Below are 230,686 nucleotides of genomic sequence, written 5' to 3' on the forward strand. Positions count from 1 at the left end.
CATCTCCGTATAGTTCGGCAACCGTCTTGATGACCCCGCCGCTTTTAATATGGGTCGTCACACTGCCAGCCCCGGAAACTTTTGCGGCGATGGCCGTCACTTGCCAAACCCCATTGCTGTCCTTGTTCGTATGGACCCTGAAATCCACTGGCCGCTTTGAAGAGCGGATTAACGGGATGCCTTGTTGAACGATCAGGTTCTCAAGCGGTCGATTATGAAATACATGTTTGAGGATGGATTCGAGTGTGGAGAACTTTTGTAATTTGTTTTCCTGTTCCTCATTTTTATACCGGCAATAGTAGACATTTTCATGCTTATCATACAGAATTTGATGAATGCCGAGGCCAAGGCTACCATGAATGGGTTTGATATAGACTTGGCGATAATGCGACAGAAGCGTCTCGACGACGGATAGAGATTGAAAAGGGTAGGTCTCCGGTAAAAATGGCAAAGCCCGATCATCCGCATTCAACCGTTCGTAAACATCCCATTTATTGAAGAAACCAGGATTGTACCAAGGAATCTTATATTCCTTTTGGAACTTTTGCTTCACTTCCTTTGGCCCCTCACGGTTTTCCGTCATTCGGTTGGGAAGCCGGTCATATACGACGTTGGGAAAAGGGAATTCGTTGATCTGCCAGTTTTCCTTCTCATATACATATCCTTTAATCGTTTCTTGATCCCAATTGATGACATTCTCACCGAAAACAAAGGGGATACAACCGGTTGTTTGACTGAGAGAAAGTAATTTCGAAAAAAAGCCGGAACGTTCCCCAAGCGGTTTATTGGAAATGCCTGTGAAGCCTGATGAGAAAATTCCAATGAGCGGGCCGATATGAAGGCTCTTCCCGTATATAAATAAATGAAGGGGAGTATCGATCTCGTTGAACATCAAAGAATCTGCAAGACTATTCGAGAGTACGATTGATTGCTTGATGGCTGGATTTGGCTTGACGGCTGCAGGGCAGGAATGCTGCCCAAAATAAATTAATTCGATATCCCCCAGTTCCCCAAGGTCAGACGGATAAAAAAGGACGTGGCCGGGGATGTTGGCAATCTCTGCAGGGTATGTCTTTCGCATGGGTCATTCACCTGCTTTCAGAAGATGTTCGGATAAATATTGGCAATATTTGAACGGGGCTTGATAAATTTCTTTCATGGACTCTGGTTGGAGTGTTTGGATGATTTTTCTTCCGGGCTTGGAGTTAATGTCCAAGATCCAAATTTTCCCCGCCTTATCGATGCCTAAATCGATTCCAAGTTCGAATAGCCTTTGAAAAGCGCCTTCCGTCTCCACAGGGAGAGTCCGGAGGATATGCTGGATGGTTTGTTCGACGGTTACCGGGATGGAATCAGGATTCTTTTTCATGAAGTCTTCAAGCGATAAGGCCTCTCCGCCAGTCGTCAGATTGGAAGTGATATGATCTTGTTTCCCAAGACGAATGCCCCGCCCCCGTTCCAGCCACTGGTTTTTTTCGTTTTTCTGAAGCAAAATCCGTAAGTCGAATGGTTCGTTCTTCTGGTTGCTCAATTCTAAATAAGGTTGACATAGGTAACTATAGCGAGTTAATAAGTGCTGTAGCCATTTATTCAGTTGCGATTTTGATTCGAATTGGCGGTCATATTTCGTTCCTTTTTTGGTCATGGACACGGTTGTGCCTTCCTTAGTTTTCGTCAGAAGGTAAATGCCAAGACCGCCTGATCCAAACTCGGGCTTAATGATGATTTTTTCCAGGCGTTCCATGTGCTCGATTATTTGCTCAGGTGTCGTGACCCGCTCCGTCTCTGGGAAAAAGGCTTGAAGCAGGGGATTGGTTTTCAATGTTCGGTAAACATCCCATTTGCCAGGGAGGCCAAGCCCAAGAAAATTCGAGTTTTCTTTTAACCAATTTATTTTCTCACGTATATCATTGTGCTCACGGGAAATGCCATGAAAACAACGGTCATATACAAAATCAGGAAGGTCAAGTGAAGCAGGAAGCCAAACTTCTTTTTCCCCATCAAAGCGCTCGCCCTTGATTTTCTTCGAATCAACGTCCATATTTTCCGGTACGAACTTACAAACATTCATGCCAAGGGTTTTAGCCGTCTTGGCTAGCTCGGTGAAATAATGATTTTCTTGTGTATCTTTCGTGGACATTAGCCCTATTAACACGTGCCAGCAACTCCTTTTATGGATGGTCTTCACTCATTTATCGCATACATAAACTCAATAATCGACTTTACAGATGGCCGGAATGTTTCATAGGTACCTTGGAATTTTTTTGAGGGCTTCGAATTCACTTCTATGATCCAAGGATGCTTGTTACTATCAAGGGCTAAATCGATACCCAGCTCCCCGAATAATTCCGGATGGTTGTCATCAAGCGCAACTGCCGTCTTCTTGGCTAAACGGATGAGGCTTTGATATAAACGTTTGGCTTCTTGGTGATCCACGATCTCTTTTAAAAAGTCGAAACCGTTCTTCATGACACCACCTTGTGCGAGGTTGGAAACGATATTTCCCGAATCCCCGATTCGTGCAACCATGGAGGTGACCTTCCATTGATGCTGTCCGTTTTTATGAAGCAGGATGCGGAAATCCACTAATTTCTGATCGATCTCGAATAAGGAAATCCCCTTTTGAAGGATGTAAGCTTGATTCCGGCAAAACTTTTTCAAGGCTGAGAATAATTTCTCCTTCGTTTCGATAGTATGGATATTGTTTTCTGTTCCGGCATGCTCGATTACCCATCTGCCCGATGATTCGGTCAGCTTGCAGATATTCCGCCCCTGACTGCCTGTCGAGGGCTTTAGATAGCTTACTGGATGCTTATCTAAAAATGTCATGAAGGGTTCCTGTTCATTAAACATCACCGTCTCGGGTAAATGTGGAAGCAGGATATAATCTGAGAGCAGAAGCTCATGCACATCATGCTTGGAAAGGAACCGCCCGTTGAACATGGGAATGGCAAGGGATTTCAATTCCGTCGAAAAGTTTTCGAATAGTGGTGTTCCTTCCACCTTCCGGGAGTGGATCCGATTGTAAAACACATCAGGAATGGGGAGCTCAAGGGTCTCCCACCCATTCGCCCCTGGCCAATATCCTGTAAGGATCCCGTCCGCAAGTGGCTGTGGTTTTGCCAAAAAGAAAGGAAAGCCTTTTTGATTACAATAGGCTATCATCTCCTGATAAAATGGTTCCATTTCACCGAATGTGCCGCTCTGCAAGGGCCCCTGGTTAATGAGGACGGCAAGGAAAGGCGCTATTTGCAACGTTCTCTCCTCTGCATGAAAGGAAACGGAGACCGGCCCCGAGAAGGGAGGCAGAGATAAGAATTGGTTCGTATCATGTGAGATCTTTATGGTGGATTCCGGTGAGGCGAATGTTTGGACAAGTACCGGGACAGAACGCCGTCCGGCAATGAGAGTAAGAGGTTCTCCATATTGAAGGTCCCATTCCTGAAATAGTTTTTCTTCGACAAACAACAGTGCCTTCTTTCTTGTAGCAGCTGAATTTACCGTAATAAAAACTTTTTGGTATTTCAAGGTCATAATAATTCCCCGTTTGCACTAAGTTTGATATCCTTTTATAATTAAATGATGGGCAAAAGTGGATATCACATTCTATGTTTTTCAAAGTAGAACGTGTCATATAGCCCCTATTTCAAGCAATAAAAGGAGAAAAACATCATGGATGAGTTGTGGGTAAAAATACTGTTTATGGTCGTTGTCGGTGCAGTCATAGGAGGGTTCACCAATTTATTGGCAATCCGCATGCTGTTCAGACCCTATAAGCCCATATTTATTTTTGGAAAGCAGGTGCCGTTGACACCGGGTTTAATTCCGAAGCGGCAGGATGAGTTAGCCAAGCAGTTAGGGAAATTGGTCGTCGAACATTTAATCACACCCGAGAGCATTCAAAGTAAGGTTATCAATGATGCCTCTATAAAGAATATGAAGATTTTCGTACAGTCAGAAGTGAAGAAGGCGTTGTCCACGGAAAAAAGTACGGCACAACTGTTGGACCAATTGGGGATGAAGAATTCTTCCCTGACAATGGAACAGCGTTTACAGACATTCGTCCTTGGTAAATACGAAACATGGGCAGCGGAAAACCGAGGAAAGAGTCTACAAGACATCATTCCTTTGAATATCCAGCAAAAAGCGGTGAAATCAATCCCGGACATTTCGAAATATATCGTAACGAAGGGGAAAGAATACTTCAACAGTGCCGATGGCAAGGGACGACTCGAAGAAATGCTTGATGATTTTTTCAAAGAGCGAGGAAAAATGATTAACTTGATTCAAATGTTTATCGGAAATGAAAAGTTAATCGATAAGATTCAGCCTGAGATCATTAAATTCTTTGATCAATCCCGGACAGTCGACTTATTATCGGTCATGATGGAAAAAGAGTTGAGAAACCTTGAAAAATGGGATATGGAGAAAGTGGAAGGGTTAATTGGAAAAGACACGATCCGCACGCTGATTACAGAAAAAACGGGAGAATGGATTCCGGTCGCTTCCATCATGGAAAAACCGGTTCGTGAACTGACGGCTAGTTTTGCGGATACCATCGTCAACAAAGGCGTTCCGATTTTTGTTGAAAAAGCCGCGGACTATTTAATTGTCCATTTCCAGCCACTCTTCCAACGACTGCATTTGGATGATATCGTGGAGGAACAGGTATCTTCCTTTTCCGTTTCACGATTGGAGCAAATGGTTGTCTCCATCACTAAGAAGGAATTATCGATGATCACATATCTAGGTGCCCTGCTTGGTGGGATCATCGGTCTATTCCAAGGATTTGTGACCGTTTTATTAGGATGACGTGTAATTAGTAAAGGGATTTGTTATAGTGGGAAAGGTGTAGGAATACAATGATTACCGGGAGGGGAAAATTTTATGAGTAACGTGTATGATGCAGCATATGAAATGGAAAAAGCGATTCGATCAAGCAATGAATATGCAGACTTGCAACGGTTATATGATTTAGTCAATTCAGACCCAGCTACGAAAGGGATGTTCGAAAACTTCCGTAACTTGCAGATGACATTGCAACAAAAGCAAATGATGGGGCAGGAAATTGATCCCGAAGAAGTGGCACAAGCTCAAAAAACTGTGCAACTTGTTCAACAGAACCCAACGATTTCTCAATTGATGGAAGCGGAACAACGGATGAGCATGGTCATTGCCGACCTTAACAAAATCATCATGAAGCCACTAGAAGATTTATACGGCCCAGCTGAACAGCAATAATACCAAAAAAACTCCTTTGCCTTATGGCGAAGGAGTTTTTTTGAAAAAGAAAGACAAACTGATCCTGTTCTACTCTACAAATTTTAGTCATAAATTTGAAAGAGGATATTACAGATGGGGGAGATCTACATGGTATATCGTCTATTAGCGGTTAACATTGATGGAACATTGCTTCAGTCCAATGGCCGTTTAAATAAATCGACCAAAGAGGCCATTGAGTATGTTCACGATAAGGGTGTCCATGTTGCACTTGTAACGTCAAGAAACTACCATTCTGCCAAAAAAGTGGCCAAAGCCCTAAAAATAAATCCAATGATTGTTGCCCAACACGGAGCTTTTGTCGGTGCATCCATCGAGAAACCCATCATGGTAAAAAGAATGTCAGAAGAATTGACCGTGGAACTCGTGCAAATGCTGGAGAAGACCAATTCCCAAATAATGCTCCATCATGAAAAGTACTCCCTTGGCAATCGAGTTAATCTCCCGGAAAACTTACTCGGTAAAACGGTCATGTATACGAATGACCAAAACATTTATGCCCAAAACTATGTGGATGACATAAGCGAAGAGCTTATGGATCATCCTATGTCCCCGACAAAAGTTGATATCATATTTACTGAGCAGAAAGATCAAGTGGAAATGCACAAACTGGTAAAAGACATGTTTCCGGAAGTTGAAGTGACTACAAATCCTGGGCACAGGCTGACAATCGTTCCGAGAGGTGTTTCAAAATGGAGTGGCGTTTTGTATTTAGCGGATCATTTAGGCGTGAAGCGGACCGAAATCGTATCGATTGGGGACGGACTGGATGATATAGAGATGATCGCGGGATCAGGTTTGGGTGTTGCCATGGGAAATGCGGACCCTGAAGTCAAAAAAGCTGCCAAATGGGTCACCCGCTCGAACGATGATGACGGGATTGCCTATATGTTGAAAGAGTTCTTCCGCAAGCAGCACCCGATTGGATTCTTACAGAAGATGAATATGCTCAAGTGAAAGATGCTGCTCCCTTCCATCATGGAGGGTTCTTTTTTTGTTGATCAGGTTTATCTTTCCAATAAATAATTTCGTTCATTATCCGTAAACTAAGTAAATCCCTAAGGAAAGGAAGAATGTAATGGACGTTATTAATGCAAAAGAAGTACAAGTTGGCGATGAGGTGTTTGTCATTTATAATAATCCGCACGTTCCCTCAGTTTCAAACGTAAGGGCTGCAGAAATTGTGCAGCATCCGAAAGATCCTAATGCAGTCGCTTTATTCCTGAACGATACCTTTCATACGATTGAAGATGATGATGCATTATTTTCATCAGAAGCGGCTGCGGAACAAGCCTATAGTAATTTCATTAATGATCAATTGACATGAGAAAAGTAAGAAGCCCCCGCTTAGGATAGCGGGGGCTTCTGTTTATGTCATTTTGCAGCGTGAATCACACGTAGCATCGCATGAATTTGGCCCATATGGTAAGTTTCATGGAAGAGGGCAAGGTTCACCATTTCCCCATATGTTTCGAACCCTTTGAATGGTTCTTCGAGTTTTTCGGCCAAACGCTCTTCAGGAATGGCAAGAAGACGATCAAGCTGTTCTTTAAATTGCTCAATTAATACTTCAACAGAAGGGACTTCATCCGTCCAATCAGCAGGACTGGTTCCTTGAGCAAAGAATTCAGCGTAATTGGCGGGCAAGTTACCTGCTGTAGGATGGTCAAGCAAGAACTTTTCCGTTACAAATAATGTATGGCCAAGATGCCAGTGAATATTATTATTAAATCCTTCGGGTTGAATATCTGTCAGTTCAGGGGTAATCCGGTCGATGACCCTCTCGAAGAACTTACCTCTAATTAGGGAAAAACGTTTTTGTAATGGGTTCATGTTAGTAGCTCCTTCTAGTTGTCGCAATAAAAACGTCCACCGCCAACGACAATGGTACGCTTGTCAGCTTGTAATGAGATTTCAGTCTTTCTAATGATAATCTATTTATGAATTAAATCAAGTGATGCATTAGCGTGCTTTTCTTATTTCTGATAAGAGGTGGGGCGCCGCGTTTTGTTATCGTGCATCAATATAAATGAAAATATCCCTATCAAGGCTCGGACGAAGCCTTGATAGGGATAGGTTGAATAGCTATGAATGAACGATTAAGTAAGTACAACTTGTTTTTTGTTTTCTTGTTTCTCACCTAAATCGTTAAAATCATAAGCATTTTCTATATAAATTTGATGCCAAATCATAAATACAATGATGGTCCATAACTTCCTGCTATTATCCTTTTTGCCAGCGACATGTTCCTGCATCAAGTCAAAAATCGCTTTTTTATTTAAAAGATAATCTGTGGGGCTAGTACGAATCAAATTGTTGGCCCAATCATACATTTCATCCTTTAACCAATGGCGGATAGGCACAGGGAAGCCTAATTTCTTCCGATTTAATACATGGTCAGGGACGATCCCCTCGGCTGCTTTACGAAGTATATATTTAGTCGTATTGTTTTTGATCTTTTGCTCTGAATGAATCTTTGTCGCGACATTAAACACTTCTTTATCCAAGAAAGGAACGCGTAGTTCAAGAGAGTGAGCCATCGTCATTTTGTCGGCCTTCAACAGAATGTCTCCTTGCAGCCAAGTAAGAATATCTAAATGCTGCATTTTCGTAACGGCATCATATGATCTGGATTGATTGTAAATGGGATCAGTCACGGTCGTATAGCCCAAGTTTGGTTTATATTCCGAAAGCAATGATTTCTTTTCACTTTCTTCAAATATTTTTGCATTACCGATGTACCTCTCTTGCAAAGGGGTGACACCACGTTCAATGAAGTTTTTCCCCTTCACTCCATCCGGTAAAATCCTACTCATCACTTTTAACAGGTGTTTGATCGGATTCGGGATATGGTTGAACATTTTCAATGATTGAGGTTCCCTATAGATATTATAACCACCGAAAAGCTCGTCCGCCCCTTCACCGGATAATACCACTTTTACATGTTTTCTGGCTTCACGAGCCACGAAATATAAAGGGACGGCCGCTGGGTCTGCCAGTGGGTCATCCATGTGCCAAATGATTTTAGGGAGTTCAGCAAGATATTCCTCAGGCGAAATGATATAGCTGATATTCTCTAGATTAAGGGCGTGGGCTGTTTCTTTCGCCACGTCGACTTCACTGAATCCATCCCGTTCAAAACCGACAGAGAACGTTTTTAGTTTGGGGTTGACCTCCTTGGCAAGGGAAACGATGATCGAAGAATCAATGCCTCCGGATAGGAACGATCCCACCGGTACATCACTTCGCATATGCACATTCACCGAATCTATTAAAACATCACGAATTTCCTTGGAAAGTTGTGTTTCGGATAGGTCCATCGGTTTGAAAGTCGGTGCCCAATATCGGCTGATATTCATCTTGCCACCTGGCTTTTTCGTGAAGCAATGGCCTGGCGCTAGTTTTTTAATTTGGCTTGTCATCGTATCGGGTTCAGGTACATATTGAAAGCTAAGATAGTGCTGTAAGGAGTCGGAATCTATCTTTCCTTCCATCGCTAGAAGAATACTCTTCTTTTCTGAAGCAAAATAAGTTAATTCTTCTTGTTCTGAGTAAAAGAAGGGCTTGATGCCAAACTGATCTCTGGCACCGAATATCGATTGCTCCACTTTATCCCAGATGACAAAAGCAAACATGCCTCTTAATTTGCTCACCATACGTTCCTTTTGGTCACTGAACAGGGCAATGATGACTTCTGTGTCCGATTCGGTAGTAAATTCATAACCTTTTTGGATTAGTTCTTCGCGTAATTCTATATAGTTATAGATTTCACCATTGAAGATGATCCAATACCGATCATTTTCATAAGAAAGGGGCTGGTGTCCACTTTCGATTCCTATGATACTGAGTCGTCTGAAACCAAAATTGACATACGCATCATTATAATAACCTTCATCATCCGGACCTCTATGTGTAATAAGCGTATTCATTTTATTTATTTGATCTTTCATGTCTATATTCATTTGATTGGGTTTTTGATGCATACAACCAACAAATCCACACATTTTGGGGGTCACCTACCTACTTAATAGTATTAATCTCTGATTCTCGTTTTTTTTAGGAATGATCCATGACTGACAGTAGTTCATCTACATTACATTCGAGGGAAGAGGAGATTGAAGAAAATTGAAAATACATACATTTTTATCCTGATATTAAATATTATTACAAACAATCTCATCATTATAATGGAAGAAATTACATTTTTCAACCGTTTCACCATTTTTTATACATCACGTGCTGGATAAATTTCGTTTTGGTGTATACTTTTGGCTCTTTATGTCTGGAGTATGAAGGAAACGTAACGAGGAGTAAGTCTCCCTCATGACGCGTGCTTGTGGTTTCTATAATAGAAAGGGTTAAAATAGAACGGCTTCTTATCGTGAAGATCGACATGGGCTTGGGGAAAATAATTGTGAATGGGATGGTCGGAGGGAGTCGATCCATCGATTTGCTTTGATGACCATAACATAAAAAAGCCAGGCGCCCGGATTTTCTGGAAAATCGGTGTGCCTGGCTTTAGAGTTATCAGTTAGAAGCTTGAACGAGAAGCTTCATCGCATGAATTTGTCCGATATGATTCGTTTCGTGTAAGACGACAAAGCTAATGAAGTCCTCCACTGTTTCCATCCCCTTGAATGGATTTTCCACTTTATCAGCATATTTTTCTTCTGGAATCGCAAGAAGGCGATCGAGTTGCTCCTCTAACTGTAGCTTCAGTGTATCAGTGGATGGGACATCCTCTGGCCAGTCAGCTGGCTTTGAACCATATCCGAATAGTTGTCCATAGTTGTCAGGTAGGTTACTGCCATTTGGAGAGTCCAATAAGAATTTTTCCGCTGCACTCAATACATGACCAAGGTGCCAATGGATCGTATTGTTGAATCCTGAAGGCTGGACATCCATAAACTCTGGCGATAATCCCTTGATTTCACTTAGTAAACTGCTCCGGGTGACTTTTAACTGGTTTTTTATGTAATTCAATTTATATTCCTCCACATCTTGTTAGAAAATTTCTTCTAAATAAAAGTATAACAAGGTTATGGATATTCACCAAGTTTGAGTGAAAGGGTTTTTACGTTTTTCATTTTTCTTCTTGAAATTGTCAGAAAATTATTTATAATGAGAATATGTTATAAAATCTTACATTTCTGTGTTATATATGTGGGTTGACTCGTTTGTAAATCAGTTCTTTTAGAATGATAGAAGGAGAGAAGTCATGCGTTTAACGGCAAGGGAACAGGAGAAATTAATGGTCGTGGTTGCAGCGGATTTAGCTAGAAGAAGAAAAGAGAGAGGAGTGAAATTGAATTATCCGGAGTCCATTGCCTTGATCACGTATGAAATCATGGAAGGGGCACGGGATGGACGCTCTGTTGCGGAGCTTATGCAATTTGGCCGGATGATTCTATCCAGTGAGGATGTAATGGAGGGGATCCCGGAGATGATCCACGATATTCAAGTGGAAGCGACGTTTCCGGATGGAACAAAGCTTGTGACGGTCCATAATCCAATTCAGTAAGGAGGCTGGGGCATGATACCAGGTGAATATATCTTGAAAAGAGATTCGATTGTGTGCAATGAAGGGAAGCTTGCGACAGGCATTTCTGTCATCAATCGGGGAGATCGACCGATTCAGATTGGCTCCCATTTTCATTTTTATGAAGTGAACAACGGGTTGGAATTTACTCGTGAAGAAGCCTATGGGAAACGGTTGAACATTCCTGCGGGAACGGCGGTCCGCTTTGAACCAGGCGATGAAAAGGAAGTGGAGCTGATTCCTTTTGGCGGCAAAAGGGAAGTGTACGGATTAAGCAATCGAACGAACGGACCGCTTGATGTGGAGGGTGAAGGATGAGTCATGAAATGTCACGGAGGCAATATGCCGACATGTTCGGTCCGACGACCGGGGATTTAGTCAGACTGGCAGATACAGAGCTTTTCATAGAAATAGAAAAAGATTTCACTAGATATGGAGATGAAGTGAAGTTCGGCGGGGGAAAGGTCATACGTGATGGGATGGGACAGCATCCAACAGCTGAAAGGGAAGGGGTCATGGACCTTGTCTTCACGAATGCAATCATCGTCGATTATACGGGCATCTATAAAGCGGATATCGGGGTGAAGGATGGGCAGATTGCGGCAATCGGTAAAGCAGGAAATCCCCTATTGATGGATGGGGTGACCATGACGATTGGTGCGGCGACTGAAATCATCGCCGCCGAAGGAAAGATCGTGACCGCGGGAGGCATTGACGCACATATTCATTTCATTGCACCCCAGCAAATTGAGACGGCGTTATCGAGTGGAATCACGACGATGATTGGCGGAGGAACAGGACCGGCAACCGGAACGAATGCCACGACGTGTACACCGGGAGCCTGGAATATCCATAAAATGCTTGAGGCGGCTGAACATTTCCCCATGAATTTCGGGTTTTTGGGAAAAGGCAATGCCTCGGCAAAAGAACCACTCATCGAGCAGGTCAAGGCTGGGGCCATCGGGCTGAAATTGCATGAAGATTGGGGGACCACGGCAGCTGCCATCGATACAAGCTTGTCCGTTGCGGATGAATATGATGTCCAGGTAGCCATCCATTCCGATACCCTTAATGAAGGGGGCTTTGTCGAGGATACGATTGAAGCCATCAAGGGCCGTGTGATTCATACCTATCATACCGAGGGAGCGGGTGGCGGACATGCCCCGGACATTATTAAGGTGGCTAGTTATCCGAATATTTTGCCTTCTTCGACGAACCCGACACGCCCGTATACCATCAATACGCTGGAAGAGCATTTAGACATGTTGATGGTATGCCATCATTTGGATCCCTCCGTACCGGAGGATATCGCCTTTGCCGATTCCCGGATAAGGAAGGAAACGATAGCTGCTGAAGACATTCTCCATGATTTAGGCGTCTTCAGCATGATCAGTTCGGATTCTCAGGCAATGGGCCGGGTGGGAGAAGTCATCCTGCGGACATGGCAGACGGCGGATAAAATGAAAAAACAACGGGGAAAGATGATGGAGGAGAAAGGGGATGGCGATAATTTCCGTGTGAAGCGATATGTCGCCAAGTATACGATTAATCCAGCCATCACCCATGGAATCTCCGATGTCGTCGGATCATTGGAAGAAGGGAAATTTGCAGATTTGGTCGTGTGGGACCCGGCCTTTTTTGGAGTGAAACCGGATATGATCGTAAAAGGGGGCATGATTGCACACAGCATCATGGGAGACCCCAATGCCTCCATTCCGACCCCACAACCGGTTTTGTATCGTCCGATGTTTGCGAGTTTTGGGCAAGCCGTTTCTGGTACATCCATCACCTTTCTATCTAAGGCTGCTTATGAAGCGGGAATCCATAAGGAAATCGGGTTGAAGAAAATTGTGAAAACCGTCTCGAATATCCGGAATCTTACAAAGAAAGACATGAAGTTAAACGGGGAAACACCCGTCATCGAAGTGGATCCACAAACATATGAAGTGACGGTCGACGGTGATTTAATTACGTGTGAGCCGGCAGAAGACCTGCCAATGGCGCAGCGATACTTTTTATTCTGAGGTGAATAGCATGATTGTCGAAAAGGTGATAGGAAACGTTGAGTCCATTCAAAATAAACCAAAACATACGGAACGGGTTTTTCTAGAAAGCGATGCTTTAAGAAAAAGAATTCAACGTGTGAAAACGGATCATGGCAATGAGATTGGAATAAGGCTCAAGGAAAACAAAGAGTTAATGGATGGCGATATTTTGTATATGGATGAAAAGAATATGATCGTGGTTCAGACGATTGATGACGATATCTTAACCATCGCGCCTACATCCGTCGGGCAGATGGGCAATATCGCACATCAATTGGGGAATCGCCATTTGCCGGCACAATTTGAGGGGGATGAAATGCTGGTTCAATATGATTATCTGGTTGAAGAGCTGCTTGCAGAGCAAGGCATTCCCTTTCGCCGTGAGAAAAGAAAGGTAAAGCAGGCATTCCGTCATATCGGACATTCTCATGAATGAACGGTTGTTTCCGCTCATCCAGCTTTGTGATTCGAATTTTCCGTCCGGTTCGTTTTCCCACTCCTTTGGGATGGAGACCTATATACAGGAAGAGAAGATTCATGATGCGCACTCTTTCAAAGAATTTTTAAATGTCTATATCTTGAAGTCCTTATCTTATACCGATGGCCTGGGTTGCCGTATCGCCTATGAACTCATCCTGGATCAAGATGAGGAAGGGATTTGGGATTTGGATGAAAAGCTATTTGCGAGCTGTTCTGCCAAAGAATCAAGGGAAGCCTCAAGAAGGATTGGGCAGCAGATGGCAAAGCTTTGTATGACACTGTACCCATCCGATATGTTGTCGATCTATCTAATCAAAATCAAAGAAAAGAAATGTTACGGTCATCCTGCGATCGTCTTTGCACTTGTTTGTACGGAACTTGGCATTTCCGTAGACATGGCCATCACAGCTTGCCTGTATGCGGCCGTTTCTTCCCTTATTCAAAATGCAGTCAGAGGAATCCCGTTAGGACAGACCGCTGGACAATCACTGTTGTTATGGACACATGGCATCATACAAACAGCGGTGGTAGTAATCAAGGAAATGACAGAGGATGAGCTTGGGAGGACGTTACCGGGTTTGGAAATCTCCCAAATGAGGCATGAGCAATTGCATGTAAGGCTATTTATGAGTTGAATAGAAAAGAGGTGACAGGTTTGCTCTTAGAAGGGACAAACCGATTATGATGAAGCAGGTTGTGAAAATTGGTGTAGGTGGCCCGGTTGGTGCCGGGAAAACGATGCTCGTCGAAAAGTTGACGAGGGCAATGGCAAATGATTTCAGCATGGCCGTCGTCACGAATGATATTTATACGAAGGAAGATGCTCTTTTTCTCATGAAAAACGGTGTGTTGCCTGAAAATCGAATCATCGGGGTGGAAACGGGAGGCTGTCCGCATACGGCGATTCGGGAAGATGCTTCGATGAACTTCGCGGCGATTGATGAATTGGAGGACCTTCATCCTGATCTTGATTTAATTTTCGTTGAAAGCGGCGGTGATAATTTAGCAGCCACATTTAGTCCGGAGCTCGTGGATTTTTCGATTTATATCATAGATGTGGCCCAAGGGGAGAAAATCCCGCGAAAAGGCGGACAAGGGATGATCAAATCGGATTTGTTCATCATTAATAAAACGGATTTGGCCCCTTACGTTGGAGCTAGTCTTGAAGTGATGGAACGCGATACATTGGCAACACGCGGAAATAAGCCCTTCTTTTTTACGAATTTAAAAGATGAAAAAGGATTAGAGGATGTGGTGAACTGGATTAAATCCGAGGCCTTTTTCATAGGGTTAGAGCAATGAATTGGACCGGTAGCATCCGCTTGACGTCAGTACTGAAAAAGGGGCGGACGATTGTGAAGGACAGTTATCATGAGGGAGCTTTCAAACTGTCCCGTCCTGTTTTTCTGGATGAAACTTCACCCACCTACTTTCTCATTCATGTCGGGGGTGGTTATGTCGGAGGTGATTGCTACCAACAGTTTTTCTGTTTAGAAGAAGGAGCACATTTGACGTTGACGACCCAGTCTGCGACAAAGGTATATAAAACTACGGGAGAACCGGCAAGGCAGGAGACTGAAATGGTATTAAGAAAGGGAAGCTTCCTCACCTATGTTCAGGACCCGTTGATTGCATATGAAGGTGCACGGTATATACAAGATACGACCATACATATGGATAAAGGGTCAGGGCTACTGCTCACGGATATCTTCACCCCGGGATGGTCCAAGAGTGGCAAGGATTTTACATACGATTGGATTCGTTCGAAAATGAATGTGTTTTATGATGGGAAAAGGCTGATTATGGATCATGTATTATTGCAACCATCCGATCAGATGGAATCCATTTTGTTATTGGAAGGATACAGCCATTTTGGTTCATTATTGTTCATACATGATGGGCTAAGTGAGGACATGATTACGCAATTAGAAGAATCGCTATCTGATTTCGGGCAAAAGGCAAGAATCGGTTTTTCGAGATTGCCTATACGAGGACTGATGGTAAGGGTATTGGCGAATCAAACTCAGTTAATCGAGAAAATATTCGCCGTTTCCGAGAATCTTTTACGGAGCCTTGCATTGCAGAAAGATGTTGTGTTTTACCGTAAATACTAACTTATTAATAGACGGGATTGAGTGGTATGGAAATGAGTTTATTGCTAGTTTTAGGAATCGGATTTTTATTAGGCATCAAGCATGCTCTTGAACCGGATCACGTGATCGCTGTTTCGACCATTGCCAGCCGAAGCAAGAAAATCTGGAGGTCGTCGCTCGCCGGGGTGTTTTGGGGAATTGGTCATACACTGACACTCCTGGTTTTCGGTGTCGTCCTGATCCTGTTGAAAGATGAGATACCGGAAGCTTGGGCAATGTCACTCGAGTTTCTTGTGGGAATCATGTTGGTGTATCTAGGAATGACCACGATTTTTTCCTGGAAGAATGCTCATGAACATGACCATTTTGAAAGAAATACCTACCTGAAATCGATGTTCATTGGGGTCGTCCATGGACTTGCCGGAAGTGCCGCGATGGTCCTTCTTACGATGGGCACGATAGACTTTGCCTGGCAGGGAGCTTTATATATCATTGTTTTTGGGGTGGGGACCTGTTTAGGCATGCTCTTGTTTACGACCATATTGAGCATTCCGTTTGTGACTAGCGCTTCCTCAAAAAAAACGAATCGCTCTCTCGTTCGGTTGACGGGTGTCGTCAGTACGGTTTTCGGAATTTATTATATGTATAACCTTGGTGTGAATGAACAGCTATTTACGATTTGGTTTGGTTGATTTACTCAAATATTCGAGTCGGAAACTTTCAGGCAATCAGCTTGGGGGTTTTTTCCTCTTTTAGCTTAAACAATCCTATTATTTTCCATAAGTTAACGAGTATAATGACTATATGGGAAAGTAGTTTGCATAGGGGGTGGAGGTAATGAAGTGGAGATTAATTTTATTTGCACTATGCCTAGTATCATTACCGTTTGCTTCGGGTTGTTCTGATAGGGAAGAACGTATTTCAATCCAAAAACGAATAGGAAAAGATACATATAGATTTGAAGCCTATAAAGAAAACATAAATATGAAAAAGACTGTAAAAACAAAAGAAATTTTGGAAAATGTGACGTGGAAGGAAAATCCCATGGAGAAAGATGACCGGAAAGCAGACTTCATCTTCTACTTTAATGATCGCAACTTTGGGGATGAAATCCCTGTTTACTTTGTGTGGTTGGGTTCCGGTGAACATGCGCTGGAAGTTACGAAAGATGATCAAAACAAGTATGTGCAATTAAACGAAGAAGACTCTGCTGTCATCTTGGACTTACTACAATAACCGATTCTTACTATAAGAAATGGGGGAGGAAAACATGAAAAGTAAACATCCGGTTTTACATTTTCCCAAGACGGGCGTTGAGAAAATGATGGATATCGTTTCACTTCTCTTCATCGTAATCAACCTGGTTTATTTAATCAGTGTATGGAACACATTACCCGCCGAAGTCCCGATTCACTTTAATGGAAAAGGAGAAGTGGATGGATGGGGAGGAAGAGCGTTGATTTGGCTCCTTCCTACCATCAGCCTTTTTTTATGGGTTGGCTTGACGTTGTTGGAGAGGGTCCCGCACCTTTTTAATTACCCAATCGAAATAACCGAAAAAAATGCTGCATTTCAATATAGAAATGCTCGAATGATGAGTTTGTTTTTGAAGGTGGAGATCATCCTCTTTTTCCTGTATACGAGTTGGGAATCGGTTCATGTGGCGATGGGGAAGGAAGAAGGCCTCGGAACATTAGCTCTGTCCATTTTCCTGATCTTGCTTTTAGGTTCCGTCGCTTTCTTTGTAACCCAATCGGTCCGTAATGCAAAATAAACCGGGTCTGCCTTGATGAAGACCCGGTTTAAACACCCTGTTTTTAACGGAGTTCAGTGACCTTACTTTTTGAACGTAAAAGTGGCATCGTACAGCAGCGGAAAGAGCCACCGGATTTGATGATTTCACTTATATCGACTTCAATTACTTCATATCCCCGTTCTCGAAGCTGATTGTTGACCTTTTTATTGCAAGGAAGACTGAACAATTTCTTATTTCCGATGGAAAGAACATTCGTGCCCATTGTGAATTGTTCATCTCCGTTCACTTCGATCAGATCGTAACGTGAACCTAAAAAGTCTAGTTCCTTCTTGGTAAGGGCATCAGGGAAAACGAGAGCCTCGGTCGGTGAAAGAATATTGAATATGCAGTCCAAGTGGAGATACTTTTCAACGAAAGGAACCGGTATGACCTCGTATTCGGGTAATAGGCCTTGTAGTTCCTTAATGGCCTTCTCATTGGTTCTATCGCTAATTCCTATATATACCGTTTTTCCATCAAGAATAACATCACCACCCTCAATATTCCCTTTACTTACATTGAAATAACGGATTTCATTTAATTCAAGCCACAGTTTCAATAATAGTTCTTCTCCTGAACGTATCGCATTTGCCATTTCGGCAACATAAACGGTATTACCTATGGTAAAGCCGATATCCCTTGTGAAGACCTGTTCTGGATATGTAGATTGGGGTGGTAGTTTTATGACGTCTACTCCTTCATTCCTAAGTGCCGTCACAAAATTTGCATGCTGTTTCATCGCTAGTATCCTATCTATGTTTTCCTCTTTAAATTCTTTTTGAGTTTCATTGATGACTTCGCGTATTTCCATATACCTTGGTTCACAGACGATTACCTGAGAAAGGATAGAGTATTCACTTGTACAGGAAGCATCGAGTTCCTCATTAAGATTGTTAGCCATGGATTAACTCCTCTACATATCATTTATCTATACTTTACCTCTATTTTCTATAAAAAAAACAAAATAGAAGTCGATTTATAAAATAAAATGTAAAATCCTGATCAATTGAAAAAGGATTATTTTTGATGTGGTCGAATATATAAATGGAAGCGTTTTCTATATAAGGAGGAGATTGTTATGATGGACACTCCATTGATTATGACGCAAATCATTGAGAGAGCTGAAAAGTATTTTCCGAAAAAAGAAGTGGTCTCCCGTACGGACGGCGGAGTCCATACATTTACGTATGCAGAAACTGCCCAGCGGACAAGAAGGCTCACAAGCGTCTTCGAAAAAATGGGCATCAAGACCGGTGACAAAATTGGAACACTGGCATGGAATCATCACCGACACCTGGAAGCTTACTTTGCCATCCCTTGTCATGGAGCGGTCCTCCATACAATCAATATGCGTCTATCTCCTCAGCATATTTCTTATATCGTCAATAGTGCGGAAGATCGCCTTTTACTTATAGATCCAGATGTGATTCCATTACTGGAAATGATCAAGGATGAGCTGACTACGGTTGAGGGATACATCATCATGACCGATGAAGAGGTGCTTCCTGAGACTACTTTATCACCCGTCTATCATTATGAAACATTATTGGCTGAAGGAAATCCAGCACAGCCATTCATTAAGGATTTGGATGAAAACGCTCCAGCAGGTTTGTGTTACACATCGGCCACAACAGGGAACCCAAAAGGAGTCCTTTATTCACATAGAGGGATTTTATTGCACGCGATTGCATTGGGCCTGGCTGATTCGGCGGCAATAAGCGAGCGGGATGTAGCGCTTCCGGTCGTGCCGATGTTTCATGTAAATGCGTGGGGCATGCCATTTGCAAGTGTTTGGTTCGGAACGAAGATGGTCTTGCCGGGACCGAACTTCACACCGAAAATTTTGGCGGAGCTCATTGAAACCCAGAAGGTCACAATTGCGGCCGGCGTTCCGACAATCTGGCTTGGGCTGTTGAAGGAGCTTGAGACGGGAAATCATGACACAAGTAGTATGCGCACCATTTTATGCGGTGGGTCGGCTGCCCCGAAAAGCATGATCAGGACATTCGAGCAAAAATACAATATCCCATTCCTTCATGCCTATGGAATGACTGAAACAAGCCCGCTTGTATTCGTTGCGAAACCGAAGAGCTACCAGGATGACCTGCCTGAGGAAGAACTTTATGACCTGAAGGCCAAACAGGGACTTGTCGCGCCCATGATTGAAATTAAAGTCGTAGGCCAAGATGGTGAAGTGAAGCCCGATGGAAAAGAGATGGGTGAGTTACTTATAAGAGGACCTTGGATTGCCGATGAGTATTTTAAGGATGAACGATCAGAGGAAACCTTTAAAGATGGCTGGCTCTATACCGGTGATGTCGTCACAATCGATGACGAAGGGTTTGTCAAAATTGTCGATCGGACGAAGGACTTAATCAAAAGTGGAGGCGAATGGATTTCCTCGGTTGATATAGAAAACACCTTAATGGCCCATGAAGGGGTTTTCGAAGCAGCTGTCGTTGCCATGCCGCACGAAAAATGGCAGGAACGGCCAGTCGCCTGTGTCGTTTTAAAAGACGGGTACAAAGACCAAGTGACGCAGGAAGACATCCTTGAATTTTTAAAACCACAGTTTGCGAAATGGTGGCTACCGGATGAAATCATTTTTATGGATGAAATCCCAAAAACGGGTGTAGGAAAGTTCTTGAAAAGGGCGCTTCGTGAACAGCTTAAGGATACATACCTGCAAAGTTGAACGCTAAGAGAACCATGGATAGGAAAAAAATGAAGGAATGAAAAAGAGGAGGAAAATTAGTGAATATTGAATCGACTTCATCTACAGGTACTGTTTTAGTTACATGCACGGAGAGAACGGCGACGGTCACTTTGAATCGCCCGGAGTCCATGAATGCAATAAATCCAGCCATGCTAAACGACTTTATTTATGCCCTTAAGGAAGTGGGCGAGAATGAAGATATTGACGTCGTCATTTTAAAAGGGAATGGAAAGGCATTCTCTTCAGGTGGAGATATCAAGATGATGCTTGGATCCGATGAGGAAAATGGTTTTGATAGCCTCATGGATGGAATAAGTGAATTGGTTACAACCTTATATTTCATGCCTAAATTGACTATCAGTGAGATCCACGGTGCAGTGGCAGGTCTTGGCTTAAGCATTGCCCTTGCAACGGATTACCTCATTGCGGACTCACAAAGCAAGGTGGCCATGAACTTTATTGGTATCGGACTGATCCCAGATGGCGGAGGACACTTCTTCCTTGAACGCCGTCTTGGTGAAGTGGGGGCGAAGGAATTGATTTGGGAAGGAAAAGTCCTTACCGCCCATGAGGCAAAAGAAAAAGGCCTCATTCATGAAGTGGTGGAAGGGTCCTTGGAACAGGCGGTCGAGAAAAAAGTGCAGATCTGGCTGAAAAGTCCGGTACAGGCGATGATTAAAACGAAAAAGATCCTCAGTGAAAAAAATCGTCCCTTGTTAATAAAAATGCTTGAAATTGAAAAAGCGGCCCAAATGAAAATGCGTCAAACAGAAGATCATAAAGAGGGAATCCGTGCTTTTGTCGAGAAAAGGAAACCCGTTTTTATCGGGAAATGAAATCAGAGAGACCGTCAGGATGACGGTCTCTCTATTTTTATCCCATTCTTAGATTATCCAAAATATAAAAAAGCGCTTCCATTCTTCAACCGTTTAACGATGAAAGAGTAATAGTGCCCCTGCAGGTGATGTGCAGCGGTGCGTTTGATCTTGATAATTTTTTTCATTTAGAATTTTTTGACCGATTTCTTTTGCCTGTTGATCAGTTTCAGCGGTGAATGCTTCGTCTAAAAGCTTTTCCCCTGTCGGTTCAAAAACGGTTAATTTATATACTTTACTCATGTTAAAACTCCCCTTTTCTCATCAATGACCGTTCAATCATTTTTCTGTATAGCATATAACCTGTTAATGAAAATTTTATCATTTTATGTCATTTTTGACTATTATTATATAAGGACGTGGAATCTTTCCCGAGAAGGCAAGTAAATGTACCAATTTATGTGAATATCTTGGGTAACTAAATTAATCCTATAGAATATGAAGTATTTCCTTTACTAAACAAAAATTTATAAATGATATAATAATGAAGAAGTAAGTAAATGATGAATGTGAATGAGTTGAAAGGGGATTTTTAAGAAATGACTGTAAGAATCGTAAATAATGTTACTGAATTGATTGGGGATACACCAGTCGTAAAACTTAATCGTTTAACCGCGGAAGGCGATGCGGATGTATATGTCAAACTGGAATATTTCAATCCAAGCCGAAGTGTAAAAGACCGGGCAGCCTTTAATTTGATCCGTCAGGCTGAGCTGGACGGGCTAATCCAACCTGGGGCAACGATCATCGAGCCGACTTCAGGGAATACGGGGATTGGTCTTGCCATGAATGCTGCTGCCAAAGGCTACCGCGCGATCATGGTCATGCCGGATAATATGTCAAAAGAGAGAATCAATATACTGAAAGCCTATGGAGCGGAAGTGGTCCTTACTCCAGCGGCAGACCGGATGCCAGGTGCGATTCGAAAAGCGGAGGAGCTAGCCGCAGAGATTCCTAATAGCTTTATCCCACAGCAATTTGAAAACAAGGCTAATCCAGATATTCACCGGGTTACGACTGCAGTCGAGATATTGGGCCAAATGGATCGGAATCTCGATGTGTTTATCGCAACTGCTGGTACAGGTGGAACAATTACAGGAACAGGTGAAGCTTTGAAAGAAGCGCTGCCTGAGCTAAAGGTTGTTGTCGTCGAGCCTCAAGGCTCACCTGTTCTTTCAGGAGGGAAGCCAGGTCCTCATAAGCTTGTCGGAACAAGCCCAGGTTTTGTTCCAAGCATTTTAAATACGGATGTCTTCGATGAAATCCTTCAAGCAACGGATGAAAATGCCATATCGACAATGAAGGACATGGCTGCGAAGGAAGGTATTTTAATTGGGCCTTCAGGTGGGGCCGCTGTCTGGGGTGCCCTTCAGGAAGCACGCCGCCTTGGAAAAGGAAAACGCGTACTGTGTATTGCACCGGATAATGGCGAGCGATATTTAAGCATGGATATCTTCAAATAAAAACAAAGACCGAATGCAGTGCATCTAAAAAGTGCCTGCGATTCGGTCTTTTTATTTATAAAATGGTCTATACTGTTTTCACCTAAACTAACTGGAATCATTCCTGTTATTAATATGGGAAAGTATGTTCTGGATATGATAAAATAAAAGTAAATAAATGTTAGGGGACGAGGTGGTTATGGTGAGTGCCGTTACGTTCATTCATGCGGCAGATCTTCATTTGGACAGCCCTTTTTCAGGATTGAGGGATTTGCCGGCATCCATATTAAAAGACATCAGGGAAAGTCCATTTAAGTCTTTTCAAAGAATTGTGAAGAATGCGATCTGTCGTCATGTCGACTTCATGGTGATATCAGGTGATTTGTTTGATGGGGAAAATCGGAATCTTCGGACACAGGTCCGTTTTCGGAGTGAAATGGAAAGACTTCAGCAACATGGGATTCCGGTTTTCATCGTTCATGGGAACCATGATCACCTTAGTGGCTCTTGGATTAAAGTGGACTTTCCTGAAAATGTGCATATTTTTTCAGACGAAATGGAAGTCAAGCGGTTTGAAAAGATGGACGGAACAACAGTCCATTTATATGGCTTCAGTTATCCACGGCGGCATGTAACGGAACGAATGATAGAATCGTATGTAAAATCAGAAGCTGCCGATTATCATATCGGCCTTCTTCACGGGAATTTAGAAGGAAATTCGGATCATGGAAACTATGCTCCCTTTTCATTGAATGAGCTTACTGAAAAGGACTTTGATTATTGGGCATTAGGTCATATACATAAGCGCCAGGTCGTTTCAGAATATCCACTTGTCATCTATCCGGGAAATATACAAGGGAGGAATCGGAAGGAGTTGGGTGTAAAGGGCTGTGTGTTGGTCGAAATGGACGGAGAAGAAAAAAGGCACTCCTTTATCGAAACATCCGAACTGATATGGGAAAGTGTACTCTTTAAAGTCCCGGCAACCGCTGGCTTTGATGATCTTTATAAGCAGTGCAAGGAGATGATCGGGCAAATACGTTCGGATGATAAGGGTTATCTCATAGACATCCAGCTGGATGTCGAGGATCCTTTTGTCTTCTCACGTGAATTACTAGAAGATTTAACCCGGCTTTTACAGGAAGAGGAAGAGCAGGAGCAATCATTCGTGTGGGTACATAAGATCACCCTTCAGCCATCTTCCTTACGTAAAGCGGGAAAAAGGCTGACACCTTTTACAAATGAAATAGCCAAATTGACTGCTGATTTTGCCGATATAGAAAAGGTCCTAGCGCCACTTTACAAACAGGCTGCATCAAGGAGATTTCTCGATGCCTTGAGTCAGGAAGAGGAGCAAGAGCTCATGAATGAGGCTGAAAGATGGCTGTTGCAGGTATTTGAATCATAATGGTCAATTGAAGGAGGAAACCGATTTGAAAATTAAAGACCTCCATGTTTATGGCTATGGGAAACTGGAAAACCAGAGGTTCTTAGAAATGGGGCAGCTGCAGGTCTTCTTTGGGGAGAATGAGTCAGGTAAATCCACAATCATGTCATTCATACACAGTCTTTTATTTGGTTTTCCGACAAAGGTTCAAAATGTTCGGCGATATGAGCCTAAACTTCATGCCAAGTATGGCGGGAGACTCACGCTTATTACAAAAAAAGATGGTGAAGTCATCATTGAACGGGTGAAGGGGAAGGCAACGGGAGATGTGAAAATCACATTCCAGGATGGGAGAACCGGAGGAGAAGAAGAGCTCAATGAAATTCTTCATGGCATGGATAAAAACTATTATCAGTCCATCTTTTCTTTTGACCTTCAGGGGTTACAAGGCTTGTCAGCCCTTAGTGAAGGGGACATGAGTAAATATTTACTTTCGGCAGGCCTGATAGGGAATGATCGGTTGCTGGAGGCGGAAACGAAGCTACAGAAGGAGATGGATCTCCGGTTCAAACCTTCCGGGCAGAAACCACTATTAAACGTGAAAATAAAAGAGCTTAAGGAATTGGAGAAACAAGTCAAAGCTGCCGAAGTGGAACAACAGTCTTATACTGTTTTGTGCCAAGATGAAATCGAGCTGAAAAGCCAACTGGCCAGCTGTCTGGAACAAATCCAAGAGATGGAGAGAAAACTTGTTGAATCGAGTTCTTTTTTACGAATTAAGCCATTATTCGAGGAACGCCGGGAAATTGAAGCAAGATTGAATGACATCGGGGACATGAATTTTCCTTCGGATGGTTTGAGGCGGTTAGAGCAGCTACAAGCCGTTGAAGTTCCATTAAATGCTCAACTGGCGGCCTTGAATGAGAAGGTGCTTAAAATCGAAAGGGACCTTATGCAAAATGAAAGTGGTTCGTTCCTTAGAAAGCATAAAGAAAAGGTCGAATTTGCCATCGAACAAGGGGCGATGCTGGATAAGCTAGAGCTGGAAATAAGGAAAGTAGAACATGAAATTCAAGCTGAAGTAAAAAAAATCGAAAGGATTAAGCAGGATTTATTTTGGGATGCTGCTGATCAACATATCAGTAAGCTTGATACCAGTACGTTCATGAAAGAAAAAATAAAGAGAGCGGAAAGGGAAAAGCATCATTTGCACCAAAGTGAAAATCTGCTTGATGAAAAATATAGTCGGCAAAAAGTGGGTCTGGACACGACGGAAGCACGGATGAAGGAGTTAAAGTCAAAGCTTATGCCTTCGGAAAAAAGAAACGAGTTGGAAGCCATCGTCAACGAACGACAGGATTCCAACTTTGACGAAGTGAAAAGGCAATTTCTTGATGAGCAAATTTCAGAGCTGGAGGGCCAACTAGACTCCCGGAAGAAGCGACAGGATCATCATAAGCGCTTCCACTTACTAACTGGCGGATTGATTGTCCTCATATGTGTGATTGCGATAGGAAGCTTCGTCAAAGGCCAGAGCCTAGGCGGATTTATTTTACTGAGTGCAGCCATTGTATTGGCTGTTTCTCGGTTCCTTTCCAAAGGTGACGATAGTTTGGTTGGACAGTCTGCGCAACTTGAGCAAGCGAAAAGGAAACGAGCAGCGTTGGATCGGGTCGATAAATCTCAAAGGGACATGAGTTCAGGGGCTATGAAGCAGCTCATCAACCAAGATGATGACTTTCAAAAACAGCTGGACCATGAAATGTTTAAATATAAAGAACGGGAGGATGCCTTCGAATCCACCATCCAGGAATATGCCGCATGGGAGGAGAGAAAGGTACAGCTACTAGAAACCGTGAATGCCATCATGACTTCTTGGGGCTTCCCGCATCCAGGTTCGGACGTCAATCTAGAGTCTACCTTTGACGAGTTGGTGAAGTGGAAGGCAGCAGTTGAAAGAAAGAATGAATATATCGAGACCCATCGCTTATTAAAAGCCGATTTCCATAGTATATCGGATGCGTTATTTGATTATGCCTTACAGATTGGCAAAGAGCCATCCACATGGAAGGATGCCATCCTAACGTTGAAAAAGGAAGTTCACCTCATGGCGGATCAAACAGCCAAGTTGGTGCAATGTCAGCAGGTACTCAGAGATTTAATGAGTGAAAAAGAAAGCCTGATGCTGGAAAAAGACTATCTTGAAAAGGAGAAGGCTAAGCTATTTACGAAAGCTAAGGTGGATAGTGAAGAAACATATCGTGAAAAAGCCATTTTGGCCGATGAAAGAATCATGCTGCAAAAGCAATGGGAGTTACTCAACATTCAATTGGAGCAAGCGGATATGCAACCGGAGCGAATCCAAAGATTTTCCGAACAAGGAATCAACGTGTATTCGGTTGAAAACTTGGAACAAAGATGGAAGGATCTAGTAAAGGAAAAAACAGTTTTACTGGAGAACCAAGCTGATACTCGATATAAGATCAAACAGTTGGAGGCAAATGGCGTTTATGAGGAGTTGCTGCATCGTTTCCATGAAGCAAAAGCCGCTTTTAACGAGGAAGCAAAGGAATGGGCAAAATTGGCATTGGCTAAAGGCTTATTAAATAAAACCCTGGACCGATATAAAAGGGAACGGCTTCCAAAGGTAATCGCGGAAGCGGAGCGACATTTAGTTTTTCTAACGAATGGTCGCTACCAAAGAATCATCCTGGAGCCAAAAGGTGAAGGGTTACGTGTAGAGCGGAGCGATGGGTTGAATTTCGAGGCCGAGGAAGTCAGCCGGGGAACGGCTGAGCAGATTTATGTATCCTTAAGGCTAGCACTTGCCGATCATACTTTTGCGGAAGATCCTTTTCCCCTTATCATCGATGACAGTTTTGTTAATTTTGATGGGAAGAGGACAAAACGGATGCTTGAGCTGTTGAATAAGGTATCCCAAAGGCGTCAAGTTTTATTTTTTACGTGTCATGATCATAATTTGCACCATTTCGAGGGAACTGACGTGATTCATCTGTCCAAGCAAGTTTTGACTCCAAAATGATCATATTTTATCCTCCCCGACATAAAATGAAAAAAACCTATAATAAAGAGAGTGAACGAATTTGGACATGCATGATTTTTTGAATCGATATGATGCTTCGCTACAGTTACTCATCGAGGATGAATTTCCTGACAGACGGTGTGTTGGCGGGAAGTATTCGGTTTCGAAACATACCATCACGTTATATAAAAAAGATATCGAAATCCAATTGCAACGTTTACTTGGTTCCCTCGAAAGGCTTGAGGAATATGTATGGATCATCTTTGCCCATGAGATGGGCCATGCATTGGACCCGGACCTTTCCATGTTGAGCATGGAATTGGTTGGTCCGAGTAAACGGGAAACGCTCTATCAAATAGAACTCAATGCATGGAACATTGCAGGTGAATTGATTCCATTCATCGATCAAGGCTTATTTAGTAGAGTTAGGGATGAGTCGCTGAGCTATTGTACAAAAGACGTACTTGTTGGTTGAAAACCCTCCGGAATTGGAGGGTTTTTTGTTTTCACATCGACTCATGACTTCGAATGGAGATAGTTGAAGGGTCTTCGGGATTCCTATGGACGCGTATGTCGGTTTCCAGTATATAAGCTGAAGGATCTGAGCGTAAATGAAGGCATCGTTCTTTTTTTAAATTGACATTGAGAATCATTTTCATTAAACTAGGATTAATAGACTAAAAGGGGAGTAGTATAATGAGTCCATCTCTTAAAACCCAGTCTTTATCATGTGGTAATGCTGAAAAATCAATTATAAATGGAATAAATATAGAAATGCCTCAACCTCATAAGGTGTCACCTTCAATCGAAGAAGAGCTGCAAACGTATCGGATTTCCTTTAAAGAGGAGATAAACAATCCAAGAAACGTGGAGGATATCGAAGAATTGATTGGTTATGCAATAATCCGCTCTGGAGCAGATACTCCTAGGGTTGCCGCTTCCATGTGGTTCAGGCGTTATGCATTTTTTATTACGGCACAATTGTACATGATCAGTAAGCATCGGCTTGTTTGGAATGGTTCGCTTTCTGATTTGGCCATTCTGGATGATCCTGCAGATGTGCAATGGTTTCCAAAATTCTGGCTGAAAGAAAATAGTTGGAGCGATGTTCCGGAGAAGGAAAGCCAACAAGCATTACATACTGTATTAAATAAATTTGGCGCTGATGTCATTGTCCCACTTTCCAAATCTACTAAAGTATCAAGACTTATACTTTGGGAAAATATATGGGGGTATACGGTCTGGATGTATTCAGAGTTGTTGAAGCAATGTGATATCAAAGATAGAGTGGAAGCCGATATCGAAAATCTGCTGGATGATGAAATCTGGCTGGGGATGGAAAAGCGGTCACCATTCAAACGCTTCATCGAGGAAAAGACGGTACCTGAATCCATGAATTCTTATAAGCGTGTGACATGCTGTTTATATTATCAAATCGAAGGTCAAATGAAATGCCCTTATTGTCCCAATAGTAACTGTTGAATGATTTGTCTAGGAACCAGGCTGTAAGTAAAGCCTGGTTTTCTTATGTGCACTTTAATAGAAACTAAACGCACTAACCAAATTGGTATGTTATAATGTTGATATTTAATTGAACGGAGGCAGTCGCATGAACAATGGGATCATTCATTATGGAATTGGTGAAGTAGTAGATATATATATGTACATCAAAACGAGTACAAAGGCGGTTGCGAGTAATGGCAAGCCATTTTTGACGCTGATTTTGTCTGATAAAACGGGTGAAATCGAGGCTAAACTCTGGGATGTATCAGAGGCTGATGAAAAAACGTACAGTGCCGAGGCTACGGTGAAGGTACAAGGAGAGGTTCAGAATTATCGCGGTCGGAGTCAATTGAAGATTCGTCATCTTAGACTGACTACGGATGCTGATGGCGTCACAAAAGGCGATTTGATTCAAACGGCACCTCTAAGTCAGGAAGAAATGATGGAGACCATCACCCAATTCATCTTTGAAATGAGAAATCCGAATATCCAAAGAGTGACTAGGCATCTGGTCAAGAAGTATCAGGAAGAACTCTTAACATTCCCTGCTGCCACTAAGAACCATCATGAGTACATGTCGGGCCTAGCTTACCATGTCGTGTCCATGCTGGGGCTTGCAAAGGCCATTTCAGGCTTATATCCATCCCTTGATAAGGACCTTCTATATGCCGGGGTCATTTTACATGATTTAGGTAAAGTCCATGAGTTATCGGGTCCTGTGTCAACTGTTTATACGGTTGAAGGGAACCTGCTTGGCCATATCACGATCATGGTGAATGAAGTGGGCAAAGCTGCAGAAGAACTTGGGATTGATACCGAAGAAATAATGATTTTGAAACATTTAGTTTTGAGTCATCATGGAAAAGCGGAATGGGGAAGTCCGAAACCGCCTATGGTGAGGGAAGCGGAAGTCCTTCATTATATAGATAACATGGATGCCAAAATCAATATGATGGATCGGGCCCTTGAAAAAGTGAAACCAGGGGAATTCACCGAAAGAGTCTTTGCACTGGATAATCGTTCATTCTATAAACCAACCTTTAAATAATGAATATGCTTCTTTCCTAACCGGGAAAGAAGCATATTTTTTTATCTCCTGCATATGCTCTAGTAAAACGATGGGGGATCTTGAAAGGAGAATGGACATGCCAATATGGATCTGGTTCGTGTTTATTGGAATCATTGTCAGTGCCGTTATGTCAATATGGACAGCGAGGAAAGAACGCATGATAGACGAAGCGTGGATTGAAAAGGAAGGGCAGAAATATATAGACCGTATGATAGAGGAAAGAGAGAAACGAAAAGAGGCCTAAGATAATAGTAAAAAGCGACAGGGGGTGGTCCCTGTCGCTTTTTAGTGGTGTCTATTATTTTTCTGTAGCAGTTTCGGATGTGATGGAATCTTTCAATTCTTTATCCTTGACCTTCACGTCTGCTTTTTTAATTTCGGAATCTAAAATATTTTGAACTTTAGTTTGGTCAATTTTAGCCACTTTTAGTTTATATTCAAGATCCTTTTTCATATCTTTATACGATTCTTTTTCTTTCTTATCCTGCAATTGGATGATATGGTAGCCAAATTCAGATTTTACTGGCTTGGAGATTTCGTCTTTTTTCAGCTTAGCTGCAGCTGTTTCGAATTCCGGAACCATTTCACCTGTACTGAACCAACCAAGATCTCCACCCTTTGCAGCCGTTCCTGTATCAGTGGAATATTCTTTCGCAAGTGCGGCGAAGTCTCCACCCTTGTCCAATTTAGCTTTGACTTCTTCAGCCGTTTTCTTGTCTTTCACAAGAATATGTCTGGCTTTAAGGTCTGGTTTGTAGTTTTCGTAAGCTTCTTTCACTTCCGCTTCCTTCACGTTAATGTCCGCGATGGCCGCTTTTTCTTGAAGCATGCCGATTCTAAGTGCACGCTTAAGATCTGCTTCACTATTATATCCAGATGAAGCTAAAGCCGAGTCGAAGTTTTCGCCCATTTGATCTTTAAGCTCTTTTACTTTAGCTTTAACTTCTTTATCCGTTACCGTGTATTTATCTGAAAGAACCTTTTCGTATACCATTTCCTGAAGGACTTGGTCACCGTATCTGTCTTTCATCACATTGTAAAACTCTTCTTTTGATATATCTCCAGCTTTTGATTCCACTACTGCTTCTTTGTCGCTGTTGCATGCTGTAAGTCCGATCAGTCCAGCAGCTACGGCAACCGATAATGCCCACTTCTTCATTTAGTAACAACTCCTAATTTTTAAGTTTCTTTTTTTTGTAATTATTCGATTATCCACAAAACTAACTATAACATATTTTGGCTGTTTTACAAAAAATAATATATTGATGTACCTTTAAGAATTTCAAAAAAACTGGGTGTATGCCCACCCATATCCTGAATCCCTACATATGATAAATCGAAGACAACAATGGAGGTAGTTTTATGGGTAATCGATATGGCAGTGGGTTTGCTTTATTGGTTGTTTTATTCGTCTTATTAATGATTGCTGCGGTCGCATATTGTTAGCCGAACACAACATTAATATGAAAAGTGCCCACTCCTTTTGGAATGGAGATGAATAGGATAGGGTAGCCGCTCATGAAATTTACACATGGTGAATAAACCTGATGAAATGTATTTTTTTTACGGGTTATAAGAGTGTGCATGAAAGTAATCTTAATCTGGAATGGGAAGGAGGAAGATCAATGTCTGGAGGAGTTGGTGGGGGCTTTGCCCTAATAGTCGTTCTTTTCATCCTATTAGTAATCATTGGCGCATCCTGGTTATAAGAAAAGACAAAAAAGACGAAGCCGTGTGCTTCGCCTTTTTCTTTATGTGGATAGAAGCGTTGGAATACCACATTAATGCAGGTATGTAATGATTATTATCAGTATATACGCAAGGGCTTCCCTTTACACATATAAAACTTCAATATAGGAGGATAATAACAAAATAGTGATCAACACATTAATGGTCCTGAATACTTTAGGTTGCTTTTCTTCAGAGATTTCCTTTTGAATACATAAAGAGTTTGTCATTCTATTAATATTATAAAGAATCACAATAGCAAAAATAATAAACCAGAACGAGATCAAAAAATCCCTCCTTGCATAACATCATGTATAAATACGATACCAAATATTAATGAAAAAAGATACCTAAAAATCTTGGTAGCGTCGGAAGGAGGCAATATTCATTTTTGGACTAGGATATCGTATCCTTCTCCGTGCTCCTCAATGAAGGATCGCCCGGGTGATCCTATCAGGTTCTTGACATAAATGAAATCCGACACGCACAAACCTGTATGCAAAGATAGTAAAATGGTGAAATAATGGGTGTAGTGTGGGAAAGCCACGGCGCAACCGATAAAAATAAAGGACATGATGAAAAAGGGTAGAACCAAGGTGATAAGATAGAGATTTTTCCGAATCGGATGATGCACGTATACTTTGCATGTAAGTACGAGATGCCACCTGAGGGACCATGATGTTTTTACCTTTTTACATATTAATCTCATAGGTAAGTAGTGTAATAATTTGTGAACAGGATATAATAAGAGCAATAAGCTAAAAAATCCCATCGTTTGATCGTCATACAAAATGACATGGGGTGAAAATACGCTTAATAATGTATATATTAAAACAAATGACATCATTATAGTGAAAACTGTAAATAGGAGTAGACGGCAACTCCCATACTGTTTTGAAAGGTCAATTGTTTTCCATGAATTCATGTTGAAATCAGCCTCCATAGACCCTTAAATTTACTTACATACATTACGATGAATGAATGGAAAAAGCAATAGGTTTTATGGATTTTGTTTTTAGATAAAAAAGGATGGAGTTTCCAGGCTCAGGATTGGTGGGGCATTTCGTGGAGTAACGAAAATTAACTGAAAAAATAATAATGGATTTTGTATGCATATGCTAAATAATGATTGATTGGGGACTATAGAATGAGAAGTGTAAATGAGGAAATCGAAATACTCCGTTTTCACCAGCGACTGCTACTAAAGTTAATTCATAATCCACAGGCAAAATTGGATTATCTTTTCGTGGAAAAAAATTTCACGAAGAGGGAAGCCGAAGAATTACATGCCTTATGTGATGTATTGAGCAAACGCTTTGAAATAGAAAAAGCGGAAGGGTACATGAATTTTCGACCGCTTTTTAGTCAACTGGAGAAAAATTTGAATCCCAAAACAACTATAAAAGAATGCATTGAGGCTTGCCTCTCACAAGGTATATATGTATCGTTCATGAAGGAAATGGCTAAAATGTGAGATTAAACGGCCTCAGTTTCTTTCTCTATCTTTTTTTTTGTAATTTTGCCCTCCACGTCAGTAAAGTCCCGATCGATGTTAGCAAAGGATTTTTCGAATATTTCCATGAAATCTTCCCCATAGATATTACGGATGACAGCCATCATCTCAATCATTTCGGGGAACTTACCGTAAAGTTCACGAAGGGGCATCGCTCCGGAGAAAGCGGAGTTATTACTTGGTTCATAAGTCTCCATTAAATCAAGTATGACTTTTTCTCCCTCATCGGTGATTTCGATATACGTGTTTCTTTTATCATTCTCTTTTTTTGAGAACGTCAAGAATCCACGTTCTTCCAATTTCTTAGAAAAGTTAAAGGCAGTAGAAACATGCATGACCCCAAACTTGGCCACATCGGAAATGGAAGAGCCATTAAGATGATAGGCAATCCATAGAATGTGGTGCTCATTAATGTTTAAATCATGAGGCTTAATCCATTGTTGCCAGTCTTTTTCAATTGATTTCCATAAAGCTTTACTTAATTGAGCGATTCGCTGACTGAATATCATTGCTTCTTTCATAGAATAATTTTTATTCTGCATCTTATGGGCTCACCTACTTATCAGATTCTGTATATATTATTATGACAATAAAATAAAAATTAATAAAGAGAATATTAGCAAAATTTTTAGAAAATTTAATAATCGCCAATGAATTCTCCATTTTTCCCTAAAATACGATGTATTTTTATGGTAAAAATGGAGATTCGACAATGTGCTTCCTTTTGCCTTCAGTTTTTAGAAGAGGGTATGGTTGTTTCCAATTCTCTTAAAGATTCCTCTATTTCTTGAACATTCCTCAATAACTCCGTTTTATTCGGTTCGATGTCCTGCTTCCAGTTCTCTATGACGACTTGTACATCCGAAATGAAAGTTTTCACCGTTTCTTTGCTAATTTGAGTCGCTTCCATCGTGTCCTCTTTAATATTCAGCAATTTAACCTTCAACTCTTCAATCGTTGTTTTAATTTCATCGGAATTTGTTTTAATGCGACTCCGTAGGTCTTTCCCTGAAGTTGGTGTAGAAAGTAATGTGGCTGCACCCGCTACAACTGTTCCGGTAATAAAGCCGATCAATAATGATTTTGCCTTCATTTAGAATCACCTCATTTTATAATTATTCATTTCGCTTAACATGGCCTAAATCCCTGCTAGGAAAAACATCAATTGGAAATTATGTTATATAGGGATATAAATGCTATTGATAACAAAATACCATAATTTTCTTCCTTATGGAAGAGGATCTACCATTTTATCTTTATATCACAAAAATATTTTTTTAAACTTCTTTCTTTCAATAATGATAGGGAAACCAAGCGTGAAGACTCTGGAAGTTTACATATAAAGGGAAGTTCAGCATATAGATAATAAAAAAACATGCTGTCGGCTCTGTTGATGGCATTGGTGGGTTTACAATGAAAATGATATTTTTATTAGGTCTAATATGCCTGTGCGGGATGGGGTATTTTTTAGCAAGAGCAAAACATCCAGGGAGTTATCCCCCTAAGAGGGTGCTTCAGTCCAATGCAGTCATGCTGGGGGTCCCAGGTGCCTTTCTGCTTTTGGTCTGGTTATTATGGGTGCTTGTTCATTAAGCGCCCGAGTGGTTTTAGGATGAGTTGGCGAAATCTAGTGGGTGTTGGTTCGAATCCATATAGGAGTGTAAAAAAAAGCACCGGGCATCCGGTGCTTTTTAAAGTATGTTAATCCTGCTGATTAAGCATGAACGGGTATCTTTGTTTTTTTTACAATGCCATTCACAATTGGATAAATAACGATGATTGCCACTGTGTTAAGCAGTACGGCAGGAAGTACGACAGCTCCGAATAGTGCAACGAAAGGTCCTGGCAAGGAAACGATGTAATAAGCCGAACCAAGGAAGACAGCACCAGATATGATGGTTCCTAAGGCAGTCAGGATACTCACGCTGATAACGGAAGTTGAAAACTTCCTAATCCCGATGAATAAAAGGTAAAACAAAAAGGCTGTGACCAACTTATCGATGATATTGGGGATTTGTCCTCCAGGGAATGTCGTTGTCATGGCAGAAATGGCTCCAGCAGCCAGGGCGACGATGAATACATTCTTTTTCTCGGGAAACAGTACAATCGCCAAAAACATCATCAGCAACATCATGTCAGGCTTCATTCCTAAGAAGAATCCAGGAATGATAAAATGGAGGGCTGCTCCAATCCCAATTAATAGGGACATCGACACAAGGGTTTTCGTTTTCATTTACTCATCTCTCCTATTCTCATCTCAACTAAATTTCTTCAACAATGCACTATTGCTTGTTGCAAGAAGTTTTAAATATTATATCATAGGACCTAGCCTTTTAGAAGTCAAAATTACCTACATATCAAAGGGCTTGAGTTTCTTTTGCGCTGTAAGATTCTTGGAACTTTTTCATGAACGCAGCAAGTTCCAGACAATGGGAAAGTGGAACGGCATTATAAATGGATGCCCTGCAACCTCCGATGGAGCGATGTCCGTTAAGGCCTACGAATCCAGCTTCTTTTACTTCCTTAAGGAACTGCTTTTCAGCTTCTTCTGTTGGAAGTGTGAACGTTACATTCATATGTGAACGGCTATCAGAAAGGGCGTGTCCTTTATAGAAGCCATTGCTGTTATCAATGGTATCGTAGATGGCTTTAGCCTTTTCTTCATTGATTTGTGCGAGTTTTTCTACACCGCCTTGTTCTTTTGCCCAATCCAATACAAGGGATAATAAGTATATGGCCAATGTTGGTGGTGTGTTGTATAAAGAGTTATTTTTTGAATGAATAGAATAATTAAGCATGGAAGGAATCTTGTCATTATCAGTTATTAAGTCTTTACGGATAATCACGACCGTGATTCCTGATGGTCCCAAGTTTTTTTGTGCTCCCGCATAAATGATGCCGAACTTACTAACATCAATTTTTCTGCTAAGGATATCGCTCGACATATCTGCCACGAGTGGGACGCTCCCTGTTTCAGGAAATTCCTTCCACTGCGTGCCGTAGATGGTATTGTTGCTTGTAATGTGCAAATAGGCAGCATCTTCATTCATTTCGATATCAGTAACTTTGGGAATGAACGTATATGTATCATCTTTAGAAGAGGCAACGACCGCTGTTTCCCCAACTTTCTTCGCTTCCTTTAAAGCCTTTTCCGACCAAGAACCAGTCAGGACGTAATCTGCACGCTTCCCATCTTTCAATATGTTCATGGGAATCATGGAAAATTGGAGGCTGGCTCCACCTTGTAAAAGCAAGATTTCGTAATTGTCCGGAATTTCCATGATTTCTTTCAGCGTTTGGATCGCGTGATTGTGGATTTTTTCGAATTCTGCGCTTCTATGACTTAATTCCATGACAGACATGCCAGAATCCTCGATATTCAACCATTCATTTTGAGCTCTTTGTAAAACTTCCAATGGAAGGGCAGCAGGCCCAGCGTTAAAATTACGTGCACGTTTCAATGTGTGTTCCTCCTATACAGTAATGTGTGAAAGTATGTAAGACTATATATATCCTAACAGAAAACGAATTTAAATAGGAGGAAAATTTAGAATTTTTAGTGTGGGAAATCGTTATGTAAAAACATGTAAAAAATAGGCCCCTAAAGGAATCAGGGACCTATTTGGTCTTAGTATTTTCCCGATATAAACAAAAAAGGGAAATGTTATTTAATGTGTTGGGAAATGGAATCGGCAATTCCTTTTAAAGCTTCAGGAGTATACTCGCTTGTATGGGTTTTCCAAACGGCACCGAATCCATCATGCTCACCATGGCGTGGAATCAAGTGCATATGGAAATGGAAGACGGATTGTCCGGCGGCTTCACCGTTGTTGTTTAGGATATTCAATCCTACAGGCTGGAATTCCTGTTTCATGGCACGAGCAATTTCCGGTACGACTTCAAATAGATTCTTGGCGATCTCAGGTGTTAACTCATAAATGTTTTCCTTATGTACTTTCGGAATCACCAGTGTATGTCCTTTTGTTACTTGGCTGATATCAAGAAAGGCAAGTACATGTTCATTTTCATATACTTTCGTACTTGGAATCTCTCCATTGATGATCTTGCAGAAAATGCAATCGCTCATATAAAACACTCCATTCACTATTTTGGTTAATCGTACCATAGCATGATTCCCCAGGAAAAGAAAAAACATAAAAACAGGATGCAACGAAAACGTTGCACCCTGCCTGTTTGAAAAAGGGGAAGTGGGCTTCAATTATATATTCGCATTAGCATCTAAATTCTCTGCGACAAACACCTCATCTACAATAGAGTAAAATTTTGGTCATCTGATTAGAGATTCTGCATTCAAACCAACCATCTCCTATATCTTTAAAGTTTTTTCAACTTCCAAAGTATATTCGATAATGAATGAATGGTTTTTCAGCTTTTACGTGCAAGAGAACCATCTCCTTGCTCGAAACGATTTTAATAATGAAGCTTCTGGTATCGTTCAGTTATACGTCTTTGACTGACACCTCATTTACAATTTGAATGTAAATAAATTGTAATGAAACTTCTGGGTATTTCAGTGTTATACGTCTTTAACTGACACCTCATTTACAATATGATGTGAATCACTTGCAATGACTAGCCCCTTCTTCCTTAATTATGATGGCCCAGAAGTAAGAAAAGTATAATTGGTTATTTTAGGAAATTTTAATTTAGGTGCACTCGACTATATAAAAACAGGAGAATTTGGTAAAATGGTAAAAAGAACGTTTATATAGAAAGGATCGTTTATATGTCCTTATTGGAAATTAAGCAACTAGTTGGGGGATACACAAAAATACCCGTACTGAAAGGAATAAGTTTCGATATTCAGCCTAATGAGCTTGTTGGGTTAATCGGACTCAACGGTGCTGGGAAAAGTACGACGATAAAACACATTATCGGACTCATGGAGCCTAAAGGTGGAAGTGTCTCGATTCATGGAAAAACACTCGCCCAAGATCCTGATACATATCGGAAGCAATTTACATATATTCCGGAAACACCTATTTTATATGATGAACTGACACTTGAGGAACATTTGAAGCTAACGGCCATGGCTCATGGTCTGGAAGAATCTGAGTATAAAGAGAGAATGACCGGTCTCCTGAAGGAATTCCGCATGGAGAAAAGGCTTAAATGGTTTCCGGCCCATTTTTCTAAGGGCATGAAACAGAAAGTCATGATTATGTGCGCCTTTTTAATACAACCATCATTATATATCATCGATGAGCCATTTGTAGGCCTGGATCCACTAGGCATTCAATCTTTGCTTGATTTGATGAGGAAAATGAAGGAGAGTGGGGCAGGTATATTAATGTCGACGCATATCCTGGCTACTGCGGAACGTTATTGCGATTCTTTCATTATCCTGCACAACGGAGAAATACGGGCAAAAGGTAACTTGGAGCAGCTTCGCGAACAATTCTCCATGCCTGGAGCCACGCTTGATGATTTATACATCCAGTTAACGAAGGAAGAGAACGGTCATGAATAGTCAAGGTCTCTGGAAGGAAAGGTATATTCTCTACATCCAGGAAATGCAAAAATACCTTCGTTACATTTTTAACGGCCATCTCGTTTTCGTGATGGTATTGGTATTAGGCGGTTTGGCTTATTATTACAGTGACTGGGTGAAAACACTGGATAGCGATTTTCCGGCTGAACTGATCATGGCCTTTGTGTTGGGCCTCCTTGTAACTAGAAGTCCCATCAACACATTCTTAAAAGAACCGGATACCGTGTTTTTACTGCCGCTTGAAACGAAGATGAAAAGCTATTTCAAAAATTCTCTGATGGTCAGTTGGGTCATGCAAGGATTTTTGCTATTAATCATGTTACTCGTATTCGTACCAATGTATGCAAAAGTTACGGGTGCAAGCGGTAAGCAGTTAGGGTTCATACTCGTTGTGTTACTCGTTTTGAAGTATCTGAATTTGTCCATGCGCTGGCATGTGCTCAAATACCAGGATGTATCAGTGAGCCACTGGGATTCGATCCTCCGCCTGGTACTTAATGCAGTAATACTTTACTTTGTATGTTCAAAAGCCCATATCCTATATGTACTGGTCACCTTCGTATTGCTGATTGGCCTATATCTGTATTACCGCAGTGCCACCAAAAGCCTTGTTTTGAAGTGGGAACGTTTGGTGGAACTCGAAAACAAGCGAATGACAGCTTTTTACAGAATAGCGAATATGTTCACGGATGTTCCTCACTTGAAAGGGAAGGTAGCACGTAGGAAGTGGATGGACTGGCTTTTAGCCTTCATTCCATACGGTGAAAAATCCACCTACAATTACCTGTATGCCCGCACATTGCTTAGATCGAATGATTATGTAGGTCTATGCATACGGTTGACGGTAATCGGTGCCATCATACTGATGGTGTTTACGAACATCTGGGCGCATTTAATTGTCACTTTCTTATTCCTATTCATGACAGCCCTTCAGCTTTTACCAGTTTGGAAGGTGCATGAATGGAAAGTCTGGGTATCCTTATATCCATTGCCCGCAAAAATGAGGGAATCCGCAGTCATTAAACTTATCTCCTATTTCCTTTTATTTGAGGCTGTCCTGTTTTCCCTCATCCTTTTAATAAAAGGAGAATGGGTTTCCACATTAGCCGTATTGGTTCTAGGGATCATCTTCATTCTGGGATTCAAAAAGTACGCCACCAAAAAAATCAAGAACTTTTAAACGCGAAGCTGATTTTTCTTTTGAAAAATCAGCTTCATTTTTTAGAAATTAAAGCTAAAACTTGTATGGACGGTATATACATGAAATATGGAGGTGGGAAAAATGGATGCATACGAGCAAAAGGCGCTATCTGAACTCGCCTCATGGACAAAGAAAGTCAATAAGAAGTCAGGCAAGTTTGAGCGGGTTTCCAAAAAGGTTCAACTCAAAGTGAACAGTTATATCCCGACAAAGGTTCATAAAATGATTTCCGAGAGCATTAGAAGCATGGTGGGGGCTGTGTTGTCAGGATCTAAGTATATATCCAAAGAAAAAAACGTCATGCTGTTATCTTTGCAACAAAAAGAAGAGTGGGTAAAAGAAAAGGTAACGAGCCATCGTAGAACGGCGGTCATTGAAGGGGTGGGGACGGGTGCTGCAGGCCTATTGGTTGGGATGGTCGATTTCCCCCTGCTATTAAGCATAAAAATGAAGCTATTATTTGAGATTTCCCGCCTATATGGATTTGACCCAAACGAATATGAAGAACGATTGTTCATCCTTCACGTCTTCCAAATGGCTTTTTCAAGCGAGAAAAAGAAAATGGAGACTTTAAGGGTCATACAGGACTGGAATAGGGGCAATCACCCGGAAATCAATTGGCAGGATTTTCAGCAAGAATATCGCGATTATATTGATGTGGTCAAAATGTTCCAGCTTGTTCCGGGGTTTGGCGCGGCCGTCGGTGCCTATGCCAACCACCATTTACTTGAACAGCTTGGGGAGACGGCGATCAATTGTTATCGGATTCGTCTTTTATCCAGTAAAGAATGATTAGAGTACCCGTCGGTTTCTATTTAAAACTTCGTTTCACTTTTATGAACAGACATGAATATAGTTATTTTTCATACTATATATTGAGGTGAAAAATATTGAGGTGAAAACATGCCAAGAGTAACTTACCGAAGTTCGGATGTAGATTTAATGGCAAGGATGATGAGGGCAGAGGCCGAAGGTGAAGGGCTCCAGGGAATGTTATATGTCGGGAATGTCATTGTGAATCGTGCTGTAGCAGATTGCTTAGACTTTAAAAATGTTAGAACAATCCCTGAAGTCGTCTATCAGGTTCAAGGAGGAAATTATTCTTTCGAAGCGGTTCAAAAAGGAAATGTATTTTATCAAAGATCGAGAGAGGCTGAAAGAAGATTAGCAAAAAGGAATTTGGAAAGTTGGAGAGAACACCCAGCGAAATATGCTCTTTGGTACTTCAACCCATATGCTGCGTGCCCTCCAACATGGTATGACCAGCCTTTCACCGGCCAATTTAAAAATCACTGTTTTTATGAACCAAAACCTGGAACATGTGAAAGTGTTTATATGGGATAGTTTTTGGATGTTCCGTCCATGTTACAGTTTTTTAAAGAACACGCTTGTAGGTGCTTCATTTCGTGCAAAAGGGAACCCCTGGAATTAATGGGGTTCCCTTTTGCTGTTCGGATAAGTCAATGCCTATCCTTTATTCGCAATAGTGTCTTGTTCTTTTCGTGGTTGTTTTTTCTTTTGATAAGTGACTGCCGCGGTACCTAATGTCTTGGCAGCTATAAGCATGGCCCGTTCATCAAAGTCGAATAGGGGATGATGGTGTGGATAAGTAGGGTCTTTTCGTGGTTGGGCACCAGTAAAGAAGAATGTTCCTTTGACATTCTGTAAATAATAAGAAAAGTCTTCACCTGTCATGTTTGGCTCAACTTCCTCTAGGAATTGGACTTCTTTGATTGAGCTGGTGCAATCGATAAGGAACCTGGTCTCCTCTTCATGGGTGACGACCGCTGGATAGCCTTGATGGAATTGGTAGTCATAGGTGCAATCGGCAGAAAGGCAAATCCCTTTAACGACCCTTTCTATTTCTTCACGAATGAAAGAACGGACATCTTCTTTGAAAGTTCGGACTGTCCCAACTATCTTTGCTTTGTCTGCAATGACGTTAAAGGCATTATCCGCGACGAAGGAACCGATGGTGATGACGGCTGAATCCAATGGGTTAATGCGACGACTGACGATTTGCTGTAAAGCGACCACGAGCTGGGAGGCAGTCACGATGGCATCCCGTGTATTATGAGGTTGTGCACCATGTCCTCCTTGACCTTGTATCAGGATTTCAAAACGGTCGGCTGCCGCCATTAGCGGTCCATATGCGTATTGAATGGTTCCTGTCGGGACCGTTGCCCATAAATGAGTACCGAAAATCACGTCCACCCCATTTAAACAGCCTGCTTCGATCATTGGTTTAGCCCCGCCTGGAGCATACTCCTCTGCATGCTGATGGATAAACACATATTCACCTTCCAATTCATCCCTCAGTTCATAAAGGGTCTTTGCAAGAACCAGAAGAGTCGCGGTATGGCCATCATGTCCACAAGCATGCATGATGCCGGGAACGGTGGACTTATAAGGGACTTCCTTTTCATCCTGAATGGGAAGTCCGTCAAAATCGGCTCGCAATGCAACCGTCTTACCGGGGTTACTACCATAGATCTTTGCCACTACTCCGTTTCCCCCGACGTTGGTTTGAACATCTATCCCTAGTTTCCGATAAAACTCGGCGATAAAGGCAGCTGTTTTGGTTTCATGAAAGGAGAGCTCAGGATATTGGTGAAGGTACCGTCGGATCGATACCATCTCCCCGTAGGACTCTTCAAGAAGAACATCTAATCGTTCAATCATCACAAACCTCCTAATCATTGGATTATTTGTAAATAGTATATCATAATTGGAGGGGGTAAAAGGGGAAATCGGTCATACATAAAGGAGCATTTATCATGATTAAATATCCGAAGCTTGCTTCCATACTAATATGCTTGTTCATCTTCATTATGATCATGAACGAAATAGAAAAAGGAGTCATATTACCCTTTGACAGTACTATTTCGAGAATCTTTACAGGGGTGGATACTACACATTGGTTTCCTTTTTTTAAAACGATCACATATCTCGGTTCATCCATTTTTATAGGGTGTGGCAGTCTAGTTCTCGTTCTATATGTATGGTTTGGAAAGAAGGATTACACGGCGATGGCAGTCGTCTCGATAGGAGTGGCTGGAGGCGACCTCTTAAAGAGATTGATAAAGAAATGGATCCAAAGAGATCGTCCTGAATATAGCTTGGTGGAAGCTCCGGGTTTCAGTTTTCCAAGCGGGCATTCCATGGTAGGAATGATCTTTTATTGTATGGTTGCTTATTTCACCATTAAAGCAATAAAGTCCAAATCACTGAAATGGGTAGCCGGCATTGGATTTCTTTTACTAATCCTGCTCATCGGAATGAGCAGGATCGCCCTTAGAGTCCATTTTCCTACCGATGTCTTGGCTGGCTTTGCCCTCGGGGTGGCGTATAGCGTAGGTTGTCTATCCATATATCAATGGTTTAAGAGGAAAGAGGTTAGGGGAAATGAGGGGCCTTGAAACCAGGGGCAAGGATGATTCGTCCGTTTTTTGCCAGTTTTAAAAAAGAAAAGGCCGATATCCAAAAATGGGTGGCCTTTTCATGTATGGTTGATGCCTATTCATCGGTATCCTTCACTAAAGTGTATTGGGTCAGATAGGCTTCGCCTGAGAACATTTTCTGGCTTGAATTGGTTACCGGGGAATTGGATCCATTATTATGGAAGGCTTGCTCGAAGGAGCTTGAGTTCTTCCAACTTAAAAAATTCGTTTGTTTTTCCCAAATGGTCAAGATGACGTATGTTTCGGAATGGATTGGCCTTAGGATACGAAGGGCGACAAGGCCAGGTTCCTTTTCAATGAAACCAGAAATATTTTTAAAGCGATGCTCGAATACAGGACGGCCCTCTTCGCTGACAGGGATATTGTTCATGACGACATACCCGTTTTCAGGAAGTTCGCCCGTGCCACCCACGACTTCGTATTTACGTGGCGAAGCAAAAATGGTTTTACTTGTTGTCTCATGTAAGAGAACGGTAGTTTCCGCATTTTGCATGAGCAATATTTTTTCAGCTGGATGCTTATCTTTTTTTATTTTCATGAAATTGAATGTGCCTGATGTAATGTATATATTCATATTTTCCCCTCCGATAGTTAATAGTAGTCTCTATACCCATTTTACCCAACAGGTAATGTTTTTACCATGATCCTTCAACTAGTTTTGTCACTTCGTTTGCTCAGGTTTTTTTCGAAAAAGGTCGAATTTCTGACAAATACTTAGGTTGGCTATACTTCTATATTAGAAAAAGCTATAGTTTAAGGAGATTCAATTTGAAATTCAACTACCATCTGATATTCTATGTAAGTGATACATAAAAAAAGGAACGTTGAGTGTGTGAAAGGTGGATATTAATGAGTATGGATATTAAGAATGATACATTTTTAAAAGCTGCTAGAGGAGAGAAAACGGATCATGTGCCAGTTTGGTATATGCGTCAGGCAGGTCGTTCACAGCCGGAATACCGTAAATTGAAGGAAAAGTATTCTCTTTTTGAAATTACACATCAGCCGGAATTATGCGCTTTTGTAACAAGATTGCCTGTTGAACAATATGATGTGGACGCAGCGATTTTATATAAAGATATTATGACACCGCTACCAGCATTGGGCGTGGATGTTGAAATCAAGTCAGGAATTGGTCCAGTCATTTCCAATCCGATACGATCATTGAAAGATGTTGAAAAATTAGGGGAATTGACTCCGGAAGAAGATATTCCTTATGTATTGGATACGATTAAATTATTAACGAACGAACAATTGACTGTCCCATTGATAGGGTTTTCTGGTGCACCGTTTACGATCGCTTCCTATATGATTGAGGGCGGCCCATCGAAAAACTATAATAAGACGAAAGCATTCATGTATTCCGAGCCAAAAGCATGGTTTGCGTTAATGGACAAGTTAGCGGAAATGATCATTGTCTATGTGAAGGCACAGATTAAAGCTGGCGTTAAAGCCGTGCAAATCTTCGACTCATGGGTAGGTGCTTTAAATGTCGAGGATTATAGGGTGTTCATCAAACCTATCATGAATCGTATTTTCACTTCGTTACGTGAGGAAAGTGTACCGCTAATCATGTTCGGTGTCGGGGCAAGCCACTTGGCATTGGAATGGAATGACCTTCCTATCGATGTAGTAGGACTGGATTGGAGATTACCTATTTCACAAGCAAGGGAAATGGGCATTCAGAAAACGGTTCAGGGGAACCTGGATCCTGCCATCTTATTATCATCATGGGATATCATAGAGGAACGTGCTAAACAAATCCTTGATCAAGGCATGCAACAGGATGGCTATATCTTCAATTTGGGACATGGAGTATTTCCTGATGTGAACCCGGAAACATTAAAGAAGTTGACCGCTTTTATACATGAATATTCATCAAGCATGAAAAAAGGCTGAGCGAATCATTTGAAACGCACTGGCTAAAAGATGCAAAATAGATTGATCGAAATTTTCTAAAGAGGTGTAATTTCATGACAACGAAAAAAATGGGCCTTTTAGTCATGGCTTATGGAACTCCGTACACAGAAGAAGATATTGAAAGATACTATACGCATATCCGTCACGGAAGAAGACCGAGTGATGAATTAATGGATGACCTTAAAGGAAGATATAAAGCAATTGGAGGTTTGTCCCCCCTTGCAAAGATTACAGCAGGACAAGCTGAAGCGCTTGAAAAACAATTGAACTCCATCCAGGACGACATTGAATTCAAGGCTTATTTGGGCCTTAAGCATATCGAGCCATTCGTCGAGGACGCGGTTAAACAAATGCATGATGACGGCATCACGGAGGCTGTCAGTATCGTATTGGCGCCCCATTTTTCAACTTTCAGTGTGAAGTCCTACAATGGACGGGCGCAGGATGAAGCGGCCAAATATGGCATGAGCATTCAATCCGTTGAAAGCTGGTACGATGAGCCGAAATTCATCCAGTATTGGGTCGATCAATTAAAAGGCGTAATCGGGAAAATGACGTCAGAAGAACGTGATAATTATGCGTTGATCGTTTCGGCACACAGTCTTCCGGAAAAGATTCTACAATTGGGGGACCCATATCCGAAGCAGCTTGAAGAAACGGCAAAATTGATTGCCGAGGGTGCGAGTGTCTCCAATTATGCGGTAGGTTGGCAAAGTGCTGGACAGACGCCAGAACCTTGGCTTGGCCCTGACGTTCAAGATCTTACAAGAGACCTTTATCATGAAAAAGGATTTAAGGCTTTCATTTACATTCCTGTAGGATTTGTAGCGGAGCATCTTGAAGTCCTATACGATAATGATTATGAGTGTAAAGTGGTTACTGAGGAAATCGGGGCTGGATATTACCGTCCGGATATGCCAAATGTAAAACCGGCATTTATCGATGCCTTGGCTACCATTGTTTTAAATAAGCTGGATGAGAAATAATTATTTTTAAAAAGAGGGCGATGAATGGTGGATCAGCCTATAAAAACGATTGCCATAATCGGCGGAGGGATAACCGGACTTGCTTCAGCTTATTATCTTCAAAAAAGGTTGAAGCAGGAAGGTCTTCCTCATGAAGTGCTTTTAATAGAAGCTGACCCTCGCTTGGGCGGGAAAATAAAGACCACCGTAAAGGATGGCTTTATCATCGAAAGAGGACCAGAATCATTTCCAGCCCAGAATTCACATGTAGTCCGCCTAGCGAGAGAAGTAGGTATGGAGGAACAGCTTGTAAGCATGAAGGATGGCAGTCTTTCCGTGTTAGTACGGGAAACGCTCTATCCTTTACCAAAGGGTACTTTAATAGGAATTCCGATGAAACTTGCTCCCTTTTTAAGGACCCAATCCATCAGTCTTTTCGGAAAGTTGAGAGCTGTGGCTGATTTAATCCTGCCTCGTTCTAAAGAAAAGAAGGATCAGTCGTTTGGCGGTTTCATCAGAAGGCGACTGGGTGATGAGGTATTTGAGAACCTAACAGAACCGGTGTTATCGAACATTGTTGCGGGGGATCTGGACGGAATCAGTCTAATTTCCACGTTTCCTGATTTCTACGAAACCCAGCAAAAACATCGTAGTCTCATCATGGGCTTGAAGAAAAATACAGCTTCCAAGGAATATTCCACGACAAGAAGAGACCAGCAAACGTTTAAGGCAGGGATGGAGTCGTTCATTCAGGCAATAGAAGGAAAACTTGCCCCTGAAACTTTCCTTAAGGGCGTAAGGGTAAGGGAAATTGACAAAGTGAACGATGAATATGTCATTCAATTGAATAATAATTCTGCGGTTCATGCCTCCTCAGTCATTGTGGCAACGCCCCATCAGGCTAGCTATAACATGTTTGCGAATTACCCCTACTTTGATATGCTAAGGGAAATGTCAGCCATCAGTGTGGCTACAATCTCTTTGGCATTCGATGAAGACGCATTTAATATGGAATTAAGGGGTAGCGGTTTTGTGGTGTCCCGAAACAGTGATTATACAGTTACTTGCTGTTCATACACTCATAAGAAGTGGCCACATATGACACCGGCCGGAAAAATTCTACTTCGCTGTTACATCGGACGCTCCGGTGACGAAACGGTGGTAGACTTATCAGATGAAGAAATCATAAGGATTGTATTGGATGATCTGAACAAAACGATGTCGATAACCAAGGAACCTGACTTTGCATTGATCAGTCGATGGAAAAAGACCATGCCGCAGTATACGGTCGGTCATAAAGAAAAGGTTGAACAGTTAAAGAAAAGCATCAGAACTGAACTACCCGGTGTCTTTCTTGCCGGCAGTTCTTATGATGGTTTCAGTTTGCCAGACTGCATCGGTCAATCCGAGAAAGTGGTGAAGGAGGTCTTTGACTTCATTCAACAAGTCGATGCCACTCCCATAAAAACAGTGTCTGTCCATTGATGGGTAGTCACTGTTTTATTGATAAACGGGAAGGCCAGTGAATCATATATTGGTAAATCGATTGAATTACAAGAGATGTTTTGGTAAGATATAATAGAACTTATTGACCGTTTCTTTATTTTGGTCAGATTTGGGGTGAGGAATGTCTGTTGATCGTAAAAAATTGATTTTAGAAGCTGCTACTAAATCCTTTTCTCTCTTTGGATACAAGGCAACGACGATGGATCAAGTAGCTAAAATTGCCAATGTTGGTAAAGGTACGATCTATACCTTTTATAAGAATAAAGAAGAGCTGTTCAAAGAAATTGTCCAACGGATGATAGAGGAAATGAAGTATGAAGCTGAACAATCCTTCGATCAAGAATTACCCTTCTTCGAGAATCTGCATAGAGCTGTGTATCGTATTCTGGAATTTAGGCAGGAACATCAATTATCCTTGAAACTTCTTCAGGAAGAAAGGGAAATTGGGACGCCGGCTGTTCAGGATATGGTGAATGAAATGGAAGAAGCCATAGTGTCGTATATTAAAGAAAAACTAATAGCGGCGATTGAAAAGGGTTACATTCAGGACTGTGACCCGGAGATAACCGCTTTCCTCATGTTAAAAATGTATCTTGCCCTCATTTTTGATTGGGAACGGTATCATGAACCATTAGGGAAAGAAGAAATTGCCGAGTTATTCAAAGTATATTTATTCAAAGGGTTATCAGTTACTTGATAATTCTTTTTTTTGTCTTTTGACCTTCATACCTGTGTTCATCTGTTGTAAAAGAACAGATAAAAAGACGATTCCAAAAAAGGAATCGTCTTTTTATCTGGGGATAGGTCAGTTGGTGTAACCCTATATGGATCATCCTACTGGATGGTAAAACACTTAAACTCTCATTCTCCAGTAAGGCAATGATCACATTGGTTTCCGTAACATTCGTGCTGTTCTTCAATTTTCTTTCCACAATCCACACACTGCTTTGGAGGTAAGTTTCTAAAGAACTCTACGCTACTTTGAATCATGAACATCATCTCCTGAATTTTTTTATTAATCTGATTTCTATAGATTTATTGTATTATAACAGAGTGATAATGTCAACTAATGTTTTATAACATATGTGAAAAAGATGAAATGAGGGGGAGAATAGTTTATATTTATGGGGAAGTCATGAGAGAATAAAGGAGTGCCAAAGATGAAAATCACCGTAATTGGCTGCTGGGGCGGCTACCCAGCTAAAAATGAGGCAAGTTCCGGCTATTTGCTTGAATATGAAGATTTTCGCATTCTACTCGATTGTGGAAGCGGTGTTTTATCGCAGCTACAAAATCACATGAAACCTGAAGAACTTGATGCGGTCGTGCTATCACATTATCACCCAGATCATGTAGCGGATATTGGTGTCTTACAGCATGCGGCACTAATACAGCAAATCTTGGGCAGTGAAAAAAGGACCATTCCTATATATGGCCATGATTTGGATACTACGGAATTCGAAAAGTTAACATATAAGGATATTACAAATGGAGTGGCCTATTCCACTGATGAACCTTTAACGATTGGACCGTGCACTTTTACTTTTATGAAGACGAAACATCCTGTGCCATGCTTTGCCATGAGAATCGAAGCTGAAGATCATGCCCTTGTTTATACGGGGGATAGTGCCTATATGGATGAATTGGCTGAATTTGCGAAGGACGCCAATGTTTTATTGTGTGAAAGTAATTTTTACAGCAACATGGACGGCACGAAGGCTGGTCATATGACGGCAAGGGAAGCGGGAATGCTCGCCGATAAGGCCGACGCCCAACTTTTGTTGTTGACCCACCTCCCACATTATGGAGACCTCAACCAACTCAAAAAAGAGGCTTCCGAGGTTTTTAAACGGGAAATTGCTATAGCCAAAAGCAATCTTGAATTTCAATTATAAAAATATTTGAACGAACAAATGGATGAAGAACGCCGACAAGGGGGAGCTACGTTGCTTTTTATTGATAATAAAGGTATTACAGATCCACAGATTAATTTAGCTATTGAAGAATATGCGCTCAAACACTTGAATATTGATGAAACTTTTCTTTTATTCTACATAAACCGTCCGTCCATCATTATCGGGAGGAACCAAAATACGATAGAGGAAATCAATTCGGATTATGTTGAAGAAAACGGGATTACCGTTGTCCGCCGACTTTCAGGGGGAGGGGCTGTTTATCATGATTTGGGGAATCTTAATTTCAGCTTCATCACGAAAGATGATGGGGACAGCTTTCATAATTTCAAAAAATTCACTGAGCCGGTCGTTCAGACGCTCGAAAAATTGGGAATACATGCTGAACTAAGCGGACGTAATGATATCCTCGCCGAAGGAAAGAAAATTTCCGGTAATGCGATGTTTTCAACGAAAGGCAGGATGTTCAGTCACGGTACCTTGCTGTTTAATTCGGAAATGGACCACATCGTTTCGGCCTTGAAGGTGAAGAAAGATAAAATTGAGTCAAAGGGCATTAAATCGATTAGGAGCCGGGTTGGAAATATTGCCGACTTTCTTAAAGAACCGATGTCAGTGGAAGAATTCCGTTCTTTCCTTTTGAAGAATATTTTTGAAGATAGTGAAGTCATTCCGGAGTACGTTCTAACAGAGGACGACTGGAAAAGAATCCACGAGATCTCAAAAGAAAGATATCAAAACTGGGAATGGAACTACGGGAAGTCCCCTAAATTCAATGTGCAGAATTCTCATAGATTCCCCGTTGGATCGGTGGATATCCGTCTAGAAGTGAGCAAGGGAATCATTAGGAACTGCAAAATTTATGGTGACTTTTTCGGAGTGGGGGAAGTTACGGATATCGAGCAAAAACTGATCGGAGTCCGGTATGAAAAGGAATCGATTAATCGTATTTTAGATGAAATTGATGTCCACCATTATTTTGGCAATGTAACAAAAGAAGAAATTTTAGCACTCATCTTTTAATGATTGAAAAAGCTGTCCTCGTAAATGGGGACGGCTTTTGTGTCTAATTATGACAATAATTGCTTAAAAATGGATATAATTGTTGATGTTGGTTCTTTCTTTTACTATAATAAAAGTGTATTTAGTTTGCGTTAAAAATGAATGACTGCTCATTCATGCTATGTACACAGGGGGAGGGAGAACGATGAATTTATCTGAACAGCTTCATCAAACAGCTTTAATAAAGGCTGATAAGCCAGCTTATTACTTTATGGATCAATCCACTTCATATAGAGAACTGGATGCGGCCGTATCAAAGTTTGCAGACGAACTACATAAGCTTGGTGTCTCAAAAGGTGATAATATTGCCTTGCTTCTCGGCAATTCTCCACATTTCATTATTTCGATGTATGGCGCACTACGAACAGGGGCCACTGTCATACCTGTTAATCCAATCTATTCGCCAGATGAAATCGGGTATATATTGAATAACGGTGATGTCAAGGTAGTGGTGGCTTTAGACAAGCTTTCACCATTATTGGAGAAGTTGAATCCGATACTTTCAAGTGTTGAGAATTACGTCATTTGTGAAACGCAACCAGATAATGGGGAGATGAGTAAACTTAGCATTTACCCTAAAATGAAATCGTTTACACAGATGATAGCATCAGGGGATGTCCAGTTCAAAGGACCCGATTTAGATCCGGAAGACACAGCCATTATTCTATACACGTCGGGGACTACTGGAAAACCAAAAGGCGCCATGCTATCCCATAAGAACATCTACTCGAATGCACACGATACGGGTGAGTACTTAAACATTACGGAAGATGACCGTGTGGTGACAACGTTGCCCATGTTTCATGTATTCAGCCTGACTGTCGTCGTGAATGCCCCATTATTAAGCGGGGGCACACTGTTAATCGTTCCACAATTCAGTCCGAAGGAAATTTTCAGGCTAATCAAAAAATATGAGGCGACGGTCTTTGCTGGTGTTCCTACCATGTATAATTTCCTGCTTCAATATCCTGATGGTACGGCTGAAGAACTTGAATCATTACGTTTTTGCATTTCGGGAGGCTCGGCTTTGCCTGTATCCCTTCTTGAATCCTTCGAGAAAAAATTCAATGTGAATATCTCAGAAGGGTATGGTTTATCCGAAGCTTCTCCCGTAACCTGCTTCAACCCCTTGGATCGCCCAAGGAAAGCAGGCTCGATTGGAACCAATATAGTCAATGTCGAAAATAAAGTCGTGAATGAATTAGGAGAAGAAGTAGGGGTCAATGAAGTTGGCGAGTTAATTGTCAGAGGGCCGAACGTAATGAAGGGGTATTATAAAATGCCTGAAGAATCGGCTGCCGTTTTAAAAGATGGCTGGCTTTATACCGGAGACTTAGCCCGTATGGATGAAGAAGGCTACTTTTTCATTGTGGACCGTAAAAAGGAACTCATTATTGTGGGCGGGTACAATGTTTACCCGCGCGAGGTAGAGGAGGTTCTGTATGCCCATCCCGAAGTCGTGGAAGCGGCAGCGATAGGCGTTCCAGATCCGAATCAGGGCGAAGTCGTCCAATGCTTTGTAGTGAAGAAAAATGACGCGTTGAGTGAGGAAGAATTACTTGCTTATTGTTTAGAGCATTTAGCCAAGTATAAAGTTCCGGCCAAAATCGAGTTTATAGACGAGCTCCCAAAAAATACGACAGGCAAGATCTTGCGTCGTAGCTTAAAAACCCATGTAACCCAAGTGTGAATGATACCTAATTAGATAGGAGACAATGGCCTTATGTGCTATTGTCTTCTTTTTTGTACAGCCGATTTGACTAGTAAATGCATAAATTATATGAACTGAGCCTTTATCTTGCTTATTTTTTTCAAAAGAGATATTATGGTTATTAAAAATTTCCCTAGATGAAAGGAGAAGAGGAAGAATGAGAGATGTAAAACTTTTAGATATATTCACCCACCCCATTGCTCAAAAATACCTGAACCGTTCAGGGATGGCCCATGCAATAGCCGTATCCTATCATGCATTTCATATGGCAAAGGAATACAATGTAGATCCTGATATCGCTGCAAAGGCCGGACTTCTGCATGATATGGGCCACTTCACATGGTACAGCAATGGAAAATGGGACTATGACCTGTATAAACAGAACGACATCCATCCAATCAAAGGGGCTGAGAGAGCCCATAAGTTGTTAATCCGGCTTGGAGAAAACCCGATTAAAGCCAAAACCATTTCCCTCGCGATCCTATTTCACACCGATTCGTTTTTACCTTCAAATGATATAACTCGAACGCCACTTCAGCAGGTCGTCAAATGGGCCGATGAGAAAGATGAAGAAGAAGGCGGAAAACACCATTACCGAAAAATTGATTTCCTGCGTGCAAAAGAAAGCATCATTAAATTAGACACACTCATTGATGAAGAGGAAAGGAAAAAGCTATCATCCTAAGTATCGACGGATGATAGCTTTTTCTATTACAGAATGTAAGTTTATGATGAATTCAAGTGTTCGAAGTCATGGGCATTTTCATCTTCGGTTCTTATTCGACTTCCTTCATAATGGCTTGATATACCTCATCTTTACCAAAATCATATTCCCCCATGCCGAAAACTTCAACAACACGATTATCAGTATCTAGTAAATAAGTGGCCGTACTATGAACGAATTCCCCGGTCCCCGAATCCCGAAATAGAAAATCGAATTGATCCGTGAGTTTTTTCGTATCCTCGGGTGTACCCCGTAAGAACTCCCACCCTTCCGTGTTGTTCATTTCAAACGCTTGGGCATATGATTTCATTTTATCTATGGTATCCATTTCCGGATTAAACGTAACGGTCAAAAACTCCACTTCCTTCCCAAAAATATCCTGCTTCACAAGTTCATCCCGAATTTTTTGCATTTGATAGGTGGTGTTTGGACATAAATCTGGACAATCAAGGTATATGAATTCTAATAGGCGAACTTTGGGCTTTAAATTGGAGAAGCTGTATGTACCCCCGTCATGGGTATTCATCGTAATTTCTTCGGGAAACGCCATTTTTGCCTGGCGGTACTCTGTAAAATAGTAGATGCCCGATCCAATTCCAATGACCAATAATGTAGTGAAAATAATATAAATCTTTTTCATCGTATCTTCCACCTCAAGTCTGATATTCTATCTTCACTATACAGGATGAAATTCCTATAGAAGGAATGAAATTGGGTGTAATCATGAACATTTATGGACAATTATTTATCAAAGGGATTGGAAATACGGTTCTAACCTGTCCATTTTGGATTAAACTATAAAAAAGGCACGATTGTTTTAAAGGAGGGGCTTCATGGTAAGGAAATGGGCTGGAAGAGCAATTCTTATATATATCCTTTTTGTGGCCGTTATGTTTTGGTATATATTCTATGGTGCAGATACGGCAATCCCTCAGGCATTGCGCGGTACGGCGGCCGATCCTGCAGAATTTCTAAGCGCCAGGGAGCTTCAACTTAGTGAGGAGTATTCCGGGCTGCGAAACTTCATCTTTTTTGTTGCGACTCCCTATGAATGGCTAATGTATTTTTTCATACTTTTATTTGGACTTTCAAGGGGTTTTGAAAAATCGGCTACCACGATTTCTAAACGAAAAGGAATTCAAACGACCATATATCTATTTTGGCTCTCATTGGTTTCCTATGTAGCGTTGTTTCCAATCAGCTTCATGGGCTATCAGATGAGTAGACGGTATCATATAAGCACTCAGAGTTTTTCTTCATGGATGAAAGACGATATCATCGATTTTTGGGTAAATTTCGGTACGATGTTCATCATCGTTGCCGTGCTATATTGGCTGATGAAAAAAAGTGCAAAGAAATGGTGGCTTTATGCCTGGTTACTATCCATTCCCTTTACCTTATTTCTCATGTTTGTCCAACCGGTATTAATCGACCCTTTGTATAATGATTTTTATCCACTGAAAAATAAAGAGTTGGAAACTGAAATCTTAGCACTTGCAAAGAGAGCAGATATTCCCGCAGAACATGTATACGAAGTGAATATGGCAGAAAAAACAAATGCTCTCAACGCCTATGTAACGGGAATAGGTTCGAACTCCAGGATCGTTCTTTGGGATACCACATTAAACAGGCTGGACGAAGATGAAATCTTGTTCATTATGGCACATGAAATGGCTCATTATGTGGAGAAGCATATTTATATCGGGATAGCAGGATATATCGGCATGACATTGGTGGGGCTATGGCTGACAGCAAAAATCATGAACTACGTCATAAGGCGATGGGGCCATTTACTTAAGGTACGATCCGTTGATCGAATCGCTTCATTGCCTCTTTTTCTCTTGATTATCTCTGTACTGCTGTTTGTTTCCAGCCCGCTATCGAACTATGTATCCCGTTACCAGGAAACGAGAGCGGACCGGTATGCGATTGAAATGACAGAAGACCATGAGGCTGCCATCACTTCATTCCAGGAACTTACGAGGTCAGGGCTTAGCCAGGTGAACCCTCCGCTCCTGGTAAAATGGCTTCGTTATTCACATCCCACGATGCTTGAAAGAATATCTACGATAGAAAATGAGGAAACAACGGGTGATTGAAAGCTAGCTTAACAGGCTGGCTTTTTTTCTTGCCTAACTTCAGGAAAAAGGAAAATTCTGAGTTTATTTTCAGAAAAAACTATCATTTTATAAATTTACCGTTCTCTACTATAATAAATGAAAATTCCCAGTGCGTTTTTAAGGAGACCAGCTATGTATAATATAATTTTAATCACGTTAGGATCAGTGCTTGTTGCCTTAGCCTATAATTTATTCTTGATTCCCCATTTAATTTTGAGCAGCGGACTCAGTGGAATTGCGATCATGTTAGGAATCATCACCCCAATCAATACAGGGGTATTGAATTTTATATTGAACCTTCCGCTACTCATTGTGGGCTATTTAAAGTTGGGGAGACGTTTTATCACTTATACGATATTATCAGTTGTCGTGATATCGGTGAGTTTGTATGTTATACCGATTCATGGCGTTTCGACGGAGCCGATATTATCTTCTTTGTTCGGGGGAGTCATTTCGGGCGTTGGCATCGGCATTATCTTTCGTGCTTCAGGGTCATCGGGAGGATTTGATATCATTGCCATGCTCCTGGCTAAGAAGAGGGACTTCCCGCTTGGGACATTGCTATCAGGGATGAATGCGGTTGTGGTGATTGCTTCTGGATTCAAGTTTGGATGGGATGCGGCATTATACACATTGATTTCGATTTACGCGGCAGGCAAAGTGATCGATACGATCCATTCCAATCATATTAAATTGACGTTAATGATCGTCACAAAAAAAGGTGATGAGATGAAGGATCGGCTACTTACTAATTTATACCGTGGCATTACGGTCATGGACGGGCAAGGTGCCTATTCGGGTGAGCAGAGCAAAGTGATGATGACGGTCATTACACGCTATCAGTTAACCGATGTGAAGGCGATGATCAAAGAAGTGGATCCGGATGCCTTCGTTAATATCACGGAAACGACTGAAGTCATGGGAATGTTTCATAAAGAATGATAAACGGATAAAAGCCCCCCATATAAGGGAGGCTTTTTTGACTTTATATTTCACATGGCTGCTTAATTTCCAAATTGTTTCAATAGAGTATTCATTTCATTACTCAGTTTTAGGAATAGAGGTTTGTCTTTAGTATCTAGAGCATGATCGATTTCTTTTGCCAGGATATTTTTTTTAGTAGTGAGAATGGATTCCATTATAATCATATCGATTAACATTTCCTGAACGGCAGCATCATTTTTAACTTCACTCATGGATAAAGACTTCACTGACTCTGAATATGATTTATCATTTTTCAAAGTAACCACCCCTGACCCTTTTTATTAGTATATGGATTTGAGGATGTAAAATCAACAGAAAATTTAAAATAATTAGAAAAAATATAAATGTGTCGTTAAAATGACGAGGTAACATGGCCGCTTAAAGAATTCTTAATTTTTTGTGAACTTAAATGTAACCTGTATTATTTATGCTATTATAGTGGAGAATTTAACGCGTTTTCGGATAAATCTTTCATGTGGAAGTCATCATCCTTTTTTGCAAAGTTGATATTCCATAAAAATAAATGAGGTAGAGGTGGATGTAATTTGAATGAAAGCACTCAGGGATTAATCGAGGAATATGAAATCACCCCGTATACACTTATGGTCATGCCCATTAATTATGGAAGTAAAATTTACTCCCGGATCATTGAATTGGAAGATGAGTTCATTTCTCCATTCAAGCCTTTGGATATAATCAAGAAAAGCTGTGAGTACTTTGGCTCCAGCTATGGGGGAAGGAAAGATGGTACAAAACAACTCATAAATATCACCCATAAGGCACCAATAGCAATCGATCCAACCAGTTCCATTTTCTTCTTTCCGACTACATCTCCCTTGCGCCCCCAATGCACCTGGTTAGCACATGAACATGTAGTCTCCTTTGTCCGACTCAATTCCAAGCAGACCACCGTCACATTCAGGAACAGAAAAACATTCGACATAGATGTATCAAGCAGTTCATTTGAAAATCAGCTGCACCGGACCTCCTTTTTGAAATCCAAATTGATTCAAAGGATTGAGGAAACGAAAAGGAAATCCTTTTACTTATTTACCGAAACGGATGGTCTTAAAGCTTCGGAAATGACATCGAAATATCCATTGCTAAAATAATCAGTGTGTTCAGGAAAAGGCGTTGTTTCTCTAGTGGAGGCAATGTCTTTATTTAGGTTATTTTCAAAGGGGAGGAGGACCTCCTTCGATTCATGATAAAGAATAGGGGGTGAAAAAATATTTACTAAAGGGGGAATCTTTGGTAATATTTAGCCTTAGAATAAGGATGGAGTGTTACAGCAATGTATAACAGAATGTACGGAAAAGTCGAATCGCTAGAAAGTTTAGTAAATATGGTACCTATAATTAAAGCTGCTGTGCCTTCTGATTTGTCGATTGCCATATGTGATTTAGAGAAATTCATTGCTTATTTTCCAGGTGAAAGTATAAATATGCATATCCAAAAAGGGCAGTCGTTAAATCCAGAAGAACCCCTCGCCGTGGCATTGAGTGAGGATAAACCATTAAGGGCTGATGTACCAGCTGATTTTTATGGGTTCGAGTTTACTGGAACGGCCGTGCCCCTACATGATAAAAATAATCAAGTCATCGGTGGCATAGCTATCCAGTTACGCAGGCAAAGTGAATTAAGAACGATTGCGGATCAAATTTCTGTATCGCTGAGCCAGGCCAATGAGCGGATTACGGATATTGCAAAGGGATCCTATACCTTAGCGGATGTTTCCAACCAACTTCTTACATCTTCCGAAAAAGCCGAAGAGGACGTTAAAAATACGGATGAGATCTTGTCAATGATTAAAAGGGTGGCGACCCAAACCAATTTATTGGGATTAAATGCCGCCATAGAGGCCGCACGAGCTGGTGAAAAAGGCAAAGGGTTTGAAGTGGTGGCTAAGGAAATCAGGAAGTTTTCTAAAGAAACTGTCGCATCCACGGAATTGATTCGTGAAAAACTTGTGCAAATCCAAGAAGTGACCAAACTGATGGGGACCTCGATTAATCGAATAGCTTCCGTGGGTCAAGAGCAGGCTGCTTCCATTCAGGAAATTTCAACTTTTGTAGAAGAAATCAAAAAGATGTCTGATGAGCTCAATCAATTTACCGATAAGTTATAAGAGGAAGTCAACAGCTTTTGTTGGCTTTTTATTTGTTCACCGAAAAAAGCAGGGGTGTTAAATTTTTTCAGGTTTATACACCCTTTCAAAAAAGTAATAACACAGAATCTCTTCCGTTTTATTACGAAGGCGGGGATTGAAATAGTTATGATGCTCTTCATACCCTTTATATAAAAAGCAATACATCGTGAATGATTCGTCGCCGTTTAATTTGCTTACCTTGATATTCCCCTTGCGCAAATAGCGACGAACCTCGACGAGATCCTCCTGGACTGACTTTAGAGCACGCTCAATAAGTTTTGAATAGGGCCTTTTTAATTTAAACGGACTTGATTCGATGACCTTGAGATCCCGGTTTAAGATTGTAATCACCATGGGAAGGTAGATGGCTTTTTCAATCATATTTCGGTCAGCCTCTGGAATACGGGTCATCATGACCGCCCCTTTCTAATTAACGTTCTCTTATTTTATGTATGTCGGATAATTTATAGAACGTATGTTCTATTTAATATCCTAACTTAAGTGGATTTGATATGCAAGCGCTTTTGTCAATCACGTGAAATTTTCGTTAATAAGATTATGATTTCCTGAGTTAGGGAAAGTATGATGATAGATGGGTAATTATTCTTGCAATTTAAGAAGAAAGTGTTATATCTAAATTAGAACGGTTTTATTATGTGATGCTGCTTGATAGAAAGCAAGCCAAGGGAGATAGTCATGAATTTGGATACTATATTTGAGTGGATTACTCTTGAACATATATCAGGGCTTATTCAGCAATATCGTTCATTCGGCCCGATTCCAGGAATTTTGTTGCCGATGTTAGAAGCGTTTTTGCCTTTTTTACCTTTATTTGTGTTTGTCGTGGCCAATGCTACAGCTTTTGGCCTATGGTGGGGATTTTTATTTTCTTGGATTGGGGCGGTAGGTGGTGCGTTTCTGGTCTTTTTTGTTTTTAGACGATACGGACAGATGAGGTTCTTCCGTTTTCTTCAGAAACATAAACAGGTGCAAAGATTGATGAACTGGGTGGAAAGCCATGGTTTCAGTCCATTGTTTCTCTTGCTTTGTTTCCCCTTCACGCCATCTGCGCTCGTTAATATCGTTGCAGGGCTCTCGAAGGTTAGCACGTTACAATATGCGCTGGCGGTAATCGGCGGAAAGGCAGTGATGATCTTTACGATCAGTTTCGTCGGATACGATATTGTATCATTGATTCAAAAACCATTACGTACCGTGATTGTCGGAATCATCATTTTCATCCTTTGGGTTGTCGGAAAAAGATTGGAAGTAAGGCTAAATAAAAGCATGAAAAAAGAAGAAGGGAAATAACTTAGAATATACAACTAGTAGGGGTTGGGGAATCTGAGAAAATCAAAAAAGCATTCAGTATCCGACTGGATAAAATCAGGCATGGTAGCCTTTATCATTTACATCTTGATCCGTACCTTTTTCTTTTCAAGCTATGCCGTAGAAGGGGAGTCCATGCAACCTACACTGGGTGAAGGCGATAAACTCATTGTAAATAAAGTGAAATACCAAATCAGCGATATCAATCGATTTGATGTTATAGTTTTCCATGCGCATGTCGGGGAGAATTATGTAAAACGGGTAATAGGTGTTCAAGGAGACGATATTCGTTATAAGGATGATTGGCTTTACATAAACGGTAAGAAAGTGCCTGAACCATACCTTGATCATTTAAAGGTAGGATATCCGGGCCAGGATTTTACGGGTAATTTTACATTGAAAGAATTAACGGGCAAATCCATAGTTCCTGATGGCAAGCTTTTCGTTATGGGTGATAATCGACTCGAAAGTGAAGATAGCAGGCACCTAGGTTATATTTCAATGGATAAGGTAGTAGGCAAAGTCGATGTAAGATATTGGCCAATACAAGATTTTAATGTGGATTTTATAGGTGAATGACTGTGGGAGCCCTCTATAGGAAGGGCTTTTTTTTGAACGGAATACGAACGTATGGTTGGTTTTCGTCGTTAGAAAGCGGTAAACTATAGGGAAAAGAGTCATAATTGGAAGAAGAATCGTGTCAAAAAATAGACAGTATTTCTGGTATGATAGGTCTAGAGATATTGAAATAAAAAGGGGGGAAACAGATGTCACTCCGGTTTTTAATTGGAAGGTCGGGCACAGGTAAAACATCGAAGGTATTGGATGAAATCCGCAACGGGCTAATGGAGAATCCTGAAGGGAATCCGATCATCTATCTGGTTCCTGATCAGATGACATTTTTATCAGAATATAAATTAATTAAGACGCCGGGACTCGAAGGAATGATTCGGACGCAAGTATTCAGTTTTAGCCGGCTTGCATGGCGAGTTCTCCAGGAGACAGGTGGCATGAGCCGAATCCATTTGGACAGTGTCGGCGTTAATATGTTGATACGGAAAATCATGGAGGATAAAAAAGATGAATTGAAAATGTTCCGCCGATCAGCGGACAAGCAAGGATTCGTCTCCCAGATGGAGCAGATGCTTGCCGAATTCAAGCAGTACTGCATCCAGCCGGGTGATATTCGGAGGTATTTGGACGAAAAGTCACCGGGTGGTGGTGGAGTACAAGATAAATTATCTGATCTTGAGCTCATTTATCAGTCATTTGAGGATGAAATGATCGGAAAATATTTAGATTCAGAGGATTATTTCACTTTACTGATAGAAAAAATGGCAGAGTCTTCGTATATAAAAAATGCAGATATCTATATAGATGGTTTTTACAGTCTGACGCCACAGGAATTAATGATCGTGGAAGAAATGATGAAGCTATGTAAGAGTGTGACCATCGCATTGACGCTCGACCAGCCTTATAGGCAATTTACGCCGGATGATCTGCATTTGTTCAGGCAAACGGGAAATCTCTATAACCAGCTTTATCAAGCGGGACAAAGAACGGGGGTCTTTATCGAACAGGACCACGTTCTGAACAGCACGGCGAAGTTCAATCGAAATCCTGGGCTGAAACACCTTGAAACATATTTTGCGCTTCGTCCCGCACAGAAGTACGATCAGCCATCTGGTGTAACGATTGCTCAGGCCGTTAACCGCAGAGCGGAGATTGAAGGGGTGGCTCGGAACATCCTGACGCTTGTCAGACAAGGTCAGTGCCGTTTTCGCGATATTGCGATTCTAATGCGAAATGGGGATGCCTACGAAGATATCCTCCAGACGGTCTTCCGTGACTATCAAATTCCGCTTTTCGTGGATTCCAAGCGGACGATGCTCAATCATCCATTGATTGAGCTGATCCGGTCGACACTTGAGATCATCAATGGGTTCTGGCGTTATGAACCGGTCTTTCGTGCCATTAAGACCGAACTTCTATTTCCCCTGCAACAAAGTCATGACAGAATGCGCGAACAAGTAGACAAGCTTGAGAACTACGTGCTTGCCAGGGGAATCAAAGGGGCTGGATGGACCACAAAAGATCGTTGGACCTACCGTCGATTCCGTGGATTGGAGCTTGAGGACCGTCCCCAGACGAGTAAGGAAATGCAACTGGAGCAAGAGCTCAATGATTTGAAACACCTATTTACAGAGCCCATCATTAAGCTATCAAAACGGGTGAAGAAGTCGGCGAATGGAAGAGAATTATGCGAGGCCCTTTATTTGTATTTGGAAGAATTGCATGTACCGGAAAAATTGGAAAAGATGAAGCTTGAAGCAGAAGAGGATGGCGATCTGGTGTCAGCCAGGGAACATGAACAATCGTGGAATGCGGTTGTTGATTTGCTTGATCAATTCGTGGAACTGTTAAGTGAAGAGGAAATCTCGATGAAACAGTTTGCAATCATTATAGAAGCAGGTCTGGAATCATTGGAATTTTCCTTAGTGCCACAGGCAATCGATCAAGTCCTTGTCGCTAATCTGGACCTGTCCCGATTGGATGACGTGAAGACGGCTTTCGTCATTGGCCTGAATGAAGGGGTCTTACCAGGAAAAGCCGTTTCTGATGGAGTGTTTTCCGATAGTGACCGCGACATGCTTTTGGCGAGAGGGCTTGATGTTGCTCCAAGTTCAAAAGTTCGTCTTTTGGATGAGGAATTCACGGCCTATAAAGCCTTCACTACACCTTCGGAATCCCTTTATTTATCTTATCCACTCGCTGATGAAGAGGGAAAATCTCTTCTCCCGTCCTCTTATTTAAAACGAGTGAGGGATGTATTGCCGCATGTGAACGAGGCTTTTTATATGAACGATCCATCTGATCTGCCTGCCGGGGAACAGGTGAAATATGCAGCGAACTCAGAAGTGGCCCTGTCTTATCTGGCTGCGCAATTACAGTTGAAAAAACGGAACTACCCAATCCATCCGCTTTGGTGGGATGTCTATAATTCCATCATGGAGGACGAGACGGTTGGACCGACAGCCACTAAGGTGCTATCGAGTCTTTTTTACCAAAATAAAACCATGAAACTATCAGAGGAAACGAGTAAGCAATTATATGGCGAAACCATTCTGACTAGTGTATCGAGAATGGAAATGTTCAATAGCTGCCCGTTTTCCCATTATGCCGCACATGGCTTGAAACTAAGGGAACGACAGGTTTTCCGTTTGGACGCACCGGATATCGGTGAGATGTTCCATGGGGCGTTAAAAATGATTTCGGATTATTTAAATGAGCATGATATCCCGTGGTCTTCTTTGACCAAGGAGCAATGTTTGGAGTTGGCTAGGAAAGCGGTGGAACAGCTTGCACCAAAGCTCCAGAATCAAATCCTGCTAAGTACGAACCGCCATCATTACTTGCGCAGAAAGCTGGAGCATGTGATTGGCCGGGCTTCGATTGTCTTGAGTGAACATGCCAAGGTTAGTGGGTTTGCCCCAATCGGTTTGGAACTGGGCTTCGGAAAAAATGGAGAACTGCCCCCACTTTCGTTCACTTTGAAAAATGGGACGAAAATGGAATTGATTGGTCGGATAGACCGTGTTGATAAGGCCGATGAGGATGAGGGTGGCGTCTATTTGCGTATCCTTGATTATAAATCGAGTGAAAAGGAATTGAACATGAGTGAAGTCTACTATGGGCTTGCCCTGCAAATGCTGACCTATCTCGATATTGTCGTTTCACAATCCCAATCGCTTATCGGTAAAGAGGCGATTCCAGCCGGTGTCCTTTATTTCCATGTTCATAATCCGGTCGTGAAATCAAAAGGCATGCTTAGCTTGGATAAAATCGATGAAGAAATTTATAAGAGTTTTAAAATGAACGGCCTAGTATTAGATCAAACCAACGTAATCAAGATGATGGACACGTCCCTTGATATAGATACTTCCAGTAAATCGGATGTCATACCTGCCGGATTTAAAAAAGACGGTTCTCTTTTAGCGGCCTCTAAAGTGGCCAGCCGTGAAGACTTCTCCTTGCTTAACCAGCATGTTCGAAAGGTCTATCAAGAGTCAGGTGACCGAATGGTCGACGGGGATGTTGGCATAACCCCATATAAAATGAAAGAAAAAACGCCATGTACTTTCTGTTCATTCAAATCCGTCTGCCAATTCGATCAGTCGCTCGAAGAGAATCAATTTAGGAATTTGCCACAGAAAAAGCAAAATGATGTTCTCGATTTATTAAGGGGGGAGGGTGAAAGATGAGTAAAACGATGATTCCCGCCATTCCTGAAGGCGTGACATGGACAGAAGAACAATGGAAAGCAATTTGGGCGAAAGACCAGGATATTTTGGTGGCCGCCGCTGCAGGCTCCGGGAAAACAGCGGTGCTTGTCAACCGGATTATCCAAAAGGTCATATTGGAAGATAATCCAATCGATGTGGATGAGCTATTGGTGGTGACCTTCACGAATGCATCGGCCGCCGAAATGCGCCATCGAGTTAGTGAAGCATTAGAAAAGGAAATCAATGAAAATCCCCATTCACAGCATTTGCGTAAGCAGTTAAGCCTGATTAACCGTGCGTCCATTTCCACGCTTCATTCTTTCTGTTTAGAAGTGATCAGGAAATATTACTATTTGACGGATATTGATCCTGGATTCAGGATTGCCGATTCCACGGAAGCGCAGCTTCTGCGCGATGAAGTGATGGAAGAACTTTTCGAGGAGCAATATGGCCAAGGTGACAATGAAGCATTCTTTAAATTGGTCGATGCCTTTACAAGCGATCGAAACGATGATGCACTGCAAAATATTGTCCGGTCATTGTATGATTTCTCCCGTTCGAATCCAGATCCCGACCAATGGCTAAATCATGCAGCCCAGATGTATGATCTGGCGGAAGGGGCAGGGATAGATGATCTTCCATTTATCGAGTCCCTACAATTCGATATTGGTTTGCAGTTGGATACGGCAAAGGATTTGTTGGAGCGATCTCTAGAATTGACAAAGGTTCCGGGTGGTCCTGCTCCAAGGGCAGAAAACTATTTAGCCGATCTTGATTTGGTCGCGAAACTGGCCCGCGTGAAAGATTCTTCCTGGAATGCTCTTTATGAAGAAATTCAAAACGTGAAGTTTGGAACGGCAAAGCGTTGTACGGGAGAAGATTTTAATAAGGAAATTGTGGATGAAGCCACGAAGCAACGTGATAAAGCGAAGAAAATTATTAAATCTCTGCAAGAAGAGCTTTTTTCACGTAAGCCTGAAAGCTATCTACGTGATATCCGGGAATTGAAGGGGTATGTCGATACACTCATCATGCTCGTAAAACAGTTTGAACAAAGGTTCTTTGCTGCAAAGTCCGAAAAGAACTTGGTCGATTTTGCCGATTTGGAGCATTATTGCCTTGATATTTTGACGGGTGAAACCATAGATGGGGAACGCACGCCGTCAGAGGCCGCCATTGAATATCGGAATCAATTCAAAGAGGTGCTTGTCGATGAGTATCAAGATACGAATCTAGTTCAGGAATCCATTTTAAGATTGGTGACGGCAGATGGTGAATATAGTGGAAATCTGTTCATGGTGGGCGATGTTAAACAATCGATTTACCGTTTCAGGCTTGCTGAACCGAATTTGTTCCTTGGAAAGTATGCGCGCTTTACCCATGATGGCACTGATTCGGGATTGCGAATTGATCTAAACCGTAATTTCCGGAGCCGGAGAGAAGTGCTTGATGGGACGAATTTCTTGTTTCATCAACTAATGGGGCTGACTGTCGGTGAGATTGATTATGATGAGGATGCGCAATTGAAAAAAGGTGCGCCATATCCCGAAGATAAGGAATATCCCATTGAACTTCATTTAATTGATGGAGCAGCAGATACAAGTGAAGCCGGACAGGATAACGAGGATTCAGAGGTAGGTTTTGAAGCCGAGGAATTGGAAAAAGCGCAACTGGAAGCTAGGATGATGGCGAGGCTCATAAAGCAGGCCATAAACGAGAAACAGCAAATCTATGATACGAAAACCAAGCAATACCGTTCTGCAACATACCGTGATATGGTCATTCTTCTTCGTTCTATGCCATGGGCTCCGCAAATTATGGAGGAATTCAAGAAGCAAGGGATTCCTGTCTATGCCAACTTGTCCTCTGGATACTTTGAAGCTACCGAAGTTGCTATCATGATTTCTTTATTGAAAGTAATAGATAATCCGCAGCAGGATATCCCATTGGCATCCGTTCTCCGCTCTCCGATTGTAGGAATGGATGAGGAGGAAATGTCTCAAATTCGTTTATACCACACAGGTACGTATTATGAGGCGCTAGCCGATTTCTATAGGAAGGGTGACCCGGATGAGCATCCGGACCTATATCGTAAAGCTTCTACCTTTTATAAAAAGCTGGTGAAGTGGCGGAAACTGGCTAGACAGGAAGCGTTGTCGGATTTAATTTGGCTTTTGTACCGCGAAACCCAATTTTACGATTTTGCTGGGGGAATGCCGGGCGGCAAACAGCGCCAGGCCAATTTAAGGGCCTTGTATGATCGGGCCAGACAATATGAAGCGAGTTCATTCCGTGGGCTCTTCCGTTTCTTGCGTTTCATCGAAAGAATGCAGGAGCGTGGAGATGATTTAGGCGCGGCACGGGCTTTAGGTGAACAGGAAGATGTCGTCCGCCTGATGACGATCCATTCCTCAAAGGGGTTGGAGTTTCCGATTGTATTCATTGCAGGCCTTTCGAGACAATTCAATATGATGGATTTGCGGAAGCCGTATTTATTGGATAAGGATTATGGATTTGCGGCGAAGTATGTCAATTCCGAGTTACGGATAACGTACCCATCACTCCCACAGCTCGCTTTCAAGAAAAAGAAACAGTTAGAGTTAATTGCCGAAGAAATGCGTGTTCTCTATGTAGCGTTGACGAGGGCGAAGGAAAAGCTCCATCTGATTGCCAGCATAAGTGATGCCGAAAAAACACAGCAAAAATGGATAAGTCAAGCAACGCATGGAGAATGGCTCCTGAAAGACCATGCGCGGGCAGGAGCTAAAAGTTACCTCGACTGGATTGGTCCATCCCTTGTGCGTCATCGTGATTTTCAGGGCTTTACTGGGTTTGGTTTTGAAATGGAATCCCATCCGTCAAATTGGTCAATCTCTGTCATTCCAATGGAGGAATTGACCGTTCTGGATGAGGAAGAAGCTATTTTACAGGAGCAATTGCTGGAACATGTTCGGAAATCCGAAAAGGTGGACTTGGAATCTGAGTTTGTCGCTGCTGTTAAGGACCAACTGAACTGGGAGTATGGGGAACATGAGGCGACTGTGCATCGATCCAAGCAGTCCGTTTCAGAGTTGAAGCGTCAATACGAGCTGAGGGACGAGCAGAGTTCTACGGAGTTATTGCGTAAATTCAAGAGCCCGATAACGAAACGCCCTGTCTTCATGCAAGAAAAATCTCTGACACCCGCTGAAAGGGGAACGATTACGCATCTAGTCATGCAGCATATCGATTTGACATCGGACATCACCATTCCTTCCATTGAGCGATTACTCGTTGACTTGATTCAGCGCGAGTTGTTGACTGAAGAACAGAGAGAAGCCGTGAATCCGGAAACGATTATCGATTTCTTTGAAAGCGATATTGGAAAGAGGCTGTGTAAGGCGCCGACAATTCGACGTGAAGTACCGTTCACGATGTCACTTCCAGCTAAAGAGGCTTATAGTGATTGGGAAAAGGGTGAAGAGGAAGTCTTGATCCAAGGTGTCATTGATTGTATTTTTGAAGATGAACAAGGCCTTGTTTTGCTGGATTATAAAACGGATGCGATAACTGGACGTTTTGCTAGTGGATATGAAGGTGCGAAAGACATTCTTGCCGACCGTTACCGTATGCAATTGGAACTTTACACAAGAGCGGTTGAAGGGATTTTGAATAAAAAAGTGACAAGCCGTTATTTATTTTTCTTTGATGGCTCGCACTTATTGGAAATGTAAAAGAGAAGGGGGGTCTGCAGCTGAGGGACACCCCTTTTTTTGAATGGCTGTTTTCGTAGGTAGGTATTTAAATTTCATAAATGAAGGAGGAAGGGAACCATTGATTCCCTTCCTCCTTCATTTTTTTACACCAATTACACGTAATCTTTTATAATCAGCTACCCAATTTCCGTCTTTATACAAAGTATCTTTTAAATTATTCTCAACGTTTGTAATGATATCTTTTATCCTATGTTCAGGAACATCATCAAATAAATGATTACCAAACATAGCAATCCAATTTTTCAGCCCTTTATCTCCGTCCAATTGTGTCGGCCTATCGTAGTGTTGAGCAAAGGTTACTCTAAATCCTACCTCTTCCATTAAAGTTGCGTATTCAGCAATACTAGGATAAAACCACGGGAATTTTTCTATTTTAAACGTTATCCCTTCTCTTTCGATTAGTTGAATGATTTCATCCGTTATGATTTGAACGTTTCCTTTTCCTCCGAACTCAGCTACAAATCTTCCCCCTGCTTTTAAGCTGTGGTAAATACATTGTAGGGCTTGGATTGGTGGTTTTACCCAATGAAGAGTTGCGTTAGAGAATACAGCATCAAATTCGCTATGGAAGTCTAATTCTACTGCATTTTGAACCATGAACTTTATTTTTGGGTATTTGTGTCTTGCTTGAGTAATCATATTTTCTGAGTTATCTATACCAACGATATCAATACCGAAAGTGGATAATTCATTTGCTAAATCACCCGTCCCGCAGCCTAAGTCAAGAATTTTTTCACCTTGCTTTGGTGCTAATAAATCTACTAAGTCCTGACCATACTCAGAAACAAATGAATGCTTTTTATCGTATAAATCTGCATTCCAGCTATCTTTCTTATTTTGAAGTGTTTTCAAGTTAATTCCCCCCATTGTCAATATGGATATATTTAGTAAACTAATTATACATGAAAGAATAAATGAAAGTTAATGATGAAATTTAATTGCCACAATGGACATAGGCTAACCCTTCGTTGAAGCGTGTTTCTCCACTTGCAGTAAATGCATCTTTCATTTCTTCCTCTTCATCGGAGAAGAATTCGTGTTTTGGCAAAACGGTAAAGTTAGCCCTTACGTCTTTCCAAAACGACCATTTTTAGGTATATAAACAAAAGAATTTGAGAAAAAGCGGTTCGTTCACGTATACTTGAATTGTAAAATAAAATGGTGCATGTAAAGGAGAAGAGTTGAGTATGACGAGAGAACAGACGAGCAGAGGATACTTTGGAGATTTCGGTGGTAGTTTTGTACCTAAAGAACTTCAAGAAGTAATGGATAATTTAGAAGCGGCTTTCATGAAATATAAAGATGATCCTGAATTTAAAGAGGAGTTTCAATACTATTTAAAAGAATATGTGGGAAGGGAAAATCCGTTGACCTTTGCACAAAATCTAACAAAAAAAATAGGCGGTGCAAAAATTTATTTGAAGCGGGAGGACCTGAATCATACGGGCGCTCACAAAATCAATAATGCCATTGGGCAAATACTGCTCGCTAAACGGATGGGGGCAAAGCGTATCATTGCAGAAACCGGAGCCGGACAGCATGGTGTAGCGACTGCGACGGCTTGTGCGATGTTCGGCTTGGAATGCGTCATCTATATGGGCAAGCTGGATACGGAACGGCAGGCATTGAATGTATTTCGAATGGAATTGTTAGGGGCTAAGGTCATACCGGTGGAAAAGGGCCAGGGCAGGTTAAAGGATGCGGTCGATGAGGCGCTGAGTGACTTGGTTCAAAACTATGAAAATACGTTTTACCTCCTGGGTTCTGCTGTCGGGCCTCATCCTTATCCTTCAATCGTCAAGTATTTTCAGTCCATCATCAGTGAAGAATCGAAAAAACAAATCCTTGAAAAGGAAGGGAAACTGCCAACGGCAATCATTGCGTGTACGGGTGGTGGAAGTAATGCCATTGGTGCTTTTGCTCACTATATCGATGACGCAGAGGTTCGTTTGATTGGTGTAGAACCCGCCGAAGCCCCGAGTATATCTCAGGGAGTTCCAGCAGTGCTGCATGGATTTAAAAGTTTGACGTTATTGGATGAGGAAGGGGAACCACAGCCGACTTTTTCCATTGCGGCAGGCTTGGATTACCCTAGCGTAGGTCCGGAACACAGTTTCTTGAAGGAAAGTGGCAGGGCCGAGTATCTAACCATAAAAGGGGAGGAAGCGCTCGAAGCCTTTCAAGTACTATCCAAAACGGAGGGAATCATCCCGGCGCTTGAAAGTTCGCATGCCGTTGCGTGTGCCCTGGTCTTGGCAAAAGAACTATCAAAGGATGACGTGTTGATTGTGAACTTATCAGGACGCGGCGATAAAGACGTTGAGCAAGTATTCAAGATGCTGAGTGAATGATGTATAGAGACAAAAGGGTTTCGGGATGAATTCGTCCTGAAACCCTTTTTAATTTGCTTAAAGATTAAGAGTCCAAGAGTTTTACCTACATATGAATCGTTTGAAGAAGCATCGCCGCCACCCGAATTTGTTGTTGAAACAAGGTCTAGAAGCTATTTAGTGTTGATGAATGAGATGAATCTTTTGCCCTGTCTTTTCTCTATCAAAATAATTCGGCTAAGATCTACATAGGTATTTATTCTATTTTCATTCTTGACGATAAGATTTCTGAATATTTTGTCGTATTTAGTCTTATCACATGTCTTTCAAAGTGAGGAGTCTAGACTAGTAGTCCGATTATTTGTGCGGAAAGCAGGTGGCTTTACCTATATTTGTCCTGTAGTGTAATTGAGTGTTTCGACCGATAGTTAATTAATGGCAAATTAAAATAAAATAGTTTTACAGCTTGAGAGCTTCATACATAGCAAATACAAAGCGAAAGCGAGAGAGGGGAAACGGGATGAAGACTGGAAAAAGGATTGGAATGGCTATGCTGTGTTTCGGGATGAGCTTCTCCATTTTTGCCAATGGAGCGGATGCCAAACAAAGCGAGAAGGTACAAAAGGAAGATATTCGCATTTACCTAAAAGGGTCTGAGAATGAGATAACGCAAGCCAAGAAGAAGTTTGGGCATGAGCGGAGTTTTGGAAAGGAAGGCTTTACGGCAAACGTAAGCAGCGAAGAATATGAAGCGTTGACTAAGAATGGCAATCTAGAAGTTGAAAAGGTAAACAAGTATACAACTGCGCAAACGGTTCAACCGACTAGCCAGGCCACGACTGCTGCGGTTCCTTCCGCGAGAACGCCATGGGGCATCAAGGCTATCTACAATGATTCGTCCATCACTAAAACATCGGGGGGAGACGGTATTAAAATCGCAGTGTTGGATACTGGAACAACGGTTTCGCATACGGATTTGTCAGCAAATGTGGAGCAATGCAAAGATTTCACTACCTCATCCACATACACCAATAACTCTTGTACAGACAGGGACGGACATGGAACACATGTATCCGGAACTGTCTTGGCAAACGGTGGCTCTGACGGACTTGGGGTATATGGAGTGGCTCCTGAAGCCGAACTTTGGGCATATAAAGTACTGGGTGATGATGGTTCGGGATATTCCGATGATATTGCGGCAGCTATCCGTCATGCAGCCGATCAAAGTGTGAGCACAGGGTCTAAGACCATCATTTCGATGTCCTTGGGTTCAAGCAGGAAAGATTCCTTGATTTCAAGTGCAGTGGACTATGCTTATGGCAAAGGTGTCCTGGTCATTGCGGCTGCCGGAAACAGCGGATATTCAGCGAATACAATCGGTTATCCAGGAGCTCTTCCCAATGCAGTGGCTGTAGCGGCTCTTGAAAATGTTCAGGCTAACGGGACATATAGAGTGGCTAATTATTCTTCCAGAGGGAATCCGAATACGGACGGAGATTATGTGATTCAGGAAAAAGATGTCGAAGTATCAGCTCCGGGTTCAGCCATTGAATCAACTTGGCTAAACGACGGCTATAACACGATTAGCGGAACTTCGATGGCAACACCACATGTTTCAGGGTTGGCGGCTAAAATCTGGTCCTCTAATAAGAACCTGACTAATGCGCAGGTGCGAGCTCAATTACAAACAAAAGCAAAAGCTTATGACATCAAGGGTGGATACGGTGCAGCGACTGGTGATGATTATGCATCCGGTTTTGGATTTGTCCGTGTAAAATAACGGAACCCTTATACAGATGATATCACTGAGGGATAAATGCCTTTGAACGTGTATCATTTCATAATTCATTCATCATCTATATTTTTTTAATATAACAGAAACATCACTATTAAACTTTATTAATAAAATCATCAATTCAACAAATTGAAGCCTCCTAGAAATAGGAGGCTTCCATGCATTAATTATTTCCGGCGATAGGCTGATCTACCCCATTAACATCAAGGACGTTGCTTCCGTTCAGACCATTGGCGGTAAAAACGAATGCACCTGTGTTCGATGAGCCGGAGCCGGTGACGGACTTGCTGGCGGATTTCGGTGAAATGACGGCCGCATCCCCGAATAAGAGGTTTCCTGACCCGACATTAAATATTTGTACTGGACCTACAATGGCTGGCATATGATTTCTCCTTTATACAGTTTCTGTTCCATCTGATGTATTATCGCCTGTTCCTGCCTCATCGTTTTTCCTCGGAATCTGACGGATGTGTTTAATCCTTGATTCCATGCGGATATGACCTACGTTTCCTACGCCTACGATAGAAGATGAAGATATCCCGATGATATCGACATTCCCAACGCGAATGAAGGGGTTGGGATTCGAGAATGTTGTCGCGATTGGTTCAGAAATCCTCGGGATATAGAAAGGACGTGTAAAGACTTCATAATCACTGAAATCGGGTTCCAGTTCGGAAAAGCTATCACTTTTTTTCTGGACTGCCAATGCTTTGGCGGCCCCGTCGATATAAGCAGTGTCTCCAATTTGCAGGTTGGATGAAAATGTGACGGTCTTGGCTGACAAAGACTTTACTTTCGATATTCTTGTGAACATCTGATTTTATCCTTTTGGAGTGAGTGGAACGAATGGTCCGATGATGAGTGATTCGGGGGGAGTGTCGAATGCTGATGATAGCTGGATGGTTTGTACGTCCCCAATGAGGAATAAGGCGGAACTCGCTACCCCCGTCACGTTAATATCACCGACACATAACTGATGGTTTGTTACATTAAACTCCATTTGGATTTCCTCCTGTCTCGGAATGTGAGTTTGTAATGAATTGTATCAATGCTGTTTGAATATCCGATCTTACTTTTTCCGTGATCTTTTCTTTCACATTATCTCGTTGCTGAGGTGCACGTTCAGCATGTGATAGATTGTCAAAGTACATATTGATACGCTGATGAAGCTGGCGTTCCACATCCTGTCTCATGAAGTCGTGATATGAGGGTTCCAATGTGATCTGAAGCTGGCCTTCCGTATCACGGATCATATCCTCCAATCCTGAAAGAATATCATTATAAATCTCCTGAGCGACAATTTCACGGCCTGGAAATAGAAAAGGGGCAGGTTGGATGGGTTGATTGTTGACAGCGAATTCATCAATATTATTTAAATCATTAGGATTCAAACCGATATTCAACGTTCCGTCTAATGACTCGACTTTTAACTGATCAAATTTATATTCAATTTTATCCACGTGGATTGGGGGTTTATTCTTCATTTCGGCAAGTTCATCTGTCAGGCGTTTGAGTTCGTGTTCAAGCTTCATAATTCGTTTATCCTGGGCTTCAAGAAATCGCTGCATTTGTATGGAGTACGAATATAAATCATGATTCACGATTAAACACCTCACCTTCACCTAATGATAACTTCATATATGGCAGTATATGAAATTGCCTCATGTAGGTGAATGCCTATGGATTAGGATTAGGGAGGGCTAAATGGGACGAAGCTAGTCTCAGGGACCATATCATCTTCAAGCATTGGAGCGGGTTCAGTGAATCCACCTGTATTGGCTAAGGTGGAGTAAGGCTTAATCACTCCGGCACTCCCTATTTGAAAAACAGATGAATTGGTTATGCTTTCGATTTTTATCATATTGATTTGGATCGTTTGGTGGATATTGAAGATCATGATGTCCTCCTTTCAAAAAAATGCTAGAGGTTTAATGCTACTGGCTGATCGACACCATCTGAATCGTTTGTGTTAGTGGTACTGTAAGCGTTGTAAAGTGAAATGGATTCGCCTGTATTAAAAGAGCCAGCACCTGCAAACGTTTTTGAAGCGGAATATGGGCTGATCTTAAAAACGTCGCCAATATGGACAACGCCACTGCTCCCGACATTGATCACTTGAATAACTCCTACGATGGCCGGCATGAAAATCACCCTTTTTTATTCTGGTTTATCCCTTATTTACAAGCAGCAAGTCTATTTTGAATGGATGCTTCACTGTATTCTATGATTTTCCTTTATTGATGTGATTCAATTGCCTATCCCTTAGCAGCTTAGAAACATGTGATGTTTGGTGTTGGTAAACGATATACAAATATGGTAATATAATGATAAATTCATAATTTTCAAACAAATTCAATGAGGGGTGATTGGATGAATGTGCCTTTAGTGCTATCACATTTTCTGGACAGGGCAGCTTCACTTTATGCTGACAAGAAAGCGATTATCGGGGACGATAAGGTCCTGACATATCAGGAGCTGAATGGAAGGGTCAACCAGCTTTCCCATGGATTGAGTGACCTTGGGATTAAAAAAGGGGATAAAGTGGCTTATCTTGCACCGAACTCGATTGAAATGCTTGAAGGTTTTTATGGGGCGTTCCAGCTTGGGGCTGTAATGGTGCCTTTGAACATTCGGTTGACGCCGGCGGATTATGTATTCATTTTGAATCATAGTGAATCAAGGGTCCTTTTTGTGGATCAGGATTTGTATCACCTTATCTCATCGGTTAAGGACCAGCTGAAATCAGTGGAGCATATCATCGTGCACTATAAAGCAAGCGATACAAATGAAATCGATTACAATGTCTGGCTGGAGCGGTTTGACAAAGAAGGCTTCCATCGGGAACAAGTGGATGAGAATGACGTATCGAGTCTCTTATATACAAGCGGCACAACCGGTAACCCTAAAGGGGTCATGCTCACCCACCGCAATAACTATTTACATGCCCTTAGTGCCATGCACCATTTCAGGGTCAATGACCGCGATACATATATGCATGTCCTGCCAATGTTCCATGTGAATGGGTGGGGTGCCCCTTTTTATTATACGGCCAATGGTGCGACGCAAGTTTGCTTAAGAAAAACAACACCAAATTCCATATTCAAGGCGCTTGAGAAACATAAGGTAACCATCATGCATATGGCGCCAACCGTCCTTAATTCATTGTTCCAATATTATGAAAAGAATGTACCGAAGCTGGAACAGGAAATTCGAATCGTCGTGGCTGGTTCGGCACCCCCGCCGGCCTTTGTCACAAGGGTGGAAAAAGAATTGGGGTGGGAGTTCATCCAAATCTATGGCATGACGGAATCCACTCCAATGAGTTTGCTTTCGGTACCCCGCTCTGAATTCGATGGACTTCCAGAAAGGGAAAAATACAAAATGAAGGCGAAAGCCGGTTACCCCTCCATAGGCAGTGAGGTTAAAGTGGTACATGACAATGGTGAAGAAGTAGCGCGTGACGGGGTTGATGTCGGTGAAGTCATTGTTCGCAGTCATGGAGTCATGTTGGGATATTGGAAAAATGAAGAGGCCACGATGCAGGCGTTGAAAAATGGGTGGTTGCATACAGGGGATATGGCGACCATGGATAGTGATGGGAATATAGATATCGTAGACCGCAAGAAAGACATTATCATAAGCGGTGGGGAGAATATCTCATCCATTGAAGTGGAAGGGACTTTATATGAGCACGAGGGCATCCTAGAAGCGGCAGTCATCGCGGTCCCTCATGAAAAATGGGGGGAAACGCCACATGCTTTCATCGTGCCAAAACCAGGCGTTCAATTAACGGAAGCCGATATTCTAGCTTTCACAAGAGAAAAACTAGCCCATTTCAAGGCAGTGACCAGCGTCTCATTCGTAAGGGAGTTGCCAAAAACGGCATCGGGGAAAATCCAGAAAATCCATCTTCGCAATGATTATTGGGAAGCTAAAGGGAAAACGGGAAGATTCGTCAATTAAAAGATGGTCCGCGCTGCTCTATAATGAGCAGCGTTTTTTCTAGTCGTTTGTCAGCCTTTATGATTGGGAAAGGAATAAATATACAACTAAATTTCCCAGGCTCATTTATAATGGAGTAATTAGTGAATGAGGATGTGAAATGATGAAAACTGCAATGGCCCCTTTACAGGAAAGCAAAAGGATTGCCAGCATTGATTTATTAAGAGGTTTGGCCATTTTAGGGATTTTTTTAGTGAATATGCCTTCGTTTCATACGCCCATCTTGTATAGTAGTGGTGTTGAATATTGGGATGAAGGCTGGGACCGTATCTTGTACATAGGTAGCGATATTATCGCCCAGGCGAGTTTTTACCCCTTGTTTGCATGTTTGTTTGGGTTTGGGTCCGTTATCTTGGCTACACGGAGTGAAGATAAAGGCATCTCGTTTCCTTTGCTGTTTACAAAGCGCCTTTGCTTTTTATTAGGGGTAGGGTGCATACATGCCTTTTTCATTTGGCATGGAGACATCCTTGTTAATTACGCAATGTTCGGGTTTGCGTTTTTATTATTCTATAAATGGAAAGGGAAGTATCTGATTTGGCTTGGATCGTTCTTATATATTGTTCCTTTCGGCGTGTTCGGGCTTTTTTTCCTTATTATGAGCTTTGTGGATAGTGGATTGATGGACATTCAAAATGAGGTCGAGTTAATCAAACAATCCCAAGAGATATATTCTGCGGGTTCTTTTATGGAAGTGACGGGACAAAGAATGGCAGACTGGTATATGGTTAATGGTCCAACGAATGTCATCTTCCTCTTCCTCTCCATTTTTCCTTTCTTTTTAATTGGAGCTGGTGTAGCCAAGCAGGGATGGCTTCAAAATCCTGCCCGTTATAAACGGCCAATAAGGAAGATAGTGATTATAAGCCTGTTAACAGGGGTGGCGATCAAGGTCCTACCGTATGTGACGGATTACGATTATGGGACGACATTCATCCAGGATTACTTTGGCGGACCGCTGCTGACGATGTTTTATATTACCGCAATCACACTGTTGGTTGAAAAGGCGTGGGCTTACAAGTTGCTATATCCCTTAGCTTTGGTAGGAAGGATGTCGATGAGCAATTACCTATTTCAATCGATTGTCTGTACATTCATTTTTTATTCATATGGTTGTGGGTTGTACGGGAAAGTGACTTATACGGAAGGGTTTCTCCTGATGATCGTTGTTTTTTCTATACAAGTCTTGCTAAGCTTCTTGTGGATGAAGCGATTCCGGTTCGGTCCGGTGGAATTTGTATGGCGATATGTCTCGTATGGCAAAAAGCCCGCTATGATACGGAATGATAAGTGAGGGGGAAGAATGTTCGCAAAACTGCCTTATTTGAGCGAGATACTGGCACCTTCCTTTTGTTTTTATGTAAAAGCCTATGTTATGATGAAATGGATATTGAAAGAGGGGGCAAGTAAATGGGAACTCACTTACACATAACGACTTGGGTTATCGGAATCATTCTTTTCTTTGTAACATATTCCATGCTTAAAAATGGAAGCCCGAAAGCCAAAATGATGCACATGATCACACGTGTATTCTTCCTTTTGATTTTCCTTACAGGTGGAATGCTAATTACTGACTTTGGTGCATATGCAGTGAAAATGATTGTAGGAATCATCGTGATTGCCGCGATGGAAATGGTATTGGTCCGTAGGAAAAAAGGAAAAGCTGTAAGCGCGATGTGGGCATTATTCGTCGTTGCTTTTATATTCGTCCTTTATCTAGGATTATCCCTACCACAAGGTTTTGACTTGTTTTAATCATGATTGAAAAAGGACAAATGGGTTTCATCTCATTTGTCCTTTTTTGTATGCAAACTTTACAAGGAATTAGTGGGAATTCACTTTTTCGATGATGATCCGTTTCCCTGTATTAAGGGTGAATTCAAAACGGTCATGATCCTTTTTACCATAGGAAAAATGGTGCTGGACGAGACAGATTTGGGTCTCGTTATCAAAAGTGAAGAAATTCACGCCGGATTGATTGGTGAGCTCCCTTAAAAAAGTGAGCTGATTGTAGCTATATATACAATCATAAATAGAGAAGTCCAGCGAATTCAGGGTCGTGACAAACTGGAAAAAAGAATCATCGTTCAATTCCTCCAATAAACGTTCAAACGAATATAATAGTTTTTTTCGAATCCTTATGGGTTCATTGTCCCTCAGGAAAGTGAAATCCCTGTGAAGGTGGATTTTCCCCTCCGCTTCCAATATGCCCTGCTGCCATCTTCCCCCTCTATAAACTTCAATGATGCTCTGAACGTGATCTTCAATCGATGATGCCTCATCGGTTTCATCGTCAAAAAAGATCCATTGCTGATTGATATTTTCCACAGTTCCTTCGGTAAACGCTCGTGTTTGTCTGTTCATTAACTTCGTTCGATGTTGCTGACTCATGCTTATACCTCCAATAGGGGAATCCTCACCTACTTTTTAGTCAAAATCCAATGAAAATATAACGGTATATTTTTAAATATTATGGACAAATAACCAACTTTCCATCTTTGCATAGGCTATGTTAAACAGGGATGCCTTCCTTTCCCACTCTATTTTGTCACAACAAGGGTGGGGGCAAAGGGCTTCCACGGAATGGTGCTGTAACGATGCTGGGATTTGAAGCCGGAACATAAATATGGATACCTAATTGCTTAAAAGGCAGAAGGCTATATGATTTGATCGTCCAGATGGAAAGGGTGAAGTGTGATGTGTGGAATTACAGGTTGGGTGCATTTTCAAAAGAATTTACGGACGGAAACTGAAACACTCGAACAGATGACGAAAACTTTGGCTAAGAGGGGTCCAGACGAGGAGAATGTATGGAGTGATACCCACGTCGCCTTTGGTCATAAAAGATTAACAGTTGTCGATGCAGAGGGTGGAAAACAGCCGATGACAAAGGAACATGGAAACGGAAGATATACCCTTTGTTACAACGGCGAATTGTATAACACCGAAGACATTCGAAAACAGCTATTATTAAAAGGATATTCCTTTAAGGGGCATTCTGATACAGAAGTTTTACTAACTTCTTATATAGAATGGAAAGAAAAATGCGTCGAATTGTTCAATGGGATTTTCGCCTTTGCCATTTGGGATGAAAATGAACAGAAATTATTCATTGGAAGGGACCGAATGGGAGTTAAGCCTTTCTTCTATGCTGAAAGGAAAGGCGGGTTCATTTTTGGTTCTGAGATAAAAGCCATTCTAGCCCATCCTGATGTCAAAACAGAAATTGATAGGGAAGGTTTAGCCCAAGTATTAGGGGTGGGCCCATCCAGGACGCCGGGTTCTGGTGTCTTTCATGATGTTAAAGAATTAAGGCCGGCCCATGCCCTTACTTTATCAAGAAAAGGGATGAGAATATGGAGATACTGGAATGTTCAGAGTGAGGAACATCGTGATTCACTAGATGAGACATCTGAAAAAGTACGCTTTCTAGTAAAAGATGCCGTGACCAGGCAACTCGTCTCCGATGTTCCGCTCTGTAGCTTTTTGTCAGGTGGGGTGGATTCAAGTGCGATTACGGCCATAGCAGCGAATGCCTATATGGATGAAGGCAAAGGAAGGCTTCATACGTATTCCATTGATTATGAAGATAATGAAAAATACTTCAAGGCAAATGAATTCCAGCCTAACTCTGACGGACCATGGATCAAAAAGATGTCGGATACATTCAACACCGTGCATCATTCTGCCGTCATTACTCAAGAGCAGCTGACCGACTATTTAATCGAAGCTGTCCAAGTCCGGGACCTACCGGGAATGGCGGATGTCGATTCCTCTTTGCTTTGGTTCTGCAAAGAAATAAAACAAGATTTCGTGGTGGGGTTATCAGGGGAATGTGCGGATGAAATTTTCGGCGGCTATCCATGGTTTCATCGTGCCGATGATTTAAATCGCACTGGTTTTCCTTGGATGAGGTCGACTGGTGAAAGGCAATCGCTATTGAAAGAGGGCTGGCATGAAAAATTAAAACTGGAGGAATATGCAAATGATGCGTATTTGACTACGGTTCTGGAAACTCCTAGATTAGAAGGGGAAAGTGGGGAAGAGGCTAAGCGCAGGGAGCTATTCTATGTAAATTTATTATGGTTCATGACAACATTGCTCGATCGGAAAGATCGGATGAGTATGGGTGCAAGCCTTGAAGTGCGCGTTCCGTTTGCGGATCACCGACTTGTTGAATATGCTTGGAACATCCCTTGGGAAATGAAGATGACCGGTAACCGGGAGAAGGGGATATTACGTAAAGCATTAGAAGGGATGTTGCCAGATGAAGTGTTATACCGCAAGAAAAGCCCGTATCCCAAGACACATAACCCTGTCTACACTGATCGAGTTCAGACGTGGTTGAAAGATATCCTGACTGACAAAAGTTCGGTTCTTCACGAGTTATTCGATCAACAGAAAATGACCGATATAGTTGATTCGAAAGGCGCCGCCTTTAAGGTCCCTTGGTTCGGTCAATTAATGTCAGGTCCTCAGTTACTCGCCCACTTGGCTCAAATAGATGTGTGGTTCAAACAATATGATATCCAAATCATTGATTGAAAAAAAGGGGCTCAGCGTATTGTACGCTTTGCCCCTTTTCGTTTGCTTCAGTGATCAAATGCAAGAATTCTATATTGATAGCCACCCAATTCAGAATGGTCTTCCTTCACGATTTCCTTCGTTCTTATATCAATCATTGAGTCCTCCTTTACGTCAAATGGGAGTGTATAAGACTGTGACCGGTCTGTCGGGTTGAGAAGGATGACAACAGAGCGTGCCTCATTGAACTTTCGATAAGCGACGATGTTTGTGTTATCAATCTTTTCAAGGAATTCGAAATGGCCTTCATTTGCAAGCAAGCCTTCCTCTTTCCGTAAAGCAATCAATTCTTTGATTTCGTTATAGAGTTCGCGATTCTGTTTGTCCTCCTCCCAGACCATACATTTTCGACAACCGGGATCCTGGTCGCCAGTTAAGCCAATTTCATCTCCATAATAGATGCAGGGACTGCCCTTGAACGTCAGTAGAACGGCATGAATGAGCTTTGCCCTATTCACATCTTCCCCGCAGTCTGTGAAAATCCGTGGTGTATCGTGGCTTCCAAGAAGGTTGAAGGTGACATCGAATACATTGGTCGGATAGCTGTGATAGACAGCCGTCATTTCTTCAATAAACTGCCGGGAATTGATCTTTTGCGAAGCAATGAGGCGGAACACGTTATTGGTAAATGGATAATTCATGACTGCATCGAATTGGTCGCCTCTTAGCCATGGCATGGAATCATGCCAAATTTCCCCGAGAATATATAGATCAGGTTTAATGTTTTTCACCGTATTCCGGAACTCCCGCCAAAACGGTGAATCGACCTCATTGGCAACATCAAGTCGCCAGCCATCGATATCGAACTCCTTAATCCAATAAGCGGCGGTTTCCAAAAGGTATTTTTTGACGTCAGGATTGGCTGTATTCAATTTGGGCATCGATTCAAAAAAACCGAATGTTTCATAATTGGGACGTTCTCCTCCTTTTAAAGGGAAGCCGTGGGGGTGGAACCAATCTTTGTATTCTGAGTCCTCACCTTTTTCAAGGAGGTCTTGAAAGGGAGGGAAATAATAGCCGCTATGGTTAAAGACGGCATCGAGCATCACACGGATATTCCGTTTGTGGCATTCTTCCACAAGGGTTTTCAAGTCCTCTTTCGTCCCGAATTGGGGATCGATTTCCATGTAATCGATCGTGTCATATTTATGGTTGGAATGGGCGTGGAAAATGGGAGTGAAATAGATGCCATTGATGCCGAGGTCCTCTAAGTAATCAAGATGCTGTAGGATCCCCTCGAAATCCCCTCCAAAAAAGTTGTCCACTTTCGGTTCTTCACTGCCCCAAGGCTTTGCACCTTCAGGATCATTATCGGGATTTCCATTCGCGAATCTTTCCGGGAAGATCTGGTACCAGATTGTTTCTTTTACCCATTCAGGCGCGCTAAACACTTCATTTCGATGAAGATAAGGTATGGCAAAATAACAGCCTGTATCATCAGGAGCCTCATCAAAAAAACCTTTTTCCGTATAAATGAGTTCTTCCTCACCCGATTGTAGCTTAAATCCATACCTTATTCTCCGGTAAGGTGGCTTCACATAAATATGCCAGTAATCATAATGACCATCACTGCCAGAAAGGTACATGGGCGCTTGTTCATACTGCCAATGACCTTCATCAAGTATATTGGGGTCTCCAAAGAGGAGTCCAACGTAAGAAATATCTTGTTTTTTTGTACGAAGGCGGATATGAAGAGTTTCTGCATCGATGCTATAAGCAAAATTGTCTGTAGGCCGGTGCTGGATGGACGAACGTTCCATAGAAAACCACTCCAATTCTAGTCAGGTTAATTTTGAAAGCTGAATGAACTTTAAGACTGGAGATTGAGAGGACATTACTTATGTACTGATGAAAAGTTAAAAAATTTAAATATTTCAAAAACTATCCAGTCATTTTGATTATATACCCATTTTATATAAAAAAAGCACCTGGTTCTTAAAAAATATGAAATAGAACGCTTCCATTTAAGAAATAAAATTGATAAAGGAAAATGTTGTAAAAATTGAGTCCTCTCATATAATGATAACAATAAAGATTGATATCGTTTTCATCGTGAATCCACGTTCTTTCCTTTCGATTTTCTAACGGTGGTGTAAACAATTCGAAGCTTTGGGACATGATAGAATCAAACATTTTTAAAAGGAGAATAAAAGTGAAGAAGTTGATGATCTATTTACTCATGTCCCTCATCTTTATCGCTATCGGAAGTGCTTGTGATGCCAATACAGATAAGGAAAATGAAGTGGTGAAGGAAAGGATGCCGCGAGAAAAAGAAACCACGAATGAAAAAAAGCCGGATAAACTGATTGTTTGGGAAGAGGAGAATAAAGGGGAAGCCCTAAAACCGATCCTGAAGGAATTCGAAAAAGAATATGGAATCAAAGTGGAATATAAAGAGCAAAAAGTGAACGATGGGATGTACACACAATTACGCCGAAATGGGCCTATCGGGACATCCCCGGATATCGTGACACTTACCCATGAAAAAATAGGTCAGCTAGTGGAGGAGGGACTGATACAGGAAATCAAGGTGAATGATGAAGTTACAGATGCCTTTTTAGAAGCTTCCATATTCGCCGAAATGTATCAGGGAAAACTATTTGGGCTGCCCAAGTCTGCTGTTACTTCCGTTTTGGTGTATAACGAGAAGATGATGCCGAAGGTCCCGGACACGATGAATGAATTGTATAAAAAAGCAAAAAAGGCTAGGGCAGGTAAGGAGTATGGATTTGCGGCTGAATGGAACGATTTCTATGATGCATATGGAATTATGACGGGAATGGGAGGGTATGTATTCGATCGGGATAAGAAGAAAATAAATCCTTTGGATATAGGATTGAACAATGAAGGTGCAGTGAAAGGTGCGCATTTCATTCAAAAATGGTATAAAGCGAGTGCCATCCCAGAGGGTGACAAAGAAGATATGGAAAAAATGTTTAGGGAGGGGAAGGTAGCCTCCATCATGAGTTCAAAAACTGCATGGATGGATGGGAAGAATGTCGGCGTCGCTCCGATGCCCCAATTGCCAAATGGAAAGCCAATGAAAACAATCATGGAAATACAGGGCTGGCATATTACCGCATTCACCAAATATCCCTATTGGTCTACAAAATTTGTGGAATATGTATCAAATGAAAAAAATGCAGTGCTCCGTTTTGAACGAACGGGAGAAATCTCCCCTATAAAAACAATCAAAGGGCATGAGGCAATAAAAGATAGTGAAAGGGCACAAGCCATCGCCATACAATTACAATACGCAGAACCGATACCGAATATTCCAGAAATGAATAAAGTCTGGGGACCGATGAATTCCGCGATGCAGGACATAACGGCGATTAAAGCCAAACCGAAAGCCGCTTTGGATGAAGCCGTAAAGAAGATCGAAAAAAGTTACCAGGAGGAATGAAACGGCAAATATGCCCCACTTTCAACCGCTCTCCATTTTATCTCTTTTGTGTAAAAAATTTTATAATATGGATTTGACGTCAAGAGGGCAAAACGCTAATCTTAAAGGCGTAAAGAGATAGCTAGGAGGAGAGCGGATATGAAAAAAAGGGTGTTATCACTCGCTTTAATTCCGTTGCTTCTTTTTTACGCCATTCCTGTAGGAGCAGCTGAAAAAGAACAACGAACATGGAAGGATGAAATCGCATACTCATTGATGATAGACAGATTTTTTGATGGAAATCCTAAAAACAATGGGGATGCAGATGTATTGAATCCTTCAGCTTTTAATGGAGGAGATTTCGAAGGAGTCACGAACAAGTTAAATTACCTTAAAGATATGGGGTATACCGCTATCATCCTATCACCTATTTTTGCTAATGAGGATAATGGCTACCACGGGGAATGGGTGAAGGATTTTTATAAAACGGATGAACATTATGGTACGAAACAAGAATTCAAGAAGCTCGTGGATGAGGCCCATAGCCGCGAGATGAAAGTTATTGTTGATTTTCAGGTTAATCAGGTGGGGAAGAATCATTCTTGGCTAAACGAACCTGATAAAAAAGACTGGTTTCACGAAAAAAAGGACATTTCCAAGGATAGCAATCAGCAGAACATGGAAAACGGCTGGGTGAATGGCCTGCCGGACTTAAATCAAGATAACCAGGAAACTCGGGAATATTTGTTGGATGTTGCCAAGTCGTGGATTGCAGAAACGGATATTGATGGGTATCGACTAAATCAAGTTCAACACGTTCCAAAGGACTTTTGGAAGGAGTTTGTTGAAACAGTCAAGTCTGAAAAATCAAACTTCTATACAATTGGCGATGTCCAAGGCAATGAGGATTTGATAAAAGGATATGAGGAAACGGGAATCGATGCTTTCATGGATTACCCACAAAATGCTGAACTGAGAAAAGCATTCGCTGCACCGGATCAGGATCTGGCACCTGTTTTCAATGCTATCGGAACGAGCGGTACACAGGCTTTATTCATGGATACCCAGAATATGCCCCGTTTCACCAAGGATGCTGCCGATCATAATGAAAACCCTGGGGCAAGATGGAAAATGGCCTTATCCTATATGTATACCACTCCAGGTGTACCCATCGTGATGTATGGATCGGAAATCGCCCTTAATGGTGATGAAGCACCGACCAATCATCAATTGATGAATTTTAAGACAGAGCAAGAGCTAGTGGAGTATATCACCAAGCTTTCCGATCTTCGGGAGATGTACCCTGCATTATCAAAAGGGGATATGGAGCCTTTGTACCAAAAGGGCGGTACGGCGGTTTTTAAACGTGTGTATGGCGACGAAACAATGGTGGTGGCCATGAATAATACAACCAAAACGCAAACGATTAATCTCAGTGAAAAGGATCTTGATGAGAACAAAGAGTTGAGAGGTATGCTGAATGGAGATTTGGTTCGTAGTAAGGATAATGGCTACTCGATCGTAATCGACAGGGAGTCAACGGAAGTCTACACTCTTGCATCTAAATCGACCATCAATACTCCCTATTTGATCATTATCGGGTTGGTCCTTGTCATTTTTGCCATTTTCATTGCTTTGGTCATTAAACGTTCAAAAAGGAATCAAGTAAACTAACCATGTACCTCTCGATTTTTGGCTGCAAAACAATGTCCCTTGGCTTTGTGGAATACAGAAACGGGAGGCTACAGCATGAGCAAAACCTGGTGGAAAGAGGCTGTTTGTTATCAAGTTTACCCCCGCAGTTTCATGGATAGCAATGGAGATGGAGTGGGGGACTTAAGGGGATTGATCTCCAAACTGGATTACTTGCAGGAACTTGGGATCGATGTCATTTGGATTAGCCCGTTTTATAAGTCCCCCAACGCAGATAATGGATATGATATCAGTGATTACCAATCGGTTTCAGAAGAATTCGGCACGATGGAGGACCTGGAACAATTGCTGGACGATGTACACCGACGTGGCATGAGGGTGATTCTTGACTTGGTGCTTAACCACACTAGTGATGAGCATCCCTGGTTCGTGGAGTCGCGTTCTTCAAAGGATAACCCGAAACGAGACTGGTATATTTGGAGAGACGGCAAGGATGGTAGGGAACCTAACAATTGGGAAAGTATATTCTCAGGAAGTGCCTGGAAATTCGATGAAAGGTCGAAACAATTCTACTTACATTTATTCGCAGAGAAACAACCGGACTTAAACTGGGAATGTAAAGAAGTCCGGCAGGCTCTATACAGCATGGTGACATGGTGGTTGGATAAGGGCATCGATGGTTTCCGGATTGATGCCATCACCCATATTCACAAGCGTGAGGGGTTGCCGGATATGCCCAATCCGTATTGGCATCAATATGTCCCTGCGTTTGAGATGCATACCAATCAGGAAGGGATATTGGATTACCTTCAAGAGCTTAAGGAAGAAACTTTTGCGAAGTATGATATCATGACGGTTGGTGAAGCCAATGGCGTAAGGATTGAACAAGCGGATGATTGGGTCGGGGAAGAAAACGGTAAGTTCAATATGATTTTTCAATTCGAACATCTGGGCCTATGGAATCGGGGACATGATCATCATGTCGACGTCTATGAACTGAAAAGGACCATGACAAAATGGCAAAAGGGACTTCAGAATAAAGGCTGGAATGCTTTGTTTTTTGAAAACCATGACCAGCCGAGAAGTGTGTCCACTTGGGGAAATGATCATCAATATTGGTTGGAGAGTGCGAAAATGATTGGTGCATTGTACTTTTTTATGCAAGGGACACCATTCATTTATCAAGGGCAGGAAATTGGGATGACAAACGTACAATTCGACTCTATCGATGATTATGATGACATTGGCATGAAAAACTTTTATCATATTGAAACCTCCAAGGGACGTTCACATGATGAAATCATGCAGATCATTTGGCATAACGGTCGGGACAATTCACGTACACCCATGCAATGGAATGATACGGAGCATGGAGGGTTTACAGAAGGAACACCCTGGATGAAAGCAAATTCCAATTACCGTGCAATCAATGTGGAAGAGCAAAGGAATAATCCTTCATCCATCTACCATTTTTACAAAAAGATGATTAATCTCCGTAAGAAGTACCAGGTTTTAGTTTATGGAGAATATGATTTATTATGGGAAAATCATTGTGAACTTTATATTTATACAAGAAAAATGAATAGTGAATCAGTGAAAGTCATATGCAATTTCAGTACGAATCACCATTCCATCGATATATCTGATTGGGGGAATATGGAACTGTTACTGGGAAATTATGACAATGTGGAAGACGAATGTGAGATTCATTTGCGTCCTTACGAGGTGAGGGTCTACCATCATTAGTTGAAGCTATGTAGCCGTTGGTGCTACTGTAGTTAGTCGTCTGACTTCTGTCCTCTTCTCTAAACAAATCATACGTTTCAATGAAGGAGTTGATTTAAAATCAACTCTCTTTTTTATGATAAAAGTGAAGGCTGACTCTAAAAACTGATATTTTCTGAAAAAAATAGAAAATTTAAAAAAAGTAATGGATATAAGCATTGAGTTGAGTGTATGATAGATACATATAATTGTATATTTATTTAATATATTGGAAAAGTATTTATTGACTTTACACGAAGTTGTCCAAAAAGTCTGTAATACGATGAGGGGAGACGGGAAATGCATGGCTATTACGATTAAAGATGTAGCTCAACTGGCGAATGTAGCACCTTCAACAGTTTCTCGAGTGATTGCAAATAATCCTCGAATTAGCGAGAAAACGAAAGTGCGCGTGCGTAAAGCGATGGAGAAATTGGGATATCACCCAAATTTCATTGCCCGCAGCCTAGCAAACCAATCAACGAAAATTATAGGGTTGGTCTTACCAAGTTCATCGAATGTCATATATCAAAATCCATTTTTCTCAACAATCTTGCAAGGACTTAGCGAAGGGGCTCAGGAAAAACAATATTCGCTATTGCTAAGCACGGGAAAAACGGAGAATGAGATTTATGAAGGAATCGTGAATATGGTCCAGGGGGGGATGGTAGATGGTATCGTCCTGATGTATTCAAGGATGAATGATCATATCCTTACTTATTTGCGATCAAGGGATTTTCCATTTGTCATGATTGGAAAGCCGTACGATTTTATCGAGGAAATATCATATGTGGATAATGATAACGTCTTGGCGGCTGAACAGGCCTCAGATTATCTAATCCAATTGGGGCATGAAAGAATCGGTTTCATCGGTGGGGATATAAAGTCTGTGATGACACTCGATCGCCTATCTGGATACGAACGGGCATTAAAAAGGGCTGGGATCGTTCCAAGAAGTGAATATACGATACTTGAGAACTTTGTACATAATGGGGAACTGGAAGTAGCAAATAGGTTGCTATCCATTAAGGAACCCCCGACCGCTTTAATCGTCAGTGATGACTTAATGGCACTTGGACTTGTCCATTCACTAAGGGAGATGGGCATACGCACTCCTGAAGAGATATCAATTGTCAGCTTTAATAACGTTCTTTTCACTGAAATGTCACTACCTGCCCTAACTTCTGTCGATATTAACATTTTTGATCTGGGTTATCAGGCAGCCAAATCGATCATCCAAAAGTTACAAAAGGGAGCAGAGCCGGGGGGAATCATCATACCCCATCAGTTTGTGGAAAGAAGTTCCTGCCGACCTTTAAAGCAAGAATCGTTGGTCATGAATTATTAAAGGGAAGAGCATTGTGTGTCACAATGCTCCTTTATGAATTTCCTGGTATTGAGGACGCTTTTGATTGAACGGAAACCGGTTCCAGACTGTCCAAGTTATGTTTCTACAAGCACTTTATCAGGAAATGGATACTCTCTAAATCCTTCCTTAGAACGAAAAAAGCAACGGATCTCCTAAATGGAATCCGCTGCCCTGGATCTTACTTTATTAACCGTTTACCACTGAACCGCCATTGACATGGATGACTTGTCCACTGACGTAAGAGGAATCATCACTTGCTAGATATACATAGGCAGGTGCCAATTCCTCCGGCTGTCCTGCTCGGCCCATAGGTGTATTTTGTCCGAATTTGGCCACATCTTCTTCACCGAATGAAGCAGGAATAAGCGGTGTCCAGATAGGACCTGGCGCTACACCATTCACTCGAATGCCATCTTTTGAAATGGAATTCGAAAGAGCGCGTGTAAAGGCTAAAATGGCGCCTTTAGTTGATGAGTAATCGATTAGCTTTGGGTTACCCTGGTAGGCTGTGATTGAGGTTGTATTGATGATGCTGCTCCCTTTTTTCAAGTGCTTCAAGGCGGCTTTCGTTAAGTGGAACATGGAAAAGATATTAGTTCGGAATGTTTTTTCCAACTGCTCGGCTGATATGTCGAGAAGGCTTTCTTGCACATGCTGTTCGCCGGCATTGTTGACAAGGATATCCAACCCGCCGAATTCTTCAATTGTTTGCTTGACGATATCCTGACAAAACGTTTCATCACCGATATCCCCTGCAAGTAGCAAGCATTTTTGTCCTTCTTGTTCGATTAATTCCTTAGTTTTCTTTGCATCTTCGTGTTCATCCAAGTAGGCTACAACTACATTGGCTCCTTCTTTCGCATAATAGATGGCGACCGATTTACCAATGCCGCTATCTCCGCCGGTTACAATCGCTGTTTTTCCTTTTAATTTCCCACTACCTTTATATTCCGATTTTACAGACTCAGGATTCGGATCCATCTTCGTTTCTACTCCGGGTTGATGTTGTTGATGTTGTGGTGGAAACCCTTGTTTATTTTGGTTTGTCATGATTACCCCTCCTATATTTTATTGTATTTTTTATATTCCTTATTTTTGAATTGCTTAAACATAAGAGCAAGAATAGCATCTCACAACTCCTTGGAATCGATACATCGGTTTGAATAGAAATGTGAAGGCGTTGTGTGTGAGATATCCAGATAGGGTGTATGGGGAGGAATGGAGGGGGAAATGGGCATGGGGAAACGGGCACCTTGTGCCTTCAACTAAATGAAAAAAGCCCACCTATCAGGGTGGGCTTACTAGTTTAGCGGTAATTTAGAAATTGTACATCAATCGATAATTCAGCTCCACGGATGGCAGAGATGATGCCTTGCAGGTCATCCCTGTTTTTTCCGGTAACACGAATTTGGTCGTCCTGAATTTGACTTTTGACTTTTAACCCACTGTTTTTAATGATGGTGTTGATTTTCTTTGCTTGTTCTTTATCAATACCTTGAATGAGTTTAGCGCGTTGACGGACAGTACCGCCGGAAGCCCCTTCTATTTTCCCGTAATCGAGGTTTTTGACGGGAACCCCACGCTTTATAAGTTTACTGATTAAAACATCTTTTAATTGATCAAGTTTATACTCGTCATCAGAAACCAAAACGAGGTCTTCCTTATCGATGGAAATCGTACTTAAGCTGCCCTTGAAATCATAGCGCGTTTGTATTTCTTTCATTGCCATGGTTACAGCATTTGTCACTTCCGAAAAATCTACTTTGGATACTATATCGAATGAATTTTCCTTTGCCATTACTTACCTCCAGCAGGTTTTATTTCTTTTATTATAGAGAAGATAGGTAAGGAAGACAACCATTCATTCTGTTAAGCAAGTGGACTTTGTCAAGGGGATACAGGAAAAAACGGGGGATGTCCCCCGTTATTTATGATCTGTTTTTTTGGAGTTGGAATGTTTTCCCGCTTTAAGATTTTCCTGATAGGCAATGTTTTTTTCGGCGTTTCTCGCTTGGTTATCTTCGGGTCTTTTATTGTTATCTTTAGTGTGTGACATAATAAAAACTCCCTTCATATTCATGATCAATATGTATTGTTCGCAATTATAAGAGGGAGTATGCATATTTATGATTTCGCAGGGGTATCGTTTAAGAAGAAGATACCTACAGTACCAGGACCGGTATGTGCCCCGATTACTGAACCGATTGAATGGATCATGAAATTTGTCGTACCAAATTCATGTTGAATCACTTCTTTCCATTCCAATGCGGATTCTTCGTCATCGCCGTGAACAATACCAATTGTTTGAGTAGATAGATTTATGCCACGCTCATGCATTAATTCCATCGCTCTTTTCACTAATTTCTTTTTGCCGCGAATCTTCTCAAGAGGAACGAGTTTTCCATCCTCCACATTTAGTAGCGGTTTAATGTTTAATAACCCGCCAACAAGGGCAGATGTTTTGGATATACGTCCACCACGCGCCAAGTATTCAAGGTCACCTACCGTGAATAGGTGTTCCATGTGCTTGAGGAGGAAATTTATATGTGTTAAAATTTCTTCTTTAGAAGCTCCACTCTGAGCTAACTTGGCAGCTTGTTCAACGACCATGCCAATACCTAATGATGCGCATTTCGAGTTAATGATCTCTATGTCCAAATCAGGGTATTCTTCCTTCACCTGGTTATGAATCATAACGGCTGTTTGGTACGTTCCGGATAGTTCAGAGGAAAAGGCAATATAAATGCCCTGTTTTTTTTCTTTGGCAAACTCCGTGAATATTTCCAAGAAATGTTCCGGAGAAACTTGTGAAGTTTTTGGAGCCTTACCATCAAGCATGGCTTGAAAAATCTCCTTAGAATTAATGGTAACGATGTCTTCATAATTTTGCCCATCCAAATGAACTTGTAGGGGGATCAATGTTACATTGTTTTCTTGATAGAAAGACAATGGCAAGTCACATGCACTATCCGCAAGAATCGTGATAGCCATAATACACCCGCTTTCTTTTTACATATTTTAGTAAATGTGAGTTTTACTCTATTTAGTTTAGCATGTAACGGTGAAATTTCAATCACTACGACTATAGAAAGAGAAAATAAGGGGAATTGGCCACTAAAAATAGAATATATTGGAGGTTTTTTGGTTGTATGGTAATGAAATAAAGAAAATTCTAATTGTCATAATTGGGGCATTACTGAATGCTGTTGCAATGAACTTTTTTCTGATTCCAGCAAATGTTTATGCAAGTGGATTCACAGGGGTAGCGCAGTTATTATCAAGTATTATTGGATCCTTTGCACCATTTAATGTATCGACTGGTATCTTACTCTTTCTATTGAATATTCCAGTCACTATTCTTGCATGGAGGAAGGTTGGGAAGTCCTTCACTTTTTATAGCTTCCTCAGTGTTATATTAATGAGTTTATTTATGGAAATCATCCCGCTAACACGATGGTCCCCAGACATTTTGTTGAATGCTGTGTTTGGTGGTGTGATCGCTGCGGTCGGAGTAGGGATTACATTGAAATTCGGGGCATCGACAGGTGGTATGGATATTATCGCCATGCTTTTATCACGCAAGAAGGACAAGCCTGTAGGAACTTACTTATTTCTTTTGAATGGAATCATCATCGTCACAGCCGGAGCGGTATATGGACCTGAAAAGGCCTTGTATACCCTCGTTACGCTTTATACTTCAACACGAGTGGTGGATGCTATACATACTCGCCATGAAAAGTTGACAGCCATGATCATAACGAAGCAAAGCGAGGAACTGAAGCAAGCCATCCATGCTAAATTGGTTCGCGGCATTACAAGGCTCCCTGCTAAAGGAGCTTTCACCAATGAAAGTAAGGAAATGTTAATGATCGTCATTACTCGGTATGAATTGTATGATTTGGAGAGGATTATTCAAGAAGTCGATCCCCATGCCTTCACCAACATTATTGAAACGTCGGGAATCGTTGGTACGTTCCGAAGGGAATGAACAGTAGGATTTTTACCATATTTTTCAATACTGTTACACTTCATTGACAAATGGATAAATATTGGTGTTTTACGTTTGAGGCTTATCCCAAACGGCTAATGTACTAGCGTATCGCCAATAAATCTTGTTGAAGGAGTGATGAACAATGGCTAAGAATGAAAAGATGAGTAGGGAAGAAGCTGGACGCAAAGGCGGGGAAGCCACTTCGAACAATCACGATAAGGACTTCTACCAAGAGATTGGACGCAAAGGCGGAGAAGCCACCTCAGATAATCACAACAAAGAGTTTTATCAGGAAATTGGTCAAAAGGGCGGAGAAGCCACATCCGATTCTCATGATAAAAGTTTTTATAAAGAAATCGGTAAAAAAGGCGGAACAACAGGAAATAACGGTTAAATAGAGAAAAGCCTCCAGGATCCTGGAGGCTTTTCCTTTTTACTTTAGATGGTTTTCCAACTTTTCCTGAAGTTCACGCAACTGTTCTTTTTCGGCATTATTCGTATTGGCATTAGCCGAAGAAAGAGCATTTTTGGCGATTTCTACAGTTTTTTGCTGGTCGCCACCAGGCTCAGAGTGGAGAGCTTCTTCAACAAAGTCCCGAGCGATCTGGAATAATTTGTTTCCCATTAGAAGCCACCATAGCTTTGTTCTGACATAATGCGTAATCTGTCTTTTTCAGCCTCTGCATACGTAGTGTGATAAGGGATTTTTTCAGCGTGTTTGGCAACACTTTCTTTGCCTTGCTGTACAAAACGTTTTGATTTTGTTCCCATTATTATCTCCTCCGAATCTGAGCTTTTTGACAACGATGTTTGATGTTGTCCCTAGTAGTGTGGCTCAATGAATGGAATTTATGAAGGAAATAAATGTGTTATTTCAGATTGAATTTTTCCTCAAGGAAAATGGCAATGCCGTCCTCCTCATTGGTCAAGGTGGTCGTGTTGGCTACGTTTTTCACTAATTCTATAGCATTACCCATGGCGACACCTGTTCCTGCATAGTCAAGCATTTCCAAGTCATTGTCCTCATCTCCGAATGCGATGATCCGGTCTTTTGGAATGTCCAGGTAATTGGATACACGCTGAAGCCCGACAGCCTTGCTTAATCCACTTTTTATGATTTCGATGATGTGAAAGGGCTCTGACCAACGTCGGTGATCAACCAATTCAGCATGGACATCCGATAGATGCTGCCGAATTTGCCCGACATATTCGCTATCTGTATGGATGAGCATCGAAGTAGGCGAATCGTTTAGGTAGTTCCGCAGGTCCCCGCTAGTCATTTTTGGATTCCCTACATTGAACATATTCATCAATTTTTCGTCATGATAATGGACATATAAATCATCCCTAACCTCTGCAATGATGTTATGATAGCTAAATTGGTCACAGGCCTCGACTATCTCTTTTGCAATCTTGATGTCGAGAGGTGAATGATACGTCCCCCAGCTTGTCTGCAAGGGATGGTGGACAAAGGCACCATTGAAATTGACGATAGGCGTTGTCAATCCCAACTCACGATAATAGAGTTCGCTTGAGCGGTAGGGACGGCCTGTCGCAATCATGACTTCATGTCCATCCTCTTTCAGTTTTAAAAGGGTCTGTTTAGTGCGGGGGGAAATGGATTTTTTATCAGTAAGTAATGTTCCATCAAGATCCAATACAATTAAATGCTTGTCATTCATCTATGGCACCTTCTGTTCTTTTTTGATTTTATTATAGGCGAATATTGTTAAGTTTAGTGTACTGAAATTGTAAATGTTTTTCATTCTTTATGCATTCTTGTATGATATTACTAAATGAAAGGGTTATAATAATCCCGAGATTATACGACTTACTTAAATAGGTTTTTTAATAAAATTTTGGTTGTTCCATTTAGGGGCAATCAGCATTATAACATGAATGATTCGGAGGGGTCGAATTGGTTATCATCGAAAAAGAAGTAATAGGGCACATTCCCGTTTTACATGTTAGCGAACGGTCCATTTTCAATAAGGAACTGCCGCTAGTCATTTTTATACACGGATTTCAGAGTGCAAAGGAACACAATCTCCATTATGCGTATTTAATGGCTGAAAAGGGCTTTCGCGTGATTCTTCCCGATGTTGTCTACCATGGAGAGAGGGAAACGGGGGAAAGCGAATCCGAGTTGATGCCTCGTTTTTGGGAAATGGTATTACAGAGCATCAAAGAGTTGCCCCTACTTAAAGATGATTTACTTTCCCGTAAATTAATCGATCCTAAAAGGATTGGCATAGCCGGCAGCTCAATGGGTGGGATTGTGACCAATGGGGCGTTAGCGACTTATGATTGGTTATCGGCGGGCGTGAGCTTGATGGGGAACCCTTCATATGTTTCGTTTGCCGAGCTTCAAATAGGGGAAATGAAAAAAAGGGAGATTAGCTTTCCCCTATCGGAAGAGGAAATCACACAAGCGATTGCACAACTTAAACCATTTGACCTAAGCTTGAATCCCGACAGGCTCGCTAATCGGCCACTATTGTTTTGGCATGGAGCAAAAGATCATGTGGTTCCTTATCAATATGCATATCGCTTTTATGAAGAGGTTAAATCAAGTTATAATGAAGGGGATAATAGAATTAATTTCATTCTCGACAAGAAAGCATCTCATAAGGTAAGCAGAGAAGGTGTGCTTCAAACGGCGAACTGGTTTGAGAAACATTTATTGCCAACTATACAAAAAGCTTAATGGAACGCGAAAAATCTGTTATGATTCTAATATGTAGATAGTGTAAACCGTTTTAACTATCAGCACCCGGTATGAATGACGGGGATAATTGATTATAAAAGGAGTGATTAGGATGGATCAAGATACAAAAGACATTATTATGGGAGCTTTGGAACAGGTTATTGACCCGGAGCTTGGAATAGATATCGTCAATCTGGGCTTGGTATATGATGTGGATATGGACGAGGCAGGACTAACGACTGTGAAGATGACCTTGACGGCTATGGGCTGCCCATTAGCTGGTACAATCGTCGATCAAGTGAAATTGGTGCTTGAAGATATTCCGGAAGTGAAAGAAACGGACGTGCAAATTGTGTGGAGTCCACCATGGTCCAAGGACCGCATGTCCAGATATGCAAAAATCGCATTAGGCATAAAATAAATTCCATGTAAAAGAATGAATAGAGAGCCAGTCAAAAAACGGTGAATCCGCATTTTGTGGACCAGCTTTTTATTGGCTTGGCTTTTTCTAATACATGAGGGCTAGGAGTGGTTAATTGACCAGTCAAATAAAAGATTCTTTAGATAGGCCATTAAGAGATTTGAGAATTTCCGTCATCGATCGTTGCAACTTCCGTTGTCAATATTGTATGCCGGCTGAAATTTTTCATGAGAATTTCCAGTTCCTCCCGAAGAGCGAGCTTTTATCATATGAAGAAATTATAAGGATCTCTAAAATATTCGCAAACTTAGGTGTGAAGAAGTTAAGGTTGACGGGCGGGGAACCGCTGTTACGCAGAAATCTTACCACGCTTATTTCCGAACTTGTCTTGATTGAAGGAATAGAAGATATAGGGTTGACCACCAATGGCGTGTTCCTGAAGAAGCATGCGGCCGATTTAAAGGCAGCAGGTTTACAACGAGTGAACATCAGCCTAGACAGTCTGGATGACGAGTTGTTTAAAAAGATGAATGGCAGAAATATCGGGATAAAACCGGTTCTGGAAGGCATCGCCGCTGCTAAAAAGGCAGGACTTGGCGTCAAGGTCAATATGGTGGTGAAAAAAGAAACGAATGAATCTCAAATCCTGCCAATGGCTCGTTTTTGCAAACAGGAAGGCATTCAACTGCGATATATAGAATATATGGATGTTGGCCATACAAATGGTTGGCAACTAAAAAATGTGGTAACGAAAAAGGAACTGCTCGAGATGCTACAGCAAGAATTCGAATTGGAACCTGTGGAAGAAGATTACTTTGGGGAAGTTGCTAAGCGTTTCCGTTATAAAGGAACAACAACTGAAGTAGGATTCATCACGTCGGTTTCGGAATCATTCTGTTCAAGTTGCACGCGTGCACGTCTCTCTGCAAACGGTAGCATATATACTTGCTTATTTAATGGGAAAGGCCATGACTTGAAGTCATTGGTTCGTTCAGAGATGTCGGATGAAGAATTAACAGACCACATCATATCGATTTGGAATCATCGAGATGACCGTTATTCGGACGAGAGGGTAGCGGGCACTTTGAAAAAACAAGAAAAAATAGAAATGTCCTTTATTGGTGGTTGATTTTTAAAGGACAAGTTAAAAATACGGGATGGCAGATGCCATCCCGTATTTTTTTGTATGTGCATCGTTTGGTTAATGAATAAATTATACGGGTTTTATGCATGTATATGATGGAACAAGATATTAAATGGTCCCTGGATCAATACAATTGGATGGATACGGTCGATATCCCCGCAACCTTTTCATGTTGTAGGCATATAATTGCTGGTTGTCGGGGGACGGATATGGAGGTTGTGAAATGAATAAACAAGGCAATGAATGAACTACTGGTGATTTTAGCAACAAGAAAGGGTTAAATCAAAGACGTTGTTCATAAATGGGCTGTGAATGGAAAAAAATATATCAAAGAATAGTAGCAAAAGATAGAATTTTGTATATAATTTAATAATTTTATAAAAATACATTTGATTTTATTTTTATTCAATCATATAATAATAGAATCAAAGAATGACAGGGACTAGAATATAGGAGTGGTTTTATGAATGTTTCAATTGTCGGAGCTACAGGATATGGTGGATTGGAGCTAATAAGGTTCCTGACTAATCATCCTCATTTACAAATAGAATCATTGCATACTTCATCCCAATTTGGTCGGAGTATCCATGAAGAAAATCCGCATTTAATGCATATGAAAGATAAATTGGAAGCCATTGATCCGGAAAAAATCGCAAAAAAATCTGATATTGTTTTTCTCGCTACGCCTTCAGGTGTTTCCTCACAACTGATTTCGCAATTTTCTGATCTTGACTTGAAAGTAATCGATTTGTCAGGGGACCTCAGGCTTCAAACTCCAGGAGAATATGAACGTTGGTATAAAAAAGAGGCTGCCCCTCAATCCATCCTTGAAAAAGCTATATACGGTCTAGCAGAATGGAATGCCGAGGAAATCAGGCAATCCACTATTATTGCAAACCCAGGTTGTTACCCCACCGCTACATTGCTTGGCCTTGCCCCTTTATTTACGGAAGGATGGGCTACAGGTTCAGATGTAATTATCGATGCAAAATCAGGGGTGTCCGGGGCAGGGAAGTCTCCTTCGGTCGTAACGCATTATAGTGAAATGAATGAAAATTTCAAAATATACAAGGTGAACCAGCATCAACATATACCGGAAATTGAGCAACAGCTTGGACGCTGGTCGAAAGATTTACAGCCGATATCTTTTAATACCCATCTTGTCCCGATGACGAGAGGGATCATGGCCACAATGTACGTTAAATTAAACCGGCAAACTTCAACGGCCGAATTAAGGGATTTGTATGAAACCATTTATGATAAACATCCATTTGTTCGAATACAGCCACTAGATCACTTTCCTTCTACAAAACAAGTATATGGTTCGAATTTTTGCGATATAGGTGTTGCTTATGATGAAAGAACAGGAAGGGCAACGATTGTTTCGGTCATTGATAATTTAGTGAAAGGCGCTGCTGGGCAGGCCATTCAAAACGCAAATCTTTTAATGGGGATTGAAGAAACAACAGGATTATGGAACACCCCGCTTTATCCATAAAATTTCTTGGAGGGAAATAATGAATACATTACAGCAAGTTGAAACAATCAAACAAATTGAAAAAGGAAACATCTTAATTCCACAAGGATTTAAAGCGTCAGGCGTTCATGCAGGTTTACGTTACTCCAAAAAAGATATTGGCGTCATTTTTTCGGACGTCACGGCCTCAGCTGCTGCCGTTTATACACAGAATGTCGTTCAGGCGGCCCCAATCGATGTGACGAAAGACAGTATTTCCGTCACCGGCAAAATTCATGGCATCATCGTGAATAGTGCCTGCGCGAATGCATGCACTGGAAAGCAAGGGCTAAAGGATGCGCTTGAAATGCGAAAGCTTACGGCACAAAAGTTTGACTTGGAAGATCATGCTTTTGCTGTTGCTTCAACGGGAGTCATTGGTGAGTACTTGGATATGGAAAAAATCAAAAAGGGAATAGATTTACTCGAGATAGCTGATACACCAGAAGCCGCAGAAGACTTTGGTACCGCTATTTTGACGACGGATATCGTAACGAAGAGCTGTGGGTATGAAGCGGTCATTGACGGCAAGGTCGTAAAAATGGGCGGTGCAGCGAAAGGGTCGGGGATGATTCATCCTAACATGGCTACGATGCTTGGATTCATTACGACGGATGCAGCCATTGAACCAGCCGATTTACAGCAGGCGTTATCTAGCATAACCAACGATACCTTCAATCAAATCACGGTAGATGGTGATAGTTCCACGAACGATATGGTTCTGGTTTTGGCAAATGGAGAAGCAGGCAATGAACCATTATCCAAAGCACACCCGGAATGGTCCGTCTTCTTGAATTTATTGAAACAGACATCTGAAAACCTTGCTAAGCAAATTGCAAAAGATGGAGAAGGGGCTACGAAGCTAATTGAAGTCAATGTCCATGGAATGAATGAGAAAACCGATGCACAGATGATGGCAAAAACGATTGTGGGTTCAAATTTAGTGAAAACCGCAGCGTTTGGTTCTGACGCTAACTGGGGTCGCATTATCGCGGCCATGGGAAGAAGCGGAGTGGCCTTTCAACCTACACAAACAACGATCGCCTTTGGTGATATCGTAGTCCTGAAGGGTGGCGAACCGGTACAGTTTTCCGAAGAAGAGGCGAAAGCCTATTTAGAAAATAAGAGTATAACGATTAATGTCTATTTACAAGATGGGAACGAATCAGGTACGGCATGGGGCTGCGACTTAACCTATGATTATGTGAAAATTAATGGGAGCTATCGATCATAAGGGGGATGAATGGGTGGACACTTTAGTCATCAAATGCGGCGGCAGCATTATTAATGAGTTATCCGAATCATTTTTTACGAGTATAAAAGAACTACAAAGCCGTGGGTATCAAATCGTCTTCGTTCATGGAGGCGGTCCGGATATCAATTCGATGCTTGAGAAATTTGAAATTGAACCAGTATTCGAAGATGGGTTAAGAAAAACGACATCAGACGTGCTGGAAGTGGTTGAACTGATGCTGGCAGGTAAATCTAATCGTTGCCTTGTACACAAGTTGGAAGAACACGGAATCAAAGCGGTTGGCCTCAATGGATCGGATGGTGGCATCCTGACCGGTGAATTCATTGATAAAGAAAAACTAGGGGCTGTCGGTGAAATTCAACAGGTCGATACAGAACTATTGGAATTGTTTTTCGACAAAGGCTTCTGCCCAGTGTTGACGCCTATCTCCTCTACAGAAGATGGAAATAAACTGAATGTGAATGCCGATATGGCTGCAGGTTCAGTGGCGAAAGCCCTTTCGGCGGCCATGTGTTTATTTGTAACAGATGTTAAAGGGGTAATGAAGAATCATCAAGTCATCGAAAAGCTGACCGAATCGGAGACGCAAGATTTAATTACAGATGGCAGTATATATGGAGGAATGATTCCAAAGGTAAAGACTGCATTATCCGTGTTGAATAAGGGCGTCGAAGAAGTGATGATTGTAAGTGGAAAAGAGATCTTCTACGAGGATGGACAGTTCATCGGTACGAAATTTTTACAGAAAGAAGGGGTATTCAAATGAGTTCTTTATTTCCAACGTATGCAAGATGGGACATAGAACCAGAAACAGCGAACGGTACGAAGTTAATGAGTAAGAATGGGAAAGAGTATCTGGACTTTACATCAGGAATTGGAGTGCTGAATCTTGGTCATTGTCACGAAAAAGTGAAGAATGCCGTTACTCAGCAGTTGAATAAGTATTGGCATGTATCGAATATGTTCCAGAGCTCTGCACAGGAAAGGGTTGCGGGCATGCTGGCAGAAGCATCGGGATTGGACCACGTTTTCTTTGCCAACAGCGGTGCGGAAGCAAATGAGGCAGCAATTAAACTTGCCCGTAAATCGACAGGGAGAAGTAAGATCGTCACTTGTTTACAATCATTTCATGGGCGTACTTTCGCAACAATGGCAGCAACCGGGCAAGATAAGATCAAGAAAGGTTTCGGCCCGATGTTAAACTCTTTTGAATATGTTCCATTTAATGATAACGACGCTTTAGCCGCCGCAGTAGACGGTGACACGGCAGCGGTCATGATTGAAATCGTTCAAGGGGAAGGTGGCATTCATGTTGTTCAGCAAGCTTATTTGGATGCAATTGCTGCCGCATGTAAAAAACATGGAGCCCTTTTTATCGTTGATGAAATTCAAACGGGAATTGGCCGGACAGCTAAGCCATTCGCTTTCCTTCATTTCGATATCCAGCCAGATATCCTTACTTCGGCCAAAGGGCTTGGAAACGGACTCCCTATCGGGGCAATGATCGGTAAAAGGGAATTGGCGGAATTCTTTGGTCCTGGAAGCCATGGGTCCACTTTTGGAGGAAACCCAGTGAGTGTCGCAGCTGCCGAAGCGGTTCTAATTGAAATATTCCAACCGGATTTCTTAAAAGAAGCAGAGGAAAAAGCTGAGTATCTGAAAAGTGAATTGACCAAGGCGTTAGAGGATCTTGACGATGTAATAGAAGTCCGGGGTCTTGGGATGATGATTGGCATTGAATGCAAACAGGAAGTCCAGGGCTTTATATTGGAGATGCAAGAGGCAGGTCTACTTCTATTGAGTGCCGGGCCGAACGTACTTCGCTTGCTTCCACCGCTTACGGTGAATCAATCAGAAATAGATCAGGCAATCGTGAAAATTAAAAGTGCAGTGGCAACAAAACAAATAATCTAAATTATTTGAATTTTTATAGAATGAAATGAATAATTATGCTACTATGTATATAAATATACATCATCTACCTAAGAGGTGAAAAACATGAAAAATTATTTATGCTTAGAAAATGGTTCTGTATTCGAAGGGAATCTGTTAACTAAATCGACTCAGAAAACAATTACTGGAGAGATTGTCTTTTTTACCGGAATGACCGGATATCAGGAAGTATTGACTGATCCGTCCTATAAAGATCAAATCGTCATCTTTACGTATCCCTTAATTGGGAATTACGGAATCAATCCATTCGATTTCGAAAGTAAGAAGCCTCATGTGGCTGGCGTTATTGTGTATGAAGGCACTATGAATCATTCACATTATCAAGCCGAATATTCACTTGCTGAGTATTTGGATAAATGGAATATTCCTCTATTGAGTCATGTGGATACAAGGGCTGTCGTCAAGAATATCCGTCAAGAAGGTTCCATGCAAGCGGCGATCTCCATGAATGAAAACTATACCTTCGAATCCAAGCTCGATGGTATAGCCGCACATGTCGCTGTAGTTTCCACGAAACAATATGAGGAATATGGAGAAGGCGGCAAGCATATTGTATTGATGGACTTTGGCTATAAAAAATCCATTTTAACTTCATTGATCGAGCAGGGGTGCCATGTTACAGTCGTTCCCTTCGATACGAAATTCGAACAGATCGTGAAATTGAAACCGGATGGCATTTTGCTTTCAAATGGGCCTGGGGATCCAAAACAGCTTGAATATCTGTTGGATAATATAAAGAAAATCATTTCGAATTTTCCTACCATGGGCATTTGCCTAGGTCATCAATTGACCGCACTTGCTTTTGGGGGCAATACGAAAAAGATGCTGTTTGGGCACCGAGGTGCGAACCAGCCCGTGGTCGATTTGAAAACGAAAAGGGTTTATATGAGTTCACAAAACCATAGTTATGAAGTGGATGAACCAAGTTTAGAAGGAACATCGCTTCAAGTCCGGTTCCGTAATGTAAATGATCATACCGTTGAGGGCCTTATGCATAAAGACCTTCCAATTTTCACAACTCAATACCATCCTGAAGCAAATCCAGGACCGGTTGAAAGTTCACTGTTGTTCCACGACTTTTTACAAATGATAAATGATTATAGCGGGAGAGAAAAAGCATATGCCTAAAGACAACACGATACAGACCATATTAGTAATTGGTTCAGGGCCAATCGTCATCGGGCAGGCCGCTGAATTTGACTATGCAGGAACACAAGCCTGCCTCGCCTTAAAAGAGGAAGGCTATAAAGTCATTCTTGTCAATAACAATCCGGCAACCATAATGACGGACGAAATGAACGCGGACGCCGTCTATTTCGAACCGTTGACGGTGGATGTACTGGAAAAAATCATTGCCAAAGAAAAACCAGATGGCTTGCTTGCCACTTTAGGCGGTCAAACGGGATTGAATCTTGCCTATCAGTTAGATGATGCTGGGATTCTTGAAAAATATAATGTCAAATTACTAGGAACACCGATTGACTCCATCAAAAAGGGAGAAGATCGTGAGCTGTTCCGTCAACTAATGTTTGAAATAGATGAGCCAGTGCCGGACAGTAAGATTGTCCATACTTTGGAAGAGGCGGTAGCTTTTGCTGAGGAAATTGGCTTTCCCATCATCATCAGACCAGCCTACACACTAGGCGGAACCGGTGGTGGAATCGCAGAATCCATGGAGGTTTTCAAAGAACTTGTTCGGGGTGGGCTTCAGGAAAGCCCGATTACTCAATGCTTGATTGAACGAAGCATCGCGGGCTTTAAGGAAGTCGAATACGAGGTCATGCGTGATGGAAACAATACATGCATCACCATCTGTAATATGGAAAATATTGATCCAGTCGGTATTCACACAGGTGATTCGATTGTGGTTGCACCATCACAGACATTGTCTGATGATGAGTTTCAAATGCTACGTTCTGCCTCTATTAAAATCATTTCCGCTTTAGGGATTATCGGGGGCTGCAATATTCAATTTGCACTTGATCCTAACAGTAAACAATATTATTTGATTGAAGTGAATCCGCGTGTCAGTCGTTCTTCTGCATTGGCTTCCAAAGCGACCGGGTATCCAATTGCCCGTATCGCTGCAAAACTGGCTGTCGGCTATCATTTATCGGAAATCATCAACCCAGTAACGAAGAGCACGTATTCAAGCTTTGAACCGGCGTTGGATTATGTAGCAGTTAAGTTCCCGCGTTGGCCATTCGATAAATTCAAGACGGCACACCGTAAATTGGGCACACAGATGAAAGCGACAGGAGAAGTAATGGCCCTGCATCGCAATTTCGAAGGCGGAGTACAAAAGGCTATTGATTCATTGGAATTAAAGACAAACGGGCTTCAGCTCCTGTCATTAAAGGATAAGTCAGTATCCGAGCTATGGGAAAAGCTTGCCGAGAAATCGGATGAAAGAATCTTTGTCATTTTTGAAATGCTTCGTAAAGGTGTGACGATGGAGGAAATCCATGAAGCAACCGCCATAGATTACTATTTCCTTCACTCTTTCGCTTCGCTAATCGAGAAAGAAAAGGATATCTCTTCCAAGACTGCTGAATTGGTCAACAAGGAAGAGATGCAGCTTTACAAGGAGAAGGGCTTTTCAGATCGCTACCTTGCCTCCGTATGGAATATAAGTGAATTCGACGTGAGGGCACTTCGTAAAACACTGGGTATAACAGCCGTTTACAAGACGGTAGATACTTGTGCAGCCGAATTCGACTCACATACGAACTATCATTATTCGACTTACTTTGGAGAAAATGAACAGCAAAAAACAGATAAGAAAAAAGTTCTGATGATTGGCAGCGGGCCAATCCGAATCGGTCAAGGCATCGAATTCGATTATTGTTCCGTTCATGGCGTTTATGCCCTTCAAGGTGAAAATGTGGAAACGGTCATGATCAATAATAACCCCGAAACGGTCAGTACGGATTTTGCGACAGCAGACCGTTTGTATTTCGAGCCTTTAACTTTGGAATATGTCTTGAACGTCATTGAAGCGGAAAATATTGAGGATGTCATTGTCCAGTTTGGCGGTCAGACGGCTATCAATCTGGCTAAAGGATTGGAAGACTACGGAATCAATTTGCTTGGTACTTCATTTGACATGCTTGATCAGTTAGAAGATCGCGATCGTTTTTATCAACTGTTACAAAAGCTGGACATTCCGCATGTCCCAGGAACAATGGCTGACAGTGTGGAACAGCTCGTTGAAAGTGCTGAAACAATCGGCTTCCCTGTGCTGTTGCGTCCGTCTTATGTCATCGGTGGACAAGGAATGGAAATAATCCGTTCAAAGGAAAGTTTGTTGAACCGAATCGAAAATGGTGCAGAACTTGTGTATCCCGTATTGATCGATTCTTATATTCCTGGTAAGGAAGCAGAAATCGATTTGATTGCGGATGGTAAGGAAGTTTATATCCCAATCGTAGCCGAACATGTTGAAAAAGCAGGGGTTCATTCAGGAGATAGCCTGGCTTTACTGCCTTCACAGTCCTTATCGGATGATATTAAGGGGAAAATGACCATTTATGCAGAAAAGCTTGTGAGAGAGCTTGGATATAAAGGACTCATGAATATCCAATTCGTCATTGATGGCAGTGATGTATATGTACTGGAAGTGAATCCACGTGCCAGCCGTACGATTCCAATCATCAGTAAAGTCACGAACGTCCCATTAGTGCAAATGGCGACAAAAATATTGCTTGGGAAATATTCTTTAGCAAATTTGGTTGAAAAAACAGGATTAATGGAAGATATTCCGTATTCGGTCGTCAAATATCCAGTATTCTCAACCTTCGCTTTAAGTGGACTGGATTCAAAAGTCGGTCCGGAAATGAAGTCTACAGGTGAAGGCATCGCAATCGGGGAAACCATGATAGAAGCGTTAACGAAAGTATTTCACGCTCAAAAGGCTAAACATACGACAGGTGTGTATCAAGCCGAATCAGCCCAATTAAGCGAAGGACTACTTAAGCTAATCCATGATGCCGACTTGGAAATCACCCATTCGGACTTTGACCAATGGCTAAAGGCAGGCAATGCAGCCGTCGTCTTGGCTTATGGAGCAACGGATGAAGATAAGCAGTTACGGTTATTAGCCGCCAAATACAGACTATTGGCCTTTTCGGAAGAGGAAACATTTAAAGCGTATTTACAATCACTGAAGCATGCGGATCCAAGCGTTACCTCATTGCAGGAATGGCTTGCAACTTATTCGAAAGGGGTGTCACACGTATGAATGCACTGATGGCACAGTCGCACTCGAAAATTTTGGGTGGAAAAGACTTCTTGACGATGAAGGAAACAACATCAAAGGAAATTGCAGCTTTATTGGAGTTGGCGCAAAATATAAAAGCCAAATTACAAGCGGGCGAGGAATATAAACCTTTAGCTGGTAAGACATTAGGGATGATTTTTGAAAAATCATCGACTCGTACCCGGGTCTCTTTTGAAGTGGGAATGCTACAGCTAGGTGGCCATGCATTATTTTTGAGCAGTAATGACTTGCAAATCGGACGTGGAGAACCCATTTCCGATACGGCAAAAGTCCTTTCCGAGTACATTGATGGTATCATGATTCGTACTTTCGGGCATGAAAAAATCATGGAATTGGCTGATCATGCAACCATTCCCGTTATTAATGGGTTGACTGACCTTGCACATCCTAGCCAAGTGATGGCGGACTTCCTGACCATCATAGAATTGAAAGGGAAATTGAAAGGATTAAAAATGAGCTACATTGGCGATGGGAATAATGTAGCCAACTCATTGATGGTCGGTTGCGCTAAAATGGGCATGAATTTCTCGATTGGATGTCCGGAGGGGTATAAGCCTGACGAAGAAATCGTTGCCTACGCGAAGGAAGTAGCAGCTGAAAATAATTGTGAAGTAACTGTTACGACCTCAGCGGTTGAAGCCATTAAGGACGCAGATATCGTATATTCGGATGTATGGACCTCCATGGGGCAAGAAATTGAGAATAGCATCCGTTTAGAAGCGTTTAAGGGCTATCAAATCAACGGTGAACTTGTTAAACATGCAAAGAATGATTATCTATTCATGCATTGCTTACCCGCTCATAGAGAAGAAGAGGTGACTGCAGAAGTCATCGATGGGCCGAATTCGGTCGTATTCCATCAAGCGGGGAACCGTCTACATGCCCAAAAGGCGGTTCTCGTAGATTTACTATCATAATAAATTTAAGCGTCTGCTCTATAGCAGGCGCTTTTATATTTTGTCCACCATCCTCTTTTCCCCTTTGAAATTTTCGGTCATGAAAGAAAAAAAGGTGGCAATAATAATAGGGAAAGCATGTAAAGGGGTGAAATACATGGGGCAAAATCGTCAATTTAAGCCAGGGCAAAAAGCACCTAATAATGGGGCATACGTAGAAATCGGTGAAACAGGAAGTATGGTAGTCAATCCGAAAATGGTCAAGCTCGAAGCAGGGGACACCTTTCCTGAGACTTCGAATCATAACCGGCTATGGACCTATCAAAGAAAGCCATAATGAAATGGAAAAGCAGGAAAAGGATGATCATTCCCTTTCCTGCTTTTTTTGTAGAAAAGAAAACCCTAGGCTAGGCCTACGGTTCTACCTGGAATTGTAAGTATCATATCGTATTTGCACCGAAGTACAGAAGACAATTGATTTACAAGAAAGATAAAAAAGGATATCGGTCAAATATTGCGCACGCTATGTGAAAGGAAAGGCGTGGAAATCATTGAAGCAACGGCATGTAAAGCCCATGTACATATGCTCGTGAGCATCCCACCAAAAATAAGTGTAACTTCATTTGTGGGTTATTTAAAGGGAAAAGTAGTTTGAATATATTTGACCGTCATACGAATTTGAAATACAGGTATGGAAACCGAAAGTTTTGGTGTACGGGATATTATGTAGATACAGTTGGACGAAACAAGAAGGTATAGAAGAATACATACGGAACCAGATACAAGATGATATAGTCGCAGATCCGTTCACAGGTGAAGAGATACAGAAAAAGAAAAGGAAGTGAGTGGAAGGCCTTTTAAGGTCTGGCCAGTAAAAGTAGTACAATTGGCGAACCAATCAGGGACCCTTTAGGGCCTGGTCAGTAATAAAGGCTTTCAGCCGCAGACCACCCATTATCACGGGTAGTCGTTATTATTGGAACATTATTCTTGAGTATATCCGAAAATATTCGAGATTTCTAAAAAACTCTTCCGCAAATATTTACTTAAAGGATCTTCGGGATGATTTGGCCTTTCTTCTTGATTGAAGAGAGGTTTTTTGCTTTGTACTTTTAACTTTTAGAGTAAACAGATTGTATAAACCCTCTGGTAGGGTGGGTTGTAAAAGGTTAATAGCAGAAATTATCAATGTCCCATATAACTTTTCTTTACAAGGGAATAATAAGCAGTATAATTAAAATGTAAAGGTCAAAGTTGGTCAAACATCATAAGCATTCTTTTGGAAACAATGAATGGGAGGTTTTAAGATGGATTTTAATACGATGACGGAAAGAACCCAACAGGCATTTATAAGTGGGCAGGAGCTGGCCAAGGATAGGGAAAACCCGGAACTTACCGAGCTTCATCTATTAAAAGCCCTGATGACACAGGATGAAAGCCTACTCATTAGAATTTTGTCGGAAACGAATCAATCGCTCAGTCCTTTCGATACGGAGCTGAATAAAGAAATAAATAAGTTGCCTCAAGTGAGCGGAAGCACCTCTCAAGTTTATATGTCGAATTCCCTTCAGAATGTGCTATCGGCAGCTGAAAAGGAAATGAAGAGCTGGGAGGATGAGTATCTATCAGTTGAGCATATTTTGCTTGCTTTGTTAAAAGAAGATAAACCGAACATAAGAAAGCTATTTGCGGACTATGGGATCGACTATGGGAAAGCAAAGCAAATTATCCAAACGATAAGGGGGAATCAGAGAGTGACTAGTCAAAATCCGGAAAACACATATGAAGTTTTAAAAAAATATGGAAGAGATCTTGTTGCTGAAGTGAAGGCGGGGAATGTGGATCCTGTCATTGGCCGTGATACGGAGATCCGGAATGTCATCCGTATTTTGTCACGTAAGACAAAAAATAACCCCGTATTGATTGGGGAACCTGGTGTCGGTAAAACGGCCATTGTCGAAGGTCTGGCCCAACGAATTGTCCGAAAAGATGTACCGGAAGGGCTTAAAGATAAAACGGTGTTTTCGCTTGATATGAGTGCGTTGGTTGCCGGGGCTAAGTTTCGCGGTGAATTTGAGGAACGACTGAAAGCGGTTCTGAATGAAGTGAAAAAGAGCGATGGGAACATCCTATTATTCATCGATGAATTGCATACCATTGTCGGTGCTGGTAAAACGGAAGGGGCAATGGATGCCGGAAATATGCTGAAGCCAATGTTAGCGCGTGGTGAATTGCATTGCATTGGTGCAACCACACTTGACGAATATCGTAAGTATATTGAGAAGGATCCCGCTCTTGAACGGCGTTTCCAGCAAGTGCTCGTTCCAGAGCCAGACGTAGAAGATACCATTTCCATTTTGCGTGGTCTGAAAGAAAGGTTCGAGGTCCATCATGGGGTCAGAATACATGATCGATCCATTGTGGCAGCAGCTGTTCTATCAAATCGCTATATCACGGAACGCTTTTTACCGGATAAAGCAATAGACCTTGTGGATGAGGCTTGTGCAATGATCCGGATGGAAATCGACTCGATGCCAGCGGAACTTGATGCGATTACGAGGAAAGTCATGACGTTGGAGATAGAGGAAGCTGCGCTTAAAAACGAAGAGGATGCTCAAAGCAAAGCAAGATTGGAGGTACTCCAAAAAGAACTTTCGGAATTGCAGGATCAGGCTACCAGTATGAAAGCCAAATGGCAAATGGAGAAATCGTCCCTTCAAAAAGTCCAGGATCAGAGGGAAGAACTTGAAAAGTTAAAGCATGAGCTGGAACAGGCGGAAAATGACTATGACCTGAACCGTGCAGCTGAACTTCGACATGGGAAGATTCCACAGCTTCAAAAGGATTTGGAGGCCATGGAAGAAGAGGTGGAAAATGGGAAGCAGGAATCCCGTTTGCTCCGCCAAGAAGTGACCGAGGAAGAAATTGCCTCAATCGTTGCTAGATGGACGGGTATTCCGGTAAGTAAGTTAGTGGAAAGCGAAAGGGATAAATTGCTTCGTCTTTCGGATATTCTTCATGAACGGGTAATCGGTCAAGGGGAAGCGGTGGAACTTGTATCGGATGCTGTATTACGGGCTAGAGCCGGGATCAAGGATCCAAACAGACCAATAGGTTCCTTTATTTTCCTTGGACCGACAGGGGTCGGTAAAACAGAATTGGTCAAAGCGTTGGCAGAGACGCTATTCGATAGTGATGAACATATGATACGGATTGATATGTCTGAGTACATGGAGAAACATTCCGTTTCCCGTTTGGTCGGGGCTCCTCCCGGATATGTAGGGTTTGAGGAAGGCGGTCAGTTGACGGAAGCGATTAGGCGAAATCCGTACTCGGTCGTGTTACTTGATGAAATCGAAAAGGCTCACCCGGAAGTCTTCAATATTTTATTGCAAATGCTCGACGATGGCAGGATCACGGACTCTCAAGGTAGAACGATCAACTGTAAAAACACGGTGATCATTATGACTTCCAATATCGGTTCACATTTCTTGCTTCAGTCCAATCGAGAAGATGGAGCCATTGAAGAAGGAATAAAAGAGCAGGTCTTCACAGAGTTAAGAGGACATTTCCGTCCTGAATTTCTAAACCGTGTGGATGATATCGTTCTGTTCAAGCCACTCACAAAACAAGAGATTGTCGGCATTGTTGAAAAGATGATTCAACAGTTGCAAGTAAGGTTGACTGAACAAGATATCACGCTTGGTGTGACGGATGCCGCTAAGGAATTTATTGCTGAACAAGGGTATGACCCAGTATACGGAGCAAGGCCATTGAAACGTTTTATCCAAAAGCATCTAGAAACGATGATTGCCCGTAAAATTATATCGGGGACGATTGGTGATCATGGAAGTATGACGATAGATTATGACCAAGAGGGATTGGTTTTGAGGTAAATGTAAGTAGTTAGTTTAGAAAATAGCTGAAAACGGTATATGAAAGAGGACATCCTAAAAGGATGTCCTCTTTTGCTTCTTAATGTTGATGTGAGTCTTTTGATGGCCCTTCAGGCATAACAGCAGGGATGATACAAACTAGAACAGCCGTAATAAGTCCTAAAATTGTTCCCTGTGTAGCATCGTATGAAACTCCGATCATGGAAGAAACAACATATACAAGCATATGCACTAATACGAATGTCCAAAGAATTGTCCAAGCATAACGCATCGAATTTCACCTCATTCCACTACAGTCTTTTTTATCTTACCATAATTAATATACAGTTAAAACGGCTTTTTCATAATAACTGATAAATAATTCATCGTTGCCCTTTCATGTCTTTTGAACGACGGGCGATATCAGTCACGAATCCAGCAGGCATGATTCCTGAAAATTAATGGAGAAAAGTAATTTAAGACTCAAAGATAGGCGTCCCCCCTTACCCTTTTGATATCTCGACATAAATTAACTAATAGTAATATTCCTAAAAGGAGTTAGTTTAGATGGAACAGAGAACTTTTCAAATCGAAGACCAATGGAATATCGTCTATTATCCAGAACAACCCAGTGGATTTTCCGTCATGGTAATTGGGGACCGAAGTTCTTTTGTAGATAAGGACAGTAGCTTTTGGCTTCAGCATCCGGGTAGGTTACGTATATTAGAATATTTGAAACAAACCGGTTACACCCTTTTTTCCTCGAATTTTTACGGGGCGAACTGGGGGAGCCCCAAAGCTCTTGATCTTTCGTTGAAGTTATATATCCTCTTTATGAAAAATGAAATAGTCAATCGGAAAATCCATGTTCTTGCAGAGGGGACAGGAGCCCTGCTGGCATTGAGACTAATGAAAGAGATGGGAAGCCAAATCCGTTCGGTTGTCCTCATTGACCCGATTTTATCTTTGAAGGTTCAAATGGAAAAAGAAAAGGATAATAAGTTCTTTTATAAAAAGTGGCTATCGGAAATAGCCGCAGCATATGAGGTAGATCCAGCTGATATGGAGAAAGAAATTTTGGATTCCAATGTGCAGGCATTCACGGAGCATATACCGGTGAAGGTGATTCTTGTTTTCGGCAGTTTTCGAAAAGAACAAGCCTCATTTTATCGGAGGATTCAGAGAACCAGGAAAGACCATTTGCAGTTAACCTATTTGCTAGCAGAAAAACGATATAAAATCCCTTATCAAATCCAGAAGTTTTTTCATGAAAATGAAGAGTCTTTATGAGAATGGATATATTTTCGCGGTACTTTGCATACGATACAGCATCCGAAAAAACTTGCGGTGACGGATAAGCGAGCCATTGCATAAGGGGAGGCTGTATTTATGGGGACATATATTGTTGTTGGGGCTTATCAATTTGTAGGTTTTCATGTGACACAATATTTGTTGGGGCAGGGGGAAGAGGTAATCGGAATTGATTGGGAGGATACAAAGACCAATCAATATATTATAGAAGAAAAGGAGCTAGAAATAGGGCGTAACGCCAACTTTACTTATCTGCCAATTAATAAACTTCGGTTATTGGATGTTTCCGAGCCATTCACCATTCTATTATCTTTTTATGATAGTAGAAGAGGTAAAACGGCTTTAAAGGCTCTTCATATAAATGATATTGTTTCTTTTCTTGAAAAATGCAAGAAAAACGGTCATGGCAATAGCCTGAAAATTGTGGTGCTCCTTCCAATCGATGCTGATACGGAAGGATTTCAGACTGTATTAAACGCTTGTGAAGGCTTCGATTCAGTCAAAACAGTATATTTACCGACGATATATGGTCCTTGGCAACCAGCAACCATGGGATTTGAAGCGGGTATCAGCCAACTAGAGCAATCAACTATCCAAGCTACACTCGCTTCAGAATACAGGGAGGATGCGCTTTTTATAGCCGATTTCATCGAGGGTCTTGAACAGCTCCTTTCTTCCACTGATAGAAGCCTTCACCTCAAAAGCAGCATTGACGACCACTGGAATACATGTGCCAAGCTCATTTTTAAACAAGAGGTGATCGACTCACTTCCCCCACAATCTCCAATCAAGGCAACGAAAGGAACCGTATATGAAGTGCCTAATAAAACGAGTCCAGAGGAAGGCATCTCCTTGCAAATCGAGCAGAATAAACGGTTAAACCTCCTTACAAAGTGGAGGATGCGCGATAAGAAGGACTAAACATTATCCAGGAGTGCCCAATGTGTGGAATTAATCAAGAAAGTCATAAAGTGAAGGGGGAACTCATACCTTAGTACCTGGGAATTGTTCTGTACTTTCAAGATGGCATATAGCATGAAATATTCATTCAGGCAAGTTTCGGCTTTACGAATGGACTTTGGGGAATTATGATAAGAATGAACCTGATTTTTGGTTTATGGGATACCCATTTGTAGAATCATGTTCCAAGTGTCATCAAAGGATACTAATGGAGCATTCAAAATGACCAAGTATGGTAAGGAGGCAAAAAAATGAGTTCAGATAAAACCCTTGAATTTATGGGGATTGCTATGAAGTACTTCCCGGAAGCAAAAGCAAAGTTAGAGGCAAGCGGGATTCCATTTTCAATGGACATGGCAGAGCCATTCATGGATTTATTTAAGAAAGTGATGCAAGAAGCTTATGACCTTGGCAAACAAGATGCCCAACGTTAAGTAAGAGAAGGCTGTCCGGATAATCGGGCAGCCTTCTGTTTATTCTTCTTTTTTCAGCATCTTTGAAATGATGGGGTTCACTTTCTGGATGGTAGGCTTAAATTGATCGTACAAACCCACTAATGTCTCTACGCTTGCCATCAATTGCATATAATCAATCTGGGTCTCTTCTTTCTCCGGTTCTTCTTCGGGCTCGTTGTTACGCGTGCCAAACATCATTTTGGAAAAGGGATCGTCCTGGTTCCTTCGATTGTTGCGATTAAAAATATCCATTGTGATTCCTCCCTTCTTTTACTATAATGTATGCACGCTTGCGTCCTTGGATTAGGCCCTTGTCCGACTTAAGATGCAGATTAATTAGACTTTCAAACTGATAGCTCTTGCAAGAAAGCGTATTTTTCTATAAAATTAGTACCAGGTAATAATAGATGATAATAATAACTCATTAAAATATAAGGGGTTGGCTGAAATGAATGCTGGTATATTAGGGCTTGGTCGTTACTTACCCGAGAAAATCGTCACAAATGCGGACTTAGAGAAAGTCATGGATACGTCGGACGAGTGGATTCGTACTCGGACAGGTATCGAACAAAGAAGAATAGCCAATGATGAAACAGAAACTTCCGATATGGCTTATGGCGCAGCAAAAGCTGCTTTAGATAATGCAGGCATTTCAGCTGAGGATATAGATTTAATCCTTGTCGCAACTGTTACACCCGATCGGCCTTTTCCTTCCATCGCTTGTATGATCCAGGAAATGTTGGGTGCGAAGAAAGCAGCTGCAATGGATGTTAGTGCAGCATGTGCTGGCTTCATGTATGCTATGATTACGGCGCAGCAATTTATTAAGACAGGTGCTTACAAGCATGTATTGATTGTTGGGGTTGAGAAACTATCCAAGATCACTAACTGGGATGATCGCAATACCGCTGTCCTTTTTGGGGATGGAGCTGGGGCTGCTGTCGTGGGACCTGTATCAGAAGGCAGGGGAATTCTTTCTTTTGAATTAGGTGCAGATGGATCTGGTGCTAAGCATCTATTCCAAGATGGGGAATTCATCACGATGAATGGACGAGAAGTATTTAAATTTGCTGTCCGTCAAATGGGAGAATCCAGCCTGAATGTATTGGATAAAGCAGGATTGACCAAAGAGGATGTGGATTTACTAATCCCACATCAAGCCAATATTCGAATTATGGAGGCTTCAAGAGAACGTTTGGGCCTACCCGTTGAAAAAATGACAAAGACCGTTCATAAATATGGGAATACTTCATCAGCTTCCATACCAATTGCTCTTGTGGAAGAAATGGAAGCAGGTAGAATCAAAGAAGATGACTTGCTCGTCATGGTTGGTTTTGGTGGAGGACTCACGTGGGGAGCTATTGCCCTTAGATGGGGAAAATGAAAATAAAAGAAATATTTGAGTAAAGGAAGGAGCCATTGTAATGACGAATCGTCGTGTTGTTGTAACAGGGATTGGAGCTATTTCTCCAGTTGGAAATGATGCAGAAACTGGATGGAAGAATATAATTGAGGGGAAATCAGGGATTGGGCCATTAACTCGTCTTAATGCTGATGATTTTCCTGCTAAAGTGGCTGCAGAAATAAAGGACTTTGATATCGAAACATATATTAATCGTAAAGAAGCACGCAAAATGGATCGTTTTACGCATTATGCGATTGCCGCTTCAGTCATGGCTTTAAATGACAGTAAATTAGAAATAACGGACGAAAATGCAACGCGGGTAGGGGTCTGGATCGGTTCTGGAATCGGTGGGCTTGAGACACTTGAAACCCAGCACGAAAATTTCTTGAACAGGGGCTATAAGCGGGTTAGTCCATTTTTCGTACCCATGATGATACCAGATATGGCAGCGGGCCAGGTATCCATTTTACTGGGCGCTAAAGGGATCAACTCTTGCACCGTGACGGCTTGTGCAACGGGAACGAATTCCATCGGTGATGCATTTAAGGCCATTCAGCGTGGAGATGCCGATGCCATGATTACTGGTGGTGCAGAAGCGCCGATTACAAAAATGGCAGTTGCAGGATTCTGTGCGAACACAGCTCTATCCACCAATCCAGATCCTAATACGGCGAGCCGCCCATTTGATGCTAACCGTGATGGATTTGTCATCGGGGAAGGAGCAGGTGTGATCATTCTTGAGGAGTTAGAACATGCGTTAAACCGCGGAGCGTATATTTATGCTGAAATAGCTGGATACGGAACGACCGGAGATGCTTTTCATATTACGGCTCCAGCGCCTGGTGGAGAAGGTGGGGCAAGGGCAATGAAAATTGCGATTGAAGATGCAGGGTTAACACCGGAAGACATCCAATATGTTAATGCCCATGGTACAAGCACACCTTACAATGATAAATATGAAACGATGGCGGTCAAAGAAGTATTTGGGGAGCATGCTTCTAAACTAGCATTAAGCTCTACCAAATCAATGACAGGCCATATGCTGGGTGCAGCAGGTGGTATAGAGGCCATCTTTACGATTCAAGCAATCAGGGATAGCATCTTGCCCCCTACCATCAATATAGAAACACCGGATCCTGAGTGTGACTTGGACTATGTGCCAAATCAAGCAAGGGAATGTGAAATTAAGGCAGCTATCAGTAATTCATTAGGATTTGGCGGTCATAACGCCACTATCCTATTCAAGAAATATCAATAATCAAGAGTAATGAAGAGGAAGAGCAAATCTTGGGATTTGCTCTTTTTATGTTGGGAATAAGTAATGGGAATGATGTATCACTAAGCATTTTTGGAACATACAATAAAAGAGGATGAAGTAGTGGGGGCGAAACGGATGGGAGTTATTTCAACTAATGAGTGGATGGAAAAGGATTTTGACCATCCGGTTAAGATGATGGAGAAGTTGAAAGGGGAATTCTATGAACAGGTTAAAGAAGACATGATCTACCGCCATTTACAAAACCATGGAATGTACCTGCCCAATCCAAAAACGAAAAAAACCTTTGATGAACTGAAACAAAAAAATGTATGGGTCAAAACACAAAGTTTATTTACAACTTATAAGAAATTATGGGGGGGACCCGATATCCCCATTTATATCTTTCCTCTCGTAGTCTCTGGAAGGAAGCAACCGAATGAGAGTAAATCAGGATTGGCCTTTAAAGATAAATTATTTCTTTTTTACGATATCGATATAACCGAAAAAGAGATGGAAGCAGTGCTGATTCACGAATACCATCACGTCTGCCGTTTGCACCATTTAAAAAAGGCGGAAGAAAACTATACCCTACTCGATACAATGATCATGGAAGGACTCGCCGAGAGGACAGTCGGTAAGTATTTAGGAACGAAATACCTGGCAAAATGGACACAATTATATTCAGAAGAAAAGCTCCAGCATTTTTGGGACAGCTATCTAGTAGAAAACCTGAACAAGAAACGCACGGATCCGCTACATGATGCCCTTCTTCTGGGAAAAAAAGGGTATCCGGAGATGTTGGGGTATTGCAGTGGTTTTCATTTAGTGAAACAATTCAAAAATTTCTCCGTCAAAAAATCCTTTGCTATCCAATCTGAAGAATTCATAACAGAAAAGAGTTAATTTATACGTGTTTTATTTCAAAATCTGTTTTCTGAAATAGGAATAAATTGTATGGTTCCTGCCTATACTGATTGACAAACAGAAATTTGTTTAAGTGAGGGATGGATAATGTTATATCTTCATGATGTATGGGTTAACTGGTTTGAAGGAGAGGAAAATGGTTATAATATTTGTCATTTTCATGAATGGAGGAAGGATGATGGCATTGAACTGCTAGATCAAGTTCCTCTGATGAAAGTTTCAACAACTTTGTTTCACTACATAGAAAATGACCTATCTGAATTACCGAAGGCATTACTGAACGATGTCTACCAAAAAGCATATGCAAGGAAAAATCATGAACGCATTCAGCTTGACTACTGTTTTGTCGTGACCGATGGACATGGAATACTTGCTGTGGATACAATAGGCTACCATATTCCCATCCGGAAAAGCAGAATTATTCCTCGGCAGGAACAAATTGTTTATGACATGATCGAAAATCACGAAGAGATGGATTATACTTTTACGGAAAATCCTGAAAGCGAGAAAGAATATCATATTCTGTCTCCATCGCCCTTATTTATGAATGGATTGACAAGAAAAGAAAGGCAATTGAAACAGCTCCTTTTCATGGCCATGGATCAGTTATTCACAGCAAAGAATACGGCTGAAATTCGATACTGGTATACTGAATGGGCTCCTGAGAAATATGAGAGCATTCAGGATATGGACTTTCAGATAGCGTGGCTTGAGTTATATGAGGAAATGAAAACAGGTTGGTCTGAAAAACACCTTCAGCTATGTGAAAATTTAGTGAAAGGGCAACCCTTTTTCGAAAAACTTTGGCAAGTAGAAGCCGGCGATAGTCCATCCATATTATAGGTTCACAAAAAAAGACGATCCGTTGCGGATCGTCTTTTTCCATTATCTTTTTCTTCCAAGTCCCATGCCGTTGTACATTTTTCTAATCATCTTATTGGCTTCGATATTTGCCTTCTCTGCCCCACGATCTAAAATTTCATCAAGTTCAGGGGAATCGATCAAGCTATAGTAACGCTCTTGAATGGGTAGAATCTCTCCTAGTACCACTTGAGCTAAATCACCTTTAAAGTCGCCATATCCTTTTCCTGCATACATCTCTTCAATTTCAGCGTATGTTTTTCCACTGAAGATGGAGTAGATGGACATTAAGTTCGATACGCCCGCTTTATTTTCTTTATCATAACGAACGATGCCTTCAGAATCAGTTACTGCACTCTTAATGTTTTTCTCGATTTGTTTAGGATCGTCAAGTAGAGCAATCGTAGCTTTTTTATTAGGGTCGGATTTACTCATTTTCTTAGTCGGTTCTTGAAGCGACATTATTCGCGCTCCTGCCTTTGGAAGGCTGATTTCTGGTATTTTAAAGATATCGTTGTACCTATTATTGAATCGCTCAGCTAAATCTCGCGTTAATTCCAAATGTTGTCTTTGATCTTCCCCAACAGGAACAACATCTGTATTGTACAGGAGAATATCTGCAGCCATCAGTGGCGGGTAGGTAAGAAGTGCAGAAGAAACGCCTTCCTTGCCGGCTGATTTATCTTTAAATTGGGTCATTCTCTCAAGTTCGCCAATATAAGCGATGCTTTGCAAAATCCAGCCTGCCTGGGCATGCGCGGGAACCTCTGATTGAATGAAGATCGTATTCTTTTCAGGGTCAATGCCGATTGCCAAATATAAGGCAGCGAGTGTTTTAATGTTTTTTCTTAATTTAAGTCGATCCTGCGGAACTGTAATTGCATGTTGGTCAACGATACAAAAGAAACAGTCATATTCATCCTGTAAGTTAACAAATTGCTTCATTGCTCCGATATAATTTCCTAATGTAACAGAACCAGATGGCTGAATGCCAGAGAAAATCCTTTTCAACTGCTAGTCACTCCTCTAAATACGTTTAATTAACTAATTGGATATTCGCTCTTCATTATTGTAAGGATAAATAGGGAAGTAATCCACTTCCTGTACAGCAAGTGTAAGAGAGCTCATTTATGTCTTGCAAGGCAGTACTCGCCAGGGAATGTCTACCTAGAGATACGAATTTTCCACTATACCTGTATTTTAGCATTTATTCTTAAGAAATGTAATCCAAACAGCATGCCCTTATTACAACTAATATATACGATGGGGTAAAAAAAGAAGGATTCGTAACTTATTGATTTTTAACCATCAATGGGGAATCGATTTTAGGGTAGGATAATGATATAGGAGATTGTTACACACCATTTTTTTAAAAAAAGTTTATTTTATAGGAATAAAGTTTTGCTGTTGTGGTATTAAACAAAAGAGTCTGTTGTAGATTTGAAGGGCGAATGAGGTGAAGATGTGAAATCGTTAAGTAAATGTATAGTGGCAGGAATGTGTTTGTTTTTGGTTCAGCAACCGGTCCATGCTGAGGATTTGGAACAAGCAAGAACTGTGGCGCTTGAGCAGAAAGAACTACCAAAGTTGGCCCCTAGATTCGTATATGATTCTGGATTGAAGTTTGATTATCCTGATGCAGTACGAGGGCTTTATGTTACAGGGCATGTAGCTGGTGGAAACAAGTTAAATGAACTCATACAATATGTGGACGAAACCGATTTGAATGCAATGGTCATCGATATTAAGGATGACAGGGGGAATGTTACCTATAAACCGGAAGACAAGGATTCCCCTTATTCGAATATTGGAAAGGATTACATAAGGAAACCGGTGGACATGTTAAAAAAGCTTGAGGATAAGAAGATTTATCCGATTGCCCGTGTCGTCGTTTTCAAGGATACCCTTCTTGCAAAGGAAAAACCACAATGGTCGTTTAAAGATGGCGATAAGGTCTGGAAGAATGGACGTGGTGAATCTTTCGTGAATCCATTCCTGAAAGAGGTATGGGATTATAACGTGGGGATTGCCATAGAAGCTGCGAAGATGGGATTCAAAGAAATTCAATTCGACTATGTCCGTTTTCCTGAAGGGTTCGAGAATAAAGAGGATGACCTAAAATATGATATGGGAGAGTATGAAAAAGGCAATAAGACCCATACTGAAAAACGGGTACAGGCCGTAACCGACTTTGTGGCCTACGCAAAAAAACAATTAGAGCCATATGGTGTGGAAGTATCAGTCGATATTTTCGGCTATGCCGCTACATTACCTGAAGCTCCTGGTATTGGGCAAAATTTCTCCAAGATTTCTGAAAATGTAGATGTCATCTCTTCGATGATTTATCCAAGTCACTGGACATCCTATTTCGGAATCGAAAAGCCGGATTTAAAACCGTATGAACTTGTTCGGGAATATGCAAAATTGGAGAACAAGAAATTGAAGGAACTAGAAACGCCGCCTACCTCTAGACCGTGGATTCAGGACTTCACTGCTTCATACTTGGGTGAGGGGAATTATCAAAAGTATGGTAAGGAACAAGTGGAAGCCCAAATTAAAGCGTTAAATGATAACGGAATTGATGAATACCTATTATGGAATGCTGCAAACCGCTATACAAAAGGGGTAGACTACACCCCATAAACCATCAGATGACCGATATGTACACAAGCGGTCATCTGGACTCCCGAAGAATCATCGCTTATGTTTCTTCCCGCCGACTTGATTCCATCCCGACTGAATTCGTTTCGATTGATTGAAAATGTGGGAATGAGTTTTACCACCAAACCACTTTTCCCCAATGGCATTCGTCAGGACACCATTTATGGCTGTGATCCCAATTACGCAGACAGCAACTAAAATTAAGTCAACAAGGTAAGTAAGCATGGATACCCCCTCAATAATTTCAATTTATTTACAGTCTATTGTAAACGATAAGCAAAAGCGTGGAAAGATAAAATTTGAAGAGGAGATGAAATCGTGAATTGGTATGATAAACTAAATCAATATTTTCCAATTGAAGAAATGAAGTCAAAAGAACATATAGAAATTTTATTGAAGGATAAACAAGACATCTATAAAAAGGATGAAGGGCCTGACCATGTTCTACTATATGTGGAAGGAAAGGAATTTATTTTCGTCGATTATTTATTCGTCGGCAAAAATGCCCGGGGTCAAGGCCTTGGAAAGAAATTGATTCATCAATTGCAAGAAAAACAAAAGACCATTTTCCTTGAAGTCGAGCCAGTGCAGGAAAATGACGTGGACACGTCAAAACGATTAAGATTTTATCAAAGAGAAGGCTTTTTACATGCTTCTTCTATCGCCTATAATAGAAAATCGTTGGCTACTGAAGAAGATACGCCGATGGAAATCCTTTATTGGCCGGCACATGATGCTGTTAAAGAAGAAGATGTATTCAATTATATGAAAAAGATTTACTCTGAAATTCATACGCATAAAGATAAGCATCTATATGGAAAATCGTATCAATCAGTAGACGAAGTATTGAATATAGAAACAGAAGTGGAAAGTGATAGGGTTTAAAAAGATATGAAATGACACAGGAGCCGACTAAATTCGTCGGCTCTTTTATATCGTGGTGCGGAATGCATATTTATTTTCCGTCCCTGTAAATGATGATTTGTATGGAGCATGCATTTAATTTAATTGATTTAAGCAGTCAAAAGGAGGGTTTTTAAGAAGGAAGAAGGAATTAAAGGATACTTAAAGAAATTATAAATGATAATCACTAGTTTATAGCTAAAAAAAGGGGGTAAATAAAAAGTAATGAGCACATGAAAAAAATAAAGGGAAAATGAGGGGCAATTTGCAACTTAAATGAGAATAATAGGTGCATATTTTCAATTAGAAAATAGCGTTGTAATGTATTACATAAAAAAACGAAGTGCCTATAGTACAGATGAAATAGGAAGTTATAAAGGATAGTTTCAATTTTGAAAAAGGGTATTCATTTTAAATGAATTAGTGTATAATTAATTAAAAGAAATGCTTATTTAAAATTATTTCAAATTAGAATCGTAGTTGTGAATGATAATAGATTTCCCCTCATAGATCACCGATTCTATATTTAGGGAGTGTGGGTAAACATGGTAACATTATATACATCCCCAAGTTGTACGTCATGCAGAAAAGCAAAAGCATGGTTAGAGGAACATGAGATTGGTTATACAGAAAGAAATATTTTCTCGGAACCTCTTTCAATAGAGGAAATCAAAGAAATTCTACGTATGACGGAAGATGGTACGGATGAAATCATCTCAACCAGATCAAAAACGTTTCAAAAGTTAAATGTTAACTTAGAGAGCTTGCCTCTACAAGAGTTATATAAATTGATTAAAGAAAACCCTGGTTTGCTAAGACGCCCGATTATCCTTGATGAGAAGCGTCTTCAAGTTGGGTATAACGAAGATGAGATTCGTCGTTTCTTACCACGGAAAGTACGTACGTTCCAATTGCTAGAAGCACAACGTATGGTAAATTAATGAATAAGTGTTTTCCAAGCTCTGCTGAGAATAGTGCAGAGCTTTTTGTTTATACATATATCTTTTTCTTGGGGCGACAAGGCTCTTGTGACAATGGTCAGGGCGGGATTGGATAAATAAAGCATGTAAATAACCATTAACTGTATACAATATAGAATATGAATGAAATACGGCACCGTCTGCGTGAAAGTTGCATATGAACGATTTTTTTTATAAAATGAATGGAATATTAGGCAAACAATTGTTTTTATGATATTGATGTTTTTTATTTCCCTTCTTCAAGGTTTTGTCATAAAATGAGGTAAAATAGTCTGTTTTAATGTAGCATGATTTACAGTATGAACTTTTGGGTAAAGAGCTTTTAAGAGCAATTTTCGCTTGGGGGTTATTATCCCTTCAAAATGAGAAAGGAAGGGAGAGGGGAATCATGGAAATCGAACGTATTAATGATGATACAGTAAAATTTTATATATCCTATATAGATATCGAGGAAAGAGGCTTCGACCGGGAAGAAATTTGGTATAGCCGTGAGAGAAGTGAAGAACTTTTTTGGGAAATGATGGATGAAGTGCATCAGGAAGAGGAATTCATGATTGAAGGTCCGTTATGGATTCAAGTTCAAGCATTGGAAAAAGGCTTGGAAGTCTTGGTCACAAAAGCCCAACTTGCCAAAGATGGTCAGAAACTTGAGTTGCCTCTATCGGATGATAAGTTAAAAGAGTTAAGTGTAACAGACAAAGTAGATACGCTTCTTGATCAACACTTTGAAGGTAAAGATGAAGAGAGCACCATGACATTTGAAGATGGGATGATTGAATTCATCACAATATTCGAGGATTTTGAAGATGTCATTTCTTTAAGCAAGCGTTCTGGTTTGGATACCTGGACAACGAAGCTTTATGCTTATCAAAATAAATATTATCTATATATTGAATTTTCCGAAGCTGAAATTGACGAGGAAGAAATTGATAATGTCTTAAGTCTATTGTTGGAATACAGCGAGGAATCCCCAATAACGGTACACATGCTTGATGAATACGGAAAAGTAGTCATAGAAAATGATGTACTCTCCACAGTAGATAAATATTTCGCATAATATTTTTAGGCCGATTTCTTAGAAATCGGTTTTTTTTACCCTTGATAAGTCATGCACCTCAACAGAAGCTTTTACGTGCACCTGCGTTTTGTAATTGGAGGTAGTCATAAATGAACGGGAAGGTTGGTTTAAGTTTTCTAGTACTTGTACTCATGTTAGGTAGCCCATGGTATCTCCTACTGGAAGAAGTGGGGGTTAGGGGGTATCTAAGTCTGTTGTTGGCCCTTTCTTTGGTGATCATTGGATTTAATATTTTCATCGAAAATCGTCATCCCATTCAAACGATCACATGGATCATTGCATTTGGGGCTTTTCCTGTTATCGGGTTCATCTTTTATTTGTTGTTTGGCGGGAATTTTCGAAAAGAGAGAAAGTTTCGTAGGAAGTATTTTTTGGATAAGCATGAGTTCCTTAAACGCGGCACGGAAGTAGATACCTGGGAAAAACGGGGAGTGAAGTTGCGTCATCGAAGGTTATTTTCCCTCGCTGAAAAGCTTGGAAACAGTTCCATTTCGTTTGCATCGAAAACCCGAATACTAACAAATGGAAAAGAGACGTATGCTAGTATCCTGAAGCAACTGAGGAAAGCTAAACACCATATTCATTTGGAATATTATATTGTACGGGATGATGACAGTGGTTGCACTTTGAAGGATATCTTGATCCAAAAGGCAAAAGAAGGGGTGCGGGTACGCTTTTTATATGATGCGGTGGGATGTTGGTCCCTGGCCCGCCCTTATATTGATGAAATGAGGGATTCAGGCGTAGAGATTGTTCCCTTTGGACCCATCCATCTTCCTTTCATAAATAGTACGTTCAATTTTCGGAATCATCGAAAAATGATTATTGTCGATGGGACCATTGGTTTTATCGGTGGCCTTAATATTGGCGATGAATATTTGGGGCTAAATGTGAATTACGGGTCTTGGCGTGATACTCACCTTTTGGTAGAAGGTGAAGCGGTCCGAACGCTACAGCTCATCTTTTCACAGGATTGGTACTATAGTACAAACCAAAGCTATTTGTCGGATGCCTATATTGGTACAAGTCAGCCAGTTTTGCAGGACCTTGGTGGCGTACAAATGATAGCCGGTGGTCCTGATTGTGAATGGACGGTTATTAAGAACCTTTTTTTCAGCATGATAAATTCGGCGGAAAAGTCCATCTGGATTGCATCTCCCTATTTCGTCCCTGATGAGGATATTTTTCAGGCATTGAAGGTGGCGGGCCTGAGTGGATTGGATGTGCGAATACTGGTCCCGAGGAACCCAGATAAGTGGATTGTATTCCATGCTTCAAGAACATACTTTTCTGAGCTCTTGGAAGCAGGGGTCAGGATATTTCAATATAATGAGGGCTTCATGCATAGCAAGATTGTCATAGTGGATAACGAATTGGCTTCAATTGGCAGCGCTAATATCGATATGAGGAGCTTTCATTTGAATTTCGAAGTCAATGCCTTCCTTTACCGTACAGAGAGTACACAGACGCTAGTAGATGATTATTTGAAGGATCTAAAGGTATCACAGGAGATACAGTTGAAAGTATTTTCCAATCGCAACTTTGGTCTGAAAGTTTTGGAATCCACTTGCAGACTATTGTCACCGCTCCTATGATGATCCATTTATGCCATCACGGCATTTTTTTTTATTTTAAAGGAATTTTCCAGGCCAAGGGAGAATGGATATAGTAGGAGGGGAGGAGAAATATGCTTAGTGCAATGAAAGAGGATGGGACATGGATCACCCTTCCTGAAAAACTGACGGGAAACCAGCTCCTGGCAATGAAGGCATCAACAGGATATTTCTGTCCCTGCTGTAAAACAGAAGTGATGATCAAAGCCGGAATGATAAAAATCCCTCATTTTGCCCACAAGAATAATACTTCGTGTCATGCTTCATCGGAACCTGAATCCACTTATCATTTAATGGGAAAAAGAAACCTGTATCAATGGTTGGTATCACATAAGTTTCATGCGAAGTTAGAAGCCTATATTCCGGCAATCAAGAGAAGGACGGATATATTGCTGACAATCGATGATCAGCGCTACGCGATAGAATTCCAGTGCTCCATCATTTCCGAGGCTGACTTCCATGAACGGACAAGAGCCTATCAAAGTGTGAAAGTCATACCCATTTGGATCATGGGCGCCAAGCAATTGAAACGAAAGAGTAAATATGAATTCAGTCTATCTGCCTTTCAGTGGCTATTTGTCAGTGGTACGTATCAGCATCCATTTCTGTGGATGTATTGTCCTGAATCTCATCAACTATCCGCATTGAAAAACATGGCCCCTTTCTCAAAAAGAAGCGTTTTGGCAGAACTGACCACAGCCCCTTTAAATCTTTTATCCCCCAATCAAATGACACCTCGATATTGTGATGCCTTTCCTTTTTTGATGGCTTGGAGAAAGAAACGGAAAAGCTGGTGCCTCCACCGGGTAAGAACAGCAAAAAGGAGTGATCCTTTCTTTTATGGCCTCTATACCCATCACCTTTCTCCTGCAACGATTCCCATAGAAATCGGTGTTCCAATTCAGGGCATGCACCTAATCGAGACACCGGCAATCGAATGGCAAGCTTGGCTATACATGGATGTGTTTCAAAAGAAAAAAATCGGGGAAAAAATTGAAATGAATGAAGTGCTCGGTCATTTCAATAGACGAATCAAGCTGGGGAATATCAGGCAGCGCCCTTTACCTCTTATCAAAGAGAAAGATGTGGGAAACCCTGTAAGAAAGTATATTCATTTATTAGAAAAGCTGGGATATTTAAAAGAGTGGAAAGAAGGAATCTTTACGGTTACCACTCCGTTTACTGTGCCGATTACAAGTGATCAAAGTGAGGCTTTAGAAAGAATTTTCTATCAAAAGAGCAAGTTTATGATAGAAAAGGCATATATCCATTATAATGAGTTATAACCACTCTATTCCTTTTGACTGGGTTGTAGCAGGATTATGATGGTGAACGCAGAATAGTATGGAGTAAGAGAAGTATCGTTTTGCATGGGAAATGCAAATGGCTCAGGAAGTAAATAAGTCGTACATGCCCTGGTAAAGATAAGGGTAATAAGGGTAAGTTTTATTAGAATGGAGAGGAATTTATTATGACACAGGAAACTAAAGTGAACACATTACCTTCAAGAAGTGAGATTCCGGCTGAAGATACATGGAGACTTGAGGATATATATGCGACGGAGGAAGATTGGGAAGCAGCCTTCAAAGATGTAAAAGAACAGCTGTTGAAAGCGGAAGCATATAAAGGAACATTGGGTGAAAGCGCTGAAAAGCTATTTGCGGCACTTCAATTCCAAGATGAAGTATTTGAAAAGATGGGTAAAGTGTATGCGTATTCACATATGCGTAACGACCAGGATACAACGAATCCCTTTTATCAAGGAATGGAAGACAGGGCGAAGGCACTGTATGCTCAGGCTGCCGCAGCCTTCTCATATATCGTTCCAGAACTGTTAAGCATTGATGAAAACAAAGTCCAGGAATTTTTGGAGGAAAAAGAAGAACTAAAGTTATATAAACATTCTTTGGAGGAAATCAACCTACAGAGACCGCATATTTTAAATGCAGAACAGGAGTCATTACTGGCTCAGGCCTCCGAAGTACTCGATAATTCCGGCAATATCTTCAGCATGTTGAATAATGCGGATTTGAAGTTCCCCGTTATTAAAGATGAAGAGGGCAATGAAGTGGAAATCACTCATGGAAGGTATATTCGTTTCCTTGAGAGCGAAGACCGCCGTGTCCGTCAAGACGCATTTAAAGGCATATACAGCAAGTATGGAGAGTTCCGTAATACATTTGCTTCTACCTTATCAGGTGAAGTGAAGAATCATAACTTCAACGCAACAGTACGTAAATATGAATCCGCGCGCCAGGCGGCATTAAGTAATAATAATATTCCAGAAAGTGTATACGATAACCTCGTTCAAACGGTCAATGAAAATTTGCCATTGTTACATCGTTATCTCGACTTACGCAAAAAGGTTCTCGAGTTAGACGAGCTTCATATGTATGATTTATTCGCTCCGCTCGTAAAAGAAGTGAAGATGGAAGTGACGTATGATGAGGCGAAGGAATATGTACTTAAAGGACTTGCCCCACTTGGAGAAGACTATATAAATGTCTTAAAGGAAGGGTTTGAGAATCGCTGGGTGGATGTACAAGAGAATGTAGGGAAAAGAAGCGGGGCCTATTCCTCTGGAACATATGGAACCAATCCGTATATTTTAATGAATTGGCAGAATAACGTGAATAACCTATTCACCCTTGTTCATGAATTTGGTCATTCGGTTCATAGCTACTATACCCGTAAACACCAACCGTATCCTTATGGGAATTATTCGATTTTTGTAGCGGAGGTTGCTTCTACTTGTAACGAAAACCTGTTGAACGATTACTTGCTGAATACGATAGATGATGAAAAGAAACGTATCTATTTATTAAATCATTACTTAGAAGGCTTCCGTGGTACACTGTTCCGTCAAACGATGTTTGCCGAGTTCGAACATACCATCCATAAAAAGGCACAGAATGGGGAAGCGTTAACCGCTGATATGTTGACAAAGGAATATTATGAACTTAACAAGAAATATTTTGGAGAGAATGTAGTGATTGATGAGGAAATCGGTCTTGAATGGGCACGTATTCCACACTTCTACTATAATTACTATGTTTATCAATATGCGACAGGAATTAGTGCAGCTACTGCTCTAAGTAAACAGATTCTCACAGAAGGAGAACCAGCTGTCAAACGATATTTGGAATTCTTGAAATCAGGAAGTTCAGATTATCCGATTGAGGTATTAAAAAAGGCGGGCGTCGACATGACGAAGGCTGAGCCTGTACAAGAAGCGTTGAACGTATTCGAAGAAAAGTTAAATGAATTGGAACAGCTTTTAACAAAATAAATGGCAAAAGAGCCAACCGCCTAAAGAAAAGTCGGTTGGCTCTTTTATGTATGTTGCTATAGACCTTTAAATCGATTTCTCTGATTGAAGCTATGAAGAATAATGAAAAAAACAAAAAACAAGATGGGGGAAGTGACATACAAAGGAATGAGCTGCATGATTCCAAGTAGTTGGATGAATAAGGAGCTGATCAGGAGGATAAGTAAAATCGTACTTCTCAAAACTAGCACCTCCGCTAAATGGAATGGAAAGATGTCGGTACACTTTCTTTAAATAATATGTTTTGAAGAAAGAGGTTATTCGGAGAATATGACAATAATGTGAAATGAAGCACAATCTACTTGCACTGTTTAGATGAAATCTGATATAGTACAGATATAGAAGTTATCACATCCAACTTATACCCCTTTGTTGATTCGTGAAATTTCTCCCATCCCCTTATTCGTATAAATAGATAAAAGCCCGGCAAATTTCGCGATTTGCCGGGCTTTTATCTATTTATCAAACTCTAGAAAAGTGAGTAAGGAAAAATAAAAGAAAATGAACTTGGCTATAGAATGAAACGAGATTCATTCTCGAAAAATTTGAATTATTCACTTGTGAACAATTTGTGAAATAAGACACAAAGTAGTTGAAAGTGGGTCGCTCACCTGGTATATTACTGACATGAAGTAATTCACATCTAAACTTATACCCCTTTGTTTGATCGTGAAGATTTCTCCCATCCCCTATTGTTCGTATTAATAGATAAGAAAACCCGGTAAATTCCCCAATTTACCGGGTTTTCTTGTTGTTGGATAACTTCATTCGGTAATTTGGAAAATGGTGGATGAAAGACCAACGGAAAAAAAGTGAACAAAATGTGAAATTATGCACAAAGTGATTGAAATATGGTCTAGCTATCTGCTATATTACTAACATGAAGTAATCACACCAAACTTATACCCCTTTGTTTGATCGTGAAATTTCTCCATCCCCTTTGTTCGTATAAATATACAGAAAACCGGTGAATTCCCCAATTCACCGGTTTTCTTGTATTTAAATGGAGGAAGAAGCTATTTCTTCCGAATTCATAAAAGAAAAAGTGAACATATTGTGAACTTATACACAAATCAGTTGATGAAATGATGGGAAATCTGTTATAGTACTAAATGAAGTGAATCACATCTAAACTTATACCCCTTTGTTTGATCGTGTAAATTTCCCATCCCCTTTTGTTCAAATATATGAATAAAAAGACAAAGCCCGGCAAATTCCCCAATTTGCCGGGCTTTTTGTGTAGATGAGAGGGGGCGTTCGATAAGACCGTCATTTCGTCGGCTTTTCGGTGTACCTCCAAAATGTTCCGTACTTAGCAGGTATTTTTTCTGCCACTTGTTTTAAAACGAGCTTTTTCATTTCCAGCTCCACGGTACTTTTACTCATATTATAGACCGTTTCAATTTCTTTGGTGGCAACTAGTTTAAAACAACGTATAAACTCCTCAAGAGAAGGTGGCTCAGCTGGGTCTGGGAGACCATTTAAGATGTCCCTCAATATCTGAACGTATACCTCATAGGAATATACCCCAGAAACCTTAATTCCTTCTTCCTCAATATTTTGATTGAAGAATACGAGTGAAGGAATTTCAGTGACCTCCATTTCACTTGTGATTTTCAAGTCACATTGAAAGCCTTTGGATGCACTGGAGGAGTTTATGTCATGAAGAAATTCTTCTACATCCAACCCTACGCTTTGAGCACATTCGGTCAGTACCTTGATATTGGAAATATCCTTTTTTCCAATGAAAACGTATTCTTGAAGCTGCCTTAAGAAACGAATGGCTAGTTTTCTACCCTGTAATTCGGCCGCTTTAATGGCTATGGATGCAGCGTAGGGAGAGGAAATGGGATTTTCGGTCCATAAGCTTCCATCACAAGACATTCCAGAACGGCTGGCTGTCTTTTCCCAAACTTGGGCGATGTTTTCAAAGTTTTTATGATTGCCGATATTTAGTGAATTAATCTTTCCACTTAAAACATGACGTAGGCTGAATAACTGGCCATATTCCACCTGCAATTTTCTTATGATTGGTTCAAGGCCCCAGCATTCAGGGCAAAGTGGATCAACAAAAACATAGATTTCTAATGGTTTCTTTCCTACATCATAACAATGTTGTGTTTTTATCCAATCGGAAATATTGAAAACTGGTTTTTGTGTGCTCAACTGTCTTCTCCTTTCCCGTCTATACCGGATGTATTGATCATATGCTGTGCTGTCAAATAGAGGCGATGGTAGAAAAATTCGCGAATTTCACCTTCAAGACCAATTTCGTCCATAGCGTGATACATGCAGGAAAGCCATGCTTTTGCACGATCTGGTGTAATTTCAAAAGGTATATGTCGAGCCCGCAACATAGGGTGACCGTGTTCCGAGGTGTATAAGGAAGGCCCCCCTAAATATTGCGTCATGAATTGTTTTTGTTTACGGACTGTCTCTGATAAATCGTCAGGAAAAATCGGTTTCAGTTCCGGATGTTGACTAACGTTGGAGTAAAATGCATCAATTAACTTGTGTAATTGTCCCTCTCCAATTAATTCATATGGTGTAGGGTTCTCTTTCGTCATGTTGATTACTCCTTTAAAAGAAAGATGTTTGATATTTAATCATATTTTAACAATCGCTTACTCATATAACAAATATCTAGCTTCAATAATACTTCCCCATAATGTTTTTTCACAAATGGAGGAGGGGAATTTTGCAGTTGTTCAAGCTGTTTTCGAAAAGATATCAACGATAAAAATAGCCGACCCAGAAGAAGGGTCGGCTAATGATTTCAGCTCATAAAGTTATTGAACACTTTCTGAACATAATTTTGAGTTTCGGAAAAAGGCGGTATGCCGTTGTATTTATCGACGTTACCCGGTCCGGCATTATAGGCTGCAAGGGCCATTTGGACATCCCCGTTATAACGGGAGAGCATCTGGCTTAAGTATTTACTCCCACCCATGATATTTTGCTTGGGATCGGTTATGTCTTCTACTCCCAGACTTCTTGCGGTCGCAGGCATCAATTGCATGAGCCCTGCTGCCCCAGCGTAGCTTGTCGCTGATGGGTTAAAATTGGATTCCTGTTTAATCACTGACCTAATCAATTTTTCCGGAAGGTTATATAGAGTCGCGGCCTCGCTGATCATATCATCAAAGTTCGTGACCGTCTCGCTTGTCTTTTTTTCTGGGAGAGCGGTTGTCAACGGGTTGTTGAGTGAATGTATCGTGTTGGATTGAAGGATGGACTTTGCCTCAGTTTCTACGTTAGACAGAAGGGACCCCAATGATTGCGATGTGTTTTCCAAAGTATCGCTTGACATGAGTCCCGTCAGCATTTCCTGAAACATTGATCGCGACGAGGATGTATTCGTGATAGTGCCTGTCGAGAATTGTTGTATGGCTTGCAAATCCATCAATGTCCTAAAGTCCTGAACTTTCAAATGTACCACCTCCATATCTATTTTTGGTCGGATTTAATCACTGAATTTCGCCCGATAGAATCTCTTTACTTTATTTTCGGTTTTCCGTACCGGAATTTGAAGTGATTCTAAAAGTTTAAAAAACTTTTTTTGCCCATCGGCCCGATCCGTCACTTCATATTCGAGCTCGTAATCTTCATGTCCCAAATATGAGCTATGATCTAAAACAAGCAAACCTCCCTGGAATGGGAATTCTGAACGGTCCGTTTGTAAAGTGCCAAAACATGTGAAATCCTCTGGAATTAGATTGTTTTCTATAATCAGGTCATGAACAGGGCCTTCAGGGAAAATTCCTTCTTTTAAGAAGGAATTTGCGATATCCTTCGTGATCGCTTGATTGGTTTCCAATAGACCCTCGCTTGCGGGTTGCTTCAAGGTTAACTCGTACTGGCCATTTTTCTCCCGTATACGGAGGGCTGAGTTCTGACCTTTCAACTGAAATTTCGCTGTATCAAAATAGTGATTTTGCTGAGTTTTGAAGGTTGATGAATGTACTTGAAAATGGTCCAAAAGCTGTTTGAATTCTTTTTCATTCAAAAGATTCTTAAATTCAATTTCGATATGTTGATCCATGATTTATCCCTCTCCAAGCTGTTATTTTAGTTTAATCATATAAGAACCATTCGAGCTGTCAAATCGAATGAATATTTTTTCATTATCATACTTGAATATTTAGGAATCAATTGCCGAATATGATAAAATATAAACATTGAGCATATAAATTAGTTCAGTATACAGCAACATCAAAATTATACATATTTTTCACTATACATATCCTTGGGGAGAAGCAGTGGTAAGAACTGCTGGAGGAACTCATACAGATGATTCGAATCGTTCTGCCCATACCAGATTTGAACAGGCGTTTCGAAAGAAGTGGGTGGTGTGGCAATGGAAAGTTGGGATGATTTCTTAGCGCCTTATATACAGGCCGTTGAGGAATTAAAAGTTAAATTAAAAGGCTTAAGAAAACAATTTGAGAGAGAGAATATTCATTCTCCCATAGAGTTCGTAACGGGTAGGGTGAAGCCGATTGACAGCATCTTGAACAAGGCTAGTCAGAAGGGTATTCCCATCGATAAGTTTGGGGCTGAGATACAAGATATCGCCGGACTTCGGATGATGTGTCAGTTCGTCGATGATATTGAACAGGTCGTAGGACTCCTGAGGAGCCGGAATGATTTTGAGATTGTAGAGGAAAGAAATTATATTTCCCATAAAAAAGCAAGTGGCTACCGTTCCTATCATGTTGTCATTCGCTATCCTGTCCAGACCATTCATGGTGAGAAAAACATATTGGCCGAGATTCAAATCAGAACCTTGGCTATGAACTTTTGGGCAACCATTGAACACTCTTTAAATTATAAATATCAAGGGGCTTTCCCCGAAGATATCCAATTACGATTGAAACGTGCTGCAGAGGCTGCGTTCCTGCTTGATGCGGAAATGTCACAAATCCGTACTGAAATACAGGAGGCACAGCGTCTTTTTTCAAGGAAAAAGGATTCCTGAAAGTGGTAAAGATAAAGACGGAAGAATTCAAACAGAGTTAGGTGGTATTGTATGAAATTTGCGATTACTTCAAAGGGAGATGCAAAATCTAATACGTTAATGCAAAGGATGAGGACGTATCTCCAAGACTTTCAATTGGAATATGATGAAGATCAGCCGGATATCGTCATTTCGGTCGGCGGTGACGGTACGCTGTTATATGCTTTTCATCGATATAAGAATCGGCTCGATAAGACGGCCTTTGTCGGTGTGCATACGGGGCACCTCGGATTTTATGCGGATTGGACTCCCGATGAAATAGAGAAACTAGTGATTGCTTTAGCAAAGACTCCTTTTCAAGTCGTCGAATATCCTCTGTTGGAAACGATTGTGCGCTATCAGCATGGTGGACGGGAAGCAAGATTCTTATCTTTAAATGAATCAACGGTCAAAAGCGTCGAAGGGACATTGGTCATGGATGTAGAGATACGTGGTCAGCACTTCGAAACATTCCGTGGGGATGGACTATGCATTGCCACTCCTTCTGGAAGCACCGCTTATAATAAAGCGCTGGGAGGGGCCATCGTCCACCCTTCGATAGATGCAATTCAAATAACGGAATTGGCGTCGATTAATAACCGGGTGTTCAGGACGGTTGGATCTCCACTTTTACTGCCTGCGCATCATACGTGCATGTTCAGGCCAGTCAATGCTGTCAATTTTCAAATCACGATCGATCATCTGACTCTACTACAAGAAGATGTGAAATCCATTCAATGTCGGGTGGCGGATGAAAAGATCCGTTTTGCAAGATTCCGGCCGTTTCCTTTCTGGAAAAGGGTCCATGATTCATTCATTGCCAATTAAGGAGATTATATTACCTCATGTCAAATCAAAAATTTTCTTTAAGTTGGGCGGTTTCTGAAGAGGATTCTGGCTCTTTATTGAGAGATTTTCTCGGCAAATGCGATATCTCAAAACGGGCGTTAACGGATATTAAATTTAAAGGCGGTTCCATCATGGTCAATGGTCTTGAGGTGACAGTGAGGGAGCGCATAAAAACTGGTGATGGCATCACCGTCATTTTTCCACCGGAAGAGGGAAGCGAGGGGCTATTACCTGAAGATATTCCCCTTCGAATCCGTTATGAAGACGATTATGTATTAGTCGTAGTCAAGCCTCAATCCATGAACACCATCCCTTCCCGTGAACATCCGAATGGGAGCCTTGCAAATGGATTAGCTGGTTACTATAAAAAGAGGGATATACAGGCAACGATCCATATCGTTACTAGACTTGACCGCGATACCTCGGGATTGGTCTTGATTGCGAAGCATAGGCATATCCACCATCTTTTAAGTGAACAGCAAAAGTTGGGGCAAGTTAAACGGCGCTATCAAGCGGTAGCTGAGGGTCAAATCGAGGGCCCCGTTGGAAAAGTAGAGGTACCCATCGGTCGGAAATCGACAAGTATTATTGAACGTGAAGTACGGGAAGACGGCCGTTATGCTTGTACACTCTTTGAAGTACAAGCCCACACAGAAGATCATACGTTCCTTAAGCTGGAACTTCTGACAGGCAGGACACATCAAATAAGGGTGCACATGGCCCATATTGGACACCCGCTTGCAGGCGATGATCTGTATGGCGGCCACAGGGATAGGATTGACCGTCAGGCTCTTCATTGCTATGAATTGAAGTTCCTGCATCCCTTTACAAAAAAGGTATTGAAGTTTCAGGAAAACCTACCCCTGGATATGTTGGTTCTTCTAGAAAAGAATTAGTATGAAAAAACTCAAACCCAAAAAAACTCACCAAAACCGGCGAGTTTTTTTGGTTATTTAGAAGAGGACCTGAATTTATCTGCTACATAGGGTAAAGAAGAGGGAACGCTCTGCAATTCCATTTCCGGGTAGCGAAGGGCAGTGAGCTTCCCACCGAAAACGCACCCGGTATCAATGTTGTAGGTGCGATTGACACAGATGGCTTCAGGAACGGGAGTATGGCCATACACAATCCACGCTTTCCCTTTATAGGATTGGGCCCAGTCCCTTCTGACAGGGGAACCGTCAGGATGCTTGGCCCCATTGATATCGCCATAAAGGACAAAGGTTTTTACCTTGCTGCCAGATTGACCGATTAAATCGTGACGGATGCCTGCATGAGCTATAATTAAACGGCCTTCATCGATTAATTGATATAGGGGAGATTGTTCATATAAATCCATGAACTGTTTACGGATTTTCTTCTGTTCACGGTTATTCAACGCCTGGTACTCCGCTACAGTTGTCTCCAGTCCGTGAGATACCTGTACCTTATTTCCTGAAAAATACCGATACAGTTTATTACAGTGATTTCCTGGTGCATAAAGCGCAATTTTTTTATTGATGACCAATTCGTAAACGACTTCAATAACACGGAGTGATTCAGGACCACGGTCAGTCAAATCACCCACAAATCCTAATATTCTCCCGTGGGGATGGACTGGAATTCCGCTTTCCCAGCCATAGCCCATATTCAACGTCAATTCCTTAAATTCAGTGAAGCAACCGTGTATGTCTCCGATGATATCAATCTTCATACTACACGTCCTTTGTTTGTTTTATTTATATTTATGGTATTAGTATAGTATTATTTCAAAAAATAATATATTAAGTACAAAATAAAAAAATGTTTGGGAGGTGTAACCTTGGAAGAGAAGATGGAAAGAGAAATTAATAAACAGAATAGAGACCTTTTGGTTAACGCACTTAAACATGAAAATCTGGATCAGTTCCGTATAGAGTTCCTTGATATGCATCCTTATGATCAGGCCCAATTTTATACGAGTTTAAAGGAAGAGTACCGGCCAGTATTGTATCGCTACTTATCACCGGAAGAAATGGCGGACCTTTTTGAAAATATAGAAATAGATGAAGAAGAATACGAAAACCTTCTAGCTGAAATGGATCCTTCCTATGCAGCCGATATGCTTTCCCATATGTACGCAGATGATGCGGCCGATGTCCTGAACGAAATCAACGATGAGCAAGCCGTTAGCTATTTGACGATCATGGATGATGAAGCGGCTAGTGAGATTCAAGAACTGCTGCATTATGAAGAGTCGACTGCCGGAAGTATAATGACCACCGAGTTCATTGCAATTGAAGCAAACGAAACGGCGCGTTCGGCCATGCAGATTTTAAAACGGGAAGCCCCGCAAGCAGAGACGATTTATTATGTGTTTGTTACGGACCAAGATAAAAAGTTACTTGGCGTGTTATCACTGCGGACATTAATCATTGCGGATGAAGATGCTTTGATTGGTGATTTGATGGATGAACGGGTCGTTTCCGTCCCTGTCTCAGAGGACCAGGAAGAAGTGGCGCGTAAAATTAGGGATTATAATTTTCTAGCCGTGCCGGTTGTGGATTTTCAGAACCATCTATTAGGAATTATAACCGTCGATGATATCATTGATGTCATGGACGAAGAAGCATCGGATGATTACTCCAAATTAGCAGGTGTATCCGACCTTGACCATGTAGATAAAAGTGCTTTTTCAGCTGCGAAAAAGCGATTGCCGTGGTTGGTCATCCTTTTATTTCTAGGTTTATTGACTGCGAGTCTGATCGGGAGGTTTGAAGAGACGCTTAGCCAAAAAGCCATCCTTGCCGTTTTCATCCCCTTGATTGGCGGGATGGCCGGAAATACGGGGACACAGGCTCTTGCTGTCGCGATTCGAGGAATTGCGACAGGTGATTTGGAAGAGGAAAGTAAATGGAAACTGATCATCCGAGAGGCTGGGACGGGGTTTATTACCGGTTTGACTTGTGGAATCGTTATAACGGGTATTGTCTACTTTTGGAAACACGATTTCATGTTAGGGTTATTGGTCGGCATTTCGATCTTCATTACCTTGATTGTGGCGACGCTAGCCGGATCGTTGGTCCCGTTGCTCATGCATAAAATGAAAATTGACCCTGCCGTTGCATCTGGTCCTTTCATTACAACCATTAATGATATCATCAGTATTCTCATCTATTTCGGATTGGCCACTTTATTGATGGGGTATTTATTGTAAGCGAAGGATTCGACTTTCGCTTACATTTTCAGTAGGTTAGAAAACGGTATTTTTCTTTCTTATTATTTGTTATAATGGAAATTAGTATCAGGTACTAATAACTTGTATTAATTTTAGGAGGATCATATACACATGACTTTTTCATTAGAAGGAAAAACGTTCGTCATCATGGGTGTCGCCAACAAAAGAAGCATCGCTTGGGGAGTGGCCCGTTCCTTACATAAAGCGGGTGCCAAGCTGATTTTTACATATGGGAAAGAACGTACAGAAAAAAGTGTCAAGGAGTTGTCTTCCACTTTGGAGGGCGAACCTTCAATCATCCTGCAATGCGATGTAACAAAGGATGAAGATATCGAGAAGTGCTTTGCTTCCATTAAGGAGAAGGTGGGAGTCATTCATGGTGTCGCTCATTGTGTGGCATTTGCTAATAAAGAAGAGCTAGATGGAGATTTTGTCAATACTAGCCGTGAAGGATTCTTGCTTGCACACAATATTAGTTCCTTCTCGTTAACGGCTGTGGCTAAGGCGGCGAAAGAAATCATGCCAGAAGGTGGAAGCATTGTCACCATGACCTATCTTGGTGGCGAAAGAGTCATGCCGAATTATAATGTGATGGGTGTGGCTAAGGCGTCACTTGAAGCCAACGTACGGTATTTATCAAGTGATCTTGGTAAGGATAATATTCGTGTCAATGCCATATCTGCAGGGCCAATTCGCACCCTTTCCGCCAAAGGCGTTCGTGACTTCAACACCATCTTGAAGAAAATCGAAGAAGAAGCACCGCTCCGTCGTACAACTACTCCGGAGGAAGTCGGGGACACTGCCGTTTTCCTATTCAGTGACATGTCACGCGGAATCACAGGGGAAAATATCCATGTGGATTCAGGTTACCATATTATTGGATGAGGAATAGGGGGCCTCAATAGACAATCTCGTCATTGATGCCCCCATATTGCCAGGATGCTTTCATGTATAAGCATTCTGGCTTTTTATTTTCTTATGTTTTCGACAACGATAACCTTTTATCGGTCCATATGCCCCTTATCCTTTTGGTCTTCAAAAATTGGAGTCAATTTATCCTTCCCGGTATTTTGTAGGTTCACTTCGATCTTTATCGATTTAATCGTGTCATCTTCTAATGGAATTTCTCCGTCTTTTTGAATTTCCTTCCACTTTTTAATGTCTTTTCGATAAAGGGTTTCAGAAAGTCTGAATAGATCGACTTTCTTTTCTTTTGCATATTTATAGGTGTATTTGATTTCCTTTTTGAGAATACGCTTTAATTCTCTTTCATATTCCTTAGGTGATGAATCCACCTTCATCGTCTCGATGCTCGATTTAAGTTTCATCTTGATGTGAAACCGTACCTTTCCATCCTTCTCTATAACCGGTTTCATTTTAACCTTTTTTTCGTAAACAATGACAGAAGTGTCCTGCCTGGTCCCCGGGAAAAGTGTAACACTATCGCGAACAAAGTTCTTATTTACCAGTCTTGCCCCTTTCATTGCACGAGTAGGAAAAATGGTTTTAATCTTATTTTCTGAAATGACTGCAATGCTATCCAACAGCAAGTCTTTCTTTTTTTCTTTCTGGCCGCTCCATTGTTTTGTCACTTTCATTCGGGGAATGGAAACAAAATAAGCTGGTTCGTCCATTTCAATGATAAGTTCCCTCAAGTTTATGGGTGGTATAAATGAGCTTTGCTTATAGTTCCCCTCGGGATCGCTTAATTTAGAAAAAGCCAGGGAAATATTTTCGATAGGAGCAACCAGCATTGCTTCTTTAACTGATTCCTTGGTCATATAAAAGAAAATGCGGTAACGCGTTTCACGATAGCGGTCCAGAAAATCCACTGTCTTTTTGAATCCCCCTGCATTAAGGGCTTCATCAGAAAAAATGACAAACGAAAGATGACCCCAATAAATGCGACGATCTGACGTATGATATAAATCGAAAATGGCTTCTTCCAGTGTATCCCCGGTTCCAGTTCCAACATCACTCGCATTTTGTGAACTTGGATCGCCACCCGCTTCGGTTTTAGCCAATCCCTGTAAGTTGATGATTTGAAGGTAAACGACGACCTTGCCGTCCTTATAATCGACTCCAACCCCATGGGCATATACAAGCCGTTCCGGTTCATTCGAATCCCAACACCCAGAAAGAAAGATGATAAGCACCAGTAATGGGATGAACTTGTACTTCATTTTTTTTCATCATCCCCTTTCCTCGTGGAGTCTTTTGGCGCAATGACGGTAGGCCTTCTTTTATCGAAAGTGGGGGGAACTCTAAAAAGGGTTTTAAATATATTGGTTGGACTTAAGTTAGCGGTCACTTCCAAGTAAGGGACCCCTAATATTCGGATATTACTCACGTATGCACATAAAAATAGAGCAAGAAGGAAAAAAGCGAACAGACCTAAAAAGGACGCAGAAGCAATCGAGAGAAGCCGGACCAAACTGATGACCCCTATGATGGATTGGTTAACGAGCGTGAAGGTGGCTACCGCTGAGCCTGCAATCACGACCAGCATGGCGGGGCTTGTCAATCCAGATCGGATTGCAGCATCTCCGATAATTAAGGCGCCGAGGACACTTAATGTTGGACCAATCGAACTTGGAAGGCGCATGCCGGCTTCCTTGAAGATTTCAAACACGATGACCATGGTTATGGCTTCGAGTGCAGTGGGAAGCGGTAATCCTCGCCTCGATTCAACGACAGTGGCAAGAAGGATCAAGGGAAGCTGATCTTGATGAAACGTAGTTAAGGCAACCCAAAAACCTGGTAAAAGCGCAGCAACAAAGATTCCGAAGATACGAAGTCCTCTTTCAAAGGTGGCGTAGGTTGATGTATATTCATTATCTTCTGAGGTCTTTAAGATAATAAAAAGGTTGATAGGAGTGATCATGGTATAAGCAATCCCATCGATGAGCAACAATATCCTCCCTTTTAATAGGCACTGTACCGCAAAATCAGGCTTTCCTGAATAGTGATGCCTCGGAAAAAGGATAGCAGGTTTTTCCTCGATCAATTCCATGAATTGATTCCCACTATAAATTCCGTCGACATCAAGTGATTCGATTTTCTTGGAAAGTTGATCCACCATCTCGGGATTAGAAATATCATCCATATATAAAAGAGCTACTTTGGTCAAGGTACGTCTGCCTACTTCAAAATGCTTCACACTTAAGGAATTGGTGCGCATCCGCTTCCTGATCAAAGCGACATTGACTGATAAATCCTCTATGAAATTATCCCGAGGTCCTTTAATGGTAACTTCAGCTGATGTCTCCTCGGGACTACGTTGTGGACGGTTCGCTATATTGGAAGATAATAATCGATTCGTACCTAATACATGGATGATCAATTTTCCCGAGTATATCTCGGCAAATAGTTGTTCCGTTGTCGTCAATTCTGTTAACTGTGGGAGGTGAAGGGAGGATTTTAAGTCCTCGACCGTAATCTTTCCTTTTTTATATTTCTGGAAAAAAAGAGTCAACCTCTCGAACACAAGATTATTCAATAATTCATTGTCGATCAACCCTTCACAGCCAATTAATGTGACTTTAACAGGGGCATCATCACGATAGAAAGCGTTTTGAAAAAAAACATCCTCAGAATTTCGGAAAACCTCTTTCAAATATTCTTCATCTGTACGAAGAGGCTCTTTGGTAACCGAGTCTTGCTTAATCGGTTTGGATGCTTGCTTTTCCTTTTTGTTGAACATCGGATTTGGTCCTCCTTTTTCGGCGATTTTTGAAAAAAACGAAAAGGCTCAATAGAATGGACACCGCTAAAAAGTAATAGAAAGTTCCAGGCATGATAAATGTTTTAATGATGAAATATAAATCGATATCACTGATTCTATATAAATTAGAAATGATCAAGACCAGGGAAAAAATGATGAGTAGAATCGTTTTATTCCGCTTCTTTTTAATGGAAAGGACTTCGATGGATAGAAATAGTAAAAAGGAGACCCTTATAAAAGCACCGGTTAACCATTGATAAATCGACAGAAAGTCAAGGTGCTCGATGAAGCGGCCCAATGTGACCAACCCCCATTGCTCAAATGCAGGATATTTTTGTCTGGCAGCTTCCTTCGGTCCAAACTCGGTAATCGATCCGATAAGCGGTCCCAGTATGAGTAAAGTAAGGATTAAGGCATTGAAGAAAAACACCTTATATTTTAACGGTCCATGAACTTTTTGCTGCATGAACAGAAGCGCCATCAATTCTATCAATCCGGATAAAGGATAGATGATACCGGAAAAAATGGGTTTCCACCCATGTTCCAGCACCGGTCTCAAAAGTGTATAGTCCTTGAATTGAATATTGGTGAAGGCGACAAACAATCCGAATGCAATGACTGCAGTCAATACGAAGGTATTCACGATGGCGATCGTTTGTATGTTTGTATTTGCGAGAAAAAAACATAATCCCGTGAATAGGATGATTTCAATGAAGGGAGGGGTAACCGGTAAGTAGGATACCTTGGTCCATACCACCATCTCTTTCAATGAGACTGCCGCTAATATGACGAAGAGCATGCTTAGGGAAATCGCTAGTACCTTCCCAGGCAGCTTGCCAATGTTCATTTCGACCCATTTGAAAACATTTTCATGTGCCGTGGCTTTGTGAATAAAGTACAAAAGCACACACCAACCCACAATGAGAAAAAAGGAAATAAGGACAGTGATCCACCCATCCCGTTTTGCAGCCGGTAATAAATGAGGGAGGATTGTCACATGATTCTTTAAACCGACAGCAGTCATTATGATCAAAGATAGTTGTACAGTTGAAATTTTCCCGTTTTTTCTCATCTTTGTTTACTCCTTTACTATCATTCTTCGTTTAGTTATCTCCATTTCATTCCGGAATATCCAATAGTGGACGTTTCTCCTTTTTTGGAAGAAGGTTACTTACCGAGCATAAAAAACGGAGTGCTTCATATAGATGATACATAGAGCAGATAAAAGCCTGTAGTGTGAAAAATCGGTGGGAACCCCTTTGAAATCCATTGTTGAATGAGTGAAGGAGGGAAAGTTATGGACGTGAAAAAGCGTCTGTCTTTTACCAATGGGGTGCAAACAGTATGTGAGCCTCCGGTCAAACAGATAAACCCTACCAGTAAGAGACTAGATGGTTCCTATAATACGGAGGAATTGCTGGAATTATTGGGGAGACTGCCTGCTTTTGCGCCTAAACCTGTTTGTAAGTTCACCATTAATGGCCGCACTCTATTCGGAAAGTTGGAACAAAAACAGGAATCCAGTCTTTTTATCAGGCATCATTTTGGTAAAGAGGTCGTCAAATACCATATAGAGCAGCTTCAATCCGTGGTTATCTTGAAATATTAGGAGGATTTGCATGTCAGAAAATAAAAATGATAAAAAATCAAAACCTTTACTATATGTCGATCAAGTAGAAGTGAAGGCCCAAAGAGGGAACATGCAAAGTGATTACCGGACAAAAAGAAAAAAGAAAGAAGTGTCAGCAGAGCCTGAAGTAGTCGAAGATGACCGAAAGACTCAAAAAATAGAAAAGATAAAACAGGAGTTCGGTGTGTACGAGGCAATGAAGGAAATTGAATCGGAACTGAGTGAAATAAAAAAAATAACGGACCAATACGTACCTGAACCAGAACAAGAACATGCGCCCGTGGAAACTGCCGAGGAAATTCCTATAGATCTTGAACCAGAAAAGAAAAAAACCAAAAGGAAGAAAAAGGTGGAGAAGGTTTCGACAACTGACCTCATAACACGCCTTTCCCAACATAAAGGATACCCAAAACCAGTTTGTGAAGCAGTTATCCATGGTGAAACGGTTAGGTTTCAAGTCATGGGGATGAGGGGGGAGTCGGTAAAGATCAAAAGGGGGAACCATATCCGGTTCGTCAGATTGCCGGATATAATGAATGCTACTATTATCGAAGAGTCCAATTAGTGAAGGAGCAAAATATACATGTTTCTCTCGCAGTCTGATTTGACAATCGTGCTTCTATTAGGTCTAGCTTCATTTAGGCTTACTCGATTAATCGTTTTTGATAAAATAACCGAACCTTTGCGTCGTCCATTCTTTAAAGAAATTGAAGAAAAAGGTGAAGATGGGACGGCTGAAGTTTACCTAGTTCCAAAAGAAAAGGGATTGAGTGGTTGGATTGGTCAATTGCTTAGTTGTTTTTGGTGTGTAGGTGTGTGGTCCAGCCTCTTTCTGGTCATCCTTTATCTTGAGCATGTGTTCATGGGGCAAGTATTGATCTTGGTCCTTGCCGTTGCTGCAGTCGGTTCCATAATTGAAGTGATTATCAGTAAAATTATGGATATTTGACGGAGTACAACTTGTCTTTTTTATCATATAGTATGGTATAGATGATAAAGGAGGGTCACAAATGAATTATAAACAGAATCCATGGCAGTATGCTGCGAAACCAATCAAAAAAGATCAGCCTGTCAAAATTAAAAAAGATTGTGGCTGTAATAAAAGCAAAAAAAACAAAGCCTATTAAATAAACGGAACCCTTCCTCTTTGGAAGGGTTTCTTTTATTTCCTAATCCTACCATTCATAAAAAATGGGATAAACAAGAAGATAATAATAGAACGTTAAATTAGGATGTGATTCTATGTTCAGAAAACGGAGAATTTTATATGTTAGCTGGATGTCTCTAGCAGTCATTATGCTCCTATTAACTGGCTGCAGCAGTAAAGATGATGGGAAAACAGAAGGATTGGCTTTAATCAAGCGAACGAATCCGGAACCGATGGATATCATTCACGGAGAAGATGAAGAAGATGAAAAAGGACTCATTACGAAAGTTAAGGAGATGGTAAGTGATGAAGACGAAATTTATGATGTGATCGTTGTCAAAAATGGTAAGAAAATCCTCGTGGCTTATAAAGTAAAGCATCTACAGCGTTTTCATATGAAAAAAATCGATAAAAACGTGACAAAAAAATTGGAAGACAAGTATCCAAAGTATAAATTTATCATTTCCAGCGATTATAAAATCTTTTTGGAGTCAGTAAGGTTGGATGAATTGCTTAAGGAAAAAGATGTACCAGAAAAGAAAGCGAAAAAGAAATTCAAAGAAATAGTTGAGCTTCATAAGGAATTAATATAAGAAGGCGAGGTTTCAAAGTATGAGCGGAAAGGAAAAGACGACCCCACAGCAAGATGAATATAAACAGCTTCAAGGCAAGCACGAGATTAAAAGGCCTGTCTTGACCAATTGTCTAAAAGCTTTTTTGGTAGGCGGTATTTTCTGCATAGTGGGACAAGCCATTTCTTATTTCTATATTTACTTCTTTAATTTCACGGAGCAGACGGCCGGGAGCCCAACCACTGCAACCATGGTATTTCTTGCTCTTTTAATGACGGGCTTCGGATTTTATGACCGGATTGGGCAATTTGCTGGAGCTGGTAGTGCCGTACCTGTTACTGGCTTCGGTAACGCGGTCATCTCAGCGGCCATCGAGCATCGTACGGAAGGATTCGTCCTTGGTGTGGGTTCCAATATGTTTAAATTGGCGGGATCGGTCATTCTATTTGGTGTATTTTCCGCTTTCGTCGTGGCTTTAATCAAAACGATTATTCAGATGATAGGGGGTTAATCGATGCTAAAGGGGAGACAAACTTGGACGTTCGCTAATAAACCAATCATTTTAAGTACGGGTGTAACGGGCGGACCTTTTGAAGCAAATGGTGAAATTCCGGGTGACTTTGACATTCTGTACAGCGACCTGTGGATGGAGCAGGATTCGTATGAAAAGGCCCATCGTCATTTGATGGAAAAATCAGTGGAGATTGCCCTGCAAAAAGGGGGAATTGAAAAGGAACAAGTGCAATTTTTTCTGGCAGGGGATTTAATCAACCAGATTACACCCACCAGTCTGGCAGCTAGAACCAATGGGATTCCGTACTTCGGTTTGTTCGGTGCTTGTTCTACATCGATGGAAGGTCTTGCCCTGGCAGCCTTCATCACCAATTACGGTGGGGCTAACTATGTGCTGACAGGGGCGTCTAGTCATAATGCAGCCGTCGAAAAACAATTCCGTTATCCAACAGAGTATGGGGGACAGAAACCACCTACTGCTCAGTGGACGATAACCGGTGCGGGGGTAGCTTTGGTGACTCCAAATGGTACGAGGCAGGAGGCATACCCTCATGTTGTTTCCGCTACCATTGGAAGAGTCATTGACATGGGGTTGAAGGATCCTTTCAATATGGGGGGGGCAATGGCACCCGCTGCCGTAGATACGATTATCGCTCATTTCAGAGACACGGGTCTTACCCCTGACCATTATGACTTGATTGTCACTGGTGATTTAGGGCAGATAGGAAGGTCCACGGCGTTGGATCTTTTGAAGGAAAAAGGATGTAGGATCAACCAGGAAAAATTCAAAGACTGTGGATTGATCATTTATAAAAAGGATCAGCCTGTTTTAGCTGGTGGAAGTGGTGCCGGTTGTTCCGCAGCCGTGTTATACGGTCATTTATTAAATGAAATGAGTCAGGGGAAATATAAACGGATATTATTGATTGCAACAGGGGCATTATTGTCACCGTTAACGTATCAGCAAAAAGAATCGATTCCGTGTATTGCCCATGCGGTGGCCATTGAGTATGGGACAAATACATGAAAAAGGAGAGATCAGGATGTTAGCAATGTTTTTTTGGGCCTTTGTCATCGGAGGCTTGATTTGTGTAATCGGCCAGCTTTTATTCGACTTGGCTAAGCTAACCCCGGCACATACACTAAGCTTATTCGTTGTAATAGGAGCCATACTGGGAGGCTTCGAATTATATGAACCGCTTATAGACTTTGCAGGAGCAGGAGCAACCATTCCCATTGTTTCCTTTGGGAATTCCTTGGTGAACGGAGCCATGTTAGAAGCAGAAAAGCATGGGATTGTCGGCGTCCTTACCGGCATGTTTGAAATCACGAGTTCAGGAATCTCTGCAGCTATCATCTTTGGATTTATCGGAGCTTTGGTCTTCAGACCGAAAGGATGATCCATACATAGCGGAAATGGGCATGATGTTTAGGGCATGGCCTATACATATTGTCCCACCCTACATATATTATCAGTGAGCTCAATTTGAGAGCGAGGTGATTGTAATATGTTTGGTTATGGTGGCTACGGATGTGGCGGTTGCAATGAAGGCTATGGCTATGGATATGGAGGCGAAGCATACAGTGGTGGTGGCTTTGGTGCTGGATCCACGTTCGTCTTGATCGTTGTATTGTTTATCCTATTAGTTATTGTCGGGGCTTCTTTCTGTTAGTGTAATTGGAATAGGCTGTATTAGCCTATTCCTTTTTTTATTGATTTTTATGGACCTTGCACATATCCCTCATCCTTCCATAAGATAGATACAGAAAAGGAGGGGCTTAGGCATGGATAATAATTTGTTTAAAAACATAGAAGGAAAAACGGGTGTAAACATGAAGGATGTTATGGAATTGGCAAACTCACTACAGGGTGCCAATTTTAAAGATGAAACGACTGTCAGGAATGTAATTAAAAGGGTATCTCAAATAGCCAATAAACCAGTCAACAAGGAAATGGAAGACAAAATCGTACATTCTATCGTTGCTGAGGGAAATAAACTGGATTTCGGGACAATTTCCAATATGATGAATAAAAAATAGTAAGCGAAACAGGAGCCTGCAGTATTGCAGGCTCCTGTCTGTTTCCCTGGATATCTTTAAAGATTCAAGAACCTGGATGGGTGGGCCGTCCTTCCACGTCTCGTTTGCGGGACAGAGATATAAAGATTCTTTTTGGCCCGGGTCGCCGCCACATAAAGCAATCTCCTTTCCTCTTCAAGAGGACCAAGTTCACCCTTACGATACGAATCCAATGCAAAGTCATGGGGAAGGCTGCCATCAACCGCAGCCAGAATATAAACAGATTGATATTCAAGGCCTTTAGAGCGGTGAATCGTCGTGAGCTGAATGGCATCTTTAAAGTGCTTGGATAGCTGTTTCACTTCCTGAACCATGGCAGTCATATGATCGACATGGTCGAGGAAGGAAGCGACTGTGGGAAACCGATTAGCAGCCACTTTCAAATCACGAATATCATCCGAACCTTTTTCCAAGTTGGCTTCATTTCCCCTTTTCTTTACATACTCCTGATAGCCCAAATCCTTCTCGATGACTTCTAAAGCCACGAGCGGGGACATGGTCTTTATAGAACGGATTTGTGCCGGTATTGCTTTTAACTTACGTTCTTGAAAGGCATGTCCCGTTTTTACAAAAGCAAAAGCATCGATAAAGTCACAATCTTGCAAGATCGTCTGGGCTTTTAGCTCCTGTAGGACACTCTGCTTTAAAAACAAGGAAGAAAGGACGTCAGAAGCGGCCTTGCTATCCTGAGGGTGCAGGCTTAAGCGCATGAATGCAAGCATGCCATGGATGACCCGCCGTTGATAAAAAGAATCCGCATCCTTTTCGATCACGAAGGGAAGGTTGGAAGATGCCAGTCTTTCAAAAATGGCACGCGACATCGTATGGGTCCTGTAAAGGATGGCGAAGTCACCAGGATTGGCACCTTTGGATATCTTTTCTTGTATGTCGGTCACGATCATCGTCGCTTCGAGCTCTTCATCATGCGGATAGAATAACACAGCTGGATTCCCTTGATTATGTTGTGCCCGCATCGTTTTATCCATCCGATGCTGATTTCGTTTTATCATTCTATTTGCCGTAGCAACAATCTCATGGGAAGAACGGTAATTTTCGGTCAACTTCACGACTTGGGAACCAGGGAAATCATGGTTGAAATTCAGGATATATTTTGGATCACTCCCACGGAATGAATAGATGGCTTGATCGTCATCACCAACTGCACAAACATTTTTTGTTTCCGCTGAAAGGAGTTTTATCAACTCATATTGAACTTTATTAATATCCTGAAACTCGTCCACTAAAAAATAGCGGAACCGTTGTTGATATTTCAATAACAATTCAGGATGGCTTTTCAAAAATACGTAGCAGCCTACCAGCATATCATCGAAATCATATTTACTTGTTTGTTCTTTATACGCTTCATACTTTTTATATAGGAATAGACAGGATTTCTCCCAATCATCATTCGGTTTGACATCGTCAGGAAAAATCAACGAGTTTTTCCAGAGGCCGATTTGCTGAAGTGCCTGATCATAGGCAAATTCCTTTTCATCAAGCTCCAACTCCCGACCGGCCTGCTTCAATATTTTTTCTTTTTCCCAATTCCACTTCAACAGGAAGTCCCGTTGCCATTTTGCAGGCTCATGAAAGATCAAGATTTTATAAAAGATGCTGTGGAAGGTGCCACTAACAATTTGAGAGACGAGGGAAGGGGACATATAAGGGTAGCTGATTAGCCGCTGCTGCATCTCCTTTGCGGATTTCGCTGTAAAGGTTACAAGCATAATGCTTTTAGGATTTATTTTTTCTACAGTTAGCATATAGGCAGTCCTTACCGTCAATACTCTGGTTTTACCGCTTCCAGCCCCGGATAAAACAAGGACGGGACCTTCTATCGTTTTTACTGCTTTTAACTGTTCGTCATCAAGCATGATCCCTTTTTCAGATAGTTCCTGAAAGTAAGGGTCCAAAAGTTCTGTGCGGACGGAAGGTTTATCCAAATAGGGAGGATTGCCTGTAATGGTCCGACTTTTCAAAAATGGTTCGATAACAGTCTTCGTTTCGGTAATGGTACGTGATTTAGGAATTCTGAATCCGTTTTGTTCCATGTATTCTAAAGGTTTAGTTTCAGGTTTTGATATAGGATTTGGCATTTCACAAGCAGGTCGTGAAGGGTCACTGTGATAAAAGTAAGGTGTTTCATGAATGCCAATGAATAATTTCACTGGATTATCACATATGACACAAGAGAGCTGATCACGTTTTCCTTTTTCAAAGAGTGTCTGCAGCTCACTAGCCGAAACAGTAAGTAGATGTACGATTTCATTTTCCGATTTTGCTTGATTCATATAAATGGATACCTCAAATCTATTAAAAATATCGGCAATCTCCATTTTACCAGAGAAATAGAAAAAAAGAATCCGGAAAAGATGTTTCGTTTCATTCTGGATTGGGTATGTAAAGGACAAGAGAGCCTATATAGTGAGGAGGGTTAATGATGGGATACATAGCGCCAGTAACGCAATTCGAATACATTCAATACGCAAACCGGACAGTAGAAGCGGAGAGAAAGCCAAGAATCGTTGATGGAACGACACCCATTCAGCCAATTCGTTTTGACCAAGTGCTGGAAGACGAAACGAAGCGGTCGGAAAAATTTGACCATGTCACGAATATGAATCAGGACAGATCACCTGGAGCAGGTGCGTATAAGAATCATTTACTAATGAGGGCCCAAGAGGAAATCACGGCCGAAATGACAGGAAAAGGAGGATATGTAAACGAAATGGTCTGAGACTTCGATAGAAATACAAAAGGACACATTTATGTGTCCTTTTTGTGTTCACTCTTAAAGAACGTCTAATTCTACAATTAGAGCTAACAATAATTGTAGTAACAATTGAATGTTAACGGCGATTTGAGCATCGGTTGTAGTAATTTCGATATCACGGCTGTTTTCAACAATTGTTTTTTGACGTGTAATTTGTTTAACATTAGAAGATTGGATCAATTCTTGAGTAATGCGGTCTGCTTGGTCAGTGTCTGCAATGGAAATGCTGACGATGACCGCGATGGCTGCTTGGATTGCCGTCTGTAAAGAAAGGGCCGCCTTAACATCTGTAGAGATTACTCTTACATTACAAGAATCTTTAATGTAAACAAGCTCTTCAGAAAGTTGGAGTTGCGAATTATCCTGTTTAGCTTCTTGTTCAATTTCGTTTGCGGATTCTTCACAGAATGATGTTAGGGGATGGTTGGTGTTATTGTCTAGAGCCGACCATGATCTTTCAGAATGTTTTGTTGTATTGCAATTGTTGCTATGATATACATTTTGGTTCATGTCGTTTTTTCCTCCTTAGGGTTTAATTCCCTATTAAAATATGCTATGCATGTAAATTTGGTTGGACGAATAAATCAATTCATTCGTTTATTTTCAAATATTTTTTTGAAGAGTTTGTGCGAACGGATGAAGCATCATGGAATGAAGTGTTCAGAATGAATGGTAAAGAAGCAAGGTCCAGTCTGCGCTTCATACCGAAAAGAGCGTAATTGAATAGGAGGAATGTTAGTTATTTGTCTTTGGTATCGGAATAACTAGTGTGGTGAGAATTTGTGACGGGATTCACATCGTTTTCTGTAATGCTTTTCTCTTGATTGATAAGCAGTTCAGATTGTTTCTGTAAAAACTGTATGGTCTCCTTTAAGTGACTTCTTTCTTTATCACTCAAATCAACTTTATCCTTTTTGACACCATGCTTTCTCAAAGTCCTTGAAACGAGTAGTTCCATTAATCGTTTTTGAGATTCATCCATGTTGAATTCATTGTTACTCATGAAATTTCCCTCCTTCTTGCTTTCTATATATAGACTATGTTTATTTGTGAATATTGACATAGAATGGGAAGGGATTTTTACGAGAATGGTATATATAAAAAAACGCTGTCCCCTGTGGAAATTCCAAGGGAACAGCGTTTTTATTAGGAAATCTTTTTTTTCATCGTTTTATGGGGAATCCCTGCATCCATAAATTCCTCGGAAATGATTTCATACCCTAATTTCGAGTAAAAGGGGATGGCATGTAATTGAGCATCGAGCTTCAATTGAGAGATGTCATGAGAAATCGCAAATTCTTCAATGGCATTCATGATCAGGGCACCAGCCCCAGTTTTACGGGAGTTAGAGAGTACACAGATGCGCTGGACCTTACCGATCCCGTCAATGATTCGAAATCTCCCCGCACCAATAGGCTGCTCTTCATCGTTATATAAAACAAAGTGGGTGGAGTCTTCTTCATATTGGTCAATCTCTTCTTCAAGTGGGACATGTTGTTCCTCTACAAACACTCTTTTTCTTATGGTGTAAGCATATCCACGTTCTTGCTCGTTTTCAACAATTTTTACAAACACGAAATTATTCAGCTCCTAAACGAAATGTTTCATATACAGTCCATGTTCCATCTTCCAATTGATACAATAAATGAATTCTTTTGACATCTTCTTCATGGCTTACATCAAGCATGCTTAATTGACCTAAAACATCCGAATGTTCGTTATCAGATAGATCTTGTGCAATCGTTATATGTGGAACGAAAGCATGTTCTGTTTCATTTTTGAAGAAATTCTCGTCATGAAGCATTTCGTGTAAGTCTTCAAGTTCCTTTGACAGCTCCACTTTAAAATAAATGGTGTTGCTGACGGGTTGGAAGGATTTCGCTTTCGTCACATTTAAGGAGAAAGGCTGGAACTTCCGTGCAATGTCTTTCAAGCGTTCTGCGATTGCTGAAATTTCCGTTTCAGTCGCTTCAAACGGTTGTTTAAGTGTGAGATGTGGTGGAATGAATGCGTACTTTGTGTCATACCGTTTCCGGTAGGAGTTTGCTAAATCTTGAAGTTTTTTTGAAGGGAAAATTGCAACACCATATTTCATATTGTTACCTCCTAAGATTATAATTTAATTTTTCGAAAACTCTAGTCCAAATGCATTTTTTAACCATTCTAACCGAGATTAAAACATTTCCAGAAGGGCCCTTTTTAAGTCTGCCTGCCAAAACTTCCACGTATGATTCCCTTCAAATTCTTCATAGAAGCAAGGGAATCCTTTTTGTTTTAACAATTGATGCAGTTCCCGGTTGGGTTCTATGAAATTTGCTCGGTTCCCATCTGTAGTGGGAACGTCAGTCTCTTCGGTTCCAATCACATGATACAGTTCGAGGAGATGAGGATTCTCAAAACTACGGACAGCATTCATCACTTCTTCATTGGCAAGCGGAGACTGCATGATGCATTTACCGAATGTATGTGGATATTTAAGTGCAGCGAGCAGGGAAACCGTGCCACCAAGAGAATCCCCCATTAATGCCCGGCCATGTCCCATTTGATAGGTTGGGAATTCCTCATCTAAAAATGGAACAAGTTCATGGGCCAGAAATCGTATGTAGGCTTCGTGCTGTTCACCATCAGGATGATATTTCCGTCTACGGTCAAACCGATCTTTATAGGGAATGCCGACGATTATAATATTCTCAATCTCGCCATTTCCTAAAAGTTCATCAGTCACACGACCTATTCGACCCATTTGAAAATAATCTCGACCATCTTGAGCTATGACAAGCGTATATTTATAAAGTGGTGAAAAATTAGCCGGTAAATATACAAGTAGCTCTAATTCCTCAGATAACGCCTCACTTCTAAACATATATTCTTTTATCGTGCCTTTGCGTAAACTCATTTACCGCACCTCTATGAATTTATAATGAAAATAATGTTCTTAGTTATTTTAGCATAGCCATCCTTCTTTTTCCTGTCTGAAGGATATAGAAAAGTGATTTTTCTTTTATTTTCCAAATATTTAGAATATTTAATGGTATAATGGAAAGATATCAAAAAAAGGGGAGGCAGATAAAATGGCAGATGTACGCGTCCATAGCAGGGAAGTTACAAGAGCGGCTAAACAAACATTACTAGATCGTGGTGTAAGTGTGGAGGCTATTGCAGAGATTGTCTTTGAACTACAATTCCCTTATAAAGCTGATTTGAAATTAGAGGAATGTATTAGAAGTGTTGAAAGGGTGCTTTTAAAGAGAGAAATTCAACATGCCATTTTAGTTGGTGTTGAACTTGATCGACTGGCAGAACAAAAGAAGCTATCGGAACCGCTTCAATCCATTGTCGAATCGGATGAAGGTCTGTTTGGAGTGGATGAAACGATTGCCTTTGGTGCCGTACTTGGTTATGGAAGCATTGCCGTGACAACCTTTGGACATTTGGATAAGAATAAAATAGGCGTCATTCACGAATTGGATAAGAAGCAAGAGGGAGTCGTGCATACCTTCCTCGATGATATTGTTGCAAGCATTGCAGCAAGCGCTGCCTCAAGATTGGCACACCGTCTAAGAGATGATGAAGAATCTTTAACTGAACAAGAAAAGGATATACAGGAAGAAGAGGAATTAATCGGATAAGTTTGGAACAATCAATGATGCGTTAGGTAGTAATCGGGATTATCCTGACCTATCATACCTGGACTTAATAAGGCGGGCAGAGAGGATGTTTTCTATTTTAAACGTTCGTTTTGTCCGCCGAAGAAAGCAAAAGGCACGGATATAACCTGAATATACTTCAAGAACTTCAATTCTGCGCTGTGTAATCTTTCCATTTTCAGATAGGTAAATGATTTCTAAAGGAACCTTTTCATCCATATGTTTCCGAATGATATATTTCATTCCGCTGGCCTCCGTTTCTATCTTTCTTGTTTATATTATATGCGAACATGCGTTTGTTATGCAAGAAAATAAAGAACATTTGTTCTTGTCTTGTTCCATATCTTTTATTTAAAGGCAAACGCTAAACTTTTTTTAAATAATTCGTTGACTTTTGTCGAAAAGAACTTATAATAAATTATGTACTTAAGTAACAGAGCAAGCCAACTATTACATACGACTTGTTAGCTCAGTGGGAGAGCACTTCCTTGACAGGGAAGGGGTCGTGGGTTCGAATCCCTCACAGGTCATCCAACGGCGTAAGCATTGTACAATCAATGTTTTCGCCGTTTTTTATTATGGTTTTACTGGATGATCCTGAGAAACATATAGGATTCTTTTTAGAGTTCTACTGGTGGGGATGAGCTCCTCTTTCCTTCATTAATGGTGAACCGGGGAATGTAGCCATAACTAAATATTGAAAAGTGTGGTTATTGGAATAAATGGCAGGTTATAAATAAGTGTAAATCGTTGTTTTTCGCTTATATGAAGCATAGAATGAAATATCTAACGATCAATGTGTACAAAAAGAAATGAAATGTTTGTTCTTTTTTCTAAAATTTTTAATGGGAGTTTGTATAAATGAGTAAACAAATTTTTTTAGATCTTCAGGGAATTGTACATCCAAGTAATGTGAGAATGAATGAACCGCTACATCAATATACGTTTACAAAAACAGGTGGCAAGGCAGATTTCTTCGTAATGCCTACAAACTATCAAGAAGTCCAAGCGATATATCTTTATGCGCTTAACAACCATTTACCCTTAACCATCGTGGGGAATGGTTCTAATATGATTATTAAAGATGGGGGCATACGCGGTATCGTCATGACCCTTATTGATATAGCAAGCATGGAATTGGAGGGTAATAAGCTCACCGTTCAAAGTGGTGCTGCTATCATTCAAGCCTCCCGATACGCGTTACAAAATAGTCTAACTGGTTTAGAGTTTGCTTGCGGGATCCCCGGTTCTGTTGGAGGGGCTTTATATATGAATGCAGGGGCATATGGTGGAGAAGTTTCAGATGTACTACAGGAAGCCCTGGTCATCACCCGTTCTGGAGAATTGCAGACTTTGAAAAAGGATGAATTAGAACTGGGCTATCGTTCTAGCCGTTTTTCAAAAGAAAAACTACTGGTATTAGAAGCTACCTTCTTATTAAGAAAGGGAGAATACGAAGACATTAAAAGTAAAATGGATGATTTTACTTTTCAGAGGGAATCTAAACAACCGCTTGAATTTCCGTCTTGTGGAAGTGTCTTCAAACGTCCGCCTGGACACTTTGCAGGTAAATTAATCCAGGATAGCGGGTTGCAAGGGAAGCAAATCGGTGGAGCTCAAGTTTCCACTAAACATGCTGGCTTTATCGTAAATGTTGGTTCCGCGACAGCCACCGATTATTTGGAACTCATTCAATATGTTCAAGACACCGTTAAAAGGAAATTTGACGTGGAGCTTGAAACCGAAGTGAAAATTATTGGAGAAGACTAATATCCTAAAAAAGACTTTCATCAGAAAGTCTTTTTTTCTTTGTTATCAGATCCTTTGATAAAAAGGTACTAATTATAGAACGAAATGATATTTATTGATAAAGATAAAAGTGTACGAGTTACCAAAAGGGGGAAGTATACCTTTAAGTTAAGGGGAACAAGTTATAGAAGGAGAGGGATATATGCGCTTAGAAGGAAAGAAAGTAATCAGTCTTGTGCATCATGATTTCGAGGATTTGGAGCTTTGGTATCCGATTTTAAGATTGAGGGAAGAAGGGGCCATCGTCCATCTTGCCGGAGAAAAGGCAAATGAGACGTATATTGGTAAATATGGTGTGCCAGCCGATTCAGATTTTGATTATGGCAGCATCAAAGCGGAAGACTATGATGCGATTCTTGTTCCAGGAGGCTGGGCACCTGATAAGATTCGTCGGTTTCCTGAAGTAATTTCTCTGATTCAGAGTATGGAAGAAAGCAAGAAGCCGATTGGCCAAATATGCCATGCGGGTTGGGTCTTGGTTTCGGCAGGAATTTTGCAAGGGAAGAAGGTGACAAGTACGCCCGGAATCAAAGATGATATGGAGAATGCCGGGGCACATTGGATGGACGAACCTGTTGTGGTGGACGGAAACCTGGTATCGAGCAGACGTCCACCGGATCTTCCCGATTATTTACGGGAATTGATTCGGGTAATTGAAGAGAAATGAAACAAAAAAGTGGTTTTTCCTGAGGGAGAAATCACTTTTTGTTTCATATAAACTTATTAATTTATGTGATTCAAATTTGTTTTCAAGAAATTTTCGATTACATGGGCCGATACCCCTAATGAAGGGGAATAGGAAGATAAATCAGAAAAGCTGATATGCAATTTTTCTTGATTGAACTGGAGGGCATGGCTTTCAACTACCTTCACTATGGAATCCCTTAACCAGTCCTTGGCCATAGCTAGGCGGTTTCCGATAATAATCTGCTGAGGGTTGAAGGTATTGGAAATATTGCTAATGCCAATCCCAAGATATTGTCCAATTTCTTTGAAAAGGTCACGGATTCCTTCATTATGGCTTGCCTGATCAACCAATGATTCAAGCGTGGTTTCTTCCAACTGGAAAAGTGATGATGCCCGTTCAATCAATGCTTTTTCGGATGCGTATAATTCCCAGCAACCCTTGCTTCCACATTTGCAGGGCTTTCCATGAACGTCAATGATCATGTGGCCCATTTCTCCGGAAAATCCATTCGCTCCGCGGTACAGTTCATTTTGCAGGATAATGCCGACCCCAATGCCCATACCCGCGCTTACGTAAACAAGATGTTCATGGCCTTTGCCGGCGCCAAATTTCTTTTCTCCATAGGCCCCGGCATTTGCTTCGTTTTCTATGATGACAGGGAGACCAAACTCTTCTTCCATGTCTTTTTTTAGGCCAACATTCTTCCAACCTAAGTTCGGAGCAAGCAAAATTTCCCCTTTGTTATTAACGATTCCAGGAATACCAATTCCGATTCCTACCACTCCGTAATAGCTTTCGGGGGCAGTTTTTATTAAAGATTGAATCATTTCTTTCATACGATCAAAAGTTTCTTGGTAGTTTGCATTATTCGTATTTCTACTAATTTCCCCTATAATGTCACCATTGAGATCAGTAAGTATACCTAACATATAATTTACTCCAAGATCTATTCCAATCGAGTAGCCGGCCTTTTCTTGAAACAACAACAGGACTGGACGTCTTCCACCGCTAGACTCTCCTGGCCCTGATTCAATGCAAAGATTAGCTTCCAATAATTCATTGACGAGAGAAGAAACAGTCCCCTTCGTGAGTCCGAGATGCTGAGAGATATCTGCCCGAGATATCGGTGCACGTTTCAGGATAGTTTCTAAAATGGCCTGCTTGTTATTCACTTTCATTAGTTGTTGGCTCCAGGTCATCTTTCTACCTCCTCTAATAATAATTCATTTTAGGTAAGTTTTATTATAACAAAAAAAAGTCAAAACACTTAGTATATTCATTAGACAAACTAAGTTATTGCTGGTATTATATTTTTATGAATAATGGAAGCGATTCCAATTTGATTCTATTTAAGGAGGAAATACAACTATGGGTTATTTTGAAACAATCAGTCAAGTAAAGTTCGAAGGTTCAGAATCTTCAAATCAATTTGCCTTTAAATATTACAACCCGGAAGAAATGATTAACGGAAAGACGATGGAAGAGTTTTTACGCTTTGCCGTTTCGTACTGGCATACATTCACTGCAGATGGTACAGATCCATTTGGACAACCAACAATGCTCCGTCCATATAATAAATTTACGGGAATGGACCTAGCAAAGGCACGTGTGGAAGCTTCCTTTGAATTTTTTGAAAAAATGGACGTTCCATTCTTCTGTTTCCATGATGTCGACGTCGCTCCTGAAGGAGACACATTGAGGGAGACAAATAAGAACATGGATGAAATTGTGGCCATGATCAAGGAATACTTGAAGACTAGCAAGACGAAATTACTTTGGAATACGGCGAATATGTTCTCTAATCCTCGCTGGGTTCACGGTGCAGCAACTTCACCGAATGCGGATGTATTTGCCTATGCGGCTGCGAAAGTGAAGAAAGGATTGGAAGTAGGGAAGGAGTTAGGTTCAGAAAATTATGTATTCTGGGGCGGACGTGAAGGCTACGATACGCTTCTTAATACGAATATGAAGTTAGAACTGGATAACTTGGCCCGCTTCTTCCATATGGCCCTGGATTACTCCAAAGAGATTGGTTTCGATGCCCAGTTCTTGATTGAACCAAAACCAAAGGAACCGACGAAGCACCAATATGACTTCGATGTCGCAACGGGTCTTTCTTTTCTACAGACGTATGGCTTGAAGGATCATTTCAAATTTAATATCGAGGCAAACCATGCAATATTGGCAGGCCATACATTCGAACATGAATTGCATGTTGCCCGTACTCACGGGATGCTTGGTTCCGTCGATGCAAACCAAGGGGATACGTTGCTTGGATGGGATACGGATGAATTCCCGACTGACTTGTATTCAACGACGTTGGCGATGTACGAAATCCTTAAAAACGAGGGTCTTGGAACAGGCGGTCTGAATTTTGATGCGAAAGTAAGACGGGGATCTTTCGATTACGAAGATTTATTCCATGCGCATATTGCTGGAATGGATAGCTTTGCGATTGGTACTAAGGTTGCGAAAAAGTTACTTGAAGACAAAGTGTTGGAAGATTTCATTGCGGATCGTTACAGCAGTTACACCGCCGGAATCGGCTTGGAAATTGTTGAAGGGAAAACAGATTTTCGTAAATTGGAAGACTATGCACTTGGTCTTGGTGAAATCCAAAATAAATCGGGCAGACAAGAATACTTAAAAGGCATATTGAACAAATACATTCTTAAGGCAATTGCAGAATAAAAGGTGAATGGAGGGAGGAACTAGCATACGATTTATGATTGGATTCACGTATAGTCATATCTTCTAATTCAAGTAGAGGGGGTTATGGAGAAAGAGTTTAATTGGTGAAAGAAAAGAAACTGCTGGAATTACCTTGGCTTTTTTCTTTTACGGGTTTATTCTAACTCTATGAAACTATGAAAAAAAATCGTAACTCACTTTATATTTTTTCACTTACACTAGTAGCGGCACTTGGTGGATTGCTATTTGGATATGATACGGCTGTAATATCCGGGGCGGAAAAATCCCTTGAAACCTACTTCATTACGAGTTTAGGTCTCGGGTCTTTAGCCCACGGGGCAACGACCTCAAGTGCATTGATTGGGTGTATCATCGGAGGTTTGCTGTCCGGGATGATCTCAAGTAGACTCGGGCGTAAGAATTCATTAATCCTAGCTTCTCTGTTATTCTTTTTTTCTGCTTTAGGGTCCGCTTATCCGGAGTTTTTATTTTTCACAAAAGGCGAACCGACGATAGCGTTATTGCTCACGTTTAACGTATATCGGATTATAGGCGGCATTGGAGTGGGTTTGGCTTCAGCAATCGTCCCTATGTATATAGGGGAGATTGCTCCTGCTGATATCCGAGGTAAATTGGTATCCTTTAATCAATTTGCCATCATTCTTGGGATGTTAGTCGTGTACTTCGTTAACTGGGCCATCGCTTATGGGCAAACAGTAGAATGGATCAATGACATCGGTTGGAGATACATGTTCGCTTCGGAAGCAATTCCGGCTCTATTGTTTGGTCTGCTCCTGATATTTGTTCCAGAAACACCACGATATCTTGCGTTGAAACATCAAAATGATAAAGCACTGGCAATATTAACAAAGATTAATGGAGCTGTTGAGGCAAAGTCCATTTTTAATGATATTAAACAAACGGTGAATGTATCCAGTGGGAAATTATTATCTTACGGTAAACTAGTAATCGTCATAGGCATTCTCCTATCTGTTTTCCAACAATTTGTCGGCATTAATGTTGCTTTGTATTATGCTCCGCGCATTTTTGAAAGCATGGGAGCAGGAAAAGATGCTTCGATGATGCAAACCATCATTATGGGAATTGTAAACGTTATCTTTACTGTTATTGCCATCATGAACGTGGATAAATGGGGACGAAAACCATTACTCGTAGTCGGTTCCATAGGAATGGCCATAGGAATGTTTGGAGTAGCAGGAATGGCGTACGCCAATGTGATTGGGATTAGCACGTTAGTATTCATTATTGTATATACGGCTTCATTCATGATGTCGTGGGGACCTATTTGCTGGGTATTGATTTCAGAAATATTCCCGAACAAAATTCGAGGCCAGGCCGTTGCCATCGCTGTTGCAGCCCAATGGATCGCCAATTACTTAATATCTGCCACATATCCTATGATGATGGAGTACAGTGGTGCTTTAACATATGGGTTCTATGGTTTAATGAGTGTTCTTTCGGCCATTTTCGTATGGAAGTTCATACCGGAAACGAAAGGAAAGACGTTGGAGGATATGGAAAATATCTGGACGAAATCGGCTTGACAATAAAGAATACGTTTCATTATGATGTGCTGGGTCCCAAAAGGATTTCCAGCACATTTTTCTAAATTGAGTAGAGGATGGTGGAACATGAAATATGTCATCGGCGTGGATTTAGGGACGAGTGCGGTAAAGGTTTTATTGATGAATCAACAAGGAAAGGTGTGCGACGAGATTTCAAAGTCATACCCCCTCATACAGGTACAACCAGGGTTCAATGAACAAGATCCCAAGGGATGGGTTGATAAGACGACAGAAGCGCTCAGTGAGTTAGTCAGGAAATTCGATGGGGACACAAATGACATTGAAGGAATTAGTTTTTCCGGGCAAATGCACGGTCTTGTTTTATTGGACCAAGAGGGGAATGTCCTTCGAAATGCGATTCTATGGAATGATACAAGAACAACGGAACAATGCCGTCAAATTTATGAATGTATTGGCGAGAAAAGGCTATTGGAAATCACAAAAAATCAGGCGCTTGAAGGATTTACCCTACCGAAATTGCTTTGGGTCAAGCAATATGAACCGGAAATCTATCATCAAGCAGATGTCTTCCTGCTACCAAAAGACTATGTTCGTTATGCGATGACAGGAAAAATACATAGTGAATATTCCGATGCTGCCGGAACTCTTCTAATGGATGTGGCAAAAAAACAATGGAGCGGTGAAATCTGTGAACTTGTCGGTGTCGACGTAACACTATGTCCGCCTTTGGTAGAATCGAGTGAGTGTGTCGGAGAAATCACAGCAGACTTTTCAGTCCAAACGGGTTTGGCGAAAAAAACAAAAGTGTTTGCCGGAGGGGCCGACAATGCATGTGGTGCAATCGGGTCGGGCATCCTTTCCGAGGGGAAAACGCTTTGCAGTATCGGTACTTCTGGTGTGGTTCTCTCCTATGAAGAAAAGAATGACCGTGATTTTGGAGGAAAAGTTCATTATTTTAATCATGGTGAAGAAAATACTTTTTACACAATGGGTGTGACCTTATCTGCAGGGCATAGCTTAAGCTGGTTTAAGGATACTTTTGCAAGTGGGGAAGAATTCGATACGGTTCTGGAGGGTGTTGCTAACGTTCCAATAGGGGCAAATGGTCTATTATTTACCCCATATATATCGGGCGAGAGGACACCATATCCCGATGCGACCATTCGTGGAAGCTTTATTGGCATGGATTCTTCTCATAAGCGAATTGATTTTGCTAGGGCTGTCCTTGAAGGCATTACTTTCTCTTTGAATGAATCCATCGACATATTCAGAAAAAACGGGAAGTTGATCGATACGGTCATATCCATTGGTGGAGGAGCAAAAAATGAAACGTGGCTACAAATGCAGGCTGATGTTTTCAATGCGACGATCGTTAAATTATCAAGTGAACAGGGCCCGGCAGTTGGTGCTGCAATGCTTGCTGCATATGGTAGCGGCTGGTATGATTCGTTGCAAGCATGTGCAGAGGTATTCATTTCAGAAGAAAAGTCCTATAAGCCGATAACGGCTAATGTCGAAAAGTATGCCTTGCTATTTGATGTGTACAAAAAGGTATATAATCAGACAAAGGAACTGAATGAAGAGCTGAAGATTTTCCGCAATCATTAGTCCAGAATGAGCGAACGAGGTCAATTCTTCCAGGAAGAGGTATTCTTTCGCTTTATATAGAAGAAAAAATGAATAATCCTGAAAGAAGTAGCTGTCATTTGATAGCTACTTCTTTTTATGTGAAAGGATGGATATGTTTACATGGTATTGAAGCATCTTCCTACCCCCATACTACTATGGAAAATGAATACCGGAGGTCTGTCTTGAGAAAGATTTGGGGAATTTTCATAGATGATATAAAAAGTATTTATAAAAATTTATTTGTGTGTATCGTTATCATTTTTCTTATGTTGATTCCTTCCATTTACGCTTGGTTTAATATTGTTGCTTCTTGGGACCCATACGCAAATACGGGAGGAATCCTCGTAGGGGTTGCCAATAACGATAGGGGAGCGGAGTTGAATGGTGAATCGATAAATATAGGAGAAGAAGTGGTGCAAGGGTTAAAGGGAAATTCAGACCTTGGCTGGAGATTCACGACGGAGGAGGAAGCAATTTCAAAAGTGAAGAATGGGGATTACTACGCATCTATCATCATTCCAGAAAACTTCTCTGAGCATATAGCGACCATCATGACGGAGGATCCCATCAAGGCCGAAATCGATTATTACGTAAACGAAAAAATCAATAGCATCGCACCGAAAATGACGGCGGCAGGAGCCAATAGCATTGTGGACAATGTCAGCAAAAGCTTCGTTAAGACGGCCAGTGGAAGTATACTCTCCATTTTTAATGAACTGGGAATCACGTTGCAAAACGAGCTTCCGACGATCCAAAAAATGAAGAATATGGTGTACGTTTTAGAAGGGGAGTTGCCCGAGCTTGAACAAAGTATTAACACAGTCCATAAGCATGTGACTAAAGCTGAGGACATAATTGTAAAGGTCAACGATAGTCTGAAAGCGGTAGAAAATATTACATCACAAAAAGAACAAATGGTATCCAATGTTTCCGTTTATGTTGATTCAGCCCAAGCGGCTTTTCATGCCATTAATCCACTCCTAGAAGATGACCTTGCAATAGTAAGGAGTGATAATGAATCGGTTATAGGAATAGCCGACCGATTGAAGGAGCAAGGTTTAACCGACGATGAAGTATATGAACTGACAGAAGAAGGAAGAAGTAGACTGAAAAAGGATAGGTACTTATTAGAAAGTATCTATAATCTATTGGTGAGGGTCAATCAGTTCAATGGGAAAAACGTGTTACAACCAGAGATATATTCCGTAAATGAGTTGCGCGAAAATACGTCAAACCAACTGCAGGCATTGAATGAACAAGCCTTTGATTCACTTACTGGTCATGGGGAAAGCAACCTTAGTGTATTGAACGAACTGCAAACCGATTATCAAGACGATACAGGGGTGAAATTTGAAAAGCTAGGGAATGAAGCACATGCACTTTTAGAAAAAGTGGAAATGACACTGGAGGAAGGGGGACAAGCCCTTCCTGAGGTTAAAGCACTATTGGGAGAGAGCAATCAAACCTTATTATCACGGACAGAGGAAATCGATAGGTTACAGAATAACTTTCCAGAGGTTGAGAACAAAATCCGAGGGCTTGCTAATAAAATGAGAGAGATAGACAAGAGTTATAATATCGAGGAGGTCATTCGCTTTTTGCGAAATGATATTGAGAAAGAAAGTGACTTTTTTTCAGAACCCGTCCTTCTTAATCAACATAGTCTTTTCCCAATTCCTAACTACGGTTCGGCGATGTCGCCATTCTTCACAGCTCTTTCGCTTTGGGTAGGGGGGACAGTATTAATCTCGATACTGAGCGTGGATATTTCTCAACAAGTGTATAGTCCATATCAGATATATATAGGAAGGTACCTAATTTTCTTAATTATTGGATGCATGCAGGCATTAATCGTATCCATAGGGAATCTTCTTCTTCTCGAGGTATATGTTGCAGATAAATGGGAGTATGTCTTGTTTTCTGTATTGATTAGTGCAGTATTTACACTACTTGTATACACATTTGTATCCGTTCTTGGAAATGTAGGCAAGGGGATCAGCGTGATTTTGATGGTCCTTCAAATTTCAAGTTCCGGTGGGACCTTCCCCATTCAAGTGACGCCGCCTTTTTTTCAACATATCAATCCTTTCTTGCCATTTACCTATGCCGTTAGCTTACTTCGTGAAGCTGTCGGTGGAATCACTTGGACTACTGCTACAAAAGATATTCTGGTGTTGTTACTCTTTATATTGGTAACCCTTTTATTGGGTGTGATCCTGAAGAAGCCTTTTCACCGTCGAACACAAAAAATGAAAGATAAATTATATCGAAGCAGACTTTTTTAAATCAGACTTTGCAAATGAAATAAAGAAAAGGTTTCTGGACGCAGGAACCTTTTTTTGTATACATAGGCAGTGGATTATTATTTTAAAATAGTCGATTTACCTATAGGGGAAGTTGTTTTTCCTTGCTCATCATATTAAAAAATAGATTTTACTAAAATATGTAGTATTGTAGTATATCTCCATTGTTTGGTGGGCGAGAACAAAATACAAAAAAGTTAGAATTCTTGCATTTTTATAGTTGACAAAAACGATTGGATTAATCATTATTAAGGAATAATGTCTAGTCAATTAGTGTGATTTAAAAGTGGGGTGTCTCAGTGTATTTAACAGTAGACGGAATTGAAAAAAGCTTTATGAATGAAAAGAAAGAAAGTACAAAGGTACTCGATGATATCAATATAGAGGTTGAAAAGGGAAGCTTTGTTTCAATCGTTGGGCCGTCAGGTTGTGGCAAATCGACCCTTCTTTATTTAATAGCCGGTCTCGATAAAGCAGATTCAGGCGACATCCGGGTGGCTGGAAAAAAGGTTTCGAAGCCGGGACCCGAACGAGTGGTTGTATTTCAAGAAGCAGGGTTATTTCCCTGGTTGACGGTGCTTGAAAATGTCACGTACGGGTTGAAGTTGAAGAAAATGCCTAAAGAAAAAGCGAAAGAAAAGGCGTTGGATATTTTAAAAATGGTTCATCTTAGTCGCTATGTAGACTCCTATCCACATCAGCTTTCAGGTGGAATGAAGCAGAGAGTCGCCATCGCCAGAGCACTTGTGATGGAACCGGATATTCTATTGATGGATGAGCCATTTTCTGCACTTGATGAGCAGACGAGAATGGTATTGCATAAAGAGTTACTTGAAATCTGGAGAAAAACAAAAGTGACGATCTTTTTTGTCACGCATAATATTCGTGAAGCAGTTCAGCTTTCGGAGAAAATCGTAGTTTTTGCAACCCGCCCGGGAAAAATCAAAGAGACGATTTCCGTTCCTTCCATGAAAGATGGGGTCATGCCGGATAGTGTGACGTTGAACACCGAACAAAGGGTATTATCGATTTTACAGGAGGAAATTGAAAAAGTGCTGAAGGAGGAAATGGGGAATGATTACAGCTTTAAGACGAATCATATTCATCGCGATGATAGCGGGGATATGGGAAGTCACATCTAGATTATCAAGCCTTCCGGATTTCATGTTTCCTAGCCTGACTCAGGTCCTTGAAACCCTGTTTAATGGAATAGTGAGTGGACAAATCACCGAAGCTGTCGGAAAGAGCATGGGACGCATCTTGATTGGGTTCACCATCGCCATCATTATCGGTCTTATTTTAGGATACTTCATTTGGCGTTATAAGCTTGTAGAAGATACGCTTGGTTTTGTTGTAACAGCCTTACAATCGATACCAAGTATCGTATGGTTCCCGTTAGCGATCATCTGGTTTGGCTTGAATGATTTTTCCATCCTTTTTATCGTTACCATCGGCGCGACCTGGACGATGACAGTCAATGCAACAAGCGGGTTCAAAAATGTGCCCCAGCTATATCAAAGAGTGGCTAAAACTTATGGTTCAAGCGGATTTCATTTCTTGAGAACCGTGATTCTGCCCGCATCTGTCCCACAAATCATTTCTGGTCTTCGAATCGCTTGGGCATTCTCTTGGCGTGCATTAATGGCAGGTGAGTTACTCGGAGGAGGCGGAGGTCTCGGGCAGCTTCTGGAAATGGGAAGATCGCTCGGTCAAATGGACCTGGTTATTTCCGTCATGATCATCATTGCGATTATTGGAACCATTGTAGATAACGTTGTTTTCTCCCGCTTGGAACGTAATGTTCAAGTTAAATGGGGAGTTAATCAAAGGTAGGTTAATAAAATAATAGGTTAAGAGGAGAGAGACAGATGCTGAAAAAATCATTATTTACTCTTATTATGTCCGTATTGTTAATTGGGATAGTAAGTGGTTGCACAGAATCTTCGAATAACGAAGAAGGAAAAGATTCAGAAAAACAAACCGTGAATATCGGGTATTTCCCTAACCTGACTCATAGTGCAACAATCATTGCGCTTGAAAAGGGCTACTTTAAAGAAGAATTCGGTGAAGATGTAACCATTAAAACGAAAACAGTGGCCAACGGTGGGCTATTTATGGAAGCGATGGCTACGAAAGCTATCGATGTCGGAACAACCGGTCCTGGTCCGTTACTTAACTTTTACGTGAAAAATCCGGAATACCACTTAATTTCCGGGGCTGTAAACGGTGGAGCAGTTCTTGTGTCAGGTGAAAGCAGTAAAATTTCGGATTTAAAAGATCTGGACGGTAAAAAAGTTGCGATTCCTGTCATCGGAAGCACACAGGATGTCATGCTTAGAAAGGCCCTTAAAGATGTTGGCCTTAAACCGACTACAAATGGTGGTACAGTGGAGTTATTTGCATCAGCACCTGCTGACACAGCAGCACTTTTTGTACAAAAAACAGTGGATGCAGCTGCTACTCAGGAACCTTGGGGATACGTTTTGGAAAATCAAGCAAACGGGAAGCTATTGCTTAACTGGGATGAATTTGCTTGGGGCAAAGATTCACCAAACACAGTGGTGGCTGCAAGCCAGAAGTTCTTAGATAAAAAAGGTCTTTCCACTGCCTATTTGAAAGCCCACAAAAAAGCGGTTGATTTCATCCAAAACAATCCGGAAGAAAGCCAAGATCTAGTCATTAAGCATCTTAAGGACTTGACTGGAAAAGAATTAAGCAAGGAAGAGGTGGCCGCTGCCTTTTCACGCTTGGAAGTGACAACGAATGTTAATGAGGACGTCATTCAGGAAATGGCTGATATTAGTAAAGAGGCTGGATACATTCCTAGCGCCGATATTAAAGGGATGATCGATTTATCGACTCTTGAAGAAGTATCGAAATAAAAACATAACGCCCGGGCCATATGGCTCGGGCGTTTCTCTTACGCTTCTTTCACCAACCAACTCAGGGACAAACTTGGTTCAAAGCGTGTATGACCTGATCAACTGCCTCCCAAGTAGGGATGTTCGCTCCGGACGCAAAGGGATGCCCTCCCCCATTAAACATGCGTGCAACTGAATCAATCGGGGTGTTTCGTGAACGGATCCTGACCCGGATTTCTTCGGGATATTCTATGAAGAACACCCAAATCCTCACTCCTTTTAACCCGGAAAGAGTATTAATTAAATTCGAGGCTTCGGTCCGGTCTATATCATACTTGCTTAACATCTCCTCAGTCATGACGAAGTAGGCTACCCCTTTATCGGTCCTCTTATAGCTCATCATAATATCCCTTTGAAGATGGGAAGAATGCTTGGTTTTTATATTCAAGAAGTTGTGGATTCTTTCTGGCTGAAAATTATACGACCGTAATATCGATGCGATTTCTAAAGTCCCGGGAGATATTTTGCCTTTTTGAAAATTACCGGTATCACCAATGATGCCGGTATAAAAGGCACGGGCAGCTTCTTTGTTTAATTTAAGGTCATCAGGGAAACCCAAACATAGGTCAACAAGCATCTCACTTGCTGAGCTGAAAGAAGGATCCACCCACGAAGGATCGCCGAAGGACTCTTGATCGGGATGATGATCGATCTTAATCAACCTTTTCCCCATTTTGTATCGTGAATCACTAATGCGTGAAAGATTAGCGGTATCGCACACAACCACTAATGCATCTCTATAAACATCATCGGGGATAACATCCATCCTTCCAATGAATTGGAGCCGACCTACTTCTTCTCCCACTGCATGAACAACCTTGGATGGATATGAGTGCTTTATCACGTGTAGAAGTCCGATTTGAGACCCCAGTGCATCCGGGTCTGGATTAAGATGGCGGTGAATGATGATCGTTGAATATTGCTTGATGGCTTCAACGATTTCTTTCTTTATATCGTCCACTGTTAAATCCCCCTTACCATTAATGGACTTGTCGAACTAAGCGTTTATATCTTTAAATTTTATAGACAGAAGGGGAAAGAAGCAAGGCATACAATCCTTTCTGTTATAGTAAAGGAGAAGAAATAGATAGTAAAAAACAAAATCGACAGGAGAAAAGTTAAGGTAATCAGTTAGGGGTCACTAAGTTATCCATCTTTTGTTTGTTTTTGAATCATTAAAATTAACGGAAGTATTCAAAAGGTGTCAATCACATGATATGATAAAGATAGAAGAGTGAAGAAGTGAAAAGTAATTAATTTTAGGAGGACAATTTTAGTGCTGGTAGCGGAAAGACAAAGGAAGATTGTGGAACTAGTCAATGAAAGATTAAGTATAAGAGTATCTGAGTTAAGTGAAGTTTTTAAAGTGACGGAAGAAACAATTCGAAGAGACCTTGAAAAGTTGGAAAAGGAAGAACTTTTGCGCCGTAGCCATGGTGGGGCGATTAGTATAGAAAAGAATCATTCTGAAACTTCCTATGCAGAGCGGGAGATTCTCCATTCCTCAGAGAAAAAGGCGATAGCGATAGAAGGAGTGAAGTTAATCAACCCAGGCGATCAAATTGTTTTGGATGCAAGCACGACAGCTTGGTTTATGGCCAAAGAGCTGGAGGATATGCCACTAACTGTTATAACAAACTCAATAAAAGTAGCGATTGAATTGAGTAAGAAAGAGCATGTGAAGGTGATATCCACTGGGGGGATGCTATTACCTAAGTCCCTTTCGTTTGCTGGCCCACTTGCTGAACGATCATTGGAAAAGTATTTTGTAAACAAAGCCTTTATTTCCTGTAAAGGTGTCCATTTAGAAGAGGGATTGAGCGATTCGAATGAATGGCAAGCTCTCCTGAAGAAAAAGATGCTTGAGATTGCGGATAAAACCATATTATTGGCCGATTCGAGTAAATTTGGGGTACGTACTTTTGTCCAAATTACAAAAATCAATAACATTGATGAAATCATAACGGACTCAAAACTCTCTGAAAACTATATCAATGAGTTAAACGAGAAAAGTATCAATCTTAAAGTGGTACATAATAGATAAAAATACAGGGTAGCTATAGGACTTCCATCAACTTTCCTTTCATATTCTATATTTAGAGTAAGTGACCTATGGAGACATAGGTTATTTTCTAATTTTATCAGTACGGATAAAATATTTTAAAAATTCAAATAGTTTTAAGGGGAAAGAGGAGGGAGGATGGTGGTGAAAATGAGAAGAGTCATAATACTATCCATTATACTGATTGTAAGCGCTTGCTCTAATCATGATGAGAATGATTACAGAATTATTTATAAACAAGATTCGAATCCTAACGAAATGATTGGCAAACACGACGAGAAGCAGGCTACCATTGCCATTATCCCTAAAGTCATAAATATTCCTTATTTTAATGCAGTTAAAGAAGGAGTGAATGAGGCAGCAAAGGCATTGGATGTTCATGTTATTTATGAAGGACCGGTCATAGCGGATGCCAATCAGCAAATTGCCATCATAGAAAAGATGATTGCCAAAAGAGTCGATGTAATTGCTGTGTCAGCGAATGATCCGGTCAGGCTGATTCCTGTTTTGAAAAAGGCAAGGAAGCAATCTATTAAAGTGATAACATGGGATGCTGATACTAATTCTGAAGGGAGGGAGTATTTCATCAATATGGTGAATCCTGAAACATTAGGGAGGCATCTGATGGATATACTCGCGTGGAATACGGGGGAAAGTGGAGAATTCGCCATCATGACAGGAGCTTACACGGCTTCCAACCTAAATGAGTGGTTGAAATGGATCCAAACACAACTGGATGAATATTATCCGAATATGAATTTAGTCGAGATTGTGGCTACGGATGATGACCCTCATAAAGCTTATATGCAAGCTAAGGAATTACTTCGCAATTATCCCCGTTTAAAAGGGATAATCGGAAACTCTTCTGTTGGTCCTCCCGCAGCAGCTCAAGCAGTGAAGGAGTTAAAGAAAATCGGGAAAGTGTCTGTAGTAGGTCTCTCTTCCCCGAATTCCATGAATGATTATTTAAAAGAAGGATCGGCACAAATGATCACCTTATGGAGCCCTAAGAAATTAGGATACTTGACTGTGGCTATTGCCAACAATCTTAATGAAGGGATTTATCCATATGATAAACAAGAGATAGTTGGTGTCGGTAAAATACAGCTATTGGGGGAAATGGTCATTATGGGGGAACCGATTGATTTTACGAAGGAAAATGTGGATCAATATGATTTTTAAAAAACACATGTTTAAAAACCTACGTCTTCGTAATAAACTGATTGTCTCCTATATACTTTTGACGGTAATCCCGATGGCTTCATTGGGGTTCATAGCCTATAGCCAATATACGAAATCAATAGAAGAGGAAGTGGGGAGCTACCTTCCAAGAATCCTTGAACAGGCAACAGAGAATATTAATAAAGAAGTTCAGGATATGAAACAACTTCCTGACCTTATCTATAATTCGAATCAAGTAATGGAAGTACTAAAAAAGGATACCCTCCAAAATAAATCATCCATCCTAAAGGATGAATTTTTGGTCAATAACTATTTATCCCAGACATATATAAACGGTGGCAGTCAGGATATTCTTGGCGTATTTTTATTATCGAAAAATAGATTGTTCGACCAAACGAAAATGCCGTTTAAGAACTTCGAATATGCAAATTACTCCTTCCCATATGGTCAAGACCTAGATTTACAAGGAAAAGACATATTAATCTTACCACATGAGACATCCCTTCAATTCGAAGGAAACCCTCCTTATATTTTAGTCATGAAACAATTGATAGACTATGATAATCGCAAAAATTTAGGGACCATTTTTATCGCGGTAGAAATGACGTCTTTAGCAACCATTTTAGATAAGATGGACGCTGAACATCAATCCAAGAGGTGGATTATGGATGACAAAGGACGGATCATCTATCACTCAGATGTAGAGTTAATTTCCACAACCCTCCCAGAGTTTAAGAATTATCCTTCGATTAATGGTAGTTTTAGGACATTGAATGAGCAAGAGAACAAGTTAATTAGCATCTATAAATCCAAAGAGACTGATTGGATAGTAGGTTATAGCATTACGATGGGATATTTAACTGAAAGAACCGATAGCGTTCGCAATGGTACCATCATAGTTTTCGTTGTCTTCATTCTCATTAGTGCCCTTGTATCCATCCTTTTGGCATGGAACGTTTCAAGTCCCTTACATCAACTAACAAAATTAATGAAGAAAGTTGAAAAAGGGGACTTCGATGTTGATTTACCCATTCAGACCAAAGATGAAGTAGGGATATTGGCCAAAAGTTTCAATTCAATGATTTGGAAAATTAAAGATTTGATAAGAAAGAATTACCAGATAGAAATTCGCCAGAAAGAAGCCCAGTTACATGCCCTTCAAACACAGATTAATCCTCACTTTATGTACAATACACTCGAAACGATTGGTATGTCGGTAGAAGAGGGAGACAATGACGAGGCGGTACAAATGGTGACAATCCTTGGTCAAATGTTGCGCTACTCACTAAATAACAAGGAAAAGTTGGTCCCTATTACACAAGAAATCTTACAAATAAACAGATACTTGACTCTACAGAAATACCGATATGAAGAACGTCTTTTCTTTACCATTCACTCTGATGTACAAACAGACCATTTCTTCATCCTTAAATTTGTCTTTCAGCCCATTGTGGAAAATGCCATTAAGTATGGAGTCGAACAGGGTAAGCCTGTTCACATCGACATACATATAACCCATTATGACCATGAAGGGGAAGATGCGATTTCAATTACAATCAAGGATGATGGACCGGGAATTAAAGACGAAGTCCTCCAGTTGTTGCTGAACTCTTTATTATCGGACCCTATGGCAAATCGTGATGCACAATTTGGAATAATCAATGTCCACGGCAGAATAAAGCTAACTTTCGGTGATGGTTTTGGTCTTAAAATGGTTAGTGCATATGGCAAGGGCACGGAAGTGAATATCATCATTCCAAAAATCACTTCATCTCACCTGTTTCAGAAAGGAGAAGTTGATGATTATGAAAAGAAAGATTAAGACAATCATAGTGGAAGATGAAAACAGGATTCGCAGGGGAATCGAAAGGTTAGTCACCTCTTGTGGAGATGAATGGGAGGTTATAGGGAGTTACACGAACGGTCGGGAAGCCTTAGATACGGTTACATCTTTAAATCTTGTATTTGATCTTTTGATTACGGATATAAAGATGCCTTTGATGGATGGAATGACGCTTATCAAGGAAATGAAAAAGCTCACATCCTTTGAGTCCATTGTCATTAGTGGTTTTGAAGACTTTCAGTATTTACAAGCCGCCCTACGTGAAGGGGTGACAGATTATTTAATTAAGCCTATCGACCGGGAGGAATATCGCAAACGTCTGAAAGTCATACAAAAAAAGATAGAGAGTAAGGATAAACAACAGCTCCTATTAGGAGAAAGTACAGAAAACACAGAGAAATTGTTGCATGCCCAACAGCTTTATAAGCTGAATAATGCCATTTGGCAGAAGGATACAGACCTTTCCAGGCTGGATTGGGTGAATGATTTCCCTGAGGGGAACTATATCCTTTCCTATCTAAGCATTGATCATTTTTTAACCAAGACTAGAGAGCTTGAGAAAGGAGAAGGGGATACGTGGATTTTTGCTATGGAGAACATCACCGATGAATGGGTAGGGCAGTTTTTCAAAGAGGAAAACATGGAGCATTGGCTATGTAGCGGGGACCATTCTTCATTTTGGTTTTTAGTCTATCGTCCATTGGAAAGTACAGATGATATAACCTTGTTGCATTATCAATGCATAAAAGAACTTCAAGCGAAGATTAGTCTAAACACACCATTCACCATGTCGGTTGCTATGAGTCCTATTTTTGACGATTTATCACTCCTGCAAAGTAAAAGGGATGAATTAATTAATGCCATCCAGCTACGCTTAATCTACGGGGGTAACCAAATTTTTCAATTTCCCTTAATGACTTCGGTGGTTTCCGAAAAAAAAGAAAAGCAAGAAGGTAAACATCTTGAGTTTACTATTAATAAATATATAAAGACATTGACTGGTTATAACTTTATTCAAGCAAGAAAATATCTCATGGATTTCTTCAAAGAATTGAAGGAATTAGAGACTCCCGAGGCAATTAATTATGGGATTGGACAGCTTGCTATTCAGATCATGCATCTATTAATGACAAAGGGGTATAACTTTCAAAAGGATCCATGGATGAAAAAAATCATGGAGTTAACCCAAAAGGCTGCAGACTTAGCAGAACTGGAATATGAAGTAACAAACTGGATGAATGAAGTGATTGATATCCTATCCATTATCCAAAAAAAACAAAAGCAACAGTCGAATCAAATTGATGCGGCTAAAAGGTGGATCAATAAAAATCTAGACCAAAGTATCACGATTGAAAAGATAGCCAAACAGGTTTATATGAATTCAACATACTTTAGCGAATATTTTAAGAGTCAGACAGGGGAAACAGTTCTAGATTATGTGACAAGGGTCAGGATTGAAAAAGCAAAAGAGTTGTTAGTGACGACCAATTTTAAAATATATGATATTTCTCATATGGTCGGTTATAACGATACCAAATACTTCAGTAAGCTATTTAAAAAATATTATGGGGAAGTGCCCTCTAAATACAAATCATCCAATCTTAACTTTTGAATTATGGTCTTATAATTAGGCAGCGGCTTTTAGGGCGCTGCCATGTTTTATTGGAATCATTCACTTCAGGTAGGATTCTGATTGCCTTTCCCACTTTCGAGTAACTTCCCGCAATCATCCATCTCCCCTATCAAGGAAATAATCACCCATGCTTTCTGAGCCCATTAGTTTAAAATGCCTGCTTTTTAAGTAAGGAACCTGGGTGGGATGGATGTGACGTTATACCTGGAAATAATCAGGGTGAAAATAAATTATCAGAAAATAATCCCCCTATTCCGAAAGATATCTCCTTTTAACATTTTCTGTTTTTCTTTATGCTGAATGTAAGCGCATACTTTAGGTCTAGAATGAAGAATGAGGAAGGATAACTTTATAACTAATTGCTGCTAATTATAAAGAAAGTCTAACAGGCAGGAAGGTGTGGGTCAGATGTCTGAATATGTTTTGGAGTTAAAAGGAATCACAAAAAAATTCCCGGGGGTTACGGCCCTCGACCAGGTAGAATTCAAATTAAAACCTGGCGAGATTCATGCACTAATGGGTGAGAATGGAGCGGGAAAATCAACATTCATTAAAGTGATAACAGGTGTACACGCTCCTGATGAAGGAGAAATACTTTTAAATGGAAAAAGAATAGATTTCTCAAATCCAAGAGAAGCTCAAGCTGCTGGGATTGCAGCGATATATCAGCATGTTACTAATTATCCGGATTTATCCGTGACAGAAAACATCTTCATGGGGCATGAAAAAATACGAAAGGGAACCCGGAGATTACTTTGGAAAGAGATGCATATTGAAGCAAAGAAGATTCTAGAACAATTGGGATCCAACATCGATCCGAAAATGGAAATGAGTGCGTTGAGTGTAGCGCAGCAACAAATCGTAGAAATCGCAAAAGCTATTTCCACCGAAGCAAAAATCATTATTATGGATGAACCCACCGCAGCCTTAACAGCAAGGGAAAGTGAAGAATTGTATAAAATTACGGAAAGTCTACGAGATCAAGGAAGCTCCATCGTTTTTATTTCCCATCGGTTTGAGGATATGTACCGTTTGGCTAGTCAAGTAACTGTTTTCAGGGATTCGAAATATATCGGCTCATGGAAGGTTGATGAAATATCTAACGAAGATTTAATTGTAGCGATGGTGGGAAGGAAGATTACTCAAGTATTCCCAATGAAGACAGCGGTAATTCAGGAAGAGGTTTTTCGTGTGGAGGCACTTGGGAAAATCGGCTACTTTGCAGATATTTCATTTTCAGTTCATAAAGGCGAGATACTTGGCTTGACGGGTCTGGTTGGAGCAGGTCGTACCGAAGTGTGTCAGTCGCTCTTTGGAATTGAAGCGTTTGACACAGGAAAGGTCTTTCTGAAGCAAAGTGAAATTACCATTCAAAACCCGAAGGATGCTATGAAACTAGGAATTGGTTATCTTCCTGAGGATAGACAATTACAAGGGCTTGTTCTCGATTGGGAAATCGGGAAAAATATCACCCTTCCTGCATTAACAAGCCTCTCCAAGAATGGTTGGTTAGATGAAAAAAAGGAAGCAGAGGTCGCCAAAAGTCTAGCCGAAAAGGTACATGTAAAAGCGAATAGCATTTTCGACCTAGCAAGTTCGCTATCAGGCGGAAATCAACAAAAAGTAGCGGTTGCAAAATTATTAACAGCCAATCTGGATATCATTATTCTCGATGAGCCGACCAAAGGAGTAGATGTGGGAGCTAAATCGGCTATCTATGACATCATTAATGACTTGGCCGGTCAAGGGTATGCCATTATCCTTGTTTCATCTGAAATGCCTGAAGTCCTAGGGATGTGTGATCGAATTGTAGTCATGAAAGAGGGAAGGATGACAAGAATCCTAGATAAAGAGGAGGCTACACAAGAGGTGATCCTTGAAGCGGCTATGGGTGGTCAAACATCCAGCGTAAGATGATGATTATTAATAAGAAAAGAGGTGAGAAACATGCAAAATACGGTAGCCCGACAAACTGACAGTGGTCCACGATTGAATGAGAAGAAATCATTCCTTGCCAATTTATCCAAATTCCGCGAATTAGGATTGCTGGGTTTCATTTTAGTCATTTCCGTTGTCGTTCAATTGAGGAATTCAAGCTTTCTCACGATAGAGAATATTACGGATATGCTCACCAATACAGCGATTTTAAGTATCTTGGCGGTAGGAATGATGCTTGTGTTGGTAACACGGGGGATTGACTTATCAATAGGAGCTACACTGGCGTTGTCAGGAATGGTCGTGGCACAGGTTGTTAGTCATAATCCAGAATTGAATCCTCTTCTTGCTATCGTATTAGGAATTGTCATCGGGATCTTTTGTGGTGGAATCATTGGAAGTTTAATATCAGCGTTTGGAATTCTTCCTATTATTGCGACACTGGCAGCAATGTATATTTTTAGGGGATTGACGTTTACCATAAGTGACGGTAAATGGATCAGCTCTTATCAAATGTCAGAAAGCTTTTTAATGATCGGTACGGGTTCCTTCTTAGGAATCAGGTATTTGGTCGTGATTGCACTAATCATTTATGCAGTCGCCTATTACTTTATTAATCATACTCGAACAGGCAGGCAAATTTACGCGGTTGGGAGTAATCCTGATTCGGCAAAGGTCAGTGGTATCAGTGAAACCAAAATCCTTCTTTTAGTTTATTCGGTAATGGGGGGATTGGCTGGTCTTTCAGGTGTTTTATGGGTATCAAAATTTGCCTCCGCTCAAGGAGATACGGCATCTGGTTATGAATTGAGTGTCATTGCAGCCTGTATATTAGGTGGTGTCAGCATTGCAGGTGGTTCGGGTAAACTTTCAGGCGTTATCCTTGGTGCCATTCTATTAGGAATTCTTGATAATGCACTACCACTCCTTAATGTTTCGCCTTTTTGGCAAACAGGAATTGAAGGGTTTATTATCCTCTTTGCAGTCATCGTAAATACTCTTGTTAAGAGAAGTGTGGAGCGAAATAATCTCTTAAGGAGGAAAATATAGACCTATGGAGCAAAAAACGATAGTAAATGATGGATCTATTAAAAGAGAGATTTTAAATAAAAAGACATTTTCTCTGAAAAGCTTTTTTTTACAGTGGGAATGGTTGCTCATCTTCATTCTTTTGCTGGTTTTAGTCATCAATACAATCATCTCGCCATTCTTTTTGACGGGAGCTAGCCTGAGAGATGGGACCATGATTTTCTTGGATAAAGCATTTATGGTATTCCCGATGGCCCTAGTGATCATTCTTCGAGATATTGATATCTCGGTAGGTTCAACTGTTGCACTATCTTCCGTTGTAATGGGCATTCTTTTCAACAACATGGGGCTTTCAATGGAATTAGCGATTGTTGCATGTTTACTAGTAGGAGCATTATGTGGGTTTATTAACGGACTGTTAATTGTGAAATTCAAAGAGTTATCAGCCGTCATCGTCACACTCAGTACGATGATCTTATATCGGGGGATTGCTTATATCTTCTTGGAAAATCAAGCAGTGGGGAATTTCCCAGAGTGGTATGGTTTTCTTGGTTGGGGCTACGTCTTAGGAATTCCTTTCATCCTCATCATGTTTATTGTCTTGGCTATCGGTTTTGGTTTGTTGCTTCACAAAACTACATTTGGCCGGCAAATCTATGCAATTGGAAATAATCCTGTGGCCAGTCGATATTCTGGTGTGAAAATCGACAAAATCAAAATAATTGTATTCACTTTGACAGGGTTGATGGCTGGTATTACGGCACTCTTTTTATCTTCAAGAATGGGAAGCACGAGGCCTAACATAGCATCGGGATATGAGCTGGAAGTCATTGCGATGGTAGCTCTCGGTGGCATAAGTACAGCAGGCGGAAAAGGAAGAATGCTAGGCCCCGTTATCGCGGTGTTTATTATTGGATATCTACAATATGGGCTAGGGTTAATCAATATTTCATCCCAAACTCTAATGATCATTATCGGTTTATTACTAATATTCTCAGTCTCTGTCACGAGACTCGATGTTAAAAAGTATAAAATCGGTAAAAAGAAAAGTAAGGCTAATTAGGATACATTACAGGATTTAACTGTATGTAAATAAAAAGAAAAAGGGGAATGAAAACATGAAAAAAATAGCTGGTTCTCTACTTTCCATTATTTTGTTTATATCGATTGTGGCTGGGTGCAGTCAATCGAGTCCAGAAACAAGTACGACATCGAGTAAAAAGGACTCCAATACTCACGCTTTCATATTTAAAAACACAGGTAATCCATACGGCGAGAAAATGATGGAAGGATTCGAAAAAGCCATGAAAGAGAAAGGTGGAGAAGTTATTCTCCGTTCGCCTGATCAACCGACTGCGGAAGGGCAAATTCAAATCATTGAACAGCTTATTACGCAGAAGGTAAGTACGATTACGGTAGCGGGAAATGATGTTGATGCCCTTCAGCCTGTATTATCAAAAGCGATGAAGCAGGGGATTAAGGTATTATCTGTGGATTCAGCGGTCAATTCAAAAAGCCGCATGGTTCACGTAAATCAAGCGAATCCTGAACGGATAGGACAGGTACAAATCGAAGCGGTTTCTGAAATGATTGATGGCAAGGGAGAGATTGCCATTCTAAGCGCTACATCCCAAGCAACGAATCAAAATACATGGATTGAATATATGAAAAAAGAATTGGAAAAACCAGAATATAAAGATATAAAACTTGTGAAAGTCGCCTATGGAGATGACCTTCGTGATAAAAGCGTTTCTGAAACGGAAGCCCTTTTAAAGTCCTATCCGAATCTTAAAGCAATCATTGCACCGACTACTGTTGGTATTGCCGCCGCTGGTAAAGTATTAACGGATAAAGGTCTAGCGGGTAAAGTGAAGTTAACAGGACTGGGACTTCCGAGTGAGATGGCTTCCTATATTGAAAATGGCGTTTCACCATGGATGTATCTCTGGAATCCGATAGATGTTGGGTATGTAGCAGGATTTACGGCCATTGCCTTAGATGAAAAGAAAATCAAAGGTGAAGTTGGGGAAAAATTCGAATCAGGGGATCTTGGAGAACTGGAAATCGTCGAAGATGGTGATGGAACTCAAGTCATGCTAGGTGACCCATTCAAATTCGACAAAGAAAATATCGGGGAATGGAAAGATGTCTATTAATCATTAAAAATAGTGACTAGCCAATTTGGTTAGTCACTTTTAATATGTATGCAATATATAAAGTAACAGCCTTACCCAAGTGAATGGGCAAGGCCGTTTTTCATAGAATATGAGAATTCAAGATGACTCCTTATTATCTCGTGAAAGCGGCCGGGACCCCGCCATCGACGGTTATCATGCAACCTGTTGTTTTCTCTGCCTTAGATGACGCAAAGAATGTGATGGATTCCGCAATATCCTTTGGATAGATATTTACTAGTAATGTTGTGCGTTTACGATAATGGTCTTCTAATTGATCAGGGTCAATACCGTAGGCAGAAGCTCGATCTTCACGCCATCTTGAACCCCAAATCGCAGATCCCTGTAGTACAGCGTCAGGCAGTACGGAGTTTACGCGAATGCCGAACTCTCCACCTTCCGCAGCTATACACCGTGCTAGATGAGTTTCTAATGCTTTAACTGAACTATAAGCAGCGCTATTTTTACCAGCGTATACTGAGTTTTTCGATCCAACGAAGACCATGTTTCCACCAATGCCTTGTTGTTTCATTTGCTTGAATGCTTCACGGGCAACGAGGAAATATCCTGTACCTAAAACATTCATATTCAAGTTCCATTCGTTTAATGTTGTTTCATCAATTGGACTGGAAGTGGCAAGTCCCGCGTTGTTAACGATTATATCTACACCGCCGAAGCTAAGGGCCGTTTGGGTAAATGCTTCACGAACTTCTTCTTCTATTGTTACGTCCATTTTTAATGCAATTGCACGATTGGCACCATAGGTTGAATTAATTTCTGCAGCTATTTTCTCTGCGCCCTCCAAGTTAAGGTCCGCCACTACAACATGTGCGCCTTCTGATACGAATTGGCGGCATGTTTCACTTCCAATACCTCCAGCTCCGCCAGTAACGAAAGCAACTTTGCGTGAGAACTCGGCTTCAGCAGGAGCTAAAGAAAGCTTATATAATTCTAATGGCCAGTATTCGACATTATACGATTCATTTTCACTTAAAGAAACGAATTTTCCAAGTGCCGTTGTGCCTTTCATGACTGATATGGCGCGATGATATAAAGCCCCACTTACACGAGAATTAGAGACATCTTTACCTGTATTGATCATGCCGATTCCTGGAATTAAGATGACGCGTGGTGCAGGTTCGACCATCGTATCACCTTCATGTTTGTTCCTTTGGAAATAAGCCCTGTATTCTTCTTTATAGTTTTCGATGCCAGTTTTAATCGAATCCGCTAAATTTTTGACATCTTTGGATTCAGGGTTCCACTCGATGAATAATGGAACACGTTTCGTATGTACAAGGTGATCCGGGCAAGCTGCACCGATTTGAGATATGCTTGCGGCATCATGACTATTTACGAATTGAAGGACATCATCACTACGGTCAAAAGTTAAGAGCATTTTTTTCTCGTCACTGACTGCTCCACGAATAACAGGCATGATGGTAGACAAGATCTCATTTGCATCATCTTCGGAAAGAGATTGAAATTTCCGGCCACCAAATACTGAAGCACTATCTATTTTTTTTTGAATGTATTGTTCAGCTTCATTAATAATTGCTATAGTTTGGGCATAGCTTGCTTCAGAAGTATCTCCCCATGTTACCAAACCATGTTTCTCCATTAACACCAGTTCAGCTTGAGGATTGTTTTTGACACCTTCGGCAATCATTTTAGATAAAGCGAATCCTGGGCGCACATAAGGAACCCAAACGAATCGTTCGCCAAAAATTTCTTTGGCGATTTCTTTTCCATTATCAGCGCAACATATGCTGATGATTGAATCGGGATGCGTATGGTCCACATGCTTGAAAGGTAAAAATGCATGAAGAAGTGTTTCGATTGATGCTCTTGGATGTTTGCTATCAATCATACAATGAGACAAATATTCAACCATCTCTTCATCGGGCATTTCGTCACGTTCAATCAATGGGTGAATATCTTCTAAACGTAATCCTGTGAAATTCTTCTTTTCCATTGTTGCTAGGTCAGATCCGCTTCCTTTGACCCACATAACTTCAACATCACGCCCGCGGAAATCTTGTATGGTTGTTTTGGTGGAAGTGTTGCCACCGCCCCAGTTGCATACGGCACGATCCGAACCTATTAAGTTCGAACGATATACTAGTTCTTCTACGCCACTAAGATTTTGTTCGGCTTTTTTAGAATTCCATAAATTTTTTACCATTGAATTCCCTCCGGTTTCATTTATCTTCTTTATTTATATTTGTTTAATTCTGAATTCATTATAATATATCTTTGTTTATTTTTGAATAGGGTTTTTGAATTTTATTGTATATGTTTGAATTAAGTTCCATATGCCTATTTAAAAGTTATAAAATCAATAAGGCTAATAATATAGGAGACGAATGTAATTGAATAGTGGAGCTGAATTCCATAGCCTCAGTGATGTGTAATACCTAATGTTCTATTTGTGTGTTTTACTATGTGGAAATTAGTAGCCAACAAAGAAAATAGTGAATAAACAAAAAAAAACTACGTTGATTCATATTTGTTTTTGTTGTATTATTTGTTTTAGTTGAAGAGTTAGAAAAATCAAAAAAAGAAAGGGGTGGAGAAATTGGTATATGTTGCAGTAGATATTGGGGCTTCAAGCGGTAGGCTTGTCATTGGTAATAGAAAGAACGAAAAATTAGAAACGAATGAAATACATCGTTTTGCAAACGGATTCACAAGAAATGCTCAAGGGGTATTGGTTTGGGATATTGATCATCTGTTAAATCAAATACTGAGAGGGTTAGAGAAAGTGAAGGTACTAGGTTATGAAACTTGTACCCTAGGAATAGATACATGGGCTGTTGATTATGTTTTGGTGGATGATCAAGGCGATTATTTGCAGGAGCCAATTTCTTATCGTGACAGTCGGACTGAAAATACGATTGAAAAGGTGACGGTATCGATTTCCAAGGGAGAAATCTACAATAAAACGGGTATTCAGTTTTTACCATTTAATACACTGTATCAATTTTATGAAGAGAACAAAGGCACGTTACATAGGACGAGTAAAATCTTGATGATTCCTGATTATTTAGGTTTTGCACTAACCGGCAAGGCGGTCAGTGATGTGACTAATCTTTCAACGACACAACTATTGAATGTAAACACACGGACTTTTGATGAGGAACTTCTTCATTTGATTTCCTTGAAAAAGGAAAAATTCCCTGAACTTGTTGAACCTGGAACCGTTTTGGGAGAGTTGAGGAAGGATTATTTCTCTACATATGATTTACCAGAAAAGTGCCAAGTCGTCACCGTCGCAACGCATGATACGGCATCTGCAGTGGTGGGGACACCTGGTGAGGATGAGGGCTGGGCATTTTTAAGCAGTGGGACCTGGTCATTATTAGGAATGGAGACTTCTGTGCCTTTTACGAATGAAAAAGCTTTTCATCATAATTATACGAATGAGTGGGGCGCTTTCGGAACGACGAGGTTATTGAAGAACATAATGGGCTTATGGATCATCCAAGAAGTAAGAAGGCATCTCATTCAGGATTATAATTTCTCCCAATTTGTCGAAGAAGCACTCAAAGAAGAGACGTTTAAGCAATTCATTGACTTTAATGATGATCGATTCCTTAATCCCGCCAATATGATTGAAGAAATTCAAGGATATTGCAGGGAAACGAATCAGCCAGTGCCGGTAACCGCTGGGGAATTGGCATGTTGTGTATATAGCAATTTGGCCATTATCTATGCGATTGCACTGGAAGACTTAGAAGATATTACTGGAAATGCAATCGATCGTTTACATGTAGTCGGTGGGGGAGCCTACAATGATCTTTTAAATCAGTTAACTGCGGATATGAGCGGAAGAGATGTATATGCAGGACCTACAGAGGCAACTGCGATAGGTAACTTATTGATTCAGTTGATTGCGAAAGAAGAAATTAGCGATTTAAAAGAAGGAAGGAAATTGGTGAGGAACTCTTTTGAAGTCAAACAATATGTCCCGGGCGAAGTTGACCGCATGACAATCATGAACAAATTTAAGGAGGTAATTAAATATGAACAACCAAATTAAAAGAGATTACCAAGCCGCTAAAGAACTATATGCAAATCATGGAATTAACACGGATGAAGTGATAGAAAAATTAAAGGAAATTAAAATCTCCATGCATTGCTGGCAGGGGGATGATGTAAATGGTTTTATGAATAAAGATCAAGGACTAACTGGTGGAATATCCGTAACAGGAAACCACCCAGGTGCAGCAAGAACTCCGGAAGAACTAAGAAAAGATCTAGAAAAAGCCTATTCATTGATACCTGGGAAACATAAGTTGAATCTTCATGCCATGTATACAGATACAGATGAACAAGTGGACTTGGATGAAATTGAGCCACGCCATTACACAAAATGGGTTGAATGGGCAAAAGATCAAGGACTAGGACTGGATTTTAATCCTACATGCTTCTCCCATCCAAAGTCTGAAGATGGTTTTACGTTAAGTCATCCTGATAAGGACATCCGTGATTTCTGGATTGAACATTGTAAGCGCTCCCGTAAAGTGGGGGAATATTTCGGAAAGGAAACGGGTCAAACATGCGTAACGAATTATTGGATCCCAGATGGATTTAAAGATACCCCAGTTGATCGTCTGACTCCAAGAAAACGTTTAGCAGAGTCCTTGGATGAAATCTTCAAAGAACCAATCGATCGACAATACAATTTAGATGCAGTGGAGAGCAAGTTATTCGGAATCGGGTCTGAAAGCTATGTCGTGGGATCTCATGAATTTTATATGGGATATGGCTTGACGCGAAATAAATTGATCTGTCTGGACTCAGGACATTTTCATCCGACAGAAACGGTTTCAAATAAATTATCTGCCCTTTCTTTATTCACTGAGGGACTACTGCTGCATGTGAGCCGTCCTGTTAGATGGGACAGCGATCATGTCGTGACTCTTGATGATGAACTTCTTGAAATCACACGTGAATTAGTCACTCATAACCTGACTGAAAAAACCCATATCGGGCTTGATTTCTTTGACGGGAGTATCAACCGCGTAGCAGCTTGGGTGATTGGCACACGTAATACGATTAAGGCCCTCCTTCGTGCATATCTACTTCCCACTGAAAAATTGAAAGCGGCGGAATTAGAAGGTGATTACACGACTCGTCTAGCATTGATGGAGGAATTCAAAATGTATCCTTTTGGCGCTATTTGGGATTATTATTGCGCCGATCAAAATGTTCCTGTAAGAGAAGAGTGGCTTGCTGAAGTTAAAGATTACGAGAAAACATTGTTAATAGAACGAGTATAAGTCTATTTGACTGACAATGGAGGGTGATTCACATGATTAGAAAAGCCAGTATCATGACCGTCTATAAAGACCATTATGAAGAGTACCAGAAAAGGCACGATGAATTATGGCCTGAAATGGAAGCGGAACTAAAAGCTCATGGGGTCCACAATTACTCGATTTTTCTTGAAGAAGAAACGGGCAAGCTATTTGCTTATCTGGAAATAGAGGATGAAGAAAAGTGGAGGGAAATGCCTAAAACAGCCATTAATAAAAAGTGGTGGGACTATATGGAACCTTTAATGGAAACCAAACCGAACAATAGTCCCGTATCTACTGACTTGAAGGAAGTTTTCCATTTGAAGTAAAAAATAGGGTGGATTCTTTATCGAAACATGCTCTTTAAAGGATCCTTTTTTTTCAACAAGAAGGGGGGAAGGTTGCAATGGCTAATAAAGTGAAAAGCAAGAAAGGTAGTTTAAAGTCCACCATTACAGTTGCGATGTCAAACTATTTGGAAGCAGGTTCAATTGTAGCGGGTGCCGGCGGACTTACGCTCTGGATGGAATACTTAGATCTTGATGATTTTAAATTGGGGCTTTTGGGCGCACTCAGTGCCAACGGTTTTGGAGCAGCGATTGGTGCCTTGTTAGGTGGATTCCTTGTTGATAAATATGGTCGTAAGTTCATTTATAAGTTTGATTTGATAGCCTATATGCTGGGTGTTTTGCTCATCATCTTCTCATTTAACTTTCCTATGTTACTTATTGGATATGTTGTGACGGGCATTGCTGTCGGGGCTGCCATTCCAGCAGCGTGGACATATATCGCCGAAGAAGCTCCGGAAGGGGAAAGGGCAGCAAGGGTTGGCTGGGGTCAACTGGCTTGGTCTATTGGACCAGCGCTCACTTTGTTCCTTTCCGTTGCTTTGGCACCACTAGGGTTATTAGGAAGCCGGTTAATCTTTGCCCAATTATTTGTCATTGCCTTAGTCACTTGGATCTTGCAACAACAGATTAATGAGTCGACTATTTGGGAAGAGGAAAAACAAAAACAGGACAAACTTAAAAAGAGTGGCAAACTTACAGACGTTTCGCTTAAAGAATTACTTAGTGTGAAAGAAAATCGTAAAGCTTTATTCCTTTTGATCGGAATATATGGGTTCTGGAATATGGTAGCTGGAGTAATGGGTTACTTCATGCCATATATATATGAGACAGTTGGTGGACTTTCATCTACTCAAGCTAACTTATTACAGGGAACTTTATGGTTGTTGACTGTTATCTCTACCTACTTTATATTCATCAAACTGGGTGATAAAGTAAACAGGAAAGTTTTATTCGGAACAGGTGCTGTAATGGGGATCGTCGCGTGGCTCATCTTGACTTTTGGCGGCATGGGCTGGACTGAATTATTGTTATTTGTTTTATTATGGGGGACAGCAGCAGGGTTTGGCGCACAAGCATTTTATGCTCTTTGGTCAAGTGAACTGTTTCATACAAAATACCGTGCAAAAGCGCAAGGAGTCATGTTCTCCATAGCTCGTATCGGTGTAGGGCTATTCTCGCTCGTTATCGCATTATTGATTACGACATTAGGCTTTAAGGTAGCGGGGTTAATTATGATTACTTTCCTGGTTATCCATCTAGTCATTGGTCTTACCATGTCACCGGAAACCCGGGGGAAATCACTTGAGGAAATACAAGAAGAACGATACGGTGCATGAGAACAACAATCATGATAAGTTTGCGAACGATCAATATCCATAAAGTGAATTTAATTATTGCAAAATTCAAATAACTATTTTATACTTAATTTACCAAACCGATGACAGCGACTTACCTTGCTGCATGGCCGGCTTGTTTTAAATGAGTATTTATAAAATTGACTTTGTTCACTTGATCTTCCTTTGTCGGAAGACAAGCCATGGATAAGAGTCAGTGAAACGTTCAATGTAATCACATTGTCTGTTTTACTGGCTCTTTTTGTATATTTCAACAATGGGAAAGGGGTGAAGGGATGAAAGGGGCCTTGGAAGGAATAAGGATTATTGACGTCTCCCGTGTATTGGCGGGACCGTTTTGTTCGATGATTCTTGGTGATTTGGGAGCGGAAGTTATTAAAGTGGAACATCATGAATCAGGAGATGAAACGAGAGGATGGGGTCCGCCTTTCGCTGAGGGAGAAAGCGCTTACTATTTATGTGCCAATCGCAACAAAGAAAGTATGACATTGAATTTAAAGTCTGAACCGGGGAAAGAAATTTTTCGTAAGCTAGTATCGACAGGAGATATTGTCGTTCAAAACTTCAAGGCAGGCACGCTGGAAAAAATGGGTGTGGGATATGAACAATTAAAAGAAGTGAATCCTCATTTGATTATGGCATCAATTACAGGATTCGGATTAACCGGTCCTAATAAAGATTTACCTGGCTATGATTATATCATTCAAGCGATGAGCGGCCTGATGAGCATCACGGGCGAGAGTGATGGAAGCCCCATGAAAGTGGGGGTGGCGATAGCTGATGTCCTGACAGGGTTATATACCTGTATTGGAATTTTATCAGCCCTGCATCATCGGAATAATACGGGTGAAGGTCAGGAAATCGACATTGCATTGATGGATTGTCAAGTCGCTTCCTTAGTGAATGTCGCCAGCAACTATTTGTTCAATGATATATCTCCTAAGCGAATGGGAAATCAACATCCCAATATCGTCCCTTATCAAGTATTCCACGCAAGTGATGGGGAACTAGTCGTCGCTGTTGGGAATGATGAGCAATTTAAGAGATTCACGACGGTTTTAGGAAGGCCGGAATTGGCGAATCATGAACCTTTTATGCACAATAAAGATCGTTTGCAGAATAAAGAGGAATTAATACCGATTATAGAAGCTTTATTAAAAAGCAAGACGAAGAATGAGTGGAAAACGCAATTGGATATAGCCGGGATCCCTAATGGCCCTATTCAAACCATTGCCGAAATGTTCGAGGATCCTCAAATACAGGCAAGGGAAATGTTAGTGGAGATGGAACACCCAAAAGTTGACAACCTTAGAATGACTGGGTCGCCTTTAAAACTTTCAAAAACACCGGTCACGATGAGAAAGCATCCACCGCTGTATGGGGAGCATACAGAATCCATTTTAGCCGAATTGGGGTATAACCCGGAAGACATAACCAAATTCAAACAAAATAAAATTATTTAGGAGGAATTTAGATGATGCATTTCGAATTAACAGAAGAACAGAAAAGTGTAAAAAAAGTGGTAAGGAAATTTGTTGATAAGGAAATCATTCCATATATTCAAGAATGGGACCGACAAGGAGAGTTTCAACCACATATTTTAAAGAGATTGGCTGAATTGCAATTGATGGGTGTGTGCATTCCTGAAGAATATGGCGGAGTCGGCATGGATTATAATACACTCGCCATCGTGTGTGAGGAATTGGAGCGTGGCGACACGGCTTACCGGACTGCGGTGTCCGTACATACCGGGTTAAATAGCATGACACTTTTGCAGTGGGGAACCGAAGAACAAAAACAGAAGTATTTAGTGCCACAAGCAAAAGGCACGAAGATTGGTGCTTTCGGCCTCACTGAGCCTAATGCTGGGTCAGACGTTGCAGCCATGAAATCAACGGCTAAACGAGATGGTGATTATTACATTTTAAATGGATCAAAAACATGGATTTCTCTTTGCGATTATGCGGACCATTTCCTCATTTTTGCGAAAACGGATCATGACCTAGGCTCCAAAGGAATTACGGCATTTATCGTTGAGCGTACGTTTGATGGCGTTGAATCGAAAGCAATCAAAGGAAAGCTAGGAATTCGTGCCGGTAATACAGGTGAAGTCTTTTTAACGGATGTTAAAGTTCCGGTTGCCAATAGATTGGGCGAAGAAGGGGAAGGGTTTAAAATTTCCATGTCTGCCTTGGACAATGGACGGTTTACGGTAGCTGCCGGCGCAGTAGGCCTGATTGGCGCAAGTCTGGAAGCGAGCTTAAAGTATTGCCATGAGCGCAGTACATTTGGTAAAGAGATTGGGAGACATCAGCTTGTACAACAGATGATAGCCAAAATGTCGGCGAATTTAGAGATTGCAAGATTGTTGGTCTTTAAAGCAGGGACTTTAAAAAATCAAGGAAAGCGAAATACACAAGAAACGTCACTTGCTAAATGGATTTCATGTGATGCAGCAAATGAAGCGGCGAATGATGCGGTGCAGATCCATGGAGCCTATGGTTATTCAGATGAATATCCGGTGGAACGGTTCCTAAGGAATTCAAAAGCTCCGGTCATTTATGAAGGAACACGAGAAATCCATACGGTCATGCAAGGAGAATATGCATTGGGGTACAGACAGGATAAAGAACTTCGCAAGCAATTGCCTGCATGGCCATTTGAGCAGGTTTCTGTCCATTAATTACTAATAAGGAGATCAGATGATGAACACATATTTTATTGCAGGGCATGCTAAACTCCCACAAGGTATGGCGGCAAGAAATCTCTATGATTCCATCACGATCACGGTAGAACTGGACCTTAAATACGGCGTAATTGTCGATGCCTCCTGTACGCTTGCTACAGAACATGGTAGGGAATTCATCCGCCAGTTACTTCGTGGTTATTGTTTAAATGATGGAATTGACGAATTGATTGAACGCGTGCAATTGTATTATCGAGGGAAGGCAGGTCAAGCCATTCAAGCAGGTCTGAAAGATGTCTATGGTCAGTTCGAATTGATCTCCATTAAATAAGGAATGAGATGGGTTTTCCAGGTTAAGAATCTGGTAAATCCATCTTTTTTTAATGTAAGGGGTATGGCATTCAACGTTTAGGTTCATGCCTTCACTCAGCTACATATAAAACATTCAGGGAGCTCTAAGAATATGTAAAAAGAGGTGATAAAAAATCTATCACCTTTCAAAAATAAAATGGGTCTCAATGACCTGACATTACTTCTGATTAATTGCCTGTAATCAGAATTTCCATTTCCAGTTCTTGTGGAAATCGAAAGAACCTTTGCCATGGAATCTGCGGTTCCTAGTGGAACGACGATTTCTGCTAGAACGACGGTTAGAGCGGCAAGTAGAACGGTTCCGGCTAGAACGACGTGTAGAGCGGCAAGTAGAACGGTTCCGGCTAGAACGACGGTTAGAGCGGCAAGTAGAACGATTTCTGCTAGAACGACGTGTAGAGCGGCAAGTAGAACGATTCCGGCTAGTGCGACGTTGAGTGCTGCAAGTAGAGCGATTCCGGCTAGTGCGACGTTGAGTGCTGCAAGTAGAGCGATTCCGGCTAGTGCGACGTTGAGTGCTGCAAGTAGAGCGATTCCGGCTAGTACGACGACGAGTACCACAAGTAGAGCGGTTCCGGCTAGTGCGGCGTTGGGTACCACGTGTTGAACGTCTAGTACTACGCTTTTTATTATTTTTCTTGTTTTTCTTATTCTTCTTCCGTGATGACCGGTTTTTTGAACGTGGGTCTTGGAATAGGAATTCATCTAACCCAAACGAATTCACCATTTCCACCGCTTTTTGAATTTCTTTAAATTTAGTTGACATACATTCATTCCCCCTTTTCACTAGCTAAAATATGCGGCTTGTACGAAAAGTGCTTATGGTAAACACACATATTTCCAAAATAAATTGATGGCTTTAGTGGCATCCTTCGTTTTTTTTCATAAAGTAAAATGAAAATGAAAGGGAAGGTTTTAATGAATACTGACAAGAATCTACCGGTTTACCATCTTTTTATTCCCCCTGTAAACTTAATCGAGCTTCGTAGGGATATTTGGAGTAATGACCCCGTCCCTGCAAAATTATCGATAGAAAAGAAAAAATTGGATGTCGATATCGTTTATCGTGGCTCCCACATCCGGGGTTTCCGGAAGAAGTCCTATCATGTGGCTTTTTATAAACCGAGTATGTACCGAAAGGCTAAAGAAGTTCATCTGAATGCTGAATATAAGGATAAATCTCTGCTGAGGAATAAACTATCTTTAGACTTTTTCGCAGATATCGGAACTTTATCACCGAGGTCCCAATTCGTTTTCCTTAATCTTAATGGAAAGGATGAAGGGATTTATTTAGAATTGGAATCTGTGGATGAACATTACTTGAGGAACAGCAATTTGCCTGAAGGATCCATTTTTTATGCAGTGGATGGCGATGCTAATTTTTCATTGATGAGTGATTTGGATAAGGAAGTTAAGAAATCCCTGGATATCGGGTATGAAAGAAAATGTGGGACAGCTCAGGATGATTTGTACTTACACGAGCTAATCATAAAAATCAATACGATACCAAGAGCGGATTTTGAGAAGGAAATTGGAAAGTACGTCAATGTAGAAAAGTATCTCCGCTGGTTGGCAGGTGTCGTTTTTACACAGAATTACGATGGATTTGTCCATAATTATGCTTTATACCGGAATGGAGAAACGGGACTTTTCGAAATCATCCCTTGGGATTACGATGCGACATGGGGCAGGGATGTAAATGGTAAAGTGATGGAAGAAGATTATGTTGGAATCAGAGGCTTCAATACATTGACCGCAAGAATTCTTGATATAGCTGCATTCCGTAAACGGTATCAAAGTCTTCTAAAAGAGATTATGAATAACCAGTTTAACGTGAGGTATATGGAACCCATCATTCATGAAATGCATAGCTTGATCAAACCGTATATGCCAAGAGATAGATATGTCCGGGACAATATCGAGGCATTTGAGAATGAACCTAATTTTATTTTAAAATATATAGAGGCTCGGGCAAAATATATTCGTAGTCAATTGCATAAGTTAGATTAAATGAATAGTGTGAATTCGTTGGGGTTAGGCAAGGTTATTTTCCACCTTCCATTCTTACAGCAAGTGGAATGGTAACGTATTTATTAAAATAGCAGGAACACTGAAAAATCAGTATTCCTGCTATTTTTTTCATTTGCATTTCTATCCACTTACGGCTATGTTTGATAGAAAGATATAATCTTAAGTGATGAAGGATGGGAATAGTTTGAACAATGAAAGCCGTATACCGGCGTATATATATACTTTTACGTGCACTCCAGACGAACGTTCATTATGTAATATGGAAACGCGTTCGCTCTTTGGTTGTAAGACCGAAGTCAATATTTTAAAAAGTGACATCAAAATTGATCCGAGCAGAAGTCCTTTTATCAAGGGACGTGTCGATATTATGTACGAAGGGGAAAGCATATCTGAAATCGTTGAACAGGTAAAGCAACTTCCAATTACCGATTCAACATTTAAAGTCCTATTCATTAAAATAAATGATTTGAATATAGAAGACAAAATTGATTATGATGGACAACGTGCCATTGAGAGGGAAATTGGCTGGCATATCCAGAGTAAGGCAGATGTGCGCAATCCAGATCAAACTTATGGGATTGTGCCATTCGAAGGACGTTGGTACTTTGGGGAATTCGTCAAACCCGAACCGGTTTGGTTACATCATTTGAAGAAGCCCCGTGAGTATTCAACGGCACTTAGTACCCGGGTCGCAAGAGCGATTGCCAATATTGCCGTACCACATCCAGAGGGGGTAAAAGCCATTGATCCATGTTGCGGAATAGGGACGGTATTGGTGGAAGCATTATCCATGGGAATCGATATTGTTGGTCGTGACATCAACCCTCTAGTTACGGATGGGTCTAGGGAAAATATTGCTTACTTCGGACTGGAAGGCGATGTAACAACAGGACCGATTTCAGAGGTTACGGAACACTATGACGCAGCCATCATAGATATGCCGTATAATCTTTATACACATGCTACGCCGGAAGACCAACTTTCGATTCTTAAACATGCTCGTCGTTTTGCGGACAAGGTGGTTGTAGTAACCATCGATACGATGGATGATATGATTCATGAAGCGGGCTTTGAAATTGCGGATCGTTGTCTAGCGAAAAAAGGTGTATTTTCTAGGCAAATTGTGGTGTGTGTATAAAAGCCTCGTTGGATATGTAGAAGTATCCCTAATCAAGTTGTCTATTAAAGTTAATAGATAAGAAAGGAAGAGTGGTGCATACTCTTCCTTTTTTATATGTCTGTTATTCCTTAGCCATCAATCGAAAACGACCGAAATCATCGTGCTTATCGGCTGTTTTGTGTGAAGCAAATCCTTGCGTTCGATGGCATAGCCTCTAGGTTGCCAAGACCGGATGACCAGGATATTACCCTTATCTAGCGGTATAGTGAATCACATTTCCACTAGAGTATTTGTCGATTTTTCCTTGGTACTCCAAGTAATCTAAATGTCCGATGATCTCCGACATGACAAGTGGGAACTCTTTTAAATATTTTTCTTTGTAATAGTTTTTTGCTAACTCATTCCCTGTTGTTATTCCAGCTTCAATTAAAGCGAGGATTTTCTTGGATTTTGTTTCAATGTTACGGAGCCTTTTTTCTATTAATGGACCTGCTTGATGGATGATGTTTCCGTGTCCAGGGTAAAGGATATCCACCCCTAATGCCAAACAGCGCTCCAACGATTCAATATGGTCTACTAGAGTCCGCATCCTTTGGCCGTTTTCATCGGGCTCCACCAATGCATTGCTAGAGATATGTTCAATTAATAAGTCTCCAGCAAGAAGTCGGTTCTCGCTTTTATCAAGAAAGGCAATTTGGTCTGGTGCATGACCGGGAAAATGAATCACTTCGAGATTTAATAATTGGTTTTCCTTAATCTCGATGATTTCACTATTGATTTTTTGATCTTTGTTATTATTGACGGCATTGAATAAATAGGCCACTTGTTTATCTCCAAGTTCCCCACAGCCCATCTGAACGTAAAGTCGTTTATAGAACTCAATCCTCATGCTAAGAAAATCCGGATCTCGCTTTAACCTTGGTATGGATTTAGAGTGAGCATAAACAGGAATCGGGTGAGGCTCAGTGATACGGTTAACGAGTCCCACGTGATCCCCGTGATGATGGGTCAGGAGAATCTCTGTAATATCTTCAAGCTTTAGGCTATTTTCCTCTAATGTGTGTTGTAAAGCGTCCCAACAAACATCATCATTCATGCCAGCATCCACCAGCGTAAGGGACTCATTCTGTTCCACTAAATAAAAGTTTATACTTTTCAATGCGAGTGCACTTGGCGCTATAACTGGGTGAATCTTAAGTGTTGACCGGTTTTTCATGAGCATCCCTTGTTCCCCCTGAAATGAATGAACTTTTGGAAGGAAGGTTTATTCATTTATGCTGTATCAATGAATCACTCAAGCTTATAAATGAATGAACGATCCTTAAAGTTCAATTTATTAATAAACGATAGTTATACCTTTAGCTTACTATTTGTTTTATTTAAAGTAAATTCTGAAAAATGAAACATTTATATTATAATAGCAAGATAATTTTCCTGAATCGCTTATCGTACTGGTGGATTTTTTCTATAACTAAATTTACCTTTTTTATATTTTTATGTAAATTAATCTTCTCGCCATGCAAGTTTTAGTATATGGTTAATTTAACAGATTGGATGGGCATTATTCCATGTAAACTAAAAGGTGATAATCGGAATGACAGAAGAAATGAGGGCATGTATGGATCAAGATAAACAAAGGCTCAGTATTGCGGCTGCAAGACTATACTATGAATCGGATTATAGTCAACAAGAGATTTGTGCACGCCTTGGCGTGTCGCGACCAACGGTTTCTAGGTTGTTGCAATATGCGAAGGAGCAGGGCTACGTAAGTATACACATTAAAGACCCGTTAGAAGATGTGGACGAACTCTCAAAACAGTTAAAGGAACGGTATGGATTGGATCATGTAAGCGTTTCATATTCCCCACTTAATGAGTATGAGGAGATAACTAAGCATATCGGGCGGACTGCCGCCGAATTTTTACACAAAATCGTAAAAGACGGAGATATCATCGGCATTACCTGGGGTACCACATTGTTTTCAGTGGCCTCACAACTTAAAAGCAAGCGAGTGAAAGGTGTAGAAGTAGTTCAGCTAAAAGGCGGTGTAAGCCATTCGTATAGCCTTACTTACGCGGCTGAAGTTGCCAATCTATTTGCCGAAGCTTATTATACGGTCACCCGCTATTTACCTTTACCTGTTATTTTCGATAAGCCAGAACTTAAGCAGATGGTTGAGGAAGATCGGCATATAGAACGGATCATCGAAATGGGTAGACAAGCGAATATTGCATTATTTACGGTCGGTACGGTCAGAGATGATGCTTTACTTTTTAAACTTGGTTATTTAAGTGAAGGGGAGAAAGCTGATCTCCAACGTACGGCCGTAGGTGATATTTGTTCTCGTTTTTTTGATGAAGAGGGGAACATCTGTAATGAAGTTATTAATAGCCGCACGGTGGGCATTGATTTAGAAGAATTGCAAAAGAAAGAAAGAAGCATTTTAGTTGCTGGAGGCGAAGATAAGATCAAAGCCATCCAGGCAGCGTTAGTGGGAAAATATGCTAATACCCTCATTACAGATCAATTCACGGCTAAAGCTCTATTAGAGTGTTAAAAGAAAGAATATATGGTTGGCGCCTAAAAAGCGCTGACCTTATTTTTTTATGTCTATAAACATTTAGTTGAATAGGTTGTAAAAATATTTGAACAAAATTTCAAATTAAAATTTACATATGTTCCACACCGTGGTATTATTTGGTTGTGAAAGCGCTTTTCTTATTGAAAAATCAAAAAAGATAAAAAATTATAGTGAAAAATAATAGGATAAGGGGCCGTTAAAAATGAATAAGGCTAAATTAATTGACCATACACTACTGAAAGCTGACGCAACTGAAAAGGAGATTGTTAGATTAGCAGAAGAAGCCAAGGAATACGGTTTTGCTTCCGTTTGCGTGAATCCACAATGGGTGTCACTTGCAGCGAAAGAATTAAAGGGAAGTGACGTAAAAGTTTGTACAGTCATTGGATTTCCTTTAGGCGCGTCTACTACAGCAGTAAAAGTATTCGAAACGCAAGACGCTATTTCAAACGGCGCAGAAGAAGTAGATATGGTAATCAATATTGGCCTCTTGAAAGCTGGTAATGATGATGCAGTTGAAGCTGATATGAAAGCGGTTGCTAATGCTGCACATGGAAAAGCTCTTCTGAAAGTGATTATTGAAACATGCTTATTGACAGAAGAGGAAAAGGTCCGTGCATGTCAACTGGTCGTTAATGCTGGAGCTGATTATGTTAAAACATCCACCGGATTTTCTACGGGAGGTGCCACTGTCGAAGATGTAACGTTAATGAGAAAAGTCGTTGGTCCGGATATAGGTGTAAAGGCATCTGGAGGGATTCGGGATAAAAACGATTTAGAAAAGATGGCTAAGGCAGGAGCTACCCGTATTGGCGCGAGTTCAGGTGTCAAAATCATGCAGGGGGAAGCCGTTAATGGAGGCTATTAATTTAGATAGCTAGTCCCTCGTTTGAAAACCGAATGCAATTGGACTCATTAGTGGGTAAATATCAGTAGGGGTTCTTACTTGAATAAGGAGATTACAAAAATGGCAAAGACAAAAATAATTCAACTGTCGGATGGATACCTTAATCGGACTCCTATTCTACAATTCATTCTCTTATCCACATTATTTTCCATGTGGGCAGTGGCAGCTAGTTTGAATGATATATTAATTACTCAGTTCAAAAGTGTGTTCGAATTAAGTGATTTCGCTAGTGCTTTAGTACAGAGTGCTTTTTATGGAGGCTATTTCTTGGTAGCCATTCCAGCTTCGATGGTTATTAAGAAGACGAACTATAAGTTTGCCATCATAACAGGATTATGCTTCTATATCATTGGATGTTCTTTATTCTTCCCAGCGTCACACTTGGCGACATATACTATGTTCTTGTTTGCACTTTTTGCTATTGCAATCGGTTTAGGTTTCCTCGAAACGGCAGCCAATACCTATAGTTCCATGATAGGTCCCAAGCAATATGCGACGCTCCGCCTGAATATTAGCCAAACGTTTTATCCCGTTGGATCTATTTTAGGGATTTTGCTAGGAAAATATCTAGTTTTCCAGGAAGGCGAAAGTCTTCATGTTCAAATGTCCAAAATGTCTCCTGCAGAAGCACAAGCTTTTGGAATCGAGATGTTACAGCATACACTAGAACCATATAAATATATGATTTTCATACTAATCGGAGTGCTGGTGATATTCCTCTTCACTAAATTTCCAACATGCAAACCGGAAAAAGTCGAACAAAATGGCACTAAACCGGCTCCAAATATCCTAAAAGCGTTGAAGCACCTGGCTGGAAATAAACGATTCCGAAATGGAATCATCGCAGAATTTTTATATGTGGGAATGCAAACCACGGTTTGGGCTTTCACGATCAGGTTAGCCTTACATCTAAATCCACATATCAATGAAAGAACTGCTTCAAACTTTATGATTTATAGTTTTATAGGATTTTTCATTGGGAAATTCATTGCAAACTTTTTGATTGCTAGATTTTCGTCTTCTAAAATCTTGGTCATTTATGCAGTTTTCGGATCAGCTTTATTGGCTTACGTGGCAGTCGTGCCGAATATGACTGCTGTATATGCGGCAATCGTTGTTAGTATGCTTTTTGGACCATGTTGGGCCACGATTTATGCAGAAACTCTAGCTGTAGTTGATAAGCAATATACTGAAGTGGCGGGTGCCATCTTAGTAATGTCCATTGTAGGGGGAGCCGTTATACCGGCTCTTCAAGGGTTAGTGTCAGACACTTTGGGATCAATGCAATATGCGTTTGTCGTATCCATGCTATGTTTTGTGTATATAGGCATTTACTTTTATCGAGAAATGAAAAGGTCTGCAAACATGAAAAAGGATGCAGAACAAACAAGCGAATTAATTTCTTGAAAATTAGGTTCGAGCTTTGCTTATGTCCTCAATTATATCGGCAATCATTTTTGACAAACTCAGTAAGCATAATAAGAAAAGAGGCAGGGGGCCCTGGAATGAACTCTGGATGTAACAGGGTTTCCTAAGGGGACCCTGTTAGCTGTTATTCGAAGGAAGGAAGGAAGGAAAAGTATGGTAGGAACGATTGAACTACAAAGAGGATTCTTCAAAGAAAACCCTACAGTATTTTTTAGAAGTACCGAGTTTACTGTTACTTTATTTCGTTATCCATCTGGAGTTGAAGCGATAGAAGTGACAAATTCCCGTGGGAAAATGGTGGTTCTTCCTTATTTAGGTCAAATTGTTTGGGACTTAGTTTTTGATGGAATTGAACTGAAGATGAAAAATATGTTCACTCAACCGAAACAAGTAGATGAAATTGTCGATACATATGGATGTTTTGCTTTTCATTCCGGTTTGATTAGCAATGGCTGTCCAGGACCTGAGGATGATCATGTCTTACATGGTGAGATGGCCTGCGCGAATATGGACCATGCCTGGCTGGAGGTTACGGAAAATAGTGTGAAAATTGGTGGATCGACAGAATACATAAAAGGGTTTGGCCATCATTATATCGCTAAGCCAAGCGTCAAGATGATTGCTGGGGAAGCCAACATCGAAATGGGCATGTACGTGAAAAACTTATCTGGCACAGACATGCCTCTACAATACATGTGCCATACCAACTACGCCTACCTGGATCATGCAGTAATGAAGCAAAACATTCCTAATAGTGCGTTTGAGTTACGTGCCTCCATCCCTGACCATGTGAAACCTACTGAAAAGTGGTTGGACTTTAATAAAGAAATCCGTGTAGGCAAGGAACCTATATCGATTTTGGACCGTCCAGATATGTATGACCCGGAAATTGTTTTCTTTATGGATGGATTGAGTAAGCATCAGAAAGAAGCAAGTTTTGAAATGACTTCGCCGGAAGGAACTACTTTTTTCACCACGTTCTCTACGGATGAATTTAATTATGCGACAAGATGGTTACTGTTTAATGAGGACCAGCAGGTTGGAGCATTTGTATTGCCCGCTACATGCCGGCCTGAAGGGTTTTTGGCAGCCCAAGATTCAGGAAGCTTAATTAAGTTGGCCTCAGGTGAGGAAAGATCATTTACAATTGTAACTGGAAAGAAATAAGGAGGAAATAGAATATGGATATAGCAGTTATCGGATCCAATATGGTGGATTTAATTTCATACATTGACCAAATGCCAAAAGAAGGGGAAACCCTCGAGGCACCAAGTTTCGAAATTGGGTGTGGTGGAAAAGGAGCCAACCAGGCAGTGGCCGCAGCCAAAATGGGCTCTAAGGTCATGATGCTTACTAAAGTCGGAGATGATCTATTTGCAGATAATACGATTAGCAATCTAGAACGTTATGGAATAGATACTGAATTTACAAGTAAGGTCCCGGGAACATCAAGTGGTGTGGCACCGATATTTGTGGACCCACAATCGAGGAACCGGATATTAATCATCAAAGGAGCAAATGAATATCTTGTACCCGAGGATATCGACAACGCGGGGGAAAAGCTGAAAAAGTGTTCCTTAATCATTCTTCAATTGGAGATCCCCTTACCAGCTGTTTATCGTGCCATTGACTTCGGTAAGGAGAATAATATACCGGTTATATTGAATCCTGCTCCTGCCTCAAAAGAGTTGAATTTTGATTACGTTTGCAAGTGCGATTTCTTCATTCCTAATGAAACGGAACTGGAGATTTTAACCCAGATGCCAGTAGAAACGGATCAACAAGTGCAGGAGGCAGCTTTAACCCTTATCGAGCAAGGGGTGAAAAATGTTATTGTGACACTTGGAAGCCGTGGGGTGATGTGGGTTACAAAAGAAAAAGTGGAACGGATCGATGCATATGAAGTCGCCGCCATTGACACTACTGGAGCCGGAGATTCATTCATCGGATGCTTCGCCCACTTCTTTGTCAAAAATGGAGATATCCTTCACGCCATCAAGATGGCCACTGGATTTTCTGCCTTGAGCGTAACAAAACGCGGAACGCAATCCTCTTATCCAGATCAAGACCAGTTAAAGGGATTTTTTGAGAAACAGGTTTGAATATCATAGTATTAGGGGTGCTTCCACAATTGTTGGAACACCCCTTTTTACGTTCGTGTGGAACGAGATGGGTAGAGATAAGATAAGTATAAATGAATAGGTAGAGAAGGAGATTAATGTTCAATTATCGAAATTGTAGATATGTAAGTAAAAAGTACATAACTATCAATCTGTAAGTAGGAGGGCTATTTGTGAAACCTAAAGTGTATATAACGAGAAAAATGCCAGACCAAATCGTGAATGGCCTAAGTGGAAATTTTGAGGTAACGATGTGGCAAGATGAAACGACTCCGGTTCCTAGGGAGGTCCTGGAAAAAGAGATAGTGGGGGTTGACGGTCTATTTTGCTTGTTGACGGAACAAATCGATGAATCCTTGATGGAGAAGGCGGCCAACCTAAAAATCATTGCGAACATGGCTGTGGGGTATAACAATATTGATTTACAAAGCGCGACAGATAAAGGAATCATGGTGACGAATACACCGGGGGTTTTGACGGAAACGACAGCGGACTTAACTTTTGCCTTGCTGCTTGCAACGGCCAGAAGATTGGTAGAGGCGACAGGTTATCTCAAAAGTGGTCAATGGAAAACATGGTCCCCGATGCAGTTGACTGGACAGGATGTACATGGCGCAACGATAGGAATCATCGGATTGGGAAGGATCGGTAAAGCCCTGGCGAAAAGGGCAAAAGGATTTGATATGAATCTTGTATACTATAATCGTAGCCGTAAACTTGAAGAAGAAAAAGAGTTGGGAATCGAGTTTGTATCACTTGAAGAGCTCCTTAAGATTTCGGATTTTGTCTGTGTCATGGTGCCACTCACTTCCCAAACTAGCTATATGATCGGTGCCGAGCAATTAGCCTTAATGAAAAAGACGGCCGTACTCATCAACACGGCAAGGGGCGATATCGTCGATGAAAGGGCATTGTACCAGGCTTTGGTAAACCAAGAAATTTGGGCTGCCGGCTTGGATGTATTTGAAGAAGAACCGGTTCCTTTAGATCACCCTCTCTTGACCCTACCTAATGTGGTGACACTCCCACATATCGGCAGCGCCAGCATCGCCACGAGAATGAAAATGGCAAGCCTTGCTGCAGAAAACTTGATGGCAGGCCTGACGGGCGCCCTTCCTGGCAATCTAGTGAATCCGGAACTAACAAGTGTGCAAAAAGGGAGAGGACATTCATAATGGAATTGAAAGAAACCATATATACTAGCAATAAAATGCCGACAACAAAAAAACTATGGATGGCACTTATGCTCGGTTCTTTTGCGGCAATCGGGCCTCTGTCACTTGATATGTATTTGCCTGGTCTACCAACACTTGCAGATGATCTGCAAAGCAGTACGTCTTTGGCTCAGCTCAGTTTGACCGCTTGTTTACTAGGATTGGCATTAGGACAAATATATTTAGGCCCCCTGAGTGATGCGAAGGGGAGACGGACCCCGTTAATCATCTCTTTGTCGATTTATAGTGTGTCTTCTCTGCTATGCGCCTTTGCTCCCTCCATTGAAATGCTTTTATTATTACGGTTCATCCAGGGAGCTGCAGGTGCTGGGGGAATTGTCATTTCCCGGGCCATTGTCCGCGATCTTTTTTCTGGTACGGATTTGACCAAATTCTTTTCCATGTTAATGCTTGTGAATGGGGCGGCACCGATTTTGGCACCGGTTTTAGGAGGGCAACTGCTACAATTTACATCTTGGCGGGGAGTTTTCATCGTCATTTTTGCTCTAAGTGTTATTATGGTTGCCGCTGCTTTTTGGGGGATAGAGGAAACACTCACACCAGACCTACGAAGTACAGGGGGCATAACCAATACAATACGTACATTCGGTGATTTACTGAAAAATCGTGTGTTTATGGGATATGCACTTTCTCAAGGGTTTGTAACGGCGGCTATGTTTGCTTATATCTCAGGTTCACCTTTTGTACTTCAAAATATCTATGGTATTTCTCCGCAAACATTCAGCCTGATCTTTGCGATGAATGGGATAGGGATCATTATTGCATCCCAGACAACTGGCAGACTGGCTGGGAAGATAAAAGAAGAAAAACTCCTACAAATAGGGTTGGGCCTTGCGTTATTTGGCGGGATTATTCTGCTCATGTCCATCATTCTGGGAGTTGGAATTGCGGGAATTTTAATTGCTTTATTTCTATCTGTCTCGAGTGTCGGGATCGTGGGAACGACAAGTTTCGCATTAGCTATGCAGGACCAGGGGAAAACGGCAGGGAGTGCCTCGGCTTTAATCGGTCTTCTGCCTTTCGTACTAGGTTCGCTCATGGCCCCTTTGGTGGGGATTGGTGGAGGTGATTCACCTCTGCCGATGGGAATCGTGATGGTAAGTTGTCATGTTATTGCCATGTCCTCTTATCTATTTATCGCCCGAGGCGGTTTGAGAAAAGCTGTTGCATAAGGAAAGTGGCCAACCCATTATAGGAAAAGTTCAAAGTAAGAGGGGTGGCTCTTTAAGAAAACAGGAAAAGCAATCCCACTCTCTTATGTATAATTTCTATTGGCAGGGAACAAAAAAGTTCAACTGAAAACTTTGCCCAATCTTTTTTAATTTAGTAAGAAGAGGCAGAAGTGTGGTCAAATCATACACTTCTGCCTCTTCTCAAGTCTTTAGATTCTTATAAGAGCGATTCAGCTCCGTCAATATACACTTCAGTCCCGGTAACGTGGGAGGACATGTCCGATGCAAGGAACAAAACAAGGTCTCCTGCTTGTTCAATCGTTCCGGCTTTCTTTGCAAGTGGTTGAGAACCTTCGGGATACTCAATCGGTATTTTGATTTTTTCCAAGTTTTCATCTTCAGGATAGGTATTGTCGTCGATGTTGGTGTCGATGGAGCCTGGGCAGATGATATTCACGCGTATTTTGTACTTGGCCAATTCAAGTGCAGCCATCTTGCCGAAAGCGACCTGACCGGCTTTTGATGAGCTGTATGCGGAAAAACCAAAGTTCTTGAAAAAACGGTTTCCGTTAATGGAACTGTTAATGGTGATGCTGCCGCCTGTTTCCTTCATATAGGGAATGGCGTATTTTATGGTTAGGAAGGTTCCTTTCAAGTTGATGTTGAGTGTTTGGTCCCAATCTTCCGGCTTAATATCTTCAATGGGGGCAATTACCCCGTTAATACCAGCATTGGCAAACACAAAATCAATTTTTCCAAAATGCTCGAAGGCGGCCTGGAAAGCCTTCTCAACCTGTTCGGGTTGGGAAACATCCGTTTTGATGATTAAAGCTTCTCGTCCGAGGTTTTCGACTTCTTCCTTGACCTTTTCGGCATTTTCAACTGTGCGGTCAAAAAAAACGATGTTTGCACCGTTTTCCGCAAGTTTAATGGCGGCACCCCGGCCAATTCCGGATCCTCCGCCGGTAATGATGGCGACTTTATTCTTCATCAATTCTGTCATTGATTTCACACGCTCCTTTTTAATGTACTTCCCATGAGGGAGTATGTAGAAACATCAAGTCAGTAGTAATAGGAAAAGTATAAAGGAAAATAGATTGAAAAATCCAATATAAACCAAATTTTTTAGCGTTTTTCTTTATTTTTTTGCAAAGTCTGGTTATATTGAGGACAAAGTCTGTTAATTAAAAGGAGAATCTAACGAATGATACGTTATGGGATTATTGGTACAAATTGGATTACAGAGCGTTTTTTGAATGCGGCAAAACACGTGGAAGGCTTTTCATTAAATGCGGTCTATTCACGCACAGAAGAAAAGGCCAGGGATTTTGCAGATAAGTATGGAGTTAAACATACATTTACAGACTTGGAGGAGATGGCGAGCAGTTCCGAGATTGATGCGGTCTATATAGCCAGTCCCAATTCTCACCATAGTCGCCAGGCAGTCATGTTTTTACAGCAAAAGAAACATGTCTTATGTGAAAAACCATTGGCTTCGAACGCCGAAGAAGTGAGGGAAATGATACAGGCGGCACAGCAAAACGAAGTGCTGCTCATGGAAGCGATGAAATCAACGATCATGCCAAGTTTTGAAAGCCTAAAGGAAAACATCCATAAAATTGGTGAGGTTCGCCGTTACCAAGGAAGTTACTGTCAATATTCTTCCCGGTACGATTCGTATAAATCAGGTACCATATTGAATGCATTCAACCCTGAGTTTTCAAGCGGCTCTTTAATGGATTTAGGTATTTATGCCGTTTATCCGCTTGTCGTTCTATTCGGTAAACCGAATAAGATCCAGGCATCTGGAACATTACTAGAGTCAGGAGTTGACGGTCAGGGTACCATCCTCCTTTCATACAACGACATGGAAGCCATCGTGATGTTTTCCAAGATCACTGAATCGACTCAACCTTCAGAAATACAGGGAGAAGCAGGTACCATCCTCATCGACAAAATTTCCAGTCCGAACGAAGTGGATATTTGCTACCGTGATGGAACAAGGGAGAGTCTCTCGGTTAAACAGGAGTTCCCTCCGATGTATTATGAAGCGAAGGAGTTTGTAGAATTGATCCAGCAGGGGAAAACGGAATCGGATAAGAATACATTTGCCCATTCGTTATGGTCGATGGAAATCATGGATGAAGCTAGAAAACAGATGGGTGTCATTTTTCCCTCAGACCGAAGATAAGCATTTTATTAGACATGATTCGGCAAAAAGCGTATAAATGGATGTTACAGAATGCCTATTTTTGGGTAGATTTTTAGTACATAGAAATTTCAGATGTTGGAGGAATTAATATGAAATGCAAGATTAATCGAAATGCAGCAAAGGTCTTACAAAAGATGTTGAGTAGCGAAGAAGCGGAAGGGAAAATGATTCGGGTGTATATCACGCATATGCACGGCGATCATGCCCACTATGAGATGAAGCTTGATGTTCCGACGGAGCATGATGAAATTGTCAAGACGGATAAGGATATCGATATACTGCTGGATTCACGTGAAGAATTCTTGGACGGAGTATGGATTAAATATTTTTATGTGCCAGAAGAAGGTTTCGAAATAACCAATCCTTCGAAAGAACCTCATGGCCATCACCATCATTAAAAATTAGGGGGAATTAGGCATGACAGAATTATACGAAAAGCTTTTTCAACCATATAAATTCTCTTCTGGGGTCGAAGTGAAAAACCGTATCATGCTGGCACCGATGACGCATTATTCTTCAGATGACCAAGGATACGTGACGGAAGAGGAATTAGCTTATTATGCAGAGCGTTCGGCAGGAGTGGGTACGGTAATCACAGCATGTGCCTATGTAATTGCAGGTGGAAAAGGATTCCCTGGCCAATTCAGTGCTGATGATGATGCATTCATTCCATCACTCCGAAAAGTGGCAGAAACCATTCAAGGCAAAGGGGCCAAAGCCATTTTACAAATTTATCATGGAGGTCGCCAAAGTCCGCCGGATTTATTACCAGATAATCAACCTGTTTCTGCAAGCAGCGTTGCTTCAAGCGAGGGTGCACCTGTTCCTCGTGAAATGACGGAAGATGAAATTCAAGAAGTGATTAAAGCGTTTGGAGAGGCAACGAGAAGAGCCATCGAAGCAGGATTTGATGGTGTCGAGATTCATGGGGCGAATACATATTTACTTCAGCAGTTCTTCTCTCCTCATTCCAACCGTCGCACAGATAAATGGGGGGGAACGCTTGGAAAACGTATGATTTTCCCACTTTCCATTGTTAATGAAGTAGAAAAGACTGTGGAAGAGCATGCGAAACATCCGTTTGTCATCGGCTACCGCATTTCTCCGGAAGAGGGTAGCGAGCCTGGCATCACTTTGGATGATACGCTTCAATTCGTAGACCGGCTTGCGAATCAAAACCTGGACTACATCCATGTATCGGTAGGCCATTTCTGGAATGGCTCATTCCGTGAGAGTGATAGAACGGAATCGAGAATCGTTAAAATATATGAAAAAGTGGGCAATCGGATTCCAGTAATCGGAGTAGGGGCCCTTCATACACCTGAAGAAGTGGCGGAGGCCATGGAAACGGGCGTTCCTTTTATTGCACTTGGCAGGGAGCTGCTTATGGAACCGTACTGGATTGAAAAAATCAAGGCCGGTAAAGAAAAGGAAATACGCACGACACTTTCGAAGAAGGATCAAGATGAATTGGTCATTCCAGATCCCCTTTGGGAAAAATTAATCAATGTAAAAGGCTGGCTTCCAGTCGTGGATTGAGTATGAATAATAAATGAGCCCGTCCTTTGTTAAGGACGGGTATTTTTTTGGAAATTTATCTATCGATTGTAACCGATGAATGAGAATGAGAGCTTCTCTTCTTTTTTCTAAACATAAGCAAACCAATGATATAAATGATGAGAAAAGCTATTAAAATAATATCCGTCATTCGTATCGTGGCAACATCTGATACAATTCGACCGGTATATTGCAAAAGGTTATGGAGGAAGTGAAAGATGATCGGAATGATGATCGATTGAGTTTGAATGACGAGTAAAGCTAAGACGAGACCTATTAGTAATGCATAGAACACTTGTATGAAAATAGAAAAGGATGGATTTTGAAATGCCTGGGCAAAGTGCCCAATCCCGAAGAATAAACTTGAAATGATGATGGCCTTGATCTCTCCCTTTGGTAGGAGGATCTTCAGCATCAAGCCACGAAAAACGGATTCCTCGACAAAGGCATTTGTCATAATCCCCAAACTTAATAAGACTAGATAAGAAAAGGATTGAATGGACACTCCTTCGTTGAAGATGACAAGAAGGATTAAAAAGAAGAGCAAGGGCGTATATAAAACCCATTCCCGGACGGATAGCTTCCGGAGTGAATGAAAATAAAAGGTGCCCCATCGATTCTTTATCGTAAAATAAAAAATCAAGAGGAGTGCTAGCGGAATGAAGCCCATAAAAGGCGCAATGGGGTTACTCATCTTTGTTATTTCAGTGATGGCAGCCCCTGTTGAAACGAAAAGCAAAGTGATGATTTCAAGTCCGATAAGAGTTAAATAAGGTCGTTTGAACGTCATTTCATTTTTCATTATATAAGTCATCATCTCCCCTGGTTTGTGTTAAATATTCGTTGCTCGATTGGATTAATCCTGCTACCTTTCAGGCTGAAGATTAACATACAAGGCGCAGAAAGAAATCAGCTTATTTCTTTTGCGCCTCTTTTATTCGCATCTCTACCATCGTTACTCAATACGAAGACGACAAGCCCTTTCATTTGTCCAGTTTTTGTTTCAGGTATATGGACTCGCATTCTATCTTCCTAAAACTCATTAATAGGTCGGGCACCTAATTTACTAGTGTAGAGGGATGGTCCTATTTTGTAATCAAAACGTAATGAATTGTAAAGAATTGTTTACAATGTAAGTAATGTACAGTTTTACGTTTTACTATATAATATGGGAACATGGTTCGAAACCATGAATAAACCCGACAAAGGAGATTACATATGAGAGTTACTTCTTACAATCTATCAAATCCTCAAAGGTTTACCGTGAAAAGAAAACTCCCCTTACACTTTTTCTTTTTCTAAGATGTAAGGCGACTACGTCGCTACCCCAAAATATGTACACCTACTTTTTTTCAATAACCGTTTTCAATAGAGTGCGACTAAAAAGATGAAGGATGTGAGGGTGAATTTATGATGAAGGATAGTAGATTCCAAGGATACAACATGAAAGGATTTCAAAAAGACCTGACAGCAGGCCTGGTAGTGGGAGTGGTAGCCATTCCCCTTGGACTAGCTTTTTCCATTGCATCCGGAGTGGAGCCCATATATGGCTTGTATACGACGATCATTGCAGGAATTCTCATTTCGCTTTTGGGTGGGTCTAAGTACCAAATTGGTGGGCCGACTGGAGCCTTTGTTCCATTACTATTTGGAATCGTCATGCAATACGGTTACGAAAGTCTTCTCATTGCCGGGTTTTTAGCCGGGATTATGTTGGTGGTGATGGGACTGCTTAAATTAGGGAATATGATGAAGTTCATTCCCCGCCCCGTTATCATTGGGTTTACGACAGGCATTGCCATCATCATCTTTTCCGGCCAAATTGCTAACTTTTTAGGCATGAAGGTGGAAAAGCATGAAACGTTTTTGGCTAATATGAAAGAATTGGTGGTTAAAGCAGATACGATGAATGTCTATAGCATAGGCGTGGCACTAATATGCTTTATTGTAATCCTGTTAGCACCGAAAGTACTTCCGCGAGTACCAGGACCTCTTCTTGGATTACTTGTTTCCACAGTGGTAGCCTTCTATTTCTTCCCTAGTAAGGTGGCTACGATTGGATCTACATATGGAGCGATTCCAAGAGGTTTCCCTGAATTTAAAGTGCCAGAGGTTTCGGTGGAAATCATTATCAATCTTCTCCCAGTGGCGCTTACCATTGCATTATTAGGAGGAATCGAATCATTGCTTTCGGCAACCGTGGCAGATAACATGGGTGGTTCGAAACACGACAGCAATAAGGAATTAGTCGGTCAAGGCATAGCGAACATCGCTACACCATTCTTTGGCGGAATCCCGGCTACAGGTGCTATTGCCAGAACGGCCACGAATATTAAGACTGGGGCCGTTTCACCAATGTCAGGGATTATCCATGGAATCGTGGTCTTGATGGTCCTGCTCGTCTTATCTCCTTATGCCACACATATTCCTTTGGCCAGCATGGCGCCAATCCTCATGTTTGTTGCTTGGAACATGAGTGAACGGAAGGAATTTGCCCATGTATTAAAAACAAGGTCGGCTGATTCCGTTGTACTGTTTGTGACATTCCTTGTCACGGTTTTAACGGATTTAATCATGGGTGTCGGTATCGGTTTATTGATTGCCTTCATCACCTTTATCATTAAGATGAGTCACTCATTAAAGATCAGGGAAAGAAGTCACGAAGTTTATCCGGAAATTATTCCAACGACTGCAAGCTCGGATTCAAGAATCGATGTTTACAATTTGGAAGGTCCCTTATTCTTTGGATCCATTGATGTACTGGAATCTAATATTTTGGAAAATTTGGATAATAAGACGGGCGTTTTAGTATTGAGCATGCGAAGGGTATCCTATATGGATACGTCAGCCGAGGCCGCTCTGCTGGCCATAGTCAATCGAATAAGGAAATATAAAGGGAAATTAGTCATCTCCGGAATTCAGCAACAACCTAAGGAGTTGCTGATAAGTACCGGGTTATATCATAAAATAGAAAAACAGCATTTCTTTAAATCCAAGGAAGAAGCTTTATATTTTGCCAAGCAATATGTAAATGTCAAATCAGATCAAGTAGTCTTATAGATGTAACCCTAAAGTCATCCTTTCGGCTTTTTATGGTATAGTTACCGTAATGAGAGATTATAAAAGAAGGTGACTGTCTGGATGGATTTATATCGGATTGGCCAGCTTGCTGAACTAGCTAATGTATCAAGGAGAACCATAGACTATTATACACAATTGGGATTGCTCACCTATGAGAAGACTGGATCGAGGTATCGATATTATACGAAGGATGCGCTCAATCGACTGAGTATGATCGATCGATATAAAGAGCAAAACATGCCGTTGACCGAAATCAAGGAGCGGCTGCAGATCTGGTCCGACAAACCTGTGGATTCTGGAAAGGTACTGGCAAAAGTCGATAAGATTTCTTTAAACCTGAAAGAACTGGAGCGGGAAGTTCTTGAATTAAAGCCACTCTTGGAACAGCTGGATGAACAGCAACTGAAGTTTGCTGTTCATCAGCTCTCCCTAAGAGGCGGATCTTTGATTAGTATCATGAACGCGCTTACATGAACAAGAGTTTTTCCTCATTCAAAAAAGACCACTTTGGTCTTTTTTTTATTTTTTCCGTAGCTTGTAAGAGTAATAAAAACTTTTTTTCGGCAAAGGGGAAGGAGATAGGGGAATGGGAAAAGAAGAACTATAATATATAGATTCAGAAAGGGTGAGTGGATGATTGGTTCAATTGTAACGACGGCAAAAGGGCATCTTCAAGGAACCGTAGAAAATGGTGTAGGCGTTTGGAAAGGCGTCAGGTATGCGAGAGCTCCAATCGACGAATTGCGTTTTCGCTCTCCGGAGCCTGTTGAAAGATGGAACGGTGTCCTGGATGCAGTCAATTTCGGCGCTGTGCCACCACAACCGTTGGAAAGGGCAGCCAGGATGGGGATGACAGACAGTGAAGAAATGGATGAGGATTGTTTATTCCTGAATATCTGGTCTCCTAATGCTGATGATCGGAAGCGCCCGGTCATGGTTTGGATTCCAGGTGGAGCATATATTACGGGATCCGGTTCGATTGATATGTACAACGGTCATGTGTTAGCCAAAACAGGAGATGTAGTGGTTGTAAGCATCAATTATCGGTTAGGTGCTTTAGGATATTTGGATTTTACGGAGTGGAATCATGAGGAGGAACTCTTTGATTCCAACCTAGGTTTACGTGACCAAGTCGCTGCGTTGAAATGGATAAAAGAGAATATTGTAGCATTTGGTGGAGACCCGGAGAATGTTACGGTATTTGGTGAATCAGCTGGTGGCAATGCCGTTACGACTTTACTCTCAGTACCTTCTGCAAGAGGGCTTTTTAAACAGGCCATTGCCCAAAGTCCTGCTCCTACTTCAGTTTACGGAAAAGGTTTTGCACGACAGTTCAGTAAGAAATTTCTCGATATTCTCGGGATTGAAGAGAATGAAGTCGATGTGTTAAAAACACTTCCCGTCCAGAAAATCGTTACAGCTTCATATGAATTATTACAGCAAAACTCTCAAGATCTCCCTGGCTCGCTTTCTTTTGGTCCAGTCGTTGATGGTGACTTTTTACCTGACTATCCATTGGAAGCCATTCGTTCAGGAGCCACTGCTGGAATTCCCCTTCTTATTGGTACAAATAAAGATGAAGCGACTTTATTTGACCAAATGGATCCCCCGTTAATTCCGACAACCGAAGAAATGATTCATAAGATGTTCGAAAATACAGATCCTGAAGCGGAGGAGCGAATCACCAACGCTTACCTAACCTTCCCTAATAAAGAGGCTACCCTAGGCTTGGGGCGTGATGCGACTTTTCATATGCCTTCGGTTTGGTATGCAGAGGCATACAGCCGTCAGGAGAAAACATGGATGTACCGCTTCGATTACCAAACCCCCTCTTTAAAGTTTAGCAAACTAGGGGCGACGCATGGGATGGAGATTTTATATGTTTTCCAGACTTTCGATTCTATAGTTGGAAAACGGATTACTGCCTTTGGCGCTAAGCGTGCTGCCTTGAAATTATCTCGACGGATGCAAGGTCACTGGATTAACTTTGCGAAATATGGGAATCCCAATCCGCCGGAAGGAGAAGTCTGGCCGAAGTATGACGAAACGAATCATTATACGATGATTTTTGATAAAAGGGATTATATAGAAAAGGATCCCAATAGGGTTCACCGGTTGGTTTGGGAGGGTGTAAGAATATATAAATGAAAGAAAACCAGCATGGAAGAAACGGAGGAAAATAAAAATGGATACATATCATTTTCAGCCAACGAAAGAGTTTGCAGGAAAATTGGACCAATGTGATGCCTTAGCCATTTATCGGAAGGAATTTTACTTGACTCCCGGGACCATCTATATGGACGGAAATTCATTGGGACTATTATCGAAGCGGGCGGAAAAAAGTCTTTTGAATTCATTGGAAGACTGGAAGAGATATGGAATCGAGGGATGGACGGAAGGTGATAACCCTTGGTTTTATTTCTCTGAGAGATTGGGAGAGTTGAGTGCCCCTTTGGTGGGGGCGTCAGGTGATGAAGTAATTATGAGTGGCTCGACGACAGGGAACCTTCATCAGCTGGTGGCAACTTTCTTTGAACCGAAGGAAGGACGGAACAAGATATTGGCCGATGAGCTGACGTTTCCGAGTGATATTTATGCGCTTCAAAGCCAGCTTTTGCTACACGGGCTTGATCCGGAAACACATTTAGTGCAGGTGAAAAGCCGTGATGGTAAACTTCTTATGGAAGACGATATCATTGCCGCGATGTCAGAGGAAGTAGCCTTGGTCGTGTTGCCAACGGTTTTGTACCGCAGCGGACAGATTCTGGATATGAAACGATTAACAAAGGAAGCGCACACTAGAGGAATCATCATTGGGTTTGATGGGTGTCATTCAGTGGGTGCTGTTCCACACCAATTTGACGAGTGGGAGGTCGACTTTGCATTTTGGTGTAATTATAAACATTTGAATGGAGGACCGGGAAGTGTTGCAGGCTTATATGTCAATCGAAAACATTTCGATAAAAGGCCAGGGTTGACTGGATGGTTCGGGTCAAAAAAGGATGAACAGTTCGACATGAAACACTCATTCTCCAAGTCTGATTCAGCAGGGGCCTTTCAGATCGGAACGCCACATATATTAAGTATGGCTCCACTAGTCGGTTCGCTTGAAATGTTTGCCGAAGTGGGTATCGAACAGATTCGTACAAAATCTTTGCTTTTGACACAATATTTTATGGACTTGATTGACTCTGAACTTATGGAGTATGGGTTTTCATTCGGGAACCCTCGAGATGATTTTCGAAGGGGGGCTCATATTATCCTTGAGCACCGAGAAGCAGCACGGATATGTAAAGCGTTGAAGAATGAGGGCGTCATTCCGGATTACCGCGAACCGGATATGATCCGGCTTGCACCTGTCTCCCTCTATACCTCCTATCAGGAAGTATGGGAAACGGTCCAGGCACTAAAAAAAATCATGCAAGGGAAGTTATATGAGAGTTATGAAAATATACGGGGAATCATTGCCTAGTTTGGAAAAGAAACATGGAAAATAATAAATTGAAAAGAGAGTTATCAACCAATCAAATCACGATGATCGCAATGGGATGTGCGATTGGGACCGGCTTGTTTTTAGGGAGCGGTCTAGCGATATCGATAGCCGGTCCAAGCGTATTGATTAGCTATGCTGTCGGTGCGTTCGTTGTTTTGTTATTAATGGGATGCTTGGCGGAAATAACGGTCGCTTATCCAACTTCCGGATCCTTTGGGACGATTGCCGAGAAGTACATCAGTCCACTTGCAGGCTTTCTTGTCCGATATTCCTACTGGATAGCCAATGTCCTTGCCATTGGGGTCGAAGTCAGTGCAATCGCTGTTTATATGAAATACTGGTTTCCTGATGTACCAGGGAGTGTGTGGATTTTTCTTTTTGCCGCCTTACTCATCTATGTAAATGCAACCAGTGTCAATACTTTCGGGAATTTTGAATATGTATTTTCCTTGATTAAAGTCAGCGCCATCGTCATTTTCATCTTACTGGGAGCTTATGTTTTGATTGGTGCCGAACCAGCCTCGGGAATGGGGATGGAGAACTATGTGAATGCAGGGGGGTTCATGCCTTTTGGTTTTTGGGGATTATGGGTGGCTGTTTTCATTTCTCTCTTCAGCTTTTTAGGGACAGAAATGATTGCAGTGACTGCAGGAGAAGCCAAAGATCCTGATATCGCTGTACCACGAGCCTTGAAGGCAACCGTTTTCAGGCTGTCGACTTTTTACGTACTGACAATCGGCATCATGTTGATGATCGTTCCATGGCAGGAAGCGGGCGTTGAAGTGAGCCCATTCGTGAAGGTCATGGAAATATTAAATATCCCGGGAGCCTCCGGAATCATGAATTTTATCATTTTGACGGCAGCTTTATCAGCAATGAATAGTCAGCTGTATGCTTCCACAAGAATGATCTTTTCACTATCCGAACAAAGGCAGGCACCGCCTTTCTTTAAGAAAGTGAGTCGAAAAGGAGTACCGGTCCGCGCCTTGCTCATCTCCACATTGGGTATTTTTCTGGCTGCGGGGATAAAGGTCATTCTTCCCGATACATCTTATGCATTCATGATGGGGATATCGATGTTCGGGGCCATTTTCACTTGGTTCATGGTGTTCATCTCCCATCTGTTTTTCAGGCGAAACTGGGAAAGAACAGGGGGGCGGAAATTACCTGTCAAAATGTACGGTTATCCTTATTTAACGATACTTGGAGCGGTTTTTCTATTGGCCTTAACGGTAACAACCTGGTTTACCGAACCCTTTAAAATCGTTTTGCAGTTCGGTATTCCTTGGTTGATCTTTCTATGGCTCACATACATGTTGATGATGAGAGTAAAAAGAAGATAAAGGGAGTGACGCATGCATGGATAAGGAATCAATCGAAGAAAGTCGCTTGGAAGAAGGAATGGTAACGAATTTTGAAAAAGAGATGTCCTACGGTGACTATCTGAATTTGGACCAAGTATTATCGAGTCAGAGGTTGCTTTCCGGTCATCATGACGAAATGCTGTTTATCGTTATCCATCAAACCAGCGAGTTATGGATGAAATTGATTCTTCATGAATTGACTGCGGCTACGGAGCATATCACGGAAGGAAGATTGGAACCTTCCTTCAAGATGCTATCACGGATTTCGAGAATTCAACAGCAGCTCGTTCAGTCATGGAATGTGCTCTCGACCTTGACCCCATCCGACTATATGGAGTTCCGGGATAAACTCGGAAACTCATCGGGCTTCCAATCCTTTCAAAACCGAATGATTGAAAGTGCAATGGGACAAAAAAACAAGCCAATCTTGGCCGTGTTTCGTCATCAGCCTGACCTTTATGAATCCCTGGTGTCCGAGTTGAATAAGCCCAGTATTTACGATGCGGCAATTGGAGCCTTGGCCGCGAGGGGGTTTTCTATTGAAGAATCGATGTTGAACAGAGATTGGTCAGAACCTTATGTGGAAAACGAGAGTGTCGAGAAAGCCTGGCTCGCGGTGTACAGGGATGTACATCAATATTGGGATCTATATGAATTGGCTGAAAAACTGGTGGATATCGGCAGTCAACAGCAGTTCTGGAGATTCAATCATATGAGCACGGTGGAGCGGATTATAGGACAGAGAATGGGAACTGGAGGTTCTACTGGCGTGAACTATTTAAAGAAGGTAGTGAATCAGCCATTTTTCCCCGAACTCTGGACACTTCGGACAAAATTGTGAACAGAATGATTGGAGAGGTAACGATGCATAAATGGAAAGATATTTCTCAGCCGCTTAAAGAAAATACGCCATATTGGCCAGGAGATACACCATATTCCTATCGCTTGAATGCTGAGATAGCCAAGGGATCTTCCGTAAATGTTGGCGAAATTCGCATGAGCACACATTTAGGTACACATATTGACGCACCTTTTCATTTTGATGAAGAAGGAAAGAAAATCCTGGAGCTGGACTTGGATTTATATATCGGGGAAGCACTTGTCGTCCAGGTCGATGTTGATAGAAGTATTGGGATAGAAGCTTTAGTTGACATCGAATTGAATGGGATCGAGAGATTATTGCTGGCAACGGGGAAGTGGAAGGACCTCAGCCAATTCCCTGATGCAATTCCGGCAATCGAACCGGGCTTAGCCTCCTTCTTAGCTGAAAAAGGGGTGAAATTGCTCGGATTGGATTTGCCTTCCGTCGATTATCTCGACAGTAAAGAATTACCTGCTCACCATGCCCTGGCAAGTTGCGGGATTCACATTCTTGAAGGCCTTGTTCTTCAAGGCGTAGAACCGGGTCTGTATGATTTGGCCGCACTGCCACTCGCTTTGGAGAAGGGGGATGGCAGTCCGGTCAGAGCGGTGTTGAAACGAAAGGATTAGGTGAGGAGAGATAAGGATGAGCAAAATCGGTATTTATGGATCTTCCTTCGATCCTATTACGAATGTACACTTATGGACGGCATCGACCATTGCGCATCGAGCCAAGCTTGATAAAGTCATTTTTTTACCATGTGCCAATAATCGGATTGATAAACAGATGAAAACAAGCAATGAGCACCGCTGGAATATGCTAAGTCTCGCCATCAAGGAAAATCCGTTATTTGAAGTGAGTGATTATGAAATATATGAACGAGCAGGAATCAGCAAACAGTATACATGGTATACGATGGAGTACTTTAAAGCGCAGTATCCGAAGGATGAGGTATATTTCATCATGGGGGCCGATTTGCTTCAAGATATGGATAATCAGGAATTACCGGTGCATCTTCGCTGGAAATTCAGAGAAAAATTGATTGCGAATCATAAATTCATTATCATGGCCCGAGAAGGAATAGATATGCTCAAGGTCATCTCCAAAAGCCCTTTACTGAGAAATTATGATAATGGCAATACATTTCACCTAATTGATAAAGGTCTTTCCATGGAAATCAGTTCAACATATATAAGAGACGAGTTCAGCATGGGCGGAGAGCCAAGATATTTACTGCCAGATGTTTGTTATCAGTATATTGTAGATCATGGACTCTATAAAACAACTCAAAATGTTTAAGGAAGGGGCCCAATCACTTAGGTGATGTGGGCTCTTTCCTTTTTTATTTAACTCGTGTGATTTAGATTGAAAATGAAATTTAATCAGAATATTATAAAAAGTTGAAGCGGTGCTAAACGTAATAGTATAGGGCTTTTGGAAGGGAGCATTCTTAACGGGAATGCTTAAAACGGTCTGGAAGACAAAAAACACAGTTGACAACTTGGGATACTTTGCTTTAAGGTAGGGATACGTAAAAAAGAAAACAGAATATTTGCTGATCAGAAAACTGAAGGCATACTATTTCCTAACTTTAAATGAGGAAGTAGTATGCCTATTTTGTTTAAAGAAAGTTAAAAACAGGGGGAAAGATTATGAAAAGGTTATTGGCGTTTTCAAGTTTGGTTTTAGCATTTGGGGTGCTAGCTGGTTGTAGTTCCGAAAAGACTGAAGGAAAAGAAGGAAAGCCTAAATCCGTAGAATTACTGAACGTGTCCTATGACCCGACCCGTGAGTTGTACCAAGAATATAATAAAGCATTCGCGAAACATTGGAAGGAAGAATCAGGTCAAGATGTTACGATTCAGCAATCGCACGGAGGCTCTGGTAAGCAAGGAAGAGCGGTCATTGACGGATTGGAAGCGGATGTCGTGACGCTTGCATTGGCTTATGACATCGATGCCATCAATGAAGCCAGTAAACTTTTGGAAAAAGATTGGCAAACGCGCCTGCCGGAAAATTCAACACCTTACACGTCAACCATTGTATTCCTAGTAAAAAAGGATAATCCGAAAGGCATCAAAGATTGGGATGACTTAATCAAAAAGGATGTTTCCGTCATTACTCCAAACCCAAAAACAAGCGGGGGGGCAAGGTGGAATTATTTGGCCGCATGGGCATTTGCCGAGAAGAAGTTCAATGATGATGAAGCGAAAGTAAAAGAGTTCATGAAAAAACTTTATCAAAATGTGGAAGTGTTGGACTCCGGTGCTAGGGGTGCCACGACTACATTTGTGGAAAGAGAAATCGGTGACGTACTAATTGCTTGGGAAAACGAAGCGTATTTAACGCTTGAGGAATTCGGCGATGATAAATATGAAATCGTCAATCCTTCCATAAGTATTTTAGCCGAACCTCCAGTGGCGGTAGTCGACAAAGTGGTTGAGAAAAAGGGAACGAAGGAAGTGGCGGAAGCATATCTAGAGTATTTGTATACGGATGAGGGGCAAGAAATTGCGGCTAAGAACTTCTATCGACCAAGGGATGAAAAGGTTCTGGCAAACCATAAAGAACAGTTTGCCGACATTGACATGGTAACGGTTGATGAGAAGTTCGGCGGCTGGAATGAAGCCCAGAAGACCCATTTCAATGATGGTGGTACATTCGACGAAATATATCAACCAAAATAAGTGTAGAGGGGAAGAGGAATGTTTGATTCTTCTTCTCCTTCACTAATTAAGTAGAAAGAGCTGGGGAGATACCATGAATATTGTGACTGAAGTCAAGCGCAAGAGAAAAAGGACGATACCTGGTTTTGGGTTGGCGATGGGATTGACATTACTGTATTTATCCATCATCGTCTTGATTCCCCTATCCATGGTTTTTTTAAATACATTTTCAATGGGAATGAAGGATTTTTGGGAGACCATCACTGAACCAAGAGTTGTTGCCTCCTATAGATTAAGTTTTCTGACGGCTTTAACTGCGGCATTTGTGAACGCAGTTTTTGGCGTTTTAATTGCCTGGGTTCTGACACGTTATGAGTTTCCAGGGAAACGGATCATCGATGGCCTGGTCGACTTGCCTTTTGCCCTTCCAACGGCAGTTGCCGGCATTACGTTAACCACTTTATACTCACCGAACGGGTGGATTGGACAGTTTTTTGGATTCAAGATTGCCTTTACCCCTATCGGGATTATCATTGCCCTCATTTTTATTGGTCTTCCCTTCGTTGTACGAATGGTTCAACCCGTGCTTGAAAATATAGAAAAGGGGATGGAAGAAGCATCTGCTTCACTAGGGGCAAACCGAATGCAGACATTTATTAAAATTATTTTTCCTGAATTGATTCCCGCAATCTTGACGGGGTTTGCCCTATCATTTGCGAGGGCACTTGGCGAATACGGATCCGTCGTGTTCATTGCCGGCAATATGCCTTTTAAGACAGAAATTTCCCCTCTTATCATCATGACGAAGCTTGAACAGTATGATTACCAAGGGGCAACCGCCGTGGCGACGGTTATGCTTGTCATTACATTTCTGATTTTGCTCACCATTAATATCTTGCAATGGTGGACTAGTAGAAGATATTCCGCAAAATAGGAGGGGACCGTGTTGGCCAATCATCATCCTGTGGCTACAGAGCCAAATAAACCAGTCATCTTAACAAGAAACGCTACGAAGGAGCCAAAACTTATCCAATGGACCCTTATTTCCATTGTATTGCTATTCTTGACGCTTTTTTTGGTCGTTCCGTTGATTGCTATCTTTGTAAAAGCCTTTGAAAAGGGAGCGGAAGCGTATGTTGCGGCGATTGCTCACCCAGATTCTTTGGCTGCCATTAAATTAACGTTGATCGTTGTCCTGATCACTTTACCTTTGAATGCCATATTCGGGGTAGTGGCGGCATGGACGATTACAAAATATGAATTTAAAGGGAAGAACTTTTTAGTTACGTTGATCGATCTTCCATTTTCCGTGTCACCGGTCATTGCCGGTTTGATATTCGTCCTATTATTTGGTCTGAATGGAGCGCTTGGTCCATTTTTGCAGGCGTACGATATAAAAGTGATATTTTCCATACCGGGCATTGTCATTGCTTCCCTATTCATTACCTTCCCTTTTATAGCACGGGAATTGATTCCACTTATGCAAAGCCAGGGAACCTCTGAAGAAGAAGCCTCCCTTACCCTTGGTGCTGGCGGGTTCAAGACTTTTTGGTATGTAACGTTGCCCAATATTAAATGGGGCTTATTATACGGAATCATTTTGTGCAATGCGAGGACGATCGGGGAATTTGGAGCCGTATCGGTTGTATCAGGCCATATACGCGGCATGACGAACACGATGCCACTTCATATTGAAATCCTATACAATGAATATCAATTTTCAGCGGCATTCGCCGTGGCATCGTTAATGTCCATTTTTGCAATTATAACGTTGGTTTTAAAGAGTCTAATAGAATGGAAAACGGACCTGAAATCTACAAAAGCTAGGTAGGGGGATGTACAATGAGCATCATCATCGAAAACGTTACAAAATATTATGGGTCGTTTCAGGCCCTACAAGATATCAATCTAGAAATAAAAAGTGGGGAGCTTGTTGCGTTACTGGGTCCCTCGGGTTCGGGGAAAACTTCGTTGCTCCGCATCATAGCTGGTCTTGAACAGTCAGAAAACGGACATATATTATTTAATGAAGAGGATTACACAAACAAGCACGTGAAGGATAGGAACGTCGGTTTTGTCTTCCAGCATTATGCCCTTTTCCGAAACATGACCATTTTTGATAATGTTGCATACGGTTTAAAGGTACGGCCCAGAAAAACAAGACCTAGCAAAAAAGCAATTGAAGAAAAAGTTACGGAACTGCTCCAACTGGTTAAACTGGAAGGATATAAAGATCGCTATCCCTCTCAATTATCCGGGGGCCAGCGTCAGCGCGTGGCTTTAGCCAGGGCACTGGCCGTAGAGCCAAATATTTTGTTGCTCGATGAACCATTTGGGGCACTGGACGCCAAAGTCCGTAAAGAACTTAGGCGTTGGTTAAGAAAGCTGCATGACGAGTTCAATGTCACGAGTGTCTTTGTAACACATGATCAGGAAGAAGCGATGGATGTCGCCGATCGGGTCGTCATCATGAATGAGGGGAAAATCGAACAGATTGGAACACCAGATGAAGTATACGAACATCCAAAGAATCCATTTGTTTATGACTTTCTCGGCAGTGTTAACCTATTCAAGGGAAAGGTCCATCAAGGAAAGCTTGCAACCGGGAATGTGGAAATTCACGTACCGGATAGTGAGGACGGAGATAGCACAGGATATGTAAGATCTCATAACTTCATTATCGAAAAAGGACCATCCAATGTCGATTCTATTGAATCCGTCATCGATCATATTCATGCAATCGGACCGATTGTCCGTATTGAAGTGATTCGTCAGGACATTCAGGAACCGCTCGAAATCGAACTTACAAAAGACCAATTTAATCAGCTTTCTTTAAAAAAGGGAGATATTGTGTTTGTTCGTCCAAAAGAGTTGAAAGTTTTTGTTGACTATATGGCCGGAATCTGAAAAATGTAAGGGAATCATACTAATAAGAACTCCCTTTATGAAAGAGAAAAAATGTAAAAAATATGGTCCGGAACCGAATCAAGGTTTCGGGCCATATTCTTTTTAAAAAGTAATAAGTGCCTTTTTTTGACAACACCAAACCTATTGACTATCATAAGTTGTGGTTCTTCTATACTAATAATTGGATAGATTATCATGTGGGAGTTTGTCGTTTTACTAGAAGGAACTTGTCAAATATTGGTCTATATATCTCGTCTGAATGTCGAAAAAATATGTTTAATGTTAAAAATGAAATATAAATGTAATATTGCTATTACGTATTTGACAAAAAGCGGTGATATACTACGTATTAGGTAATGAGCTCAAAGAAATTCTGTATTTTATGTAATATGAAATCAATCCTAGAAAAGTACATAATGCTTTTAAAAAATAGAGAAGAGATTCCTGTGGTTCAATTTGATTGCTATTTTCTTAGATAGAAAGAAGTGGGTCAATTGAATTGCTAGGGAAGAAAGTAGGGGAAATGAGTTTGAAGAAAAAGTTAATCGTATTAAATACCACTATTATGCTCGGTTTAGGAAGCATTTTTGCCGCACCGATGGTCAATGCGGAATCTGTTTCAGATATTCAATCACAACGTGCCGGAATTCAATCCGATATTTCAGATGCTGAAAAAGTCATTCAGGACTTACAGAAAGAGCAAGCGAAAATGGATTCCCGGATTAAAGAAATCGTTAATGCAATGGAAGAAAACGATAAAAAAATCAAGAAAACCAATATAGAAGTAACTGAAACGGAAAAAGATATTGATTCATTGAAAAAAGAAATTACTGCTTTAGAGGAAAGAATTGCAAAACGCGAAGAAATCCTAAAGGAGCGTGCCCTTTCTTTCCAAGAGAGCGGCGGTGACGTTAATTACCTTGAAGTAGTTTTAGGATCTACTAGTTTCCGTGATCTTGTTGACCGTGTAGGAGCAGTTGCGGCTATCGTTGAAGCAGATCAGGAGATTCTTACTCAGCAAGAAGCGGATAAAGCTGAGCTAGAAGCAAAACATGAAGAAGTAGAGAAGAAATTACAAAGCCTTAAAGAGATGCAAGTTGACCTAAAAGGTATGAAATCTCAAATTAAGGAACAAAAAGCAGCTAGTGTAAAAATGAAATCTAAACTTGAAAAGAAACAGTCTGAAACAGAAGCTCTTAAAAAGGCACTACAAAATGAAGATGCAGATTTAGCGGGCAAATTAGCAACGATTCGTGAAAACATTAAAAAAGAAGAAGAACGTAAAGCGGCTGAAAAGGCCGAACTAAACCGTGTGGCGGAAGAGGTTCAGAAATCTTCTACTAACCATGTAGATGATCATGTAGATAGCAATGTAGCGCCTTCTACTAGTTCTTCTAAAAATGAATCTTCATCAAGTTCATCAAAAAGTTCACCAAAAAGTAATGTTTCAACAACTCCAAAGAGTGAAAGCAAGACTACAGTAGCGCCAAGTACAGCTAACGTAGGGTCTGCAATCACAGCAGGTTATAAATACATCGGTAATTCAACATATGTTTTCGGTGGCGGAAGAACAGCATCCGATATTGCAAACGGCCGATTCGATTGTTCAGCATTTGTTGCATGGGCTTACAAACAAGCAGGTGTTAATCTACCACCAAGCACTGGTGCCTTGACAGGTGCAGGAAAGCAAGTTTCAAAAAGCCAGATGCAACCGGGAGATTTAGTATTCTTCAACACGTATAAAACTGATGGACACGTTGGTATTTACGTTGGAGGAGGCAAGTTCATTGGCTCTCAAAGTTCGACAGGAGTGGCTGTTGCTAACATGAGCAGCGGATATTGGGCAAGCAAATTCAATGGCCGTGTAGTTCGGGTGAAATAATAGTGTCTTAATGGGCAGGGTGATGATCACCCTGCCCATTTTTTTATAAAAATTACGGATAAAAATAAAAAAAGTGAAACTTATTTTGATTAATATCGTAAATACTATTAAGATGAAATAAGGATAGGTGATGTGGATTTAACTTGTAAACTTACTGACATTTAATGAAACAACATTCCTACTACTAAAAAATGGAGGCAAAAAACACATGATGAAAAAAATTATGGCTGCTTTACTAACTATCACATTAGCTTTCTCGCCAGTTGGTGCGTATGTATTCCAAGACCATTCACAATCCGCCGATGCAAGGGGTTATAAATCCGGGAAAAGAAGTTTCAACAATAATAACTCGAATAACAATACGAATAACAACTCGAATTTCCAAAATAAACAAACGAATAAATCCGATGCAAATACAAACAAAGCGAAAACCGATACAAAAAGCGGCAACTCATTTACTAAGGGCGGCTTAATGAAAGGAATCATGCTTGGAGGGCTTGCAGGTTTACTTTTTGGTAGCCTATTTGCCAATATGGGAGCTCTTGGTTCCATTCTTGGACTATTAGTCAACGTTATTGCGATCGTTGCCATCGTGGTCATTATCCGCAAGATTTTCGTTTACTTCCAAGATAAGAAGAAAAAAGAGGATTCAAACCCATGGAGAGGCTAAGAATTTCCGAACAAGATATCATTAATGCAGTATGTGTATACATTGCTCGTAAAAAGCAGGTCGAGCCCAATGAAGTGGAAGTTGAATTGATGTATGATGATGATTATGGCTTCTCAGCTGAAACGTTCGTTGATGGCAGGAAGCAAGTATTGATCACGATCAACTTGATCGAAGCGCTTCGATTATGGCTGGATGAATACTTAAATATCGACCCATATTCAGGCATTGAGCTTGTCTTGGATGACGAAGAAGGCATAGTCGCCTTAATAAGCGAAAGCAATAACTAAGCAAAAAAAGGATGTTCCTAGGGGAGCATCCTTTTTTTATCTATTTTAGAGGCCAAGTTATATTGGAAAGAATCAGATTATGGAAAAGTGGTGAGCGCCAGTTGTCAAAAGGGTACTAGACTAGTAGGATGAGTGTAAGTATATGGAATCTAAGAGGAGGAAAGAAGATGGAATCCTATATAAAAGACCAGATGTTTTTAAATGAAGAGGCTATAATCTTTGGCAATGAAATCATTGAAGCAATGATCGTTCCATCTTTGGGAAGTAATCTACTATCGCTAAAATCCAAGAAAAAAGATGTAGATATATTGAGGACTCCAAAGTCGTTGGATGACTACAAAAAAGTGCCGATCCTATACGGCATGCCAATCCTGTTCCCACCTAACCGCATAGAAGATGGGACCTTTACATATAAGGAAACAACCTATACATTTCCGGTAAATGAATGGGAGAAACATAATCACATTCATGGTTTTTTGCATGATAAGCCTTGGAAGGTCCTAAAAAGAGAGGCAGGCAAGGAGGGAGTCGTAATCGTTACGGAATTTATGAGCAGTGATTTTCCTTCCATGTATCCGCATTTTCCTCATGAGTTCAAAGTGATCATGACGTATATAGTAAAGGAAGAGAGACTGGATATCCAAATGAACATTCACAATATCGGTCGCGAGTCATTTCCGTGGGGTGCAGGGTATCATACGATCTTCAATTTTCCGTTTATATCAAGAAATGACTATTCGGATTGCGAGATTTCCTTGCCCGTAAATAAACAGTGGGAGCTGAATGGAAGGTCATTGCCGACTGGAAGATACACCACGTTGCCAAATAAGGATGAAATTCAAAGGAGGATAATAGGAGAGGGACGGGAATATGATGACATTTTTAGCTATGATGAGGAAAAAAACCGAACAAATGAAGCTATTTTAACCGATCCGAAAGCTGGTATACAAGTGCGTTATCAAGCGGATCGCCGTTTTAAATATTGGGTAGTGTTCAATGAGGACGGGTTCTTGTGTCCCGAGCCTTACACATGGATCACGAATGCCCCCAATCTGAAATTACCAGTGGAAGTAACGGGTTTGCAGGAGTTGCAACCAGGAGAATCCATACATCTGGATACAAAAATAATTCTGGATGAAATATAGAAAACGCCCTGGCATATTAATTAATGCCAGGGCGTTTTCTGTTAAGCTCTCTTCCGCATCCAAAGCGGGTATAGAACAAAGCCTAGAACATATAAATAGATACCTAACATGAACGTTTCCATGTCGGCTGTGCCTGTCTTGATGACCCATATGGAGTATATCAATGCCAGGAAGGTGATGATGCCGTCGCGATTCCTGGATCCCTTCATGATATCGTACGTTTCTCCAGTCAAAACTAACTTTAATTGATACAAAGTTGATACGAGATAAGGGACCAAATAAGCAAGAGTTGCAACGATCATGGAAAATTTGTATGCGACTAAGATGGTTCCTGAAATAGTGGAAAACAAGAACAGCTGCGTCATTAAATTCGTTATCGTCATGGAGCGTACCGGCGTTCCATTTTTATTTGCCTTTGCAAAGTAAGCTGGGAATATATCCGATTTCGCTGCTTGATAAGGGACTTCCGATGCAACGACGACCCAACCTATCGTTGAACCTAATAAGCAAATGACAGCTAGTGCTCCCATAAGATATGTGCCGCTGGAACCGGCCACAGTCTGTAATGCATCGACTAGTGGTTTCTGAGATGCCCTCAATTCCTCTTGCGATAAAGCACCCATCGTCAAGATGGTAATCCCTATATAAATGGCAACAGCGATAAGCAAGCCAATGATCGTCGCCTTTTTGACATCATTCTGTGATTTCGCACGGTTTGAAAGCATAACAGCTGCCTCGATGCCGATGAATGCCCATAAGGTAGAAATCGCTGCATTGTTAATTTGGGAACCTAAGGAAAATGATGTACCCTCTTCGTTATAAAATTTAGCGCCGTCTCCCAGGTTAGAAGAATCAAAGATGAAAATAGTAACGATGATGAAAAATAAGAAGCCAATCACTTTTGTGACTGTTGCCACAAGGTTAAGTTTACCAGCACCATTAAAACTTCTGACTAAAATGAAGTGTATGCCCCAAAGTGCCAAGCTACAAACACCAAATGTTAGTGCCTTACCAAGTTCAAGGTCAAATGATCCTGCTGTATAGAGCACTTTCGTACTGTGCATGACTGGGAAAAACGTCGATAAATAACCTGCGAATGATATGATGACGGAGGCCGTTGCCGCCCAGTTAGCCGCCCAATAACCCCAGGCCATGCTATATCCAGCAAATCTGCCTTTTACAGGTGATTTAAATAATGATTGTGCATAACTTTGTGGTCCGGCTTTCAAATCTGGTTTTCTCACAGCCAAGTTACCGAAAACGAGTGCTATTAAAAATACTCCCAAGCCCGTGACAACCCACGCCATCGTGGCTCCCAACGGACTGGATACTTGCGCCAATTGGGCGGGAAGCATGAAGATACCGCCGCCCACCATATTACCAACTACAAATGTGGTTAGGATCAGCAATCCCCATTTATTATTTTTCATATTTATAATCGAACCTTTCTATAGGACAATGATTGTAATGTTCAACGAAAAACTTATTTTAAAATAGTATATCGTAAATAGTTTAGTTTGGTAAAGTGCTAAATAGGCAGAATAAAATATACGAATTAGTCGGAATATTATAAAACGTCATTGACAAATAATGAAAGACGGATTATAGTAATAATACCAAGTTTATAGGTAAGGATAATAAAGTATAGTTTAGCGTGTATTAAGCCATCGTCTTTTCCTTAGTATGTTCGATTACCAGCCATAATGACAAGCAACTCTCATAATGCCGATTAGTCAACTAAAGGCACCTTTCCATCTAATAATAGATAAAAGGTGCCTTTATCTTTTGGAAAAGAAGAGAAGGATGGAATGATTTGACCGCTAGTACAGAAAGCGTTAGAGGTAGATCGTTCCTTTATCATGGGTTTTCTTCATAAACATTATTCAAGGGGGCCACTATGGAAAAAAAAGAGGAGTTAAAAATCAAACATATCATTTCCAGCTTGGAAGAACTGCAATATGGGTCAGTTATCATAACCGTGCATGATGGGGAAATCACCCAGGTAGACACCACCGAAAAGAAGCGGTTTCCAATAGTGAAAGGAAGACCGATGAAAGCAAGATAAGATTATAATGTACCTGAAATGAATGTACCTGAAAAGGAGCTTTCTCATCGAATGCTCTTTTTTGTTTGGGAATTTTAATGCCTTTTTACATTCTATCTTGAAAATAAATCAATAAAGCATATATAGAAGATAGTGATGTTTTTACATGGTAGAATTAGTAAGGTGTTACATAATTAATGAATCGTTAGAAGGGAAGGGTTAACCATGTCTTTACAAACCATTGAACACAAGATTTTGGATGCAGTGGGATCATTTGATGGACGCATTGCTTATAAAATTGAAAATAGTGATGGGGAATCCATCGCATATCATGAGGATGAATCTTTCCAATCAGCCAGTTTGATTAAAATTCCGATGATTATTGAAGGATATCGTCAGAGCGAAGAAAAGAAGATTTATTTGAATCAGCCGGTGACGATCCCGCCTGAAGAAGTGACGGGTGGATCAGGGGTTCTGCATGTTCTGTCGAATAAAGTCTTTTTAACGGTTGAAGATCTTTTGTCATTGATGATTACAGTGTCCGATAACACGTCCACCAATATGATGATGACCTTGCTTGGCCAAGATGAAATTAATCAGTGTATAAAGGATCTTGGACTTAAACAGACTATTCTTCAACGGAAAATGCAGGATTTTAAAGCATTGAAAGAAGGCCGGGATAATACCATTTCCGCAGCGGATACCATTACCTGTCTAAAGGCGATATATACTGGAGACTTTTTAAAGAAAGAGAACCAGGAAAAAATATTGCGTATAATGGATAATCAACAGTTAAGGGATAAGCTTCCGTCACAAATGGGTAAGGGTGTGAAAGTGGCAAGTAAAACGGGGGGGATTCGTGGTGTCGCCCATGATTGTGCGATCATCCGTTCAGACAAACAAACCGTCTACGCGGCAGTCCTGACTGAGAACATGAAAACCGAGGAAGAAAGCCGTCAAGTCATTAGTCTAATAGGAAAGTGGATTTACGAAGACATGATGGGGGAAGCTTAAAACTTCTATTACACTTTTAATTTCACCTTTTTGTCAGATTAATAATTTCATTGATTGCTCCACTTTTGTAATGCAGTTTGGAACAAAAAGGGAAAATGGTAAGCGAAAAAGAAACGGAGCGGTACTATGAAAACGTGGTTAAAGCTTGGCGGTATGGGTATGGTCGTGCTGCTCGTATACTTTGGAATCTTACATATGAAGATCATGGAAAGCAGCCATCAGCCAATCCCTGAAGATGCGGGATACCTTATCGTTTTAGGAGCAAGAGTAAAAGGGAATGTTCCATCTTTATCATTACAATACCGGATTGATAGGGCAGCAGACTATTTAAAATTGAATGGAAGTACGGTGGCCATCGTCTCTGGTGGCAGAGGTCCTGGAGAAGACATTTCAGAAGCTGAGGCAATGAAACAAGGGCTTATCAACCAGGGAATTGAAGAAGGAAGAATCATCATGGAGGACGAATCTACATCAACCAGTGAAAATATTGCTTTCTCGAAAGAGTTCATTCCGGATCCTTCATCGATTGGATTGATTGTGTCGAATGATTTTCATCTTTATCGAGCCGTGAAAATGGCTGAAAGAGAAGGATTGAAAGTGACAGGGGTTCCTGCAAAGACGCCGCGAATCGCTTTAGTGAAATCATATATCCGTGAATACTTGGCCATAACAAAGTACTATTTGACCCAACTGTTTTGAGACGTTCATTCAATATTTATGAAATGCCCCCTCGTGAAAAGGTGGGCATTTCAAATTCACTCGACTTCCACTACTATATTAGGCACCTCCCAGAACTCATTCTCTTGATAGATTTGTTCAATCGTCTTATAAACAGGGTATCCAATATAGGAAACCTCAACTTTTTCTTCAGCATCGACTTCTTCTATATCTATATCATCAACAAAACCAAGTTGATCATCGATCTCCATTAAATAAAAGCCAAGCGCTTCATAATCGCTACTGGCGGCAATGACCTTACTATCGAATCCTCTATTCGAGACCTTATAATATTTCATTAATAAACCTCCTATGTTGTTTAATCTGTACGAAAGTAAAAGAACGGTTTCTTATACTCTGATATACCCCTAATTAAAAATCTAAATCATATAATTGGAAAAATTATGAAAATCAAAAGAGCGGGCAATCTCTTCATAATTATTTGCTAGTGGCCTTTTATGAAATAACAAATTTAATTTCTCTGCAGCGTAGTTGCTATTTTTATCGTTTCGTGTTATTCTAATAAAGAATTGTTTTTGGTAATGAAAAAAGGTATTAGTATCTTCTTGAAAAATCAAAAATAGTAATACAATGTGTGTTATGCACTAGGAGGCAACAAAAATGGAACAAGGTACAGTTAAATGGTTTAATGCAGAAAAAGGTTTTGGATTTATCGAACGTGAAAACGGAGACGACGTATTCGTACATTTCTCAGCTATCCAAAGCGAAGGTTTCAAATCTTTAGACGAAGGTCAAAAAGTAACTTTTGACGTTGAGCAAGGTGCTCGTGGAGCTCAAGCAGCTAACGTTCAAAAAGCTTAATTTTAAAACTAAATCGTAACCTATATGAACAGACTCCCCTAGGGGAGTCTGTTCTTTGTCGTCGTCGTTTATACATAAAAAAAACCTTACTCCGTTGAAGAGTAAGGAAATCATTGCATACAAAAAAAGTGAAAGCTTATGCTTTCTCCAGTTCTTCTTCAAAGAAGAATGTTGTTGGATGTTCTTTGACTGTATAAGAATATCTTTTCATGTTTTTCACATATGCCCATTTACTAATTGTAACTAATTCATCAGTTTCAAGGATCGTTACGGTTTCGCCACTATTGTATTTATTACTTTTCAATTTATGCACCCTCTTTACTAATAGTATAACATATTTCACGATAAAAAATGTGTCCAAGATATTCCAAAGGGGCCATTAATGGAAAGAATCCTTATATTCATGTAGATTATGAAGAACTTTACTATTTTATTCGAAGTAATTCATTCATCCAAAAGTCATATAATTATGCTGTAATAATAGATCTTCGCCGCGATGATGATGGGAATGAGATGTGAGAAGAATCCCTCTTGTATAGTCTAAATATTTAAATAATGATTGACCTATAAGAGTTATCGTACTATAATCTTGTTAATTAACATATCGAGCGAGCGACGAAAAGAAACCCATTAAGCCGGTCTCCCTGTTATATAGAGAATCAGTGGTTGGTGAAAACTGATACAAAGACTAGGTGAATTTCATTCTTGGAGCTTTTTTTATACTGCAAAAGAGAAAGTGGTATAAAACGGGTTAAACCGTTATTTTTAACAAGTGGGAAACAAGTATTGTTTCCAATTAGGGTGGTACCGCGTGAAGCCACGTCCCTATCGTTACAGATAGAGACGTGGCTTTTTTGTCTTTGATTTGTTTTTAGGGAACCATAATAAAAAGGGATAAGGAAGGGTTAGCATGCAAACAACAGAGCAATGGTCATCGAAGATTGGTTTTATTTTATCCGCAGCAGGATCAGCGATAGGGGTAGGTGCCATATGGAAGCTCCCATATGTTACTGGGATGAGTGGGGGAGGGGCATTCTTTCTTCTTTTTATTTTATTTTCTTTGTTTATGGGTTTTCCCTTATTATTGGCGGAATTTATCATAGGCAGGAGCACACAAAAGGAAGCCATCAGTGCATATCGTAGTTTAGCTCCCAACAGCAACTGGCATTGGATTGGAAGATTAGGGGTATTCACCTGTTTTCTTCTACTATCTTTCTATAGCGTAATTGGTGGATGGATTGTCATCTATTTCGGCAAAGGTCTGTTTGGTGGAATAATTAGTGAGGGTGCAGATTATGGCTCTGTCTTTAACGGGACAATCGGCAATCCGTTGTTGGTCCTTGCAGCTCAATTTATCTTCCTAGCCTTTACCGTTTTGGTTGTAGCGAAAGGAATTCAAAATGGGATCGAAAAAGTGAGTAAAATATTGATGCCTGCTTTATTTCTGCTTTTTATTGTTTTGATCATTCGCTCACTTACATTAGATAACGCTCTGGAAGGTGTCAAATTCTTTCTAGCACCTGATTTTTCTAGCATGACTTCTCAAAGTGTCCTGTTTGCGATGGGCCAGGCTTTCTTCTCCTTAAGTGTTGGAGTGTCGGTCATGGTGACTTATAGTTCATACCTTTCAAAAAAGGAAAGCTTAATCCAACCAGCCATATCCATCGTCGCGATGAATTTATTGATTGCCTTATTAGCAGGATTGGCCATTTTCCCAGCTGTATTTTCACTAGGATTAGAGCCAGCTGAAGGGCCGGGTTTACTGTTCGTTGTATTGCCTGCGGTGTTTGACCAAATCGTATTTGGAGAAGTTTTCTTATTGGGCTTCTTGGCGTTATTCTTATTTGCCACATTAACTTCGGCCTTTTCCATGTTGGAAATCATCGTGGCAGCCATCGTTAAGGGAAAAGAGGAGAAGAGAACAAAGTATGCCTATATCATTGGAATCTTAATCTTTGCAGTAGGCATTCCCTCTGCCTTATCCTATAGTACTTTTTCCGATATCTTAATCTTCTCGAAAAACTTGTTTGATTCAGCCGATTATTTAGTCAGCAACATATTAATGCCACTAGGCGTGCTATTAATCTCGATCTTCGTATCATATAAAATCAAGAAAAGCACGTTGAGAGAGGAACTATTACAGCATTCTCGCTTAGGCGCCCAAGCATTCAATATATGGTTCTTTATCATGAGGTTCATCATTCCTCTGGTTATTATCATCGTGTTCCTTGATGTTACTGGGATACTTGATAGGGTAGTGGGGCTCTTCTAATGGGATTGAGGTTATAGAAAGCCACCTATTGGACAGTAAATGGATTTGCGTAAATGATTAAGGTAGTATTTTACGTATAAAATAATAGCCACGTGCATCTTAGCACGTGGCTATTAAGCTTGATGTTTAAAATTTATTTATAGGCAATAAATTTTTGTTATTATAGCTAAACGCAAAATAAAAGTACTATTAAGCCGATTAGATAGCCGATTAGACTTTTAAAACTCTAAAAATTATCCTTGCCTTTCTAGCGATTAAATTACATGCTCTAGGTACTTATGTTGTATATCCAAAATTCTTAATACAAGATTCTATTCAAATTTAACATATAGTCACTTTTTCTAAGATGAGAGATACATATATTTTTTTACAGATTAGTATAATATTGTTTTATATAAGCATATTATATTAAAAATGCGGGTACGAATATAGAAACCTTTTATAAATGGGGGGTAGGAATATGGAAACCTTTATACAACAAATTAAAGCGCTATCAACTAGGATAGAACGAATAAAGGATAACATTCAAACTGAGGAAGCAACTAAAACCTCGTTAATTATGCCGTTAATACAAGCATTAGGATATGATATTTTTAACCCCGAGGAATTAGTACCAGAATTCATAGCTGATGTTGGAATAAAAAAAGGTGAAAAAATTGATTATGCCATAATGGAAAACGGACACCCTGTTATTTTAGTT

At 41.0% G+C, this 230,686-nt stretch carries 228 protein-coding genes, 1 tRNA gene, 2 pseudogenes and 1 other annotated feature (2 of these 232 only partly in view); of the genes and pseudogenes, 163 read left to right on the forward strand and 68 right to left on the reverse strand.

What is annotated here, in order from left to right; translation table 11 throughout:
* The 3 genes in view from ACIQXR_RS07800 to ACIQXR_RS07810 are tightly spaced (at most 29 nt apart) and all read right to left on the reverse strand, a layout consistent with a single transcriptional unit that may run on beyond the window.
* Positions 1-1,081, reverse strand: the 5' portion of a protein-coding gene (locus ACIQXR_RS07800; RefSeq protein WP_402867677.1) for a YheC/YheD family endospore coat-associated protein. 287 nt of this gene lie to the left of the window's left edge; 1,081 of the gene's 1,368 nt are visible here — the first part of the coding sequence; its start codon is at positions 1,079-1,081; its stop codon lies beyond the left edge, outside the window.
* Positions 1,082-1,084: 3 nt separating this feature from the next.
* On the reverse strand, positions 1,085-2,155 hold the full coding sequence (locus ACIQXR_RS07805; RefSeq protein ID WP_402867678.1) for a YheC/YheD family endospore coat-associated protein: 1,071 nt from the start codon (positions 2,153-2,155) through the stop codon (positions 1,085-1,087).
* A gap of 29 nt (positions 2,156-2,184) precedes the next feature.
* Positions 2,185-3,534, reverse strand: coding sequence for a YheC/YheD family endospore coat-associated protein (locus tag ACIQXR_RS07810; protein WP_402867679.1), 1,350 nt, complete (start codon positions 3,532-3,534; stop codon positions 2,185-2,187).
* 138 nt (positions 3,535-3,672) lie between these two features.
* On the opposite strand from ACIQXR_RS07810, the gene ACIQXR_RS07815 reads away from it, so the two are divergent.
* The 4 genes from ACIQXR_RS07815 (at position 3,673) to ACIQXR_RS07830 (ending at position 6,607) form a co-directional block, all read left to right on the forward strand.
* Complete coding sequence (locus ACIQXR_RS07815) at positions 3,673-4,812, forward strand: DUF445 domain-containing protein (protein ID WP_402867680.1); 1,140 nt, start codon at positions 3,673-3,675, stop codon at positions 4,810-4,812.
* Between the two features lie 75 nt (positions 4,813-4,887).
* Positions 4,888-5,241: a YlbF/YmcA family competence regulator gene (locus ACIQXR_RS07820; protein WP_402867681.1), complete on the forward strand. Its 354-nt coding sequence runs from the start codon at positions 4,888-4,890 to the stop codon at positions 5,239-5,241.
* A gap of 129 nt (positions 5,242-5,370) precedes the next feature.
* Positions 5,371-6,237: a Cof-type HAD-IIB family hydrolase gene (locus ACIQXR_RS07825; RefSeq protein WP_402867682.1), complete on the forward strand. Its 867-nt coding sequence runs from the start codon at positions 5,371-5,373 to the stop codon at positions 6,235-6,237.
* A 121-nt stretch (positions 6,238-6,358) separates the two neighbouring features.
* Complete coding sequence (locus tag ACIQXR_RS07830; protein WP_402867683.1) at positions 6,359-6,607, forward strand: transcriptional regulator SplA domain-containing protein; 249 nt, start codon at positions 6,359-6,361, stop codon at positions 6,605-6,607.
* Positions 6,608-6,654: 47 nt separating this feature from the next.
* On the opposite strand, the gene ACIQXR_RS07835 is transcribed toward ACIQXR_RS07830, so the two are convergent.
* From ACIQXR_RS07835 to ACIQXR_RS07845, 3 genes are all read right to left on the reverse strand, one after another.
* Positions 6,655-7,113: a DinB family protein gene (locus ACIQXR_RS07835; RefSeq protein ID WP_402867684.1), complete on the reverse strand. Its 459-nt coding sequence runs from the start codon at positions 7,111-7,113 to the stop codon at positions 6,655-6,657.
* Between the two features lie 266 nt (positions 7,114-7,379).
* Positions 7,380-9,284: an asparagine synthase (glutamine-hydrolyzing) gene (gene asnB, locus ACIQXR_RS07840; protein ID WP_402867685.1), complete on the reverse strand. Its 1,905-nt coding sequence runs from the start codon at positions 9,282-9,284 to the stop codon at positions 7,380-7,382.
* Between the two features lie 523 nt (positions 9,285-9,807).
* On the reverse strand, positions 9,808-10,263 hold the full coding sequence (locus ACIQXR_RS07845; protein ID WP_402867686.1) for a DinB family protein: 456 nt from the start codon (positions 10,261-10,263) through the stop codon (positions 9,808-9,810).
* A 235-nt stretch (positions 10,264-10,498) separates the two neighbouring features.
* Here ACIQXR_RS07845 and ACIQXR_RS07850 point away from each other — a divergent pair, with 235 nt between their 5' ends.
* The 10 genes from ACIQXR_RS07850 (at position 10,499) to ACIQXR_RS07895 (ending at position 17,211) form a co-directional block, all read left to right on the forward strand.
* The gene (locus tag ACIQXR_RS07850) at positions 10,499-10,801 is read left to right on the forward strand and encodes an urease subunit gamma (protein WP_402867687.1); all 303 of its coding nucleotides are present in this window, start codon (positions 10,499-10,501) and stop codon (positions 10,799-10,801) included.
* 12 nt (positions 10,802-10,813) lie between these two features.
* A complete protein-coding gene (locus tag ACIQXR_RS07855; RefSeq protein WP_402867688.1) occupies positions 10,814-11,137 on the forward strand; it encodes an urease subunit beta in 324 nt (107 codons plus the stop codon).
* Entirely contained in the window at positions 11,134-12,843 is a 1,710-nt protein-coding gene (gene ureC / locus ACIQXR_RS07860) for an urease subunit alpha (protein WP_402867689.1), read from the forward strand. Before ACIQXR_RS07855 ends, ureC begins: the two co-directional genes overlap by 4 nt.
* A gap of 10 nt (positions 12,844-12,853) precedes the next feature.
* Complete coding sequence (gene ureE / locus ACIQXR_RS07865; RefSeq protein WP_402867690.1) at positions 12,854-13,300, forward strand: urease accessory protein UreE; 447 nt, start codon at positions 12,854-12,856, stop codon at positions 13,298-13,300.
* Positions 13,293-13,979, forward strand: a complete 687-nt coding sequence (locus ACIQXR_RS07870; protein ID WP_402867691.1) for an urease accessory protein UreF — start codon at positions 13,293-13,295, stop codon at positions 13,977-13,979. Before ureE ends, ACIQXR_RS07870 begins: the two co-directional genes overlap by 8 nt.
* A 49-nt stretch (positions 13,980-14,028) precedes the next feature.
* Positions 14,029-14,646 carry an urease accessory protein UreG gene (gene ureG, locus ACIQXR_RS07875; protein ID WP_402867692.1) on the forward strand — a complete coding sequence of 206 codons (618 nt, stop codon included), beginning with the start codon at positions 14,029-14,031 and terminating at the stop codon, positions 14,644-14,646.
* Positions 14,643-15,458, forward strand: coding sequence for an urease accessory protein UreD (locus ACIQXR_RS07880; protein ID WP_402867693.1), 816 nt, complete (start codon positions 14,643-14,645; stop codon positions 15,456-15,458). Before ureG ends, ACIQXR_RS07880 begins: the two co-directional genes overlap by 4 nt.
* Positions 15,459-15,484: 26 nt before the next feature.
* Positions 15,485-16,129: a HoxN/HupN/NixA family nickel/cobalt transporter gene (locus ACIQXR_RS07885; RefSeq protein WP_402867694.1), complete on the forward strand. Its 645-nt coding sequence runs from the start codon at positions 15,485-15,487 to the stop codon at positions 16,127-16,129.
* Positions 16,130-16,274: 145 nt separating this feature from the next.
* Positions 16,275-16,673, forward strand: a complete 399-nt coding sequence (locus ACIQXR_RS07890) for a hypothetical protein (protein WP_402867695.1) — start codon at positions 16,275-16,277, stop codon at positions 16,671-16,673.
* A gap of 34 nt (positions 16,674-16,707) precedes the next feature.
* Entirely contained in the window at positions 16,708-17,211 is a 504-nt protein-coding gene (locus ACIQXR_RS07895) for a DUF1648 domain-containing protein (RefSeq protein ID WP_402867696.1), read from the forward strand.
* A 43-nt stretch (positions 17,212-17,254) separates the two neighbouring features.
* Here ACIQXR_RS07895 and ACIQXR_RS07900 read toward each other — a convergent pair whose 3' ends face one another.
* Positions 17,255-18,133 (reverse strand): dimethylarginine dimethylaminohydrolase family protein, encoded by an 879-nt coding sequence (locus tag ACIQXR_RS07900; protein WP_402867697.1) that lies wholly within the window; start codon positions 18,131-18,133, stop codon positions 17,255-17,257.
* 177 nt (positions 18,134-18,310) lie between these two features.
* Between ACIQXR_RS07900 and ACIQXR_RS07905 the strand changes: the two genes are divergently transcribed.
* Positions 18,311-19,927 carry a long-chain fatty acid--CoA ligase gene (locus ACIQXR_RS07905; RefSeq protein ID WP_402867698.1) on the forward strand — a complete coding sequence of 539 codons (1,617 nt, stop codon included), beginning with the start codon at positions 18,311-18,313 and terminating at the stop codon, positions 19,925-19,927.
* 65 nt (positions 19,928-19,992) lie between these two features.
* Positions 19,993-20,784, forward strand: a complete 792-nt coding sequence (locus tag ACIQXR_RS07910; protein ID WP_402868522.1) for an enoyl-CoA hydratase — start codon at positions 19,993-19,995, stop codon at positions 20,782-20,784.
* 93 nt (positions 20,785-20,877) lie between these two features.
* Here the strand turns inward: ACIQXR_RS07910 and ACIQXR_RS07915 are convergent, their stop codons facing one another.
* Positions 20,878-21,066 carry a YhzD family protein gene (locus tag ACIQXR_RS07915; RefSeq protein ID WP_402867699.1) on the reverse strand — a complete coding sequence of 63 codons (189 nt, stop codon included), beginning with the start codon at positions 21,064-21,066 and terminating at the stop codon, positions 20,878-20,880.
* Between the two features lie 296 nt (positions 21,067-21,362).
* Between ACIQXR_RS07915 and cysK the strand changes: the two genes are divergently transcribed.
* The 7 genes from cysK (at position 21,363) to ACIQXR_RS07950 (ending at position 29,511) form a co-directional block, all read left to right on the forward strand.
* Positions 21,363-22,286, forward strand: a complete 924-nt coding sequence (gene cysK, locus ACIQXR_RS07920; RefSeq protein ID WP_402867700.1) for a cysteine synthase A — start codon at positions 21,363-21,365, stop codon at positions 22,284-22,286.
* A gap of 181 nt (positions 22,287-22,467) precedes the next feature.
* Positions 22,468-23,673 carry a metallophosphoesterase family protein gene (locus tag ACIQXR_RS07925; protein ID WP_402867701.1) on the forward strand — a complete coding sequence of 402 codons (1,206 nt, stop codon included), beginning with the start codon at positions 22,468-22,470 and terminating at the stop codon, positions 23,671-23,673.
* A gap of 25 nt (positions 23,674-23,698) precedes the next feature.
* Positions 23,699-26,695, forward strand: coding sequence for an ATP-binding protein (locus ACIQXR_RS07930; protein WP_402867702.1), 2,997 nt, complete (start codon positions 23,699-23,701; stop codon positions 26,693-26,695).
* Between the two features lie 67 nt (positions 26,696-26,762).
* Positions 26,763-27,170: a hypothetical protein gene (locus tag ACIQXR_RS07935; RefSeq protein ID WP_402956034.1), complete on the forward strand. Its 408-nt coding sequence runs from the start codon at positions 26,763-26,765 to the stop codon at positions 27,168-27,170.
* Between the two features lie 221 nt (positions 27,171-27,391).
* A complete protein-coding gene (locus ACIQXR_RS07940; protein ID WP_402867704.1) occupies positions 27,392-28,177 on the forward strand; it encodes a (2Fe-2S)-binding protein in 786 nt (261 codons plus the stop codon).
* A 127-nt stretch (positions 28,178-28,304) separates the two neighbouring features.
* On the forward strand, positions 28,305-29,246 hold the full coding sequence (yhaM, locus tag ACIQXR_RS07945) for a 3'-5' exoribonuclease YhaM (protein ID WP_402867705.1): 942 nt from the start codon (positions 28,305-28,307) through the stop codon (positions 29,244-29,246).
* A 97-nt stretch (positions 29,247-29,343) separates the two neighbouring features.
* The gene (locus ACIQXR_RS07950; RefSeq protein ID WP_402867706.1) at positions 29,344-29,511 is read left to right on the forward strand and encodes a sporulation YhaL family protein; all 168 of its coding nucleotides are present in this window, start codon (positions 29,344-29,346) and stop codon (positions 29,509-29,511) included.
* A gap of 54 nt (positions 29,512-29,565) precedes the next feature.
* Here ACIQXR_RS07950 and ACIQXR_RS07955 read toward each other — a convergent pair whose 3' ends face one another.
* Positions 29,566-30,426 carry a peptidylprolyl isomerase gene (locus ACIQXR_RS07955; RefSeq protein WP_402867707.1) on the reverse strand — a complete coding sequence of 287 codons (861 nt, stop codon included), beginning with the start codon at positions 30,424-30,426 and terminating at the stop codon, positions 29,566-29,568.
* A 203-nt stretch (positions 30,427-30,629) separates the two neighbouring features.
* On the opposite strand from ACIQXR_RS07955, the gene ACIQXR_RS07960 reads away from it, so the two are divergent.
* Together ACIQXR_RS07960 and ACIQXR_RS07965 are read left to right on the forward strand one after the other, a co-directional pair.
* Complete coding sequence (locus tag ACIQXR_RS07960) at positions 30,630-30,713, forward strand: YjcZ family sporulation protein (RefSeq protein WP_402868524.1); 84 nt, start codon at positions 30,630-30,632, stop codon at positions 30,711-30,713.
* Positions 30,714-30,892: 179 nt separating this feature from the next.
* On the forward strand, positions 30,893-30,976 hold the full coding sequence (locus tag ACIQXR_RS07965) for a YjcZ family sporulation protein (RefSeq protein WP_402868526.1): 84 nt from the start codon (positions 30,893-30,895) through the stop codon (positions 30,974-30,976).
* A 123-nt stretch (positions 30,977-31,099) separates the two neighbouring features.
* On the opposite strand, the gene ACIQXR_RS07970 is transcribed toward ACIQXR_RS07965, so the two are convergent.
* Both ACIQXR_RS07970 and ACIQXR_RS07975 read right to left on the reverse strand, forming a co-directional pair.
* The gene (locus tag ACIQXR_RS07970) at positions 31,100-31,282 is read right to left on the reverse strand and encodes a hypothetical protein (protein ID WP_402867708.1); all 183 of its coding nucleotides are present in this window, start codon (positions 31,280-31,282) and stop codon (positions 31,100-31,102) included.
* A 98-nt stretch (positions 31,283-31,380) separates the two neighbouring features.
* Complete coding sequence (locus ACIQXR_RS07975; RefSeq protein WP_402867709.1) at positions 31,381-31,938, reverse strand: DUF3267 domain-containing protein; 558 nt, start codon at positions 31,936-31,938, stop codon at positions 31,381-31,383.
* 204 nt (positions 31,939-32,142) lie between these two features.
* Between ACIQXR_RS07975 and ACIQXR_RS07980 the strand changes: the two genes are divergently transcribed.
* Positions 32,143-32,469 carry a DUF1878 family protein gene (locus ACIQXR_RS07980; protein ID WP_402867710.1) on the forward strand — a complete coding sequence of 109 codons (327 nt, stop codon included), beginning with the start codon at positions 32,143-32,145 and terminating at the stop codon, positions 32,467-32,469.
* 2 nt (positions 32,470-32,471) lie between these two features.
* Here the strand turns inward: ACIQXR_RS07980 and ACIQXR_RS07985 are convergent, their stop codons facing one another.
* Both ACIQXR_RS07985 and ACIQXR_RS07990 read right to left on the reverse strand, forming a co-directional pair.
* Positions 32,472-33,050 carry an HTH-type transcriptional regulator Hpr gene (locus ACIQXR_RS07985; protein ID WP_402867711.1) on the reverse strand — a complete coding sequence of 193 codons (579 nt, stop codon included), beginning with the start codon at positions 33,048-33,050 and terminating at the stop codon, positions 32,472-32,474.
* 188 nt (positions 33,051-33,238) lie between these two features.
* The gene (locus ACIQXR_RS07990; RefSeq protein ID WP_402867712.1) at positions 33,239-33,601 is read right to left on the reverse strand and encodes a YtxH domain-containing protein; all 363 of its coding nucleotides are present in this window, start codon (positions 33,599-33,601) and stop codon (positions 33,239-33,241) included.
* A 326-nt stretch (positions 33,602-33,927) separates the two neighbouring features.
* Between ACIQXR_RS07990 and yhzF the strand changes: the two genes are divergently transcribed.
* Positions 33,928-34,101: a membrane protein YhzF gene (gene yhzF / locus ACIQXR_RS20550; protein ID WP_483878325.1), complete on the forward strand. Its 174-nt coding sequence runs from the start codon at positions 33,928-33,930 to the stop codon at positions 34,099-34,101.
* A 121-nt stretch (positions 34,102-34,222) separates the two neighbouring features.
* On the opposite strand, the gene ACIQXR_RS07995 is transcribed toward yhzF, so the two are convergent.
* From ACIQXR_RS07995 to ACIQXR_RS08005, 3 genes are all read right to left on the reverse strand, one after another.
* A complete protein-coding gene (locus tag ACIQXR_RS07995; protein ID WP_402867713.1) occupies positions 34,223-34,741 on the reverse strand; it encodes a tryptophan transporter in 519 nt (172 codons plus the stop codon).
* 124 nt (positions 34,742-34,865) lie between these two features.
* The gene (gene serC, locus ACIQXR_RS08000) at positions 34,866-35,969 is read right to left on the reverse strand and encodes a 3-phosphoserine/phosphohydroxythreonine transaminase (protein ID WP_402867714.1); all 1,104 of its coding nucleotides are present in this window, start codon (positions 35,967-35,969) and stop codon (positions 34,866-34,868) included.
* A gap of 203 nt (positions 35,970-36,172) precedes the next feature.
* A complete protein-coding gene (locus ACIQXR_RS08005; protein WP_402990132.1) occupies positions 36,173-36,595 on the reverse strand; it encodes an HIT family protein in 423 nt (140 codons plus the stop codon).
* A 660-nt stretch (positions 36,596-37,255) separates the two neighbouring features.
* Here ACIQXR_RS08005 and ACIQXR_RS08010 point away from each other — a divergent pair.
* The 4 genes from ACIQXR_RS08010 to ACIQXR_RS08025 all read left to right on the forward strand — a co-directional run bounded on the left by ACIQXR_RS08010 (position 37,256) and on the right by ACIQXR_RS08025 (position 40,565).
* Positions 37,256-37,999, forward strand: a complete 744-nt coding sequence (locus ACIQXR_RS08010; protein ID WP_402867716.1) for an ABC transporter ATP-binding protein — start codon at positions 37,256-37,258, stop codon at positions 37,997-37,999.
* Positions 37,992-39,200 carry an ABC transporter permease gene (locus ACIQXR_RS08015; protein WP_402867717.1) on the forward strand — a complete coding sequence of 403 codons (1,209 nt, stop codon included), beginning with the start codon at positions 37,992-37,994 and terminating at the stop codon, positions 39,198-39,200. The genes ACIQXR_RS08010 and ACIQXR_RS08015 overlap by 8 nt, the downstream gene beginning before the upstream one ends.
* Positions 39,201-39,302: 102 nt before the next feature.
* Entirely contained in the window at positions 39,303-40,013 is a 711-nt protein-coding gene (locus ACIQXR_RS08020; protein WP_402867718.1) for an EcsC family protein, read from the forward strand.
* A 111-nt stretch (positions 40,014-40,124) separates the two neighbouring features.
* Positions 40,125-40,565 carry a cell wall hydrolase gene (locus ACIQXR_RS08025; RefSeq protein ID WP_402867719.1) on the forward strand — a complete coding sequence of 147 codons (441 nt, stop codon included), beginning with the start codon at positions 40,125-40,127 and terminating at the stop codon, positions 40,563-40,565.
* Between the two features lie 123 nt (positions 40,566-40,688).
* Here the strand turns inward: ACIQXR_RS08025 and ACIQXR_RS08030 are convergent, their stop codons facing one another.
* A complete protein-coding gene (locus ACIQXR_RS08030) occupies positions 40,689-41,903 on the reverse strand; it encodes a M20 family metallopeptidase (RefSeq protein WP_402867720.1) in 1,215 nt (404 codons plus the stop codon).
* Positions 41,904-41,998: 95 nt separating this feature from the next.
* Between ACIQXR_RS08030 and ACIQXR_RS08035 the strand changes: the two genes are divergently transcribed.
* Complete coding sequence (locus ACIQXR_RS08035; protein WP_402867721.1) at positions 41,999-42,640, forward strand: phosphatase PAP2 family protein; 642 nt, start codon at positions 41,999-42,001, stop codon at positions 42,638-42,640.
* Between the two features lie 97 nt (positions 42,641-42,737).
* Here the strand turns inward: ACIQXR_RS08035 and ACIQXR_RS08040 are convergent, their stop codons facing one another.
* Positions 42,738-43,256: an antibiotic biosynthesis monooxygenase family protein gene (locus ACIQXR_RS08040; protein WP_402867722.1), complete on the reverse strand. Its 519-nt coding sequence runs from the start codon at positions 43,254-43,256 to the stop codon at positions 42,738-42,740.
* 281 nt (positions 43,257-43,537) lie between these two features.
* On the opposite strand from ACIQXR_RS08040, the gene hemE reads away from it, so the two are divergent.
* The 4 genes from hemE (at position 43,538) to ACIQXR_RS08060 (ending at position 47,770) form a co-directional block, all read left to right on the forward strand.
* A complete protein-coding gene (gene hemE, locus ACIQXR_RS08045) occupies positions 43,538-44,581 on the forward strand; it encodes a uroporphyrinogen decarboxylase (protein ID WP_402868528.1) in 1,044 nt (347 codons plus the stop codon).
* Between the two features lie 74 nt (positions 44,582-44,655).
* Positions 44,656-45,588 (forward strand): ferrochelatase, encoded by a 933-nt coding sequence (gene hemH, locus ACIQXR_RS08050; protein WP_402867723.1) that lies wholly within the window; start codon positions 44,656-44,658, stop codon positions 45,586-45,588.
* 24 nt (positions 45,589-45,612) lie between these two features.
* Positions 45,613-47,052 (forward strand): protoporphyrinogen oxidase, encoded by a 1,440-nt coding sequence (gene hemY, locus ACIQXR_RS08055; RefSeq protein ID WP_402867724.1) that lies wholly within the window; start codon positions 45,613-45,615, stop codon positions 47,050-47,052.
* Between the two features lie 142 nt (positions 47,053-47,194).
* On the forward strand, positions 47,195-47,770 hold the full coding sequence (locus ACIQXR_RS08060; RefSeq protein WP_402867725.1) for a TetR/AcrR family transcriptional regulator: 576 nt from the start codon (positions 47,195-47,197) through the stop codon (positions 47,768-47,770).
* A gap of 164 nt (positions 47,771-47,934) precedes the next feature.
* Here ACIQXR_RS08060 and yhfH read toward each other — a convergent pair whose 3' ends face one another.
* Positions 47,935-48,063 (reverse strand): protein YhfH, encoded by a 129-nt coding sequence (yhfH, locus tag ACIQXR_RS08065; protein WP_402867726.1) that lies wholly within the window; start codon positions 48,061-48,063, stop codon positions 47,935-47,937.
* A 170-nt stretch (positions 48,064-48,233) separates the two neighbouring features.
* Between yhfH and ACIQXR_RS08070 the strand changes: the two genes are divergently transcribed.
* The 4 genes from ACIQXR_RS08070 (at position 48,234) to ACIQXR_RS08085 (ending at position 52,444) form a co-directional block, all read left to right on the forward strand.
* Positions 48,234-48,968, forward strand: a complete 735-nt coding sequence (locus tag ACIQXR_RS08070; protein WP_402867727.1) for an MBL fold metallo-hydrolase — start codon at positions 48,234-48,236, stop codon at positions 48,966-48,968.
* A 51-nt stretch (positions 48,969-49,019) separates the two neighbouring features.
* Positions 49,020-50,009, forward strand: a complete 990-nt coding sequence (gene lplA / locus ACIQXR_RS08075) for a lipoate--protein ligase (RefSeq protein ID WP_402868530.1) — start codon at positions 49,020-49,022, stop codon at positions 50,007-50,009.
* Positions 50,010-50,193: 184 nt separating this feature from the next.
* Positions 50,194-51,738, forward strand: coding sequence for a fatty acid--CoA ligase family protein (locus ACIQXR_RS08080; RefSeq protein ID WP_402867728.1), 1,545 nt, complete (start codon positions 50,194-50,196; stop codon positions 51,736-51,738).
* Positions 51,739-51,916: 178 nt separating this feature from the next.
* Positions 51,917-52,444: an HD domain-containing protein gene (locus ACIQXR_RS08085; protein WP_402867729.1), complete on the forward strand. Its 528-nt coding sequence runs from the start codon at positions 51,917-51,919 to the stop codon at positions 52,442-52,444.
* Between the two features lie 91 nt (positions 52,445-52,535).
* Here the strand turns inward: ACIQXR_RS08085 and ACIQXR_RS08090 are convergent, their stop codons facing one another.
* Positions 52,536-53,123, reverse strand: coding sequence for an SCO family protein (locus ACIQXR_RS08090; protein WP_402867730.1), 588 nt, complete (start codon positions 53,121-53,123; stop codon positions 52,536-52,538).
* Between the two features lie 193 nt (positions 53,124-53,316).
* Here ACIQXR_RS08090 and ACIQXR_RS08095 point away from each other — a divergent pair, with 193 nt between their 5' ends.
* Together ACIQXR_RS08095 and ACIQXR_RS08100 are read left to right on the forward strand one after the other, a co-directional pair.
* Complete coding sequence (locus tag ACIQXR_RS08095; protein WP_402867731.1) at positions 53,317-54,582, forward strand: M48 family metallopeptidase; 1,266 nt, start codon at positions 53,317-53,319, stop codon at positions 54,580-54,582.
* A 153-nt stretch (positions 54,583-54,735) separates the two neighbouring features.
* Positions 54,736-55,545, forward strand: a complete 810-nt coding sequence (locus ACIQXR_RS08100; protein ID WP_402867732.1) for a YitT family protein — start codon at positions 54,736-54,738, stop codon at positions 55,543-55,545.
* 62 nt (positions 55,546-55,607) lie between these two features.
* On the opposite strand, the gene ACIQXR_RS08105 is transcribed toward ACIQXR_RS08100, so the two are convergent.
* The gene (locus ACIQXR_RS08105; RefSeq protein WP_402990109.1) at positions 55,608-55,844 is read right to left on the reverse strand and encodes an IDEAL domain-containing protein; all 237 of its coding nucleotides are present in this window, start codon (positions 55,842-55,844) and stop codon (positions 55,608-55,610) included.
* 288 nt (positions 55,845-56,132) lie between these two features.
* Here ACIQXR_RS08105 and ACIQXR_RS08110 point away from each other — a divergent pair, with 288 nt between their 5' ends.
* Entirely contained in the window at positions 56,133-56,699 is a 567-nt protein-coding gene (locus tag ACIQXR_RS08110) for a competence protein ComK (protein WP_402867734.1), read from the forward strand.
* 182 nt (positions 56,700-56,881) lie between these two features.
* Positions 56,882-57,715 (forward strand): methyl-accepting chemotaxis protein, encoded by an 834-nt coding sequence (locus tag ACIQXR_RS08115; RefSeq protein ID WP_402867735.1) that lies wholly within the window; start codon positions 56,882-56,884, stop codon positions 57,713-57,715.
* Between the two features lie 57 nt (positions 57,716-57,772).
* Here ACIQXR_RS08115 and ACIQXR_RS08120 read toward each other — a convergent pair whose 3' ends face one another.
* On the reverse strand, positions 57,773-58,147 hold the full coding sequence (locus ACIQXR_RS08120; protein WP_402867736.1) for a YhjD family protein: 375 nt from the start codon (positions 58,145-58,147) through the stop codon (positions 57,773-57,775).
* A 285-nt stretch (positions 58,148-58,432) separates the two neighbouring features.
* Between ACIQXR_RS08120 and ACIQXR_RS08125 the strand changes: the two genes are divergently transcribed.
* The 4 genes from ACIQXR_RS08125 (at position 58,433) to addA (ending at position 67,061) form a co-directional block, all read left to right on the forward strand.
* On the forward strand, positions 58,433-59,047 hold the full coding sequence (locus ACIQXR_RS08125) for a TVP38/TMEM64 family protein (RefSeq protein WP_402867737.1): 615 nt from the start codon (positions 58,433-58,435) through the stop codon (positions 59,045-59,047).
* 33 nt (positions 59,048-59,080) lie between these two features.
* Complete coding sequence (lepB, locus tag ACIQXR_RS08130) at positions 59,081-59,644, forward strand: signal peptidase I (protein ID WP_402868532.1); 564 nt, start codon at positions 59,081-59,083, stop codon at positions 59,642-59,644.
* Positions 59,645-59,832: 188 nt separating this feature from the next.
* Positions 59,833-63,327, forward strand: a complete 3,495-nt coding sequence (gene addB / locus ACIQXR_RS08135; RefSeq protein ID WP_403079810.1) for a helicase-exonuclease AddAB subunit AddB — start codon at positions 59,833-59,835, stop codon at positions 63,325-63,327.
* The gene (gene addA / locus ACIQXR_RS08140) at positions 63,324-67,061 is read left to right on the forward strand and encodes a helicase-exonuclease AddAB subunit AddA (RefSeq protein WP_402867739.1); all 3,738 of its coding nucleotides are present in this window, start codon (positions 63,324-63,326) and stop codon (positions 67,059-67,061) included. Before addB ends, addA begins: the two co-directional genes overlap by 4 nt.
* A gap of 117 nt (positions 67,062-67,178) precedes the next feature.
* On the opposite strand, the gene ACIQXR_RS08145 is transcribed toward addA, so the two are convergent.
* On the reverse strand, positions 67,179-67,955 hold the full coding sequence (locus ACIQXR_RS08145; RefSeq protein ID WP_402867740.1) for a class I SAM-dependent methyltransferase: 777 nt from the start codon (positions 67,953-67,955) through the stop codon (positions 67,179-67,181).
* 335 nt (positions 67,956-68,290) lie between these two features.
* On the opposite strand from ACIQXR_RS08145, the gene trpB reads away from it, so the two are divergent.
* The gene (gene trpB / locus ACIQXR_RS08150; protein WP_402867741.1) at positions 68,291-69,454 is read left to right on the forward strand and encodes a tryptophan synthase subunit beta; all 1,164 of its coding nucleotides are present in this window, start codon (positions 68,291-68,293) and stop codon (positions 69,452-69,454) included.
* A 499-nt stretch (positions 69,455-69,953) separates the two neighbouring features.
* On the forward strand, positions 69,954-71,213 hold the full coding sequence (locus tag ACIQXR_RS08155; RefSeq protein WP_402867742.1) for a S8 family peptidase: 1,260 nt from the start codon (positions 69,954-69,956) through the stop codon (positions 71,211-71,213).
* A 178-nt stretch (positions 71,214-71,391) separates the two neighbouring features.
* Here the strand turns inward: ACIQXR_RS08155 and ACIQXR_RS08160 are convergent, their stop codons facing one another.
* The 6 genes from ACIQXR_RS08160 to ACIQXR_RS08185 all read right to left on the reverse strand — a co-directional run bounded on the left by ACIQXR_RS08160 (position 71,392) and on the right by ACIQXR_RS08185 (position 73,370).
* Positions 71,392-71,610 carry a spore germination protein gene (locus ACIQXR_RS08160; protein ID WP_402867743.1) on the reverse strand — a complete coding sequence of 73 codons (219 nt, stop codon included), beginning with the start codon at positions 71,608-71,610 and terminating at the stop codon, positions 71,392-71,394.
* 12 nt (positions 71,611-71,622) lie between these two features.
* Positions 71,623-72,042, reverse strand: coding sequence for a spore germination protein GerPE (locus ACIQXR_RS08165; protein ID WP_402867744.1), 420 nt, complete (start codon positions 72,040-72,042; stop codon positions 71,623-71,625).
* A 6-nt stretch (positions 72,043-72,048) separates the two neighbouring features.
* Complete coding sequence (locus ACIQXR_RS08170; RefSeq protein WP_402867745.1) at positions 72,049-72,228, reverse strand: spore gernimation protein GerPD; 180 nt, start codon at positions 72,226-72,228, stop codon at positions 72,049-72,051.
* Positions 72,218-72,829 carry a spore germination protein GerPC gene (gene gerPC / locus ACIQXR_RS08175; protein WP_402867746.1) on the reverse strand — a complete coding sequence of 204 codons (612 nt, stop codon included), beginning with the start codon at positions 72,827-72,829 and terminating at the stop codon, positions 72,218-72,220. The genes ACIQXR_RS08170 and gerPC overlap by 11 nt, the downstream gene beginning before the upstream one ends.
* An 89-nt stretch (positions 72,830-72,918) precedes the next feature.
* Positions 72,919-73,125 carry a spore germination protein GerPB gene (locus ACIQXR_RS08180; RefSeq protein WP_402867747.1) on the reverse strand — a complete coding sequence of 69 codons (207 nt, stop codon included), beginning with the start codon at positions 73,123-73,125 and terminating at the stop codon, positions 72,919-72,921.
* A 23-nt stretch (positions 73,126-73,148) separates the two neighbouring features.
* Positions 73,149-73,370 (reverse strand): spore germination protein, encoded by a 222-nt coding sequence (locus tag ACIQXR_RS08185; protein WP_402867748.1) that lies wholly within the window; start codon positions 73,368-73,370, stop codon positions 73,149-73,151.
* Positions 73,371-73,598: 228 nt separating this feature from the next.
* On the opposite strand from ACIQXR_RS08185, the gene ACIQXR_RS08190 reads away from it, so the two are divergent.
* From ACIQXR_RS08190 to ACIQXR_RS08200, 3 genes are all read left to right on the forward strand, one after another.
* Positions 73,599-75,191, forward strand: a complete 1,593-nt coding sequence (locus ACIQXR_RS08190; RefSeq protein ID WP_402867749.1) for a long-chain-fatty-acid--CoA ligase — start codon at positions 73,599-73,601, stop codon at positions 75,189-75,191.
* Between the two features lie 142 nt (positions 75,192-75,333).
* Entirely contained in the window at positions 75,334-76,524 is a 1,191-nt protein-coding gene (locus ACIQXR_RS08195) for a DUF418 domain-containing protein (protein ID WP_402867750.1), read from the forward strand.
* Between the two features lie 116 nt (positions 76,525-76,640).
* Positions 76,641-76,985 carry a YisL family protein gene (locus tag ACIQXR_RS08200; RefSeq protein WP_402867751.1) on the forward strand — a complete coding sequence of 115 codons (345 nt, stop codon included), beginning with the start codon at positions 76,641-76,643 and terminating at the stop codon, positions 76,983-76,985.
* Positions 76,986-77,054: 69 nt separating this feature from the next.
* Here ACIQXR_RS08200 and ACIQXR_RS08205 read toward each other — a convergent pair whose 3' ends face one another.
* Positions 77,055-77,621: a DUF2777 domain-containing protein gene (locus ACIQXR_RS08205; protein ID WP_402867752.1), complete on the reverse strand. Its 567-nt coding sequence runs from the start codon at positions 77,619-77,621 to the stop codon at positions 77,055-77,057.
* Between the two features lie 306 nt (positions 77,622-77,927).
* Here ACIQXR_RS08205 and asnB (ACIQXR_RS08210) point away from each other — a divergent pair, with 306 nt between their 5' ends.
* On the forward strand, positions 77,928-79,775 hold the full coding sequence (gene asnB / locus ACIQXR_RS08210; protein ID WP_402867753.1) for an asparagine synthase (glutamine-hydrolyzing): 1,848 nt from the start codon (positions 77,928-77,930) through the stop codon (positions 79,773-79,775).
* 47 nt (positions 79,776-79,822) lie between these two features.
* Here the strand turns inward: asnB (ACIQXR_RS08210) and ACIQXR_RS08215 are convergent, their stop codons facing one another.
* Positions 79,823-81,574 carry a glycoside hydrolase family 13 protein gene (locus ACIQXR_RS08215; RefSeq protein WP_402867754.1) on the reverse strand — a complete coding sequence of 584 codons (1,752 nt, stop codon included), beginning with the start codon at positions 81,572-81,574 and terminating at the stop codon, positions 79,823-79,825.
* Between the two features lie 392 nt (positions 81,575-81,966).
* Here ACIQXR_RS08215 and ACIQXR_RS08220 point away from each other — a divergent pair, with 392 nt between their 5' ends.
* The 4 genes from ACIQXR_RS08220 (at position 81,967) to ACIQXR_RS08235 (ending at position 87,964) form a co-directional block, all read left to right on the forward strand.
* A complete protein-coding gene (locus ACIQXR_RS08220) occupies positions 81,967-83,220 on the forward strand; it encodes an extracellular solute-binding protein (RefSeq protein ID WP_402867755.1) in 1,254 nt (417 codons plus the stop codon).
* A gap of 138 nt (positions 83,221-83,358) precedes the next feature.
* On the forward strand, positions 83,359-84,873 hold the full coding sequence (locus ACIQXR_RS08225; protein ID WP_402867756.1) for an alpha-amylase family glycosyl hydrolase: 1,515 nt from the start codon (positions 83,359-83,361) through the stop codon (positions 84,871-84,873).
* 75 nt (positions 84,874-84,948) lie between these two features.
* On the forward strand, positions 84,949-86,598 hold the full coding sequence (locus ACIQXR_RS08230; protein WP_402867757.1) for a glycoside hydrolase family 13 protein: 1,650 nt from the start codon (positions 84,949-84,951) through the stop codon (positions 86,596-86,598).
* A gap of 322 nt (positions 86,599-86,920) precedes the next feature.
* The gene (locus ACIQXR_RS08235) at positions 86,921-87,964 is read left to right on the forward strand and encodes a LacI family DNA-binding transcriptional regulator (protein WP_402867758.1); all 1,044 of its coding nucleotides are present in this window, start codon (positions 86,921-86,923) and stop codon (positions 87,962-87,964) included.
* Positions 87,965-88,171: 207 nt separating this feature from the next.
* Here the strand turns inward: ACIQXR_RS08235 and ACIQXR_RS08240 are convergent, their stop codons facing one another.
* From ACIQXR_RS08240 to ACIQXR_RS08255, 4 genes are all read right to left on the reverse strand, one after another.
* Complete coding sequence (locus tag ACIQXR_RS08240; protein WP_402867759.1) at positions 88,172-89,035, reverse strand: SDR family oxidoreductase; 864 nt, start codon at positions 89,033-89,035, stop codon at positions 88,172-88,174.
* A gap of 256 nt (positions 89,036-89,291) precedes the next feature.
* The gene (locus tag ACIQXR_RS08245; RefSeq protein WP_402867760.1) at positions 89,292-89,783 is read right to left on the reverse strand and encodes a YajQ family cyclic di-GMP-binding protein; all 492 of its coding nucleotides are present in this window, start codon (positions 89,781-89,783) and stop codon (positions 89,292-89,294) included.
* 126 nt (positions 89,784-89,909) lie between these two features.
* Positions 89,910-90,041 carry a hypothetical protein gene (locus ACIQXR_RS08250; RefSeq protein ID WP_402867761.1) on the reverse strand — a complete coding sequence of 44 codons (132 nt, stop codon included), beginning with the start codon at positions 90,039-90,041 and terminating at the stop codon, positions 89,910-89,912.
* A 68-nt stretch (positions 90,042-90,109) separates the two neighbouring features.
* Positions 90,110-90,976 carry a DegV family protein gene (locus ACIQXR_RS08255; protein WP_402867762.1) on the reverse strand — a complete coding sequence of 289 codons (867 nt, stop codon included), beginning with the start codon at positions 90,974-90,976 and terminating at the stop codon, positions 90,110-90,112.
* Between the two features lie 154 nt (positions 90,977-91,130).
* Between ACIQXR_RS08255 and ACIQXR_RS08260 the strand changes: the two genes are divergently transcribed.
* Together ACIQXR_RS08260 and ACIQXR_RS08265 are read left to right on the forward strand one after the other, a co-directional pair.
* Positions 91,131-91,973, forward strand: a complete 843-nt coding sequence (locus ACIQXR_RS08260; RefSeq protein ID WP_402867763.1) for a YitT family protein — start codon at positions 91,131-91,133, stop codon at positions 91,971-91,973.
* Positions 91,974-92,118: 145 nt separating this feature from the next.
* A complete protein-coding gene (locus ACIQXR_RS08265; RefSeq protein ID WP_402867764.1) occupies positions 92,119-92,370 on the forward strand; it encodes a KGG domain-containing protein in 252 nt (83 codons plus the stop codon).
* Between the two features lie 39 nt (positions 92,371-92,409).
* On the opposite strand, the gene ACIQXR_RS08270 is transcribed toward ACIQXR_RS08265, so the two are convergent.
* The 3 genes from ACIQXR_RS08270 to ACIQXR_RS08280 all read right to left on the reverse strand — a co-directional run bounded on the left by ACIQXR_RS08270 (position 92,410) and on the right by ACIQXR_RS08280 (position 93,658).
* Positions 92,410-92,601 (reverse strand): DUF3813 domain-containing protein, encoded by a 192-nt coding sequence (locus ACIQXR_RS08270; protein ID WP_402867765.1) that lies wholly within the window; start codon positions 92,599-92,601, stop codon positions 92,410-92,412.
* Positions 92,601-92,747: a hypothetical protein gene (locus ACIQXR_RS08275; protein ID WP_402867766.1), complete on the reverse strand. Its 147-nt coding sequence runs from the start codon at positions 92,745-92,747 to the stop codon at positions 92,601-92,603. The genes ACIQXR_RS08270 and ACIQXR_RS08275 overlap by 1 nt, the downstream gene beginning before the upstream one ends.
* Before the next feature lie 98 nt (positions 92,748-92,845).
* Positions 92,846-93,658, reverse strand: a complete 813-nt coding sequence (locus ACIQXR_RS08280) for a Cof-type HAD-IIB family hydrolase (RefSeq protein WP_402867767.1) — start codon at positions 93,656-93,658, stop codon at positions 92,846-92,848.
* Positions 93,659-93,894: 236 nt separating this feature from the next.
* Between ACIQXR_RS08280 and ACIQXR_RS08285 the strand changes: the two genes are divergently transcribed.
* From ACIQXR_RS08285 to clpB, 14 genes and pseudogenes are all read left to right on the forward strand, one after another.
* Entirely contained in the window at positions 93,895-94,683 is a 789-nt protein-coding gene (locus ACIQXR_RS08285) for a prolyl oligopeptidase family serine peptidase (RefSeq protein ID WP_402867768.1), read from the forward strand.
* A 112-nt stretch (positions 94,684-94,795) separates the two neighbouring features.
* Positions 94,796-95,104, forward strand: coding sequence for a metal-sulfur cluster assembly factor (locus ACIQXR_RS08290; RefSeq protein ID WP_402867769.1), 309 nt, complete (start codon positions 94,796-94,798; stop codon positions 95,102-95,104).
* Between the two features lie 115 nt (positions 95,105-95,219).
* Positions 95,220-96,233 carry a GTP 3',8-cyclase MoaA gene (moaA, locus tag ACIQXR_RS08295; RefSeq protein ID WP_402867770.1) on the forward strand — a complete coding sequence of 338 codons (1,014 nt, stop codon included), beginning with the start codon at positions 95,220-95,222 and terminating at the stop codon, positions 96,231-96,233.
* A gap of 478 nt (positions 96,234-96,711) precedes the next feature.
* Positions 96,712-97,746: an N-acetyl-gamma-glutamyl-phosphate reductase gene (gene argC, locus ACIQXR_RS08300; RefSeq protein ID WP_402867771.1), complete on the forward strand. Its 1,035-nt coding sequence runs from the start codon at positions 96,712-96,714 to the stop codon at positions 97,744-97,746.
* Positions 97,747-97,765: 19 nt separating this feature from the next.
* A complete protein-coding gene (gene argJ, locus ACIQXR_RS08305) occupies positions 97,766-98,998 on the forward strand; it encodes a bifunctional ornithine acetyltransferase/N-acetylglutamate synthase (protein WP_402867772.1) in 1,233 nt (410 codons plus the stop codon).
* Positions 98,979-99,785, forward strand: coding sequence for an acetylglutamate kinase (argB, locus tag ACIQXR_RS08310; protein ID WP_402867773.1), 807 nt, complete (start codon positions 98,979-98,981; stop codon positions 99,783-99,785). The genes argJ and argB overlap by 20 nt, the downstream gene beginning before the upstream one ends.
* On the forward strand, positions 99,782-100,933 hold the full coding sequence (locus ACIQXR_RS08315; RefSeq protein ID WP_402867774.1) for an acetylornithine transaminase: 1,152 nt from the start codon (positions 99,782-99,784) through the stop codon (positions 100,931-100,933). Before argB ends, ACIQXR_RS08315 begins: the two co-directional genes overlap by 4 nt.
* Positions 100,934-101,017: 84 nt before the next feature.
* Positions 101,018-102,100: a carbamoyl phosphate synthase small subunit gene (locus ACIQXR_RS08320; RefSeq protein ID WP_402867775.1), complete on the forward strand. Its 1,083-nt coding sequence runs from the start codon at positions 101,018-101,020 to the stop codon at positions 102,098-102,100.
* On the forward strand, positions 102,093-105,212 hold the full coding sequence (locus tag ACIQXR_RS08325) for a carbamoyl-phosphate synthase (glutamine-hydrolyzing) large subunit (protein ID WP_402867776.1): 3,120 nt from the start codon (positions 102,093-102,095) through the stop codon (positions 105,210-105,212). The genes ACIQXR_RS08320 and ACIQXR_RS08325 overlap by 8 nt, the downstream gene beginning before the upstream one ends.
* Complete coding sequence (argF, locus tag ACIQXR_RS08330; RefSeq protein ID WP_402867777.1) at positions 105,209-106,168, forward strand: ornithine carbamoyltransferase; 960 nt, start codon at positions 105,209-105,211, stop codon at positions 106,166-106,168. Before ACIQXR_RS08325 ends, argF begins: the two co-directional genes overlap by 4 nt.
* A gap of 136 nt (positions 106,169-106,304) precedes the next feature.
* Positions 106,305-106,484 (forward strand): YjzC family protein, encoded by a 180-nt coding sequence (locus tag ACIQXR_RS08335; RefSeq protein WP_402867778.1) that lies wholly within the window; start codon positions 106,305-106,307, stop codon positions 106,482-106,484.
* A 107-nt stretch (positions 106,485-106,591) separates the two neighbouring features.
* Positions 106,592-106,678 carry a hypothetical protein gene (locus ACIQXR_RS08340; protein ID WP_402868534.1) on the forward strand — a complete coding sequence of 29 codons (87 nt, stop codon included), beginning with the start codon at positions 106,592-106,594 and terminating at the stop codon, positions 106,676-106,678.
* A pseudogene (gene tnpA / locus ACIQXR_RS08345) lies at positions 106,662-106,906 on the forward strand (IS200/IS605 family transposase). The gene ACIQXR_RS08340 and the pseudogene tnpA overlap by 17 nt, the downstream one beginning before the upstream one ends.
* A 548-nt stretch (positions 106,907-107,454) precedes the next feature.
* Positions 107,455-110,043, forward strand: a complete 2,589-nt coding sequence (clpB, locus tag ACIQXR_RS08350) for an ATP-dependent chaperone ClpB (protein ID WP_402867779.1) — start codon at positions 107,455-107,457, stop codon at positions 110,041-110,043.
* A gap of 79 nt (positions 110,044-110,122) precedes the next feature.
* On the opposite strand, the gene ACIQXR_RS08355 is transcribed toward clpB, so the two are convergent.
* Positions 110,123-110,314 carry a YjzD family protein gene (locus ACIQXR_RS08355; protein WP_402867780.1) on the reverse strand — a complete coding sequence of 64 codons (192 nt, stop codon included), beginning with the start codon at positions 110,312-110,314 and terminating at the stop codon, positions 110,123-110,125.
* A 275-nt stretch (positions 110,315-110,589) separates the two neighbouring features.
* Here ACIQXR_RS08355 and ACIQXR_RS08360 point away from each other — a divergent pair, with 275 nt between their 5' ends.
* The 3 genes from ACIQXR_RS08360 (at position 110,590) to ACIQXR_RS08370 (ending at position 112,727) form a co-directional block, all read left to right on the forward strand.
* Complete coding sequence (locus tag ACIQXR_RS08360; RefSeq protein WP_402867781.1) at positions 110,590-111,312, forward strand: hydrolase; 723 nt, start codon at positions 110,590-110,592, stop codon at positions 111,310-111,312.
* A gap of 99 nt (positions 111,313-111,411) precedes the next feature.
* Positions 111,412-112,254: a hypothetical protein gene (locus ACIQXR_RS08365; protein ID WP_402867782.1), complete on the forward strand. Its 843-nt coding sequence runs from the start codon at positions 111,412-111,414 to the stop codon at positions 112,252-112,254.
* 290 nt (positions 112,255-112,544) lie between these two features.
* Positions 112,545-112,727: a ComZ family protein gene (locus ACIQXR_RS08370; protein WP_402867783.1), complete on the forward strand. Its 183-nt coding sequence runs from the start codon at positions 112,545-112,547 to the stop codon at positions 112,725-112,727.
* Between the two features lie 39 nt (positions 112,728-112,766).
* Here the strand turns inward: ACIQXR_RS08370 and ACIQXR_RS08375 are convergent, their stop codons facing one another.
* Complete coding sequence (locus tag ACIQXR_RS08375; protein ID WP_402867784.1) at positions 112,767-113,000, reverse strand: hypothetical protein; 234 nt, start codon at positions 112,998-113,000, stop codon at positions 112,767-112,769.
* A gap of 196 nt (positions 113,001-113,196) precedes the next feature.
* Between ACIQXR_RS08375 and ACIQXR_RS08380 the strand changes: the two genes are divergently transcribed.
* The 4 genes from ACIQXR_RS08380 to ACIQXR_RS08395 all read left to right on the forward strand — a co-directional run bounded on the left by ACIQXR_RS08380 (position 113,197) and on the right by ACIQXR_RS08395 (position 117,178).
* Positions 113,197-114,132, forward strand: a complete 936-nt coding sequence (locus ACIQXR_RS08380) for a beta-ketoacyl-ACP synthase III (RefSeq protein ID WP_402867785.1) — start codon at positions 113,197-113,199, stop codon at positions 114,130-114,132.
* Between the two features lie 40 nt (positions 114,133-114,172).
* Complete coding sequence (fabF, locus tag ACIQXR_RS08385; protein ID WP_402867786.1) at positions 114,173-115,411, forward strand: beta-ketoacyl-ACP synthase II; 1,239 nt, start codon at positions 114,173-114,175, stop codon at positions 115,409-115,411.
* A 135-nt stretch (positions 115,412-115,546) separates the two neighbouring features.
* Positions 115,547-116,314, forward strand: coding sequence for a DUF2268 domain-containing putative Zn-dependent protease (locus ACIQXR_RS08390; protein WP_403079813.1), 768 nt, complete (start codon positions 115,547-115,549; stop codon positions 116,312-116,314).
* Positions 116,315-116,422: 108 nt separating this feature from the next.
* Positions 116,423-117,178 carry a YjbA family protein gene (locus ACIQXR_RS08395; RefSeq protein WP_402867788.1) on the forward strand — a complete coding sequence of 252 codons (756 nt, stop codon included), beginning with the start codon at positions 116,423-116,425 and terminating at the stop codon, positions 117,176-117,178.
* 42 nt (positions 117,179-117,220) lie between these two features.
* Here ACIQXR_RS08395 and trpS read toward each other — a convergent pair whose 3' ends face one another.
* On the reverse strand, positions 117,221-118,207 hold the full coding sequence (gene trpS, locus ACIQXR_RS08400) for a tryptophan--tRNA ligase (RefSeq protein ID WP_402867789.1): 987 nt from the start codon (positions 118,205-118,207) through the stop codon (positions 117,221-117,223).
* A gap of 453 nt (positions 118,208-118,660) precedes the next feature.
* On the opposite strand from trpS, the gene ACIQXR_RS08405 reads away from it, so the two are divergent.
* Complete coding sequence (locus tag ACIQXR_RS08405) at positions 118,661-119,839, forward strand: putative glycoside hydrolase (RefSeq protein ID WP_402867790.1); 1,179 nt, start codon at positions 118,661-118,663, stop codon at positions 119,837-119,839.
* A 51-nt stretch (positions 119,840-119,890) separates the two neighbouring features.
* Here ACIQXR_RS08405 and ACIQXR_RS08410 read toward each other — a convergent pair whose 3' ends face one another.
* Entirely contained in the window at positions 119,891-120,082 is a 192-nt protein-coding gene (locus ACIQXR_RS08410) for a hypothetical protein (protein WP_402867791.1), read from the reverse strand.
* Positions 120,083-120,175: 93 nt separating this feature from the next.
* Here ACIQXR_RS08410 and ACIQXR_RS08415 point away from each other — a divergent pair, with 93 nt between their 5' ends.
* The 6 genes from ACIQXR_RS08415 (at position 120,176) to pepF (ending at position 127,720) form a co-directional block, all read left to right on the forward strand.
* On the forward strand, positions 120,176-120,742 hold the full coding sequence (locus tag ACIQXR_RS08415) for a GNAT family N-acetyltransferase (protein WP_402867792.1): 567 nt from the start codon (positions 120,176-120,178) through the stop codon (positions 120,740-120,742).
* A gap of 563 nt (positions 120,743-121,305) precedes the next feature.
* Entirely contained in the window at positions 121,306-121,701 is a 396-nt protein-coding gene (gene spxA / locus ACIQXR_RS08420) for a transcriptional regulator SpxA (protein WP_402867793.1), read from the forward strand.
* A gap of 427 nt (positions 121,702-122,128) precedes the next feature.
* The gene (gene mecA, locus ACIQXR_RS08425; RefSeq protein ID WP_402867794.1) at positions 122,129-122,797 is read left to right on the forward strand and encodes an adaptor protein MecA; all 669 of its coding nucleotides are present in this window, start codon (positions 122,129-122,131) and stop codon (positions 122,795-122,797) included.
* Between the two features lie 110 nt (positions 122,798-122,907).
* Positions 122,908-124,413: a cardiolipin synthase gene (gene cls / locus ACIQXR_RS08430; protein ID WP_402867795.1), complete on the forward strand. Its 1,506-nt coding sequence runs from the start codon at positions 122,908-122,910 to the stop codon at positions 124,411-124,413.
* A 92-nt stretch (positions 124,414-124,505) separates the two neighbouring features.
* Positions 124,506-125,717 carry a competence protein CoiA gene (locus ACIQXR_RS08435; RefSeq protein ID WP_402867796.1) on the forward strand — a complete coding sequence of 404 codons (1,212 nt, stop codon included), beginning with the start codon at positions 124,506-124,508 and terminating at the stop codon, positions 125,715-125,717.
* A 185-nt stretch (positions 125,718-125,902) separates the two neighbouring features.
* Positions 125,903-127,720 carry an oligoendopeptidase F gene (pepF, locus tag ACIQXR_RS08440; RefSeq protein ID WP_402867797.1) on the forward strand — a complete coding sequence of 606 codons (1,818 nt, stop codon included), beginning with the start codon at positions 125,903-125,905 and terminating at the stop codon, positions 127,718-127,720.
* A 1,308-nt stretch (positions 127,721-129,028) separates the two neighbouring features.
* Here pepF and ACIQXR_RS08445 read toward each other — a convergent pair.
* From ACIQXR_RS08445 to ACIQXR_RS08460, 4 genes are all read right to left on the reverse strand, one after another.
* The gene (locus ACIQXR_RS08445; protein WP_402867798.1) at positions 129,029-129,925 is read right to left on the reverse strand and encodes a ClpXP adapter SpxH family protein; all 897 of its coding nucleotides are present in this window, start codon (positions 129,923-129,925) and stop codon (positions 129,029-129,031) included.
* Complete coding sequence (locus tag ACIQXR_RS08450; RefSeq protein ID WP_402867799.1) at positions 129,922-130,326, reverse strand: globin domain-containing protein; 405 nt, start codon at positions 130,324-130,326, stop codon at positions 129,922-129,924. The genes ACIQXR_RS08445 and ACIQXR_RS08450 overlap by 4 nt, the downstream gene beginning before the upstream one ends.
* A gap of 209 nt (positions 130,327-130,535) precedes the next feature.
* Positions 130,536-131,198, reverse strand: a complete 663-nt coding sequence (locus ACIQXR_RS08455) for a lytic transglycosylase domain-containing protein (protein ID WP_402868537.1) — start codon at positions 131,196-131,198, stop codon at positions 130,536-130,538.
* Between the two features lie 24 nt (positions 131,199-131,222).
* Positions 131,223-131,801, reverse strand: a complete 579-nt coding sequence (locus ACIQXR_RS08460) for a CYTH domain-containing protein (protein ID WP_402867800.1) — start codon at positions 131,799-131,801, stop codon at positions 131,223-131,225.
* Between the two features lie 315 nt (positions 131,802-132,116).
* Here ACIQXR_RS08460 and yjbM point away from each other — a divergent pair, with 315 nt between their 5' ends.
* The 3 genes from yjbM to ACIQXR_RS08475 are packed head-to-tail and all read left to right on the forward strand — an operon-like array spanning position 132,117 to position 134,500.
* A complete protein-coding gene (yjbM, locus tag ACIQXR_RS08465) occupies positions 132,117-132,737 on the forward strand; it encodes a GTP diphosphokinase (RefSeq protein ID WP_402867801.1) in 621 nt (206 codons plus the stop codon).
* Positions 132,738-132,788: 51 nt separating this feature from the next.
* Positions 132,789-133,583 carry an NAD kinase gene (locus ACIQXR_RS08470; RefSeq protein WP_402867802.1) on the forward strand — a complete coding sequence of 265 codons (795 nt, stop codon included), beginning with the start codon at positions 132,789-132,791 and terminating at the stop codon, positions 133,581-133,583.
* Positions 133,584-133,600: 17 nt separating this feature from the next.
* A complete protein-coding gene (locus tag ACIQXR_RS08475) occupies positions 133,601-134,500 on the forward strand; it encodes an RluA family pseudouridine synthase (RefSeq protein ID WP_402867803.1) in 900 nt (299 codons plus the stop codon).
* A 53-nt stretch (positions 134,501-134,553) separates the two neighbouring features.
* Here ACIQXR_RS08475 and prpE read toward each other — a convergent pair whose 3' ends face one another.
* Positions 134,554-135,297 (reverse strand): bis(5'-nucleosyl)-tetraphosphatase PrpE, encoded by a 744-nt coding sequence (prpE, locus tag ACIQXR_RS08480; RefSeq protein ID WP_402867804.1) that lies wholly within the window; start codon positions 135,295-135,297, stop codon positions 134,554-134,556.
* Between the two features lie 120 nt (positions 135,298-135,417).
* Here prpE and mgtE point away from each other — a divergent pair, with 120 nt between their 5' ends.
* A complete protein-coding gene (gene mgtE / locus ACIQXR_RS08485; RefSeq protein WP_402868540.1) occupies positions 135,418-136,779 on the forward strand; it encodes a magnesium transporter in 1,362 nt (453 codons plus the stop codon).
* Between the two features lie 132 nt (positions 136,780-136,911).
* Entirely contained in the window at positions 136,912-137,685 is a 774-nt protein-coding gene (gene fabI, locus ACIQXR_RS08490) for an enoyl-ACP reductase FabI (RefSeq protein WP_402867805.1), read from the forward strand.
* A gap of 116 nt (positions 137,686-137,801) precedes the next feature.
* On the opposite strand, the gene ACIQXR_RS08495 is transcribed toward fabI, so the two are convergent.
* The 3 genes from ACIQXR_RS08495 to ACIQXR_RS08505 are packed head-to-tail and all read right to left on the reverse strand — an operon-like array spanning position 137,802 to position 141,596.
* Positions 137,802-138,983 (reverse strand): Ger(x)C family spore germination protein, encoded by a 1,182-nt coding sequence (locus ACIQXR_RS08495; RefSeq protein WP_402867806.1) that lies wholly within the window; start codon positions 138,981-138,983, stop codon positions 137,802-137,804.
* Positions 138,980-140,503, reverse strand: coding sequence for a spore germination protein (locus tag ACIQXR_RS08500; RefSeq protein ID WP_402955896.1), 1,524 nt, complete (start codon positions 140,501-140,503; stop codon positions 138,980-138,982). Before ACIQXR_RS08500 ends, ACIQXR_RS08495 begins: the two co-directional genes overlap by 4 nt.
* Complete coding sequence (locus ACIQXR_RS08505) at positions 140,463-141,596, reverse strand: GerAB/ArcD/ProY family transporter (protein ID WP_403079816.1); 1,134 nt, start codon at positions 141,594-141,596, stop codon at positions 140,463-140,465. The genes ACIQXR_RS08500 and ACIQXR_RS08505 overlap by 41 nt, the downstream gene beginning before the upstream one ends.
* A 225-nt stretch (positions 141,597-141,821) precedes the next feature.
* Between ACIQXR_RS08505 and ACIQXR_RS08510 the strand changes: the two genes are divergently transcribed.
* The 9 genes from ACIQXR_RS08510 (at position 141,822) to spoVIF (ending at position 146,426) form a co-directional block, all read left to right on the forward strand.
* Positions 141,822-142,133, forward strand: coding sequence for a hypothetical protein (locus ACIQXR_RS08510; protein ID WP_402955900.1), 312 nt, complete (start codon positions 141,822-141,824; stop codon positions 142,131-142,133).
* Between the two features lie 10 nt (positions 142,134-142,143).
* On the forward strand, positions 142,144-142,719 hold the full coding sequence (locus ACIQXR_RS08515) for a hypothetical protein (RefSeq protein WP_403079818.1): 576 nt from the start codon (positions 142,144-142,146) through the stop codon (positions 142,717-142,719).
* 18 nt (positions 142,720-142,737) lie between these two features.
* Positions 142,738-143,103 (forward strand): DUF1360 domain-containing protein, encoded by a 366-nt coding sequence (locus ACIQXR_RS08520; RefSeq protein WP_402867811.1) that lies wholly within the window; start codon positions 142,738-142,740, stop codon positions 143,101-143,103.
* Positions 143,104-143,396: 293 nt separating this feature from the next.
* Entirely contained in the window at positions 143,397-143,894 is a 498-nt protein-coding gene (locus ACIQXR_RS08525) for a YhcN/YlaJ family sporulation lipoprotein (RefSeq protein ID WP_402867812.1), read from the forward strand.
* A 19-nt stretch (positions 143,895-143,913) separates the two neighbouring features.
* A complete protein-coding gene (gene spoVAC, locus ACIQXR_RS08530; RefSeq protein ID WP_402867813.1) occupies positions 143,914-144,384 on the forward strand; it encodes a stage V sporulation protein AC in 471 nt (156 codons plus the stop codon).
* 3 nt (positions 144,385-144,387) lie between these two features.
* Entirely contained in the window at positions 144,388-145,413 is a 1,026-nt protein-coding gene (gene spoVAD, locus ACIQXR_RS08535) for a stage V sporulation protein AD (RefSeq protein ID WP_402867814.1), read from the forward strand.
* Between the two features lie 16 nt (positions 145,414-145,429).
* Positions 145,430-145,786, forward strand: a complete 357-nt coding sequence (gene spoVAE, locus ACIQXR_RS08540) for a stage V sporulation protein AE (RefSeq protein WP_402987473.1) — start codon at positions 145,430-145,432, stop codon at positions 145,784-145,786.
* A 108-nt stretch (positions 145,787-145,894) separates the two neighbouring features.
* Positions 145,895-146,059, forward strand: a complete 165-nt coding sequence (locus tag ACIQXR_RS08545; RefSeq protein ID WP_402987476.1) for a YjcZ family sporulation protein — start codon at positions 145,895-145,897, stop codon at positions 146,057-146,059.
* Between the two features lie 112 nt (positions 146,060-146,171).
* The gene (gene spoVIF / locus ACIQXR_RS08550; protein ID WP_402867817.1) at positions 146,172-146,426 is read left to right on the forward strand and encodes a sporulation-specific transcription regulator SpoVIF; all 255 of its coding nucleotides are present in this window, start codon (positions 146,172-146,174) and stop codon (positions 146,424-146,426) included.
* 56 nt (positions 146,427-146,482) lie between these two features.
* Here the strand turns inward: spoVIF and ACIQXR_RS08555 are convergent, their stop codons facing one another.
* A complete protein-coding gene (locus ACIQXR_RS08555) occupies positions 146,483-148,756 on the reverse strand; it encodes an ATP-dependent helicase (protein ID WP_403079821.1) in 2,274 nt (757 codons plus the stop codon).
* Positions 148,757-148,905: 149 nt separating this feature from the next.
* Here ACIQXR_RS08555 and ACIQXR_RS08560 point away from each other — a divergent pair, with 149 nt between their 5' ends.
* Positions 148,906-149,202 carry a hypothetical protein gene (locus ACIQXR_RS08560; protein WP_402955906.1) on the forward strand — a complete coding sequence of 99 codons (297 nt, stop codon included), beginning with the start codon at positions 148,906-148,908 and terminating at the stop codon, positions 149,200-149,202.
* A gap of 54 nt (positions 149,203-149,256) precedes the next feature.
* Here ACIQXR_RS08560 and ACIQXR_RS08565 read toward each other — a convergent pair whose 3' ends face one another.
* The 5 genes from ACIQXR_RS08565 to ACIQXR_RS08585 all read right to left on the reverse strand — a co-directional run bounded on the left by ACIQXR_RS08565 (position 149,257) and on the right by ACIQXR_RS08585 (position 152,134).
* Positions 149,257-149,748 carry a spore coat protein gene (locus tag ACIQXR_RS08565; protein ID WP_402867820.1) on the reverse strand — a complete coding sequence of 164 codons (492 nt, stop codon included), beginning with the start codon at positions 149,746-149,748 and terminating at the stop codon, positions 149,257-149,259.
* Positions 149,749-149,977: 229 nt separating this feature from the next.
* Positions 149,978-150,241, reverse strand: coding sequence for a hypothetical protein (locus ACIQXR_RS08570; RefSeq protein WP_402867821.1), 264 nt, complete (start codon positions 150,239-150,241; stop codon positions 149,978-149,980).
* Between the two features lie 143 nt (positions 150,242-150,384).
* Positions 150,385-150,813 carry a GNAT family N-acetyltransferase gene (locus tag ACIQXR_RS08575; RefSeq protein WP_402867822.1) on the reverse strand — a complete coding sequence of 143 codons (429 nt, stop codon included), beginning with the start codon at positions 150,811-150,813 and terminating at the stop codon, positions 150,385-150,387.
* 4 nt (positions 150,814-150,817) lie between these two features.
* Entirely contained in the window at positions 150,818-151,333 is a 516-nt protein-coding gene (locus ACIQXR_RS08580) for a YjcG family protein (protein WP_402867823.1), read from the reverse strand.
* A 78-nt stretch (positions 151,334-151,411) separates the two neighbouring features.
* The gene (locus tag ACIQXR_RS08585; protein ID WP_402867824.1) at positions 151,412-152,134 is read right to left on the reverse strand and encodes an alpha/beta hydrolase; all 723 of its coding nucleotides are present in this window, start codon (positions 152,132-152,134) and stop codon (positions 151,412-151,414) included.
* A gap of 175 nt (positions 152,135-152,309) precedes the next feature.
* Here ACIQXR_RS08585 and ACIQXR_RS08590 point away from each other — a divergent pair, with 175 nt between their 5' ends.
* Positions 152,310-152,867, forward strand: a complete 558-nt coding sequence (locus tag ACIQXR_RS08590; RefSeq protein WP_402867825.1) for a phosphatidylglycerophosphatase A family protein — start codon at positions 152,310-152,312, stop codon at positions 152,865-152,867.
* A 39-nt stretch (positions 152,868-152,906) separates the two neighbouring features.
* On the opposite strand, the gene ACIQXR_RS08595 is transcribed toward ACIQXR_RS08590, so the two are convergent.
* Positions 152,907-153,128, reverse strand: coding sequence for a hypothetical protein (locus ACIQXR_RS08595; RefSeq protein ID WP_402867826.1), 222 nt, complete (start codon positions 153,126-153,128; stop codon positions 152,907-152,909).
* A 215-nt stretch (positions 153,129-153,343) separates the two neighbouring features.
* Here ACIQXR_RS08595 and ACIQXR_RS08600 point away from each other — a divergent pair.
* From ACIQXR_RS08600 to ACIQXR_RS08610, 3 genes are all read left to right on the forward strand, one after another.
* Positions 153,344-153,415 (forward strand) — tRNA-Val (locus ACIQXR_RS08600).
* A gap of 331 nt (positions 153,416-153,746) precedes the next feature.
* Entirely contained in the window at positions 153,747-154,655 is a 909-nt protein-coding gene (gene murB, locus ACIQXR_RS08605) for a UDP-N-acetylmuramate dehydrogenase (RefSeq protein ID WP_403079824.1), read from the forward strand.
* A 181-nt stretch (positions 154,656-154,836) separates the two neighbouring features.
* Entirely contained in the window at positions 154,837-155,361 is a 525-nt protein-coding gene (locus ACIQXR_RS08610) for a type 1 glutamine amidotransferase domain-containing protein (protein WP_402867828.1), read from the forward strand.
* 56 nt (positions 155,362-155,417) lie between these two features.
* On the opposite strand, the gene ACIQXR_RS08615 is transcribed toward ACIQXR_RS08610, so the two are convergent.
* Positions 155,418-156,581, reverse strand: coding sequence for an ROK family transcriptional regulator (locus tag ACIQXR_RS08615; protein WP_402867829.1), 1,164 nt, complete (start codon positions 156,579-156,581; stop codon positions 155,418-155,420).
* A 169-nt stretch (positions 156,582-156,750) separates the two neighbouring features.
* Between ACIQXR_RS08615 and xylA the strand changes: the two genes are divergently transcribed.
* The 7 genes from xylA (at position 156,751) to ACIQXR_RS08650 (ending at position 166,434) form a co-directional block, all read left to right on the forward strand.
* Complete coding sequence (gene xylA, locus ACIQXR_RS08620; RefSeq protein ID WP_403079826.1) at positions 156,751-158,073, forward strand: xylose isomerase; 1,323 nt, start codon at positions 156,751-156,753, stop codon at positions 158,071-158,073.
* A gap of 176 nt (positions 158,074-158,249) precedes the next feature.
* The gene (gene xylE, locus ACIQXR_RS08625) at positions 158,250-159,638 is read left to right on the forward strand and encodes a D-xylose transporter XylE (protein WP_403079829.1); all 1,389 of its coding nucleotides are present in this window, start codon (positions 158,250-158,252) and stop codon (positions 159,636-159,638) included.
* 87 nt (positions 159,639-159,725) lie between these two features.
* The gene (gene xylB, locus ACIQXR_RS08630) at positions 159,726-161,228 is read left to right on the forward strand and encodes a xylulokinase (protein ID WP_402987498.1); all 1,503 of its coding nucleotides are present in this window, start codon (positions 159,726-159,728) and stop codon (positions 161,226-161,228) included.
* 203 nt (positions 161,229-161,431) lie between these two features.
* A complete protein-coding gene (locus tag ACIQXR_RS08635) occupies positions 161,432-163,534 on the forward strand; it encodes a YhgE/Pip family protein (RefSeq protein ID WP_403079831.1) in 2,103 nt (700 codons plus the stop codon).
* 317 nt (positions 163,535-163,851) lie between these two features.
* On the forward strand, positions 163,852-164,694 hold the full coding sequence (locus tag ACIQXR_RS08640; RefSeq protein WP_402867834.1) for an ABC transporter ATP-binding protein: 843 nt from the start codon (positions 163,852-163,854) through the stop codon (positions 164,692-164,694).
* Positions 164,627-165,385, forward strand: a complete 759-nt coding sequence (locus ACIQXR_RS08645) for an ABC transporter permease (protein WP_402867835.1) — start codon at positions 164,627-164,629, stop codon at positions 165,383-165,385. The genes ACIQXR_RS08640 and ACIQXR_RS08645 overlap by 68 nt, the downstream gene beginning before the upstream one ends.
* Positions 165,386-165,420: 35 nt before the next feature.
* On the forward strand, positions 165,421-166,434 hold the full coding sequence (locus ACIQXR_RS08650) for an aliphatic sulfonate ABC transporter substrate-binding protein (protein ID WP_402867836.1): 1,014 nt from the start codon (positions 165,421-165,423) through the stop codon (positions 166,432-166,434).
* 61 nt (positions 166,435-166,495) lie between these two features.
* Here the strand turns inward: ACIQXR_RS08650 and ACIQXR_RS08655 are convergent, their stop codons facing one another.
* Positions 166,496-167,434, reverse strand: coding sequence for a DHH family phosphoesterase (locus ACIQXR_RS08655; RefSeq protein WP_402867837.1), 939 nt, complete (start codon positions 167,432-167,434; stop codon positions 166,496-166,498).
* 315 nt (positions 167,435-167,749) lie between these two features.
* On the opposite strand from ACIQXR_RS08655, the gene ACIQXR_RS08660 reads away from it, so the two are divergent.
* The 8 genes from ACIQXR_RS08660 to rhaS all read left to right on the forward strand — a co-directional run bounded on the left by ACIQXR_RS08660 (position 167,750) and on the right by rhaS (position 178,313).
* Positions 167,750-168,517 carry a DeoR/GlpR family DNA-binding transcription regulator gene (locus ACIQXR_RS08660; protein ID WP_402867838.1) on the forward strand — a complete coding sequence of 256 codons (768 nt, stop codon included), beginning with the start codon at positions 167,750-167,752 and terminating at the stop codon, positions 168,515-168,517.
* A gap of 168 nt (positions 168,518-168,685) precedes the next feature.
* Positions 168,686-169,717 (forward strand): autoinducer 2 ABC transporter substrate-binding protein, encoded by a 1,032-nt coding sequence (locus ACIQXR_RS08665; protein ID WP_402867839.1) that lies wholly within the window; start codon positions 168,686-168,688, stop codon positions 169,715-169,717.
* The gene (locus ACIQXR_RS08670) at positions 169,677-171,539 is read left to right on the forward strand and encodes a sensor histidine kinase (protein ID WP_403079833.1); all 1,863 of its coding nucleotides are present in this window, start codon (positions 169,677-169,679) and stop codon (positions 171,537-171,539) included. Before ACIQXR_RS08665 ends, ACIQXR_RS08670 begins: the two co-directional genes overlap by 41 nt.
* On the forward strand, positions 171,523-173,172 hold the full coding sequence (locus ACIQXR_RS08675; protein ID WP_402867841.1) for a response regulator transcription factor: 1,650 nt from the start codon (positions 171,523-171,525) through the stop codon (positions 173,170-173,172). The genes ACIQXR_RS08670 and ACIQXR_RS08675 overlap by 17 nt, the downstream gene beginning before the upstream one ends.
* A gap of 429 nt (positions 173,173-173,601) precedes the next feature.
* Positions 173,602-175,110, forward strand: coding sequence for a sugar ABC transporter ATP-binding protein (locus tag ACIQXR_RS08680; protein ID WP_402867842.1), 1,509 nt, complete (start codon positions 173,602-173,604; stop codon positions 175,108-175,110).
* Positions 175,111-175,140: 30 nt separating this feature from the next.
* Complete coding sequence (locus ACIQXR_RS08685; RefSeq protein WP_402867843.1) at positions 175,141-176,178, forward strand: ABC transporter permease; 1,038 nt, start codon at positions 175,141-175,143, stop codon at positions 176,176-176,178.
* Positions 176,179-176,182: 4 nt separating this feature from the next.
* A complete protein-coding gene (locus ACIQXR_RS08690) occupies positions 176,183-177,220 on the forward strand; it encodes an ABC transporter permease (protein WP_402867844.1) in 1,038 nt (345 codons plus the stop codon).
* Positions 177,221-177,275: 55 nt separating this feature from the next.
* Complete coding sequence (gene rhaS / locus ACIQXR_RS08695) at positions 177,276-178,313, forward strand: rhamnose ABC transporter substrate-binding protein (RefSeq protein WP_402867845.1); 1,038 nt, start codon at positions 177,276-177,278, stop codon at positions 178,311-178,313.
* Positions 178,314-178,446: 133 nt separating this feature from the next.
* Here the strand turns inward: rhaS and ACIQXR_RS08700 are convergent, their stop codons facing one another.
* Positions 178,447-180,516 carry a bifunctional aldolase/short-chain dehydrogenase gene (locus tag ACIQXR_RS08700; protein ID WP_402867846.1) on the reverse strand — a complete coding sequence of 690 codons (2,070 nt, stop codon included), beginning with the start codon at positions 180,514-180,516 and terminating at the stop codon, positions 178,447-178,449.
* 393 nt (positions 180,517-180,909) lie between these two features.
* On the opposite strand from ACIQXR_RS08700, the gene rhaB reads away from it, so the two are divergent.
* The 7 genes from rhaB to ACIQXR_RS08735 all read left to right on the forward strand — a co-directional run bounded on the left by rhaB (position 180,910) and on the right by ACIQXR_RS08735 (position 188,356).
* Positions 180,910-182,373, forward strand: coding sequence for a rhamnulokinase (gene rhaB, locus ACIQXR_RS08705; RefSeq protein WP_402867847.1), 1,464 nt, complete (start codon positions 180,910-180,912; stop codon positions 182,371-182,373).
* Positions 182,357-183,616: an L-rhamnose isomerase gene (gene rhaA, locus ACIQXR_RS08710; protein WP_402867848.1), complete on the forward strand. Its 1,260-nt coding sequence runs from the start codon at positions 182,357-182,359 to the stop codon at positions 183,614-183,616. The genes rhaB and rhaA overlap by 17 nt, the downstream gene beginning before the upstream one ends.
* A gap of 32 nt (positions 183,617-183,648) precedes the next feature.
* A complete protein-coding gene (rhaM, locus tag ACIQXR_RS08715; protein WP_402867849.1) occupies positions 183,649-183,963 on the forward strand; it encodes an L-rhamnose mutarotase in 315 nt (104 codons plus the stop codon).
* 77 nt (positions 183,964-184,040) lie between these two features.
* Entirely contained in the window at positions 184,041-185,321 is a 1,281-nt protein-coding gene (locus ACIQXR_RS08720) for an MFS transporter (RefSeq protein WP_402867850.1), read from the forward strand.
* Positions 185,322-185,614: 293 nt separating this feature from the next.
* Entirely contained in the window at positions 185,615-186,802 is a 1,188-nt protein-coding gene (locus tag ACIQXR_RS08725) for a CaiB/BaiF CoA transferase family protein (protein WP_402867851.1), read from the forward strand.
* Positions 186,803-186,816: 14 nt separating this feature from the next.
* The gene (locus ACIQXR_RS08730) at positions 186,817-188,022 is read left to right on the forward strand and encodes an acyl-CoA dehydrogenase family protein (protein ID WP_402868543.1); all 1,206 of its coding nucleotides are present in this window, start codon (positions 186,817-186,819) and stop codon (positions 188,020-188,022) included.
* A 22-nt stretch (positions 188,023-188,044) separates the two neighbouring features.
* On the forward strand, positions 188,045-188,356 hold the full coding sequence (locus tag ACIQXR_RS08735) for a DUF3870 domain-containing protein (RefSeq protein ID WP_402867852.1): 312 nt from the start codon (positions 188,045-188,047) through the stop codon (positions 188,354-188,356).
* A 95-nt stretch (positions 188,357-188,451) separates the two neighbouring features.
* Here ACIQXR_RS08735 and ACIQXR_RS08740 read toward each other — a convergent pair whose 3' ends face one another.
* Positions 188,452-188,997, reverse strand: coding sequence for a hypothetical protein (locus tag ACIQXR_RS08740; RefSeq protein ID WP_402868580.1), 546 nt, complete (start codon positions 188,995-188,997; stop codon positions 188,452-188,454).
* Positions 188,998-189,085: 88 nt separating this feature from the next.
* Positions 189,086-189,163: pseudogene (locus ACIQXR_RS08745) on the reverse strand (CotG/ExsB N-terminal domain-containing protein); the annotation flags it as partial.
* 152 nt (positions 189,164-189,315) lie between these two features.
* On the opposite strand from ACIQXR_RS08745, the gene ACIQXR_RS08750 reads away from it, so the two are divergent.
* Together ACIQXR_RS08750 and ACIQXR_RS08755 are read left to right on the forward strand one after the other, a co-directional pair.
* Positions 189,316-190,407 carry a CotH kinase family protein gene (locus tag ACIQXR_RS08750; RefSeq protein ID WP_402867853.1) on the forward strand — a complete coding sequence of 364 codons (1,092 nt, stop codon included), beginning with the start codon at positions 189,316-189,318 and terminating at the stop codon, positions 190,405-190,407.
* A gap of 187 nt (positions 190,408-190,594) precedes the next feature.
* On the forward strand, positions 190,595-191,566 hold the full coding sequence (locus tag ACIQXR_RS08755) for a TRM11 family SAM-dependent methyltransferase (RefSeq protein ID WP_402867854.1): 972 nt from the start codon (positions 190,595-190,597) through the stop codon (positions 191,564-191,566).
* A 232-nt stretch (positions 191,567-191,798) separates the two neighbouring features.
* Here the strand turns inward: ACIQXR_RS08755 and ACIQXR_RS08760 are convergent, their stop codons facing one another.
* Positions 191,799-192,770 carry an MBL fold metallo-hydrolase gene (locus ACIQXR_RS08760; protein ID WP_402867855.1) on the reverse strand — a complete coding sequence of 324 codons (972 nt, stop codon included), beginning with the start codon at positions 192,768-192,770 and terminating at the stop codon, positions 191,799-191,801.
* 396 nt (positions 192,771-193,166) lie between these two features.
* On the opposite strand from ACIQXR_RS08760, the gene ACIQXR_RS08765 reads away from it, so the two are divergent.
* From ACIQXR_RS08765 to ACIQXR_RS08795, 7 genes are all read left to right on the forward strand, one after another.
* The gene (locus ACIQXR_RS08765) at positions 193,167-194,105 is read left to right on the forward strand and encodes a DNA-binding transcriptional repressor DeoR (protein WP_402868545.1); all 939 of its coding nucleotides are present in this window, start codon (positions 193,167-193,169) and stop codon (positions 194,103-194,105) included.
* Between the two features lie 226 nt (positions 194,106-194,331).
* Complete coding sequence (deoC, locus tag ACIQXR_RS08770) at positions 194,332-194,997, forward strand: deoxyribose-phosphate aldolase (RefSeq protein WP_402867856.1); 666 nt, start codon at positions 194,332-194,334, stop codon at positions 194,995-194,997.
* A gap of 99 nt (positions 194,998-195,096) precedes the next feature.
* Positions 195,097-196,443 (forward strand): L-fucose:H+ symporter permease, encoded by a 1,347-nt coding sequence (gene fucP / locus ACIQXR_RS08775; protein WP_402867857.1) that lies wholly within the window; start codon positions 195,097-195,099, stop codon positions 196,441-196,443.
* Positions 196,444-196,617: 174 nt separating this feature from the next.
* Entirely contained in the window at positions 196,618-197,631 is a 1,014-nt protein-coding gene (locus tag ACIQXR_RS08780; protein WP_402867858.1) for an aldose 1-epimerase family protein, read from the forward strand.
* 14 nt (positions 197,632-197,645) lie between these two features.
* Complete coding sequence (rbsK, locus tag ACIQXR_RS08785) at positions 197,646-198,566, forward strand: ribokinase (protein ID WP_402867859.1); 921 nt, start codon at positions 197,646-197,648, stop codon at positions 198,564-198,566.
* A 191-nt stretch (positions 198,567-198,757) separates the two neighbouring features.
* The gene (locus ACIQXR_RS08790; RefSeq protein WP_402867860.1) at positions 198,758-199,759 is read left to right on the forward strand and encodes a 2-hydroxyacid dehydrogenase; all 1,002 of its coding nucleotides are present in this window, start codon (positions 198,758-198,760) and stop codon (positions 199,757-199,759) included.
* Entirely contained in the window at positions 199,759-200,991 is a 1,233-nt protein-coding gene (locus ACIQXR_RS08795; RefSeq protein ID WP_402867861.1) for a multidrug effflux MFS transporter, read from the forward strand. Before ACIQXR_RS08790 ends, ACIQXR_RS08795 begins: the two co-directional genes overlap by 1 nt.
* 217 nt (positions 200,992-201,208) lie before the next feature.
* Here ACIQXR_RS08795 and ACIQXR_RS08800 read toward each other — a convergent pair whose 3' ends face one another.
* On the reverse strand, positions 201,209-201,994 hold the full coding sequence (locus ACIQXR_RS08800) for an SDR family oxidoreductase (protein ID WP_402867862.1): 786 nt from the start codon (positions 201,992-201,994) through the stop codon (positions 201,209-201,211).
* A gap of 201 nt (positions 201,995-202,195) precedes the next feature.
* On the opposite strand from ACIQXR_RS08800, the gene ACIQXR_RS08805 reads away from it, so the two are divergent.
* The 3 genes from ACIQXR_RS08805 to ACIQXR_RS08815 all read left to right on the forward strand — a co-directional run bounded on the left by ACIQXR_RS08805 (position 202,196) and on the right by ACIQXR_RS08815 (position 204,742).
* A complete protein-coding gene (locus ACIQXR_RS08805; RefSeq protein ID WP_402867863.1) occupies positions 202,196-203,182 on the forward strand; it encodes a Gfo/Idh/MocA family protein in 987 nt (328 codons plus the stop codon).
* A 110-nt stretch (positions 203,183-203,292) separates the two neighbouring features.
* On the forward strand, positions 203,293-203,601 hold the full coding sequence (locus tag ACIQXR_RS08810) for an iron-sulfur cluster assembly accessory protein (protein WP_402867864.1): 309 nt from the start codon (positions 203,293-203,295) through the stop codon (positions 203,599-203,601).
* A gap of 19 nt (positions 203,602-203,620) precedes the next feature.
* Positions 203,621-204,742: an NADH-dependent flavin oxidoreductase gene (locus ACIQXR_RS08815; protein ID WP_402867865.1), complete on the forward strand. Its 1,122-nt coding sequence runs from the start codon at positions 203,621-203,623 to the stop codon at positions 204,740-204,742.
* A gap of 55 nt (positions 204,743-204,797) precedes the next feature.
* Here the strand turns inward: ACIQXR_RS08815 and ACIQXR_RS08820 are convergent, their stop codons facing one another.
* On the reverse strand, positions 204,798-205,577 hold the full coding sequence (locus ACIQXR_RS08820) for a CPBP family intramembrane glutamic endopeptidase (RefSeq protein WP_402955936.1): 780 nt from the start codon (positions 205,575-205,577) through the stop codon (positions 204,798-204,800).
* Positions 205,578-206,170: 593 nt separating this feature from the next.
* Here ACIQXR_RS08820 and ACIQXR_RS08825 point away from each other — a divergent pair.
* The 16 genes from ACIQXR_RS08825 (at position 206,171) to ACIQXR_RS08900 (ending at position 223,117) form a co-directional block, all read left to right on the forward strand.
* On the forward strand, positions 206,171-207,820 hold the full coding sequence (locus ACIQXR_RS08825) for a SulP family inorganic anion transporter (protein WP_402867867.1): 1,650 nt from the start codon (positions 206,171-206,173) through the stop codon (positions 207,818-207,820).
* 81 nt (positions 207,821-207,901) lie between these two features.
* Positions 207,902-208,315 carry a MerR family transcriptional regulator gene (locus ACIQXR_RS08830; protein WP_402867868.1) on the forward strand — a complete coding sequence of 138 codons (414 nt, stop codon included), beginning with the start codon at positions 207,902-207,904 and terminating at the stop codon, positions 208,313-208,315.
* Positions 208,316-208,474: 159 nt separating this feature from the next.
* Positions 208,475-209,989 (forward strand): carboxylesterase/lipase family protein, encoded by a 1,515-nt coding sequence (locus ACIQXR_RS08835; protein WP_402867869.1) that lies wholly within the window; start codon positions 208,475-208,477, stop codon positions 209,987-209,989.
* A gap of 37 nt (positions 209,990-210,026) precedes the next feature.
* Positions 210,027-211,313 carry a kynureninase gene (gene kynU / locus ACIQXR_RS08840; protein WP_402867870.1) on the forward strand — a complete coding sequence of 429 codons (1,287 nt, stop codon included), beginning with the start codon at positions 210,027-210,029 and terminating at the stop codon, positions 211,311-211,313.
* 14 nt (positions 211,314-211,327) lie between these two features.
* Positions 211,328-212,677, forward strand: a complete 1,350-nt coding sequence (locus ACIQXR_RS08845) for an amino acid permease (RefSeq protein WP_402867871.1) — start codon at positions 211,328-211,330, stop codon at positions 212,675-212,677.
* Between the two features lie 16 nt (positions 212,678-212,693).
* Complete coding sequence (kynA, locus tag ACIQXR_RS08850) at positions 212,694-213,539, forward strand: tryptophan 2,3-dioxygenase (protein WP_402867872.1); 846 nt, start codon at positions 212,694-212,696, stop codon at positions 213,537-213,539.
* A 23-nt stretch (positions 213,540-213,562) separates the two neighbouring features.
* Complete coding sequence (gene kynB, locus ACIQXR_RS08855) at positions 213,563-214,189, forward strand: arylformamidase (RefSeq protein WP_402867873.1); 627 nt, start codon at positions 213,563-213,565, stop codon at positions 214,187-214,189.
* A gap of 16 nt (positions 214,190-214,205) precedes the next feature.
* Entirely contained in the window at positions 214,206-214,859 is a 654-nt protein-coding gene (gene nadD / locus ACIQXR_RS08860) for a nicotinate (nicotinamide) nucleotide adenylyltransferase (protein WP_402867874.1), read from the forward strand.
* 353 nt (positions 214,860-215,212) lie between these two features.
* The gene (locus tag ACIQXR_RS08865) at positions 215,213-216,247 is read left to right on the forward strand and encodes a sulfate ABC transporter substrate-binding protein (protein ID WP_402867875.1); all 1,035 of its coding nucleotides are present in this window, start codon (positions 215,213-215,215) and stop codon (positions 216,245-216,247) included.
* Between the two features lie 73 nt (positions 216,248-216,320).
* Positions 216,321-217,160 carry a sulfate ABC transporter permease subunit CysT gene (cysT, locus tag ACIQXR_RS08870; protein ID WP_402867876.1) on the forward strand — a complete coding sequence of 280 codons (840 nt, stop codon included), beginning with the start codon at positions 216,321-216,323 and terminating at the stop codon, positions 217,158-217,160.
* A gap of 57 nt (positions 217,161-217,217) precedes the next feature.
* Complete coding sequence (cysW, locus tag ACIQXR_RS08875) at positions 217,218-218,057, forward strand: sulfate ABC transporter permease subunit CysW (protein ID WP_402868547.1); 840 nt, start codon at positions 217,218-217,220, stop codon at positions 218,055-218,057.
* 11 nt (positions 218,058-218,068) lie between these two features.
* Complete coding sequence (locus ACIQXR_RS08880) at positions 218,069-219,133, forward strand: sulfate/molybdate ABC transporter ATP-binding protein (RefSeq protein ID WP_402867877.1); 1,065 nt, start codon at positions 218,069-218,071, stop codon at positions 219,131-219,133.
* A 523-nt stretch (positions 219,134-219,656) separates the two neighbouring features.
* Entirely contained in the window at positions 219,657-221,015 is a 1,359-nt protein-coding gene (locus ACIQXR_RS08885) for a C40 family peptidase (RefSeq protein WP_402868549.1), read from the forward strand.
* A 211-nt stretch (positions 221,016-221,226) separates the two neighbouring features.
* A complete protein-coding gene (locus tag ACIQXR_RS08890; RefSeq protein ID WP_402868551.1) occupies positions 221,227-221,685 on the forward strand; it encodes a hypothetical protein in 459 nt (152 codons plus the stop codon).
* On the forward strand, positions 221,673-221,972 hold the full coding sequence (locus tag ACIQXR_RS08895) for a YxcD family protein (RefSeq protein ID WP_402867878.1): 300 nt from the start codon (positions 221,673-221,675) through the stop codon (positions 221,970-221,972). Before ACIQXR_RS08890 ends, ACIQXR_RS08895 begins: the two co-directional genes overlap by 13 nt.
* Before the next feature lie 167 nt (positions 221,973-222,139).
* Positions 222,140-223,117 (forward strand): aldose 1-epimerase, encoded by a 978-nt coding sequence (locus ACIQXR_RS08900; protein WP_402867879.1) that lies wholly within the window; start codon positions 222,140-222,142, stop codon positions 223,115-223,117.
* 41 nt (positions 223,118-223,158) lie between these two features.
* On the opposite strand, the gene ACIQXR_RS08905 is transcribed toward ACIQXR_RS08900, so the two are convergent.
* Positions 223,159-224,547, reverse strand: a complete 1,389-nt coding sequence (locus tag ACIQXR_RS08905) for an amino acid permease (RefSeq protein ID WP_402867880.1) — start codon at positions 224,545-224,547, stop codon at positions 223,159-223,161.
* A 467-nt stretch (positions 224,548-225,014) separates the two neighbouring features.
* Between ACIQXR_RS08905 and ACIQXR_RS08910 the strand changes: the two genes are divergently transcribed.
* The 3 genes from ACIQXR_RS08910 (at position 225,015) to ACIQXR_RS08920 (ending at position 226,874) form a co-directional block, all read left to right on the forward strand.
* Positions 225,015-225,182, forward strand: a complete 168-nt coding sequence (locus ACIQXR_RS08910) for a DUF2292 domain-containing protein (RefSeq protein WP_402867881.1) — start codon at positions 225,015-225,017, stop codon at positions 225,180-225,182.
* Between the two features lie 204 nt (positions 225,183-225,386).
* Positions 225,387-226,175: a serine hydrolase gene (locus tag ACIQXR_RS08915; RefSeq protein WP_402867882.1), complete on the forward strand. Its 789-nt coding sequence runs from the start codon at positions 225,387-225,389 to the stop codon at positions 226,173-226,175.
* Positions 226,176-226,301: 126 nt separating this feature from the next.
* Positions 226,302-226,874: a YdcF family protein gene (locus ACIQXR_RS08920; RefSeq protein ID WP_402867883.1), complete on the forward strand. Its 573-nt coding sequence runs from the start codon at positions 226,302-226,304 to the stop codon at positions 226,872-226,874.
* A gap of 56 nt (positions 226,875-226,930) precedes the next feature.
* Here ACIQXR_RS08920 and ACIQXR_RS08925 read toward each other — a convergent pair whose 3' ends face one another.
* A complete protein-coding gene (locus tag ACIQXR_RS08925; protein ID WP_402867884.1) occupies positions 226,931-227,191 on the reverse strand; it encodes a hypothetical protein in 261 nt (86 codons plus the stop codon).
* A gap of 322 nt (positions 227,192-227,513) precedes the next feature.
* Here ACIQXR_RS08925 and cspC point away from each other — a divergent pair, with 322 nt between their 5' ends.
* A complete protein-coding gene (cspC, locus tag ACIQXR_RS08930) occupies positions 227,514-227,714 on the forward strand; it encodes a cold shock protein CspC (RefSeq protein ID WP_010331195.1) in 201 nt (66 codons plus the stop codon).
* A 136-nt stretch (positions 227,715-227,850) separates the two neighbouring features.
* On the opposite strand, the gene ACIQXR_RS08935 is transcribed toward cspC, so the two are convergent.
* Positions 227,851-228,027, reverse strand: coding sequence for a hypothetical protein (locus ACIQXR_RS08935; RefSeq protein ID WP_402868582.1), 177 nt, complete (start codon positions 228,025-228,027; stop codon positions 227,851-227,853).
* A gap of 293 nt (positions 228,028-228,320) precedes the next feature.
* Positions 228,321-228,544: a binding site (T-box leader), on the forward strand.
* 80 nt (positions 228,545-228,624) lie between these two features.
* On the opposite strand from ACIQXR_RS08935, the gene ACIQXR_RS08940 reads away from it, so the two are divergent.
* On the forward strand, positions 228,625-229,986 hold the full coding sequence (locus ACIQXR_RS08940) for a sodium-dependent transporter (RefSeq protein WP_402867885.1): 1,362 nt from the start codon (positions 228,625-228,627) through the stop codon (positions 229,984-229,986).
* A 460-nt stretch (positions 229,987-230,446) separates the two neighbouring features.
* Positions 230,447-230,686: the 5' end (the start) of a type I restriction endonuclease gene (locus tag ACIQXR_RS08945; protein WP_403079835.1), read on the forward strand. 861 nt of this gene lie beyond the right edge of the window; 240 of the gene's 1,101 nt are visible here — the first part of the coding sequence; its start codon is at positions 230,447-230,449; the stop codon falls past the right edge of the window.

Source organism: Peribacillus sp. NPDC097224 (assembly GCF_044761985.1).
Lineage (GTDB): Bacteria > Bacillota > Bacilli > Bacillales > DSM-1321 > Peribacillus.

Excerpts from the sequence above, each read along its gene's own strand:
- ACIQXR_RS07810 (WP_402867679.1), bottom strand. The coding sequence starts at position 3,534 with ATGACCTTGAAATACCAAAAAGTTTTTATTACGGTAAATTCAGCTGCT.
- ACIQXR_RS07815 (WP_402867680.1), top strand. The coding sequence starts at position 3,673 with ATGGATGAGTTGTGGGTAAAAATACTGTTTATGGTCGTTGTCGGTGCA.
- ACIQXR_RS07820 (WP_402867681.1), top strand. The coding sequence starts at position 4,888 with ATGAGTAACGTGTATGATGCAGCATATGAAATGGAAAAAGCGATTCGA.
- ACIQXR_RS07825 (WP_402867682.1), top strand. The coding sequence starts at position 5,371 with ATGGTATATCGTCTATTAGCGGTTAACATTGATGGAACATTGCTTCAG.
- ACIQXR_RS07830 (WP_402867683.1), top strand. The coding sequence starts at position 6,359 with ATGGACGTTATTAATGCAAAAGAAGTACAAGTTGGCGATGAGGTGTTT.
- ACIQXR_RS07835 (WP_402867684.1), bottom strand. The coding sequence starts at position 7,113 with ATGAACCCATTACAAAAACGTTTTTCCCTAATTAGAGGTAAGTTCTTC.
- asnB (WP_402867685.1), bottom strand. The coding sequence starts at position 9,284 with ATGTGTGGATTTGTTGGTTGTATGCATCAAAAACCCAATCAAATGAAT.
- ACIQXR_RS07850 (WP_402867687.1), top strand. The coding sequence starts at position 10,499 with ATGCGTTTAACGGCAAGGGAACAGGAGAAATTAATGGTCGTGGTTGCA.
- ACIQXR_RS07855 (WP_402867688.1), top strand. The coding sequence starts at position 10,814 with ATGATACCAGGTGAATATATCTTGAAAAGAGATTCGATTGTGTGCAAT.
- ureC (WP_402867689.1), top strand. The coding sequence starts at position 11,134 with ATGAGTCATGAAATGTCACGGAGGCAATATGCCGACATGTTCGGTCCG.
- ureE (WP_402867690.1), top strand. The coding sequence starts at position 12,854 with ATGATTGTCGAAAAGGTGATAGGAAACGTTGAGTCCATTCAAAATAAA.
- ACIQXR_RS07870 (WP_402867691.1), top strand. The coding sequence starts at position 13,293 with ATGAATGAACGGTTGTTTCCGCTCATCCAGCTTTGTGATTCGAATTTT.
- ureG (WP_402867692.1), top strand. The coding sequence starts at position 14,029 with ATGAAGCAGGTTGTGAAAATTGGTGTAGGTGGCCCGGTTGGTGCCGGG.
- ACIQXR_RS07880 (WP_402867693.1), top strand. The coding sequence starts at position 14,643 with ATGAATTGGACCGGTAGCATCCGCTTGACGTCAGTACTGAAAAAGGGG.
- ACIQXR_RS07885 (WP_402867694.1), top strand. The coding sequence starts at position 15,485 with ATGGAAATGAGTTTATTGCTAGTTTTAGGAATCGGATTTTTATTAGGC.
- ACIQXR_RS07890 (WP_402867695.1), top strand. The coding sequence starts at position 16,275 with ATGAAGTGGAGATTAATTTTATTTGCACTATGCCTAGTATCATTACCG.
- ACIQXR_RS07895 (WP_402867696.1), top strand. The coding sequence starts at position 16,708 with ATGAAAAGTAAACATCCGGTTTTACATTTTCCCAAGACGGGCGTTGAG.
- ACIQXR_RS07900 (WP_402867697.1), bottom strand. The coding sequence starts at position 18,133 with ATGGCTAACAATCTTAATGAGGAACTCGATGCTTCCTGTACAAGTGAA.
- ACIQXR_RS07905 (WP_402867698.1), top strand. The coding sequence starts at position 18,311 with ATGATGGACACTCCATTGATTATGACGCAAATCATTGAGAGAGCTGAA.
- ACIQXR_RS07915 (WP_402867699.1), bottom strand. The coding sequence starts at position 21,066 with ATGAGTAAAGTATATAAATTAACCGTTTTTGAACCGACAGGGGAAAAG.
- cysK (WP_402867700.1), top strand. The coding sequence starts at position 21,363 with ATGACTGTAAGAATCGTAAATAATGTTACTGAATTGATTGGGGATACA.
- ACIQXR_RS07935 (WP_402956034.1), top strand. The coding sequence starts at position 26,763 with ATGCATGATTTTTTGAATCGATATGATGCTTCGCTACAGTTACTCATC.
- ACIQXR_RS07940 (WP_402867704.1), top strand. The coding sequence starts at position 27,392 with ATGAGTCCATCTCTTAAAACCCAGTCTTTATCATGTGGTAATGCTGAA.
- yhaM (WP_402867705.1), top strand. The coding sequence starts at position 28,305 with ATGAACAATGGGATCATTCATTATGGAATTGGTGAAGTAGTAGATATA.
- ACIQXR_RS07950 (WP_402867706.1), top strand. The coding sequence starts at position 29,344 with ATGCCAATATGGATCTGGTTCGTGTTTATTGGAATCATTGTCAGTGCC.
- ACIQXR_RS07955 (WP_402867707.1), bottom strand. The coding sequence starts at position 30,426 with ATGAAGAAGTGGGCATTATCGGTTGCCGTAGCTGCTGGACTGATCGGA.
- ACIQXR_RS07960 (WP_402868524.1), top strand. The coding sequence starts at position 30,630 with ATGGGTAATCGATATGGCAGTGGGTTTGCTTTATTGGTTGTTTTATTC.
- ACIQXR_RS07965 (WP_402868526.1), top strand. The coding sequence starts at position 30,893 with ATGTCTGGAGGAGTTGGTGGGGGCTTTGCCCTAATAGTCGTTCTTTTC.
- ACIQXR_RS07975 (WP_402867709.1), bottom strand. The coding sequence starts at position 31,938 with ATGGAGGCTGATTTCAACATGAATTCATGGAAAACAATTGACCTTTCA.
- ACIQXR_RS07980 (WP_402867710.1), top strand. The coding sequence starts at position 32,143 with ATGAGAAGTGTAAATGAGGAAATCGAAATACTCCGTTTTCACCAGCGA.
- ACIQXR_RS07985 (WP_402867711.1), bottom strand. The coding sequence starts at position 33,050 with ATGCAGAATAAAAATTATTCTATGAAAGAAGCAATGATATTCAGTCAG.
- ACIQXR_RS07990 (WP_402867712.1), bottom strand. The coding sequence starts at position 33,601 with ATGAAGGCAAAATCATTATTGATCGGCTTTATTACCGGAACAGTTGTA.
- yhzF (WP_483878325.1), top strand. The coding sequence starts at position 33,928 with ATGATATTTTTATTAGGTCTAATATGCCTGTGCGGGATGGGGTATTTT.
- ACIQXR_RS07995 (WP_402867713.1), bottom strand. The coding sequence starts at position 34,741 with ATGAAAACGAAAACCCTTGTGTCGATGTCCCTATTAATTGGGATTGGA.
- ACIQXR_RS08005 (WP_402990132.1), bottom strand. The coding sequence starts at position 36,595 with ATGAGCGATTGCATTTTCTGCAAGATCATCAATGGAGAGATTCCAAGT.
- ACIQXR_RS08010 (WP_402867716.1), top strand. The coding sequence starts at position 37,256 with ATGTCCTTATTGGAAATTAAGCAACTAGTTGGGGGATACACAAAAATA.
- ACIQXR_RS08015 (WP_402867717.1), top strand. The coding sequence starts at position 37,992 with ATGAATAGTCAAGGTCTCTGGAAGGAAAGGTATATTCTCTACATCCAG.
- ACIQXR_RS08020 (WP_402867718.1), top strand. The coding sequence starts at position 39,303 with ATGGATGCATACGAGCAAAAGGCGCTATCTGAACTCGCCTCATGGACA.
- ACIQXR_RS08025 (WP_402867719.1), top strand. The coding sequence starts at position 40,125 with ATGCCAAGAGTAACTTACCGAAGTTCGGATGTAGATTTAATGGCAAGG.
- ACIQXR_RS08030 (WP_402867720.1), bottom strand. The coding sequence starts at position 41,903 with ATGATTGAACGATTAGATGTTCTTCTTGAAGAGTCCTACGGGGAGATG.
- ACIQXR_RS08035 (WP_402867721.1), top strand. The coding sequence starts at position 41,999 with ATGATTAAATATCCGAAGCTTGCTTCCATACTAATATGCTTGTTCATC.
- ACIQXR_RS08040 (WP_402867722.1), bottom strand. The coding sequence starts at position 43,256 with ATGAATATATACATTACATCAGGCACATTCAATTTCATGAAAATAAAA.
- hemE (WP_402868528.1), top strand. The coding sequence starts at position 43,538 with ATGGATATTAAGAATGATACATTTTTAAAAGCTGCTAGAGGAGAGAAA.
- hemH (WP_402867723.1), top strand. The coding sequence starts at position 44,656 with ATGACAACGAAAAAAATGGGCCTTTTAGTCATGGCTTATGGAACTCCG.
- hemY (WP_402867724.1), top strand. The coding sequence starts at position 45,613 with ATGGTGGATCAGCCTATAAAAACGATTGCCATAATCGGCGGAGGGATA.
- ACIQXR_RS08060 (WP_402867725.1), top strand. The coding sequence starts at position 47,195 with ATGTCTGTTGATCGTAAAAAATTGATTTTAGAAGCTGCTACTAAATCC.
- yhfH (WP_402867726.1), bottom strand. The coding sequence starts at position 48,063 with ATGATTCAAAGTAGCGTAGAGTTCTTTAGAAACTTACCTCCAAAGCAG.
- ACIQXR_RS08070 (WP_402867727.1), top strand. The coding sequence starts at position 48,234 with ATGAAAATCACCGTAATTGGCTGCTGGGGCGGCTACCCAGCTAAAAAT.
- ACIQXR_RS08080 (WP_402867728.1), top strand. The coding sequence starts at position 50,194 with ATGAATTTATCTGAACAGCTTCATCAAACAGCTTTAATAAAGGCTGAT.
- ACIQXR_RS08085 (WP_402867729.1), top strand. The coding sequence starts at position 51,917 with ATGAGAGATGTAAAACTTTTAGATATATTCACCCACCCCATTGCTCAA.
- ACIQXR_RS08090 (WP_402867730.1), bottom strand. The coding sequence starts at position 53,123 with ATGAAAAAGATTTATATTATTTTCACTACATTATTGGTCATTGGAATT.
- ACIQXR_RS08095 (WP_402867731.1), top strand. The coding sequence starts at position 53,317 with ATGGTAAGGAAATGGGCTGGAAGAGCAATTCTTATATATATCCTTTTT.
- ACIQXR_RS08100 (WP_402867732.1), top strand. The coding sequence starts at position 54,736 with ATGTATAATATAATTTTAATCACGTTAGGATCAGTGCTTGTTGCCTTA.
- ACIQXR_RS08115 (WP_402867735.1), top strand. The coding sequence starts at position 56,882 with ATGTATAACAGAATGTACGGAAAAGTCGAATCGCTAGAAAGTTTAGTA.
- ACIQXR_RS08120 (WP_402867736.1), bottom strand. The coding sequence starts at position 58,147 with ATGACCCGTATTCCAGAGGCTGACCGAAATATGATTGAAAAAGCCATC.
- ACIQXR_RS08125 (WP_402867737.1), top strand. The coding sequence starts at position 58,433 with ATGAATTTGGATACTATATTTGAGTGGATTACTCTTGAACATATATCA.
- addB (WP_403079810.1), top strand. The coding sequence starts at position 59,833 with ATGTCACTCCGGTTTTTAATTGGAAGGTCGGGCACAGGTAAAACATCG.
- addA (WP_402867739.1), top strand. The coding sequence starts at position 63,324 with ATGAGTAAAACGATGATTCCCGCCATTCCTGAAGGCGTGACATGGACA.
- trpB (WP_402867741.1), top strand. The coding sequence starts at position 68,291 with ATGACGAGAGAACAGACGAGCAGAGGATACTTTGGAGATTTCGGTGGT.
- ACIQXR_RS08155 (WP_402867742.1), top strand. The coding sequence starts at position 69,954 with ATGAAGACTGGAAAAAGGATTGGAATGGCTATGCTGTGTTTCGGGATG.
- ACIQXR_RS08160 (WP_402867743.1), bottom strand. The coding sequence starts at position 71,610 with ATGCCAGCCATTGTAGGTCCAGTACAAATATTTAATGTCGGGTCAGGA.
- ACIQXR_RS08165 (WP_402867744.1), bottom strand. The coding sequence starts at position 72,042 with ATGTTCACAAGAATATCGAAAGTAAAGTCTTTGTCAGCCAAGACCGTC.
- ACIQXR_RS08170 (WP_402867745.1), bottom strand. The coding sequence starts at position 72,228 with ATGGAGTTTAATGTAACAAACCATCAGTTATGTGTCGGTGATATTAAC.
- ACIQXR_RS08180 (WP_402867747.1), bottom strand. The coding sequence starts at position 73,125 with ATGATCTTCAATATCCACCAAACGATCCAAATCAATATGATAAAAATC.
- ACIQXR_RS08185 (WP_402867748.1), bottom strand. The coding sequence starts at position 73,370 with ATGCCGGCCATCGTAGGAGTTATTCAAGTGATCAATGTCGGGAGCAGT.
- ACIQXR_RS08190 (WP_402867749.1), top strand. The coding sequence starts at position 73,599 with ATGAATGTGCCTTTAGTGCTATCACATTTTCTGGACAGGGCAGCTTCA.
- ACIQXR_RS08195 (WP_402867750.1), top strand. The coding sequence starts at position 75,334 with ATGAAAACTGCAATGGCCCCTTTACAGGAAAGCAAAAGGATTGCCAGC.
- ACIQXR_RS08200 (WP_402867751.1), top strand. The coding sequence starts at position 76,641 with ATGGGAACTCACTTACACATAACGACTTGGGTTATCGGAATCATTCTT.
- ACIQXR_RS08205 (WP_402867752.1), bottom strand. The coding sequence starts at position 77,621 with ATGAGTCAGCAACATCGAACGAAGTTAATGAACAGACAAACACGAGCG.
- asnB (WP_402867753.1), top strand. The coding sequence starts at position 77,928 with ATGTGTGGAATTACAGGTTGGGTGCATTTTCAAAAGAATTTACGGACG.
- ACIQXR_RS08215 (WP_402867754.1), bottom strand. The coding sequence starts at position 81,574 with ATGGAACGTTCGTCCATCCAGCACCGGCCTACAGACAATTTTGCTTAT.
- ACIQXR_RS08225 (WP_402867756.1), top strand. The coding sequence starts at position 83,359 with ATGAAAAAAAGGGTGTTATCACTCGCTTTAATTCCGTTGCTTCTTTTT.
- ACIQXR_RS08230 (WP_402867757.1), top strand. The coding sequence starts at position 84,949 with ATGAGCAAAACCTGGTGGAAAGAGGCTGTTTGTTATCAAGTTTACCCC.
- ACIQXR_RS08235 (WP_402867758.1), top strand. The coding sequence starts at position 86,921 with ATGGCTATTACGATTAAAGATGTAGCTCAACTGGCGAATGTAGCACCT.
- ACIQXR_RS08240 (WP_402867759.1), bottom strand. The coding sequence starts at position 89,035 with ATGACAAACCAAAATAAACAAGGGTTTCCACCACAACATCAACAACAT.
- ACIQXR_RS08245 (WP_402867760.1), bottom strand. The coding sequence starts at position 89,783 with ATGGCAAAGGAAAATTCATTCGATATAGTATCCAAAGTAGATTTTTCG.
- ACIQXR_RS08250 (WP_402867761.1), bottom strand. The coding sequence starts at position 90,041 with ATGTCACACACTAAAGATAACAATAAAAGACCCGAAGATAACCAAGCG.
- ACIQXR_RS08255 (WP_402867762.1), bottom strand. The coding sequence starts at position 90,976 with ATGGCTATCACGATTCTTGCGGATAGTGCATGTGACTTGCCATTGTCT.
- ACIQXR_RS08265 (WP_402867764.1), top strand. The coding sequence starts at position 92,119 with ATGGCTAAGAATGAAAAGATGAGTAGGGAAGAAGCTGGACGCAAAGGC.
- ACIQXR_RS08270 (WP_402867765.1), bottom strand. The coding sequence starts at position 92,601 with ATGGGAAACAAATTATTCCAGATCGCTCGGGACTTTGTTGAAGAAGCT.
- ACIQXR_RS08275 (WP_402867766.1), bottom strand. The coding sequence starts at position 92,747 with ATGGGAACAAAATCAAAACGTTTTGTACAGCAAGGCAAAGAAAGTGTT.
- ACIQXR_RS08280 (WP_402867767.1), bottom strand. The coding sequence starts at position 93,658 with ATGAATGACAAGCATTTAATTGTATTGGATCTTGATGGAACATTACTT.
- ACIQXR_RS08290 (WP_402867769.1), top strand. The coding sequence starts at position 94,796 with ATGGATCAAGATACAAAAGACATTATTATGGGAGCTTTGGAACAGGTT.
- argC (WP_402867771.1), top strand. The coding sequence starts at position 96,712 with ATGAATGTTTCAATTGTCGGAGCTACAGGATATGGTGGATTGGAGCTA.
- argJ (WP_402867772.1), top strand. The coding sequence starts at position 97,766 with ATGAATACATTACAGCAAGTTGAAACAATCAAACAAATTGAAAAAGGA.
- argB (WP_402867773.1), top strand. The coding sequence starts at position 98,979 with ATGGGAGCTATCGATCATAAGGGGGATGAATGGGTGGACACTTTAGTC.
- ACIQXR_RS08315 (WP_402867774.1), top strand. The coding sequence starts at position 99,782 with ATGAGTTCTTTATTTCCAACGTATGCAAGATGGGACATAGAACCAGAA.
- ACIQXR_RS08320 (WP_402867775.1), top strand. The coding sequence starts at position 101,018 with ATGAAAAATTATTTATGCTTAGAAAATGGTTCTGTATTCGAAGGGAAT.
- ACIQXR_RS08325 (WP_402867776.1), top strand. The coding sequence starts at position 102,093 with ATGCCTAAAGACAACACGATACAGACCATATTAGTAATTGGTTCAGGG.
- argF (WP_402867777.1), top strand. The coding sequence starts at position 105,209 with ATGAATGCACTGATGGCACAGTCGCACTCGAAAATTTTGGGTGGAAAA.
- ACIQXR_RS08335 (WP_402867778.1), top strand. The coding sequence starts at position 106,305 with ATGGGGCAAAATCGTCAATTTAAGCCAGGGCAAAAAGCACCTAATAAT.
- clpB (WP_402867779.1), top strand. The coding sequence starts at position 107,455 with ATGGATTTTAATACGATGACGGAAAGAACCCAACAGGCATTTATAAGT.
- ACIQXR_RS08355 (WP_402867780.1), bottom strand. The coding sequence starts at position 110,314 with ATGCGTTATGCTTGGACAATTCTTTGGACATTCGTATTAGTGCATATG.
- ACIQXR_RS08360 (WP_402867781.1), top strand. The coding sequence starts at position 110,590 with ATGGAACAGAGAACTTTTCAAATCGAAGACCAATGGAATATCGTCTAT.
- ACIQXR_RS08365 (WP_402867782.1), top strand. The coding sequence starts at position 111,412 with ATGGGGACATATATTGTTGTTGGGGCTTATCAATTTGTAGGTTTTCAT.
- ACIQXR_RS08370 (WP_402867783.1), top strand. The coding sequence starts at position 112,545 with ATGAGTTCAGATAAAACCCTTGAATTTATGGGGATTGCTATGAAGTAC.
- ACIQXR_RS08375 (WP_402867784.1), bottom strand. The coding sequence starts at position 113,000 with ATGGATATTTTTAATCGCAACAATCGAAGGAACCAGGACGATCCCTTT.
- ACIQXR_RS08380 (WP_402867785.1), top strand. The coding sequence starts at position 113,197 with ATGAATGCTGGTATATTAGGGCTTGGTCGTTACTTACCCGAGAAAATC.
- fabF (WP_402867786.1), top strand. The coding sequence starts at position 114,173 with ATGACGAATCGTCGTGTTGTTGTAACAGGGATTGGAGCTATTTCTCCA.
- ACIQXR_RS08390 (WP_403079813.1), top strand. The coding sequence starts at position 115,547 with ATGGGAGTTATTTCAACTAATGAGTGGATGGAAAAGGATTTTGACCAT.
- ACIQXR_RS08395 (WP_402867788.1), top strand. The coding sequence starts at position 116,423 with ATGTTATATCTTCATGATGTATGGGTTAACTGGTTTGAAGGAGAGGAA.
- ACIQXR_RS08410 (WP_402867791.1), bottom strand. The coding sequence starts at position 120,082 with ATGCTTACTTACCTTGTTGACTTAATTTTAGTTGCTGTCTGCGTAATT.
- spxA (WP_402867793.1), top strand. The coding sequence starts at position 121,306 with ATGGTAACATTATATACATCCCCAAGTTGTACGTCATGCAGAAAAGCA.
- mecA (WP_402867794.1), top strand. The coding sequence starts at position 122,129 with ATGGAAATCGAACGTATTAATGATGATACAGTAAAATTTTATATATCC.
- cls (WP_402867795.1), top strand. The coding sequence starts at position 122,908 with ATGAACGGGAAGGTTGGTTTAAGTTTTCTAGTACTTGTACTCATGTTA.
- ACIQXR_RS08435 (WP_402867796.1), top strand. The coding sequence starts at position 124,506 with ATGCTTAGTGCAATGAAAGAGGATGGGACATGGATCACCCTTCCTGAA.
- pepF (WP_402867797.1), top strand. The coding sequence starts at position 125,903 with ATGACACAGGAAACTAAAGTGAACACATTACCTTCAAGAAGTGAGATT.
- ACIQXR_RS08450 (WP_402867799.1), bottom strand. The coding sequence starts at position 130,326 with ATGACGAAAGAGAACCCTACACCATATGAATTAATTGGAGAGGGACAA.
- ACIQXR_RS08460 (WP_402867800.1), bottom strand. The coding sequence starts at position 131,801 with ATGGATCAACATATCGAAATTGAATTTAAGAATCTTTTGAATGAAAAA.
- yjbM (WP_402867801.1), top strand. The coding sequence starts at position 132,117 with ATGGAAAGTTGGGATGATTTCTTAGCGCCTTATATACAGGCCGTTGAG.
- ACIQXR_RS08470 (WP_402867802.1), top strand. The coding sequence starts at position 132,789 with ATGAAATTTGCGATTACTTCAAAGGGAGATGCAAAATCTAATACGTTA.
- ACIQXR_RS08475 (WP_402867803.1), top strand. The coding sequence starts at position 133,601 with ATGTCAAATCAAAAATTTTCTTTAAGTTGGGCGGTTTCTGAAGAGGAT.
- prpE (WP_402867804.1), bottom strand. The coding sequence starts at position 135,297 with ATGAAGATTGATATCATCGGAGACATACACGGTTGCTTCACTGAATTT.
- mgtE (WP_402868540.1), top strand. The coding sequence starts at position 135,418 with ATGGAAAGAGAAATTAATAAACAGAATAGAGACCTTTTGGTTAACGCA.
- fabI (WP_402867805.1), top strand. The coding sequence starts at position 136,912 with ATGACTTTTTCATTAGAAGGAAAAACGTTCGTCATCATGGGTGTCGCC.
- ACIQXR_RS08495 (WP_402867806.1), bottom strand. The coding sequence starts at position 138,983 with ATGAAGTACAAGTTCATCCCATTACTGGTGCTTATCATCTTTCTTTCT.
- ACIQXR_RS08500 (WP_402955896.1), bottom strand. The coding sequence starts at position 140,503 with ATGTTCAACAAAAAGGAAAAGCAAGCATCCAAACCGATTAAGCAAGAC.
- ACIQXR_RS08505 (WP_403079816.1), bottom strand. The coding sequence starts at position 141,596 with ATGAGAAAAAACGGGAAAATTTCAACTGTACAACTATCTTTGATCATA.
- ACIQXR_RS08510 (WP_402955900.1), top strand. The coding sequence starts at position 141,822 with ATGGACGTGAAAAAGCGTCTGTCTTTTACCAATGGGGTGCAAACAGTA.
- ACIQXR_RS08515 (WP_403079818.1), top strand. The coding sequence starts at position 142,144 with ATGTCAGAAAATAAAAATGATAAAAAATCAAAACCTTTACTATATGTC.
- ACIQXR_RS08520 (WP_402867811.1), top strand. The coding sequence starts at position 142,738 with ATGTTTCTCTCGCAGTCTGATTTGACAATCGTGCTTCTATTAGGTCTA.
- ACIQXR_RS08525 (WP_402867812.1), top strand. The coding sequence starts at position 143,397 with ATGTTCAGAAAACGGAGAATTTTATATGTTAGCTGGATGTCTCTAGCA.
- spoVAC (WP_402867813.1), top strand. The coding sequence starts at position 143,914 with ATGAGCGGAAAGGAAAAGACGACCCCACAGCAAGATGAATATAAACAG.
- spoVAD (WP_402867814.1), top strand. The coding sequence starts at position 144,388 with ATGCTAAAGGGGAGACAAACTTGGACGTTCGCTAATAAACCAATCATT.
- spoVAE (WP_402987473.1), top strand. The coding sequence starts at position 145,430 with ATGTTAGCAATGTTTTTTTGGGCCTTTGTCATCGGAGGCTTGATTTGT.
- ACIQXR_RS08545 (WP_402987476.1), top strand. The coding sequence starts at position 145,895 with ATGTTTGGTTATGGTGGCTACGGATGTGGCGGTTGCAATGAAGGCTAT.
- spoVIF (WP_402867817.1), top strand. The coding sequence starts at position 146,172 with ATGGATAATAATTTGTTTAAAAACATAGAAGGAAAAACGGGTGTAAAC.
- ACIQXR_RS08555 (WP_403079821.1), bottom strand. The coding sequence starts at position 148,756 with ATGAATCAAGCAAAATCGGAAAATGAAATCGTACATCTACTTACTGTT.
- ACIQXR_RS08560 (WP_402955906.1), top strand. The coding sequence starts at position 148,906 with ATGGGATACATAGCGCCAGTAACGCAATTCGAATACATTCAATACGCA.
- ACIQXR_RS08565 (WP_402867820.1), bottom strand. The coding sequence starts at position 149,748 with ATGAACCAAAATGTATATCATAGCAACAATTGCAATACAACAAAACAT.
- ACIQXR_RS08570 (WP_402867821.1), bottom strand. The coding sequence starts at position 150,241 with ATGAGTAACAATGAATTCAACATGGATGAATCTCAAAAACGATTAATG.
- ACIQXR_RS08580 (WP_402867823.1), bottom strand. The coding sequence starts at position 151,333 with ATGAAATATGGTGTTGCAATTTTCCCTTCAAAAAAACTTCAAGATTTA.
- ACIQXR_RS08585 (WP_402867824.1), bottom strand. The coding sequence starts at position 152,134 with ATGAGTTTACGCAAAGGCACGATAAAAGAATATATGTTTAGAAGTGAG.
- ACIQXR_RS08590 (WP_402867825.1), top strand. The coding sequence starts at position 152,310 with ATGGCAGATGTACGCGTCCATAGCAGGGAAGTTACAAGAGCGGCTAAA.
- ACIQXR_RS08595 (WP_402867826.1), bottom strand. The coding sequence starts at position 153,128 with ATGAAATATATCATTCGGAAACATATGGATGAAAAGGTTCCTTTAGAA.
- murB (WP_403079824.1), top strand. The coding sequence starts at position 153,747 with ATGAGTAAACAAATTTTTTTAGATCTTCAGGGAATTGTACATCCAAGT.
- ACIQXR_RS08610 (WP_402867828.1), top strand. The coding sequence starts at position 154,837 with ATGCGCTTAGAAGGAAAGAAAGTAATCAGTCTTGTGCATCATGATTTC.
- ACIQXR_RS08615 (WP_402867829.1), bottom strand. The coding sequence starts at position 156,581 with ATGACCTGGAGCCAACAACTAATGAAAGTGAATAACAAGCAGGCCATT.
- xylA (WP_403079826.1), top strand. The coding sequence starts at position 156,751 with ATGGGTTATTTTGAAACAATCAGTCAAGTAAAGTTCGAAGGTTCAGAA.
- xylE (WP_403079829.1), top strand. The coding sequence starts at position 158,250 with ATGAAAAAAAATCGTAACTCACTTTATATTTTTTCACTTACACTAGTA.
- xylB (WP_402987498.1), top strand. The coding sequence starts at position 159,726 with ATGAAATATGTCATCGGCGTGGATTTAGGGACGAGTGCGGTAAAGGTT.
- ACIQXR_RS08645 (WP_402867835.1), top strand. The coding sequence starts at position 164,627 with ATGATTACAGCTTTAAGACGAATCATATTCATCGCGATGATAGCGGGG.
- ACIQXR_RS08650 (WP_402867836.1), top strand. The coding sequence starts at position 165,421 with ATGCTGAAAAAATCATTATTTACTCTTATTATGTCCGTATTGTTAATT.
- ACIQXR_RS08665 (WP_402867839.1), top strand. The coding sequence starts at position 168,686 with ATGAGAAGAGTCATAATACTATCCATTATACTGATTGTAAGCGCTTGC.
- ACIQXR_RS08675 (WP_402867841.1), top strand. The coding sequence starts at position 171,523 with ATGAAAAGAAAGATTAAGACAATCATAGTGGAAGATGAAAACAGGATT.
- ACIQXR_RS08680 (WP_402867842.1), top strand. The coding sequence starts at position 173,602 with ATGTCTGAATATGTTTTGGAGTTAAAAGGAATCACAAAAAAATTCCCG.
- ACIQXR_RS08685 (WP_402867843.1), top strand. The coding sequence starts at position 175,141 with ATGCAAAATACGGTAGCCCGACAAACTGACAGTGGTCCACGATTGAAT.
- ACIQXR_RS08690 (WP_402867844.1), top strand. The coding sequence starts at position 176,183 with ATGGAGCAAAAAACGATAGTAAATGATGGATCTATTAAAAGAGAGATT.
- rhaS (WP_402867845.1), top strand. The coding sequence starts at position 177,276 with ATGAAAAAAATAGCTGGTTCTCTACTTTCCATTATTTTGTTTATATCG.
- ACIQXR_RS08700 (WP_402867846.1), bottom strand. The coding sequence starts at position 180,516 with ATGGTAAAAAATTTATGGAATTCTAAAAAAGCCGAACAAAATCTTAGT.
- rhaA (WP_402867848.1), top strand. The coding sequence starts at position 182,357 with ATGAACAACCAAATTAAAAGAGATTACCAAGCCGCTAAAGAACTATAT.
- rhaM (WP_402867849.1), top strand. The coding sequence starts at position 183,649 with ATGATTAGAAAAGCCAGTATCATGACCGTCTATAAAGACCATTATGAA.
- ACIQXR_RS08720 (WP_402867850.1), top strand. The coding sequence starts at position 184,041 with ATGGCTAATAAAGTGAAAAGCAAGAAAGGTAGTTTAAAGTCCACCATT.
- ACIQXR_RS08725 (WP_402867851.1), top strand. The coding sequence starts at position 185,615 with ATGAAAGGGGCCTTGGAAGGAATAAGGATTATTGACGTCTCCCGTGTA.
- ACIQXR_RS08730 (WP_402868543.1), top strand. The coding sequence starts at position 186,817 with ATGCATTTCGAATTAACAGAAGAACAGAAAAGTGTAAAAAAAGTGGTA.
- ACIQXR_RS08735 (WP_402867852.1), top strand. The coding sequence starts at position 188,045 with ATGAACACATATTTTATTGCAGGGCATGCTAAACTCCCACAAGGTATG.
- ACIQXR_RS08750 (WP_402867853.1), top strand. The coding sequence starts at position 189,316 with ATGAATACTGACAAGAATCTACCGGTTTACCATCTTTTTATTCCCCCT.
- ACIQXR_RS08755 (WP_402867854.1), top strand. The coding sequence starts at position 190,595 with ATGAAGGATGGGAATAGTTTGAACAATGAAAGCCGTATACCGGCGTAT.
- ACIQXR_RS08760 (WP_402867855.1), bottom strand. The coding sequence starts at position 192,770 with ATGCTCATGAAAAACCGGTCAACACTTAAGATTCACCCAGTTATAGCG.
- ACIQXR_RS08765 (WP_402868545.1), top strand. The coding sequence starts at position 193,167 with ATGGATCAAGATAAACAAAGGCTCAGTATTGCGGCTGCAAGACTATAC.
- deoC (WP_402867856.1), top strand. The coding sequence starts at position 194,332 with ATGAATAAGGCTAAATTAATTGACCATACACTACTGAAAGCTGACGCA.
- fucP (WP_402867857.1), top strand. The coding sequence starts at position 195,097 with ATGGCAAAGACAAAAATAATTCAACTGTCGGATGGATACCTTAATCGG.
- ACIQXR_RS08780 (WP_402867858.1), top strand. The coding sequence starts at position 196,618 with ATGGTAGGAACGATTGAACTACAAAGAGGATTCTTCAAAGAAAACCCT.
- rbsK (WP_402867859.1), top strand. The coding sequence starts at position 197,646 with ATGGATATAGCAGTTATCGGATCCAATATGGTGGATTTAATTTCATAC.
- ACIQXR_RS08795 (WP_402867861.1), top strand. The coding sequence starts at position 199,759 with ATGGAATTGAAAGAAACCATATATACTAGCAATAAAATGCCGACAACA.
- ACIQXR_RS08800 (WP_402867862.1), bottom strand. The coding sequence starts at position 201,994 with ATGACAGAATTGATGAAGAATAAAGTCGCCATCATTACCGGCGGAGGA.
- ACIQXR_RS08805 (WP_402867863.1), top strand. The coding sequence starts at position 202,196 with ATGATACGTTATGGGATTATTGGTACAAATTGGATTACAGAGCGTTTT.
- ACIQXR_RS08810 (WP_402867864.1), top strand. The coding sequence starts at position 203,293 with ATGAAATGCAAGATTAATCGAAATGCAGCAAAGGTCTTACAAAAGATG.
- ACIQXR_RS08815 (WP_402867865.1), top strand. The coding sequence starts at position 203,621 with ATGACAGAATTATACGAAAAGCTTTTTCAACCATATAAATTCTCTTCT.
- ACIQXR_RS08820 (WP_402955936.1), bottom strand. The coding sequence starts at position 205,577 with ATGATGACTTATATAATGAAAAATGAAATGACGTTCAAACGACCTTAT.
- ACIQXR_RS08825 (WP_402867867.1), top strand. The coding sequence starts at position 206,171 with ATGATGAAGGATAGTAGATTCCAAGGATACAACATGAAAGGATTTCAA.
- ACIQXR_RS08830 (WP_402867868.1), top strand. The coding sequence starts at position 207,902 with ATGGATTTATATCGGATTGGCCAGCTTGCTGAACTAGCTAATGTATCA.
- ACIQXR_RS08835 (WP_402867869.1), top strand. The coding sequence starts at position 208,475 with ATGATTGGTTCAATTGTAACGACGGCAAAAGGGCATCTTCAAGGAACC.
- kynU (WP_402867870.1), top strand. The coding sequence starts at position 210,027 with ATGGATACATATCATTTTCAGCCAACGAAAGAGTTTGCAGGAAAATTG.
- ACIQXR_RS08845 (WP_402867871.1), top strand. The coding sequence starts at position 211,328 with ATGGAAAATAATAAATTGAAAAGAGAGTTATCAACCAATCAAATCACG.
- kynA (WP_402867872.1), top strand. The coding sequence starts at position 212,694 with ATGGATAAGGAATCAATCGAAGAAAGTCGCTTGGAAGAAGGAATGGTA.
- kynB (WP_402867873.1), top strand. The coding sequence starts at position 213,563 with ATGCATAAATGGAAAGATATTTCTCAGCCGCTTAAAGAAAATACGCCA.
- nadD (WP_402867874.1), top strand. The coding sequence starts at position 214,206 with ATGAGCAAAATCGGTATTTATGGATCTTCCTTCGATCCTATTACGAAT.
- ACIQXR_RS08865 (WP_402867875.1), top strand. The coding sequence starts at position 215,213 with ATGAAAAGGTTATTGGCGTTTTCAAGTTTGGTTTTAGCATTTGGGGTG.
- cysT (WP_402867876.1), top strand. The coding sequence starts at position 216,321 with ATGAATATTGTGACTGAAGTCAAGCGCAAGAGAAAAAGGACGATACCT.
- ACIQXR_RS08880 (WP_402867877.1), top strand. The coding sequence starts at position 218,069 with ATGAGCATCATCATCGAAAACGTTACAAAATATTATGGGTCGTTTCAG.
- ACIQXR_RS08885 (WP_402868549.1), top strand. The coding sequence starts at position 219,657 with ATGAGTTTGAAGAAAAAGTTAATCGTATTAAATACCACTATTATGCTC.
- ACIQXR_RS08890 (WP_402868551.1), top strand. The coding sequence starts at position 221,227 with ATGAAAAAAATTATGGCTGCTTTACTAACTATCACATTAGCTTTCTCG.
- ACIQXR_RS08895 (WP_402867878.1), top strand. The coding sequence starts at position 221,673 with ATGGAGAGGCTAAGAATTTCCGAACAAGATATCATTAATGCAGTATGT.
- ACIQXR_RS08900 (WP_402867879.1), top strand. The coding sequence starts at position 222,140 with ATGGAATCCTATATAAAAGACCAGATGTTTTTAAATGAAGAGGCTATA.
- ACIQXR_RS08905 (WP_402867880.1), bottom strand. The coding sequence starts at position 224,547 with ATGAAAAATAATAAATGGGGATTGCTGATCCTAACCACATTTGTAGTT.
- ACIQXR_RS08910 (WP_402867881.1), top strand. The coding sequence starts at position 225,015 with ATGGAAAAAAAAGAGGAGTTAAAAATCAAACATATCATTTCCAGCTTG.
- ACIQXR_RS08915 (WP_402867882.1), top strand. The coding sequence starts at position 225,387 with ATGTCTTTACAAACCATTGAACACAAGATTTTGGATGCAGTGGGATCA.
- ACIQXR_RS08920 (WP_402867883.1), top strand. The coding sequence starts at position 226,302 with ATGAAAACGTGGTTAAAGCTTGGCGGTATGGGTATGGTCGTGCTGCTC.
- ACIQXR_RS08925 (WP_402867884.1), bottom strand. The coding sequence starts at position 227,191 with ATGAAATATTATAAGGTCTCGAATAGAGGATTCGATAGTAAGGTCATT.
- cspC (WP_010331195.1), top strand. The coding sequence starts at position 227,514 with ATGGAACAAGGTACAGTTAAATGGTTTAATGCAGAAAAAGGTTTTGGA.
- ACIQXR_RS08940 (WP_402867885.1), top strand. The coding sequence starts at position 228,625 with ATGCAAACAACAGAGCAATGGTCATCGAAGATTGGTTTTATTTTATCC.